We start from the raw sequence: 224825 nt of genomic DNA on the forward strand, positions 1-224825 counted from the left end.
CTGATTGCCCTGACTGCGTCACTGTCGGCAGCACAGGCCGATAAGCTGACACTCTATTGTTCGGCGCAAGAAGATTGGTGCCAACTCATGGCACGCAGCTTTGAAGATGCGACTGGCATCGACGTCAACATGACCCGAAAATCGTCGGGCGAGACCTTTGCACAAATCCGGGCCGAAAGTTCGAACCCGAAAGGGGACGTTTGGTGGGGCGGTACGGGTGATCCGCACTTGCAGGCCGCCGAAGAGGGCCTGACAATGGAATACATGTCGCCGATGCGTGATCAATTGCACGATTGGGCGATTTCTCAGGCCGAAAGCGCGGGCAACAAAACGATCGGCATTTATTCAGGCGCGCTTGGGTATGGCTACAATGCCGACCTTGTCGCTGCAAACAATCTGCCCGAACCGGCCTGCTGGGAAGATCTGCTGAAGCCCGAATACAAAGGCCATGTTCAGATGGCGAATCCGAACTCATCAGGTACGGCCTATACGACGCTGGCCTCAATGGTGCAGATCTTCGGCGAGGATGAAGGCTTTGAGTTCATGAAGGGCCTGCATTCGAATATCAACCAGTACACCAAGTCAGGCTCGGCACCGATCAAAGCCGCCGGTCGTGGTGAGAACACCATTGGTATCGTCTTCATGCATGACGCTGTGAAGCAGGCCGTTTCAGGATTCCCGATTAAGGTCGTCGCACCATGCGAGGGCACGGGATACGAAATTGGTTCGATGTCGATTATCGACGGAGCGCGCAACGAAGAAGAAGCGAAGAAGTTCTATGACTGGGCACTGTCCCCGGAAGCTCAGAACCTTGCTCTTCAGGTCAACGCGTTTCAGGTACCATCGAACAAGGGTGCGGAAACTTCGGATAGTGCGCCTGACATGAGTCAGATCAAGCTGATTGACTATGACTTCAAAAAGTATGGTTCCTCAGACGAACGGAAGCGCCTGTTGCAGAAATGGGACGAAGAGGTTTCGACTCTGCCGCAGTAAATGATTGACCAGACTTCAAAAACGACCCATCCGGTTCTGATCTTCTGGATCACGGCCGGGTGGGTCGGATTCTGCCTGTTGCCCTGGTATATGGTCGACGGCGGCCTTTGGTCGTTCGAGTGGCTTTTGGACGGCTACCCATTCGATGAGGATTATGCCCCCGCTGCGTTTCTGATTGGACAGGGTGAAAAACTTTGGCTCGCTCCGCTCCTGATCGCGCTGGCCCTGCCGCTTCTGGTGCTGAAGCGCACCAAATCCGATCCAATTTATGCCAGCATACTGATCCTGTCAGGGGCGCTTGGTTTCGGCTGGCTGATCGCTCAGGGGTTCAGCATTGGCATCAGAGGCTTCAACTTCAATTGGTTGGAGGCGATGTTTGGCGAACTTGGCGACCGGCAGTTCGGCATGGGCTACGGTGCAATGATATGTGCCTCAAGCTTTCTGTTCCTGCTTACTCAGGGTATCGCGGCAAGGGGTGCCATTAACGGTGACGTCTTTGTCGTAAGCGCCATCGGCGGCGTTATTACAATCGTCACCGCTTTTGTCTTTTTTCCCATCGCGAAGATGCTTTTCGCTGCCTTCATCACCGAAGACGGTGCGTATTCCATTGCGGTATTCTTCTCGAAGTTTTTCGATGATCGACTGTGGGGGCTGGGGTGTTTTCAGGGATCGCGTTGTGGCGCCGCCTGGAATTCACTGTTCCTTGCCATCCTCGTTGGAGTCATCACCACGGTCCTGGGGCTTTGCTTTGCACTGGTTGTGACGCGTTCAGGCTTTCGCCATAAGCGCGCGCTGCGAGCTTTGACCGTTCTGCCAATAATCACCCCGCCGTTCGTGATCGGCCTGGCGCTGATCTTGCTTTTCGGCCTGTCCGGGTCGGTCACCCGGTTCTTTGCCGAGCTTTTCGGCACGCAACCGACACGCTGGCTTTACGGAATGCCAGGCATCCTGATCGCGCAGACACTCGCGTTCACGCCAATTGCGTTTCTTGTACTGATTGGTGTGGTTGAAGGCGTCTCTCCGTCGATGGAAGAAGCGGCCCAAACGCTCCGCGCCAGTAGATGGCAGACATTCAAGACGGTTTCCTTGCCCATGATGCGGCCCGGTCTTGCAAACGCATTTCTTCTGGGCTTCATCGAAAGCATGGCCGATTTCGGCAATCCGCTTGTGTTGGGCGGGAATTTCGACGTGCTTTCGACCGAGATATTCTTCGCCATCGTTGGCGCTCAATACGATCAAGGCAGGGCCGCGATTCTGGCTATGGTGCTGCTGTTTTTTACTCTTTCCGCCTTTTATGCGCAGCGTGTCTGGCTGGGGAAGAAAAGCTACACAACCGTCACCGGCAAAGGAGATGCCGGCGTTCATCCGCTGATGCCGACTGGCCTTTCAGTTCCGGTCCTGCTCATCGCTCTGGGCTGGGCGCTGTTCACAATTGTTGTTTATGCGATGATCATTTACGGCAGTGTCGTCGAGTTGTGGGGTGTCGATAACTCGCTGACGATCAAACACTATGTCACCGCATTCTCCGTACGTTTCGAAGAAGATAGCATTCGCTGGACCGGTGCCGCTTGGGACAGTTTCTGGACTACCATAACGATCGCGGCCATTGCTGCCCCATTGACTGCCGCCGTTGGTCTGGTGACCGCTTATCTGCTGACCAGGCAAAGTTTTGCAGGCAAGAACGCTTTCGAATTTGGAACAATGTTGTCCTTCGCTATCCCCGGAACAGTGATCGGCGTCAGCTACATCCTGGCCTTCAACGTTCCGCCAATTGAAATCACGGGTACTGGTGTCATTCTCGTTGTCAGCTTCATCTTCCGTAATATGCCGGTTGGCGTTCGTGCGGGGATAGCGAGCATGTCGCAGCTGGACCGCAGCCTTGATGAATCCTCGCTGACCCTTGGTGCAAACTCTTGGCAGACGTTCCGAAATGTCATCCTGCCGCTGTTGCGCCCTGCGATACTTGCTGCGCTTGTTTACAGTTTTGTCCGTGCCATGACGGCGATCTCGGCTGTCATCTTTCTGGTCAGTGCAGAATATGACATGGCGACCAGTTACATCATCGGTCGGGTCGAGAATAACGACTATGGCCTTGCGATCGCCTATTCGACGACGCTGATCTTTGTGATGCTCGCGGCGGTCGGTTTACTGCAACTACTCGTTGGCCGGGTCCAGATTGGTCGACGCACGCAACACGGAACGGAGGCATCGCGATGACCGACACCAAAATCGGTTCCAAGGCCGCCCCGGTACGCTTTGAGAACGTGTCGAAAGTATTCGGTAAGGACGTCGTCGCCGTCGACAACATCAACCTGCATGTCGAGGCAGGAAAACTCGTCACATTGCTTGGTCCGTCAGGTTGCGGAAAAACAACGACTCTGCGCATGATTGCTGGGTTAGAGATGGCAAGTTCGGGCAAGATCCTAATTGGTGATCGGGATGTGACCAAATTGCCCGCCACCGACCGCGATGTTTCCATGGTGTTCCAGTCCTACGCGCTGTTCCCTCATATGAGCGTGTTGGAGAATGTGAAATATGGCCTCACATTCTCGGGCTTTGCAAAGGATGAAGCCCGCAGCCGCGCTCTATATGGATTGGAACTGGTCGGTCTTCAGGGGTTCGACAACCGTCTTCCCTCTGAACTCTCAGGGGGCCAACAACAACGTGTTGCCGTCGCCCGCGCGCTGGTTCTTGAGCCTCAGGTTCTGCTGTTCGACGAGCCGTTGTCCAATCTCGATGCCAAGCTTCGCCGTCAGGTGCGAGAGGATATTCGGGCAATCCAGCAAGATCTTGGTTTGACAGTTGTTTACGTGACCCACGATCAGGAGGAGGCACTGGCGGTCTCGGATGAGATTGTTGTCATGCGCAACGCAGCGATCGCCCAAATGGGCACACCACGCCAGCTTTACGATGCCCCGAACGACCGATTTGTTGCCGATTTCATAGGTGAGGCAAACCTTTTGAATTGCCAAATCGTCGATATCAATGGAGACGCGGCAACGATAGAAATAGAAGGCTACCGCCACACGCTGCCACGTCGCGGTTTGTCAGAAGGAAACGCAACCATTGCTGTGCGACCCTCACGCCTGGTGATCGGCTCAGACCAAGGCATACCAGCCAAGGTGGCTAAGGCGACCTATGTTGGCGTTCGGATGGAATATACGCTGATCGGTGCATTCGGTCAGGTTTTTGCCGTACACGATGACGTCGATGCGCCGCTTGATCCCGGCACCGAAATCAGAATGGGTTTTGCTGACAAAGGGCCCGTTCTTTTACCGGGTTAAATGCCTAAACTCATAATCATCACACACCCCGAGGTCTCTGTCGATCCGGCCGTCCCGATAACTGAGTGGGGCTTGAATGCCTTGGGCCGTAAACGCGCTGCTGAATTTGCAACCAGTGGAATCCTGTCCAACGTCACGCAGATATGGACCAGTGGCGAGCGGAAAGCCCGCGAAACAGGTGAGATTCTTGCTGCACCACGAACGCTGCCCGTGAATTGCAACTTGGGTCTTGGTGAGAACGACCGCAGCGCAACCGGTTACTTGCCTCGATACGATTTCGAGGCAGCGGCCAATGTTTTCTTTGCTCAGCCGGAAAGTAGCTATCGCGGTTGGGAACCAGCGACCGAAGCACAGATACGCATTCATCGGACAGTCACTGAGATTATCCAGTCGCATGATGCCGGGGATCTTGCAATCGTAACGCATGGAGCAGTGGGCACATTGCTTTGGTGCGCACTCTCGAATTGTTCGATAGACCGCAAGCACGACCAACCCTCACAAGGCCATTTCTGGCAGGCTGATTTAGCTACGCTCAAGCCCGATTCATGTTGGGTCTCTTTGGCATAGGCGCTAAGCTTTCCAAGCGTTCTCTGCGATCTCACACAACGTCTCGAACACATCTGGTGTCCCCACGATCACGCGCCCGCCGTCTCGGATCATCGCATCGGCGTTCTGATCCTCGACAACACCACCCGCTTCCGAAACCAGCAATTGCCCAGCCAGACAATCCCAAGCATTCATGTGCTCCTCCACGTAACCCAGAAGGCGCCCGGCAGCGACGTAAGCCAGAGAAAGCGCTCCGCTGGCGTTTCTGTGAAACATCGCCCCTTGCTCGATCAGATCCTCGATAACGGGTAAGACATGACGGCTCTCAATCCGGTTCGAGTATCCCACAGCAACAGTTCCGTCGTGCAACGGCACTCCTAACGCGACGCTTATCGGTGATCCGTTAAGTGTCGCTGTTTCTCCGCGAGTTGCGACAAAAGTTTCATCTACATTTGGATCATGGATCACACCAATCTCCGTTTGGCCTTCAGTGACACCAGCCAGAACAATGGTCCATGCAGGAATCCCGTTCACGAAATTCGTGGTCCCATCAATTGGATCGATGACCCAGTCAAAGTCACTCTCTCCGGCTACCGCGCCATGCTCTTCACCGTATACGCCATCTTTGGGCCACGCCTCCGCGATCCTTTGACGAATGAAAGTCTCGACGTTCCTGTCCGCCTCGCTCACCCAGTCCTGAGCGCCTTTTTGATCAACAATAAGATTGACCCGATCTGCAAAGAACTTTTTGGCAAGTAGCCCAGCCTCCTCGCAGACTTCGGTGGCAAAGTCTCTGCGTTCTGAAAGTCGAGACATAGGTGCTCCTTTTTCGGTCGGAGAGTTGCCCAAAAACATTGTAGGCCAAGCGAAGACTTGGCAACCACATAGTCTTTTCGCTTGCTTCAGGTGCCAATATTGGCTCCACAAACCCTGAGTTCTTAGTGTCTACGATCTTCTCCGCGATCAACCTCCCGATCGATAGCTCTCTAATTTCCGTTTGCATTGGATGTAGAACCGACTTGCAGAAGCGCAGATAAGATCCTGAAACACCCACCCTTTGAATGTCGGCTTACTTGCCGGCGCTCAATTTGGTCTGTGCGTGCAACAAAGGTCGGCACTCCATTCGAACCGCAAATCTGAAGTGTCCGCATTGGGCTGCGAGCGGCCCATCATGCAAGTCGCAGAGAAATGTAACACGAGCCCAGAGCGGAAGTGCAAACGGCAAACTTTGCCATCTTACGGCAGAAGATAAATTCGCCCATCACTAGAGGAGTTGAGTTTTCTCCAATCGAGCGGTTACGCTGTAAGTCCCTTACAAATTAATTGCATGACCCTTTTCCGTGAAACCCTGTCTCAACATTTACGCGAGGTTCCGAATTGCAAAAGTTTAGCAAACTCAACGTAGGTGCTCTGGCCGTTGTCTTCCTTTCACATGCATTGATTGGTGCCCCTCTTGAAGCGCAGGAGGCCGCCCCGGAGACGTATGCGCTGGAAGCAGACGTGGTTTATGGACAGGGAGTCGTGACGAAAGAGGGTAAGGAGGTTTCGCGCGACTTGTGGATGGATATCTATCATCCGACCGAAGCCACAGCCACAGCCACGCCGCGACCTGCTGTAGTCCTCACCTTCGGCGGCGCATTCCATCGCGGCAGTCCGCGGCTTACGTTTCAATCGGGTGGTGCTCAGGATACCTCGATGGGCAATTATTGCCGTCGGTTTGCCGCGCGGGGCTATACGTGCTTTGCAATCGATTATCGGCTGACACCCGAAGGGCCTGTGCCATCAGGGGAAGGTTATCAAGCAGATTGGATCGCACCCGAAAGTCTGTTGCCACTATTGCCCCAAGCCAACCACATTCGGGGCACTATGGGCCTGCCGCCGCTTGATTTCAGCATCCCCGAACAAGAGAAGACAATGGTTGATGGTGTGATCTCGGCCGCCGAAGATTTGCGCAAGGCTGTGCTGCATATCCGGGAATCCGCTGCCACTTACAATGTCGACCCGAACCGTATTGTGCTTGGCGGGTTTTCCGCAGGCGCAGTGACGTCTTGGAATGTTGCACATGGCATGGGAGTTCCTGTCTCCGGTGTCTTTCTCCTTTCCGGAACTGATGCCGGGTTTGACGTGAACAAGGCGGTTACAGCTTCGTCAGACAGACCGCCGATACTCATGTTCATGGGTCAGTATGATCTGGCTGGCGCGTTGTCTTCAGTTCCCCTCCTTATCGCTCACTACGAAGAAGTAGGTGTGGAGCATGAGTTTGCGTGGGTGCCGGGCTTTGGCCATTTCTATCCTGCTGGCGCAGCCAGCTTGGGTGGCGATGCAGTGAGCATGTCCGTGGAAGGTCGGATTACCGAGTTTCTCGAACGTGTCATTGGCACCGGGCAATGACGTCAGGCAATGTCATTCAGAGGCGCTGTCTATGAAAGACGAGACGCAACTTCGTCGGCATCTAGGAAATTGCAAAGTCTACGTTTGAATGTTTTCTTTGGGCTGATTGTGGTCCTTTAGAGCAAGAATGCGGATGGCTGCAAAGTCCGCAGAGCCGACATTCAGGCCTGATGCAGCGAACGGACGCTCTGAGCCCGAAGCGGAAATTCACCGCCTATGGCGAAGTGAGTGGTTTTGGACGATTTTGCGTTAGCCTGATCCCAAGTAGCAGTGACAAACATCCGAAAGCCAATCCCATAGCGAGGGCATTGGCTACGAAGATGCCGCCAAACAAGGATATAGCTGTTCTTCCTGCTTGTTCGATGGACGTGTCTACTACGATCGATACCCAGTCTTGAAGGTATAGCGCAAATAGGACCGAGAGCCCTATGGGCGAAATGATAAGCGCTGTGCCGAGAGAGGCCAATCCTCGGCCGAAGACGGCCCGCAGTGTCGACCCTTTCAGTACGATCGAAGCTGTGGAAGTAAAAACGACAATTGCAGAGAACAGGGCGAGTAACAGGTCCATAATTGGGGGTAGGTCTTTCGAGACCGCCCCGCTGACGGCCGAGGTGAAGGGCAATAGAACGAAGGTCACAAGCCCTGCAGCAACGAGCCCTGTGCATAGCTTTGGCAACATGTCAGGCGAACCTCTACCGCCGTAGTTCTTTTTTGCTGGTATGGGCAGAGCCGGGTCAATCTGATTCCACTGCACAGACATTGGTTTTGCACGAGAAAGCATAAAAGCCCCCTTGAATTGTTGAATTTGAGACGGCTCAGCCAGCCGCTTTTTTTGGGAATCTGGTAGGCCGGAACGGAGTTTCTTTCGGCGCTTGGACTAATATCTGCGTGATCTAGACATGCCGACGCGCGAACATTGGTGTCCTTGCCATTTCAAATGATGAACAACCTGATTACGTAAGCGACAGTCGCTAGGCAAAAGACGCTGCCGAACCAGATCGCGCTGAACCAGAAAACTTGCTTTAGCAATTTCAATGGTAGCTCTCCTCTGGATCGATCTTTCCGCGGAAAACCCAGTACGTGTAGGCGGTGTAGGCCAAGATCACGGGCAACAGAATGACGGCTCCGACCAGTGCGAAAGCCAAACTGCTATTTGGCGCTGCGGCTTCGGCAATCGTGAGGCTTGGGGGTAGCATGTAGGGATAGAAACTGGTCCCAAGGCCAATGAAGCACACGACGAACAAGGCAATGGCGCAGAAGAAGGGCAGATAGTCGCGCTGTGTCTTCAGGCCGCGATGAAGCATCCATGCAATGAGAGCAACAACAGCTGGCACACACACAGAGAAAACGACACCGGGCCAAGAAAACAATTTGATCAGATAGATTGGATCTTGGAGCGGGGTCAAAAGACTGACTAGGCCAATCAACCCGAGCGTAATGAGCATCAGCGGGCGGGCAAAAGAACGCATTTGGTGCTGTATCTCGCCCTTGGTTTTCATGTTGAGCCAGGTTGCTCCCAGCAAAGCGTAACCTATCACCAAGGCCACACCCGTCAGGATAGAGAACGGCGTCAGCCAGTCCCATTGTCCGCCTGCATACAGCCGATCCTCGACCGGGATACCCTGGACCAGCGCGCCAAGCGCGATGCCTTGGCAGAAGGCGGCTAGGGTTGACCCGCCGTGAAACGCAACATCCCAGAGCCAGCGTCCGCGCACCGTTCGCCACCGGTATTCGAAGGCAACACCGCGGAAGACAAGCGCGAGAAGCATCACGATAACGGGCAAGTAAACCGCGGGTATCACCACAGAATAGGCCAGCGGGAAAACGGCGAACAAACCTCCGCCTCCCATGACCAGCCAAGTCTCGTTCCCGTCCCATACAGGCGTAACCGAGTTCATCATGACATCGCGATCTTTGTCGGTTTTTGCGAACGGAAAGAGGATCCCAACTCCAAGATCGAATCCGTCCAGGATCACATAGGTCAGAACGGCAAAAGCAATGATGCCCGCCCAGATTGTCGAGAGTTCAAGCATTACGCTGCCTCCGCCAAAATAGAGATTTCAAGGGGTTTGTTACGTTTCTGGAAACCTTCGACAGGTGGTTTCCCCATGAGGCGCAGCATGTAGAACGTGCCCGCTCCGAACACAGTGAAATACACGACGATGAAGGCTACCAAAGACGCGGCAACTGTAGGTGCATCCACTTGTGACAGTGAGTTCGATGTCCGCATCAGCCCGTATACCGTGTACGGCTGGCGCCCCACTTCGGTGGTGATCCAACCGGCCAGTACCGCCACGAACCCGCTGGGCGCTATCAGAACGGATGTCCGGTGCAGCCAGCGGTCGTCGTTGAGGCGGCCGCGAACCCGCAGAACAAGCGACCACAGGCCAACGCCTAGCATGGCAAAGCCGATGGCGAGCATGATGCGGAAGCTGTAGAACACGATCGCGACTGGGGGTTCCTCGTCGTCGGGGATAGTGTCCAGCCCTTCAAGCGGAGCATTGGGGTCATGTTTCAGTATCAGCGAAGATAGTTTCGGGATTTCGATGGCATAGTCCACGCGCTTTTCTTCTTCGTTCGGAATGCCGAACAGGATAAGGGGTGCCCCTTCGGGATGGCTGTCGAAGTGACCTTCCATCGCCATTACTTTCTGCGGCTGATGCTCCAGCGTGTTCAAACCATGAAGGTCGCCGGCAACGATCTGCACAGGAGTGACCAGAACGGCCATCCACATTGCCATCGAAAACATTCGGGTGACCTCAGCCGTGCGATTGCGGCGTAGCAAGTGCCAGGCCGCAACCCCGGCTACCACAAAAGCAGTGGTGAGATAGGCGGCAAGAACCATGTGTGTCAGGCGGTAGGGAAAAGACGGATTGAAGACAATCGACCACCAGTCGACGGGAATGAACTGCCCCAGTTCGTTGATGTCGAACCCGGCCGGGGTCTGCATCCAGGAATTGACCGACAAGATCCACGTAGCCGAAATCAGAGTGCCGAGAGCGACCATCGCCGTGGCCATCATGTGCAAGCCGGGACCGACGCGTTCACGACCAAAGAGCATGATGCCGAGGAACCCAGCCTCAAGAAAGAAGGCCGTCATGACCTCGTAGGCCATCAAGGGTCCGATTACGGGACCTGCGGTGTCCGAGAATACGCTCCAGTTCGTGCCGAACTGGTAGGACATAACGATGCCAGAGACTACACCCATGGCAAATCCTACGGCGAAAATCTTTTTCCAGTAGTTGAAAAGGTTGAGGTAGACCTTGTCCTTGCGCCACAGCCAGAGGCCATTGAGAACGGCCAAGAAGCTTGCCAAGCCAATGGAAAAGGCCGGAAAGATGATATGAAACGACACAGTAAAGGCAAACTGGATGCTTGCCAGGGTCTCTGCGTCGAAGTTTGCGAACAGGTTCATTGCCGTTTCCTTTGGCATTGGGTTGTAAAGTGCGGCAGTGAACAGAGGCGTCTCGGCTGCCAACTCGTCGATGTCATTCAGATGAGCCGGATTTGGGGTGGTGTCTGGTTCAGTTCGTTTGGGTTCTGGACGGTTGTTTTTGGGTTTTGGACAAAACCCTGGTCGAGATGGGCGACTGAAATTTGAAACCGCGAGCGCCTCATACGTGTGACGTTCGACGGCCCAAAACAAAATTGCCACCCGGCTCGATTACGAGCTGGATGGCAACCTCTCAGAAACTGTGCGAGTTCTGTGGGGGATGGTCAGTCAAACTGCGTCCGGATGCTAACAGCGCAGGCTGACCGGTCAGGTTTGTTCGGCTGTGCTTCTCCTTTTTTGCTTCAATGGGGGTGGTGTATTAGTCATTCCAGTCTTTGTGTTCTTCTTTGAAGTCGTCGCGACGCTCTTGGGCTTCGTCTTGCGCGTCTTCGAAATTGTCCTTTTGGATCGCACCGCCTACGGCTCCGACTGCGGCGCCAGCGGCCGCACCACCTACGATGCTTTCGCCTGCGATACCGGCGACAGTGGCGCCGACAACTGCACCCTTGATCGCCTTGTCGGTGACGTAGTCAGCATTTGCTGTTGCCGCCATGGTGATCAGAAGTGCGCCTGAGATCGGGGCGATAAAGAATTTCTTCGAGGTCTTCATAGGGTTCATCCTTGTTCTGGGTTAGCAACCACCGCGGCTGCTGTGTGCCATTGAACTAGGTGACCCGATGGCCCGCTTTCTTTTGGAGACGGGACAAGGTTTTGTGGATCTTGGACATCTTCCGCCCGCACACGCTGCAGTAGGAAGGGACCCTAGCGGCCAGCTTTACGGAACCTAGCGGGTGTTTCACCTGTCCAGCGCTTGAACGCCACCGAAAAGGCGGCCTGATCCGCAAATCCAAGCATGAAGGCGACGCGGGCAACACCTTCTCCACTACGAAGCATCCGCTTGGACAAGTCGCACAACACCCCTTCCAAGAGGGCTTTGAAGCTTGTTCCCTCGGCCGACAGATGTCTGGTCATAGTGCGTCGCGTCAGTCCAAGTTCTCCGGCAATATCGTCGCCGTTTGGTATCGGTCCGGGAAGACGCTCTCCGAGCATGTCCACAATGCGGTCGGACAGGCTTCGGACTGCATCAGGCTGAGCCTTCAATTGTTCTTCCCCGTGCCGACGTAGATGACCCAACAGAGTAGGGTCTGCCGTTGGTATCCGAAAACTCATGCCGTTTGAGGGCAGAGCCAAGGCGTATCCGGACTTGAAACCTAAGACTTCACATCCCGCCAAATCGGCCAGCAGCCGGCAGTGCTCGGCATCGTCCGTTTCCAAATCGATAGCGATCGGGGCAAGCCCACCAGAGGTGATTTGTTGAACGCGCTTATAAAGACCGAATATCAGCATTTCACGGTGGCGAGGGTATTGATGCGCCGGGATTACATTGCTTTCCAGAGTGATCTTTGGCTCTTCGGGTGCCCCCACTACGTCAAGGCGCAAGTCAGGGTCTTGCATTGCATAAAAGCGCTGCGTCAAGGCCAGCGCGTCCTCCACCGTTTCGGCTGCCCGTACGATGTATGCCAAAAGCGTTCCGGGACCTTGCGCCGACAACCCCACGCGCGCGGCAAAGGTTTTGTCTTCCAAAACCCGGCACGCAGTTTCAACTGCGCCTGCTTCATGCAGCAGCTCAACAGTGGCGTCGGGGCTGTCGAGGATATCAGAGGGTGCCCCCGCCATTTCCAAGACTTCAGGAAACGGAATACGCGCGCCGGGTTCTTGCGAATAGCGCAGCCCGACATTTTGCAGTCTGTACGCGCTGATGCGTGGCACTTTTGCGTCCTCCCCTGATTGGCACGCAAACCCTTGCAGTCGCTGCAATTGTCCAAAAGCCAACAACAAATGTCCAGAACCCTAAGGATCGGGGGCGTGACGACGGTTAGGTCCGGGTCATCAGAAAGGACAAGGCAATGATCTACTTCGCAAGGTACTACCGCGTATTCAAGGCAATCCACGACTCTGCCCGACAGGAATGGTCCGGCGGAAACATGCGCGGCTTGGACACTTCGTCACTTGGCGAACAAACCCCGAATGGGCGTCGCTGGGATCCCCCCTACACGCTGCCTGCACAGCCTTCGGAACCCTCACAACAACCGACCGAGAATTGACGTTCTTCGGACACTTTCATCTTCGCGCACGGAATGGCTGCGCAACAAAAGGACCTGAAACATGAAACCACCCGCGTTCCTGATGGCGCCTATGCTTGGGCTCATCTCAACCCCCGCCTTCGCCGCTGGCGGCGATCCCAGATGGTGGGTTGCGCCCAATCAAACCGATACCTATGCATGGGTAGGCTTGGTCGTGCTCGCCCTTGCGATCCTGCTGGTCGTGCACCTGTATGCGCGCTTTGAACGCTATACCGAACACAAATCAATCGGCACTCCGCTGCGGACAACTATTCCGACGATGCTGACCGTGGCGCTGGCGTATGAGCTGATGCCTGCGCTCAGCCACTTTAGCAACCTGCTGCCGGGCGCCCTGATCCTGACCGCAATCGCTCGCGACTTCATGCTGTGGTGGCGTCCATCGAAAGAGGAGATTGTGAAATGATCGAACTTCTCGTCACATCTTTTCCGTTTGTCCTGCGCGTGATCTATCTGAAATGGCGCGGGATGCCCGTAACGCTCTACAACGTTCACCGTGCCGTCTTTATGTGGTTTGTACTGGCCCTGATCGTCTTTTTTGCGGTGTTCTACTACTATCCCAAATCCTACACCGGCCTTGTTCCGTTCCGGACTGTACCTGTCGTGGCCGAAAATGGTGGGACCGTCACGGACGTCTTCGTAAAGGGCGGAGACCATGTCGAGCCCGGTGATCCACTGTTCGCCGTTGAGAACGCGTCTGAGCAGGCTGCGGTTGATTTCGCGCAGCGCAAAGTCGAGGAAATCGAAAGCGCGAAACTGGCCGCCGAGTTGCAAGTCGAAACGGCACAGGCCGTTCTGGACGCGGCGCTCACCGCCAGAGAGCAGGCAAAACTGGTTCTGTTGGATCATCGTGCTTTGCAGGCCAAAGGATCTGCCGCGTTTCAGGTTAGCCAGTTGGAACGCGCCCAGGCGACCTTGGATACGCGTGAGGCAGAGGTTGAGGCCGCTGAGACACAACTGGGTGTAGCGCAAGTTCAGGCAAACGCCGTTTTGTCAGCCCAGCTTGCGTCGGCGCGTGCGTCGCTGAAACAGGCCCGGGTGGAACTGTCCAAGACATTGACGCTCAGCTCGGTAGACGGTGTGGTTGAGCAGGTCACGCTCAACGTTGGATCGCGTGCCGCGCAGGCGGCCATGAGCCCAGCCATGCTGATCGTCCCTGACCGCAAAGAGGCCGAGCGTGGACGTATCGTGGCCGGGTTCTCGCAGGTATCCCGCACCGAATTGTACGAAGGCATGGCGGCGGAAGTGGCCTGCGAAAGCAACTTCAACATCTCGATGCGCAATACGGTTCTTCCAGCAAGGATCGTGCGTATTCAAGAGTCGATCTCTTCCGGCCAGCTTGCGCCCAGCGGTCGACTGATTGAGCCCAGCGAAAAGGCAAAACGGGGTCAGATCGTTGTCCATCTTGATCTTGTACACCCCGAACACCGTGATCTTCTGGTGCCCGGCAGCGGCTGTATTGTTCAGTCCTACACCACCAGTTTCGAAGGGGACATGGAAGGGACACTTGTCGCGCATGGGATCCAAGCCATGGGTATCATCAAGGCGGTTGGTCTACGGGTCAAAGCCTGGTTTGGTCTGACCTCGGGCATCGGCCTGATCGGTGGCGGACACGCCTGATTTTTAAAAGAATCTCCTATTCAGTAAACACGGCTCCCGATAAATGTAGGGAGCCGTTTCTGCTATTTTTGGGCATGCCGCATGCCAAAAAAGGCGATTTCTTTCGGTGTTTTCTGCTGCGCTGCGAACGGTTCGAAAGACCGCTCAAGCAGTCTTTTGCAGCAAAGTGGCAGCTAAATACACTAGCCCGGAATGTCAGCTTTGTCCGCAGAGCGGTCACTAAGTCTGAACGCAGCGAAAGACGGCACTGAGCCCTGAGCAGACATCGCATTGATACGCCTGCGTTCGTTACAAACTGCAGTTCGAAAATGGTCGAAGTTCTTCAATTCTTTACCAGAAGCGCCGCCTCAGAAAGCCTCGTAATCTGGCCTTCATATTCTGCTTGCGACCAGCCACAGTCGCGTACCAAATGTTCCCAGTTTTCAACCGACAAAAGCGTCCACAGCAGATCGGTTGCCATGTCCTCGTTTAGATCCGCTCTCAGCATCTTGTCTGCTGCCAAAGCCCCTACTGCCGCGACACACCCATGCCTGACGGCTTGCATCCGGCCGTCCCAAGCCGCCGCGGCCTCGGCATCATTGTCGCACATACTGCGTAGAGCGACGGACAAGCCGTGGATTTCGGGAATGTAGCTGCCCCATGCTGAAATGAAGGACGCCAGCCGGGCTCGGCCAGAAGTGGCTGCCCTGCTGTCGGCTAGTCGCGCATCCACGTCCTTGATGGAATCAATATGCCGAGTCGTGGCAATCAGCAGCTCTGCCCGCGTCGGAAAATGTAGGTAGAGCGCTTGACGGCTTATGCCGACCGCCTTTGCGATATCGGTCATACGAACCTTTTTATCCCCGGATTCCAACAGGTTCCAAGTGCAATCGAGGATGCGGGCACGGGTATCGGATGAATCTCTTGACATAATGTCAAGTTAGATATTATTGACACCATGTCAACTTTACATCGTGTCAAGTGATTGACCGGCAACACCCTCGAAAGGAGAACAACAATGAAAGTTATCGTATTTGGCGCCACAGGGACCGTAGGACGACTCGCCGTCGAAGACCTGCTAAAGGCAGGCCACACCGTCACTGCCTTTGCGCGTTCGCCGCAAAACCTGAACATAAGTGACCCGAACCTGCGCCTTGTCGCTGGCGATGCTATGAAGCTCTCTGACGTAGCAGACGCCGTTGCGGGGCACGAGGCTGTCGTCGTTACCCTTGGCGCCGGGATGTCGCGCAAAAGCAAAATTCGCTCGCAAGGCACCATGAACGTCATCAAGGCAATGCAGACCCACGGGGTCCGCCGTCTTATTGCACAATCCACTTTAGGTGCCCGCGATAGCTGGCCAACGCTGAATTTTTGGTGGAAGCATGTGATGTTCGGTGCCCTACTCGCGCCCGTTTTCCGCGATCATGAGTTGCAGGAGCAACTGGTGGAGGCCAGCGGTTTGGACTGGACCATCGTCCGCCCCGGGGCCTTCACCGACAAGACGACCGCACGCCCTGTGATCGAGGATGTGCCGACTACGGCCCGTGGTCTTGATCTGAAGATTGCCCGCGGAGAGTTGGCCCGTTTCCTGACGCGTCAGCTTTCCGACCGCAAATACATTGGCCGGGCCGTTGGCTTGTCGAGCTGAGGAGCAAGGACCATGGAATGGATATTGATGATCGCCGGTCTTGCCGTCGCGCTGGTTGCGGGCGTGTTTCTTGGCTTCTCCGACTTCATAATGCGGGGGTTGGCACAAGCCCCTGCATCCCAAGGGGCCGCGGGCATGGTTGGGCTAAACCGAACAGTCTATCGGTCAGTCTTTATGGTACTGCTCCTGGGGTTGGTGCCAGTGTCGGGTGCCCTTAGCCTCCTAGCGGTCTGGCAACTTCAAGGCGCGGCAAAGGTGCTGACTTTAGTTGGGGCCGCTGTCTACCTGGTTGGTGTATTTGCCGTAACCGGTGTGGGCAACGTTCCAATGAATAAGCGCCTTGACGCGATGGATGGCCAGACGCGCGAAGTCGCCGATTATTGGCCGCGCTATGCACAGCGATGGACGCTGCTGAACCACGCAAGAACCTTCTCTTCGGGACTAGCGGCTATTTGCTGGCTGGTAGCAGCATTGACAAATTGAGGCAGAGTAGGTGGGCGCTAATTGCTACCGAGGAGCCATCTGCCAGAACGTCAGCTTTGTCCGCAACTCGGACGTAGATCCCGCTCAAACCGATGACCGGTTCCAGTCGCGCTACGGGCATTCGACAATGATGCTCAGATTGCCGCGTCGAGCGGGCCCGCTTCTGGGTTTGTAATCGGAACTCTGCTAAGTCCCCAAGAGCAGCGCAACTAAGGAGAAAATCATGAAAATTCACCATGCCGGGGACCGGCCCTCTCAAATTCCCGGAAATGAGTATTTCACCGGCACGGTCCGCTTTGATCCTATTGTTACAGGGAATGATCCCTCGCCGGTCAAGATCCTCACTGTGACTTTTGAGCCAGGTGCACGGACAGCTTGGCACACGCATCCTGCCGGTCAAACGCTGCATGTTTTGTCGGGCTTGGGGCTGGCAGGATCTGAGGGGCAGCCAGCGCAGGTGTTGCGCCCTGGCGATACGGTGTGGTTCGCGCCGGGAGAGCGGCATTGGCACGGCGCATCGCCAGACTGTGCGATGACCCATCTGGCTGTGCAGACGTCTGTCGAGGGCAAGACTGCGGATTGGATGGAGCATGTCTCAGACGAGGATTACAGCGCAGCGCGCGCAGAGTGAAGCGCTTGGGCCTTGCCGAGCAAGTCGCAGCGGAGTGACCCTTGTAGAGCTCTTCCTGACCAATTCTACGCCCATCTAAAAGGATGAAAAAATCTTTCGCCTTCGGAGCGCGGCCGTCGGTTCGCCCCTGAAAGGCCCGCACCGCGCGTTTTCACTTTTCTGGATTTCTGACCTCCTCAGCCACCCAATTACCCTGCAAAATCCCATCGCTGCAGAATGTCCCTCGCCCGTGCCATTCTCTGCGCGTTGGCCACAACCTCATGCGCTCCGTCGCGCAACTCCTCATCGAGCAGAAAAGTCTCCTCATACCCACATGCATTACAGGCGGCTTTCTCACCTGTAATCACCGTATCTGGCGATCCGCATTCTGGGCATCGTGCCTGGACGTCATCGTTGAACATATAGCGACCTCTCCTTTGTTTACCGATTGCCAGAACCGGGTCCGCCCGCCAACATCGCTGATTGGCGCATCCGCTTGAACTCGTCTGGGGTGACGGTCCCGTTGCTGACATCGATACCTTTTGGGATGCGCGCTCTCTTGTGTCCGATCGCGCGAACGCTGCCCCTTGTTATCTCCAGACAGGTCGACTCGTAACATGTAAGCCCGCTTGTGTTGATTTGGATGGCAGTCTGACCGTTTGCATCAGTTACCAATGGAGCCTGGGACGGTGGGTTGCAGGCTGAAACCAGCAACGCGAACCCAGAATAAATCCATCTTTTCATATGAATTTCCTTTTTCTCTAAAATAGGCAGGCGGCGGTTCAGTCAAATCTGTCGTGTGGCAGTTTCTAGCGCATGGAAGCCTCTCACGAAATATCATCGCTTGACCGAATGGAGTCCAGTCTAGCAGCCTGCGGTTCACACTGGCTCTGGGGTGAGAAGGACACGACAGATTCCATGCAGAGCTTGGACATCCGGCGATGGACGAGAGAAGGCTTTCTGGTTCCCAACCAAACTTTCGGTTGGCGATAGACCTCTGAAGGTAACCCAGTTGCGATTATCAACGTGATCGTAAGGGCTGATGCGCTCCAGTTGCGATATCGTTCCAGATGCGAGACCGAAGATTGGCGGGATATGAATTACTCAAAAATTCTTTGATAAAACTTTCACACGGAAAAACTTGGAACGGCCTGCTTAACTTTTGGTGCTGCTTGTCGACCAAAGGCTGCTTTCTGCGAGAAAGCAGCCTCCAATACTGAATATCCGTTAGCCATCCTACGGTACTCGAGGGCTCTTTCCCGCGCTTGATTCAGAGTGACGACATCAGCGCCGCCCAAACCGAAGTCCGTTCTCAACGGTGCGCCCCTGCGGTTCTTCTGTCCTTTGACTGTTGCGCGTACAATCCAGCGCCGTGCGCCCGACGGATCGACAACAAGGTAGAGGCCAGACCCGTCGCCATGCCGACCCGGACCGAGATTCTCTACCAGCTTCTTTGTCAGCTTTCCGCTTAACGCAGCCAAAAAAATACCACAAAATATACCACTCAATGAATCACAATAGAGGTAATTCAGTAAAACTCAAGATGGCACCAAGAGACAGTAAGTGCTGATTTTTTATGAATAAACGTCGTGTTAAACATTCCATACCAACCCACTATAATGGATGGATGGCGGAGACGAAGGGATTCGAACCCTCGAGACGGTTTCCCGCCTACTCCCTTAGCAGGGGAGCGCCTTCGACCACTCGGCCACGTCTCCGCTGGCGGGTATATCCTTGCCTGCGCACCAGATACAAGGCGATTTTCCTGCCCTTCGCCAATTTTCTAAAAACCGACACTCATTTGATATTCCAAGCTGGGTCACATGCAAATGCATGGCAGAGCAGCCCCCGCTCGATATGCGCCCAAGCCAATGAAAAACATGCAGAAAGTCAGGATACTTGCCAAAAGCACGATGTTTAAGGCATATTTGGTCAGACATATTTTAAGCCATATCAATAAAAAGACTGATTTTTCAGAGGTTCAAACCGGGCAGTGAGCACATCGCTCACGACATATTCTATTTGGGGGAATAGACGCTTGGCCTGGTTCAGAGTTTTATTTGTTATTCTTTGTGTGTCTCTTATGCCTGTTCAGGCGATTGCCAACATCGGGACGGTTATCGGAGTTAAACAAGGCGCCAAGATCACACGCGCCGGAAATTCGCAGCCATTGGAATCGGGAATGGAGGTCGTCTCGGGCGACGCGATATCCACTGATGGCAATGGATTGGTTCAGTTGGTTTTTGTCGATGAGACAAAGATCGCGATTGGCCCGAATGCCAGTATGGTTCTGGATGTGACAATGCTGCGCGGCAACCGCAAGGCCAAGTCATTTGCAGTTCAGGCACTCGGCGGCAGCTTTCGGTTTATCTCGGGCAAAAGCAAAAAACGGGCCTATTCGATCACAACCCCAACGGCGACCATGGCAGTCCGTGGCACAACCTTTGACATGTGGGTCGTTCCCGGCACGCAAAGCGCCATGCTGGTACTGGAGGGCAAAGTCGAAATGTGCAGCCTGAGCGGGAGCTGCCGTTCCACCGGACGCCAGTGTAGCCTGTTCGCGACCACGCAAAGCGGTCAGGTCGGGCGTCCAGCCGACCAGCAGCAATACGAGATGGCCCTGCAGAACGGCTTTCCCTTCATTCAGTCGCAAGAGCGGTTGCTGGCCCCACTTCAGGTCGACATAGGCGGCTGCACAGCAGAAGCTGTTCCCATCACGCCGAAGTCTGACGCGATCGAGCCGGTCGAAATCCGCAGCGAACGCGAAGCACAACCCGAGCCAGAGTCGCCACGTCCCCAGCGCAGCGAACCAGCGCGCGAAGCACCCCGAGAAGCACCAAGCCGACCCGAACCAAAAAGCCAGGCCCCTGACAACGGAAGGGGTAATGGCGGAAACATCGGTGGCAATAGCGGCGGTGCAACCGGTGGCGGTGGGAATATCGGTGGTGCTGGTGGCGGCGACGGCGGTGGCGGCAGCATTGGTACAAATGGCGGCGCAGCCGGTAGCGGCGGCAGCATCGGTGGCGGAGGTGGCGGCGCACCCGGCGACGGCGGCACCATCGGTGACGCCGCGGATAGCAACGCCGGCGCAGGTTCTGGCAACGGCCCCAATAGTGGCAGTTCCGATGGAAATGGGGGAAACTTTGGGGGCAACTAAGGCGAAGGATGAACAATGATCATAGCCACGGTCATACAGAATCCTTAGCTCGGAAGAGAAAAACAGACATGCCCGAGAACGACAACCAATGCGTCGGGAGGCAGACGTGAAGGTGAAGCCCAAAGAAAAAACACCTCGTCGGCGTGCCTTTCGTTTGGTGGGTTTGGGCCTGATCCTTTTTGGTTGCTTCATCAGGGTCATGGATCCATACCCCGTGCGGATGACGCGGCTGATTTACTTTGACATTCTTCAGCGCGCCATGCCCAGAGAGTACAACCCGGACCTGCCCGTTCGGGTTCTGGACATTGACGAAAAGTCGCTGGCAAACTGGGGCCAGTGGCCTTGGCCCAGAACCTTATTAGCCCAGATGGTAGAAAATCTGGGGGAATATGGCGCCGCAGCCATTGCGTTCGACATGCTCTTTGCCGAACCAGACAGGTACTCTCCGGTTCGGTTGCTGAATGATCCGGCGCTCGCTGGCGTGGTGACTGTCGAAGATCACGCGCAAAAAATGGACTATGACGTGCTGTTCGGATTGGAGGTCGCCAATTGGCCCGTGGTCATGGGAACGGCTGCTAGGCTGTCTGACGAAGGCAATCAGGTCAGCCCAACGGCAGGGATTATTGAAATTGGGGAAAATCCGACCGCTGGCTTGATCTCGGTTCCTTATTGGACCCCGATCGCCGCCCCTCTTGATCGCAGCACCGCCGGGATCGGCGGCGTCAACGTCTCACCTCTGGGGGGAACTGGAATTGTACGACGGGTTCCAGTTCTGTGGGGTGGCCCGAGCGGCCCCATGCCCGGCCTGGGGATCGAAGCCCTAAGGGTTGCCATCGGCGCGCCTTTTATCCTTGCCGAAGGCGCGTCCGACGAAGAAGGCATCATGCTTGCTGTCGAACTGGGGGATTTTCGCCTGCCCACGACCGAAAACGGCGAGGTTTGGATCAGATACAGACATGACCAGCCAGAGCTGTACCTCTCTGCCGACGATGTGATGCAGACCCCGGATGATCCGGATTTGAGGGCTGAAATCGAGGGCCGGATTATTCTGATCGGGACATCTGCGGCTGGCTTGTTCGACATGCACCTCACGTCATTGGGGGAATCCGTCCCCGGCGTGTCGATCCATGCCCAAATGCTGGAACAGATATTCACCGGCGAAATGCTGAGCCGGTCTGACGTGACCGCCGCGCTCGAGCTTTTGTCCTTTGTCCTGCTTGGCCTGATTGTGATCGCGGTTATGTCCAGCTTTGGCGCGGTTGCCTCATTCGTTGCGGGCGGTGCGGCGGCAGGTGTTGTTCTGGGCACCAGTTGGCTGGCTTTTCAGAACCAGCTTGTCCTCTTCGATGTGACATTTCCCTTGATGGGCGGAATGGCTAATTTTGGGATGCTTGCCGGTTATCTGTTCGTTTCGACCGAGCGGGAAAAACGGGAAATCCGACAGGTCTTTTCCCACTATGTCGCCCCCGAGATTCTGGACGAGATGGAGGTGTCCGGTCACAGGCTGCAACTGGGTGGTGAAACGCAGGAAATTACCGTCATGTTTTCGGACATCCGGGGATTCACGCCTTTGTCGGAATCCGTGTCAGCCACCGATCTTGTCGCGTTGTTGAACGAGCTGTTCTCGCAAGTGGGCGATCAGATCCTGAAGGAACGAGGAACAATCGACAAATTCATCGGTGACGCAGTGATGGCATTTTGGAATGCACCCCTGCCCGTTGAAGATCACCCTTGCAGGGCAGCGCGTGCCGCCCTGCTGATGCGCAAAGCACTGACAGAATTCAACGCATCGGACGTTATGCGAGGCAGACCTCCGATTGCATTGGCAACGGGCTGCGCCACGGGGCAGGCCTGTGTGGGCAATATCGGGTCGCGCAGCCGGTTCAACTATACCGTCATAGGGGATGTCGTGAACGTCGCGGCGCGGATCGAACAAAGTTGTCGCCATGTCGAATACGATATCTTGGTCTCAAGCTCGGTACACCGCCTTGCCCGGCAGGATCTGGCGATGCTTGAGGCTGGTTTCGTCGATCTCAAGGGCAAATCCGATCTCGAAGCGGTCTATGCATTGGTTGGCGACAAAACAGTGCTCGACAGTCCGGAATTTAGAAAGCTGTCAATAGCGCACGGTGATCTGGTGGTTGCTATGCGGGACCGCCAATCCCACGTGCGGATCGAAAAGATGTGCCAGCGTTGCGCCATGATGGCTAAGGAAATCGAACCCGGCCTTCAACGCTTTTATCTCTCACTACCCGGGCGGACTGCGGACTTCCGGTCTGACGTCCAATCAAGCCAAGTGGTGTTCAGCCATCATGGTCGGGAAAGGCAGTCATCCGCATAGCGTTCATTCGGTCGCTCGTTCGGTACACTTGCATGTCCCAGAGTTAGTTCCGCTCAACCTGAACCAAGGTGTTTTCAATAAGGAACTGCGCTGCAGGCTCCAGTTGTTCTGCCGATAAGATCGACCGAAGTTCCGGGTTCAATATGTCCGTTTCCCAAGACTTCGCTGCAAGCGCAATCCACACGGCAAGTGATGGATTCTGCTGCAACTCGCGTTTGAATATATCCAATATCTGCGCCTGAAACTCTGACCGGGCTGTACCGGCATCGGTCAACGCTCGGACCAAGTCGCGTTTCATGTCCTGGGACAGGCTCTGCTGCTTCAGGTGTGCCCCAATCGCCGTAATCGCAGCAGCACCATCAACCTCAATTCCTGCAAGCGCCCAGTCAAAAAGGTTCGTGTCGCCAGAGGCCAACGCCCGCTGATAGCGTGTTCTGACGGCGGCTTTGGCCGCCTGGTCTGACTGAAGACCCAATAGCCGGATCACAGCAGGCGCGTAGGCCAGCCGGTTCACGGACCGCAATTCCTGCAGCAACGCGGCGGAGGATCCCTGATCGCGCAATTGCCGGACCGTTGCATAGGGCGCGCGATGAATCTCGATCAAAGCCGCGTTTCGCAGCAACGCATCCTCATGCCCAAGATACGAACCAAAAAAAGCGACGCGCGATGGGTCGTCGGTTTTTCCAAAACCCCAGGACGCACCTTGATGGCGTATCGCCTCCAGGAAATTCGCGCGCTCGGGCGTCATCAAGAAGCCTTTGCTCCAGCCGGTGGACAGGCTACGTCCGGCCTTGTCCGGATATCCTGCACCGTAAATCATCAACACCCGTCTGCCGGGATCAGCGCGAAACGCGGATCGGGTCACGCTGTCGACCAGAAAGGGAATTTCCGGCAATGCGGAAAGCTGTTCTGACGTGCCCTTCAGAATTGACACGGGTGAATAACTGAACGGGTTGTCCAAAGCCGGTACAGCCAGAACGATAACGCGGGCGGACAATACACGATCTGCCAATGAGTATTCCGGCAGCGTTATGCAAACCGGGCACGCGGCCGACGGGCGCGGACCAGCCAGGCTGCCTGCCAGAAACACCAAAGCCACCACTGTGACCAGCACTGTGCGCACCAAAAACCCTTTCTTTCTCAAGGCATTTGGGGGCAAGCGTACCTGAACGCCGCGAATTTTGCGAATGAACTCAGGCCATCAGAAGGTATTTCCCGCGCCCTAGACCGTCACATCAGGTCATTTTCAACATCTTCAGCCGAGATACCCAACGAATCCAAACCATTCTCAAGATGGTCTGACAGGTGCGGCGTTCCGATCAGGTAATCCGCGCAGGGTGTTGATGCCTCGGCCTTAGCGGTTGCGATGGCCTCGGCCAGATCTTCGGCGAAAAAGCTCTCGCGCCCGATCCACATGACGGCAACCAGTTCGGCCTGCTCATCCTCGCTCATCCGATCGATGAAAGCGCGCAATTCGCCCTCGGCCCGGTCCAGTTCGCGCCCCATCATGGCGACCTGAGCGACTTTTCTTGCCGAGATTTCCAACATGGCCCAACTCCTTCGTGTTCGCGGTTTCCAACCTACCACAAACACGCTGCCGGGACCTGAGTCTTTGATCTTACGCAAACAACCCGGGCTTATGGCTCGCGGACCCGCGAGACTGCATGATCCGGGACAGGGGCAGAGCGAAACGGACGAAACCGGGCCTTTTTCAGTTTCAGTTTCAGCGCCTGCCACACGATCAGGGCAAAAGCGCGTCGCGCGCCGAACGGTCTGCGTATCAACGACCAAAGGATCGTCCGGTCCGTCAGCGCAGCACGCGGGCCGGTAAGCGTTGCAATCAACCCACCGTTCTTTCGCCCGTAATCTATCCACACGCCGACCCTGTCCGCGCGGTAGTCAAATCGGAACGTATAAGCACCTTCGATCTTCTGGAACGGTGACACATGCATCAGCTTGTCCGCCACGATCCGGTCCGAAGGCTGAATTGGCGCAAAATTTGGGTTGTGGCACAGATAGCTGTGGCGCGTGCCATAGGTATTGGTCACTTCGGCCACAACGGCATAAAGCACGTCTTCCGCATCAAAACAGAACCAGAAACTAACGGGGTTGAACACGTGACCGAAAACGCGCGGCTGGGTCAATAGCATGATCCGGTTCGGCTGCGTGACGCCAAGGTCATGGAACTGTTCACGCAGCCACGCGGCACCGCGCCCTTTGCCGGGTTCTCCGCCGTGATCGCGATCCCGCCAGTTCGTCACGTTTGCCCCGTTGACGGTGAACAACGCGGGCGTGGGACCGGTGTTTTCCGGGTCCAGCAGGATGTAGTCGACAGAATAGCGAAAAGCGTTTTCAATCGACCCTTTGCGGCCGTGAAACGTATGCCCTGCAATGTGATCGACCCGGTTCATGCGGCCTTTTCCATTCTGACTGTAAACCGTTCAAACGGCGGTCTTTTCCTTAAACCTTATACAGATATTCTACGAAACGTACGCCCATATGGATTATTATTTGCTGCAGAAACTGATCCACCTTGGGCAGGCCCGCGTAATGTGGTTATGTTTACCGAGATCGATACCGCGAGCTTGGATGAACCGGTGGCCGACGGGCCCCTAGCAAAAACCTGGCACGCGAAAGAACGTGTCAGGGGCAGGCCGGTGAACGAAGCAAACGGCAGTTGCAATACCAAGACCGAGTGGGTTGAACACGTAACCCGCATTCGGGATGCGCAGGATCAGGCGGCCTTTGCCGAGCTGTTCCAATACTTTGCGCCACGTATCAAGGCGTTCCTGATGAAATCGGGATCTGATGCGGCGATGTCCGAGGAATGCGCGCAAGAGGTGATGGCGACCTTGTGGCACAAGGCGCATCTTTTCGACCCCTCGCGCGCGACCGTGGCCACTTGGGTCTTCACGATCGCACGGAACAAACGCATTGACGTCCTGCGCAAGCAACGGCGGCCGGAACCCGAAGATCTGGGTTGGGGTCCCGAGGCTGAACCAGAACAACTCGACGTCATTTCGTTGCAACAGGAAACCGCGCAATTGCGCAACGCATTGTCAGCGTTGCCACAAGCGCAGAGAGAACTGATCGAAAAGGCGTATTTCGGCGACCTGAGTCACCGGGAGATTGCGTCTCAGACCGGGTTGCCGCTGGGAACGATCAAATCACGTATACGGCTGGCGCTGGACCGCTTGCGCCACGCGATGAACTGAGATGATGACGATGAGCAACAAGATCAAACATCACCTGACAGATGACCTGCTGATGGCGTATGCCGCAGGCGGCCTGCCAGAAGCATTCGACCTGATGGTCGCAACGCACCTGTCCCTGTGTGACCATTGCCGCGCGCGCGCCGAAAGCTTTGAGGCCGTTGGCGGGTGCGTCCTACAGGATCAGGACGATAGCGTTTCGCTGAGCGACGGTTCACTGGCCGCAACCATGGCGCTGATCGCCAATGGCGCGCCGATTGCCAAGCCTGCTCGGCCCGGCTGTTCCGTGCTTCCCGCACCACTACAGGATTATGTGGGCGGTGACGTGAATGCCATCCAGTGGCGCGCGATTGGGATGGGCGTCAAACAGGCGATCCTGCCCACAACCCGCGAAGCCACAGCCCGATTGCTATTTATCCCGGCAGGGGCTGCTGTACCCGACCACAGCCACAACGGCATGGAACTGACAATGGTCCTGCAAGGGGCATTCTCGGACGAAGTCGATCACTTTGCGCGCGGTGATGTCGAGATTGCGGATGAAGACCTGCATCACACGCCAACCGCAGATATCTCTGAGGATTGTATTTGCCTGGCCGTGACGGATGCACCGCTGAAATTCAACAAACTTATGCCGCGCCTTTTCCAACCCTTTCTGCGAATCTGATCTGCGTCGCCGTTTTGTGCTATACTGAGACTTCGACCCTGCAATCGGAGGATGTATTCATGAAAGCACTTGCCCTGACACTTGCCTGTATCGGTTTCGCCACATCTGCCAGCGCCCAGAGCGTTGCCGACGTGAAGTTCGAAACAGGCAACTATGGCACGATGGTCAACGGAACCGTTACGGGCAACGAATATTTTGACTACCGACTGGGTGCGAAGGCCGGGCAGGAACTGTTCTCAGAGCTTCAGGTCAGCGACACCAACGGGTATGGCGTAATTTATTTTAACATCCTGCCCCCGGGCAGTGACGGTGCCGCGATTTATAACGGGTCCATCAACGGAAATACCGCGCGGGTTGAACTGCCTGAGGACGGAGATTACACGATCCGCGTCTACCTCATGGGCAATGACCGTGACACCGACAAGACCGTTGGGTACAATCTGGACCTTTCGATCCAGTAGCGTTTAAGCCTCACTTTTACCAAGCGGCACCACGTTGGCGTGTTCCTCTGGCGCGAGTTCCTCGAAATCAAAATTGTCCAGACGCTGCGCGCGACGCCCGGCTTTTTCGGCGCTGATCTTGATGTCCGAGATATCCTTGGCTGCCTGCCCAAAGTGACGGTCCAGATTGGCCACGCGGTCGCCCAGGCGTTCCACATCCTTGTGCAGCATTCCCAGTTCCTTGCGGATGGCCCCCGCCTGTTCCCGCATTCGGGCGTCTTTCAGGATCGCGCGCATGGTGTTTAGCGTCGCCATGCAGGTGGTGGGGGATACGATCCAGACGCGCGCGGCAAAGCCATCGCGGACCACATCGGGAAGACGTGCGTGCAACTCGGCATAAATCGCCTCGGACGGAACGAACATCAGCGCACCATCGGCAGTTTCACCGTCCAGAATGTACTTTTCTGAAATCGCCTTGATGTGGACCTTCACAGCGGCACCAAATGCCTTCAAGCACCTTTCAACGTCGGCTTTGGTTTGCGCGGCCGCTAGCGCTTCGAAATCCTCCAGCGGAAATTTTGCGTCGATGACAATGGGTCCGGGCGGGTTGGGCAAATGGATCAGACAATCTGCCCGCTTGCCGTTCGACAACGTGGCCTGCAACGAATAGCTGTCAGCAGGCAGCGCCTTCGAGACGATGTCGTTTAGCTGAATCTCACCGAACATCCCGCGTCGTTGTTTGTTCGACAGAATGTCCTGCAGCGACAGCACATCGCCCGACAGCTTAGTGATATTGTCCTGCGCCTTGTCGATCGCCGCCAGTCGTTCCTGCAATTGCGTCAGAGAGGTCGCAGTCTGCTTTGACGACCCATGTAGTGATTCCTTCATCCGCTCCTGCATCTCGGCCAGCGCGCGGGCGGATTTCATCGCGTTGTCCGCCAACCTGTCATTCATCTGCTGTTGCACCGAGGAAAGCCGCGCCTCGACAGTCTGGATCACCTGAACCTGCGCATTTGCCTGCGTGTCCGAGACATGCTGCAAGCCGCCGCGCAACTGCTCCTGCCCTTGGCCCAACTGCTGCACATTCTGTCCCAGATGCGCCATCTGCCGCGCCAACGGTTCTGCCATCCGCGCCGAGCGATTGGCGGCACGCAAAGACAGGAACAACAACAGCAGGATCAGCGCCACCACCCCGCCCCCGATCAGGATCACGGGGTCGTTCAACGCAACTTCTGTGCCAGCAATCTCGATCATGTCGCCTCGGATGTTCTTGTTTTATTCTTCATACCGCACGCGCGCGGTGGGTTCAACTGCGTCCGAACAAACGTTCGATATCAGCCAGTTTCAGTTCCACATAGGTTGGCCGCCCGTGGTTGCACTGTCCGGAATGGGGCGTCGCTTCCATCTCGCGCAGCAGGGCGTTCATCTCCTCGGCCCGCATCCGGCGGCCCGACCGGATTGAACCATGGCAAGCGACGCGGCTGAGGATCGCCTCGATCCGCGCCTGCACCGTCTGGCTTTCGCCCTGATCGGCCAGCTCGTCGAGGATATCCAGGATCATCGCGCGGGCATCGACCTCACCCAGAATGGCAGGGGTTTCGCGCACGGCAATGGCCCCGCCACCAAAAGGTTCCAGCGTCAGGCCAAGGCGTGACAGGTCATCGGCCACGGCCATCAGGCGGGCGCAATCGCCTTCGGACAGTTCCACGATCTCGGGGATCAGCAGCGCCTGCGCAGCCACGCCATTTTCCGCCATTTGGTGTTTGAGCTTTTCATAAACCAACCGCTCATGCGCTGCGTGCTGGTCGACGATCACCATGCCATCGGCAGTCTGAGCGATGATGTAGTTCTCATGCACCTGACCGCGCGCCGCGCCCAAGGGCAAATCCTGCGCTGGGGGTTCTTCTTTGGCCACGGGCGCAGGTTCCACAATACTGCCGCTGTAGTCCTGCGACAGCTCCGCAAAACCGGGCGCTTGGGCCTGATACGCCACTTGTCGCGCGGCGGACGAGGGGCGGTCCATCTGATACACCCGCGCCGGGGCGGGTTGCGCGGGCAGCGCGGGTTCCGGCCGCATCGCACCCAGAGTCGCATTCGCCACGGTCGAGGATGCGCGATGTCCCGCCTCGGCCAGCGCGTGCCGCAGGGCCGAAACGATCAGCCCGCGCGCCACGCCGGGATCGCGGAACCGGACCTCGGATTTCGCGGGATGGACGTTCACATCCACCAGCGTCGGGTCACAGTCGATGAACAAAGCCGCTGCCGGGTGACGGTCGCGGCTGAGAAAATCGAAATACGCTGCCCGCAGCGCCCCAGTCAGCATCTTGTCGCGCACCGGGCGGCCATTGACGAACAGGTACTGCGCCACCGCCGCGCCCCGCGAATAGGTCGGCAGAGCGGCATACCCATAAAGGCGTATCCCTTCACGCGTGGCGTCGATCTGCAGGGCGTTCTCGGCAAATTCGCGCCCTATGACCCGGGCCAGACGGGCGTGCAGGGCATCAAACAGGTCACCGTTCTCGCGGTCAGCGCGGAACGTCACGCGCCCCTCACCCCCGCCCGAGGCATCGCGCAGGGTAAAGGTTATCGCAGGCTCGGCCATCGCCAGCCGCTTGACGAAGTCCGTGATGGCCTGCGCCTCGGCCCTATCGGTGCGCATGAATTTCAGACGTGCGGGCGTGGCAAAGAACAGGTCGCGCAGTTCAACCACCGTCCCCGCACGCAACGCGGCGGGCTTCACGGCCTCTGTCTTGCCGCCCGCAACGTGGATCGAAGCGGCCTCGGCCCCTGAAACGCGGCTGGTGATTGTCAGCCGCCCCACCGCGCCCAGTGACGGCAGCGCCTCGCCCCGGAACCCGAAAGTATGAATGTTCAACAGGTCCGATCCGTCGATTTTGGACGTGGCATGACGAGACAAAGCCAGCGGCAGATCCTTGCCGGAAATCCCACATCCGTCATCGGTGACTCGGATTAAAGTCTTGCCACCATCGGCAAAATCAACGGCGATGCGCGACGATCCCGCGTCGATTGCGTTCTCAACCAGTTCTTTCACGGCAGAGGCTGGCCGCTCGACCACCTCACCCGCCGCGATGCGATTGATCGCAGCATCGTCGAGCTGTCGAATTACGGGTCGAGTTTCGCTGATATTGGGGTTTGCCTGCGCCATACCCCTAGACCTAGCACAGTCGCAGACGATTCTGCCACAGGTTTGAGGACCGGATTATAGGGGGGGCGAGGGGGCGTTCGAACAATCGCGCCGTGTCACAGAGAGGCGGCGAACATCGCCGCGATTGTCCGAACGAACCATTGTGAGTGGTGGACGTCCTTTAGCAATGATTGGTTCGTAGCACGATGAAACGCATGTGACTCTTAAACTCTGGTCGGGGTCATTTGGTGGGCGGAGATCAGCCGAAAGGCCGCATCCTCACATAGCAAGATCACGCCTAGTCAAGTCGAACCGGGTGCGCCGGTCCGCGTTCGACAGGGGCCCCAAATCGCGGTGCAAGCAAGGATCAAACCCGAAACCGTTGCGATCATTCCCGCCGCGCTGACGGCATCTACAGCGCCCAGCCATAATGGCCCGTACCCCGCCAGTACATAACCCGCGACAGCCGAAATAACCGCGAAAACGATGCTCCAAGCGATCTGGGTTTCCAACCGGTTGGTCATCATGCGCGCCGCCGCCGGGGGGCAAATGAACATCGCGATCACGATGATCGAACCCACGGCATCAAACGCCGCAACGGCCGCAATCGCCGCAACGATCACCAGAGCCATGCCAAGCGCTCCGGTCCTGATACCGATCGTTCGGGCAAACCCTTCGTCGAAGGTAGAGATCTTGAGCGGTCGCCAGAACAGCCAGGTGAACAAGCAGACACCTGCCAATGTCAGCGCGATACGGGGCAATTCAGGCGGCAGCCCCGCGAGCGCTTGAATATCCCACACAGACGCCCATCCCACCGCGTCCAACCAGATCAGGCTTTCAAGGTTCCCGTACAATGCATGTTCGACATCCAGATGAACGGTCGAGGTGTCGGTTTGTTCCAGCAACAGCACCCCGGCCGCAAACATTGTGGTAAAAACGACCCCCATTGCGGCACCGGATTCAATCTGACCCAGCCTGCGGATCGCCTCGATCATGATAACCGCCACCACCGCAGCGCCTGCGGCACCCAGCATCATGGGCCATGTCGAAATCGCTCCGGTCAGCAAAAAGGCCACAACGATGCCGGGTAGAACTACATGGCTGATTGCGTCACCGATCAGAGCCTGCTTACGCAGCACCAGAAAGTTGCCCGGCAAGGCGCAGGCGATGGCCGCAAAAGTTCCGATCAGCAATGGCGTCAGGGACAGGGGGACGAATTCTTCTCCGCTCATGGGGTCACTCCCCTCGGGTCACCGATCTGACGGTCGATTTCGGTGATCTGATCTCGGGTCAGAACAGTTTCAATGTCGCGCAACCCATCGTACAGGGCAGCCGTGGCCTCATGCGCCTGATCCGCCCGGACGATCTCCCACCGTTTTTCGTCGCGCAGCGCCTTTGCAGCGCGCGCCCTGCCCGCCTCGGTTGCAACCCCATCGGCCCGGACCAGCCCCGCGCTGCGTAACAGTCGGAGCGTTAACGGCTCGTAGATATTTTGTCCCTGCGCCAGCGCCAAAAGCCCCTGTCGAATATGGACCCTGCGTTGGAAGCTGAGATGCCGCAAAACAGCCGCCAGTACGCCCCGAACCGGCGCAAGCAAAAGGGATATTGCAAACAAGGCAAAGCTGACCAGAACAATGATCGGACCGGTTGGTAGATTGGGGGTCGAGGCTGAAAGCGCCGCGCCCAGATATCCCGAAAGCCCTCCGACCAGCCCGGCCAGCAACACAACACGTTCCGATCGTTCGGTCCAGAAACGCGCGGCGACGGGCGGAATGATCAGCAGCGCGACGATCAGAATCAACCCGACGATCTTCAACCCCACGACCGTCACGGCCATGACCAGCCCCATCATTGCCAGGTCAATGCGATGCACAACATGCCCGCGGGCCGCCGCATATTCGGCGTCAAACGCCACCAGTGTCATGGGGCGGCGAATGATCATCACCAAAGCCAGTGTTGCCGCGCCGCCGATCGCGATAATCATGGCGTCAGCCCACAACATGCCCGCAGTCGAGCCCAGCAAGAACCCTTCCAGCCCCGCCTGACGGCCCACACCCATCGTCTGAATCACCGTAAGCAGGACGATACCAAACCCAAAGAACACGGACAGAACTGCACCGATCGCGGCGTCCTCGGCCAGTCTTGTGTGCCGGGTCAACCAGTTCATGCACAGAAGGCCCACCCATGCGGACAAGGCTGACCCAACCAGCAGACCGATCAGGTTGCGACCATCGCCGCCAAGCGCGACCAGAACCATGAACGCCAGACACACGCCCGGCAGGGTCGCATGGCTAATGGCATCGCTGACAAGCGCACGTTTTCTTAGGAATAGAAACGTTCCGGTGACCCCTGCCGAAATACCCAGCAAAGTCGCACCGATGGCGACCAGCGTGGCGTTATAGCCAAGCTGCAGGGTCAGGGCATCCCAAAGCATGTCTACCCCAGCGCGCGCGAAATCTGGTCGATCTGAGCGGTCGCAAGGCGGCCTCCGTACGCAGATTGCAGCGTTTCGGCGGTGAATGCCTCGGCCACAGGGCCTTCGGCGACTTTGCGTGTATTGATCAGGAAGACGTGGTCAAAATAATCCGTGATGGTCGCCAGGTCATGATGCACGGCAACAACCGTCTTGCCGGCTGTTTTCAGGTCTTTCAACACCGCTATGATCGCCTTTTCTGTGGCCGCATCAACGCCTGCGAACGGCTCGTCCAGCAGGTAAAGCTCTGCGTCCTGAGCCAAGGCGCGTGCCAGAAAGACGCGCTGTTGCTGGCCGCCCGACAACTGACCGATCTGACGATCGGCAAAGTCGCGCATTCCCACCCGGTGCAGACAGTCCATCGCCCGCGATATGTGACGAAACCGCACCCGACCAAGCAGCCCCAACTGACCGGACAGCCCCATCAGCACCACGTCGATCACACGGGCTGGAAAATCCCAATCGACACTCGCCCGCTGTGGGACATAAGCGATCCGTTCGCGCTGTTTGTCCAGCGGCTTGCCAAACACCGTCACCTGACCGGACAAGGGCGAGACAATGCCCAAAGCCGCCTTAAGCAGGGTGGACTTGCCCGCGCCGTTAGGCCCGATAATCGCGGTCATCGCGCCCGGCTGAACCGTCATATCCACAGAAAAAACCGCAGGTTTCTGGCCGTATGAGACTGTCAGACCCCGGATTGCCAACGGGCTGTCGTCAAGACTGTCCTCCGGTATCGAAACACCCTGATCAGCGGCCAGTTCCAGCATCACTCAAAACCCCGCAGACAGCTTTCCGTTCATGCCGCGGTCGGGCACATCCGCACCCAGCGCCCCGGCAATCACGGTGATATTGTGATCCAACATCCCAACATAGGTGCCTTCATAAGTTCCCGGCTCGCCCATGGCGTCCGAGAATAGTTCGCCGCCCACACCAACCTCATGACCCTGTGCAGCAGCACCTTCGATCAGGGCGCGCATCGACCGGTCAGAGACCGAGCTTTCGACGAATACCGCCCCAAGCTGTTGATCCACCAGCGTATCGACCAGCTCACCAATCCGGTTCAGGCCAGCCTCAGACTGGGTTGATATCCCCTGAATACCCATCACCTCATAGCCATATTCAGCCCCAAAATAGCCAAACGCATCATGCGCTGTGACCAGCACGCGGTTGTTTTCGGGAACAGAGGCAAGGGCCTCAGCAGCATAGGCTTCCAACTGTTCAATCTCAGCCAGATGTACCTGAGCGTTACTTGCAAAATGGCCAGCGGCCTCGGGGCGCGCTTCGGTCAGGGCCGCCTGCACCTCGACCACCACGTCGCGCCACAGGGCCGGGCTCATCCAAACATGCGGGTCGAACTTGTCGGCGTAGTCGTCATGCGCCCGCAGCTTGGATGGATCGACCCCTTCGGCCACCGCCACGACAGGGCGCGTGCGGCCCAGATCGTGGAAGAAGTCCTCCATCTGCGCTTCAAGATACAGCCCGTGCCACAGAATGAGGTCAGCGCGGGTCATGGCAACGATATCGCTTCGGGTCTGACGATAGGCGTGCGGGTCCACGCCCGGACCCATCAGGCCTTTGACGTCGACCTCATCACCGCCAACCTGACGAACGGCGTCTGCAATCATACCCGTAGTTGCCACCACCTTCAGCGGTGCCTCGGCCCATGCCGTAACGGGCAGTACAGCGGCAAATGCCAGCGCTGCAAAAAAGGTACGACGAATCATAGTGTGACCCCGGTTTTCTATCCCCTTAAGCCTAAATATGCGAACCATTCGCAACTAAGTCAACGCTATTGCGAATTATTCGCAAGAAAAGCCTCTATTTTTGTCCAACTGGTCAAAAAAATAACACTCTGGCGGCCGCCACGCCTTCCATTTAGGCGCAACCCGTGCGATTTTGGCGCAAACTTCCCAAAGGATGTGAAGATGGATACGCAGAGCTCAGACAGCCCCGTGCGCACCGCGCATCTGCCACAAGTGACCGAGCCCCGGAACCCTGGAATGGATCTGGACCTAGAATGGGTTCGGGGGGTTCAGGCCAACACCTCGGCAATCGAACGCCGCGCCGCGACCCTGCCGGGCCGACGGTCGGTGAAAAAAGACTATCAGGCCGCTTGGCTGTTGAAGGCGATCACGATGATCGACCTGACGACGCTGTCCGGTGACGATACCGTGGGGCGTGTGCGCCGTCTGTGCGCCAAGGCCCGTCAGCCGGTCGCACCCGCGCTGCTGCAGGCGATGGATATGCCGCCGATCACCACGGGGGCCGTCTGCGTCTATCATGATATGGTCGAAACCGCCGTGGATGCGCTGAAAGGCACCGGCATCCCGGTCGCTGCCGTCTCAACCGGGTTTCCAGCGGGTTTGTCGCCATTTCACCTGCGCGTGGCTGAGATTGAAGAAAGCGTCAAAGCAGGGGCCGAAGAGATCGACATCGTCATCTCTCGCCGCCACGTTCTGTCAGGCGACTGGCAGGCTTTGTATGACGAGATGAAGGCATTCCGAACCGCCTGCGGTGATGCCCACGTCAAAGCCATCCTCGCGACCGGAGAGCTGGGCAGCCTGCGCAACGTCGCACGCGCTTCGGTCGTGTGCATGATGGCGGGGGCGGATTTCATCAAGACGTCGACCGGCAAGGAAAGCGTCAACGCCACGTTGCCCGTCACCCTTGTGATGATCCGCGCGATCCGTGACTACTATGACCGTACCGGGTATCGGGTTGGGTATAAACCTGCAGGCGGGATTTCCAAGGCCAAGGATGCGCTGGTTTACCTGTCACTGATCAAGGATGAGCTGGGCGACCGCTGGCTGGAGCCAGACCTGTTCCGCTTTGGCGCTTCATCGCTGCTGGGCGATATTGAACGACAGTTGGAACACTATGTCACCGGGGCATACTCTGCCGGCTACCGTCACTCCATGGGCTGAGGAAAGAACAATGACAGTCAAAGAAATCTTCGAGACCATGGATTACGGCCCCGCCCCCGAAAGCGCTGCCGAGGCTTTGGCATGGCTAGTCGATCAGGGTGGCAAGTTCGGCCACTATATTGACGGCGCCTTCACCAAGCCGGGCAAAGGGTTCGAAAGCCGCAACCCCGCGACCGGAGAGGTTCTGGCCAAGCTGACCCAAGCCAAGCAGAGTGACGTGGACGCCGCCGTTGCCGCCGCCCGCAAAGCTCAGCCCAAGTGGGAGAAACTGGGCGGTGCTGGCCGTGCACGATACCTCTATGCCATTGCGCGGCTGTTGCAGAAACATTCGCGCCTGTTCGCCGTGCTGGAAAGCCTTGATAACGGCAAACCGATCCGGGAATCGCGCGACATCGACATCCCTCTGGTCCAGCGGCATTTCTACTATCACGCAGGCATGGCGCAGTTGATGGAAAGCGAACTGCCCGACGCGCAGGCCTTGGGTGTGTGCGGTCAAATCATTCCCTGGAACTTCCCCTTGCTGATGCTCGCTTGGAAGGTGGCCCCCGCTTTGGCGATGGGGAACACAGTGGTTCTGAAACCCGCCGAATACACCTCACTTACCGCGCTGCTGTTTGCCGATATCTGCTCACAAGCCGGGCTGCCCAAGGGCGTGGTCAATATCGTCACCGGCGATGGCGAGGTGGGCGAGATGATCGTGGCCTCGGATGTGGATAAGATCGCCTTCACCGGCTCGACGGTTGTGGGGCGGCGTATCCGCGAGGCGACGGCGGGTTCAGGCAAGGAGCTGACGTTAGAGCTGGGCGGGAAGTCCGCCTATATCGTGTTTGACGATGCCGATATTGATTCAGCCATCGAAGGGCTGGTTGACGCGATCTGGTTCAATCAGGGGCAGGTCTGCTGTGCAGGGTCCCGCCTGCTAGTGCAGGAAGGGATCGCTGATCGCTTTCATGCCAAACTGCGCGCCCGGATGGACGGCTTGCGCATCGGTGATCCGCTGGACAAATGCATCGACGTCGGCGCGGTCGTGGACCCGGTTCAGTTGCAGACCATCAAGGGTATGGTCGAAAGCAACACCGCAGGTGACCTCTACCAAGCCAATAGCGCGCTGCCCGAGAATGGCTGCTACTACCCGCCAACGCTGATTTCGGGGTTGGAAACCTCGGACCCGCTGATGCAGGAAGAGATTTTTGGCCCGGTTCTGGTGTCATCCACCTTCCGCACCCCGTCCGAGGCGGTCGAGCTGGCCAATAACACCCGCTACGGGCTGGCCGCGACGGTTTGGACCGAGAATGTGAACCTCGCGCTGGATATTGCGCCGAAACTTGTTGCGGGCGTGGTCTGGGTGAATGCGACCAACCTGTTCGACGCCGCCGCCGGGTTTGGCGGCGTACGCGAAAGCGGGTTCGGGCGCGAAGGCGGCTGGGAAGGGCTGACCGCCTATACCAAACCCAAGGGCAAGACCAAGGCGCTGACGAAGCTCGACGCCGCCACCGGCGAGGGTGCACCGGTCGATCCAATTGACCGCACCGCGAAAATGTATGTCGGTGGCAAGCAGGCGCGACCCGATGGCGGCTATTCCAAACCCGTTTGGGGCAAATCCGGCCTTTTGGGGCATGTGGGTCTGGCAAACCGCAAGGACGTACGCAACGCAGTCGAGGCTGCGGCAGGGGCAAAAGGCTGGTCCAAGACAACAGGCCACCTCAGGGCGCAGATCCTGTACTATATCGGCGAAAACCTCTCGGCCCGCGCAGGTGAATTCGCCGCGCGGATCGACGCCATGACCGGCGGCAAGACCGGCGCGGCCGAGGTTGAGGCCTCGATTCAGCGCCTGTTCACGGCGGCAGCATGGGCCGACAAGTATGACGGTCAGGTGCATGGCGTCCCGATCCGGGGTGTCGCGATTGCGATGAAAGAACCCGTGGGCGTGATCGGCGCGCTGTGCGCCGATGAGGCACCATTGCTGGGTCTGGTCTCGGCCATGGCCCCGGCGATCGCGATGGGCAACCAGGTGGTACTGGCCGCGTCCGAGCCCTATCCGCTGGCTGCCACGGATTTCTACCAGATCCTTGAAACCTCGGACGTGCCCGCAGGCGTGGTCAACATCCTGACCGGTAGCCATGCGGAACTGGCGAAACCGCTGGCCTCGCACCTGAACGTGGATGCGGTCTGGTCGTTCTCGTCCACCGACTTGTCGAAAGAGATTGAGGTTGTATCTGCCGGGAACCTGAAGCGGACATGGGTCAACAACGCCAAGGCAACCGATTGGAACGTGGATCACACGCGCCAATTCCTGCAGGCGGCGACCGAGGTCAAGAACATCTGGGTGCCCTACGGCGAATAGGACGGCGCGGACCGGCCTGCCCGCTTTACGCAGGCGAAAGCCCGCTCAAGCGTGAACATGTTGTGACGCGGGTCACATACAAGTTCACAGCCCCACCCCAGTTTAAGGCCCATTCAATCCCAGAATGGGCCTTTTTCATGTTAAATTTTCCGATAGATTTCCCCACGTCCCTTCAACTGGTCACAATGGTGGGCGTGTTCGGGGCGGGGCTTTATATCCTGAACTACTTTCTGCTGCAGATCGGCATCGTCCGGGGCAACGGTGTGCTTTACCCCGTACTGGTCATTGTGGCAGCCGGCTGCGTGCTGATCAGCATGGCGGAAGAGTTCAATCTGGCCGGGGCGATCATCCAGATGTCCTATATCGCGATCTCGGTCATCGGTCTGCTGCGCGGATACCTCTCGCGCCATCTGGTGCGCTTCTCCGAGGCCGAACGACAATTCATCTCGCAACACCTGCACTCGCTCAAACCCCATCAGGCCCGCAGATTGCTGAACACGGCTGTGATACAGACTTTCGATACCGGGGATATCCTGATCGAAGAAGGTGAGACGACCGACTTTCTGGGTTTCGTCCTAAAAGGGCGCACAACGGTTCTGAAAGACGGGCAAGTGATCAATCAATGCGGTGCAGATGAGATTTTGGGGGAACTGACCTTCAGCCTTGGACTGCCCGCGACGGCCACGGTGATCGCCACGGAACCCACAACCTGCTTGGTGTTCGACGACCGCCGCCTGTCCCGCGTGCTGCGGCGAAACCGGCACATCGACGACGCATTGAAAGCCGCACATTTCAGACATGCGCGACAAAAGCTATTGAACAGCAACAAACACACATTACAGGCCCAGAAGCGGCCAACAGCGGCCTGAACTTTAGCCGTCCAGACCTTCGGGTTTGCCGACGACCGTGAAATGCAGACCCTCGGGGTCCAGCAGCTCTGACGCGACACGGTTCACGTCTTCCAGTGTAACCGCGTTCACCTTGTCGTTGCGGGTCGAGATATAGTCGATCGGCAGATCATCCATCTGCATCCCGACCATGATGCTGGCAATCTGACCGTTCCCGTCAAACCGCAGCGGATACGCGCCCGTCAGATAGGTTTTGGCATCATCCAATTCTTTCTGTGTGACGCCCTCGGACGCCGCGCGTTCCCATTCGTTTCGGATCACGTCAACCGCCTCGGCGATGCGGTCGTTTGAGGACGACACCGACCCCAGATAGACCGAGGCCAAATCCTTGGGGACAAGGTAAGTCGCTACACCATAGGTCAGCCCACGCTTTTCACGCACTTCCTGCATCAGGCGGCTTTCAAATCCGCCGCCGCCAAGAATGTGGTTCAGAACAAACGCCGCAAAGAAATCGGGGTCATCACGATCAATGCCCGCATGTCCGAACAGAGCGACCGACTGAGGGGTGTCGAATTCGACAATACTGATCCCGCCGGGAATGGTCACTTCGGCACGGTCCGGAATGGGTTTCCCCGTTTCTGGTAGATCGACCAGCAGTTTGTCCAGCAGCGCCCCCAACTCGTCGGCAGTAATGTCGCCAACCGCCCCGACGTATAGCCGATCTTTCGCGAACACGTTCTCAAAGGCCGAAACGACGTCGTCCCGGGTCAGAGCCGTCACGCTGTCAATGGTGCCTTTCCCCTCGGACCCATAAGGGTGGTCCCCATAGGCCATGCGCGCAAAGTTGCGCCCAGCAATGTCATTTGGGTCTGTCTGGTCCGAGCGCAAGCCCGACAGGACCTGCCCCCTGACACGGTCAACAGCATCCTGATCGAACCGGGGTTCGTGGAGCGTGGTGTGCAGCAGATCAATCACGTCATCCCGGTTTTCGGTCAGAAACTGTGCCGAGACCGAAACCGTATCATCGCTGGCATTATAGCTGAACGACGCTGCCAGCGATTCCAATTCGCGCGCATAGGTGCGGGCGTCCATGTTCCCGGCCCCTTCTTCGATCAGGCCGCTCATCAGATATGTGGCCCCGCGCTTGTCGGGATCATCCAAAGACGTACCACCGCGAAAACGCAGCTCCAGCGCGGTGAAGGGGATCGAGTGATCTTCGACAAGCCATGCTGTGATCCCACCGGGTGAGGTGATCTCCTGAATCTCGATCTCGGCCCATGCGGGCAATGCGATGACAAATGCGATCAGGGTTGCGAAAATCCGTTTCATTGCGTCACCTCGTCGTCACGCATCAGCCACCCAGTCACAGAGGATTCCGGCTGCAAGACCTCACGGGCGGCTGCGATAATCTCGTCGCCGGTCACAGCCTGTAGGATATCGGGCCACGCCTGAACATCCTCGACCGTCAGCCCGCTGGTCAGGGCGCGGCCATACCGGTTCCCGATGCCATCCACATTGTCACGCGCATAAGTTTGCGAGGCGCGGAGCTGCATCTTGATCCGGTCCAGATCATCTTGGTTCACACCTTCGGCAATAAAGTCGGCCACGGCCTGATCCATTGCATCTTCGACCTCTTGCAAGGAAACGCCCTGCGCCGGTACGACCAACAGATCAAAGGTTGTGTCGTCCAGGGATACCCCACGGTAGAACGCAGCCGTGTAAATGGCCTTTTGCTCCTCAAACTGCAGCTTTTCGTTCAGATAAGACGTGTTCCCGCCACCCAATAATTCAGCCAGCAAGAACAGCGCCGCCGCTTTTTCCTGCGCGCCGGGATCACGCTCGGGCGCAAGATAACTGCGCTGAACATAAGGCTGTGACACGCGCGGATCCTTGTAGGTCAAGCGACGTTCAGCGGTTTGCGGTGGTTCCTGAGACCGCACCCGTTCGGGCAGGTCAGGGTTGGCTGGGATGACGCCGTAATACTGATCCGCCAGTTCCTTGACCGCGTCGGGCTGCACATCGCCGGTGACCACAAGAATCGCGTTATTTGGCGCGTAATGGGTCCTGTAGAAAGACAGCGCATCTTCCATGTCCAGAGTTTCCATCTCGTGCCGCCAGCCGATGATCGGAACGCCATAGCGATGGTTCAGGTATTGCGCGGCGTTCATCTGTTCGCCAAACAGGGCGCGCGGGTTGTTTTCGGTGCGCTGGTTGCGTTCTTCAAGGATCACATCACGCTCGGTGCGGATGTCCTCGTCGGACAGGCGGATGTTGCGCATCCGGTCCGCTTCCATCTGCATCATCAATTCCAAACGATCGGCCGCAACGCGTTGGTAATAGGCCGTATAGTCATAGGACGTGAACGCATTGTCATTGCCGCCATTGGCCGCAACAGTCGCCGAAAACTCACCCGGTGCAAGCGTATCGGTCCCCTTAAACAGCAAATGCTCCAGAAAATGAGCCACACCGGACGAGCCAATCGGCTCATCCGCTGACCCAGCGCGGTACCAGACCATATGCTGCACCACAGGGGCGCGGTGATCCTCGATCACGACGACATCCATGCCGTTGTCCAGCGTAAAGGTAGTGACCGCTTCAAGGCCATCTTCGGCAAAAACCGGTGTGGCGGCGATCAGGGCGGCCGACAATGCCAGGGCCCGAACCATGGGGCATCCTCCGTTTCGTTCTGTGATCTTCAAACTACGGTGGTGCGGCGCGGGTTCAAGGCCGATGACGAAAAGTTAAGGATTATTCATCGACCGGCGGTGCCGAGGGCGTTTCTATCCCCGCACGGCGCGCGGCTTCGTTCTGAATGTCCGCATCAAGGGCTTGACGGCGATAGATTTGCGAGTACCGGTCGACCTTGAACAGGCGCAATCTGGTAAAGCGGCCCTGCTTTTTGCGGAACGCGGCATCTTCGCTGTCGACGACCTGCCGCGTGTTAGCTGGCACACCATAGCGGCTGGACGCTGTCACAAGCGCCCCATCCGATGACGGAATCGGCGTATTTGGGTTCAGCGCCGCAGCATTGCCGCCCAACGCCACGACTGCGTCCGCATTGGGCGTCGGGTCGGTCAGATTGCCACCGCCGGGTGTCGGCGCAGGCAGAAACTGATAATCCTTTGGCTGTGTCAGCGGCTTGACCGGCAGGACCGAGAATTCATCCGGACCCGGGCCGGGCGCTTCAAGATGGCGCAAGCCAATGTCAGAGCATCCCGCCGTCGCAACAGCCAATGTCACTGCAATAATGGAACGCGGCAACCGCATCAAAGTCTCCAGCCTGTTTGAGGGGCTTTTATCGCATTTCCCCGGGCGCGTCACGAGGCCTTTTTTCCGTCAAACAACACAAGTCCGATGGCACCGGCAAAGATGAACACGTCGGCAAGGTTGAAAACAAACGGGTTGTTGATGCCGCAGCAGGACATGTTCAGAAAATCCAGCACATAGCCATACAGCACTCGGTCCAAAACATTCGCCAACGCCCCGCCGATCAGTAGCCCGCCGCAAAACTGCATCAGTTTCGACGGTGTGGACCGCAGCAACCAGATCAGCACACCCAGCGAAATTGCCAGCGAAATCCCGATCAGCACCCAGCGCGCCGCATCGGTGTCGCCCTGAAACAGGCCGAAATTGATGCCTCGATTCTCACCGTATTTGAACACCAGCAGGGGCGGCAGAACGTCGATACTGCCCTCGGCCACGCGCATGACGTGAACGACCAGATATTTACTGATCTGGTCGATCAGAAATGCCGCAAGCGCGGCCCAGAGCAGAAGACGATACCGCATCAGTGACGGAAGTGACGCATGCCGGTAAAGACCATGGCAAGGCCCGCCTCATCCGCGGCCGCGATCACGTCATCATCGCGCATCGAGCCACCGGGCTGGATCACACAGGTCGCGCCAGCCTCTGCCGCCTCCATCAGACCGTCAGGGAAGGGGAAAAACGCGTCCGACGCCACGGCCGAGCCGATGGTCAGCGGTTGCGCCAACCCCAGCACGCCGGCCATGCGCTCGGCTTTCTTGGCGGCGATCAGCGCCGAATCCACACGGCTCATCTGGCCTGCGCCTACGCCCACGGTCGCGCCGTCCTTGACGTAGACGATAGCGTTGGACTTGACGTGTTTCGCCACTTTCCACGCAAACAGAAGATCGCGCATCTGTTCATCAGACGGGGCCTTTTTGGTCACGACCTTCAGATCATCCATGCCGACAAAGCCGTTATCCTTGTCCTGCACCAGAAGACCACCAGCCACTTGCCGCACGGTCTTGCCGCCTGCGGTCACGTCGGGCAACCCCTCGGTTGTCAGCAGGCGCAGGTTCTTCTTAGCAGCAAAGATCGCCTTGGCCTCATCCGAGGCACCGGGGGCGATCACGACCTCGGTAAAGATGCCCGTGATTTCCTGCGCGGTTTCCGCGTCGAGCGGCTGATTCAACGCAACGATCCCGCCAAAGGCCGAGGTACGGTCACAGTCGAACGCAGCCTTATAGGCGTCGATCAGCGTGGCACCCGTCGCCACACCGCAGGGATTGGCGTGTTTGATAATGGCACATGCAGCACCTTGGGTCGGGTCAAACTCAGCTACCAGTTCAAACGCCGCATCAGTGTCGTTGATGTTGTTATAGCTCAGTTCTTTACCCTGATGCTGCACGGCCGTCGCCACACCGGGACGGTTGGTGCCATCGGTGTAGAACGCCGCTTGCTGATGGCTGTTCTCACCATAGCGCAGGGTCTGTTTCAGCTCACCCGCAAAAGCACGACGGCGCGGAGCCTTGGCAGCCAGCGCATCGGCCATCCAGTTCGACACGGCCGTGTCGTAAGCCGCAGTCCGGGCATACGCCGTCTGCGCCAATGTCTGACGGAACGCATAGGATGTCTGACCGTCATTGGCCGCCAGCTCTGCCAGCAGCGCGTCGTAGTCTTCGACATCAACCACGACGTTGACAAAAGCGTGGTTCTTCGATGCAGCACGGATCATCGCGGGGCCACCAATGTCGATATTCTCAACACATTCGTCATAGCCCGCACCTTTGGCGACGGTCGCCTCGAACGGATAGAGGTTCACGACCAACAGGTCGATCGCGCCAATGCCGTGTTCGTCCATCGCAGCAACATGGGTGTCATTGTCGCGTAGGGCCAGCAAGCCGCCATGCACCATCGGGTGCAGGGTTTTAACGCGGCCATCCATCATTTCGGGGAAACCCGTTACGTCGCTGACATCCTTGACCTCAAGCCCGGCCTCCCGCAGCGCCTTGGCCGTGCCGCCGGTCGACAACAGTTCGACCCCGCGCTCGGCCAGTGCCTTACCCAAGTCTATCAATCCGGTCTTGTCGGAAACGGAAAGCAACGCGCGGCGCACGGGGTGAAGATCGGTCATGGGTCCAAAGGTCCTTTTGGCGTCAGTCGAAATCGGGCTCGTCCCGGTGCATGTCGCGCACGGCATAGGCTGTATCCTGAGCCTTGCTCAACGTCCACCGGATGCGCGTCGCATACTCCATTGCGCGGCCAGATAGAACGATCTGTTTTGTCGCGCGTGGCTTCAAGCGCCCTTTCTCCAGGTAAACGCTTGGTTCAACTGACAATTTTGCCACGCCATCATGACGGAATACCCAGATCTCACCACTTTTTAGCGCCATGGATACCGCCGCACCGCCCAGATCAATGGCTGCATCCACATCCGGGTGCAGGTGAAACCTTACGTCGAACTCGATACCTTTGAGGTTCGACGCATCCAGCGCCTTGTCGAACTGCCGCTTGGCCTTGTCGGTCGCTGTCAGCAAAATATCCTCACCGGTCAGCTCGCGACCGTCAAAGCGCAGCTCGAAGGTTCTGGCATGGGTCAGACCGAACACCTTGGCGTATCCGTCGTGGCCGATCATGAAACGCGCGCCCTCGATGGCGTCCTCGAACTCTGTCGGCACGTCCTTGGGGGCGTCGACCAGCGCCTCTTTCTCGGTGCCGGGAACGGGCTCGGTCAGGCGCGCGCTGGAATAACCATCCAGACACAGGGTTGAATGCGATGGCGTCGCCCGCCCGGCCCGGCGCCACTCAAGCCCGAAACTCTCGCCCGAGCCGCAATTCACGATCAACGGTCGCCGACCAGACGTAAGCTCAAACGCCAGTGTCGAGGCATGCGCATTATAAGACGCCGTCCCTTTGGGCGGGGCGCTTGCATCCACGATGACGCTGGTGCGCGCTGCGTATAGCCGGGCATATCCCATCGCCAGCCCGCTTGCGTGCTGGGGCCGAACACCGCTTTGCGCCAAGGCCTGATCCAGCCGCCCTTCAAGGCCGCGACCACCCCCATGAAACCGGGCCAGCGCACCGTCCGAATGGCGCAGGTTGCGCAGGGTCGGCGCAATACGCTTGATCGCGTCTGCCTGCGCCCCGGGTGTACCACGCCCCAGATCACTGAGCGCCGCCGACGTCCAGGTCAGCAGGGTAAACACCTCAAGCAACTCTTCGGGATTGCGCGTTGGGATGCCGCCCTGCGTGTCGATCTGTTTTTCGCACTCTCTCGCCAAAGCCCGCAGCGCCGGGTCCGCCATCTGCTCGAGCCCTTGCAACGCCAAGCCTGCCTGCACCAACCCGGCCAAAGCCTCAAACCTTGGCAAACCGGGTGTCGCGGCCTGCCATCGTTTGGACAGGAACCAGGATTGCTGTGCCAAAGCCCGAAAAAACGCCTTGGACTGTTCGTCATCCGTGCCGCGCAACAGAAACGCCGAATGGTTGATCCACCGTATCACCCGGCGTCCGGTCAGGTCCGGCGCCCAGCCTGGACCCTGCCCACGACCATGTGCGTCGATCCAGCCCCACACCCAGCGCTGCGCCTTTTCACGGGCGCGCATGTCTCCGACGGCGGCTAGATCATCCAGCCACGCAAACCCGTGGCGTTCATTGTCAAAACCAGTACTGGGCGCAGTCACGTCCCACAGGCCGGTATCCTGCGCTTCGACCAGAAAGCCCGCGAACAACAGGTTACCAGCAACCAACTGACGACCCCGCGCGAACGAGCCCACGGTGCGCGGCTCGGGATCAGCCGCGAACCCTGCAACCGCCTTGCGACGCTGACTGAGCCGCGCATAAAGACGGTTCTGAAACCGCGTCCACCGATTGGCCATGGTATCTGAGTTCGACATGCCGCTCGTTACTCTGCCTCTTGCGCTCTGATGGCGCCTGAGACCCAACGATAGACCGCGACGCCCGTCAAGTCACCGAAAAGCGTCGCCTTATTCCGTTTTGTTCAGACAGGCGATGTAGAACCCGTCCATTCCACCGCGATCCGCCCAGTAATCGGGCCGCAGACGCAGGCCTCCCTCTTCCGTGATCCAGCCTTTTTCGACCCCGGCCACCATGACGGCCCCGCGATCGACCTGCATGTCGGGATACTGGGGCAGCGCCTCTTCGATCTGAACCTCACCTTCATCGGGCAGCAGCGAACAAGTGCAATAAACCAGCCGTCCGCCCGGTTTCAGCAAGGTCCAGGCGTGCGCCAACATCTGAGCCTGAAGATCAATCAACCCGCCAAATTCCGATCCGTCCTTTGCAAAGGGCAAATCAGGGTGCCGACGAATGGTTCCCGTGGCGGAACATGGCGCGTCCAGTAGAATCGCGTCGTACTGGCCCTGATGCTCCAACGCATCCCCGGCGATGACTGTGGCCTTCAACCCGGTCCGCACAAGGTTTTCTCGCACACGCTCAAGCCGCGACTCCGAGATGTCCAGCGCTGTGACTTCGGCCCCTTCTGCCGCCAACTGCAAGGTCTTCCCGCCCGGTGCTGCGCACAGATCCAGTATTTTCTCACCTGGCTTGGGTGCCAGTATTCGAACCGGCAGCGCCGCTGCCGCATCCTGCACCCACCAGTCTCCGCGATCATATCCTGGCAGCGCCGAGACCTGACCCGCATCACGCACCCGAAGCGACCCGGTCGGCAATGCCTCACCCGGACCCTCGGTGTCGGGTTTGGTAGAAATATCCAGCGGAGCGCCGTCGAAATGCGCCTTTTCCATGCCTGTTACTGCCTCGGCATCCCATGCCATGACAAGCGGATCGCGCAACCATTCGGGCAGGCGCGGCACCCGCATCTTGGGCCACGCGTCCGGCCCTTCGGCGGCCACTTTGCGCAAAACCGCATTCACCAACCCCTTGAGGCGGCCATGCTTTCGCGAGCGGCCCACAATTTCGACCATGGAATTGACGACACCATGCGCCGCCTCACCGTGGCACAGCTCAACCGCGCCAAGACGCAGGGCGTTATGAACCGTCAGTGCAGGCGTCCGATTCAGGTGGTTGTCCAGCAGTCGGTCGACGCGCTCCAATCCGCGCAGTGTTTCCAGCGTCAGCCGTTGCGCCCGAGCGCGGTCCTCGGGGCCCAACCTGTCCAATGCGCCGGCGGCCAGACATTCGGACAACAGTCGCCCTTCTCCCAGAATCTGATCCAGCAGATAGATCGCGCTGCGCCGTGCTGCCGTTGCGGTGTCGGACATGGAATCGCCTTTCGGTACGCTGCGCCTGCATTGCCAAGCGGGGACGTGGGCGTATATCAAGCCCAAGCACGGAAAGGAACCCGATGTCATGAGCGATGATTCCAAAGACCTACCACCAGCCGCCCAGCGCGCTTTGGCCGAGGCCGAAGAGCGCCGCCGCATGGCCGAGGAGAAGGCAAAAGAGAGGCCAAAGGAACTGGGTGGACGCGACGGCCCCGACCCGGCGCGTTATGGCGATTGGGAAAAGAAAGGCATCGCAATCGACTTCTGATTACCTAGTCGCGCAACGCCTGCAGGAAATCCATGATCAAAGCACGTTGCTTTTTCGACTTTGCCTGTTCTTCGGGCCATGTCAGCCAATACCCATCCTTCGTTTCCAGTTCAGGCAAGCCCATCCTGTGCAAGCGATCCTCGCGCAGGTGTGCGTCAGCCAACGGCACCGACCCCAACACAACACCCAATCCCTGACACGCCGCCGTCAGCGCGTGTTCCATTGAATCAAAGCTGACTTTCGAAGGGGGCACGTCCTCGTGTCCGGTCTTGCTTGCCCAATCGCTCCAACCCGGTCGCTCACCACGCAGGTTGATCAGCGGAGCCCCCCACGCGACGCCCGGTGCAGCCATCGGAACCAGCACCTCGGGCGCGATCAGTTCTGCGTCGCGGCCGGGCCATGCCCCGCGCCCGTATCGGATCTGCAACCAAGTAGGTTCCTCACCCAAGGACGACCGTCGCGCGACAGAGTCGGTCATGACCCGCACTTTGGGTCGAAGCGCTTGAAACCGGACCAGGCTCGGCAGCACCAGCGCGTGGATGTTCGACGACAACCCTGCGACGCGCAATTCACGGGGGGCTTTGCCAAACAGGTCTTCGGTATTCCGCTCTAACGCCTGCAGGCTGTCCTGTACCAGCGGCAGATAGCTTTCGCCTTCAACCGTCAGCGACACGCCGCGTGCCTCACGCACGAACAATGTCCGCCCCAGCCACGCCTCAAGGTTTCCGATCCGCTGACTGACCGCCGCTTGCGTTAAACCGAATTCTCGTGCAGCTGCCGAAAACCCGCCCAAACGCCCTGCGGCCTCGAACACGCGCAGCCAATCCAGTGGCGGTAATCCGACTTTCTTTTTAGACATAAGTTTTTCCAGCCCTCAGTCGTAATAAGGTTTAATTGTGTTTATGTCACTGGACGCATATCTCCTCAAGCGTAGCCCGCGCTAATCAGGAGGCCCTTATGCTGCGTACCGCCACTCATGATGCGTCCGTTGTGACAGTAGAGTTTGACACAGGCACTCAGGCCCGATTCCATGCGATATGGCTGCGCGACAATGCGCTGGACCCAGAGACACGCGCACCCGGCAATGGCCAGCGTCTGATAACAATCGGCGATATCCCCGCCGATGTTTCCGTCGAGTCCGCAAGCGTAAAAAACGGCGACCTGCACATCACTTTTCAGCCCGAAAACAAAAGCGTGACCTTTCCCGCCAACTGGTTGGCCGAGCACATCTATGACTGCGATCGACCGCTTCTCGCAGGTTGGACAGCCCCGGGCATAACGACGTGGCAAAGTGGTTTGGACGCCCCCAGCGCAGATTGGGGTGAGGTTCACGCCAATCCAACCGCCAAGCGCGACTGGCTGGCCGCCATTGCGGAATTCGGCTTTGCCAAGCTGACGAACGGCCCGTGCGAGCCGGAATCCCTGCTGAAGGTCGCAGATCTGTTCGGCTATGTACGCGAGACCAACTATGGCCCCTATTTCGAGGTTCGAACCGAGGTGAATCCGACCAACCTCGCCTTTACCGGGCTGGGTTTGCAGGCCCATACCGACAACCCTTATCGCGACCCGGTGCCAACCCTGCAAATCCTCTATAGCCTTGAAAACAGTGCCGAAGGCGGGGACTCGATCGTGGTGGACGGCTTCCGCGCTGCCGAAAAACTGCGGGATCAAAACCCCGACGGCTTTGCCCTGTTGTCAGGTTACCCGGCCCGGTTCGAATTTAAGGGGTCTGACGGCGTTTGTCTGCGCGCGCGCCGCCCAATGATCGAACTGTCCCCGGACGGAGAGCTGATCGGCATCCGGTTCAACAACCGCTCCTCTGCGCCTTTCATGGATATCCCGTTTGACCACATGGAAGCGTATTACACCGCCTATCGCCAACTGGCCGAGATCATTGATAACCCGGCGATGGGTGTGTCCTTCAAGCTGGAACCGGGCGAGAGTTTCATCGTCGACAACACCCGTGTCCTGCACGCGCGGCTGGGCTATTCCGGTTCCGGTTCGCGTTGGCTACAGGGGTGTTACGCTGACAAGGACGGCTTGCTGTCGACGCTGGCGGCGATGGAAATGGCGCAATCGGAGGCAGCGGAATGAAACCTGATTATTCGACCCTGAGCCGTGACAACATCGTGGCCTTCATCGGCGACATCTTCGACCGCCGCGGCGGTGAGGAATATCTGGGCGAACCCGTCACCATGGCCGAGCACATGCTGCAAGGGGCCACCATCGCCGAACGGAACGGGATGCCCGAAGCGATCATCGTGGGTGCCCTGCTGCATGACATCGGCCATTTCACCTCGGAATTCGGGACGTATCACCCGGATGACACCGAGGACCGCCATCACGAAGACGCCGGTGCGGACGTGCTGGAGCAGTTCTTCCCGTCCGTCATCACCGATTGCTGCCGCTATCATGTGGCCGCCAAGCGGTATCTCTGCGCCACAAAGCCCGAGTATTTCAACCGGCTGTCCGCCGCCTCGGTCCACACGCTGGAACTGCAAGGCGGCCCGATGAGCGCCGAGGAAGTGACCGCGTTCGAGGCCAACCCGAACCTGGCTGAGATCATTCAGGTGCGATATCTCGATGAGGCCGGAAAGCGCGCGGATATGGAGACCCCTGACTTTGCCCATTTCGCCCCGATGGTGCAACGGATGGTGGATCGCCATCTGGGCGAGAATTGAAAACCGGCTATGCCCTGTCACTTAGGCAACAAACATCTGCGATGCTTGGCACCGCAGGCCTGAACTCTGCACACGGTTCGGTTGCATTCCTCGACCGCAGGAGGCAGTCTTACAGCCATTGAACCGGAGACAGATTTGATAGCAACGCTATTTCTCATACTCGGCTGCTTCGCCCTCTTGGGTCTATCCCTTCTTGCCGCCATGATTCTTGTCACGCGGGTCTTCCCGATATTCAACTTCAAGGATGAGTTCGTGGCGTTCTGGATCAGAACACATGGCCGTCCACCCTCGCGCCGACGGCTAATTCTGAACGCATACGGCGCGGGCAATTACTTTTTCATGGCCGAGAAGTGTTGGGATCAGCACAGACCCAACGCGATACGTCTTGTGCCCAACCGCGGTTTGGCCCTGAGCTTCGCCCTGGGGGTCGCCTCTTGGATAACGGCGATCCTGTTCTGGATCGCAGTCTTTGTTGCTTACAGCTATCTGACATTGCTGTTTTAGCCCCTACAGCCCCAGCACATCCACCATGTCATACTGACCCGGTGTCTTGCCCTGCCCCCACAGCGCCGCCTTCAACGCGCCGCGGGCAAAGATCGCGCGGTCGGTGGCCAGATGGCGCAGGACGATGCGCTCGCCCGGCGCGGCGAACAGGACGTCGTGTTCGCCGACGATGTCGCCTCCGCGAATGGCGTGGAAGCCGATATCTCCGCGTTTACGCGCGCCGGTGATACCATCGCGGCCCCGATCCGACACATCCGACAGATTGACCCCGCGCCCTTCGGCGGCGGCCTCACCCAGCATCAAGGCCGTGCCCGAGGGCGCATCGACCTTGTGGTGGTGATGGCCTTCGATGACTTCGATGTCGAAATCCTCATCCAGCGCGGCGGCAACCTTTTTGGTCAGTTGCACCAGCAGATTGACCCCAAGGCTCATATTCCCCGCCCGCACGATCACCGCATGGCGCGCGGTAGGTTCCAATGCCGCGATCTGCTCATCCGTCATGCCGGTGGTGCCGATCACATGCACACAGCGCGCCTGCGCGGCCAGCGCGGCAAACTCCAGCGTTGCCTCGGGCGCGGTGAAGTCGATCACGGCCTGCGCCTGTGCGAACGCCTCCAGCGGGTCGTCTGTCACGGTCACGCCCAACGCCTGCCCGCCCATCGCGGTGCCGACGTCCTGACCGATCCAGTCATGGCCCGCACGTTCGACCACGCCGACAAGACGGGCCTGATCGCTGTCCGTCACGGTCTTGATCAGCATCTGCCCCATACGGCCCGAAGCCCCTGTGATGACGATCCCCGGAATATGGGTCATTGCTTTCTTCCCCTAATGTAGTCGGCTCAAAGCCTCCTACCCGGTTCGCGCCCGCTTGGCAAAGGCCGGATTAGGGCTTAGATCGTCGGTATGGCAAAGAACAAATTCCACGATGGCCCCGGCCCGTCCCAACGGCAACTGCGTGTCGGCGAACTGATCCGCCGCACCCTGTCCGAGGTTCTGGCGCGCGGAGATGTCCACGACCCCGACCTGAACCGCATGTCGATCACCGTGGGTGAGGTCCGCACCTCGCCCGATCTGAAGATCGCCACCGCCTATGTGCTGCCATTGGGCGGCAAGGGCCAAGAAGACGTGATCGACTTGCTGGCCCGCAATAAGGGTGAACTGCGGCGCATGATCGGCAAGAAGCTGAATCTGAAATTCTCGCCCGATCTGCGGTTCCGTCTGGATGACACGTTCGACCGTCTGGACGACACCCGCCGCATGTTCGAACAGGACGCGGTGCGCCGCGATCTGGACGAGTGATCCGCGCGCTGGTCACATTGGGCGCGGTCCTTTGGGCCGCTCAGGCCGGTGCGGTGAGTTGCGAGAAAGTCACCCACGACGCCAAGCGTTATACAGTTTGCGAGGTGGACGCCGCCAACCAGGATCTGCGTCTCTTTCTGAACGACGACAATGGCGATCTGTTGGGTCATTTTTCCTCGGTGAATGACGCGCTGGCCGATGACGGCAAGCGACTGGCCTTTGCGATGAACGCCGGGATGTATCACGACGACCGCTCGCCCGTGGGCCACTATGTCGAGAACGGTCAGGAACAGATGCGCGTCATCGCCAACCCCGGCCCCGGCAATTTCGGCCTGCTGCCCAACGGTGTGTTCTGCATCCGCGAGGGCCGCGCAGACGTGTTCGAGACTTTGGAGTTCGTTGATCAATCTCCTGATTGTCAGTTTGCAACCCAGTCCGGCCCAATGCTTGTGATTGATGGAGCGTTGCACCCACGCTTTTTGCCCGACTCGACCTCGGTTTTCGTGCGCAACGGTGTCGGCACCAGCGCCGACGGCACGCGGGCCGTGTTTGTGATCTCGGACGACTATGTCACCTTTCACGAATTCGGCAGCCTGTTTCGGGATGTATTGGAAACCCCGAATGCGCTGTTCTTCGACGGAAATATTTCACGGATGTACGAACGGGCCAGCAATCGGTCGGACGTTGGTTTTTCGCTCGGGCCGATCGTGGGCGTGGTCGAGGACGCACCCTGAAATTGACAGGGCTTTTGTGATCCGCTAACTCGCGCGCCTTAGCAAGATTCAAGGTAAGACATGGGACGCAAACGCAAGGGCCGCGACATTTCCGGTTGGCTGGTGGTGGACAAGCCCGCGGGCATGACCTCGACCGCTGTGGTGAACAAGGTGCGTTGGGCGATGGATGCCAAGAAGGCGGGCCATGCGGGTACGCTGGACCCCGAAGCAACCGGCGTTCTGGCCGTGGCTTTGGGTGAGGCGACCAAGACCGTTCCCTACATCACCGATGCTTTGAAGGCCTACACCTTCACCGTGCGTTTGGGTCAGGCGACCAACACCGACGATGCCGAAGGCGAAGTGATTGCGCAAAGCGATGCGCGCCCTTCGGATGACGAGATCAAACGGGCACTCGCCCCGTTTTTGGGCGATATCATGCAGGTGCCGCCCAAGTTCTCGGCCGTGAAGATCGACGGGCAACGCGCCTATAAACTGGCCCGCGACGGCGAAGAGGTCGAGCTGTCCGCCCGCCCCCTCTGGATCGAAGAACTGATCCTCGTCGGCCGCCCTGATGAGGACCATGTCGTGCTGGAGATGACCTGCGGCAAAGGCGGCTATGTCCGCTCGATCGCGCGGGATCTGGGGGAGGCGTTGGGCTGCCACGGCCACGTCAAGGAACTCCGCCGTATCTGGTCCGGCCCGTTTGAGGCCGAGGATGGCCTGTCCATCGACCAGATCGACGAGATGGCCAAGACCGAAGCGCTGGACGAGTATCTGCACCCGCTAGAAACCGGCCTCGCCGACCTGCCCGAGCTGAAATGCACCCCCGAGGGTGCCACACGCCTGCGCAACGGCAATCCGGGCATGGTGCTGGCCTCGGACGTGGAATACGGCGATGAGGCCTGGGCGTCTTTGGATGGCAAAGCCGTAGCGGTCGGCATCTACAAATCGGGTGAATTGCACCCCAGCCGGGTGTTCGTCACCTGAACACCGTGCTAGGCGGGGGCATGATTACCCGAACGCATATCAAGGGCGATGCGCCCTCAACCGCCGTCTATTCCAATTGCGAAAACTACCGTTATAGCCTGACCCGCGTGTGGGATGCGGACGGGCGTAAAGCGTTGTTCGTGATGCTGAACCCATCCACCGCGACCGAGGTACAGAACGACCCCACGGTTGAACGCTGCGAACGCCGCGCGCGGGCGCTGGGGTTCGGGGCGTTTCAGGTCACGAACATCTTTGCATGGCGCGACACCGACCCCCGCAAGATGCGCGCCGCCGCCGATCCTGTCGGGCCTGCGAATGACGCAGCCATTTTGGACGGAGTGCAATGGGCCGATCAGGTCATCGCTGCTTGGGGCGCTCACGGTGCCCATCTTGATCGCGGCCCGGCGGTCGAAACCCTGCTGCGCGGCACCGGGCAGCCGCTGTTCCATCTGGGGCTGACCAAGGACGGCCACCCCAAGCATCCGCTCTATATCGCCTATACCCAACAGCCCGAACCATGGTGATCAAGGATTAACCACAAGACCAACTCGGCTTTGACCAACCACATGGCAACATGAGACAAATTCCCTTGATGCAGCACGTTTGCGGAGGGATGTCATGTTTCTTTTCGGATTGCTGGGCCTCGCCGCAGTTGGTGGCGCAGCCTATGCGATTAGTGATGTTTTTGAGGCCGACGTAGACCTTGAAGACCAGAAAACCGTCGAGGATGAGCCGCAGGAGGTTTCAGAAGGCAACCTGTTGGATGTTGACGAAACCGGAGACATCCCTGCTGAACCCTCGACAGGGACAGTGATATCCGAATTTCAGGGCGATTTGATTGTTGCAGGGTCAGAGGGTCCAAACATCCTGACCGGGCAGGATGGCGACGACCAGATCAATGGCTACGGTAGCAACGATACTGTTGCAGGCGGGGAAGGTAACGACACTCTGCACGGCGGCGAAGGTGAAGACCTCCTTCTTGGCAAAGATGGCAATGATGTCCTGCACGGTGAAGCTGGGGACGACCAATTAACCGGTGGCGAGGGGGACGATGCCCTGTTTGGGCATGTCGGCGACGACATTCTGGACGGCGGCACGGGTGGGGATGAGCTATATGGCGGGCAAGACGACGACACCCTGATCGGCGGCGCAGGTGAAGATGCCCTGCATGGCGGCTACGGCGATGATCATCTGGACGGTGGCGAGGGACAGGATATCCTGTTCGGGGGCGATGGCGACGACGTCTTGATGGGTTCAGACGGTACGGTGGATTTCCTGAACGGAGGTGACGGAAATGACACCATTCTGGCTGATGGCCAGGATATCGTAACCGGCGGTGACGGCAGCGACGATATCATTATCATTCCGGAACAGGAGGATCAGGCGGTCACCGTCATGGATTTCCAGCCGGGACAGGACAAGTTGCTGATCTCATGGGAGGGTGAGGAAGACCCCGACATTCAGATCGAACCAGATACCGAGGACGCGACCCTGACCGATGTCTCGATCAACGGCCAGCACGTCGCGCAGTTGCTGCACGCCGACGGGCTGACCGCCGATGATATCCAACTGATCTCCGAAGGAGATCTGGAGCAACTGGCGGCGACGGGTTAAGCCGCACAGAATCCCTTTGCCATTTATCCCAATTCCGCTTATACGCGCGCATCCGTTCCGGAATCGGTGCGGTTTTCTCCATGGGCCTGCGCTGGACGACATCCCGGCCTGCGCCATCAACTTTAACCTTTTACAAGGAGACCCCGATGTCGATTACTGCCGCTGAAAAAGCACGCGTCATGAAAGAATTCGCAACCAAGGACGGCGACACCGGTTCGCCTGAAGTACAGGTTGCAATCCTGACCTCGCGCATCAACACCCTGACCGAGCACTTCAAGACCCACAAAAAAGACAACCACGGTCGTCGCGGTCTGCTGAAAATGGTCGCCCAGCGCCGCAAGCTGCTGGACTACCTGAAGGGCAAGGAAGAAGCGCGTTACCAGGACCTGATCCAGAAACTGGGCATCCGCCGCTAAACACCAAACGGTGTTTTCGGGTTCGAAACCCCGGATTTTTGACTTTAACGCCCACCAAACGGTGGGCGTTTTTGTTTGGCCCATAGACAAGTTCAGGCTGCGATTCGATAGCCGGAATCGAATTGGGACACCTGCCAAAACCTCGGAATTCCTAAAGCCGCACCGCAGGACCGCTGATCGCGAGCCGATGTCTTGTTTTTTGGCACCAACACCCGCCTAAAATCTTAACGTTTTCTACATTTTCTTTTCCACTCCGGGCGGCTGCCCTATGATTCCCCTCAACCCTGACACAAGTCATCATGTAATTTGCGTAATTGTTTAAGGAGAGTTTGGATGAGGAAGTTTGCCCTCTTGTCCCTGATCCCACTGGTGCAAGCCGTTCCTGACGTGGCCCATGCGGATAGCACGTCTGCCGCAAGCGCGTTTGAGGGTGTCTATGCGGGGCTTGAAATTGGCGCAGCCGCAGCAGACGGAACAACGGATTTTCCAGTTCTGTCCGGCGGCACAAGAAATGCCTCGTTCGATCCCGACAACGGCCGCAGCTTTGGTGCGCTGTTTGGCTATAACATGCAGCGCGGCGATATGATCTATGGCGCTGAAGTCCGGTATTCGAACCTGTCTCATGTCGTCGAAAAGGGCGACCCCGAAACGCGGGAAGTGATGGATTTCGCCGACCTTCGTGGCCGGGTCGGGTACGTGAACGGCGATTTCATGTTCTACGGCGCTTTGGGCTGGTCATGGTCCAGACTGCGGGTCCACCCAAGTGCGCAATTTGACCGGGAAAGCCAGACGACGCTGGACGGCTTCAACATCGGCTTGGGAGTGGAGTACAACTTCAACGACCGCTGGTTTGCCGGCGCAGACTACACCTATCGCGATGTGAGCGGCGATTTTGACGACGCACCAAACGACTCGGACTTTGACCTGAGCACCATCACGGCACGTGTCGCCTATCGATTCTAACGCACAAAAAACGTCCGGCAGGTCCATAATCCTGACGACCCGAAACAGGCCGATGCCGACAACTCGGCTCGGCCTGGCAAGTTCGTACAGCCGCGCCCCAAGGGAAAACCGATGCCCATTTTTCCGAACATCAAGGTGATCTTCGTCCACATCCCCAAGTCCGGCGGATCAACTGTGACTACGGTTCTGAAACGGGACCGCTTTTTTGGGCGGCAAGTCAATCCCCGCGACCCGCGCGATAAAAATATCGACTATATCTCTCAGTACTTTGACCTGTTGGGCACGGACGCCAATGACTATTATAAGTTCAGCTTTGTGCGCAATCCATGGGACCGCTTTGTTTCGGGGTATCATTACGTGTGTCAAAGACGGCCCGAAATCACCGAGGTAACTGAACATGGGTCCTTCAAAGAATTCGCGCAGGCCCTTTCTCAAGATCCCGAAAAATTTCTGCAAATCCGCTATTTTCAACCGCAATATCTATACCTGACCGACGCATCAGGAAACATGCCCCTGGACTTTGTCGGGCGATTCGAACGGTTTGATGACGATCTTCGCAAGGCGCTGAAACAGATTGGAATGCGGCGTCTCGTTATTCGGCACCGCAAACAGTCGAAGCGCACGGATTATCGGGATTACTATGACCAAGAAACCCGCGACATCGTTGGCCGCGTGTATGCCCAGGACATAGAGTTGTTCAATTATGCGTTCGAAGATGGGCGCCACCGTGAAAAAACGGGCTTATTTGGACGGCTCGGGCAGTCCTAACTACAATCCGTCGCGCAAACAGGGCGGGCATTGAACACGTCCGGCACGATCGCCCAAGGGTTTACCAAAAACACCGAAACTTAAGAGATTTTTCAAAAAGTCCTGCAAGGTAATTGTCGGAACACTCTTTTCGAACGCTCCGGGATGGGCCATTAGTCGGTTCGTCAAACAAGGGAACAAAGTATTTTGTTCTCGTCTAGATTCTCAGGACTGGTCGACCCTCAAATGGCAAATTTCAGCATCGCAAACGGTGACTCCGCCACGTTCACTGATACGTCCGCAGGTGACGGTTTCGTCATTGATTTTGACACACTGGACAACAGCTTCAGCATTCGGATCAACGATGTTGACCTGTTCATTGGCGGGCCAGCGGGCGCTGAGAATGAACTTCAATTCCAAATTGTCCAAACGGAAGGGCAGACTGTTCAGTTTGCCGATGGCGACCGGTACGAAATTGACACGCCCGCCGTCTGGCAGCTTGGCAATACCAACGGCGAACCCGTCGTCCGCCTAGAGGTGAACCCCGACGGCACCATCGAACTGTACGGTGTAAAAGAAGACAACGGTCCGCTGGTCCCGCTGCAATTGTTCAACGGGCTGACCGTCAACACGGACGCAATTGCGGCGGCCTGGAATGACAGCGGCGACAACACAATTGAGATTGACCAGTCGGAAACCGGCCCCACAAACGCGGCCGGCGAATTTATCGACGTCCTGTGTTTTGCAGCTGGAACACTCATTGAGACCCGCGAAGGACCAGTGGCGGTTGAAGACTTGAAAATCTCGGATCAGGTCCTGACTTATGACAACGGCTTTAAGCCAATTCGCTGGATCGGATCGCGCGCGTTGACCCAAGCTAATCTTGACGCCCAGCCAAGGCTCAGACCCATTGTAATCCGGGCGAATGCGCTGGGGGTTGGATACCCCAAGCGGGACCTGATCGTTTCACCCCAACACCGCGTTCTTGTTTCGTCGGCTGTCGCCTTGCGCATGTTCGAATGCAAAGACGTTCTGATCTCGGCGAAAAAACTGATTTCTCTGGACGGTGTGGAAACTCTGGAAACGGCACCGAATGGGGTTGAGTATTTCCACATCCTGTTCGATGCGCATGAAATCATCTGGTCCAACGGGGCACCGACCGAAAGCCTGTTTACCGGGCCCGAGGCTTTGAAATCCGTCCCCGAGGATTCCAGAAAAGAGATTCTGGAGCTGTTCCCCGAATGCTGCGAGCCGCAATTCCAGACACATTCCGCCCGATATATCCCGCAGAAGGGCAAACAGGTGCGAAAGCTGGTGGAACGGCACCGGGCCAATGACAAGCCCCTTATTGACGGCCTTGCGTCCTCGGATCAGCACTAGGCGCAACTGCCCCAATCGCGGCCCTCAAGTGCGGGTTATTTCTCATTGCGCAGTCTCTAACCAAAAAGAAACGCCCGCCAAATGACGGGCGTTTCAGATCTCATTCGAACGTTGTTACATCTTGGCTTTCTCTGACTTGAGCGCCAGCCAGAGGCAATAGCACATGATCAGAACAACCATCGTAAACGGAATACCGGTCGAGACCGCCGCACCCTGAAGGGCAACCAATCCGCCGCCCAGCAAGAGCGCGATTGCGACCAGCCCTTCCAGTGTGCACCAGAACACGCGCTGGATCACCGGAGCATCCATCTTGCCGCCCGCGGTGATCGTGTCGATCACCAGCGAACCGGAATCCGACGAGGTTACAAAGAACACCACGATCAGGATCAACGCGATCGGTGCGACGATACCATAAAGCGGAAGCTCTTTCAGGAAGCCAAACAGCGCGCCTTCGGGGGCATAGCTGTCGATCACGGTGGCGCGGACACCTTCCGCTCCGCCTGCGTTCAGCATGTCAATCGCGGCACCGCCGAAAGTTGACATCCACAGGGCGCAAACCGCTGTGGGTGCCAGCAACGCGCAGATAACGAACTCGCGCACTGTGCGGCCCTTCGAGATACGGGCGATGAACATGCCCACAAACGGCGACCATGCAATCCACCAGGCCCAGTAGAAGGTCGTCCAGCCGTGGAAATAGCTGGTATCTTCTCGCCCGAACGGGTTGGACAAGGCTGGTAAGTGAAGCACGTAATCTGTCATCACGTTGAAATACCGCGCAATGGCTGTTCCAACACCGGTGACGGCGATCACGAACAGGAACAGACCAACGGCCATGATCATGTTGATCTCACTCAGCCGTTTGACACCTGCATCCATGCCCAAAAGGACCGAGCCAAGCGCAATCATCGTGATACCGACGATCAGCAGCACAACAACCGTCGGACTGGGTTCGATACCGAACACCTCATAAAGGCCCGCAGCCACCTGCTGCGCCCCCAATCCAAGCGAGGTTGTCAGGCCGAACAACGTGGCGAAAACAGCCAGGGTATCAATGATATGACCCCACCAGCCCCATACGCGTTCGCCTAGGATCGGATAGAAAGCCGACCGCAAGGTCAGTGGCAAGCCAAGGTTGTAGCTGAAGATGGCCAGCGCAAGGCCTACGGCTGCGTAAACGGCCCAGCCCTCAAGCCCCCAATGGTGGATCGTACCGACGATACCGGCATATTCGTTGCCGGGCACCGCGATATCAATTCCCAGCGGAACTGCGTTTCCGTCCTCGGCAAAGTTGTAATAGACCGGTTCCATCACACCGAAGAACAACAAGCCGATCCCGATCCCGGCTGCGAACATCATCGCAATCCAGCCCGCATAGGAATAATCGGGTTTGGCGTCTTTGCCGCCGATCCGTACCTTGCCGACAGGCAAGACGATCAGCGCAAGGCAAAACAGTGTGATTGCATCCACGGAAAGAACAAGGAACCAATCGAACGTACTGGTCAGCCATGGCCGAAGCCATCCAAAGAACGTCGCTGCGGCCTCTTGATTGGCCAATGCGATCAGAACGAACGCAAATATGAGGATACTTGAGATCAGGAATACCGGGTTGTGGATGTCCAAACCGAAAGGTCGGACGTTATCCTGCCCAAGTTCGTATTCGGTTTCAAAGTCATAAATCCGGGGATCCGGATCCAGCATTTTCTTCGTCTGAGCCATTCGACTGCCCCTCTGTCCGCTAGGTGCAAACGCCAAGGTATTCGGCCGACTGACGGATATGAGTATTGTACCCCCTTGGCGCGTTTCCGTCTTTTCGACCGCGGGTTCAGTGGTAACAGCTTACACTGACATCATATTTTTGCAAAACGCATTCGAATTGCCGCATTTATTCAAACAAATTCGAACGAAAGCCTGGTCTGTTCGGGAACGTTGTTCCGATGGGTGGGATTGCCGTCAATTGCCCCACTATGCGGTTTCGCTTTCCTTTGGCTGCAATCTCATGTATGCGCGCGGGTATCTGAGACGTTGTGCCCTGACCCCGGCACTCGAACGGAAGATAAAATGGGGTCGGCGGCAATGGGGCCGCCATGCAAAACGGGAGACCCGGAGGGCCGGGAGCGCTCCCTTTTAGGATACGCAAATGTTTGATGTAACAAAGAAATCAATGCAGTGGGGCGAAGAGACGCTGACACTGGAAACTGGCAAGGTTGCCCGTCAAGCGGACGGCACCGTGATCGCCACGCTGGGCGAAACCAGCGTCATGGCGAACGTGACCTTTGCCAAGCAGCAAAAGCCCGGTCAGGACTTTTTCCCGCTGACCGTGCACTACCAAGAGAAATACTATGCCGCCGGTAAGGTTCCGGGTGGCTTCTTCAAGCGCGAGGCGCGCCCGACCGAGAAAGAGACGCTGACCGCGCGTCTGATCGACCGTCCGATCCGCCCGCTGTTCGTTGACGGCTTCAAAAACGAAGTTCTGGTCATGTGCACCGTGCTGAGCCACGATCTGGTCAACGATCCCGACATCGTAGCGATGATCGCGGCCTCGGCTGCTTTGACCATTTCCGGCGCGCCGTTCATGGGCCCGATCGCCGGTGCCCGTGTTGGTTTCGTGGATGGCGAATACGTCCTGAACCCGACCGTGGACGACATGCAGGACCTGCGCCTGAACCCCGAACAGCGTCTGGATCTGGTTGTGGCCGGCACCAAAGACGCCGTGATGATGGTGGAATCAGAAGCCTACGAACTGTCCGAGTCCGAAATGCTGGGCGCCGTGACCTTCGCGCACGAGCAAATTCAGCCGGTCATCGACCTGATCATCGCTCTGGCCGAAGACGCCGCGAAAGAGCCGTTCGAATTCGCAGCACCCGACTATGCGGACCTCTATGCCGCTGTTTCGGCAGCCGGTGAAGAGCAGATGCGCGCCGCGTTTGCAATCACCGACAAGCAAGAGCGGACCGCCGCTGTTGCCGCTGCCCGTGAAACGATCAAGGAAGCGCTGACCGAGGAACAGTTGGAAGACGCCAACCTCGGGTCCGCGATGAAAAAGCTGGAAGCTGGCATTCTGCGCGGTGACGTTGTCAAAGGCGGCAAGCGGATCGACGGTCGCTCGACGACCGACATCCGTTCGATCGTTGCAGAAACCTCCATGCTGCCGCGGACGCACGGGTCTGCCCTGTTCACCCGTGGTGAAACGCAGGCGCTGGCCGTGACCACGCTGGGCACCGGTGACGATGAACAATTCATCGACGCGCTGCATGGCAACTTCAAATCGAACTTCCTGCTGCACTACAACTTCCCCCCCTATTCGGTTGGCGAAGTTGGCCGCGTGGGTGGCCCCGGCCGTCGTGAGATCGGCCACGGCAAGCTGGCGTGGCGTGCGCTTCAGGCGGTTCTGCCTGCGGCGACCGACTTCCCTTACACGATCCGCATCGTGTCCGAGATCACCGAATCCAACGGCTCCAGCTCGATGGCATCGGTCTGCGGCGGTTCGCTGTCGATGATGGATGCGGGCGTTCCGCTGAAAGCGCCGGTTGCTGGTGTGGCCATGGGCCTGATCCTGGAAGATGACGGCAACTATGCCATCCTGTCGGACATTCTGGGTGACGAAGACCACCTGGGCGACATGGACTTCAAAGTGGCGGGTACCGAAAACGGCATCACCTCGCTGCAGATGGACATCAAGGTTGCGGGCATCACGCCCGAAATCATGGAGAAAGCCCTGGCACAGGCCAAGGACGGCCGGATGCACATTCTGGGCGAGATGGGCAAAGCCCTGTCCGAGACCAACGAGTTCTCGGTCCACGCTCCGCGCATCGAGACCATGAACATCCCAACCGACAAGATCCGCGAAGTGATCGGTTCGGGCGGGAAGGTCATCCGCGAAATCGTTGAGGTTTCGGGTGCCAAGGTCGACATCAACGACGACGGCGTCATCAAGATCGCCTCGCCGGATGGTGAATCGATCCAGAAGGCCTATGACATGATCTATTCGATCGTGGCCGAGCCGGAAGAAGGTCAGATCTACACTGGTAAAGTGGTCAAGATCGTCGACTTCGGTGCCTTCGTAAACTTCTTTGGCAAGCGCGACGGTCTGGTGCACGTGTCCCAGATCGAAAACCGCCGCCTGAACCATCCGTCGGATGTTCTGAAAGAAGGTCAGGAAGTAAAGGTCAAGCTGCTGGGCTTTGACGATCGCGGCAAGGTCCGCCTGTCGATGAAAGTCGTCGATCAGGAAACCGGCGAAGAGATCGTGCCTGAGAAGAAAGAAAAGAAAGAAGACGCCGAGTAATCGGGAACTCTTTTCTAAAATAGTGAAAGACCCCGGTTATGGCCGGGGTCTTTTGTTTAGTGGGCCACGCCGGACGGTCCATGTTTCATGATATGCCATTGTCCAAAGCTGTCGTTCAAATCCAATTTGATCGCCGCATTCGCCTTGGTCGATGCATTGCCAATTTCCGCCAGAGTGAATTCGATCCCACCGGGGATGTCGATCCGCACCCTGTGCTCTCCTCCCCCATGCGGGGCCTGAATCGGCCGTCCGGTCGAACTGAGCACATCGCCGATGGTAACACTGGCCGTGCGCCTCTCCATGTCCATCTCGAAATCAATTGGCAAATACAGCGTCTCGTGAACGGTTTTGCACATCGCCCGAAAGACGAACCAATGGGTCGCCATTTCTTCGGTCTCTTCACCGTGAAAGACCTTTTCCAGCGCCGCGCGCTGCGCATCCGAGGCGCTTGGATCGATGATAACCTGCATCTCACCGCCGCCTTCAAAAATCGGACCGGGCCACGCGTAAATCAACGCAGCCTTCGCCCCGACGAGGTCCGTGTCGCCGAAATGCCCCTTTGAAATTTCCAGAACTTCAAATCCACGGCAGTTCCCGTGTGTAGGCAATTCTTCGAACTGGCAAGGGCAGGCATAGCCGCAGTTGCAATTCCCGAAAGCCTCACCTTCGACATACCAATCTGTAAATGCCATCGTCTTCTCCTGTAATGCACAGTGTGAATGCTCGATGTTTGTATCCGTGTGCCTGTTGGTCAGCTCAATTGGCACACCCTATCACAAAAGGTCTAATTTACGAACCGAGGCGCACTTCCATTCTGAAAGCCGCACCCGCCAATTCGTTGCCAAACAAACTCTTTCAGACCATGTGACAGATCAATCGCACAAGCCCTGAGGGAATTTCGGCAACTGACCAGACCTATAGTTGTATTTTGCCCTTCTTACCCTCTGGTTTCTCTTTCCCAGATTGCGCGCGTGTTCTATGCACTTGTGCATGCGCTCTTTTGTAATTCACATGTCCTCAAGTACGGCCCGGCGGCCCAACGCAGAAAAGCTGTGCGCTAATCTGCCAAACGCCGAACTATTCGAGGCTGTGAATGGTCGCAATTCTGACCAGATCGCAGATGTAGAGTTGTTTCCCGGCAATTTGCATCGTCCCGAATACCCGTTCAATTTGCGACCAGCAGAAATCGGAGTGTTCGAAAGCCATCGCCGAATCTGGCAGAAGCTGGTGGATGAAAAGATCGACCTAGCCATCATCACCGAGGACGACCTGCGCGTTGACCCCTGCCGGATGGACGAGGCGCTGAAGATGCTCACCCCAATCGCGACACCTGACCATTACATCCGCATTCCGGTAAAGCAGCGCGAAATTGCGGCGCAGGTGCTGGCCCGGCGCAACGACATGCGACTGATCCTGCCCAAGGTGATCGGGTTGCAATGCGTGTGTCAGTTGGTCGGACGGCGTGCGGCCGAGCGGCTGCTTGAGGCCACCAACAAAATCGACCGCCCGATTGACACGTTCCTACAAATGCACTGGTTGACGGGCCAGCCGATCCTGGCGCTGCTAGGCAGCGGCAATCAAGAGGTCGCCAACGAGATCGGCGGGTCTACGATTCAAACCCGCCCTCCACTTGGTGACAAAATTTCCCGAGAGTTCAAGCGCGCCGCTTACCGCGCGAAGCTTTATCAACACCCGCAGCGGCCCGCAGCGTGATCGGCGCATAAGATCGAACCTATGCGCACAGCGGATAAGCGGGGCATTTAGCCCCGCCCTGTGTCTTAGCTGGGTGCCTTGGTTTTGCGCAGGTAAGGGAAGATCGTCTCAAACTCACCAAACTTTGCCTTGGCTTCTTCGTTCGAAACCGCAGGTGGAATGATCACGTCTTCGCCCGGAATCCAGTTGGCCGGGGTTGCAACGCCCTTGGCGCTCATTTGCAAGCCGTCCAAGGCGCGCAGGATTTCTGCAAAGTTACGGCCTACGGTCATCGGATAGGTCATCGACAGTTTCAACTGCTTGTCGGGACCAATAATAAAGACCGAACGGACCGTGGCACTGTCAGCCGGCGTTCTCCCATCCGGCAAATACGCTTCGGCCGGCAGCATGTCAAAAGCCTTGGAAACGGCCAGCCCGTCATCCGCGATGATCGGGAAACCGGGGTTGGCATTGCCATAAGCTTCGATGTCTTTCTTCCACTTTTTGTGGTCTTCGACGCCGTCGACGGACACACCCAGAACTTTGGTATTCCGTGCAGCCCATTCATCATTCAGTTGGGCCACTGCCGAGAATTCGGTGGTGCAGACCGGGGTGAAATCCTTGGGGTGCGAAAACAGAATGGCCCAGCTGTCACCAATCCAGTCGTGAAACTGAATGGTTCCCTGATCCGTTTCTGCAGTGAAATTCGGGACGGTGTCGTTAATGCGCAAACCCATGGGGCGTCTCCTTTCCTGCTGATAAGCCGAAATCGGCTGACGCAAATTTAATCACTTTGCCGACAAGTTAAACCAATCATTTGAGGCTGAGTCACAAAACTGCGTTACTCATACGGCCGCGCATTTGGAATTGCCCCCTTGCCCCTTGCTGACCGGGGTGACAAAGTGCCCACAAAACCGACCGATCGGTCGGAGAATATTTGTGGAAAGGTGGAGCCATGATCGACAAGCGGAACTTCTATATTAACGGCCAGTGGGTCGCCCCTGCACAGGCCAACGATTTTGAGGTCATCAACCCCTCGACCGAAGACCCCTGCGCGGTGATTTCACTTGGAGGCGCCGACGATACCAACGCCGCAGTCGCTGCCGCCAAAGCCGCCCTGCCCGGCTGGATGGCAACCCCGGTGCAAGAGCGCATTGCGCTGGTTGAAAAGCTGGTCGAGATCTACCTGTCGCGCTCGGAAGATCTGGCGCAAGCCATGTCTCTGGAAATGGGTGCTCCGATTGATATGGCGCGCACGCAGCAGTCTGGCGCCGGTGTCTATCACCTGAAAAATTTCGTCCGTGCAGCCAAGGCGTTTCAGTTCGAACGCCCCTTAGGGGATCACGCCCCCAACGACCGGATCATCTATGAAGCTGTGGGCGTCGCCGCCCTGATCACACCCTGGAACTGGCCGATGAACCAGATCACGCTCAAAGTGGGCGCGGCTGCGATTGCGGGCTGCACCATGGTTCTGAAACCGTCCGAGCAAAGCCCGCTGAACGCGATGATCTTTGCCGAGATGATGGACGAGGCCGGGTTCCCGGCAGGCGTGTTCAACCTAGTGAACGGCGATGGTGTGGGCGTGGGTTCGCAACTGTCGGCGCATCCAGATGTGGATATGATCAGCTTCACCGGCTCGACCCGCGCGGGCACGGCGATTTCGAAAAACGCCGCAGATACCTTGAAGAAAGTGCATCTTGAGCTGGGCGGTAAGGGCGCAAACGTCGTCTTTGCGGATGCCGATGAAAAGGCCGTCAAACGCGGCGTTTTACACATGATGAATAACACCGGCCAAAGCTGTAACGCCCCCAGCCGTATGCTGGTGCAACGCCCGATCTACGATCAGGCGATCGAGACGGCCGCACAGGTTGCCAACATGGTTTCGGTCGGGAACGCGCAGGAAGAAGGCCGGCATATTGGCCCCGTGGTGAACGCGCTTCAGTGGAACAAGATTCAGGACCTGATCCAGAAAGGCATCGACGAAGGCGCGCGTCTGGTCGCAGGTGGCACCGGTCGGCCCGAGGGGTTGAACAAGGGCTACTACGTGCGCCCCACCGTCTTTGCTGATGCCAACAACCAGATGACCATTGCGCGCGAGGAAATCTTTGGCCCGGTCCTGACCATGATCCCCTTCGACACCGAGGAAGAAGCCGTCGAGATCGCCAATGACACACCCTATGGCCTGACAAACTATGTCCAGACGCAGGACGGAAGCCGTGCCAACCGCATGGCGCGAATGCTTCGGTCGGGAATGGTTGAAATGAACGGCCAGTCGCGCAGCGCGGGTTCTCCGTTCGGTGGCATGAAACAATCCGGCAATGGTCGCGAGGGCGGCGTCTGGGGCCTTGAAGACTTCCTTGAGGTCAAGGCCGTCGGCGGCTGGGCCGCCGAGTAACCGCGTTCGGACATAATCCAGTTGTGAGGCACCCTAGGGTGCCTCGCATTGTGTTCAGGCATCCGCCTGCGCGGCCTCATAGGCCAGCATCGCGCGTTTGACCGGCAGACCCCAGTGATATCCCCCCAGACCGCCCGACTTTCGCAAAGCCCGGTGGCAGGGGATCAGCCAACTGACCGGATTGCGCCCGACCGCCGTGCCTACGGCCCGCACCGCCTGCGGAGACCCCACCCGCTGCGCGATCTCGGAATAGGTTGTGACCTGCCCCGAAGGGATATGCATCAGCGCCTCCCAAACTTTGATCTGCAAGGGGGAGCCAATCAGATGCAGCGGAGTTTCCCCACGGTTCGCCCCAAACGATGCCTCGACCCATGGGCGCAGCTTTTCGGTATCCTCGACGTAGTCCGCCTTGGGCCAGCGCGAGGTCATATCTTCCATCGCGGCGGCCTCGCCGGTTTCCGCACCAAAGGCCATGCCGCAGATGCCCTTGTCAGTACCCATCACCAGCGTCGGACCAAAGGGGCAGTCAAACCAGCCCCAATAAATCGTAAGACCCGCGCCTTTGCGCGCGTATTCGCCGGGGCTCATGGATTCCCATTTCAGGAACAGATCATGCAGGCGGCCTGACCCGGATAGACCCACATTATGCGCGGTTTCCAGCGTGGTGAAACGCTCGCGCAGCAGGGCCTTTGCATGGCCCAGCGTCAGGTATTGCTGATACCGTTTCGGTGACACCCCGGTCCAGCGTGAAAACAGACGCTGGAAATGGGCCGGGCTCATGTCCATCTGATCGGCCAGTTCTTCCAGAGACAGGGATTCGCCGCCCTGATCAATCAGTTCAATCGCGCGCCGCATGACGTTGTAGTGGTATCCGCTTTCGGGGGTTTGAACATTCATGACTCTCACCTCTTGTGTTGCCCGAACCATATCGCGGTGGCAGCGCTCCGGCGACCCGAAACCTGCGCATTGGCTTTAGGCTTGTGTCACCGGCCCTTGGGCGGCATTAAGGCGCGGATGGCAAAACAACTTGATTACCACACGATCCGCGAGATCTTTACGCGCTTTCAGGACGCCGACCCCGAACCCAAGGGCGAGCTTGAGCATGTGAACGTCTATACCCTTGTCGTGGCCGTGGCGCTGTCGGCGCAGGCGACCGATGCGGGTGTCAACAAGGCCACGCGCGCGTTGTTCAAGATCGCCGACACCCCGCAAAAGATGCTGGATCTGGGCGAAGAGGGCCTGATCGAGCACATCAAGACCATCGGCCTGTTCCGCCAAAAGGCAAAGAACGTCATAAAACTCAGCCGCATTCTGGTCGACGACTATGGCGGCGAGGTGCCTAATTCCCGCGCGGCGCTGCAATCCCTGCCCGGCGTAGGGCGCAAGACGGCCAATGTGGTGCTGAACATGTGGTGGCGGCAACCGGCACAGGCGGTGGATACGCATATCTTCCGCGTCGGCAACCGCACTGGAATTTGCCCCGGCAAGACCGTGGACGCGGTGGAACGCGCCATCGAGGACAATATCCCCGCCGACTTTCAACTCCATGCACATCATTGGCTTATCCTGCATGGCCGCTATCACTGCAAGGCGCGCAAACCCCTGTGCGGAACCTGTATCATCCGCGATCTCTGCGAATTTGAGGACAAGAACCTATGAAAACCTATCAGCTTACCGGTATCGGCAACGCCGTCGTGGACGTGATCTCTCAGGCCGATGACAGCTTTCTGGAGCTGATGGGCATCGAAAAAGGCATCATGCAACTGATCGAGCAGGAACGCGGCGAGGTACTGTATGCCTCGATGGAAGGCCGGGTGCAGACGCCGGGCGGTTCGGTCGCCAACACCATCGCAGGGGCCGGGGCGCTGGGGCTGGATGCAGCCTTTATCGGGCGTGTGCACGACGACGCTTTGGGCCGGTTCTATGCGGATGCGATGAACGAAGAGGGCGTCGACTTCGTCAACCCTCCGGTGCCGGGAGGGGAACTGCCGACCTCGCGCTCGATGATCTTTGTCTCGCCCGATGGGGAACGGTCGATGAACACCTATTTGGGGATTTCGTCCGAGCTGTCTTCGACCGACGTGTCCGCGGATGTGTCGGGCAATAGCCAGATCATGTTCCTTGAAGGCTATTTGTTTGACAAGGAAAAGGGCAAGGCCGCTTTTCTTGAGGCCGCGCGCACCTGTCACAAGGGCGGCGGCAAGGCCGGGATTGCCATTTCCGACCCGTTCTGCGTGGAACGTCACCGTGTCGATTTCCTGCTGCTGATCGAAAACGAACTGGATTTCGTCATCGGAAACGAAGCAGAAATCAAATCCCTGTTCGAAACCGACGATCTGGAAGAGGCACTGGCAAAGACCGCGGACATTTGCCCTCTGGTTGTGTGTACCCGCTCAGGCGATGGTGTGACGGTGTTGTATGAAGGGCAACGGGTTGATGTGCCCGTCGAAAAGGTTGTGCCCATCGATGCCACCGGCGCGGGCGATCAGTTCGCCGCCGGGTTCCTGTTTGGCATGGCCACGGGCCGCGATTACGAGACCTGCGCCAAAATAGGCAATGTCTGCGCCCGCGAAGTGATCAGCCATATCGGCCCCCGTCCCGAGGCGAACATGCAAGAATTGCTTCGCGCCGAAGGGTTGCTCTGACCCCGTTTGTTAGAAACCAGCCGCCGCGTCGTTCAGAGACCAATCGTATTTGTAGGCGCTGACGCGGCGCACGTCTTGTAGGCGCGTTTTCAGATCCGGATCGGCAACGGTTCGGATATAGGCTAAGACCGCCTGTTCGTTCGGTCCAAAATCTTCGCGGAACCAGATGAAGATTTTGGACAGGATCAGCCCGCCATTATCATTGAACCGAACACCGCGCGGGTCGTTGATATAGGCGCGTTCGGCGGCGGCAAGATCACGCTCCAGCGTTTCAGCCTGCCAGGCGCGGTCCATCAGGTTGGGGCAGCCTACAGCTGCACAATTCAGCGCGTAGTGGATGCGCGGCTCGGCATAGTTGGGTCGGATGATGCGGTGCTCGATGTCGTTCAAGGTCAGGGTTTGCCCGGCCACCGTTACCAAAGGTCGGTTCCACGGACCGATCGACAACGGCCCGTCCTTGATGTCGCGGATCGAGGCGACGGGGTAGTTCTCAAGGATCACATCCACCGTCACCGCGTTATACATGTTGATCCAATAGGCCAATTGCTGATCGCGCGTCAGATCGGCGGGATCGACCCCCTGCAACGTGGTCAGATATCCATCCAGCCTGACTTGGTCGGCCTGCGTTACCTGCCCATAAGCCACTCGGTTCACCCCTTGCGCATCCGGAGCGACATAGCGGTTCAGGAACACGGTCCAGTCGCTGTGATCCACACGCGCACCGGGCGGTGGCGCAGATTGCGTCAGAGCACCGTCCGGCAATGGGACCGCAGCGGGCAGAGCCAACCGCTCGACACTGGCGCAGGCGGCGAGCAGGGGTAGCAGCAAGATCAGTAGTAAACGCATTTAGCCCCCCCCGGCATTGACGATGGACCTCGGGCAACGCCGCAAGGTCTGGCGGATACCCAACAGTTAGAGGCGAGCCCTGGACAGGGCTACGCCCCCTCACGTCAACGTGCAGGACGGTGATCGTATCAACCGCAACATCCGCGCGATTGACGTGTCTGGACCGACGTGGGTGCTTCGTTCTGGTTAGCGCCACGCCCCAGCCAGGTGCGATCGGCCAGATAAAAATCTGTAAACCGAACGGCGAAATCTTCGGATACCGACTTTTGCGGAATCCCTGTCGCCAACACGGCCTGTTGCCATGCCTTCACCTTGGGATAATGCGCCAGCATGTCATGACCGCTATGCGCTTCGACGATCGAAGCGCGGTGCAATAACGGCAGCCACGCCATATCGACATTGCCCAGCGTCTCGCCGCCAAAGAACGGGCCGCTGCCCATTGTCTGCTCGGCCCTGGCAAAGGCGGCGTTCAGTTTTGACATGCGCTCGGTAAACGTCGCCAAATCGGCGCTTTGCATCGCGCTGCACTGGACAAGATAATGCTTGCTGGCCTGATAGCTCCAAGCCCGGTTCAGGGCGCGTTGCTCGGGCGTCAAATCGGATTGCAGCGGCGCGGATATGTCGTCGAGATATTCCGCAATCGCGTCTGACTCGAAAAGCGGCGTGCCGCCTTCGGTCACCAGAACAGGCACCTGACCTGTTGGCGAGAGGTCAAGGAACCATTCGGGCTTATCGCTGAGACTGATGTAATCAATCTGATAAGGTATCTGCTTGGCCTCGAGCAACGCGGTTACGCGCTGCACGAAGGGGCAGATTTTAAAGCTAATGATACGGATCATCTTCGTTTCCTTTTGGTGGTTTCATCTGTCAGACGAAGCCCGCGCCAAAAAGACGACGTTCAGATCAACATTTTTTGCAGCTTTCTGATTTTACCTGCACATCCGCGATGTTTCCGCGGGAATCCATTGTGATATCACAGCAGTTTTCAAACGCTTTGCGCAACTCAGCCCGACCTTTCTGCACGCGGGATTTGAGTGTCGAATACGGTAGCCCGTGTGCCACAGCGTAATCATTCTGAGGCATGCCGTTGATATCTATAGCCATCAGCATATCCGCCGTTTCCGCGGGCAGACCGCGAATGAACGGCTCAACGCAGCGTTCCAGATCCTGCCGGGTTTCGGGGTCATCACGGTGATACCACAGGTCATCCGGGTGCGCCTGCGCGCGGCCGGACTTGCGATAGAAATCAATGATGGTTCGATCTGCGGTCTGAAAAAGCCATGGCTGCAACTTGGACGGATCCTTCAGCGCGGGCAAACCTGTAAACACTTTGACCGAAATCTCTTGCAACAGGTCGTCCACATCCGCTGCATTCGCAACGCGTGAGTGCAAAAACGCCTTCAGGCGCGCACGGTATTTGGGCCAGATGTCCTCGATGCGCATGACACTTTATGACAGGTGTTCGGCAAAGGCGGCAACAACCTGTTCATAAACGTCACGTTTGAACGGCACGATCTCTTGCACCAAGCGCGAAGGCTCCTGCCATTTCCACCGGGTGAACTCAGGGTGATCGGTTTCGATGTTGATCTGATCGTCGCGGCCTGAAAAGCGCAGCAGAAACCATTTCTGCTCTTGCCCACGAAAGCGGCCTTTCCAGATCTTCGGGACGATATCATGCGGCAGGTCATAAGGCAGCCAACCAGGCGTTTCGGCCACGATCTCGACCAGATCAGCGGTCACCCCTGTTTCTTCCCAAAGCTCGCGCAGGGCCGCATCGCGCGGGTCTTCGCCCTTGTCGACCCCACCTTGCGGCATCTGCCAGGCGTCCTTGTGGCGATCGTTGCGCTGGCCCACGAAAATCTGGCCATGCGCATTCATAAGCATCAGCCCGACACAAGGACGATAGGGCAGTTTCGCGATCTGATCAGGGGTCATACTTGGTCTCTTTTTCCTGTAACGATCCGTCTGTATCAACTGCCGGTGCGACAGCATAGACCGTGACGCAAGGTTTCGCGTGACAAAGTTGACGCGAACATCAATCTAACGCTGAAAATCCGGGAGGGAGAGTTTGCCATGACTGCGTACCCAAATATGCTGGCCCCGCTTGATCTGGGCTTCACCACACTGAAAAACCGCGTTCTGATGGGCTCGATGCATACAGGGCTTGAGGAAACAGGCGACTGGAATCGCGTGGCTGAATTCTATGCCGACCGTGCGCGCGGCGGTGTCGCGCTTATGGTGACAGGCGGGATCGGTCCGAACCTTGAGGGCTCGGTTCTTCCGGGCGCGTCGATGATGACCAACGATGACGAGGTTGCCAAACATTCCATCGTTACCCAGCGCGTGCACGAAGCGGGCGGCAAGATTGCCATGCAGATCTTGCACGCAGGCCGCTATGCCTATGGTCCCAAATGTGTGGCGCCCAGCCCGGTTAAATCGCCGATCTCTCCGTTCCCGCCCAGCGAACTGGACGAGGAAGGTATTGAGAAGCAGATCAGCGACATCGTCAACGCGGCTGCTCTGGCCCAGAAAGCGGGCTATGACGGGGTCGAGATCATGGGGTCCGAGGGGTATTTCATCAACCAGTTCCTTGTGACCCACACCAACAAGCGTGAGGACCGCTGGGGTGGCTCTTACGAAAACCGGATGCGCCTGCCGATCGAAATCGTGCGCCGCACGCGCGAAGCCGTGGGAACTGATTTCATCATCATCTACCGCTTGTCGATGATTGACCTTGTGCCCAATGGCTCGACCTATGATGAAGTTGTGGAGCTGGCGAAGCGGGTCGAAGAGGCTGGTGCGACGATCATCAACACCGGCATCGGCTGGCACGAGGCGCGAATCCCGACTATCGCCACCAGTGTCCCCCGCGCGGCCTTCGCATGGGTGACCAAGAAACTGATGGGCGAGGTGAACATTCCGGTGATCACGTCGAACCGGATCAACACCCCCGAAGTCGCCGAAGAGGTTCTGTCCACGGGCTGCGCTGACATGGTGTCGCTGGCGCGTCCGATGCTTGCGGATGCGGATTTCGTGAACAAGGCCATCGCGGGCCAGTCCGCGAAGATCGCGCCTTGTATTGCCTGCAACCAAGCCTGCCTTGACCATACGTTCGGCGGCAAGTTGACCTCGTGCCTGGTCAATCCACGCGCATGTCATGAGACTGAACTGGTCATCGAAGACACGCAATCACCCAAGTCGGTCGCCATCGTGGGCGCAGGTCCGGCCGGTCTTTCCACCGCGATGACTGCTGCCCAGCGCGGCCATGACGTAACCCTGTTCGACCGTGCCGCCGAAGTGGGCGGACAGTTAAACATGGCCAAGCAGGTTCCGGGTAAAGAAGAATTCTGGGGACTGGTCGACTGGTATCGCACCATGATTGAGGATCTGGGGGTGAAGGTCGAACTGAACCGCGAGGTCAGCGCCGAGGACCTGACCGGATTTGATGAAGTCGTCATTGCGACCGGCGTCAACCCACGCGACCCGGAAATCCCCGGGCAAGACCGCGAGAATGTCATCAGCTATATCGACGTTCTGCGCGACAAGGCCGAGGTCGGCAAATCCGTCGCCGTGATCGGTGCCGGCGGCATCGGGTTCGACGTGTCCGAGTTTCTGCTGGAAGACGGTCACAGCATCACCACGGACCTGCCTGCGTGGATGAAGGAATGGGGCGTAGCCGACCCAGCAGAACACCGCTCGGGTCTGGCCCCCGAAGGACCGCAGCCTGCAGCCCCGGCGCGCGAGGTGACGCTGCTGCAGCGCAAAAAACAGGCGCACGGCAAGGGTCTGGGTAAAACCACCGGCTGGATTCACCGCGCGACGCTCAAGATGAAGGACGTGAACTTCGTTGGCGGCGTCAATTATGAACGCATCGACGACGACGGCCTGCATATCAGCTTTGGCGAAGAGCGCGCGGACCCAACCGTTATCGCGGCAGATACGGTTGTTCTGTGTTCCGGTCAGGTTTCAGAACGCAGCCTTGCGGATGCACTGATTGAACGCGGCATCACTCCGCATGTGATCGGCGGCGCGGATCTGGCCGCCGAACTGGACGCAAAGCGCGCGATCAACCAAGGGACGCGTTTGGCGGCTACGTTCTGACGCGACGATAATTTTTGCACCATGGGAAGCCGTCTCGGAAGAGGCGGCTTTTTTGATGCCGCTTGACTCCTTATGTACATATGTACATGTACAACAAATGAATCAGAAAATAGTACGTATCCAAACTGGAATTCGAATCGAAAGACGGCTTTTGAAAGTTCTGAAGGGGCTGGCAGAGTCGCTGGACATGACCCTGAGCGATCTAATCGAAGGCATGGCCCTGCATAGTTTTGAAAACAAACCGGCGTTTTCCGAGGAAACGCTGGAGAAGATCAAGCAACTCAAAAGTGTCTATGACCTCGACTGGACATCCCAAGACAGCCATCGCTTCAAGGAGGACAGTGAATGAGCGCCGATATCACTAACGCATTTGAAGCACACGCCATCGACAACACTACATTCGGACATGCCGAACACGTGCAAGTCGCATACGATCTGCTGCGCAAGTATGATTTCATCGATGCCGCGGCGACCTACGCCAAAGGAATCCGATCGCTTGCAGCCAAGGCAGGTGACCCTGACAAGTTCAATCTGACGATTACTTACGCGTTCATGAGTCTGATTGCCGAGCGTCTTGCCAATGGGCAATCAGATGACTTTGCAGCGTTCTCACAGGAAAACCCCGACTTGATGACTAAGGTTGTCCTCAACAATTGGTATAAAAAAGAACGGCTGAATACGGCGCTGGCGCGCAGAGTCTTCCTACTACCTGTTGTCGCCTAAATAGGTCGACCAAATGCGCACAGCCTACTCGACCGTGATCGTAATCACTTCGGACACAATCGGCGTTGCATGTGGTACATGGCCTGCATCCCCCAACACCAGTTGCAGCGTATGCTCGCCCGGGGCCAAGTCCAGCGTTACTTCGGTTTGCCCACCGCCGAAATGAATGTGGTTGTCATCGGCAGGCAGACCATAGGACAGCTCATCGGCGCCATCTTCCCCCTCACCCAGCGGTGGGCGGTCGATCAGAAGGTGGTGATGGCCGGTGTTCTCTTTCTCTGTTCCGGCTGGGGCGACGCCCATTCCGCTTAGGCCGAAAACGATCGTCACGGGTGACTTTACTGTATCTCCATCCGACAAGTTCACGAAATAGACCTCGGCATCCGGGTTCGAAGGTGTCTCACCTCCGGCCAAAGCAAGCGTCGCGGAAAGGGTCAGGGCAGCGATGGTATAAAGAGCTCTCATTGTCTTCTCCATGGTCACAAATTTGCCATGCTCATCTTAACATATTTAGCCAAATTTCAATAAAACCCTGCGTGTATTGAGTTTGTGGCGAATTAAGAAACCATCGTTTCCGCGTTTCCTATACGCAAACGATCCGAATTAAATCCCTGATATTATCCCATGTCTGCCCAGTTTCCGCCCAGATTGGTCGCAAAAATCGGTCAACGAACCAATACCTGGGGAACGAGAATGGACAGACTGACCGAAATGGAAGCCTTTGCCAACGTGGTGGACCAGGGTGGCTTCACCGACGCGGCTAAGAAAATGGGCATCTCCAAGTCGGCCGTGTCAAAACACGTATCGAGCCTGGAGGCCCGCTTGGGCGCCCGCCTGTTAAACCGCACAACTCGTCGTGTTTCGCCGACAGAAATCGGCCTGGCCTACTATGACCGGGCACGTCGCGTCCTGAATGACGCGGGCGAAGCCGACGCCTTGGTGACCTCGATGCAATCCGCACCATCCGGGTTGCTTAGAATCAGCGTCGCGACAGATTTCGGCGTGAACCACCTGTCACCGGTTTTGTCAGGTTTTCTGGCAGCTTACCCGGATATCACAGTGAACATGGTTCTGAATAACCGGTATGTGGAACTGATTTCAGAAGGCTTTGACGTGGCCGTTCGAATCGGAGAGTTGGAAGACAGCACTCTGCGCGCCCGCAAGCTGACGGAAACCGTGAAACGCATGGTCGCGGCCCCAAGCTATATCGAGAAATACGGACGCCCGCAGAAGATCGACGATCTGAACGAGCACAAGCTGCTGCACTATTCCAGCCAGTCGTCCGGCAATGTATGGAAACTGACCGCGCCTTCGGGCGAAAAACGTCAGGTCCGTACTGCAGGCTGGCTAAGCGTCAACGACGGCCAATCCCTGCTGAACGCGGCGATCTCGGGCCTTGGGATCGCCCATCTGCCCAGCTATCTTTATGCGGACGCGCTGAAATCTGGCCGCGTTCAGGATGCGATGCCGTCACTGCCCGACGAAGTACAAGGCGTCTATGCGGTTTACCCGCCCGGCCGTTTCACACAGCCTAAAGTAAGGGCATTCATTGATTTTCTGGTCGAGTCCTTCAATGACAAGGGCCCGATGGATTGGTAGTTTCTCCCCGGTGAAGACTTTACGACCCGCGCATGTTGTGCGGGTCTTTTTTTATTCAGGCGAAACCGTCAACCCCATGTCGCGTGCAACCGCGCGCAGAGATTGCGTCAGAATATTCCGGCCGGGCAGGTCGTCTTCCCCACGGCGCGCCAACAACGCGATATCGCGATTGGCATTTGGAATAGCCAAGGGGCGCAACCGAACCTCATCGCGGTAGATACCCTGCCGACGGGCGTACAAATCGGGCAAGACGGCGACTCCGACCCCCGACGCCGCCATCAATACAATCGAATCCAGCGTTGTTCCTTCATATTCGTCCGACACGACACCGCCACACTCGGCGGCCAGCGCATATACGATCCGGGACAGACGATGGCTTTGATCCAGCGTCAGAATCAGGCGGTCGCGCAGGTCTTCGGCGGTGACGCCATGCAAATCCCGCGCCAGCATGTCGTCAATGGCCACGCCGATCCACAAGGTTTCATTGAACAGACGCTGCTGCATCGTGTTGGGATGATCTTCGGGGGTTGAGATTATCAGGTCAAAGCGTCCGGCCTTTAGCCCCTGTTCCAGATCGCGTGTATTCTCTTCGCGCACAACAATCCGCAGGCCCGGCCGATCCTGGTGAATCTTTTTGATGGCCTGCGGCAATAGATACGGGCCAATTGAAGGCAAAACGCCCAACCTCAACCGTCCGCCGACCGGCGCGTCGCTGGTCATTGCGTGGCGCAGGTCCTGAACCTCGGCCAATATCTTTTGGGCGCGTGAAATGAACGCCTCGCCTTTGGCCGTCGCGTGAACACCGCCCCTGTTCCGTTCGAAAATGCGCAGGCCAAGCTCTTGTTCTACTGCCGATATCTGCGCTGACAGGCTGGGTTGGCTGACATTCAGCACGTCTGCTGCAAGCCCGAACCGGCCAAGGCGACTGACAGTGACGATATATTCAAGCTGACGCAGGGTTGGGCGCACTTCATAGCCTCAAACTATGTTAAATTTAGTAAGATAATATTGGGATAATACATTTCGACAAGGCACCTAGCCCAAAAACCGGGACAGGAGCCGCAAATGCCAACCGTAATCGACACGCTGTCCAGCAATTTGCTGGTCCCAACGATCCTTTTCTTCGCGCTTGGGCTGCTGGCCGCCTTTGTGCGCAGCGATCTTTCGATCCCCGCGGGTGCGGCCAAGTTCATGTCGCTGTATCTGCTGTTAGCCATCGGATTTAAAGGCGGCAGCAATCTGGCCGAGCATGGCATCCACCTGCACCTGTTTCTAACCCTTCTGGGTGGCGTGGCGCTGTCCTTTGCCATTCCGTTCGTGGCCTTTGGTTTGCTGCGGGTCATGACCCGGCTGGACCCGCTGAACGCGGCTGCGGTCGCGGGGCACTATGGGTCGATTTCGATCGTCACTTTCGTGACCGCCACAAGCCTGCTGGACCTTGTCGGCCTCAGCCATGACGGGTTCATGGTCGCCGTCGCCGCCGCGATGGAGGTGCCCGCCATCCTGTCCGCGCTGTGGCTTGCCCACAGATCAAATGGCAATGGCGTCAAGGATGCAGGGCTTTGGCGCGATTTGCTGGCAAACGGGTCGATTGTCCTGCTGACCGGTGCGTTCTTCATCGGGGCCATAACCGGTGGTGAGGGGATGCAGATGATCGCGCCATTCATCGTGACGCCCTTTACCGGTATCCTCTGCCTGTTTCTTCTGGACATGGGCCTTTCAGCCGGGCGGAGCCTGCTGAGTAACCGCGATAAATTGTCGGTGGGGCTGTTTGGCTTTGGTGTGCTGATGCCCCTGATCGGAGCGATGATGGCCTGGGCCGTCGGCGCAGTGATCGGCCTGTCCGAAGGCAGCCTGTTCCTGCTGATGGTGTTATCCGCGTCGGCCTCCTACATCGCGGTGCCAGCGGCAATGAAGATCGCGCTGCCCAAGGCCGAGTCCGGGATTTACCTGACCCTTTCGCTGGGAGTTTCGTTCCCGTTCAACATCACGGTTGGATTGCCGCTTTACCTGTGGTGGGTGATGTGACGGATCAGTTGACCAACAAAATCGCCTCGACCCGGCGGTTCAGGTCCCTGCCCTCGGGCGTGGCGTTCGAGGTCAACGGGGCAAGATAACCGATACCGCGCGCCTCAAGCCGGTCTGCCGCGACACCATGTTTTTCGATCAGGCGGACGCGAACCGCCTGAGCCCGCCCTGTGCTGACCGAGATATTTGCCTCGAGCGTGCCGGTGTCATCTGTGTTGCCCACAAGGGCCATCCGCACCGCCGGGTTGTCTTTCAGATATGCAGCGATCAGCGCAAGCGACGCAAAGGGGCCGTCGCCCAACGTGATCTCACCGGTGCGAAAATGCAGATCGTCCAGAATGACATGACCGTTCTGTTCAAGATCAGCCAGCAACCCCTGCGACTGTTCCACTGTCTCTTCGATAACAAGCGGCGGAGGGGCCTCGGCATCTGCAGGCGACACGCGGATCATCTGAACATAACCATCGGGCGGGTTGCGGCTGACCAGCAGGCTCAACGCCTCGTCCCCGCGCGTGGCGGACAAAAAGCGATAGTCCTGAATGGCGACATACATGTCGGGCGTTGGCACAACCTCGGTTCCAAAGCGGAAGTCAAAGCCGCCGCAGGTGCGCGCCTCACACTCAAACAACACATCGAACCCTTGCGCCTGAATCTGATCCCGCAGCGGTTCCAGCAACTGCAGCGTTGTGCTGGACCCCGCCTGCAAGCGCCAGGTCAAACGCTCAACCCGGCCTTCGACCGTTCGGGCGGGCACAGAGCCGTCGGCAAATACCCCGGTTGGCATGTCATAGCTGTCCAGAGCACTGGTCCTGTCGCTGACCAGACGCGAACCAGAAGACATCGTCAGGTCTTGCGCGGCAGTCGGCCCAGCCCACAGGGCCAGTATGAGGGTGAGGTTTCGGATCATCGGGCCTGCGCGTGATATTCTTCATTGGGGGCCATCGCCGTGGCGCTGGCAACCCGGTTGGACATGTTAAAAAAGCCGGTCACATTGGCAATGTCCCAGATATCGCGGTCCGAGAAACCCGCGTCACGCAGGTGCTGACGGTCAGGTTCTTCGATCTCGGTACTGGCGGTCGTCATCTTTGCCGCAAAATCCAACATGGCGCGTTGACGCGTGTCCAAGGGGGCAACACGGTAGTTCATCACCAACATCTCACCCAGTTGCGGATTGCCAGATAATTGCCGGACCGCTGCACCATGGGCCACAAGACAGTAAAAGCACTTGTTGATGGCCGAGACTACAACGGCGATCATCTCACGTTCCAGCTTGGACAGGCCACTGTCGCCCAACATCAGATCATTATACATCCCCGTAAAGCCATTCAGCTTGTCGATATCGAACGCATACGCCTTTAGTACGTTTGGCACAAAACCCAGCTTTTCGACGCAGATATCAAAGTACTTTTGGGTTTCAGGCGGCAGAGGGTCGGCCATCGGCAGGTTCAGGGCTGTTGGCAGGGTGTGATCAGTCACGTCGGGCTCTCTCCTTGGGTAAGCTGACGGTAATGGTATTCTCCGACGATCTCCATCCCAAGCGCATGATAGAGACCGTTAGCCCCATCATTTGCCTTGGTACAGATCACGCTAAGCGTTTCAGCGCCTTGCTCCTGCGCCCAGAACGCCGCGGCGCGCATAGCCCACCGGCCCAAGCCATGACGACGGTGCAACGGCAAAATCTCCAACGCGTGCACCATGGCGATCGTGTCATGCAGCGAGACAAAAGCAGTTCCCGCAGGCTGGTCCGCGTGCCGCAGCAACAGCCCGGTTTTCGGCCCCGGTGCGCGATGCATCACGGCCAGACGGTCGGGGCCGATACCCCCCTTGGCCCAGATTTCGTTCATGATTGCCAACGGATCCCAGATGGCAAAGGCCGTGACACGGGGGATCGGGATAACCGTCAGATGTTCAACCGGGCAGGAATAGATGTTGACCGGGTCCAAAACGTCATACCCACGGTTCGCAAGCTGTCGGTCCAGCACCTCATCCCCCTGCCAAATACAGAATATGCGCTTTTGCCCCATGGCCTGCATCGCAGCTTCGGCCTCTTCAATGTCAGCTATTGCCGCCGGGGCAAGTGCACTTGCAGCCGAAACACGAGAACCCCCGCCCAGCCCCCGCCGCAACCGAAACGGGCCCTGCATCTTGTACTCGGCAGCTGGCCAAGTGCCATCGACCACGTCGCCCCAGTGCAGCGTCAAAGGTCCAGCTCTTTCGCCAGTCGGGTAGTGGCCGCGTCAACGCGCGCGCCGTCGGTCCCCCGGATAACAACATTGGACCCGAATACGCCGTTGACCTGAAATGGATAGCTGCCAATGGAAAGGTCCGGAAAATCCTCGGCCAACACGGACAACGTCGCGGCGATGTCGCCTTCCCCACGATCCACCCGCAGGGTTTGCGACAATAGCGGGCTGCCGCGGGTCAACCCATGCAGAACGCTGGCGACCATTGCCTGAAATACCGAAGGAACCCCGGCCATCACATGAACGTTCTCGATAGTAAAGCCCGGTGCAGTTGAAACCGGATTGTCAATCAGCGCTGCACCGTCAGGGACGCGCGCCATGCGCAGGCGCGCCGCATTCAGCTCCAGCCCGGATTTCTCGTAATGCGCCTCAAGCAGGGCACGTGCGTCGTCACGAATATCAATCGGCGCGTCGAAAGCGCGGGCAATACAGTCGGCAGTGATGTCGTCATGGGTCGGACCGATCCCACCGCTGGTAAAGACGTGGTCATGGGTTGCAGACAGCGCCTTGACCGCTGCTTCGATTGCGGCGGCCTCGTCGCTGACGACCCGCACCTCTTTCAGGTCAATGCCCAGCTTGGTCAGTTCACCGGCAAGGTAGTGCATATTGGCGTCGCGCGTGCGGCCCGACAGGATCTCATCCCCGATCACCAGCATTGCGGCGGTTGGATTGGCCATGGCACGTGCCCCCCTCTTGATCGACCCTTTGGGCAGGTATAGGCCCTTGGCCATGCGATTTGAAACCCCTCTTGTCCCCGCCCGCCTGATCCGCCGATACAAACGCTTTCTGGCTGATTGCAGGCTGGAGGACGGGCGCGAGGTGACCGCCCATTGCGCCAATCCGGGGTCGATGATGGGTCTGGCGGAACCAGAGCAGAAAATCTGGCTGGAACCCAATGACGACCTGAAGAAAAAGCTGAAATACGGCTGGCGGCTGGTCGATCATGAAAACGGCCATTTCACCGGCGTCGATACGTCCGTTCCGAACAAAGCCCTGCGCGCAGCCTTGGAGGCGCGGGATATCCCTGAACTGGCCGCCTATGAAACCGTCCGCCCCGAGGTGAAATACGGCGAAAACAGCCGCATCGACTTTCTGCTGACCCAACCCGGCCTTCCAGATGCCTATGTCGAAGTCAAAAGTGTGACCCTGTCGCGCCAGCCGGGGCTGGCGGAATTCCCCGACAGCGTCACTGCACGCGGCACCAAACATCTGGGCGAGCTGTCGGCGATGGTGGCACGGGGTCACCGGGCGATCATGCTGTACCTTGTGCAGCGCACAGATTGCGACCGGTTTTCGTTGGCCGCCGATATAGACCCAACTTATGCCGACACGTTTAATACCGTTCAGGCGCAAGGGGTGGAACGTCTGGTCTACACGACACGCATCTCACCCGAAGGTGTTTGGGTACTACCTAAGCCTCTGGTCTAAGTCGCAGTCGAACACTTTTTCAGGGTCGGATCACTTCTGAAAGCCGCGTGAAAAATTGACCGCCACTCGCCTTAAAAGTGCCACACTGCAGCAGCACACACAACTTGAAGGGTGGGTCTGACACGACAGAATCCGGCCTTCCAGTTCCGAGGCAATATCAGAGACATCAATGAAAAAGACATTTTCCGTACTTATCGCCGCGCTCACCCTGACCGCCTGTTCCGTGGACCCCCAAGCGGCGGCAACCCGCCGTGCCACACTGGTTCAAAGTGTTTTCCCAAACCCTGCTGACCAACAAGGTCTGGATCTGGCATTTCCACTGGAATCAGGTGGCGTTTACAAGACCATTGAAATCGGCTTCTTCCCTGACGAAGTGACCGAGCCCGAAGTCAGACGCCGCGTTGCAGCATTCTGCGCAGGTCAGGCCAGCCCAAGGCTAACCGGACAAGTCGCAATCAAAAAAGACCTTGGTGTCAGCAACAGAACGCAGGCCGACGGGTCAGTCCGCCCCGTGCATTTCATTTTCTACACTTGCGTCTGAGACAAACAAAAAACTGCAAGCGCCCTCGATCATAGGGTCGGGGGGCTTGCAAAATCCGGCTCAGTTCAAGAAGCGAAAATTTCCCAGAAATGAACCGCTTATCGGGCTTTTTCCCCGAAATTGACCATCTTCGCTTTGACCAACCACGGCGCAAAGCTCTTGCCCTTGTCGGAAGTTCGCCCACCGGCTGCAGATTTTGTCACCGTCCAGCCACCAGGTTCCGGTGTCGCGCCCAAGATGGGGGACTGTGGCCTCGAAGCTTCCGTCGCGCCGCAGAGTGGCGGTACCAGAGATATGGAACCGCTCAAACGCAATCTTTCGGCTGATGTTCAGTTCCGACGCCAACTCCTGCGCTGTCAGGGTTCTATGGTCCTCGCGGCAGCCGCCCAGAAAGACCGCCACAGCGAAAACAAGCCATCTGTTCACATCAAGAATCTTCATTCTGCCACGCTGAACGGAAAACAGTGCTGGCGCAGCATAACAGAGGCAGACAGAGACCTTTGCTTGAAATTCCCGTGCTCAACGCCATTTGAACAGTTGAAAAAACCCGCGACCCATCGCCCTCTGGTACTTTCTGCACAAGCAGCGTAAAAGAAATGCTGCGCGAAACATTTGGAGCCTCGCACCGATGAAGGAACATCGTGGCCGTCTGACCAAGGACGGTATCCGCATCTATGAACAGGGCGACTTTGCCGGCATGCACGCGGCAGGGGCCTTGGCTGCGCGGATTCTGGATGACATTGCTGAGCATGTTTTTCCCGGTCAGACCACCGGGGCGATTGACGGCCTGATCACCCAGATGGTCGAGGACGCAGGCGCGACATCGGCCACCATCGGCTATAAGGGCTATCAGCACGCAAGCTGTATCAGCGTCAATCACGTGGTTTGCCACGGCATTCCCGGCGACAAGCGGCTAAAGGATGGCGATATCCTGAATATCGACGTCACCGTCATCGTCGACGGCTGGTTTGGAGACACCTCGCGGATGTATGTCGCGGGCAAACTGCCCCGCAAGGCGGAACGCCTGATTCAGGTAACGCATGACGCCCTGTTCAAGGGGATCGAGATGGTCAAGCCGGGCAACACGTTCGGCGATATCGGCCACGCGATTCAGGCCTATGTCGAAGCGCATCGCATGAGCGTTGTGCGTGATTTCTGTGGTCACGGTCTGGGGCGTGTTTTCCACGCACCGCCCAACGTCCTACATTATGGCCGGCCGGGTACGGGCGCGGTATTGGAAGAGGGCATGTTCTTCACGATCGAACCGATGGTGAACCTTGGGCGGCCCGAAACCAAGACCCTGTCCGACGACTGGACGGCCGTGACGCGCGACAAGTCCCTGTCCGCGCAGTTCGAACATTCGGTGGGCGTGACGGCAGATGGGTTTGACATCTTCACCCTGTCACCGGGCAACAAGTTCCACCCGACCTATTCGTCTTGATCGGCGTCCTGATCGCGCCAGAGTTTCAAGAGCAGTGTTTCAGACCCCCAAGGCGTCACCGCGTCATGGATGAAGACCGGCGCGCGCATCGGTTTGCGCGCGGGGCCGGTATCGGCTGCGGCCTCATGTGACGATGCCCAGATCGGAGGGGTCAATACACGGTCCATGAACACAGCCTAACACAATCAACCAAGTTCCCCAAAGGCACGCCTTATGCATCCGAGACACCCTTCCACATCAACGTGATATGCGTATCGCCATATTTGCGGCTGTTTTGCAGGGTGAATCCTTCGGGCGGCGGCATGGGCGCGTTTTCTTCCCACACGATCAGGGCGTCATCGGCGATCCAGCCGCGCAGCGCGCCGATTGCCTTTTCCCCCATGGATTTGCCGTAAGGCGGATCAAGGAAGATCAGATCGTAAGGCGCGTCGGGATTGTCACCCAACCGGGTCGCGTCGCGGCGGATCAACCGGGTTCGGTCGGCGCTGTGCGTCAGGTCGATATTCTTGCGGATCAGACCCTGCGCCACGCGCCCATCGTCAACAAAGGTCACATGGGCCGCCCCGCGCGACAGCGCCTCAAACCCCAACGCGCCGGTGCCCGCGAACAAGTCCAGCACGCGCAGCCCGTCAAAGTCGATCTGATGGGTCAGCACGTTGAACAGGCTTTCGCGCACCCGATCGGTTGTGGGCCGCAAATGCGCGCCCGCATCGCCCTTACCGACCGAGGCCAAAGCCCGGCCGCGGAATTCTCCGGCAATGATCCTCACGCTTTGAGCAGCGGTTTAAGGTCCGCTGTGGGATCGGCCACCACGGCGGGATCAGCCGTTTTGCCCGCATCAATCAGACGTTTGCCGACCATATAGGCGCGCGGGTCGTTCATAGCGTCCACCGCGATCAACTGATCGCTCTTGTAATACCAGAAGGACACGGTCTGCCCCTCACCCCGCCGGGTCACAACGCGATCATAGCCGGTGTTAAGACCGGCGATTTGCAGCTTGACGTCATACTGATCCGACCAGAACCACGGTGTCGCAGTATAATCCTTGGCCGCCCCTAGCATGTTCTGGGCCACGATCTCGGCCTGATCAATGGCGTTGGGCACGCTTTCCAGACGGATACGCCCCCCGGCATGAGGGAAAGACGCGCAATCCCCCGCCGCCCAGATAAACGGATCGGATGTGCGCCCATGCGCGTTGGTCTTGATGCCGTTATCAAGCTCCAGCCCTGCCATCTCGGCCAGTTGGGTCGCAGGTGCGATGCCCACGCCCACAACAACAAAATCAACGTCAATCTCTGACCCATCGGTCAGAACCGCCCCTGTCACCTTGCCATCCTCGCCCAGCAGACGGTCCAGCCCGACGCCCTCGCGGATATCAGCCCCATACCCCGTATGCAGCGCGCGGAAGTAGTCGCTGGTCTCGGGCGCGGCCACACGTTGCAGGATACGGTCGGCCATCTCGACAAGGGTCACCTTGACCCCACGCTTGGCGCAAACCGCCGCAGCCTCAAGCCCGATATAGCCGCCGCCCACGATCAGCGCACGGGCGCCGTCGGTCACGCCCGGCTCCATCTCGTCGATATGGGCCAGATCGCGCACCACATGCACGCCCGCCAGATCACCGCCAATTGCAGCAGGCAGGCGACGCGGATCCGACCCGGTGGTCAGGGCCAATTCGTCATAGTGCATGACCTCATCGCCCAGCGACACAGTCTTGGCCTGCGGATCAATCGCGGTCACGCGCTGACCCAGACGCAGAGTGATGTTGTTCTCGGCATAAAAACTCTCGGGGCGTAGGAACAGACGCTCCAACTCCATCTCGCCCAGCAGATAAGCCTTGGACAAGGGGGGGCGCTGATAGGGCAAATGCGGCTCGGCCCCGATCAGGGTGATATCGCCTGCAAACCCATCCTTGCGCAGCCGCGCCACCAGCGATGCACCCGCCTGCCCGGCACCAATTACGACAATATGGCTCATCTTTCCCTCACCCTGTCGAATTCCCGTGGCCTGATCCACGCGACCACCTATATTGCGGCTAAGCCCGACTCTGCAAATCCAAACGACAGGAGCATAAAAATGATTTCAACAGGTGACACGCTGCCCGACGCCACCCTAACCCAGATGGGTGCAGAAGGCCCCGAAGAGGTTCGGATTTCAGATAAGACCAAAGGGCGCAAAGTAGTGATTTTCGCCGTGCCCGGCGCGTTCACACCCACCTGCCATTCGGCCCATGTGCCCAGCTTCATGCGCACCAAGGACCAATTCAGCGCAAAAGGCGTGGATGAGATCATCTGTGTCTCGGTCAACGACCCCTTCGTGATGAAAGCCTGGGGCGAGGCCACCGGCGCGTCTGATGCGGGCCTGACCATGCTGGCCGATGCTGCGTCCGAATTCACCAAAGCCATCGGCATGGACTTCGACGCCCCGCCCGCCGGGCTGATCGCGCGGTCGAAGCGCTATGCGATGTTGGTCGAGGATGGCAAGGTCACGGCTCTAAATCTGGAAGAAAACCCCGGCGCATGTGAAATTTCGGCCGGTGAGGGCCTGTTGGACGTTATCTGACGCGGTCTGGCCCCGGCACATCCGGGGCCAAAACCTCTATTTAACTTGATAGACTGCCCCGTTGCGCGAATACTCGACCTGTATTCATCAGGGAGTTGTTTATGAGGCTCAAGGTTTTTGCCCTTTGTCTGGGCACAGCAGGCGCATTGGCCGCTTGCGGTCCGGCCCCCACCCCGCAACAACAAGCCGCCCGCCAGCATGAGATCGCGTGTCTCAGCGGCACGGTTGGCGGGGCGCTTTTGGGCGGAGTGATCGGCAACCAGTTTGGCGGCGGGTCCGGCAAGACGATCTTGACAGCGGCAGGTGCTGCGGTTGGCGGGATCGAAGGTCAGAGGTTCACATGCTGAGAGGACGCGTCATGAAACTTGGGTTGGTGACACTTGGCCTGACACTTTTGGCAGGGACCGCAACGGCCGAAACCACTGCAGAACTGCATGAAAATGAGCTGAAAGCGATCGACGCGAACAACGATGGATTCCTGTCCAAGGACGAGTTCAACGCCTTTTCCGATTATGCGTTTCAGGCAATGGACGAGGACAAGAACGGCACCCTTGGTCTGGAAGAGGCCAAGCCGTTTCTGGACATAAAACAATTCCAAAGCGTTGACCGCAACCGGGACAACCTTATCTCTCGTGCAGAATACGACGCGCAGATGAATGAGGATTTTTCATCTGCCGATCAGAACGGAAACGGACAGTTGGACTAGCGTCGGTCGAACCGGACAGGAGCGTGCAATGAACAAGTGGTTTACTCTGGGTGTTCTTGGCGTACTTGCGGCCTGCGATGTGCCACAAGCACCCGTGGTCACAGGTCCCGACGGCCAACAACAAATTCAGATCAGCACCAGCGGCCTGACCTGTTATGAGTCGCGTTGCCTCGAGATCAACCCTGCCGCCAGATCCGTGCGCATGGTCGGGAACCGTCGAACCGGAATACCCGGCAATATTGATGTCAGCGACGGCACGGTTACCCCTGCCGAATTCAGGCGTCTGGGTGAAGTCGCCAGCCTTGCCGGAGGCATGGGCTCACGCGGGGATCGCGGCTAGGCCAGGCTGTCCATCTTGCGGGCAAGTTTTGCGTCAAGCGACGACAGCCCGCCGACGTCATGCGTTGAAAGCGTCACTTCGACCGTGCGGTAGACATTGAACCATTCAGGGTGATGGTTCCACTTTTCAGCAAAAATCGCCACCTGCGTCATCCAACCAAACGCATGGACGAAATCTTCGAAAATGAAGGTCTTTGTAATCGCATCCCGGTCCTTGACCATGGTCCAGCCGTTCTTGAACAGCGGGTCCAGAAGGGGGCCGCGGGTCTCGGTCGACAATAGTTCGGTCATTGCTGTTCCTCCGGGTTCGATTTTCTGAACGGGCCGTAATCCGTTAGAATTTCGATCTCTTCTCCCACTGCGTGGGCCTCGGCGTCCAGATATTTCTTGATAGCATCGGCAAAGCCGGGGTCGTTCACCCAATGCAGGCTGTGCGTGCGTGTAGGCAGATAGCCGCGCGCCAGCTTGTGTTCCCCTTGCGCACCAGCTTCGACCCGCGCCAAGCCCTGTGAAATGGCGAAGTCGATCGCCCTATAATAGCACAGTTCGAAATGCAGGCAGGCATGGTGTTCGACGCACCCCCAATACCGGCCAAATAGTGTCTCACGCCCGATGAAATTCAACGCGCCTGCGATCGGGTATCCTTCGCGCTCTGCCAACACCAAAGCCATGTCGTCAGCCATGGTTTCATGCGCAATATCAAAGAATTGTCGCGTCAGATACGGCATGCCCCACTTACGTGACCCCGTGTCCTGATAGAACCGCCAAAACGCATCCCAGTGTTCAGGCCGCAGGTCATCGCCGGTATAGGTGCGGATCTCACCGCCAAAACTGCAAGCCTGTACGCGTTCCTTGCGGATATTCTTGCGTTTGCGCGACGACAGCGCCGCAAGAAACCCATCAAAACCACCGTATTCGTCATTCAACCAGTGGAACTGCTGGGAATGACGAACCATCAGACCCATTTCTTCGCCCACAGCGGCCTCTGCTTCGGTGCAGAAGGTCGCGTGGATGGATGAGACCTGATTGTCCGCCGCCAGCTGCACCGCCCCCTGGACCAAAGCGGACATACCGACCCCTTCATAACCCGGCCGCACCAGAAACCGCCGTCCCGTGGCCGGCGTAAAGGGCACCGCGATCTGCAGCTTGGGGTAATAGCGCCCGCCCGCGTTTTCATAGGCATGTGCCCAGTTGTGATCAAAGATGTACTCGCCCTGAGAATGCGACTTGGCATACATCGGCGCCGCCCCGATCAGCATCCCGTCCAGATAGGCGGTCAGATATTGCGGCTGCCAGCCGGTACCGCGCCCCACCGAACCGCTTTCTTCCAAAGCCAGCAGAAACCGGTGCGTGGTGAAAGGATCAAACGGGCGCCCCCCGTCCAAGGCTTCGGGGCAGGCACAACTGTCCCACTCAGCCGCAGGAATCTGCGCGAGTGAATTCAGTACCCGAACCTCAATCTGTGCCTGATCCATGTGCCCTCCGCGTCTGGTCTTTATCTGTGACGGACAGGGTTGGGTTCAACCCGGATGGTCGGCCAAATACCCCTCGAAGGTCACATTATCGGCAACCTTGCGGGCCTCTGCCTCTTGTTCGGGCGTGCGGACGGTCCAGCACAGGATCGGAACGCCCTGCGCCTTCAACTCGGACACGCGAAGGCGCGCCAGGTCGGCGGCTTCGTGGCTGATAAAGCTGGCTCCGACCCGGTCGAAATCCGGAATGCCGCGCAGATGGTCGCAAACGTCCTGCGGCAACAGCTCGACCTTCGGTTCATAGGCGCAGGTTGTGATCCCACGCGGCAAGTGCGGAGCGATACGCGCCAGTTCCGCCACCGAATTGGGGTTGAACGACATCAGTGCCACAGGGCCGTCATAGCCCTGCAAGGCGCGGACGGTGTCGTGCTCCAACGGGCCGACATTGGGTCCCATGGCGCCATCCTGATCCTTGAGCTCGATCAAAAGGGGAACCTGGCCCGCGACGATGTCCAACACCTCGTCCAGTGTTGGAATGCCGTCATCGCCAAACAGCAACGGCAGCTTTGAAGCCTCAGTCGACCAAACCTGCCGGATGGGACCCGACTGGCCGGTCAAACGCGCCAAATCATAGTCGTGGAACACCACGGCCCGGTCGTCTGCTGTCAGTTGCAGGTCGATCTCGATTCCATATCCGACCTGAATCGCTGCGCGAATGGCCGCCCGGCTGTTTTCCGGGCGGTTGTCCGAGATGTCATGCAAGGCCCGATGCGCGATCGGGGCCTGCAGGAACGCGGCTGGTAAAGCTGGCGTCATGCGATCTCGAAGATACCTTCGATTTCAACCGCAACGCCCAGCGGCAACGACGCAGCACTGACGGCCGAGCGTGAATGGCGGCCCGCTTCGCCCAGCGCCTCGACCAGAAAGTCGGATGCGCCGTTGATCACCTGCGGCTGCGCAGTGAAATCAGCGGTCGAATTCACGAACCCGGTCAGCTTGATCACGCGCACCAGCTTGTCGATATCCCCACCGCAGGCCGCCTTGACCTGTGCCAACAGGTTGATCGCGCAGACCTTCGCCGCGGCGGCACCGGCCTCGATATCCATGTCATCGCCAAGCTTACCGGTAATCAGGCCGTCATCCTTTGAAATCTGGCCCGAGACATAGACAATGTTCCCGATACGCACGAAGGGGACGTAGTTGGCGGCCGGAGCAGGCGCGTCCGGCAAAGTGACGCCCAGGCTTTCCAGTTTTGCTGCGATGCTCATGTGATGATCCTCACCTAAATTCGACTCGGGTGGACGCTAACCGGGTTCAGGGATTTGGAAAAGCACGAAACCGGCGGTTTTGGGGTTGCAGGCGCACTAAGCATAACTTCTCTTATTCCAGAGTGTTCCTCTCTGGTCACTTTACCTTGACCCTTCGTGCGGGTTAAACGCTGGCTGTTTCAATGTATTTGTGAAACACCTATGTGTCATCAAATTGAGCCGCCCCTGCGCGGCCAGAACCAGTATTGATTAAGCGTTCGGCTGTATCGCATCCGAGCATGTTGGAGTGGCAAAAACCGTGTTGAGCAGAATTCGCTTAAAGCCCGTGATCGTCCTGTCCCTTATGGCAGTTCTTGGTGCATGTGCCACACGCCCACCCGAAGGAACGCCTCCGGGGGAAACTTTCGACCCCTACGAAAATGCCAATCGGGGCATCCACAAGTTCAATCTGGGCGTTGACCGGTTCCTGTTCCGCCCGGCCTCGAAGGGATACGTCAAGATCGTCCCTGATCCCATGGTCACCAGTTTTAACCATTTCGCCGAAAACCTGACGATGCCGGGGCAGGCGCTGGATTACCTGCTGCAAGGCAATCTCAAACAATCCGGGAATGCCCTTCTGCGGTTCGTGATCAACACTACCGTCGGCGGCGCGGGCCTGTCCGATCCTGCCAGCGAATTGAATCTGCCGCCGGTGGATACGGACTTCGGCGAAACCCTGCACGTCTGGGGCGTCGGCGAAGGTGCCTATGTGGAACTGCCGTTCTATGGCCCGTCAACCCAGCGGGATTCAATCGGCGTGATTGTCAATCTGTTCTCGAACCCCATCAACTTTACCCCCGTTCGCCCGGTCGACAATATTGGCGTCTACGCCGAGGTTGTACGCCGCATGGGGGATCGGGGCCGGTTCTCGGACACGGTTGATTCAATCCTGTACGAAAGCGCCGACAGTTACAGGCAGGCACAGACCATCTACCTGCAAAACCGGCGCTTTGAACTGGCAAGGGACGATGAAGAGGCCTATTTGGGTCTGTATGACGATCCCTATGCCGAAACCGGGACCGACCCTGTCAGGGACCCCTACCTAGACCCCTACGAGGACCCCTATGCCGAGTAACCATCTGAACCGACGCGGTTTCATCGCCACCGGCCTGGCCGGGGCGCTGATGACCGCCCTCCCTGCTTTTGCCCAGACCGAAGCCAGCGCCAAGGCACTGGTTGTCAGTGTCGTGGATGAAATCAACCGCGTGATCGCCTCGGGTAAGTCCGAAAAAGCGATGATCCGGGATTTTGAGAAAATCTTCGTGAAATATGCCGACGTGCCGATCATGGCGCGCTATGTGCTTGGGGCCGATGGCCGGTCCGCCAGCCCTGCGCAACTGAAGCAATTTACCAGCGCATTTCAGGGCTATATCTCGAACAAATACGGTCGCCGTTTCCGCGAATTCATCGGCGGTCAGGTCACCGTGCGCAATGCCCGCAAAATCAAGGCCGGGTACGAGGTTCGCACCTCGGTCAAGCTGCAGGGATCGTCGCCGTTCGAAGTGACCTTCCTTGTTTCGGACAAGTCGGGGCGCGACAAGTTCTTCAACATGTTCATCGAAGGCGTGAATATGCTGCTGACCGAACGGACCGAGGTCGGGGCCATGCTGGATGCCCGCGGTGGTGACCTGAACCGCCTGATCAAGGACATGAACCGGAACAAGGTGAGCTGATCCGCCTCACGCTCAGAATGGCGCCGCCCGATCCCTGATCGCGCGGCGCTTTTGTTTTAATTCAACCGTTCGCCGGTTTCCTTGGCAAAATAGGACACCTTGCTCATGTCAAAGGCAAGGTTCAGCTTCTTGCCAGCCTGCGCACGGGTTTCCGCGTGCAGACGCGCCGTGACCTGCTTGCCGCCCAACTCCGAGACCACATAGGTATCGGCCCCCGCCGGTTCGACCATATCGACCAGACACTCGGCCTCTTGCACCCCGTCACCTGCGCGGAACCCAGCCTCGGCGATGTCTTCCGGGCGCAGGCCTAGAATCACATCCTGCGGCAGCGACAAATCACGTGCATCGTCCAACACCAGTTCACCGCCGTCGCGCGCGATAGCGATTTGAGTGCCCGAGCCATTCTTACGCGCCTGCGCAGGGATCAGGTTCATCGCGGGTGAGCCCATGAAATCCGCCACAAACAGGTTGGCGGGATTATTATAGATTTCGGCCGGGGTGCCGATCTGCTGCACCACGCCGCCTTTCAGCACGACGATCTTGGTTGCCAGCGTCATCGCCTCAATCTGGTCATGGGTCACGTAAACGATCGACGCATCCAGCGTCTGATGCAGTTTCTTGATCTCGGTCCGCATCTCCACCCGCAGCTTGGCATCTAGGTTGGACAGCGGTTCATCAAACAGGAACAGCTTGGGATCGCGCACCAGCGCCCGACCCATGGCCACACGCTGACGCTGACCACCCGACAACTGGCTGGGGCGGCGATTGAGCAGAGGTTCGATCTGCAAAAGCTGAGCGACCTCTTTCAACTTGGCATCCTGCGTCGCCTGATCGACCCCGCGCACTTTCATACCGAACGTGATGTTCTTGGCGACAGTCATGGTCGGGTAAAGCGCATACGACTGGAACACCATCGCGATGTCGCGGTCCTTGGGACTGACATGGGTCATGTCATTGCCACCAATGGACAAGGTGCCGCCGGTGATTTCCTCCAGCCCTGCGATACAGTTCAGCAGGGTGGACTTGCCGCACCCCGAGGGGCCGACCAGAACCAGGAAATCACCCGGCTCGATCGAGATGTTGATGTCCTTTAGAATCTCGGTCGCGCCGTAATTTTTATATAGGTTTTGGATATCGAGGATCGGAGCCATGATTTATCCCTTCACAGAACCGGCGGTCAGACCGCGGATGAAATACTTACCGGCAACGACATAGACGAGCAGCGTCGGCAGCCCCGCGATGATCGCGGCGGCCATGTCGACGTTGTATTCTTTGACGCCGGTGGTGGAGTTTACGATGTTATTCAGCGCCACGGTCACGGGCTGCGTACCCGCCTGACTGAAGGACACGCCGAACAGGAAGTCGTTCCAGATCTGCGTGAACTGCCAGATCACGGTCACAACGATGATCGGCAGCGACAACGGCAGGAAGATTGACCAGAAAATCCGCAGAAACCCGGCCCCATCCACGCGCGCGGCCTTGGTCAGCTCGGACGGGATGGTGACATAGTAGTTGCGGAAAAACAGCGTGGTGAAGCCCAGCCCGTAGATCACATGGACAAAGATCAGGCCCGGAATGGTCCCGGCGATCCCCATCATACCAAGCAGACGCGCCATCGGCAGCAAAACCACCTGAAACGGGATGAAGCAGCCAAACAACATCAGCGAGAAGATGATGTTCGCGCCTTTGAACCGCCACTGAGCGACGACATAGCCGTTTAGCGCGCCCAGAAGGGTCGAAATCGCCACCGCAGGCACCGCGATCAGGACCGAGTTCCAGAAATAAGGCCGCAAGCCCTCGCACTGAATACCTGTACAGGCACCGGACCATGCCGTTTTCCAGGCGTCAAAGCTGACCTCGCGCGGCAAGGAAATCAGGGACCCTGTGCGGATTTCCTCAAGGCTTTTTAGAGATGTGGTCAACATCACAAAAAGCGGCATCAGGTAATACAGCGCAAACAGGCCCAGCAGGACATAGAGCAGCCAACGCAGGGCAATCTTGCCAGCGGCACTTTGGCTACGGGGTTCGGTTTGGGATTGGGGCATCGACAGATCAGTCATTTTTCGCCCTCAGCTCTGAGTAAAGATAGGGAACGACGATGGCAAAGACGACCAACATCATGATCATCGCGGACGAGGCCGCCTGACCGATATCACCGCGCGAAAACGCCATGGCGTACATGTAGGTTGCCGGCAGATCGGTCGCGTAACCCGGACCACCACCTGTCAAGGCGATGACAAGGTCAAAGCTTTTGATCGCAAGGTGGGCCAGCACGATGAAGGCCGACAGGAAAATCGGGGCCATCGAGGGGATGATGATCGCCGTATAAATGCGCCATGTGGGGATACCATCGACCTGCGCGGCCTTGATGATCTCACCATCCACGGACCGTAACCCGGCCAGAAACAGCGCCATGACGAAGCCCGAGCTCTGCCAGATCGCAGCCATGACGATGGTGTAGATGGCGTAGTCGGGGTTCACTAGCCAGTCGAACTCGAAGTTTGTGAACCCCCAGCCCTGCACCATGGATTCGATGCCCAACCCCGGATTCAAAATCCACTTCCACGCCGTACCGGTCACGATCATCGACAGTGCCATCGGATAGAGGTAGATCGTGCGGATCGCCCCTTCGACGCGGATCTTCTGATCCAGCAGGATCGCCAGCAACAGGCCCAACACCATCGCGATCACGATGAACAGCGCGCCAAAGATATACAGGTTGTTGATTGCCGTATCCCAGCGGGGCGAGTCGAACAGGCGTTCATACTGGATGAAGCCCTTGATTTCGTATTTCGGCAGCAATTTCGATCGGGTTAGCGACACCCAAGCCGTCCATCCGATAAAGCCGTAGACAAAAATCAATACGGCAATGAACGACGGTGCCAGCACCACCTTGGGCAGGTGGTTTTCCAGCCATTCGGACATTTTTTCCTCCGGGGAAAGATGCTCTGCCCCGTCAGTATAAGGGGCAGAGCGTATTGGATCAGTAGCTGTTTGCCACTGCGTCCGCCAGTTGCTGAACCGCGTCAGCCGAGGACATTTCCGAGTTGAAATGCGCGGTTACAACATCGGTAATCGCACCAGACTGCGACCCACGCAATGCCATGCCATGCGCATAGGACGGCAGCAGTGAACCGCTGGCCGAGGTCGAGCCCATGTCTTCGGCCGACAGGTTTGCGCAGATGTCAAAGTCATCCAGCGCCACGTCGGTCCGTGCCGGGATCGAACCTTTGTTCAAGTTGAACACTTTCTGAAAGTTCGGCGCGACGATCAGCTTGGCCAGCAGATCCTGACCCGCTTTCTTGTCATCTCCGTCGACGTCGAACATGGCGAAACTGTCTACATTGTACAGGTAGCCGTCACCGGGCGTCGACGCGCACAGGAAGTCCTCACCCGGTTTTTTGCCAGCCGCCAGAAACTCACCTTTGGCCCAGTCTCCCATGATCTGAAAGGCCGCTTCGCCGTTCATCACCATGGCCGTCGCCAGGTTCCAGTCACGGCCCGAGAAATTTTCGTCCACGTAACCACGCAGGGTCCGCATCTGGTCAAACACCTGCACCATTGTGTCCGAGGTCAGCGCCTCGGGGTCCAGATCAACCAGCGCTTTTTGATAGAACTCCGGTCCGCCGATGCCCAGCAGAACAGCCTCAAACACGGTCGCGTCCTGCCAGGACTGACCACCATGAGCCAGCGGGATTACCCCCGCATCCATCAGCTTGACTGCAGCCGCGTTGAACTCGTCCCACGTGGTCGGCATCTCGATGCCATTGGCGGCCAGAACGTCCGCATTGGCCCAGATCCAGTCCACGCGGTGAACGTTCACAGGCGCGGCACACCATGTGCCTTCGCACATCATATGACCCGCGATCGAGGCGGGCAGAACATCGGCCCAGCCTTCGGCTTCGGCAACGGATGAAATATCGGCCAGAACGCCTTCTTCATACCATTCCTGAATCGCCGGGCCCTTTAGCTGAACAGCCGTTGGCGCGTTCCCGGCCAGAACACGGGCACGCAGGGCTGTCATTGCAGCATCACCGCCGCCACCAGCGACCGGCATGTCGGTCCAGGTGCCGCCGTTCGAGGCGAATTCTTCCTGCAGAACAGCCACCGACTTGGCCTCACCACCCGATGTCCACCAATGCAGAACTTCGGCCTCGGGGCCCGCCAGCACCGACGATCCGGCCACAACCGCCATCGTCGATACAGTGGCAAATGCAAAACGCTTCATTTTCTGTCTCCTCCCTGAGAACTCACTGGCTGCCGCAGCAGCGATAACGGCCATACTGGTGTTCGGGTGCCCTCTGGCAACGTGAAATCCGCGTCAAACAGCTGCGATGGTCCAAATATTCACCGCTTCTGTTACAGCGTGTTACGTTGACATTGAATCTGTTTCCGTTCGTTACAATTGATGACGCCAGGAGGCAGAGCACGGGAGGACGAATACAGTGAGCATTCCGCGGCTGTTGGTGGTCGATGACGACCCGGACATGCGGTCAATGATGACCCAGTTCCTGCAGCAAAACGGCTTTATCGCCCTTCCCGCCAGTTCCGAGGCTGAAATTCGCGCGCATCTGAACGCGGGCCGCATCGACCTTATTCTGCTGGACGTCATGCTGGGCGATGAGAACGGCGTTGAAATCTGTTCCCGGCTGCGCGCCGAACAGGACGTGCCGATCATTCTGGTATCCGCTTTGTCGGCAGATCACCAACGAATGGCGGGGTACGAGGTTGGGGCCGATGACTACATCGCCAAGCCGTTCAATCCTCAACTCCTGCTGGCCCGCGTGCGCGCAGTTATGCAACGGGCGCGCCGGACGCCTTCTTTAGCCTATCGCCGCCGAACCCGAAGTTTCCGGTTCGACGGGTGGCTCTATGACGGTAAACGGGATGAAGTACATTCGCCCGAGGGATATTTGGTTGCGCTGTCCCAACGTGAAACGGCGCTGCTGAAGGTTTTGCTGGCCAATCCGCATATACCACTGAAGCGCGACGAAATCGTTACCGCGCTGGACGTAACCGGCGATTCAGACAAGCCAGAGGCGCAAGGACGGGCCATCGACATGCTGGTTGGTCGCTTGCGGTCAAAGATCGAAGCCAATCCGAAGGACCCACAGATGCTTCGCACTGAGCGCGGCGTTGGATACGTATTCGCCGCAGACGTTTCGGTACAGGAAGAATGACGTTGCGCCTGCGCAACCTCGGCTGGATCTGGGCGGTATCGGCGTTTGCCGTCGGAGTGCTCTGCGCAAGCCTGTGGTTCGCGTCATCCCGCGCCTGGACTCAATTCCTGACCCGCTCTTTTGTTGCTGGGTTTACGATCTATGAGGACCTGCGCACCGGAAAGGTTTCATCCCCAGAGTATTCAATCACGCCCCTGTCGCCCGAAAACGCGGCGCTTGCAGAGAGAGGTGAATTCAATCGCATTCCGGGTTTCTCGAACCGCCGCTATGTAACCAACCTGTCGATCCTGACCGGCAGTTCATCCCCACTGAGTGGGCGGGAACTGACGCTGGCCGTCCTGTCTGACCGGTTGGTCTATCCGGTGTCCGATATCGTTTCGGGCAGCGATCAGACCGGACCCGAAAAGATGGGCAACCTGACCAGACTGCTGGCGACTTATTGCAGTGAACCAATCGTGTTCGCGCAATTCGGGCGGGGGCCGTGGTACCAAGTGGATGGAACGAACATCTGGGGATGCCGGGCCGCGCCCGCCGACCTGAGATTGCCGGCAATCCTTTTGGGCGTTGTCGCGCTGGCGGTGATCATGACGTCGGTCGGGAACGCGTCGGACGCGTTCAGCCGGTTTTCCCACGCCTTACGAGAGCGCCAACGGCGCGGCGGCCCTGACAGTTATGACACGAGCGGCCCAGCTGAACTGCAGGACATCGTATCGGCCGTAAACGCACATCTCGAAGCGGAACGCGCGCAACTGGAAAAACGTGCGACAGTTCTGTCCGGAGTCAGTCACGACCTCGGAACGCCCGCAACCCGTGTCCGGCTGAGGGCCGCCCTGATCCCCGATGACGAGCTGCGCGAAAAGCTCGAGGCGGATGTGGACCAGATGACAGGGATGATCGAAAGCGTCCTGACCTACACGCGGTCTGAACTCAGCGTTGAAGAGCCGCGCCAGATTTCACTGACCGCTTTGGTCGAAGCGGTCGTCGCTGATTATCAGGATATGGATCTGCCGGTAACCTTGCAAAAGGTCGATCCGGTGGCGGTGCAGGGCGCGCCTTCGGTCTTCATGTCCCGCCGGGGACAAGGCAGCCTGCCCGAGACACGGCGTATGCTGGTCATGGGACGCCCGATTTCCCTGAAACGTGCCTTGACCAATCTGATTGACAACGCTCTGAAATATGGCCGCCATGCCGAGGTGCAACTGGAAACGGATGCGCGCACCGCAACCATCACAATTCAGGATAAGGGCACCGACCTGTCCGTTTCGGATATCGAAAATCTGATGACCCCGTTTCGGCGTGGATCGAATACGGGATCGTCCGATGGTTTCGGGCTGGGGCTGACGATTGCCGCGACAGTTGCAGAACAGCACGGAGGCGCGCTGAGTTTCGAGGCCGGTGACAGGGGCCTACGCGCGTGCTTGCAGATCACCCGGCAATAACAGGTCAGGTCATATAGCTGCGCACCAACGCACCTGCGATCAAGGACCAGCCATCCGCGATAACAAAGAATGCCAACTTGAACGGCAGCGATACTGTCGCTGGCGGCACCATCATCATGCCCATAGACATCAGCACCGCAGCAACAACCAGATCGATGATCAGGAAGGGTAGGAAGATCAGGAAACCGATCTGAAATGCCCGCGCGATTTCGGACAACATGAAGGACGGCATCAGGATCGAAAGCGGTGCTTGTGGCGACAAGGCAATCGCCTCTCCTTCGGGGCGCAAGGCGGCCATCGCATGAAAAGTATCCGGATCCAGCCGCGCCGCCATAAAGCCGCGAAAAGGTTGCAGGGCGCGCTCAAGCGCCGGTTCCACATCCAGTGTTTCATCGATCATTGGGCGAATGCCGGTTGTCCAGGCTTCGGTAAAGACAGGCTCCATAATGAAATAGGTGAGAAACAAGGCCAGGCTCACGATCAGCATATTGGGCGGAGATTGCTGCAATCCGATACCTTGCCGCAGAATGGCCAGAACTGTGATCAGAAAGGGAAAGCACGTGATCATGATCGCCAGACCGGGCGCAAGGCTCAGCACCGTGATCAGAAGGATCAACTGGATTGTCCGCGCCGAGATCGAGCCGCCCTCTCCCAGCGAGAGCGACAGCTCTTGCGATGCCGCCAGCGAGGGCATCAAAGATACAGCGGCGACGGCCACCCAAAGCAGCAAGCGCATCAACCGATCCCGTTCTGCAAGTCCGCAATCTCGGTCAACCTCACGGCTAGCTGACCTGCCTGATCGCCCTCCATCTCTTCCAACAGTCCGCGCGCCACCAAGTGATCGCCAACATACAAATCGACAGGGTCTTCGATCCGCTTGTCCAAGGTCAGCACCGCATTCTCACCCATGTTCAGCAAATCCCGGATCAGGGGGCGCGCGCGCCCGACCGAGACCGTGACCTCGATCGGCACCGAATCGAACGGGCTGGATTTTTCGGGTTTTGGGGTTTGGTCGTCACTCATTGCTCAATGCCTCTTTTGCCTCAAAAACATACGCGTCGAATGCGCCTGAGATCGTTGCAAGCAGGGCGCTGCAATCTACCTCACGTTGGAAAACACCGACCTGCAAGCGCGCTTGACCGGGCTCCAATGCCGGGTCTTCAATCACCTGGGTCGCGGAGGACAGACTCTCTGGCACCATGCTCTCCAACTCGGGCGCGCACCCTTCGGGCACAAAGACCTGCATGGGCTGCCCGATGTGATCACGCGCGAATTCGGTCAACTGTTCGACCAACCGGGCCGCAAAACCCCGATCCAGTGTTTCGGGCAATACGGTTCGCATTAGACTCTGGAACATCGGCTCCAACGACGTGGACATCCGTGCAATCGCTTCGTGGTATGTGAAGGACATATCCTCAAGTGATTTAGCCAGAGTTGCAGACGCCTCGCCACGGTCCTGTTCCCGCGCCTGAAGCGCGTCTTCCCATCCTGCGCTATAGCCTTCTTCGAACGCAGCCAGCCGCATTTCTTCCAGCGCGTCGTCATCCAGCAGGTGCACCTTTCCTGTTCCGGCATGCAGGGTAAAATCTTCCAGAAGGTGAGCAATCGACATCAGACCCGCTCCTCCTCTTCCTCAAGCCAACTGCGCAGGATTTCGACAGTCTCTTCCTGCTTGTCGCCGATCATCGCCCGCAGCCGGTCCACCGGATCAGCGATGGTTGCCGCGGCGAGTGCCGGTACATTGCCTGCGGGCGCCTGCCCTTCAAGCGGTGCGAAATTGCCGCTGTCCCCAGTTGCGATCTCACCGATCAAGGCAGCCTCTGGCTCGGTCGGCTGGGACGCAGGCAACAACGTGGTCGCCTCGGTCGGCTTCGTTAGGATTGGGCGGATCACGAACAGGCCCAAGACCAGTGCGACAACCGCCAGAACAACCATCTGAATCAACGACATCGCGTCCAAATGCACTTTTTGCCAGATCGATGCAGACGCCAACGTCCCCTGTGGTTCAACCACCGGGAGGTTCAGGGACTTTAGTGTAATCACGTCGCCACGCTCTGCGTCGAAACCAACCGCCGAAGCCACCAATTCTTCAAGAGCATCTAGTTCTGCCTGCGGCATCGGTTCGAAGCGTTCCACCCCAGCGGCATCCACCGCGCGAGTTCCGTTCACCAGAACGGCGACAGTCAGTCTTTTGATCGCCCCCGGTGCATTGTGAATCTCAAGCTCTGTCTCTGAAACCTCATAGTTCACACGTTCGCGCGTTTGCGTCGCGTTCGAGTTCGACTCATCACCACCCGCGCCGTCGCCATCCGGCAGGTTCGACGCCACAGTTACATCCGCCGATTGGTTCCGCGCACTGTCCGAGCGCTCCTCGACATCCGTGCTGATCGCGACCCGACCGTTGGGATCAAACCGACGTTCGCGAATGGATTCCGTTTTGGTCACCGTATCAACGCTGACCTCAACAACTGCGTTTCCGGCGCCGACTCGAGCTTCGACAAGGCGCAAGACCCGCTCGCGCAACTGGCGCGACTTATCATCAGCCGTGTCCGAGGCAACAGCATTATCCTGCGCGCCAATCACGGCCCCGCTGGAATCGATTACCGCCACATTTTCAGACGCAAGCCCACTTACGGCCGAGGCAACAAGAAAGCGGATCGCCTTGGCCTGATCCGCTGTAATATCCGCACCCGAAGAAACCAGGTAAACCGACGCTGTTGGCGCGATGCTGCGTTGAAACGGATTGGTTGATCCATTCGCTATGTGCACACGCGCCTGACTGATATGCGGGCCGCCAACGATGGTCCGGGCCAGCTCACCTTCTTTTGCGCGCCAATAAGCAGCATCGAACATCTGCGACGTCGTGCCAAAACCGCTGAGCGAATCCAGAAGCTCGTATCCCTGCGTTCCGTTGGCGGGCAAACCCTCGCTCGCCAGTGTCATGCGCAGTTCGTCCCGCTGCGACCCCGGCACATAGATCGAGCCGCCCCGAATCTCATAGTGAACGCCACGCTGTTCCAGCGATCGGACGATATCCCCCGCCGCGCTACTTTCCAGCCCGGCATAGAGCAAGGTCATCGACGGTGCCGTCACCAATCGCGACATCGCAAGGACGCCAAAAAACACCAGCACAACCGCACCGGCAAGGATGATTTGTTTACGCCTGTCCAAATTAGCCCAGACAGTTCCGATCTGCTGCACGCTCACCTCCGACTCGCCGACATTCTGCCCAGCGCATCCCTTGTTTGGACGATTGCCCTTAACAATCGGTTAGTCCCTGCCGGGTTATGACGATTGCTGAACGGATGAATGAGGACGTCATGACCGACGCGACCGCAGAACAGGCAGAAACCCCGAAAAAATCGGGGAAAATGGGACTGATCATCGGCCTGATTCTGGCGATGATCGGCGCAGCAGGTGGGTATTATCTGACCACCTCGGGGGTGCTGCCAATTGGGACCAGGACCAGCACGCATGAGGCCAAAGAAAAAAAGGAAAATACGCCCGGAATGGCGCTGCCCGATGTTGGCTTTGTCGATCTTCCGCCAGTGATCGTTTCGGTAAATACAGGCACGTCCCGCCATTTGAAATTTCACGCTCAGCTTGAGGTGGATTCTGAATTCCTGGGCGATGTCGAAAAAATGAAACCGCGAATCATGGACGTTCTGAACGGATACCTGCGCGCGGTCGAAATCTCAGACCTCGAAGATTCGCTGGCGCTGATGCGTATCCGCGGGCACCTGCTTCGACGCATCGGAATAGTCGTCGGAGAAGATCGCGTGCGCGATGTCCTCGTCATGGAATTCGTACTGAACTAGGAGGCGAAGTTGGAACTGATCGCAGATATGTTGCTTGTTGCGGGGGCCCTTGGTGCGGGCTTGTACTGCTTCGTTCTGTCCCGGCGCCTGAGGCGTTTCACCGATCTGGAAAAAGGGGTCGGCGGCGCGGTGGCTGTCTTGTCGACGCAGGCGGATGAGTTGAAGAAGTCACTGGATTCAGCACGTGCAGCGTCTGACAAATCCGGCGATGACCTGAAGGTTCTGACACAGAGGGCAGAAACAGTTGCGCAGCAGTTGGAATTGATGATGGCGTCGATGCACGACGTCATCTCGGAAGAACCTAAACCCGAGACCCCCACCAAAACAGAAGCCGAAACTGCGCCAGAGGCCCCAGAGACAGAGACTGCACCAGAAGTGGCTCCGAGTGCTGAGGCCTCAGACGATGAAATGGATGACGTACAGAAACCAGAGCAAGACAGCCCCGCCAAACGACCGGTTGGCCTGATGTTCATGCGGCATGGTCGTAGTCGGGGCGAGGTCACAGGATGAAGCGCAAACCTGCCAATCGCCCCAAAGGCGGTGTTCTTGCAGTGATATCTGCTTTGATGGTCGGATCGGCCGCGATTCGAGTAGGACTTGAAGCCGGACCTGCCCTCGCCAAAACGACCGAACCAGCGGCATTCGAGTCCAATAAAACTCAGGTAGACCAGCCCGGGGCACAGGAACTTCTGACCGCGCTGTTGCGCCGCGAAGAAGCGTTGAAAGACCGTGAGGCGGCGTTGCTGGTAAAGGAAAAGGCTCTGGGCATTGCGGATCAGGCTATTGAGAACAGGTTGGTCGCCTTGCAGGAGGCCGAAGAAAACCTGCGCGAAACGCTGGCCTATGCCGAAAAAGCCGCCGAAACCGACCTGACACGCCTGACTGACGTTTATCAAAGCATGAAGCCGAAAGACGCCGCAGCCTTGTTTGAAACGATGGACCCGAAGTTTGCGGCGGGTTTCCTGTCGCGCATGCCATCCGATGCGGCAGCGGGCGTTCTGGCCGGGCTCAGCCCCGAGGCGGCTTATACGATCAGTGTCATCATGGCCGGTCGAAACGCCTCCGCCCCGCAGGAATGACCTGAAGCTTACTACCCGCCTTTGACTCTGCTGGAGATCACACATGATCGGACTAATCGGAATTGTCGTCATTTTCGTCATGGTATTCGGTGGCTATCTGGCTGCTGGTGGCAAGATGGCAATTATTTTGAAATCGCTGCCGTTTGAAATGATGATGATCGGGGGGGCGGCTGTCGGTGCTTTTCTGATCAGCAACGACATGAGCGCTGTGAAACACACCGCCAAGGACATCGGCAAAGTGTTCAGGGGCCCGAAATGGAAGCCGGAAGACTATCGCGATCTCTTGTGCCTGTTGTTTTCCCTGATCCGAATTGCAAAGGCCAATCCGGTCGAGGTGGAGCAGCATATAGAGGACCCCGAAAATTCATCTTTGTTTTCGGCCTATCCAAAAATTCAGTCAGACAAAGAAGCCGTTGATCTGATTTGCGACACGATGCGCTCTGCGTCGATGAACTATGACGATCCGCATCAAGTCGAAGAAGTGCTGGAAAAGCGGATGGAGGCGAATTTTCATCATGCCATGCATTCCAGCCACGCCCTTCAAACGGTCGCTGACGGCCTGCCCGCACTGGGGATTGTCGCCGCCGTTTTGGGTGTGATCAAGACAATGGGGTCCATCGACCAGCCACCCGAAGTTCTGGGAAAGCTGATTGGCGGCGCCCTTGTTGGGACATTTCTTGGTGTTTTCCTGGCATATGGTCTGGTCGGACCCTTCGCCGGCAAGCTGAAAGCCGTGGTTGAAGAGGACAACCATTTCTACCAGCTGATCAGGGAAGTGCTGGTCGCCAACTTGCACAACCACAATCCTGCAATGTGTATCGAGGTTGGGCGTCAGAACACGCCCACCCACAACCGGCCGGGTTTCTCCGAGCTTGAAGACGCGCTGAAAGAGCTCAAGCAGGCGGCGGCATGATCAGAGCAGCAATACTTGCCGTGGCCCTGATGGCAATTGCTTGTGCGGCTGTCGCGCAGGATGTTCCGGTTCGGTCAGGTGAACACGAAGGTTACACGCGGCTGGTGGTACAAGTGCCCACGAACACGGGCTGGACCCTTGCGCAGACCAAGAATGGCGCACGCCTGAGCGTTGCGTTGGATGGCGTGAAATTCGATACCCGCTCGGTCTTTCGCCGGTTGACGCAAAATCGTCTGGCGGCGATTTCACAGAGCACTCCGGGAGGAGCGCTGGAGATGCAATTCGGTTGCGACTGTGTCGCGTCTTCGTTTTTGCACAACAAGACAATGATCGTGGTGGATATTGCTCCGGCGGCATTGCTCCCGGAAATCAGCGGTGACATCCCATCCCCGCTGCTGCCCAAAGCTATCCCGGCGCAAAACCCGCTGAAGCAAACACAACTGCCGGAGGCGTTGTCGCTGCCACTATTGAGCTTGAATGCGCAACAGTTTGAAAGCCAGTTATCGGCCCGGTTGCTACAGGGTGCCGATCGCGAACTCGTCGATCTCAAGATTGCTCCGGTTGGGCCCAGAGCATCCATCGCGCAAGAGCCTGCGCTTGCACCGATGGATCTGGACGCAAATATCACCGTGACTTCGGTTTTGGATGAATTGGATGAATTTCTGGATGCAGGCATTATCCCGAATGAACGCCAGCCTCAGTGCCTGTCCAGCGCAGACCTAAGCTTTGGGACATGGGGCGGAACGAACCCGTTTCCCGAACTGGTGTCAGCGCTCCGGTCAGCAGTGTATCAGGAATTCGATACCCTCGATGAAACGAAAGTATTGGAATTGGCAAAGCTATACGCGTCCCATGGGTTTGGCGCAGAAGCGATTCAGGCATTGGGCTTGTTGGGCCGGAATTCGCCTGAATCAGAACGCATCAACGCGATCGCGCAGTACCTTGATGACGGCCAGGTTTCAGGGTCAAACCCGTTCAAAGGCCAGCAGGGGTGCGACAGCGACGCGGCATTGTGGGGGGTGCTGACCGAAGGGAATCTATCGGATGATGTTCGGTTGAAGACGGTGGAACAGACCTTCCAGCGCTTGCCAAAACATCTACGGCGTCAGGTAGGCCCTGCCTTGGCCGAGATTTTGACTGAAGGTAAGGAAGTGGAGGCCGCCCGGCGCGTATTGCGGACGGTTGACCGGGTCTCGGACTATTCCACGGCAAGCGCGTCGCAGGCCAAGGCGACCGTCGCAACGGTGGAGGGCGATGGAGAGCGCGCCGAAACACTTCTGAGGGACGTCCTCTCTTCTTCGGACACAACGGTAGAGGCTCCGCTGGCCCTTGCACGACTTGTCGAGAAACGGTGGCTCGACAGAGGCTCTGTTTCTGCGAAAGAAGTCGAATTGGCCGCCTCTTACGCTGTTGAATTCCGAGGTTCAGAGCTTCAGCCCACGACCCAGCGCACCCATGCAGTTGCACTAAGTCTGAATCATGAATTTGATCAGGCGCTGAACCTTCTGGGGGAAATCCCCAAGGACACGGAGGATGAGGTGGCATTGAACCGGGTCACGCAAATGCTGGTGGAACGTGCAGATGACACGACTTTTTTGCGCCGCACGCTGATAATGTCGAAAAGAAACGCCCACGCCCTGTCGACAGAAACCGCCGTCGCTGTTGCAACCCGATTGGCATCGCTTGGTTTTGCGGGCCCGGCCCATTCCATGGCAAGTCGAATTCAAGACAAGACGCAAAAATCGGATCGCGCGCGTATTCGGGCACAATCTGCCTTGCAGAGTAACCGACCGCATCAGGCGCTGCTTGAACTGGCTAAAACCCCGTCTACGGATGCTGTTGATCTTAGGGCACAGGTGTTGCAGGCGACCGGCGACTTCGCTGCCACGGCCAACGTGTTAAGGGCTTCGGATCAGCACGAAGCGGCTAACAGATTTTTCTGGCTGGCCGATCTCAATGACGAAGTGGAAACTAAACTTGACGATCGGTATAGCCAAGTCAGCCAATCCACTCAGTTCCTTTCGCAACCGTTGACCCGCAGCCCGGACAGGCCCTTGGCCGATGCCAGGGAACTCTTGCAGCACAGTGCCATTACCCGACGGGAGATTGTTGCGCTCCTGTCGAAAGTGGCTGAATGACCTTGGAGGAATTGAAAAATTCTCTTTGTTAGAGCCTTTTTCGATCAATTATCGAGTAACCGGGTCAAAGATTAGTTGTGCCAAATCAGAATAGCGGCTTGTCGGTTCACACCATCCTAAAATGGTAGTTCGGATGGCATTCGCCCTTCGCTCACCCACCACAGGCGCGGCAAATTCTGTGTATTTGGCAATTACGTCTTCGCGTTCAAAGGGTACTTCGGGACCGCCGCGTGCGTGCACATCGCCCGAATCCAATTTTCGCCCATCTGTGGTCCGGATGCTGACATCCGCCCATCTGCCTTTCGGAAATCGCTCAGCGTGGCGCTTTGACTGAGAGGTATGGATGCGCGTCATGAACTCGGCAACAGACGGGTCCACCAGGCCATCCCCTGAAATATGTTCGACCCCGATCCGTCCGTAAATTGCCTGAACCGCAACGGCAAAGGGCAGGGAATACTGCGCCTGTGACGTCGTTTCCGGCATTCCCCCAAACAGGCACACAGCCTCATCAAAACTGTTGATCTGGATGGATAGAATTTGTTCGTGCGTCAGATCATTCGACACCATGACCGCGCGAACCGCATCAATTGCCGCGTGCGCCCAGCGGCAGATCGGATAAGGTTTTACATATTGGTGTTCGACCTGCCAGAACTGACCCAGATCAGCCCAATGAGATGCCGCAGACTGGGCTTCGATCGTGATGGCCGGGGCGCCGGTAAATCCCTTTTCGGCCAGAACAGCAGCGGACAGTCCAACCAGCGCCCCCCAGCCAGAGCCGTCGTGCAGCATCGTTGGATTCGCAATTTCCCGCATCATCTGACTGCGCGGGCCGTGATACTCGGCGATCCCCATGGCCTGTCGCAATTGTTCCCGTGTATGCCCCCGCAAGCGCGAGGCCATTGCCGCCACACCCAGCGCGTTCCACGCGCCCGATGTATGATAATCGTCGACCGAGGCGTGCAGCGACAACCCGGCGCGCCCGGCAACCTCATACCCGGTGATCACGGCAGCCAGCGCCTCGGGTCCGCTCAGGTCGGGGCAATGCTCGGCGAGGGCGACAAGCGTGGGCAAGACGACAACGCCGATATGCCCCTTGGTCGGGTTGTACCCGTCATGCCCGTCCAGATTGTCGGTTTGGGTCGCCATGGCATAGGCAGCCCCTGCCATGCTGACCCGCCGCCCATCGAACATCATACGCGCGCTAAAATCCTCCTGCGTGCTGGCAAACAGCACTGACGCTGTTTCACGAGCGATCACCCCCGCCTCCATCGGACCAGAGGCGATCAGGATACCCATCGTGTTCAGCATCATCAGCGAGGCTGCGTCCATCGCGCTTTGCGGCATCTGATCCGCAGTCCGGCGCAGTGCAAAATCCGCGACCTGATCGAACGTCCCCGTCATTTTACCGGTTCCGCCACAGGTTGCCTTATGTCCCGAAGACGCAGACCTGACGGATCAAATGGCGGCTCAGCCAAAAGCGTGGCTTTGTGCGGTTTGCCTAGGATGAAAATACTCACCGTATCTCCGGGCTGCGCGACCTTGGGGTTGGCATAACCGATCGCCAGAGACTTCCCTACACTGTAGCCGAATGCGCCAGAGGTCACCCGACCAACCGGCGTTCCATCCGGGGTAAATATTGGCTCACCGCCGGATGCATCGGCATGGGTTGCCTCCACTTCAAACATCGACAGAACCTCACGCGGGGTATTGTCTTTGACAGCCACATACGCGTCCTTGTGCAAAAAGTCCTTGTCCAGCTTGATCAGCCCAGCCAGCCCAACTTCTTGCGGCCAATATTCCTGAGAATACTCCCGCCCCCAGGAACCGTATCCCTTTTCAATCCGCAATGACCCCAACGCGCGGCCACCAACCGGACCACCCCCCAAGTCCTTCGCAGCCCCTAATAGCGCTGTGTAGAGCCTGATTTGATCTTCTTCGGCGCAATGAAGCTCCCACCCCAGGTCACCGGTAAAGCTGACACGGATGGCCAGACAGGGCACACCCGCAACCTCGATCCGGCGGGACCGTATAAAACGGAACCCTTCGTTTGACAGGTCCGCATTCGTGAGGCGCTGTAACAGGTCACGCGACTTTGGCCCTGCCACGTTAAAGCCCGCAATGCGGTTCGTTGCGACTTCGAACGTCGTACGTTGGGGCAGGTCGACCATGTTGAAGAACCGTTGGTGATAGCGTTCTGCCATGCCCGAGCCGATCATCATGAACGCGCCCTCGTCGGTTTTGGTGATGGTGAAATCACCCGCAACTCCGCCGCGCACCGAGATCATGGGGGTCAGACAGGACCGCCCGATTTCGGTCGGCACCCGGTTGGCGACCAGACGCTCCAACCAATCATACGCGCCGGGTCCTTTGACGACGTAGTTGGCGAAGTTCGAGATGTCGATCACACCCACATGGTCACGCAACATCTGCGCCTCGCGGCCCACAGGTTCCCACCAGTTCTGTCGGGTGAAACCGTTGGTGTCGGTCACACCGGGTTGGTCGGCAAACCAAAGCGGATGTTCCCAACCGCAGTTCAGACCAAAGACACAGCCCATGTCCTTTTGCATATGATAGGCCGGGCGCACACGGGCGGGGCGACCCGCGCTGCGTTCTTCATTCGGGAAATGGATGGCGAAACGGTGCGTATAAGCGTCTTGGACCCGCGCCTTGGTGAATTTCTTGTCGGCCCAGTCGCCAAATCGCGCCAGATCCCACGCGAACATATCGTATTGCGGCTCGCCCTCGATCATCCACTGCGCTGACAGCAGGCCAAGACCGCCCGATTGCGAAAATCCGGGGATGATCCCGGTGCAGCAGAAATAGTTCTGCAACTCGGGCACCGGCCCCCAGATCGCATTCGAATCCGGCGACCAGATCATCGGGCCATTGATCACCCGTTTCACACCTGCGGTCGCGGCGACTGGCACACGTTCGGTGGCACGAATGACGTTTTCCATGATCCGGTCCAGATCGTCGGGGAACAAATCATGGGCAAAATCCAGCGGCGTTCCGTTTTCGGCCCAGAACTTCATGTCTTTCTCGTAGGCACCGATCAGCAACCCGTTGCCTTCCTGCCGGAAATAATACTCACCATCCCTGTCGGCGATGGATGGCAGGCGGCGGCCCAAGGCTGCGACCTCATCAATTGCTTCGGTGACGAAATACTGATGCTCGGTCGGTTGCAAAGGCAACTCGATCCCGGCCAGCGCCGCAACTTCGCGCCCCCAGAGACCGCCTGCATTGACCACCCACTGTGTGTGGATGTCCCCTTTCTCCGTGCGCACGATCCACGAGCCGTCGGGTTGCTGTTCAGTGCCTAATACGGGGCAAAAACGCTCAATCGTGGCACCCATCGCGCGGGCGCCGGCAGCGTAGGCGTGGGTCACGCCGGAAGGATCCACATTGCCACCATCAGGTTCGAACATGATGCAGCGAATGTCATCGAACTGTGCCAGTGGGTGCAATTCCATCGCTTGTTCGCGGCTAATCTCGTGGAAGTTCAGGCCGTAGAACTTCGCCTTGGCCTCTTGCAGACGCAACTGGTGTTCGCGGTCCTCGGTCTGCGCCAGATAGAGCGAGCCGGACTGGAAAACGCCGCAGCCCTGCCCGGTTTCCTTCTCCAGTTCTTTATACAGGTTCATCGTATAATGCTGGATGCGGGTGATGTTGTTGTTGTCGTGCAGCCCGTGGATATTGGCCGCCGCGTGCCATGTGGACCCGCTGGTCAGTTCATCGCGTTCCAGCAGGACAACATCGGTCCAGCCGAGCTTGGCCAGATGATACAGGATCGAGCAGCCGACCAGCCCCCCTCCGATCACAACGGCTTGTGCGTGGGTTTTCATCGGCGTGACCTCCTGCTGGCGCGCGAATAAACTCTTACCAGAAAGTCAGCCACAGGTTCCGGGGGCCTTATGTTCTGTTCCCGACGCAGAATGTCGGGAACAGGTAAGTTCTGCCTCGAATAATTCTCAACCAGAGTTGAGTTAATACGGCGCCTCGACATCGTTCATCGAAACATAGACAGTCTTCATCTCGCTGAAGTGGTTGATCGCCAGTTTCGAGTTCTCGCGCCCTACACCCGACATCTTTGAGCCGCCAAACGGGGCCTCGACCGGAGCCAAGTTGTAGGTGTTTATATAGCAGGTACCCGCCTCGAACCCGGCCACGATGCGGTGGGCGCGGGTCAGATCGTTGGTAAAGACACCGGCGGCAAGACCAAACTCGGTATCATTGGCGCGGGCCAACACTTCTTCTTCGGTGTCGAAATCCAGAACGGACATCACCGGGCCAAAGATTTCCTCGCGGGCGATGGCCATGTCATCGGTGACATCGGCAAAAACGGTGGGCTGCATATAGAACCCGTCGCCCTCGATCCGGTCACCGCCATAGACTAGCTGCGCGCCTTCGGCCTTGCCTTTGTCGACGTAGCTCAACGCGATTTTCATCTGATTTTCACTGACCATGGGGCCGAAAGTGACGCTTTCATCCAGCGGATCACCGATTTTTGCGGCGGCCAGGCGCTCGCACAGGCGGGCAAGGAATTGGTCCTTAATGCCTTTCTGCACGAAAACGCGGGTGCCGTTGGAACAGACCTGACCCGAAGAATAGAAATTGCCCAGAATCGCGCCCGAAACGGCGTTTTCGATATCGGCATCGCCAAACACGATCATCGGGGATTTGCCGCCCAACTCCATCGTCACGTGTTTCATGTCAGCGGCGGCAGCGGCATAAACTTTGCGGCCCGTGGGCACCGATCCGGTCAGCGACACTTTGGCCACGCGCGGATCTGTCACCAGCGACGCGCCGACATCTCCGTACCCTTGTACCACGTTGTAGATGCCCTTGGGCGCACCAGCTTCGATCAGAAGCTCGGCCACCTTCAACGCGGACAAGGGCGTGGTTTCTGACGGTTTGAATACCATGGCGTTGCCACAAGCCAGCGCCGGCGCGCCCTTCCAGCAGGCGATCTGGGTTGGATAGTTCCATGCGCCGATGCCGACGCACACGCCCAGCGCCTCGCGGATGGTATAAACGAAGTCGCCACCGCCAAGCGGGATGTGTTCACCAGTCAGCGAAGCCGCCAATCCACCAAAATATTCCAACGCGTCAGCTCCGCTGGTGGCGTCAGCGACCAGCGTTTCCTGCAGCGGTTTGCCGGTATCGTGGGTTTCCAGAATGGACAACTCACGATTGCGTTCGCGCATGATGTCAGCGGCGCGACGCAGAACTCGGCCACGCTCGGTTCCCGACAGCGCAGCCCATTCGCGTTGAGCCACTTTTGCACTGTTTAGAGCCTGTTCGATAACTTCTGCCGTGGCGGAGTGCAGCCGGGCGATAATCTCTCCGGTTGCGGGAAAGATAACGTCGATGGGGGCGCCATTGGTGTCTTCGACGTATTCGCCATTGATGAAATGGCTCGCCTTAGGCTGGAATTTCACGACCGGGTCCTTTTCAGAAGTCTTTCTTCGGCTCTAACTTTTATTGATTGATCAGTCAATAAACGTAAATACGGCAAACTCTCGCTGATGTGAATCACCGCCCTCTTGAATAGAGAAGTTAATGTTCCATTTATGTTCCACATAGTCAGAGGAACATTCCGATGTCTTACGCCACGCAAAATTCTGCTCTGAACGGCCCGTCGAACGACTATCACTTGCTGCCCGTCACTGATCGGCAAATGCGCTATGCGCGCGCGATTGCTCTGCAGTCAGCTTTGGAAATCCCCGTCGAAGCGCAACGGGATCGCCGGGCTATGTCGCAGTGGATATCAGCGCACAAACCGCATGATCCATCACCCTTTGCCAATTATCCAACCGGCAAGCAGGTGGCCTATGCCGAGCGGATTGCCCGCAGCAAACGCAGACAAATCCCGCAGGAGTGTTTTCGGGACAAACATGCGATGTCGCTGTGGATCGACCACAACAAATAGCGGATCAGTTTTCGCTGTGTGAGCGTGCGTAAATCCCCACCGCTGCGGCCACAAACAGACCCAACAGGATATAGCCGGTGATAGCTTCGGCCACGGCCAAACCACGACACATTCCTGCCGGGTGTAAATCCCCAAACCCAACTGTGGTGAAAGTCACGTAAGAGAAATACAAAACATCAGTTGGGCCGCGCGCGCCTACGACACACAGGTCGTAATAACCGAACGACCCATAGACAGCCGCAAAAAGAAAGGGGACGACCTGAATGAAGGAGATCCCCATCAGCAGCAGTTGCCGCCGGGGTGATTTGACCTGAGTCATGTAATACCAGGTCTGCGAAACAAGCCAGATCGTCAACAGAACGGTTGTTGCTGTACCGATCTTGTCGCCCGCCGTGGTTTCACTTAGCCGCGACAGCCCGTACCAAGCAATGAAACTGGCGACCACCAACCCAAGGGCAGCAACCAAGGTCGATTTCCACTCTTCCAGAGTAATCGGGTCGCGGTGCATGAAACCTCCGTCAGTATGAGACACGGTTAATCATCGATTCAGAGGCGCATACCCGCAACCTGAAAAATCAGAGGTTTAGGTCGTGCCCAGATGCTCGTGCCCGCGTTGACGCGCCAGTCCGATCTGTTTCTGCCGCTCGCGAAAACGCATTTTGTCCGCCTCTGACGTTTCATTGATGCACCGGTGGCAGGACACGCCATGCTCGTATTCAGGGCGCTTCATATCTTCGGGCAGGATCGGACGTCGGCAGCCGTGACACAGGTTATGTGGCCCCTCGACCAGCCCGTGTCCGACGGACACGCGGTTGTCGAACACGAAACACTCGCCTTGCCACGTGCTGTCTTCGGCGGGCATTTCCTCAAGATAACGCAGAATGCCGCCTTTCAGGTGATAGACATCCTCGACCCCTTGCCCCAGCAGGAAGTTGGTCGATTTCTCGCAGCGGATGCCGCCGGTGCAAAACATGGCAACGCGCTTGTTGTGGAAGCGGTCCTTGTTCTCTTCCCACCACGCCGGGAATTCACGGAAACTGGCCGTTTCAGGGTCTATTGCGCCTTCAAACGTACCAATCGCCACCTCGTAATCGTTACGCGTGTCGATCACCACCACGTCGTCCGAGCGGATCAGGTCATTCCAATCCTCAGGCTCGACATAGTTACCGACACGGGCGCGCGGATCGACATCCGGTTGGCCCATGGTCACGATCTCTTTCTTCAGGCGCACCTTCATCTTGCCAAAAGGCGGATGATCGGCGGTAGCCTCTTTCCATTCAAGATCCGCGCATCCTGGCAATGCCTTGATATGGGCCAGCACCGCGTCGATCCCCGCACGCGGGCCTGCAATGGTTCCGTTGATCCCTTCTTGCGCCAGCAGCAACGTTCCTTTGACCGCTTGCGCGCGACACAGCTCAAGCAAAGGCGCGCGCAGGGCGGCATGATCCGGGAATCGGGTGAAGTGATAGAGGGCAGCGATGGTATACATGCGCGCGGTCTAAACCTGCATTCAAAGAGTCGCAAGAGACCGGATTGACGCCCCCCTGCTGGCCGCCTACCGATATGACAACGCAAGGAGGCCCTGATGACCCACGCCCTGATCGTAATCGACGTCCAGAACGACTTTTGCCCTGGCGGCGCGCTGGCCGTACCAGAAGGGGATGAGATCGTTGCCCCCATCAACGCCATGATGGACGATTTCGACGCGGTGATCCTGACGCAGGACTGGCATCCAGCAGGGCATTTGTCTTTCGCCAGCTCTCACGCGGGCAAAAATCCTTATGACATGGCTGAGATGCCCTATGGCCCGCAGGTATTGTGGCCGGATCACTGTGTGCAGGGGACCAAGGGCGCGGCGTTTCACCCTGACCTGCGCAGCGACGGAGACCTGATCATCCGTAAGGGGTTTCGCAGCGACATCGACAGTTACTCCGCCTTTTTTGAGAATGACCAAACCACACCCACGGGCCTTGAAGGATATCTGAATACACGCGGCCTCAGGAAACTGACCATGGTTGGGCTGGCCACAGATTTTTGCGTCCATTTCTCGGCGGTGGATGCGGCGCGGCTTGGGTTTGACGTGGCAGTGCGCATGGATATGTGCCGCGCGATTGATCTGGACGGCTCATCGGCGGCGGCCCAAACGGCCATGCGTGATGCAGGTGTGACGTTGACCTAGGGCGTCGACCCTGAATCCGCCAGGTATTTGAGTATGACAAATATGACCACGGCCAGGCCCAATGCGACACCGACCCGTGCCGGTACGGTCCGACGTTGGGGTGTTGCAGGCGATTTGTAACGCGGATTGGGTGTCCAATCGGCCACCTTTCTGCGCTGACCGTTCCTTGGGCGGGCCGTTTTGACGTCACGCAGGAACTTCCAAAAGTCAAATTCACCGCAATATTCGCCCTGAACCCCAAGATCACGAATATTGGCAAACAAGGCGCGCAGAATCCGCTCGCGCTCGGCCTCGTCACGCGGACGATAAAGGCCGTGCAGCAGCTCACTGCCGGTGGCGTCCAGACCAAAGCCTGCATCCTGGAAGATTTTGCGAATCTTCGGCGAGGTCGCACGCAAGGCGTCCGCCGTCTTCACGTCGCGAAACATCGCACGCAATACCGGCTTTTGCGAATTTCCATCCGCGCCCGTTTCCTGACCACCATCCCCCGGGTCGACTACAACGATGTCAAAATCGTACTCGAGAACCATTCACTATTTAAACCTCGTCTTCCCTTCCATACTTTTCACTAACAAGCGAAAAGAACTCACAATATGCTCGCTTTGTGACCTGACATTGTCATTGTCCCCGAACGAGCGACTCTTGCCATTCAACGCACCGATTGATCTAACAACGGAAATCGCAGGAGTTCCTCATGGTCGATATTGCGGCGCGCGTGTACAATCATAAATGGCAGATTGACCCAATTGTCCGGTCTTTAATCGACACAGATTTCTACAAACTGCTGATGTGCCAGTCAGTGTTTCGAAATAAGCCCCAAACGGATGTGGTGTTTTCGCTGATCAATCGGTCGAATCACATCCCCCTGGCCCAGCTTATCGACGAAGGCGAGCTGCGGGAACAGTTGGATCACATCCGCTCACTAAGCCTCAGCCGGGGCGAAAGCACGTGGTTGCGGGGCAATATGTTCTACGGCAAACGGCAGATGTTCCGCTCGGATTTCATGGAGTGGTTCGAGAATCTGCGCCTGCCGCCCTACCACCTGGAACGCAAGGGCGATCAGTACGAACTGACCTTCGAAGGCAAGTGGCACGAGGTCATGCTGTGGGAAATCCCCGCCTTGGCCGTTCTGATGGAGATGCGGTCGCGCGCCGTACTGAATGACATGCGCCGGTTCGAGCTTCAGGTGCTCTATGCTCGTGCGATGACCCGCGTTTGGGAAAAAATCGAACAGCTGCGCGGAATTAAGGGATTGGGTATTGCCGATTTCGGTACGCGTCGCAGGCATTCCTTCCTGTGGCAGGATTGGTGCGTCCAAGCCATGATCGAAGGGCTGGGGCCTGCGTTCACGGGTACTTCGAACTGCCTGATTGCCATGCGGCGCGAGGTTGAAGCCATCGGCACCAACGCGCACGAGCTGCCTATGGTCTATTCGGCGCTGGCGGATACCGATGAGGCACTGGCACAGGCACCTTATGATGTTCTCAGCGACTGGCATGACGAACATGACGGTAATCTTCGCATCATCCTGCCTGACACCTATGGCACGCAAGGGTTTCTGGATCGCGCACCTGATTGGTTGGCCGGATGGACCGGTATCCGCGTAGACAGCGGCGATCCGGCCACCGGCGCGGAAATAGCAATCCAATGGTGGAAATCACGCGGCGAAGACCCAATGGAAAAGCGGGTGATCTTTTCTGACGGGTTGGACGTAGACAAAATCCGCGAGCTGCACAGCCAGTTTGCCGGGCGCACCAAAGTGTCGTTTGGGTGGGGCACGCTTTTGACCAATGATTTTCGCGGGCTGGTGCCCGATGACGCGCTGGCCCCGTTTTCCTTGGTGTGCAAAGCGGTTTCGGCCAATGGCCGCCCAACGGTCAAACTGTCGGACAACCCGGAAAAGGCAATGGGCCCGGCGGACGAAATCGAGCGCTACAAGCGCGTGTTCGGTGTGGGTGCACAAGAGTCGATCGAGGTGATTGTTTAGGCTCTAACCATGGAAACTTGCCACCGTTTTGAGTTGTGAGAACCCAAACAGCGCCTCAAATCCCTTTTCGCGACCATGCCCGGATTTTCCCACCCCGCCAAAGGGCAGTTCCACGCCGCCACCGGCGCCATAATTGTTGACGAAAACCTGACCCGAGCGCAGACGTTTTGCCAATCGCATCTGGCGTGCACCATCGCGGGTCCAAATGCTGGCCACCAGGCCATAATCGGTTCCGTTGGCAATCTGCACGGCGTCTTCCTCGGAATCGAACGGAATCAAGACCTGCACAGGGCCGAATATTTCGTCACGGGCCAACGCGTGATCGGGCGGCACGTCAGAAAACAGCGTTGGACGGACATAGGCCCCATCGGTTGGCGCGTGCTCAACGATGCGCCCCTGCGCAGCGACTTTCAGATCCACTCCCTTGGACAAAAACCCTTCAACGATGTGCTTTTGACGGGCGGAAATCAGGGGACCGAGCCGCAAATCCTCATTCGCTGGTCCAACGGTCAGATCGGCATAGGCGTCGGCCATACGGGATTTGACCTGCTCATACACTCCACGCTGCACCAATATGCGAGACGAGGCGGAACAAGTTTGACCCGCGTTCTGAATGCCTGCGTTCGCCAGATACGGCAGGGCAGCGTCCAGATCGGCATCGTCAAACACCAATTGTGGGGACTTCCCGCCCAATTCCAGCGTCACCGGCACCACATTGCGGCCTGCTGCCTGTTGCACCAGCGCACCTGTGGCGACCGACCCGGTAAACGAAATATGATGCACGCCGGGATGACCGGACAACGCGGCACCAGCCTCGGCACCCAATCCTGGCACCACATTCAACGCACCTGCTGGCAACCCGGCCTCTTGCGCCAGATGTGCGAAGGCAAGTGCCGTCAGACAGGCTTCTTCGGCAGGCTTCAGGACACAGGCATTGCCCATCGCCAGCGCAGCCCCGACCGAACGGCCAATGATCTGCATGGGGTAATTCCACGGCACGATATGGCCGGTCACCCCATGCGGCTGTCGTAGCGTGTAGACGGTGTAGCCTTCCAAATAAGGTATTGTGTCGCCCATGACCTTGTCGGCGGCACCGCCATAGAACTCGCAATACCGCGCCAGCGCCACAGCATCGGCGCGGGCCTGTGTCAGGGGTTTTCCGACATCCATCGCCTCCAGAGCTGCCAGATCATCGACCCGTTCCAATACCAACTGACCCAATCGCGTCAGGATGCGGCCCCGCTCCAGCGCGGTTTTACGGCCCCAGTCACCGTCAAGGGCCGATTGCGCGGCTTGGACCGCTGCGTCGATATCTGCAGCCTCGCCTCGGGCGATACGGCAAATCTCAGCCCCGTCAGAAGGGTTGACCAAAGGCAAGGTCGACCCCGAGGTGGGATCGCCCCATGCGCCTCCGATCAGACAATGGGTTGGGTTGAACCAGAGAGGATTGGGCATTTCGATCTCCTATTTCGGCTCTAACATTGGGAATCAAGCCACCTGACTGCCGATATCTGGCAGAACAGGCGCGGCGTCGATCAAGGTTCGGGTATAGGGATGCTGGGGGTCGGAAAAGACCTGCTCGGTCTCACCCTGCTCAACAATTTTACCGGCCTGCATCACCATCACGCGGTCAGTGATTGTTCTGACGACACTAAGATCGTGGCTGATAAACAAATAGGTCAGGTCATATGCCGCGCAAAGCTCAGCCAAAAGGTCGAGGATTTGCGCGCGTACGGATACGTCAAGCGCCGAAACAGCCTCGTCAAACAGGATCAGCTCGGGCTGGATGATCAAGGCGCGGGCAATGGCGATGCGTTGCCGCTGACCACCGGAAAATTCGTGGATGTACTTATCGGCATCCTTGGGGCTGAGGCCCACGGCACTCAGCATTTCGGCGATCAGGTCCTGGCGTTCTGCCCCCATGGGAGGATTTTCCAATACGTGAAACGGTTCCGTGATCAACCGCTCGACCCGGTGGCGGGGGTTGAAACTGCCATAGGGGTCTTGGAACACCACCTGCATCTTTCGCCGCACGGCTGGGTTTGGCTTGTGGCCCGCAAAAACGGGCTCCCCTTCCAGTCGGATGTCCCCGGCCTGAACCTCCTCCAAACCCAAAATCGCCCTTGTTAGGGTCGATTTTCCACATCCAGATTCGCCAACCAATCCCAAACGCTCCCCACGTTTGAGGGTGAAGCTGACCTGATCGACGGCGCGGTGATGACCGGGTGTATCAAACAAGCCTTTCCGGGGAAGGCGATAGTCGCGGACAACCTGCGTAACCTCAAGCAACGGGCGCGGGCTTATCGTGTCGGGCAGAGAAACCTTGTGGCCAGACGCTTCGAACAGCATGCGCGTGTAGGGGTGCTGCATGTTGCGCAACAGGCTTTCTGTCACCCCTTCTTCAACGACTTCGCCGTGACGCATAACGACGATCTTGTCCGCCAAATCCGCCACAACCGCCAGATCATGGGTGATCATCAGCAGACCCATGCCATATTCGCTGACCAACCCCCTGAGCAGATCGAGGATCTGCGCCTGCGTGGTGACATCCAGCGCCGTCGTGGGTTCGTCCGCGATCAACAAGGTCGGGCGCAGCGCAATGGCCATGGCGATCACGACACGCTGGCGCTGACCGCCTGACAATTCGTGCGGATAACGGGTCAGGGGGAAACGGTCAGGTGGCAGCCCCACGCGGGTCAGAACCTCCTCGGCGCGTTCACGGGCTTGCGGGCGGGGCATCGCCTTGTGGATCAGGATTGTCTCCATCACCTGATCCCCGATGGATTTGACCGGGTTCAGTGCGGTCATCGGTTCTTGAAAAACCATTCCGATCGCGGCACCGCGCAGGGCACACATGTCCACCTCGGGGCGGGTCAAAAGGTCATGGCCTTCCAGCCGGATTGCACCTGTTGCCTGCCCCCCGTTCGGCAGCAACTGCATCACGGCCAATGCAGTCATCGACTTGCCCGACCCGCTCTCGCCGGTTACGGCCACAATCTCACCCGGGGCGATGGACAGACTGACCTGTTTCAGGATCGGCGTGCCGTGGATCGTCAGAGACAGGTTTTCAATATCCAGCAAGCTCATGCACGCGCCACCCTTATCCGAGGATCCAGCCAATCACGCAGACCGTCCCCCAAAAGGTTCAGACCCAGCACGGTGACGATAATGGCAAGCCCCGGAATCAGAGCCAAATGCGGGGCAAAACTGACCATTGTCTGTGCGTCGGCCAACATCCGGCCCCAACTGGGCGTTGGCGGTTGCGCCCCCAGACCGACATAGGACAGGCCCGCCTCGGCCAGTATGCCCAGCGAGAACTGAATGGTCCCTTGCACGATCAGCAAATTGGCGACGTTGGGCAGAATGTGTTCGGCTGATATCCGGGCGGCACCTTTGCCAGACACACGGGCGGCAAGGATGAACTCGCGCTCCCACAGGGACAGCGCCGCGCCGCGGGTGATGCGGGCAAAAACGGGAATGTTGAATATGCCGATTGCGATAATTGCATTGATCGCCCCGGCGCCGAACACAGCGGTGATCAGGATCGCGATGACTAGCGAAGGGAACGCAAAGACCAGATCGTTGCCGCGCATGATCACCTCATCCAGCCACGATCCTTTGCGCGCTGCTGCCGCCAATCCCAGCGGCACACCAAGCGCCATGCCGATACCCACCGCAACCAGGGCCACCGCAATGGACGTTCGCGCACCGACCATGATCATGGAAAACATGTCGCGGCCAAAATGATCCGTTCCGAACCAGTGCTGCGCATTTGGTGGTTGCAGCTTGTCCGGGATATTCAGCGCGGCATAGTCGTAAGGCGTCCAGACAAACGAGACCAAGGCCGCCAGAACAACCAGCGACGACAAAGCCGCGCCTAGGATCAGGTTGCGGCTCATGTCCGGCTCCTCAGGCGCGGATCGACGGCGGCATAGGCCAGGTCGACCAGAAAATTTACGGTGATGACGGCAAACACCAGCAGCATGACCACCGATTCCACAACGATCAAATCCCGGGCAGAGATCGCCTGAAACACCAGCCGCCCGAGGCCCGGAAGGTAGAACACCTGCTCGATAATGATGGACCCGGCCAACAGGAACGAGAATTGCAGCCCGATAATGGTCAGCACTGGTATCAGAGCGTTGCGCACCCCGTGCCTCCACAAGGCTTGCCTGCGCGTTAACCCCTTGGCACGGGCGGTGCGCATGAAGTCTTCTCCCAGAATATCCAGCAGGGATGACCGCATCACCCGCGCCAAAATCGCTGCTTGCGGCAAGGCCAGCGCGATAGCGGGCAGGGTCAGAGAATGCAGGCCAGTCCAGAACCCGGTGTCCCACCCTGCGAACCCTCCGGCATTGAACCAGCGCAGGTTGATGGCGAAGATTAGCACCAGCATCATCGCAAACCAGAAATTGGGAACCGCGATGCCCAACTGCGTGGCACCCATCACGGTCAGATCCCCCGGTTTACCCCGTCGCGCGGCGGCATAGATACCCGCGGGAAAGGCGATCAGGGTCGACAGGGTCAGCGCGTATAACGCCAATGGCAGCGACACCCACAAACGATCTGCAATCATCTGCGAAACCGGCGTTCGATATGTGTAGGAGGTTCCGAAATCCCCCATCAGCATCCCGCCAACCCAGCTAAAGTAACGCTGAATCTTCGAGCCATCCAATCCAAGCTCTGCACGCAGCGCGGCCAACGTGTCCTCTTGCGCGTTGACGCCCAGCATAAAGGATGCGGGGTCGCCGGGCGCAACCTCGATCACGGCAAAAATGACCACCGAGGCCACGGCCAGGCTGATCATCAGAGATATCAGACGTTTAAGCGCATAACGGAGCATTGGTGCCACGTTAGGATCACATATCGCCTGGGTCCAGCACCTAAGGGATCAGAAGATAGGCAAAAACTGCGTAACCGACGATAGCGGCATAGCCCAAAGGATAAATCCACTTGATCGCATAGTTGTCCAGCTTGCGCGCAGCCTCTTCTCGGCCCGACACTTTGAGCTTGCGAAGGGCCACGTTGAACACGATCAAAGCCCCGGTCATCAGGAACATGCACTGCAGAACAAAATCCAGAAACGTCAGGTAACCCAGCTTGGGCAGATCGGCCGAGATTGCCCAGTTGAAGGCCACAAAAACCAAAAGGTTACCTCCGGCGATTTCAATCCGCCTGCGGTATTCGTCCAGAAAGAACAGCGCCCAGCCGACGGTGATCAGCACCAGCATCGGCAGGAAAACACGGATCACATAGTAGGTCAGGTGACGACTGCCTTCAAAGACCAGCGCGATCTGATCACTGTCCTGCCCCGACAAGCCCGGAACCGTCGATGCTTCGACACGGGCGTTTCCAAGAACCCACTCTTCCTCACCCAGCATGTCGCCCAGGCCCGAGTGGTCTTCGAGCGGATAATAGGACACATATTCCGAGGGAAAGATTGAGACGACTTCAAAGAAGAAATCCTGCGTGTCGAACGGGTATTTGCGAAAATCGAAATGCGGGGCCTGCAACGTCAGATTGGATTTCTCGACATAGACCACCCGACCGTCATACCGCAGCGAGGCGGCGGACTCGTGTATCCATTTGTTGGACTGCTGGTTGTGAATGACGAAAGCGGGCAACACGGCCCCGATACTTGCCGCGTGGTCGGCCAGTGCAGGTGGATTGAAAACCCGGATATCCCGACCCAATGCCTGTTGGTCGAAGGCCAGCGCGGGATCGGTCCATTCCACCCGCAACACAACAACCGCGCCGTAATTCTCGGCCTTTTGGTCAACGCTGGTGATCTGGTCAATCCTGATGCCGATACCAACCTGCAAAGGGTTTTCCGGCGTGCCTGCCAGCGCATCCAGCCGCCCGCCAAGCGCGTTTTGTGCCTGCGCCTGCCCGCCCATGACCAACACGAGGCAGGTTAGGGAAACAAGCAAACAAATGGCGCGATACACAATCATAGTCATCAGGATTCTTCTGAAAAACAGGGGCCACACATGGAAGCCCCTGAAAAGTTATTCAGACCAACTGATTTCCGTCAGGTCGATGGCAGCCGTCGGCGCGTTCTTCCACAGGCCCTGCACACCCGCCCGCGCAACACCCAACTTGGCAAGCTGGAACAGGTATCCATTGACATAGTCGTTCGAGATCAGCCTTTGGGCTTCACCCAACAGCTTTTTACGCTCGTCTGGGTCGGTGGTTTCGTTCAGCGTATTCATCAAAGTCTGAAAATCGACGCTGTCATACTGGAAATAGTAATCCGGCCGGGCATAGATTCCGATATCCATGGGTTCCGTATGGCTAACAATCGTCAGGCCAAAATCCTTGCCCTTGAACACGGATTCCAACCACTGCGCCCATTCCACGTTGATGATTTCCGCCTGAATTCCAACCTCAGCCAATTGCGCTGCGACGATCTCGCCGCCGCGCCGGGCATATGATGGGGGCGGCAGGTGCAGCGTGGTTTCGAGCCCTTTTTCATACCCCGCATCTGCCAGCAACTGGGCGGCTTTCTTGGGGTCATAGGCCGATTTCCCGGTCAGATCGACATAGGCCGGGTTGTGCGGGGCAAAGTGGGTTCCAATCGGTGTGCCATAGCCGAACATGGCCCCGTCGATAATGGCCTGGCGGTCAATGGCATGCGCCACGGCCTGCCGCACCCGAATATCATCAAACGGTGGCTGCTTGTTGTTGGTGGACAGGATGGTTTCGCCTTCGGTTGATCCGACAAGCACTTGAAACCGCGGATCAGCCTCGAACTGAGGCAGGTTTTCAGGCGCCGGGAAATTGTCGAATACGTCCACATCCTCGGCCATCATCGCGGCAAAGGCGGCGGTGGGGTCCGAGATGAACTTGAACGTGGCGGTCTCTAGCGCAGGTTGTTCACCCCAATAATCCGGGTTGCGGTTCAATGTGATGCTGTCACCCTGAACCCATTCACCAAAGGTGAAAGCTCCGGTTCCGACAGGGTTGGTCTTTATGTTCTCGATACTCTCGGGGGCCACGATCACCGCGTCACCCCAAGCTAGATTGAACAGAAAATTCCCGTTTGGGGCTGAGAGTGTGACCTTGACGGTCAGGGGGCCCATGACCTCGACGCTTTCGATCCCGGCGAACAGGGCTTTTTGCGCATTGGCACTGTCTTCGGCGGTGGCGCGATCAAGGCTGAACTTGACGTCTTCGGCATCCATCGTTGTGCCATCATGGAACGTAACCCCGTCGTGCAGCTTGAAGGTATAGACCGTGCCGTCCTCGGAAATCTCCCAGCTTTCTGCCAGGCCGGGCACGACCGACCCGTCACCCATGAACCGCGTCAGACCTTCGAAGATATTCGTGTACACAACCGAATCGATGGCCTGCGCCGCGGCGCTGGTCGGGTCAAGATGCGGCGGTTCCAGTTGCATTGCGATGGTTATGTCGGACTTGGCCAAAGCCTGCGTTGCAAACAGGCTGGCACCCACTGCAAGGGCCGAGGCAAAGGACCGAAACATCTGCTTTGTCATAGAAATAACTCCCCACTGAATATCCGCGACCCCTTGGTTTCCGGGCCTTTCAAAGACCAATGTCACTTTAAACCTTAGGTCAATCAAGGGATTGTTGGCGCAACCGGGGTTTCTTAGCCCGTGTCCGATCTGCTATGCCGCGCTGCAACATGAACCCCGGAGGAGCGATCATGAGCGCCACCGCCCGCAAAAAGGCCCCGAATGCCGAGGATATCCGCGCCCGCAAAGGGGGCGAGCCTCTGGTCAGCCTGACCGCCTATACCACGCCCATGGCACGGCTGATGGATGACCATTGCGACTTTGTTCTGGTGGGCGACAGCGTCGGCATGGTGCTGCATGGTCTGGAATCGACCCTTGGGGTGACGATGGAGATGATGATCCTGCATGGTCAGGCCGTCGCGCGCGGTTTGAACAATGCGATGATGGTCATTGATATGCCTTTCGCCAGTTACGAGCACTCACCAAACGAGGCTTTCCGCAACGCCGCCCGCCTAATGGCTGAAACAGGCGCAGGCGCGGTCAAGCTGGAGGGCGGAGTCGAGATGGCCAACACCATCCGCTTTCTGGTCAAACGCGGCATCCCGGTGATGGCGCATATCGGTCTGACGCCGCAATCCATCAACACGCTGGGCGGCTACAAGGTGCAAGGCCGGGACGACCAGGCCGAGGCTGTTCTGGCAGATGCCCGCGCCGTTGCCGAAGCGGGTGCGTTTTCCGTAGTGCTCGAGAAGGTTCCACAACGGCTGGCCGACCAGATTACGGCTGACATCGCAATCCCCACGATTGGGATCGGTGCCTCTGCCGGGTGCGATGGTCAGATTCTGGTGGTGGATGACATGGTCGGCTTTTTCACCGCCTTCAAACCGAAATTCGTCAAACGCTATGCCGAGCTTGGCCCGCTGGCGGAATCGGCGATCGCGGAATACGCCGCCGAAGTCCGCGCACGGACATTTCCGGCCGCGGAACACGTGTTCTCTGATCAGGCTCCGGCCAAAGGACCCGCTAAATGACTGCACCAATCCTGCGCCGCCTGACGGATTTGCGCGCATTGACGACTCAATGGCGCAACAACGGTGAAACGATCGGCGTCGTACCCACGATGGGCGCATTGCATCAGGGGCATCTGTCGCTGGTTGAAGCGGCCAAGGCGGGTTCGGACCGGGTGATCGTGACCATTTTCGTGAACCCCAAGCAGTTCAACAACCCCGAGGATCTGGCCAAGTATCCGCGCACCGAAATCGAGGACGCGCAGAAACTGATCCCATATGGCGTCGACGCGATCTATGTGCCCGACCCCGAGGAAATCTATCCGCAGGGGTTCGCCACCACCGTTTCCGTCTCGGGCCTGACCAATGTGATGGAAGGCGAATTCCGCCCCGGCCATTTTGATGGCGTGGCGACTGTGGTTGCCAAGTTGTTTCTGCAAACGCAGGCGGATCGCGCCTATTTCGGGGAAAAGGACTATCAACAACTGATGGTCGTGCGCCGCATGGCACGTGATCTGGACATTCCGGTCGAGGTGAACGGCTGCCCCACGGTTCGCGAACCCTCGGGGCTGGCGATGTCGTCGCGCAATTTGCGCCTATCGCCGGAAGGGTTGGACATTGCCGCCAACAAACACCGGATCATGCGCGAGCTTGCCAAGGAATTGGCCGATGGGGCCCAGTTCGACACTTTGGCCGCGCGGGCAGAAACGGAATTGCTGGCCGCAGGGTTTACGCAGGTCGAGTATATTCAGCTACGCTGCGCCGATACGCTTGAGCCGCTGACCCATGCATCACGCCCTGCGCGCCTGTTTGCGGCGGCCTGGGCGGATGGCGTCCGGTTGATCGACAATATTCCGGTCTGAACGCACTGGCACCCACATCCTTGTTTGCGCTAAAGTCCCGCAAAACGAAACGGGAGGGGCGCAGGCGTGACCTTTATTCTTGCCATTGATCAGGGCACTACATCTTCGCGGGCCATTTTGTTTGACGCGGATATGCGACGCGTGGACACCGCTCAGCATGAGTTCACGCAGCACTTTCCCCAAGAAGGCTGGGTCGAACACAACCCCGAGGAAATCTGGGACAGCGTTCTTCGGGTCTGCCGTGAAGTGATGGACAGTGCCGGCGCGACGCCGGATCAGATTGCCGGGATCGGGATCACCAATCAGCGAGAAACAACCGTTGTCTGGGATCGCGCCACAGGCAAGCCGATCTACAATGCCATCGTCTGGCAGGACCGCCGCACCGCCGAGATCTGCGCCCGTTACAAACAAGCGGGCTGCGAAGACGACGTCACCGCCCAGACCGGGCTGCTGCTGGACCCGTATTTCTCGGGCACCAAGGTGAAATGGCTGCTGGATACCGTACCGGGCGCGCGGGACAAGGCCGAGGCCGGAGAATTGATGTTCGGCACCATCGACTGTTTCCTGATCTGGCGCCTGACCGACGGGCGCAGCCATGCCACCGACGCCACCAACGCCGCCCGCACCCTGCTGTTCGACATCCATAACGGAGAATGGAGCGCCGAGATCTGTGATCTGCTGGATGTTCCGATGAACATGCTGCCCGAGGTGCACGACTGTGCTTCGGACTTTGGAACAACAACCCTGCTGGGCGGCGAGATTCCCATTTTGGGCGTCGCAGGCGATCAACAGGCCGCCACGATCGGGCAGGCGTGTTTCAAACCGGGCATGATGAAATCCACCTATGGCACCGGGTGCTTTGCGCTTTTGAATACCGGTTCTAAGCCCGTGGAATCCAAGAATCGCCTGCTGACAACCATCGCCTACCAACTCAATGGTCAGCGCACCTACGCGTTGGAAGGGTCGATCTTTGTCGCCGGGGCCGCCGTGCAATGGTTGCGCGATGCGCTGCAGATCATCGAGTCTGCCGCCGAAAGCGGCGAGCTTGCTCAGCAGGCCGACCCGAACCAGAACGTCGTTCTGGTTCCTGCCTTCACCGGTCTGGGCGCGCCCTATTGGAAACCGGATTGCCGCGGGGCTGTTTTTGGCCTAACCCGCAACTCAGGGCGCGCCGAATTTGCCCGTGCGACGCTGGAAAGCATCGCCTACCAGACGCGCGACCTGTGGCATGCCATGCAAGGGGATTGGGGCCAAGACACCAAGGTGACCTTGCGTGTGGATGGCGGGGCCAGCGCATCGGACTGGGCCATGCAAGGTCTGGCGGATTACTTGGGGGCTGCAGTAGACCGCCCCGTCATGCAGGAAACGACGGCACTGGGCGCTGCTTGGCTGGCTGGAATGCGCGCGGGACTTTACCCCAAGCAACATGAATTCTCGGAAACATGGGCGCTGGATCGCAGATTTGAACCCGAACTGTCAGACGAAGACCGAGATGCCGCCTACGCACGCTGGCAACGGGCAGTGTCAGCAGCGATGGCATTCTGAAAAAGCGGAAGGGTCAGCTATGATCCTTCATCAACCGCTGTTTCTGACGTGACCAATCCCGTTTGGCCTGGGTTTCGCGCTTGTCATGGGTCTTTTTACCCTTGGCAATCCCGATCTTCACCTTGGCCCGACCCTTGTGATTGAAATACAAAACCAGCGGCACCAGCGTCATGCCCTTGCGCTGGGTCGCGTTCCACAGGTTCGACAATTCCTTGCGAGATACCAGAAGCTTGCGGCGGCGACGTTCTTCATGCTTGAAGACCTTCGCCTGCTCGTAGGGGGCGATATAGCTGTTGACCAGCCACAACTCTCCATCATCGACCGAAGCATAGCTGTCCGCGATGTTCGATCCCCCGGCCCGCAGGGATTTGACCTCGGATCCTTCCAGCACGATGCCGCACTCGATATCGTCCTCGATCGCGTAATCGAAACGTGCCCGCCGATTTTCGGCGATGACTTTGTAATTCGGGTCTGTCTTCTGCTTGGCCATGACGCGTTGATTTAGGCGGCTTCAGGCGGCCTTGCAAGCCCTCAGGTCTTGGCCGAGATGATCAGGTCGGGGCCAAAAATTGTGTCGGCATGGTTATGCAGATAGATCTTGAGCCATGGGGTGAACCGCGCCGGGTGGCGCTGCACCTCGGCCAGAAGGTCGTGATAGTCGATCCAACGAATATCCATCACTTCGTCCGGGTTCGGCTCGATGGTCAGGGGGCCGCGCACATGGGCAAGGAAAACGTCAACCACTTCATGTTCGATCATCGAGTTACCGACATCGGCGTGATACTCCAGCCGGTGGCGGTATTCGGGGTATAGGCCGGTGATCCCCAGCTCTTCGCGCAGGCGACGCACGGCGCATTCCGAGGGTGTCTCGCCCCAATCGGGATGGGTGCAGCACGTATTCGCCCATAGGCCGGGCGTGTGGTACTTACCCATCGCCCGACGCTGCAGCAGAATTTCGGTGCCACGCACGACAAAGACCGACACCGCCTTGTGCCGGAGACCCTTTTCATGCGCCTCCAGTTTGTCCACGGGGGTCAACTCACCATCAACCCAGGCCGGGATCATAATTCCCATTTGATGTCTCCTGCTGCCGATCCTACTGAACGGCCGGACAAAACTTTCTGGCTGTCGCCGGACCGGCTTGGCTTTGCGGTTGCATCCCACCGGTGCATTTGAATCCACATTATTCCAAGGTGGCGCTGATCGACTTAGTTATCAACCGCACGAAAGGCCGCAGGTAACTGCGGCCTTTGTTCAACTTCCCAAGCTTGTGGATTCAGGCGTTATTCGCCCGAAACGCTGACAATATAAGCGTACACATCTTCGGCACCCGACTTCAGCCGGAATGTCATTTTGGACTTGGCCGCGGTGTCATCCAGATAGGTTTTCAAGAAAGCCTTGGGGTCCTGAGCGTATTCAACAAATGTTGTCTCGTCCCAGACCAAACCGTTTTCACCTGCGGCGGCAAGGCTGTCACCATATTTGAACCCCTCAACCGTTCCGGCCGTGCGTCCGGCAATACCATAAAGATTCGGGCCGGTCTTACCGCCCTTGACGATTACTTCTCCGGCGGGGTCGGCGATCAGGTGGCAGGACTTGCACTTGTTAAAAGCTTTCTTGCCAGCGTCTGCGTCGCCTTCAGCAAATGCAGGAACGGCCAACAGGCCCATGAGTGCGGTTGCGAGGATGCGATTCATAGCTTTGCTCCGATACAAATTGGCTGACATGAATGGAAACCTGCAAGAGAGCAGAGTCAACGCGCAGATTGCCGCGTACGAAAGTCGGAAATCACACCGGCCCCGTGTCGGTAGTTGCGGCACCATCCTGTTGGGACCAGCAGGGCAGCAGGTCACCCTCTGCTGGCGCAGCAAGATAGACAGCGCGCGCAATTGCGCGGGCGAGGCAGATCGAAGCCGCATGGCCAATCATGCCCAAATCGGGTCCAGTGCTACGGATCTCGCGCGCACCGGTGCTAACCCCGAACACCAAGTCCCCGTCACCTGGCGTATGGGCCGGAACAATGGCCCGTGAGATCCCGTCGTGGGCGGCAACTGCCACGCGCTGACACTGTGACTTGGTCAATGCCGCGTCTGTTGCAACGATTGCAATCGTTGTGTTTGTCTTGTCTGGTTCGGCAGGATGCATGACCTGCGCTTTACGGCTGATTACCTGCCGCCCCAGACCGGTTGCAGGGTCGGTGCCCCACCCGCCGAATTCCCGGTCGATTTCGAAGGGCGCGGCCCAAAAATGCCTGTCCCCCGGGGTGGTGACGCTGCCCAGTGGATTCGCGGCGACAAGAGCGCCGACCGTTACCCCGTTATCCAGAACCAATGAGGCCGACCCCAGCCCGCCTTTGTGCATCGCCGTAAGCGCGCCGGTCCCCGCCCCGCTGCTTCCGAGGTCGAACTGATCCGACGCGGTTTCAAATGCGCGTCGCCCGAGGACGCGATAGGGATTATCGTCCCAGTCCTTGTCCCCTCCGTTCAAAAGATCGAACAGGATCGCGCCCGGCACGATGGGAACAACCGCGCGGCCCACCGGAAATCCGCGCCTACGTGCGTATAAAGCGTCAGAAACACCAGCGCATGCATCCAACCCAAAGGCTGATCCACCCGACAGGACAAGTGCATCCACCCTGTCTACGGACTTGTCCGCAGCCAGCAGATCGGTCTCACGCGTGCCCGGCGCGCCTCCCATGACATGCACTGAGGCCATGAAGGGGCTGTCAGAGGTCAGCACGGTTGTACCCGATTTCAACGCATCGTCCTGCGCGTTGCCGACCAAAAGGCCGGGAACATCGGTGATCAGGTTCTTTGGTCCGGGGGTCATTTGTTTCTTTGAATTTTGGGCCGAAAAGCGCGCAGGCGCGCTGCCTCCGGCGGGGATATTGTTAGCCAGATGAAGAGCGGGTCAGATGCAACGGCCACCGTCGACCTCCAAAGCTGTGCCGGTGATCATGCTGGCCTCGTCCGAACACAGGAAACACGCTGCGTTGGCCATGTCTTGAGGTGTCGAAAAACGGCCCAAAGGGATGGTGGACAGGAATTTGGCCCGGACCTCGGGCGTCTCCTCTCCCATGAACGATTTCAGCAGGGGAGTTTCGCCCGCGACCGGGCAGATCGCGTTGACACGCACACCCGAGGGGGCCAATTCCACCGCCATTGTTTTTGTTGCGGTGATCATCCAGCCCTTTGACGCGTTATACCAGTTCAGGTTCGGACGTGGTGACAGCCCGGCGGTCGAGGCCACGTTCAGAATTGCCCCTGCTCCGCGCGTCTTCATCTGCGGAACAAAGGCGCGCGCCGTGAGGTAGACGGATTTCATGTTCACCGCGAAGACCCTGTCAAAATCCTCTTCGGTTACCGCTTCCAACGGGGTCGGCAAGTGGGTGACACCGGCATTGTTCACCAAAATGTCCAGTGGCCCGAGCCTGTCCGCAGCGGCCGCCGCCATGTCCTGAACCGAAGGGCCGTCGGCAACATTCACCTGTTGTGCAAAAGCTTGTGTCCCGAGTGAGTCCGCCATGTCATAAGCCGCGTCGCCGTTGATATCGGCGATCATCACACGCGCGCCTTCGGACAGGAACTTTCGGACGATACCCGCCCCAAACCCTGAGGCGCCACCCGTCACGATTGCGGTTTTTCCTTCCAGCCTCATACCCTTGCCTCCCGGTCGTCTTTGCGCGCCAGAGTAGCAAGGCACCACAAACTTACCAGATTAATCTTCCGACACCCGACCCCGGAGCGCCTTGACGTCCGAGCGGGCCTTTTTCGCCGCCAAGCGTCGTTTAACCGAGCCGTAGGTGGGTTTTGTCGCGATACGCCGTTTGGGTTTAACCAATGCACGAGCGATCAGGTCTGCCAACCGGTCGCGCGCAATCTCGCGATTGCGGGCCTGACTGCGGGTTTCCTCACACTGGATGATGATTGCGCCGTCCTTAGTCCATCGACGCCCGGCCAGCCGTTTCAACCGGTTTTTGACTGGATCGGGCAACGAGGGCGAGCGTGCGGCTTCGAACCGCAGCTCAACGGCGGTTGAAACCTTGTTCACGTTCTGCCCGCCCGGACCGGACGATCGCACGAAACTTTCGGTCAATTCCCAATCCTGCAGGACGATATCGTCGGTGATGCGCAACATGAGATGGACCTTACTCGGCCAGTGCGAAAACAGAAAGGGCCGCCCCGGTGGGACGGCCCTTCGAAAGTTCAGGAGGTCGGGTCGGTTAGATCAATCGACCAGCCGGAGCGAACGCTCCGCCAAGGGCTGCCTTAACAGGCGATCCCCCCGGTTGTTCCGACACCTCTCTCCAATCTCTTTCTCGACACTGGATCACCTCCTTTTCTATCTGTTGCGGTTGATAAGGATGGTGACACAAGATGCGCTATTCTCAAAGCACTTTTTATGCGGGCTGCGCGGACAGCCGCGCAACGATCACTTTGAACGGGATCAGCGCGATCAGCGCCAGCGAGAGTTTTACCAGCCAGTCGGCAAAGGCCAGCGTGACCCACAGAGGCGCCATCGGGCCTGACAGCATGAAGGGCACAGGCTCCCACGCCCAGTTGATCGCGGTATCGGCATTTGCGCCGAAGAATGTGACCGAAGCTGAGAAGGCCAGAGTGAAGAAGATCGCGGTATCCAGCGCCGATCCAACAAGCGTCGAGACCAGCGGCGCGCGCCACCAGCGGCCACCGCGCAGCGAGTTGAACACGGTGACGTCGGTCAGTTGCGCGATCAGGAAGGCCGTGCCCGAGGCCACGGCGATGCGCAACGGCACGGCGGCATAGGTGAAGCCGTCACCTTGCAGCATGATCTGGCTGCCGATCAACGAGCAGATGATGCCGGTGATGAAGCCAGCGAACACGACCTTGCGGGCAGTGGCCACGCCATAGACACGGTTCATGATGTCAGTGACCAGAAAGGCCAGAGGATAGGTAAAAGCACCCCAGGTCAGCAATCCGTCAAGGATCAGGAACTGGACCAGGATGTTCGAGGCCACAACAATGGCGGCCATGGCAATGATGCCGGGAATATAAGAGCGTTGCATTTTCAGATGCCCGTTTTGACAAGGTAGCGGCGACTTGGCCAAGGGACCGTCCCAAGGCAAGCCGCGCTTCTAGACGCTTGATCAGAGACTGTCAATCGGGCAGCAGATATTCCACCAACTCGGTGCGCTGCAGCGCAAGGAAATTGTCATCGGACACCATAGTGGCGCGCAGGCGACCGCGCTCATCACGCCAGATCGACACGCCTTCGAGGTTGTCGTGCCCCCCCATTCCGGTGGTGAACAGAACCTCTTCGCCGGTGGGCGTGTCATCCTGAAGCCGCCACCGGCGAAGGCGCGACCGGAAACCCATCAGCGACACCGAGCGTTCCAGAACGTAAAGTCTGCCGTCAGGTCCGAAATCGGCTGCTACGGGTAAAAACCGCCCGCGCTGAGGCAAAACGAATGGTGTCGACCAGACCTGCCCGTTCCAGCGGTAAACCAGAATGTCGCCATCCTCGGTCCGGCCTTTCTCGGTCAAGGTATAGAGCCGCTGTTTGCCGTCGATCGCCAGCGCCTCGAACGAGCCGTTATTGGGTAACTGGTCAAACGCTTTGGGGCGCGGCAGGACGCGCGCTTTGGATCCCGGCGCTGAATAGTGGGCGACGCGATGAACACGTTCGAACGAAATGAAAAAGCTGCCATCCGGCGCCACGGCCAGCCCTTCGGAATCACCGGAAGACCCGGTTAATGGCTGGCCTGTGCTGGACAAAATCGGCCATTTCCCAGTGATTTCGACGCCTGAAATTGCATCGCCTTCACGTAGAATTCTGGCGTATACCAGAGTGGCCCGGTCACTCAGCACCATCATATTTTGTCCGTCCGCCGAAACATGCAGCGCGGAAAACCCACCGAACCAGCCAGCCGGGTCGCTCCAGGCAAAGCTGCCTAACTCAACGGCAGTCTTTGTTTCGACGGCCCAGGCCGGTCCTGCCAGACAAAACGCGGATATCAGTTGGATTGCAGTACGGCGGCGCATTGCTGGGGCAGATCGGCCAAACGATATTCTCGGCGTTTTTTCGGTGGCGGCGCATTTGGATCAGGCGGCGGCGGGTTCAGGATATTGTTCACCCATTGCTGCGCTTCGGCGCAGCCGTCACCCTTGGGCGGCGGGTCCTGATTAACGCAGCCTCTGGACCCGCGCGGGCAGGCAAGCCGCACGTGGAAATGATAGTGATGCCCCCACCAGGGCCGGATTTTGCGAAGGTAGGCGCGGTTGCCTTTTTCCTCTTTGCACATCTGCACTTTCGCACCGGGAAAGACGAATATTCGGGCGACGCGTTTGTCCTTTGCTGCTTCGCGCAGAACGGCGTGATGCTGCTTGGTCCAGTTGCCGTTGACGAACGCTCCATTGGCACGGCGCAGGGAAACAGACGAGATATTCTCGCGCGCCTTGCGGCTAAGCCGCATGTCGTTACCCGGAAGCATCCAGATATCAATATCCAGACCCAACTGGTGCGATCGGTGCCCCGATGTCATCGGCCCGCCCCGGGGCTGGCTGATATCCCCGATATAAAGACCATTCCAACCGGGTTGCCTGGCCGCGAATTGGCTGAGGTCTTGCACATAATCGATCGCCACCGGGTGTCCCCAATTGCGGTTACGCGACAGGCGCATGGCCTGCCATGTCGGGCCTGTTTCGGGCAGTTGCACCGACCCGGCGGCGCATCCGCGCGAATAACTGCCGAAAGCGGCGGGTTTTTGTTGTGAACTTTGCTTTTGTGCTCCGAATAATTGCTTGGCCAGGGGTTGCGCCCCTGCGGAGCCTGCCAGTGTGATTAAGGCCAATATTGCCAAAAAACGCTGTATTATCATCTGCTCTGATCCCCTTCCGGTTTAACCCAGCGCATCAGGAATAGACCCAGAATAAACAACAGAATGATCGGTGACACCCCCAGACGCGCGCTGCCGGTTGCGGTTGTGGCAATCCCGATCAACAGAGGCGCGGCAAAGGCCGTGGCGCGACCCGACAAACCATACAGGCCAAAGCTTTCCACCGGGGCCTTAGGATCGGTGTGACGCACCATCATGGACCGGCTGGCCGATTGCAAAATGCCGCCCATGCCACCAATCAGGATGCCGCAGGCAAAGAACACAAGATCCGGCAGGCCCGATCCTTCGGGCAAAGCGATGCCGAAAACCTGCGTCCGGTCCATGGATACGATCGTAACGCAAACGAGGATCAGAACCCAGATGCTGACCAAAATGACCGGTTTAGGGCCGTTTTTCTTGTCCAGCTTGCCACCGACCCACGAAAAGGCAGCGGCGGCCAGAACGCTGACGATCCCGAAGACGCCGATCTTGATGAGATCCCATTCCAGCACCAGCCGGGCGTATACACCGCCAAAGCTGTAAAGCCCGTTCAGCGCATCACGGTAAAACATCGAAGATCCCAGATAGCTGGCCAAGCTAAGCCGGTGCCGCAGGTTGGAAATCGAATGCGCCAGCAAGCCCAGCGCGTCGCGTATCGAGCCCTGTTTCTTGGAGGATGACTCGTCCCGCACCCACAGGAAATACGGCACCATGAACAGGATGAACCACCCGGCCGTGAACGGGCCGACGAACCGGGTGCCCTGCTGCTGCGCCGCATTCAACCCAAAAGCCGGGTCTAGTCCGATCAGCGTCTTGCCGTTGGCCTGCTCGACAAACAAAAGCAGCATGATCGCCAATGAAATCAGTCCGCCGAAATAGCCGAAGGCAAAGCCCGAGCCGGAAATCTCACCCACTTCCTTGTCGTCGCCCAGATCGGGCAACTGCGAGTTGATGAAGATCAGCGCATATTCCGCGCCGACAAACCCAAGGCCAAAGGCCGACAGCATCAGCCACATGTTTGACCCATCCGGCAGCGTGTACCACAGCGCCGCGGACCCCACGACATACATGACGGAAAACCCGAAGATCCAAGGGATGCGCCGCCCTGACACATCGGCCATCGCGCCCAAAAGCGGTGCACCAAAGGCGATGATCAACCCGGTGATGGTCAGGCAATTCGCCCAAACCGTCTGTGCCCGTGCAGCCGCCGCCTCAGAGTCCAGCCCGGTTCCTGCGAAATACCCCGCCGCAACCCCGGCGAAATAGGGGCCAAAGACGAAGGTGACCAAAAGGCTGTGATATGGCTGCGTTGCCCAGTCGAAAAACCACCAGCCCCAGATGCGCTTACGCTTGGAAATCTCTGCCATGACTGCCCCTGTTCTTGTTGTTTTTAATAAGACGGGGCTTTGGACCGTTTCGCAAGCGTTCTATTGACCCAGACTTGCTCTTTCGGGCGCGGGCGCTTACGTCTCGTCTGACGCAAATACCGGAGGCCCCATGCTGTCACTGATCCAAATCCTGTTGCTGATCCTGGACATTGTCTGGTTCATCATTCTGGCCCATGTGATCATGAGCTGGCTGATCAACTTTCAGGTTCTCAACCTGCATCAGCAGTTGGTTGCGCAAATCTGGTACGGTCTGAACCGGATACTTGAACCCATCTACGGCCCGATCCGCCGGGTTCTGCCGAATATGGGCGGTCTGGACCTGACGCCTCTGGTCGTTCTCGTCGGCGTCTATGCACTGCGGATCATCCTGATCAACAATATGGTCTATTTCGTCTGACCTCTTGTTCACCGAATCTTAGTATGTGATTGTCCTGTCATAAGAGCAGATAAACCTTAAAACAGGGCAATCCCCACATGTTCGACGCCGCGCCCCTGCTGCGAGATGTCTTTGGATTCGACGACTTCCGACCGGGTCAGGAAGAGATCGTCGATGCCGTGACCGTGGGTGAAAACGTGCTGGCCATCATGCCGACGGGTGGCGGGAAATCCCTGTGTTTCCAACTGCCTGCTCTGCTTCGCGACGGGGTGACAGTGGTGATCTCGCCTCTGATCGCCCTAATGCGCGACCAAGTACGGGGCTTGCAAGAGGCCGGGGTTGAGGCTGGTGCGCTGACCTCGGGAAACACGCCCGAAGAAACCGATGCCGTGTGGGAGGCGCTGGAGGCTGGGCGGCTTAAACTACTTTACATGGCGCCCGAACGTCTGGCCGCCGGGTCGGCACTGGGGATGTTGCGGCGGATCAATGTCAGCCTGATCGCCGTGGATGAGGCGCATTGCGTCAGCCAATGGGGCCATGATTTCCGCCCGGATTATCTAAGGATCGGAGAGCTGCGGCGCGCGTTGAACGTGCCTCTGGCCGCCTTTACCGCCACGGCGGATGCCGAAACGCAGGATGAGATTGTCGAGAAGCTGTTCGACGGCACCGAGCCCCGCAAATTTCTGCGCGGATTTGACCGGCCCAACATCCATCTGACCTTTGCTGCCAAGGACGGTCCACGCAAACAGGTGCTGGATTTCGCCGCCGCGCGCAAAGGGCAATCCGGCATCGTCTATTGCGGTACCCGCAACAAGACCGAAGTATTAGCGCAGGCCCTGCGCGCCGAGGGGCATTCCGCCTGCCACTATCACGGCGGTATGGACCCCGAGGATCGCCGCATCGTCGAAACCCGCTTTGCCCGCGAAGATGGGCTGATCGTCGTCGCCACCGTGGCCTTTGGCATGGGCATCGACAAACCCGATATCCGCTGGGTCGCTCATGCGGACCTGCCCAAATCCATCGAGGCCTATTATCAGGAAATCGGCCGCGCCGGGCGCGACGGTGGCCCGGCTGAAACGCTGACTCTGTTCGGCCCCGATGACATCCGCCTGCGCCGATCGCAAATCGACGAAGGGCTGGCCCCGCCGGAACGCCGTATGGCCGACCATGCCCGGCTGAATGCTCTGCTGGGGTTGGCCGAGGCGCTGGCTTGTCGCCGCCAAACCCTGCTGGGGTATTTCGGCGAACAGGCTACGCCCTGCGGCAAATGCGATCTGTGCGATACCCCGCCCGAGGTGTTCGACGGCACCACCCCCGTTCGCATGGCCCTATCCGCCATCCTGCGCACCGAGGAATGGTTCGGTTCGGGTCATTTGATCGACATTCTTCTGGCCAATGAAACTGACAAGGTTCGGGCGAGGCGTCATGATGCGCTGTCCACATGGGGCATCGGCAAGGACTGGTCCCGCCCGCAATGGCAGGCAATTTTCCGGCAGATGATGGGGCATGATCTGGTTCGTCCCGATCCTGACCGCCACGGCGCGTTGCGCATGACCGAGGCCGCCAAACCGATCCTGAAGGGCGAGGCGCAGATTAACTTGCGCAAGGACACGATCCGCAAAGCCACTCGCCGCCCTGCCGTCAAGGCGATGGTGGCCGAAGAGGACGCGCCGCTGCTGTCGGCGTTGAAAGCGAAACGCCGCGCACTGGCGGAATCGCAGCGGGTACCGGCCTATGTGATCTTCCCTGACCGCACCCTGATCGAGATGGCCGAGACCCGACCCATGACGTTGGACGACATGGCCCGGATCGGCGGCGTGGGGGCAAAAAAGCTGGAACGCTACGGCGATACGTTCCTTGAGGTGATCGCAGGCGAAGCCGCCGCGCTGCACCCCGCCCGCCGCAAACTGGCCGGACGCGATCAGGGTGAGATTTTCGATCAGCTTCTGGCAGTTCAGAACGATCTGGCGCGCGGGCCGGAGGGGATCGACAAACAGCTGACCTGCTCGGCCTCACAACTGGCCAAGGTGGCGCAACTGCGCCCAGGCGATCAGCGCGGGTTGGAACAGGTGCTAGGCGATCGTCGCCACGAAAGGTTTGGGGCCGCCTTTCTGGACGTGCTGGCACAGGCAGGCTAGATACGCCCTATCAGGCAAGAAAAGAGGGCGGATATGCTGGTAGTGATTTCCCCGGCCAAGCGGCTGGACTGGGCCGAACGCGATGTGGCGGTCACTCAACCCGATTTTCAGGACGACGCGATCCGCCTATCGAAAACCGCCCGCAACCTCACGCTTGGCGATCTGAAAAAGCTGATGGACCTCAGCGACGATCTGGCCCGCCTGAACCGCGACCGGTATCGCGCGTTTTCTGACGCGCCCGAGGCCGATCTGACCCGCCCCGCCGCGCTGGCCTTTGCCGGGGACACCTATCAGGGGCTCGAGGCCGCATCGCTGGACACCGATGAAATGGCCTGGGCGCAGGATCACCTGCGGATTCTGTCGGGGCTTTACGGCGTGCTGCGCCCCCTGGACGCCATTCAGGCCTACCGGCTTGAGATGGGTAGCAAGCTGAAGACCCGACGCGGTAAGAACCTGTATGAGTACTGGCGCGACCAGCTCAGTAAGGCGCTGAACGCACAAGGCGCGCAGATCGAGACAGACATTCTGGTGAATTGCGCCAGTCAGGAGTACTTTGGCGCTGTCGATCCAAAGGCACTTAAGCTGCGTGTGATCACACCTGTGTTCATGGAGGACAAAGCAGGCACCCCCAAAATCGTCAGCTTCTTTGCCAAGAAAGCACGCGGCGCGATGGCACGATACATCGTACAGCACCGCCTGACCGATCCTGCGGGGCTGTTGGATTTCGACACCGGCGGCTATGCACACCGGCCCGAGTTGTCGACCGAGGACAAACCCGTCTTCGTGCGTCCCTATCAGGCCTGAGCCAGCATTGACCGGTCGTAAGCGACCAGTTCAACCGTGTTGCCCTCGGGGTCTTCGGTGAAAATCCCGCGCCAGCCAATCCAGTCGAATTGCTCAACCCGGTAGGACTGACCAATTTGTTCATACCAACGCATGACAGCGTCCTGTTCTTCGAAAGGCAGCGACAGGGCGATGTGATGCAAAGCCGACGCGCCGCCGGTCACCGGGGATTGATCACCTGTGGGATGCAAGCCCGGACGCGGCGCGGCTGTATGGTGGAACAGGGCCAGAACCTGGGTATGCCCGCCGAAACCCTGCGCGATCTCAAAGAAAACGATCGCGCTGTCATGGTCGCCGCTGAGACGCCGCAATCCGATCACTGTTTCATAAAACTCGACCATCGCCGGCATATCGGCGCATCGGATGGCAATCTCGCCCAGCGCGCGAGGCTGAAAACCACGTTCATTTGACATGCGTTCAGCCTAATTGGGTTATGGCTGTCCGGCAACGATTGCCTGCGTGCCCTCGGGTTGATGCGACAGGATCGCTTGATGGATTTTCTGTTTTTGCAGAGGTTTGGTCAGGTAGTGGTCCAAGCCTGCCGACAAAATCCCATGGTCATCCCCTGACATCGCATGCGCGGTCAGTGCGACGATCGGAACATGGCGGCCTGTCTCAATCTCGCGCCGCCGAATTTCACCGGTGGCCTGCTTTCCGTCCATTTTCGGCATGGAAATATCCATGAAGATCAGGTCCGGGTCGAATTCACGATGGGCATCCACGGCATCAAGTCCATTTCCGGCAAACCGCAGTTCGATGTTCAGATCCTTAACCATTTTCTTCAAGATCAGTTGGTTTGTCCGGTTATCTTCGGCCGCCAGAACCCGCATCAAGCGCCCGCCCGTCTGCGCGTTCGGGTGTTTAGGTTCCGCGCCTTCCGGTGCAGCTTTTTCTGCGGGTTCGGCCGGTGTTTCCTGACCAAGAGCGGTCAGGTGCGTATATAGTTCAGCCCGGGGAATGGGTTTTTGCAGAACGCCTTCGATCAGATGTCGAGCCGGGTTTGCGTGGATGACGGCAGGATTGGCCGACATCACCACAACCGGCAGTTCGCCCCACCCGCGATCTTTAAGGATAGTCGCCAATTCCAGCCCATCCATATCCGGCAGGTCGTGATCACACAAAAGCAGTTCAACGGTATCGTCAACTGCGGCCAAAGCCTCTCCACCAGACGAACACACCGTGACACGCGATCCCAGCCGGCCGAGCTGCTTGGACAGGATGGCCCGATTGACCGCCAAATCCTCGACAACCATCACGTGATGCAGACCCCCACCCAGATCCGGAGGGGCAGGCTGAACGCCTTCAACGGTCGGCATCGACACGCGGAACCCGAAACACGACCCACGCCCCGGTTCGCTTTCTACCCAGATCGTACCGCCCATCAGCGTGATCAGACGTTTTGTGATAGCCAGCCCCAGCCCGGTTCCTTCGAACTGGCGGTTGCGTTCATCTTCGACCTGATTGAACTCACCAAATATGTGGTCGATCTTTTCCGGTTCGATCCCGATCCCAGTGTCTTCGATCGCCACGTGTATATCGCAGGTCTTGGTATCGGTATTGGGCACCCCGGTAACGCGGATCAGAACATGGCCGTTGGCGGTGAATTTCACCGCATTGCCCACCAGATTCGTCAGAACCTGGCGAACACGGCCCGGATCACCAACAAATAGCGTTGGCAGAAACAGGTCATAGTCCACCAACAGCGTCAGCCCCTTGTCGCGGACACTTGGCTGCAACAGCATCGCAACCTCAAGAATACAGCGCTCAAAGTCGAACTGTTCGGGGTGCAGGATCAGCTTGTCCGCCTCGATCTTGGAATAGTCGAGAACGTCATTGATGATGACCAGCAACGCCTCACCCGAGTTGCGGATCGTGTTAAGATAGAGCCTTTGTTCCTCGTCCAGAGGGGTTTCAGTCAGCAGGTCAGTCATCCCGACAATACCGTTCATCGGGGTGCGTATCTCATGGCTCATATTGGCCAGAAATGCGGACTTGGCGCGGTTTGCTGCTTCGGCCCGTTCGCGCGCGGCCGTCAATTCGGCCTCATGCCGGACCGAGGCCGAGATGTTCAGCGCCAGACTTACAACATCGCCACCATTGCCCCGCTGGTCGATCAGCTTCACATAATGACCATTCCACAGGCGGATAACTTCCGCGTTGGGATGCGGTTGTGACCAACGCTCCAGCATCCTTTGGATCCAGTCCGGTGCAGCCTCGGATCGCAGATCAATCAGCCCCTCAGCGGCCAAAATCTCAAGTATCCGTGGATATGCGACGCCCGGCGCAACTTCGTCGATCCCATCAAACAAACTAAGGTAGGCCGTATTCGCTCCGATCAGGCGGTTATCGCCGTCAAAAAACGCGAAACCGTCCTGAAACGTCTGAATCGAATGCCATAACCGTCGTTCCGCCACTTCGATCTTGGCTTTGGCCAGCGTCAGGTCGGATTTGACCTTTTCGTTCTCACCCCGAACCGTTTCCACCTCGGCCTGGGTTTCGCCGATGCGCTTGGTCAGGGCCATTGCATGCAGGCCCAGCTTGCGGTTGGCGGCGGACAATTCGGCCTGCTTCATTTCCAAAAGACGCTCTGCCGCCAAACGTGCGCGTCGTTCCTGTGCCAGTTTTATTGCAAGACTCATCTTTGGTGATCCCGGACTAACCCGGGATCAACATCCAGCCAGAGCATGAAGAAGTGTTTAAGCGCTTACCGGGCGGCTCGGATCACTGGCGCGGGCCGTCAGCGACGCCCCTCGCGCAACCAACCGCCCAGCAGGAAGCCCCCCGCCAGAAGCAGCACCAACCACGGCGGCAGCAAACCGGCCTGCGTGACGTCCCGGGTTTCATAAGCGTCGCGCGGCGTCAGGCCAATCCAGCCGCGTCCGGATGTCGGTCGTCCCGCACGCACATTGCGGATGGCGGGCAGACCGTCCTCCAGCCTGATCGCCCCACCGCGCAACTCGGCCAGCAGCGGATCCAGAACGTCCGAGGTTGCGATGGTGCGCTCAAATTCTTTCGGGGCGGCCGGACCTAACCCGATAACGGCGGACAACTCGCCTTCCTGCAAACGGTAAAGTCCGATTTCCGGCCCGAAATACTGCGCCTCGAACCGGCCGGGAGAAATCATGTCGAGCGTGATGTCCAGCGTTTCCCCATTCGGGCGCGTGACCGTAACTGGACCGACCTCATCCTCAAGGGTCTGCCGAATGATCCGCATGATCTGGCCGTTGGCTTCGGCCCACAGCGCTTCTTCCTCAAGCTCGGGTTCTTTCATCATCCAATGCGCCAGCCGGCGCAGCAGTTCAAGCTGCGGCCCGCCCCCCTCGAACCCGCGGCTCCAAAGCCACGCGTGATCCGAGGCCAGCATTGCCACGCGGCCTTCACCCACACGATCAAGAACCAACAACGGTCTGTCTTCAATTCCGGTCATCAGCAACTCGCCCGAGCGGTGCTTTACGTCGATCTGGCGCAACCACGCGCCCCATTGTTCGGAATCGCCAAGATCAGTCGTAACCGGGTGGCGATGCCCCAGATCGGTCACCATCGGGACAAAGCGTTCCTCGATCACCCGCGCGGTTGGTTGCGCAGGCAGGATTGGCGCCAGGGGCGAGCGAAAGATACTGTCCGCGCTGGCAAAGTCAGGCCCGGCCGCGATCAGGACGGCACCGCCGTCGTTGATATAGTTGTTGACGTTATCCAGATAGATCGCAGGCAAAATGCCGCGCCTCTTGTAACGGTCAAAGATGATCAGATCAAAATCGTTGATCTTTTCCAGAAACAGCTCTCGAGTTGGGAACGCGATCAGCGACAACTCATCCACCGGAACGCCGTCCTGTTTCTCAGGTGGCCGCAGGATCGTGAAATGCACCAGATCGACCGAGCTGTCAGACTTCAGCAGGTTGCGCCATGTCCGCCCGCCCGGATGCGGCTCGCCCGATACCAGCAGCACGCGCAAACGATCGCGAACACCGTTCATCTGGATCAGCGCCGTATTGTTTCGGTCTGTCAGTTCGCCTTCGGCTTCGGGCACCGTGAATTGAATGACATTACGCCCGCCATGAGGCAGGCTGACGGGCAATTCCACGTCGACACCGATAGGGATCGAGAATTGTTGCGGCTCGGCCCCGTCGACCGAGATTTCAAGAGGCGCGTTGGTCGCGCCAGTAGGGGCCGCACCGCTATCTTCTACACGCAGGGTCAGGGTAACCGGCTCACCAATAATGGCAAAGGCCGGGGCATTGCGCACAATTAGGCGGCGGTCCCAGTCGGTGGCGCGCCCGGTTTGCAGCAAATGCATCGGCGCTGGCAGATCGGGTGCCTGATCTGCATCGTGCACAATCCCGTCGGATACCACGAGAATTCCGGCGATCCGCGCGCGCGGTTCCTCAGCCAACGCCTCGTTCAGCGCAGCCATGACCTGCGTACCTTCGTCGCCGTCACCATCACCGACTTTGATCCGGCGCAGCTCGGTATTGTCGCGCGACTCGATCTCGGCCGCCAGTTCTTCGGCTGCCAGCGCAGTCTGCTCGGCGCGGTCTGAAAGGGTCTGACTGGCGCTTTCATCCTCGATCATCAACACGATGTCTGTCAGGGGCGCGCGGTCCTCGATCTGGTAGACCGGACCAGCCAGCGCCCCGATCACGACAAGGGCCGCCAAACCGCGCAGGGCCCAACCGGACAGACCCCGCCAAAGGGCCAGAACCACCCCGGCAAGGGCAATCGCGGCAACGGTGGCCAGAACGGGCCACGGGATCAGGGGATCAAAGATAACGGTTCCTGTCATTGTCCCAACCTGTCCAGCAAGGCGGGCACGTGCACCTGATCCGATTTGTAGTTCCCGGTCAGGACATGCATCACCAAATTGACACCAAAGCGGTTGGCCAGCTCTCGCTGACGCTCACCTGCATAGCCGCGTCCAACGGGCAAAAGGGCCTGACCGTTGCGGTCAACGGCCCACGCTCCGGCCCAGTCGTTGCCGCCGATCACCACTGGCGTCACGTTGTCGTTGAGGTTGCGGAACGGCATCCCCTCGATCTGTTCGGCATCCAGTGGCGCGGCCTCAACCCAGACCTCGGTTCCGGCGTAGCGCCCCGGAAAATCCTGCAGCAGATAGAAAGCGCGCGTCAGCACGTGGTCACGCGGGACAGGCTCTAACGAAGGGATATTCAAAGGCGCAGCCAACTGCTGCAATTTGCGTCCATTGGGGCTGGAGGCGCCGAACCGCGCCACATCCGAGTCCCGCGTGTCAAACAAGATCATCCCACCCGAGCGCAGGTAAGCGTTGAGCTTGGCGTAGGCTTCAGCGGACGGTTGCGGTTGCTGGGGGGTTATGGGCCAGTAGAGCAACGGGAAAAAGGCCAGTTCGTCCCGCTCCAGATCAACGCCAATCGGTTCGGCTGGTTCGACGGACGTGCGATAAAACAGGGTTTGTGCAAGACCCCGCATTCCGGCACCCGCAATGTCATCGACCTGCGCGTCACCCGTCAGGACATGCGCCAACACCAGTTCCTTGGTGGCATTCAGGGCGAAATCGGTGTCTGCGGGTGTCTGCGCGTCCGCTTGAGGCACAAACAACAAAACTCCGACCGCCGTGGCTGCGACCTTGGCCAGACCCAACCGCCCCGACAACGCCAAAGACGCAATGACATCCACCGTCAGCAACAACAGCGCAAGGCTGAGCAGGATACCTCCGATGGGCGTTTCCGTGCTAATTTCCTGCCCCTTGATAGGCACATCCGGCGGCCAGACCGCAGGGCTGAGCACCGTGTCGCTGGTCAGAACATTCAGCGCCAGCTTTTGCTTACCGCTTTCGTAAAGCCCCGGACGCAGATCCGGGCCAATTGCACCCGACACAAGATCGACGCCATCAACGCCCGACAGATTGCCCGCATCAGACAAGGTGCCAAACCCATCCATCACCTGAATTGGCTCCCACGTGGTGCCCTGCAACTGGGACTCCTGCCGAGACTTGGCGGCCGAGGCGACGGCCAGCCGATCCAGCATTTCGACAAACAGGCCCGACAGGGGAAGGCTGGACCATTCTGCATCAGCCGTCACATGGAACAGCACAACCTGACCCAGCCCAAGCGCCTTGCGGGTCACCAATGGCGTGCCATCGGACAGCGAAGCAATCACGCGATCCGCCAGATTAGGGTCTGGTTGCGCCATGACCTGCGTGGTCACAGATACATCTCCGGGGACACTAAGCCCGTAAAAGGGTGAGCTTTCGGGGAACGGTGCAAGCCCCTTGGCCTCACCCCAGCTCATCGCGCCGCCAACTGATCGTCCGCCGCTGCGCAGGCGGACAGGCAACAGGATATCTTCCTCGTCACGGCCAAGATCACTGGCGGCCATACGCGGTCCGGCAAAGCGCAACAGCAAGCCACCCTCTTCGACCCATTCAACCAGTGCCGATTGTTCGCCCCCGGACAGTTTGGCGACATCGGCCAGAACAATCACATCCGGGTTGGCTGGCAACACATCCAGCAATCCGCCATCAACAAAATCCGCTGTCGGGATCAAAACCTGGGTCAGGTAGTGCAACGGTGACAGCAACTCTAACCCTTCGCGATTCCGCGTCCCAGCGATCAGGGCAACTTCGCGCCGCCGCAGGCTGTCATCAGTCAGCGTCACAGCCCCCGCAGACCGTTCACCTTGAATTTCAAACCGCGTGATCCGCGCACGCAGTTCTGACGGCAGGGCCAGTTCTATCTGGGCCTGCGTTTCGCCGCCTGCAAACTCCACCTCGGCGGATTGCAGTACCCGCATCACCCCGGCCGGGTCGCGGCCCTGCGCCAAAACCGTGATGCGTTCAGCCGGGCCAGCCTCGGCCCGTTGCGCGGTCAACTGAATGACACCGTCCTGATAGCCAGCCGGCAATAACCCAACAACGGAAGAGGGCGACTGATATACGGTGACACCCCCGCGCGCCTGCAACGCAGCAAGGATCGTTTCGCTGTCGTCATAGGCCAGACGGTCACTGAACCAATGCGTTTCAAATCCTCCTTCAACCTGATCCAGCGCGACCAAAGCCTGTTCAATCTGCGGCGGCTTAGGCTGCCATGGCATCGGAACCAATCCGGGCAATCGACCGCTCCACGCCTCGGCGGCCTGGAAGACAGGGACTTCGGGAACCGTCAGGTTAAGGATCGCGACCGTGCGCCCGGCACGCCCGGCCTCGGTCAGTTGCGCGTCAATCTGGTCCAACGTCGAAGACCAACGGGTTGCACCCGCCCAGCTTCCGTCTAGAACCAGCAACAATGGCCCTGATCCGGCTTGCTCTCGGGACGGGTTCAGAACCGGACCGGCCAACCCGATGATAATCGCCGCCGCTGCCATCATGCGCAACAGCAGCAACCACCACGGGGTGCGGTCCGAAACGCTTTCTTCATCCTTCAACCCAAGCAGTAGCGTGACCGCCGGAAACAGCCTGCGGATCGGCGCTGGTGGCACAGCGCGCAGGATCAACCACAGGATCGGCAGGGTCAAAAGACCCAGCAACACCCACGGTGCGGTAAATCCAATACCCGCCAGAACCGTCATGCCGTGCCCCCATCCAGCGCACGATAGAGCCACAACAGAGCCGCCTGCGCGCTGTCACCTGTATGGTGCAGACCAAGCTGCCACCCTGTCGCGCGGCACAACTGCGTCAGCGCGTCCTTTCGGTTGGCGAGCCGCTCCAGATAGCGGTCCCGCAACTCACCGGCTTTAAGGGTTTCGTGTCGCGCCGTGCCGCCAACGCTTTCGAATATGGTCCGCCCGCGATAGGGAAAGCTTTCCTCGGTCGGGTCCAGAACTTGCAACAGGACACCGCGCACGCCCCGGTCGGCGGCTTTGGTCAGGGCCAGCTCAACTTCATCCATAGGCCCGAGGAAATCGGAAATGAAGACGGCACGCGCGTGTGGGATCATGGCCCTGTGTTCTGGCGGGGCATAATCAGCCTCGGCATCTTCGGACCAAGCCTGCGCCAACCGCACGATCTGCGCATTGCCGCGCCGGGGCGGAAGGGTTGTTCCGGTCAGACCCACGCGTTCCCCGCCACGCACCAACAGGATCGCCGTTGACAGACCAAGCAAGCGTGCCCGATCTGCTTTGGTGTGCAGGGATTTGTCGGACGCAAACCGCATCGACGCGCCCTGATCGACCCAGAGCATTACCGATTGCGCGATCTGCCACTCGCGTTCACGCACGAATTGCTGATCCCCCCGCGCAGACCGCCGGTGGTCAATCATCCGACGGCTGTCTCCGATCTGCGCCGGGCGGTACTGCCAGAAATCATCACCTAGACCTGACCGCCTGCGTCCGTGATCACCCAGCAGGACGGTTCCCGCCAGATGTTCGGCCCGCGCTAACAGCGGCGGCAGCCGGGACGCCTCGGCCTCGGATCTTTCGCGAAGGGTCAGCGCGGCATTCACGCCGCAGCCTCAGTGCGGATCAGCCCGGCAGCCGTGGATTCGATGAGATCCGCAAGGCTGTCACCCCGCGCCCGCGCCGCAAAGTTCAGCGCCATCCTGTGACTGAGGACAGGGCGCGCCATGTCCAGCACGTCTTCGGCATTGGGTGCCAGTCGCCCTTGCAACATTGCCCGTGCCCGCACAGTCATCATTAACGCCTGCGCCGCACGTGGACCCGGCCCCCAAGCGACGGTTTCGGCCACGCGTTCAGAAACACCCGCCTCGTCCGGGCGGAAGGCGCGAACCAGATCAAGGATAAGTTCAACGACTGAGTCGCCCACGGGCATCCGGCGCAAAAGAACCTGCGCGGCCAGCAGCTCTTCTTTGGTGAAAATCTCGTGCGCGTCGTCTTCCTCGACGCCCGTGGTGGCCAGCAAAATGTCACGCTCGGTCTGGCGATCAGGGTATTCCACGTCGATCTGCACTAGGAAACGGTCCAACTGCGCCTCGGGCAGCGGATAGGTACCCTCTTGCTCAATGGGGTTCTGTGTCGCTAGCACGTGAAACGGTGTGCCAAGCGAGCGATCCTCACCCGCCACCGTCACCGTGCGTTCCTGCATCGCCTGCAACAGCGCCGATTGCGTCCGGGGGCTGGCGCGGTTGATCTCATCTGCCATCAGCAACTGGCAAAAGATCGGGCCAGAAATGAACCTGAAATGGCGGCTGCCGTCTTCGGCGGTATCCAGAACCTCGGACCCCAGAATATCGGCAGGCATCAGGTCCGGCGTGAACTGAATGCGGTTGCCGTGCAAGCCCATCACGGTCGACAGCGTCTCGACCAGTCGCGTCTTACCCAGACCGGGCAGACCGATCAGCAACGCATGCCCCCCGCACAACAGCGCGGTCAGGGTCAGGTCCACGACCCGTTCCTGTCCGATAAAGCGGCGGGTGATCGAGGACTTGGCCTCTTGCAGTTTGGTTTCCAGCGCTTCGATCTCGGACACGAGGTCGGCAGGTTCGGTCATGACTTTCCCTTCCGTGGACTAATATGGTTGAAGTGTATCGCGCGAAAAGGAAATGGCAAAAGTAATGAGCGGACAAAAACCTGTGACACCTTCCCCTGATGGCATTGCGGCATCAGTCAAAGCCGCCAAAACCAAGGGCTTGCCCCCGGTTCACCTATGGAATCCTCCGTTTTGTGGCGATCTGGACATCCATATCGCCAAAGATGGGTCTTGGACTTATTTAGGGTCGCCGATCAACAGGTTCGAGCTTGTGAAGCTTTTTTCCTCAATTCTTAAGAAAGAAGAGGGGAAATATTACCTCGTCACCCCGGTCGAAAAGGTGGGAATCACCGTCGAGGACGCGCCCTTCGTCGCGGTCGATTTCGATGCGACGGGCACCGGCACGGCGCAGGTGCTGACTTTCACGACGCATGTGGGTGACACAGCCATCGCAGGGCCGGACCACCCGATCCGCATTGTTATCGACCCTGAAACAGATGAACCCGCGCCCTACATATTGGTGCGAGCCAACCTCGAAGCGCGGATCGACCGCAAAAGTTTCTACCGGCTGGTCGACATTGCCGAACACAATGGCGAATGGTTTGGCGTTTGGTCAGGTGGACAGTTTTTCTCCCTGATCCGGTCCGAGGATTTGCCGGACTAAGCCCGGCGCACCACCCGACGATCTTGCGCCAGCACCACGGCCACAGCCACGATCCCCGCGCCCAGCGCGCGAGTCCAGTTCCACTCGTCCCCCAGCACAAGCATGATCAACATCACGTAAAACGGCGCGATGTTGATGTGGAACGACGCCAGCGCCACGCCGATTTTCCCGACCGAGGCGATAAAAAACACCTGACTCAGCCCCATCGAGATCAGCGCATAGATCACCAGCATTCCCGCTTGCTGCATATCAACCGGAGCCGTTGGGATGACATCCATCCCTAACTGCCCTGCCGCGAAGAACAGAAAGACGGCCACGACCAACCCGCCCACGAAGGTAATGGTACTACGCCCGGTCTGGCTGAGTTCTGGAAAGTCTCGCGCGGTTGCCATGCTGGCCCAGCAGAACAACCCCGTCGACACAATGGCACACCCAGCGCCCAGCCCTAGTTGAGCGGGGGCCACCGCGCTGGTCGCGATTAACCCACCGATGATGGACACGATGACTCCGATAGCAAAACTCCACCGCAAACGTCGCGCACCGGTCGCCAGCTCCAACAAAGTCGCAAACAAGGGCGCACACGAGGCGATGATGGCCACGGTCACCGGGTCGGTCAGCTTTTGTGCCAGAATGATCAGGAACATCGCCGCCCCAAGCGTTCCGCCGACCAGCATCGCATGTCCCCAACGGGCGCGCAGCACGCGGGTCGGCCCGTCAAAAATCACCCAGATCGGAACCATCACCAACACCGCAATCGCCAGTCGCGCCACCAAAAGCGCGACGGGGGGCCAGCTTTGCAACAGCACCTCGGCCGCCGGAAACCCGGCTGCCCATGTCAGCATGCTTGCCACCGCCAAGCCATTGCCGGGCAAGGCAGAACTGCGCCCGGCAGACACAGAAAGAGTGTTCCCGCGCACGGGGTCAGGGCTCATTGCCATGGTGTCAGACCTTTTGTTGGAACGGCGACCGAAAATGATTCGCCGCATTGTCCCGAATGTCTCTGAATTGCCCCGGGCGATCTGGCCGATTTTCGACAATCTGTCGTTTTCAGTCCCTTTCCCTGAAATCACCCGACAGCTAAGGTCCGGTCACCTAAAACCCGGACCTGCCAATGCCCAAATTTGCCGCCAATATCTCGCTGCTCTTTGCAGAACTTCCCTATCTCGACCGGTTTCAGGCGGCAGCAGAAGCCGGGTTTCAAGCCGTTGAGATTTTGTTTCCCTATGATCTGGCCGCCAAGGAAACGCGGCGGGCCTTGCTGTCCAATGGGTTGGACCTTGTCCTGATCAACGCGCCGCCACCGAATTACACAGGCGGACAACCGGGCTATGCAGCAGTCCCCGGCGGCGAAGCACGGTTCCAATCGGATATTCGTCGCGTGATGCGTTACGCCGATGTACTGAAACCGGGGCTGATCCACATCATGTCGGGCTATGCCTCGGGCCGTGATGCGCTGGACTGTTTCGTGGATAACCTAAAATGGGCTGCCGATTTCGCGCCCCAGCAACAGTTCACGATTGAGCCGCTGAACCCAATTTCGCAGCCAGAGTATTTCCTGAACAACTATGACCTGGCCGCTGATGTTCTGAACCGAGTGAACCGCCCCAATGTCGGCCTGCAATTCGACAGCTTTCACGCCCATATGATCCACGGCAACGCGCTGGACGTGTGGACCCGGTGTAACGCCAACGTGGTCCACGCTCAAATTGGCGCGGCACCAGACCGATCCGAACCCGGGCGGGGGCCAACCGATTTTCCCGCCCTGTTCACCGCAATGGATGAGGCGGGATATACAGGGTGGGTCAGCGCCGAATACGTGCCCTCAACACCGCAAACGGTCAACAGCCTGAAGTGGATGCGCGCCTAGCTCTGGCATTTGCTTTATAAATCCCGCAGATGAAAGAAACCGAGACTATAGGATTCGATCAATGCTCCCTGCCCGCTATGCCCGCGCTCTGTTCAGCCTGATCATGTCGGGCCTGATGTCCTGCATCGTCACAGGCATCGCCACGGTCAAGGCGATCGGGTTGGGGCCAAACACGGCGGGCGACTGGATGGCATCCTGGGCTTTTTGCTGGCCGATCGCGTTCTCGGTTATTCTGATTCTCGGCCCCACCGTGCAACGGCTGGTCAACCGACTGGTCAGGCCGCAGGACTGACCCGCTGCGAAGAGGGCCCATCGGGCCTGATGAGCAGCGCGCCCTTAATGCGCCTCGGCCCAGTTGGCACCCTGCCCGGCATCGACACTCAGCTTAACGTCCAGCTTCACCGCCGGGTCAGACGCGCCCTCCATTACGTCGCGCGCAATACCGATCACTTGATCCACCGCATCCTCGGCCACTTCGAACAGCAATTCGTCATGCACCTGCAACAACATCTTGGCGGGCAGCCCGTGGATCGCATCCGGCATCCGCACCATCGCGCGCCGGATCACATCCGCCGCTGTCCCCTGAATCGGCGCGTTGATCGCCGCCCGGCGCGAAAACCCAGCATGCGGCCCCTTGGCGTTGATCTCGGGCGTGTGGATCTTGCGGCCAAACAGCGTCTGCACATACCCATGCTCTTTGGCGAAAGCGACGGTGTCGTCCATATAGGCTCTGATACCTGGGAAACGCTCGAAATAGCGGTCGATAAAGCCCTGCGCCTCGGCCCGTGGAATGCGCAGGTTACGCGCCAGACCAAAGCCTGAAATCCCGTAGATCACACCAAAATTGATAGCCTTGGCCTGACGGCGAATATCCGGCGTCATCTCGTTCAATGGCACATCGAACATCTCGGATGCGGTCATGGCGTGAATGTCCAACCCGTCCGAGAATGCCTGTTTCAACGCCGGGATATCCGCGATATGGGCCAAAATCCGCAGTTCGATCTGGCTATAGTCGAGGCTGACCATCACGTTACCCGGCTCGGCGATAAACGCCTCACGAATGCGGCGGCCTTCTTCGGTGCGCACCGGGATGTTTTGCAGGTTTGGATCGGTCGAGGCCAGACGGCCCGTGTTCGCCCCCGTGATTGAATAAGACGTATGTACCCGGCCCGTATCGGGATTGATATGGGTTTGCAGCGCATCCGTATAGGTCGATTTCAGCTTGGAAAGTTGCCGCCAGTCCAGCACGCGGCGGGGCAACTCATGCTCGGTTGCGAGGTCTTCCAGAATATCGGCCCCGGTCGAATACTTCCCGGTCTTACCCTTCTTGCCGCCCTCAAGCCCCATCTTGTCGAAGAGAATCTCACCCAGTTGCGCGGGCGAGCCGACATTGAAATTCTCACCGGCCAACTCGTGAATATCAGCCTCTAACCCAGCCATTTTCTGTGCAAAGGCGTTGGACATGCGGCTGAGGACGTCGCGGTCCACCTTGATCCCGTGCATCTCCATTTCCTTGAGGACCGGCACCAGAGGGCGTTCGAGTGTCTCATAGACAGTCGCCACCTGCACCTGATGCAGTTGCGGCTTGAACAGTTTCCACAGGCGTAGCGTGATATCCGCATCCTCGGCGGCATAGGCGGTGGCCTCATCAATCGGCACCTTGTCGAAGGTGATGGCCGACTTGCCGGACCCCAGCAGCGGTTTGATCGGAAACGGTGTGTGATTTAGATAGCGTTCTGACAGAGTATCCATGCCATGCCCATGCTCGCCCCCATGCATCGCATAAGACATCAGCATCGTGTCGTCGATCGGCGCCACTTCCACACCATAGCGCGCGAAAATCTTGGCGTCATACTTCATGTTCTGCCCGATCTTCAGGATCGACGGGTCCTGAAGCATCGGTTTCAGCAGGGTTAAAGCCGCATCCAGTGGCATCTGCCCCTCGGCCAGCGTATCGGACCCGAACAGATCATCTGCATCCCCATCGCGGTGAGTCAGCGGGATATAACAAGCCTCACCCGCCTCAACACACAGCGAAATGCCCACCAGATCGGCGATCATCTCGTTCAGACCGGTGGTCTCGGTATCGACAGCGACCCAGCCGGTTTCATAGGCCCGGTCGATCCACACCTGCAGCGCTGCTGCATCCCGAACGCACTCGTATTTCGCGGCGTCAAAGGGGATATCCTCGGCCTCAGATACAACCTCGGGCGCGGGCGCATCGGCGATCACTGGGGCCTCGGCCCCCAGCTTGTCGGCAATGCGTTTGGTAAGGGTGCGGAACTCCATATCCGCCAGAAAACCCAGCAGCGTGTCCGGCTCGGGGTCTTTCACTTCAAGATCGTCCAGCGTGAAGTCCAACGGGGTGTTTTCGTCCAACTGCACCAGCTTTTTCGACAGCTCAATCTGGTCGCGCTTTTCGATCAGAGTCTGGCGGCGTTTGGGCTGCTTGATCTCTTCCGCGCGGTCCAGCAGCGTTTCCAGATCGCCATATTCGTTGATCAACAGGGCCGCCGTCTTGACCCCAATGCCCGGCGCGCCCGGCACGTTATCCACACTGTCGCCTGCCAGCGCCTGCACATCGACCACCCGTTCGGGGCCGACGCCGAATTTCTCGAACACACCATCACGGTCGATGCGTTTATTCTTCATCGCGTCCAGCATTTCCACGCCACCGCCGACCAGCTGCATCAGGTCCTTGTCCGAACTGACAATCGTCACGCGCCCACCCGCGTCACGCGCCTGAACAGCCAGCGTGGCGATGATGTCGTCCGCCTCATAGCCTTCAAGCTCTTTGCAGGCGATGTTGAAGGCGCGGGTCGCCTCGCGGGTCAGGGGCATCTGTGGCCGTAGATCCTCGGGCATCGCCTCGCGGTTGGCTTTGTACAGGTCATAAAGATCATTGCGGAACGTGTGCGAGCCCTTGTCGAAAATCACCGCCACATGGGTCGGCGCGTCGGGTCCGGCGTTCCCCTCGACATATTTCTGCAGCATATTGCAGAACCCCGAAACGGCGCCGATCGGCAGCCCATCGGATTTTCGCGTCAGCGGGGGCAGAGCGTGATAGGCCCTGAAAATAAAGGCCGATCCGTCGATCAGATGCAGGTGACATCCTTTTCCGAAATTGCTCATGCGCGCTCTCCCTGTCGGTCAGGGATGGTTCTGCCACAGGGCTGCGCGCGTGACCAGTCAGGAACGCGGCTTATCCACCAAACAGACCGCTGAAGACGTCCGAGAAACTGTTCAGCAGCGCCATGATAACCAACACACCGAGGAAGGCGAAAAATGCAAAGGCAAAGAACTGGAACAGGATCGCGCCCACGCCAATGGCAACGCCTGCAATAGCGGGGCGTCTCTTTTCGTGGCGCAGGATACCAACAACGGACAACACAATTGCCAGCCCGCCCAACATGGCGACCCCGATACGCAGGAAATCGTCCAGATCACGGGTCGGCGCAACCGGTTCGGGCTGCTCAAGCCCGGCCGCGGCGCGCAGCGTGGATTTACCGATCTCGGCCGCCAATTCTCCCAAGGAAACCCCGGTGGATTGCTGCGGCGCGAACGGTCCTGCCCAGAACACAAAGAGAGCTGCAAAAAGCGCAATCGACGCGAGGCTAAATCCTGTCCAACCAAAAACAGGATTTGCTGTGTCAGTAGCGTGAAGGTCTGTCATCACTCTCACCGGGCTGGTTGCGATTGAGCCTTAGCACAAAAAACGCGGCGAGATTTTGGCGTTCACCCTTTGAAAAGGCGATCAGCCCTGATCTGTGCCCTTCAGGACATATTTGCAATCGCAATAGGGGCATTCGACCCAACCGGTATCCTCGGGGATTTGCAGCCACACGCGCGGATGGCCCAACGCGCCTTCGCCGCCGTCACAGGCAACTCGGGTGGTTTCCACGATCTTGGTTTCCGGCGCTTCGATGGTCACGGCTGGCGATCCTTCTTCGGTTGTCGGCCTCGCGGGGCATGTGTGACTGCGTTTATGAGCGATGCGCAAACCGGGGGCAAGTGCCGCATGTGAGATGCGGCAATCAGGATCAACTGTGACCTGGCAAAGCCAGGCGACCCGTTTCCTGCGCAAAGGACTCGAAAAAGAACAAAAGGTGAATATAATGTGGAATCGCCATGTATGCCGAATTGTCGATCACGTCGAACTTCACCTTTCTCACCGGGGCATCCCACCCCGAGGAATACATGGAGCGCGCCGTGATGCTAGGCCTGCCTGCCGTTGCGATTGCCGATGACAACTCGGTGGCCGGGATCGTGCGCGCCCACACCCAAGCCCGCGAGATCGCCCGAAAGGTGCGCGAACGTGTGCAATGGGAAGGACAGAACACGCCCATCGGCCCACCCTGCCCCGATCATATCCCCAAACCACCTTCTTACCCGGTCCACGCAGTCCCCCGCCTGATCCCGGCGGCGCGGCTGATCTTCACCGATGCGCCCACCGTCACCGCCCTGCCCCTGAACCGGCAGGGCTGGGGCAACCTGTGTCGTATATTGTCGACGGGTCGCCTGCGGGCCGAGAAAGGCGACTGTATCTTGCATCTGTCGGACCTGATGGAATTCTCTGACGGCCTCCACCTGCTGCTCTGGCCACAAGCGACCCCGTCGCAGGGCGGCGCAAACCCTTGGCGGGCACAGGCACAACAGTTGACGCGCCGCTTTGCTGGGCGGATGCATCTGTTGATACACCCCCGATATGACGGTGCAGACAGTGCGTATTTCTCTTTATTAGAGACTGAATCAAAGCAAATTGGCACCCCCACAATCGCCAGTGCCGCGCCGATGATGCACCACGGGGCCCGCCGCAAGTTGGCCGATGTGTTGACCGCCATCCGCCTGCGCCGCAAGGTCGATGATCTGGGGCGCGACGCGCTGGCCAATGGCGAACAGCGCCTGCGGTCCGAGGCCGAGATGTTACGTATCTTCAAGGGCCATGAAGGGGCCGTCACCCGCGCCCATATGCTCAGCGAACAGCTGCAATTCTCGCTGGATGAGCTGCGCTATGAATACCCCAGCGAGGGCAGTGAACAGGAAACCCCGACCCAGCGCCTGCATCGTCTGGCGTATGAGGGACTGAACTGGCGCTATCCGGCGGGCGCATCCGAGAAGGCCAAAAAGATGTTGGCGCATGAACTGACCCTGATCGGCAAGCTGAAATACGAACCCTATTTCCTGACCGTCCGTGACATCGTCAAATTCGCCCGGTCCCGCGATATCCTGTGTCAGGGGCGCGGATCAGCCGCCAATTCGGTGGTCTGTTTTTGCCTGGGCATCACCGAGGTCAGCCCCGAGCTGGGCACGATGGTCTTTGAACGTTTCGTGTCCGAGGCGCGGGACGAGCCGCCCGATATTGACGTCGATTTCGAACATGAACGCCGCGAAGAGGTGATCCAGCACATCTATGACCGTTATGGCCGCCACCGCGCGGGGCTGTGCGCCACCGTGATCCATTATCGCGGCAAGCGTGCGATCCGCGAGGTCGGGCGCGCCATGGGGCTGACCGAAGACACGATCTCGGCCCTGTCTTCACAGCTTTGGGGGTTCTTCTCGTCCAAGGGGCTTGAGGCCGAACGGATGCGAGAGATCGGCCTTGATCCTGGGGATCGTCGCCTGAAACAGACTCTAATGCTGGTATATGAGATTGACGGCTTCCCCCGGCATCTCTCGCAGCATGTGGGTGGTTTCATCATCACCGAGGGGCGTCTGGACGAGCTTGTCCCCATCGAAAACGCCACGATGGAGGACCGCACGGTTATCTGCTGGGACAAGGACGATATCGACAGTCTGGGTATTCTGAAGGTCGATGTCCTCAGCCTTGGGATGCTGACCTGTATCCGCAAGGCATTCGATCTGATCACGCAGCACCACCAGACTGGCTATACCCTCGCCACCCTGCCGCCCGAGGATCCCGAGGTCTACGATATGCTGTGCAAAGCGGACTCGGTGGGGGTGTTTCAGGTGGAATCACGTGCGCAGATGAACTTCCTCCCCCGGATGCGGCCGCGCACTTTCTATGATCTGGTGATCGAGGTCGCCATCATCCGCCCTGGCCCCATTCAGGGCGACATGGTCCACCCCTATATCCGCCGCCGCAATGGCGAGGAAGAGGTCAGCTTCCCCTCGGACGCATTAGGCGAGGTGCTGGGCAAAACGCTGGGCGTGCCGCTGTTTCAGGAACAGGCGATGCAGATCGCCATCGTCGGCGCGGGCTTCACCCCGGAACAGGCGGACCGGCTGCGCCGATCGCTGGCCACGTTCAAGAAGCACGGCAATGTCAGCGAATTCCGCGCGCTTTTCCTGCGCGGGATGAAACGCAACGGCTATGACGACGACTTTGCCGAACGGTGCTTCTCGCAGATCGAAGGTTTTGGGTCCTATGGTTTCCCCGAAAGCCACGCGGCCAGCTTTGCACTGCTGGTCTATGCCTCAGCCTGGATCAAATGCCACCATCCGGGGATTTTCGCCTGCGCTTTACTGAACTCGCAACCGATGGGGTTCTATGCCCCCGCCCAGATCGTGCGCGATGCGCGCGAACATGGTGTTCAGGTGCGCCCGGTCTGCATCAATGTCAGTTTCTGGGACAATGTGATGGAACCCGATGGCCATGGCGGGCTGGCCCTGCGGCTTGGGTTCCGCCAGATCAAGGGCCTGAGCGAGGAAGACGCCAGCTGGCTGACCGCCGCGCGGGGTAATGGCTACCATCAGGTTGATGACGTATGGCGGCGGGCCGGGCTTGGCCCGTCTGTGATCGAACGACTGGCCGAAGCCGACGCCTTTGCCGCCTGTGACCTGACACGGCGCGAGGCGTTGTGGCAGGCCAAGGCGATTGCGACCGCGAAGCCCCTGCCGCTGTTTTCACAGGATCTGGAGGGCGAGGCATTGGATGAACCCGAAGCTTATCTGCCGCAGATGACGCTGGGCGAACAGGTGGTCGAGGATTACGTGGCCACCCGCCTCAGCCTCAAGGCGCATCCGGTGGCCCTGATCCGGCATCTGCTGACGCCCGAGGCGCGCGACAAAACCACACCTGTTGCGTGACGGTAGAACCGAATATTGCCTTGCAACAGAGTCGAAATCGGGACGCCCATGACCAGACCCACCCTGCCCCCGCGCTTCCCCGCGACACCGGGCCAGATCAATGCACAGGTCCGCGCCTTCTATGCTCGCGTGCGAAAGGACGCCGTTCTGGGGCCGGTTTTCAACAAACACGTGCACGACTGGCCCGCGCATGAGGACAAGATCGCCGCCTTCTGGCGCAACGCCATCCTGTTTGAACGCAGCTATGACGGCAATCCGCAGCGAATTCATAGCGAACGGCCAGACGTGCAGCCCGAGATGTTCGCCCATTGGCTCGACCTGTTCGAAGAGGTCGCCACCCAAACCCTGCCGTCCGAAACCGCAACCCCGTGGGTTGCTTTGGCCCGAAGGATCGGCGTGGGGATGAAGGCGGGCGTGCAATCCGCGCGCCAGCCAAAGGACGCACCGCCAATCCTGCGATGACCGCCCATAACGGCAGCTTTGCGATGTTAGCGGTAAAATAGGGACTATGCGCTTCGCCAAATTGGGTTTAATCAACACAAAAGACAGCCGGGGAATTCGTTCGCGCTGTAAAGGCAGATCGCCGCCACACCGACCCAGTGACCGAGACCACAGCAATGAGCACTCAAAACACCACCCTCCGGGGACTTGGCTATGCGTTTCTTGGCTTTGCGGTTTTTGCCAGCCATGACGCCCTGATCAAGGTTCTGGGTGGCACCTACTCGGTGATGCAGATCATCTTTTTCGCCACACTATTCTCGTTTGTACCAATGGCGGTGACGATTCTGACCGACCGGACCACCGGGAATTTCCTGCCGCATCACCCTTGGCTGGTTCTGTTGCGATCCGGCCTGATGGTTACAGCGATGTCTTGCGCGTTTTATGCCTTTTCAGTCTTGCCACTGGCCGAGGTTTACTCGCTGCTGTTTTCCTTCCCGCTGATCGTCACAGTTCTGTCGATCCCGATCCTTGGTGAAGTTGTCCGCGCTCAGCGCTGGGCCGCCGTCGGCGTCGGTCTGATCGGCGTGCTGATCGTCCTGCGCCCCGGGGCGACGGACATCACGCTTGGCCATATTGCCGCCTTGACCGCTGCGTTCTGCAGTGCGTTTGCCTCCGTTCTGGTACGCAAGATCGGGAATGAGGAACGCTCGGCCGTGCTGATCCTCTACCCTATGTTACTGGCCATCATGGTGATGAGTGTGGCCCAACCCGCAGTCTACCTGCCACCCTCGCTGCTGCATCTGGCGATGATGGCGCTGGTTGGTGTGTTTTCAGTCATCGCCCAGCACCTGATCATTCTGGCCTATCGCGCCGCGCCCGCCGGGGTCGTCGCGCCCAGCCAGTACAGCCAGATCATCTGGGCCACGCTGTTCGGCATGGTCTTTTTTGGCGAGCGGCCCGATGGCTGGGTCGCGGTCGGAGCCAGCATCATTATCGCGTCAGGTGTGTTCGTCGTCTGGCGCGAGAGCCGGGCGAACACCTCGTCGGTCAACACACCGGTTCTACGGGTGCGGTCACCGCGCTCGGATACAGGGGCGACGCGGCCGGGCGATTAATACCCTCCACTCAAACTTCCCCACATCTGATCTTAAGGTCGCCGTTTGTACCGCTCTTTTCCAAACGATCAATGGCCCGCACCAGATCGCTCAGTCTTTTGTGGCCATAAGTTCGTGAGTCAAAGTCGGGATACATCTTACCCAACTGACTTCCGACAAAACCAAGGCTTGCCCAGCCGTCAGGCTCATTTGTGTTCGAAACGACATTCCGGATCAACTGATATGCATGGTTCAATTCATGCTTCGTTTTTACACTTTCAGCCTTTTTGTTTTGCGATACGTTTTCTTCCGGCTTTTCGATATTTTCGATGTAGATGAACCTGTTACATGCGGCCACAAACGCCTTGGGCGTCTTCCGCTCGCCTATTCCAAACACGTCCAAGCCCTGCTCTCGAATGCGGCTTGCAAGACGGGTGAAATCACTGTCCGAAGATACCAATACAAACCCGCTGAACCGCTCGGAATGCAAAATATCCATTGCGTCAATAACCAACGCGATATCGCTGGAGTTCTTACCAGTAGTGTTCGCAAATTGCTGGTGGGGAACAATGGCATAGTCCGCCAGAGATTGGATATTCCATCCCTGCGGCGAGCCGTTGGAGAAATCTCCGTAAATTCTTCTTAAGCCAGCTTCACCCAATGTGGCAATTTCTTCAAAAATCTCTGCCGCATGTTTCGCAGGCACATTGTCTGCATCAATCAGAACCGCAAGGCGGTCAGTATTCCGTGTCGTCAATTCAACCCCTCAACCTGAGATGGTATTCCTGAGGGTGAATGTAAGAACAAAAAAGGGCGGACAAAAGCCCGCCCTGTGAATTTATTTTGACTATTTCAGTAGATTACGACCGATCGGATGCTCTCACCCTTATGCATCAGGTCGAACCCTTGGTTGATGTCGTTCAGACCCATCGTATGAGTGATCATCGGATCAATCTCGATCTTCCCTTCCATGTACCAGTCGACGATCTTGGGTACATCGGTCCGGCCACGTGCGCCGCCAAAGGCCGTGCCACGCCACGACCGCCCGGTGACCAGTTGGAACGGACGGGTCGAGATTTCGGCCCCCGCTGGTGCCACGCCGATGATGATCGATTCACCCCAGCCCTTATGCGCCGATTCCAGCGCGTCACGCATCACGCCGACATTTCCAGTGGCGTCAAAGGTGTAATCCGCACCGCCTTTGGTCAGATTGACCAGATAAGGCACCAGATCGCCTTCAACCTCGGCCGGATTTACGAAATCGGTCATGCCGAATTTCGTGGCCATTTCTACCTTGGCGGGGTTCAGATCAACGCCGACGATCTGATCGGCCCCGGCCAGACGCAGGCCTTGGATCACGTTCAGGCCGATACCGCCCAGACCAAACACGATGGCGCGGCTGCCGATTTCAACCTTGGCGGTGTTGATGACGGCTCCGATCCCGGTGGTGACACCGCAACCGATATAGCAGATCTTGTCGAACGGCGCGTCCTGGCGCACCTTGGCCAGCGCGATTTCCGGCAGAACCGTGTGGTTCGAGAAGGTCGAGCAGCCCATGTAATGCAGGATCGGATCACCATCCAATGTTGAAAAGCGCGAGGTCCCGTCGGGCATCAGGCCCTTACCTTGCGTTTCACGGATCGCCTGACACAGGTTGGTCTTGGGATGTAGACAGTATTCACACTCACGACATTCAGGGGTGTAAAGCGGGATCACATGATCGCCCGGCTTCAGGCTGGTCACGCCCGGGCCGACCTCGACCACAACGCCCGCACCTTCATGGCCCAGAATCGCGGGAAACAGCCCCTCGGGGTCGGCGCCTGACAGGGTGAATTCATCCGTGTGGCAGATACCGGTGGCCTTGATCTCGACCAGAACCTCGCCCGCTTTGGGGCCTTCAAGGTTTACATCCATCACTTCCAAAGGTTTGCCCGCCTGAACGGCGACGGCGGCACGGGTACGCATTGTGCTTGTCTCCCTGTCTTATATGCCTCGACCCTGCGTCAATTGCAGGGTGTTTTCAACTGTGCTTTCGTGACAGATTGGCTAATTGTTTGATATTGCAGTAACGACGTTGTCACGAGGAGAAACGCCAATGCATCGATTTTTACCCGCGCTGGTCCTGTTGGCAGCCTGTGCAGAGACACCCGCGACCGAAACTGCGGCGACTCAGCCCGAAGCTTCTGCGGTTGATCTGGCCTTTTGTCAGGGCGAGGCGTTCGCCGATTCCGTCGGCCAACCGGTCTCGACTATTCAGGCGCAATTGCCTGAACGGTCGCGCATCCTGGGGCCCGATGGGATTGCCACGCAGGATTACCGCATTGACCGGCTGAACGTGTATGTCGATGGCGCAGGGATCATTCAACGTCTGACCTGCGGGTAAGCGTGGACTCGGGGCATGATTCTCGGATAAGAACAAAGTGGGAACATTTTGATGTCTGCCGATGCCCAAACGCCGAATACTTTCACTCTGGTTCCCCCGCCTGGGGGCTGAACGGCTGGTCCGCGCTGCGCGGGGGCTGCAGAATGGGCCTTTGGCTGTGGTGGCCGAACAGTCGAACATGCAGGTTGTCACCTCGCTGAATGATGAGGCGCAGGCAGCCGGGTTGCGTGTCGGTCAGCCTGTGCGCGATGCCCACGCCATGTGCGCCGCCCTGATCACCCGCCCCCGCAACGCCCCGGCCGAGGCTGCTTTTCTGACCGCGCTGCGCCGTTGGGTGGGCAAGTTCAGCCCGTGGGTGGCCGAAGAAGCACCGGATGGGTTGATCGTTGACCTGTCGGGCTGCGCGCATCTGTTCGGCGGGGAAGAGGCGTTGCTGAACGTGATCGAAACCGACTGCGCTGATATGGGCCTCAGCGTGCAGATGGGCATCGCCGACACGCTGGGCGCAGCTTGGGCGCTGGCGCGTTATGCCGGGCAAGAGGCTACATCGGACCGCAACGGCGACGCCATCAGCCAAGAGGCCCGCGCCACCCGCGCCCGCGCCACCAAACGGCGGCACTGGACCAAGGGCGGTGCCGCGCCGCAGGTGATGGCATTGGGCGGTGGTGCACGGATCGCGGCGCCGGGGCAATCCTACGGCGCGCTCAGCCCGTTGCCCATCGCGGCGCTACGGCTTGAGGATCAGGTGGTCGCGCAGTTGAACCGTCTGGGCCTGCGCCGGATCGGCGATCTGCTGGGGCAACCGCGTGCCTCGCTGGCGCGGCGATTTGGGCGCGGGCTGGTGTTGCGGCTGGATCAGGCGATGGGCAGCGCGCCCGAGCCGGTCTCACCCGCCCGCCCGCCACATCACTTTGCGGTGCGGATGACCCTGCCCAACCCGATTGGCCTGACCGAGGATGTGATGGCCGCCATCGACCGGGTTCTGCCCATCCTTTGCACCAAGCTGGAGGAGAAAGCCCGCGGGGTACGAACATTACGGCTTGAGGCACATCGTACCGATCAGGCAGCCGAGGTTATCGAGGTCGGTCTGGCCCGCCCGACCTATGACAAACATCGCATTCGCCCTTTATTAGAGATGAAAATTGATAAGATTGACGCGGGTTATGGCATCGACATGCTGCGGCTTGAAGCGGTGCAGACCGAACCGATCCACGCGCGCACCATGACCGGCCATGCCGAGGCACGCCGCGCCTTGCGCGAGCGGTTGGCGGGTAACACCGCCGTCGAGGACCTGATCGGTAAACTGGGCGCACGGGTCGGGTTGGAGGCGATCACACGACGGCACCCTGCGGCCTCGCACATCCCCGAGAAAACCGCGCAGGTGCTGGCTGCCGCATGGTCGGAACCTGCGCGCGACTGGCCCGCGCCGCCGCGCCCACGCCCCTTGCAGATGTGGCAACCCGAACCGGTGATGGCCCCCGAAACCCCAGACGTGCCCAGCACCTTTCGCTGGCGTGGGCGGGACTGGCAGTTGGCACAGGCGACCGGCCCGGAACGGATCGCGCCGGAATGGTGGCTGGACGATCCCAACTGGCGCAGCGGCGTGCGCGATTACTGGGTGGTAGTGACCGAACAAGGAGAGCGGCTCTGGCTGTTTTACGGGCATGGCGGCACCATGTCAGCAGGTTGGTTTTGCCACGGTCAGTTTTGTTAGAGTCTATTTTCCGCGATAGACAAGAAGATCAGGCAGATAGTCGATCAATCGGATCACCCAGGAAAACGGAGCAGGGAAATCAGTGCGAAACCGACGCCGCGACATTGCCTTGACCACGCGGGCGGCCGCATCCTCGGGCGTCATCAGCATCGGCATCTTGAAACTGTTCTTCTCGGTCAGGCGGGTTTTGATGAAACCCGGGTTTACGATCCGCACCGTGACGCCAGACCCAGCCAGATCGTGTCGCATGGTTTCCGCCAATGAAATCAACGCCGCCTTGCTTGCCCCATACCCGATAGCGGCTGGCAGGCCATGATACCCCGCCAGGGACCCGATCAAGGTAATCTCACCGCGACCGGCCTGAACAAATCCTGGAACTGTTTCCCCCAACACGCGAACGGCACCCAGATAGTTCACATCGCTCATGGCCAGGGCCGCTTCGGTATTCCAGTCAGCACTGCGCATTGGATCATAAGCGCCCGCATTATAGACCAGCCCATCAACAGGCCCGGCCTTGGCTACTGCGTCACGAACTGAGTCTAAATCGGTCACATCCATTGGTATGGACCGAGCATTGGGAAGCGTTGCGCAGATTTCGTTCAGACGATCGGCATTGCGCGCGGACAGGATCAGGCGCGCGCCCTGATGGTCAAGCGCGTCGGCCAGAGCGCGCCCCAAGCCCTCGCTTGCGCCAATAATCCAATAGGTTTTTCCTTCAAAGCTGCTCATGCGACGACCGTTTCGTTTCGTGTGATGCTTTTACGGCCACGCCAAAGCAATGGATCACGCGCCGGGACCGGAAACAGGCCTCAACGCCTAAAGATTTGGCAGTTTTCATTGCTGAAATTCTCATAACCCGATTGATCCACCCCGGCCCTTTCTGCGTATCTTATTGTAAAATGTCACATAACGAGGCTTGAATGTTCGACGAATCCCGGGGCGTCCGGAAAAAAATCGCAGTAATTGGCGCAGGAATCTCAGGTCTCTCCGCAGCTTACTACCTTTCAGAAAATAACGACGTGACCGTCTTTGAGGCCGAACCCAGACTGGGCGGCCACGCCAGAACGGTGATGGCGGGCAAGAATGGGGATCAGCCGGTGGATACCGGTTTCATCGTCTTCAACTATGTGACCTACCCCTATCTGACAAAACTGTTCGATGAGCTGAATGTTCCCGTCATCAAATCGGAAATGAGTTTTGGCGCGACAATCGACAATGGTCGCATCGAATACGGCCTGAATAATCTGCGCACATTGACAGCCCAGAAACGCAATCTGGCGCGACCGGCTTATTACAAGATGATCGCGGACATCCTGCGGTTCGGCAAAGAGGCCCCCGTTGCCGCGCAGGATGATGACACCACCATCGGTGAATTGGTCGACCAACTGCGCCTTGGTCACTGGTTCCGCCATAATTACCTGATGCCGATGTGCGGTGCGATCTGGTCGACCCCGGTCGAGTTCGTGGATCAATTCCCGGCTCGGTCTCTGGTTCAGTTTTTCCGCAACCACGCCCTTTTGGCCAGCGGACGCGCCAAACAGCATCAGTGGTACACGGTCAAAGGCGGCAGTATCGAATATGTCCGCCGCATCGACGCCGCACTGCGCGGGCGCGGCTGCGACATCCGTCTGGCCGCCCCTGTCGATCACGTGCAGCGCGACGACGCCGGTGTCACGGTTCACAGCCAAGGGCAGATCGACCAGTTCGATGAAATCATTCTGGCCACCCATTCAGATCAATCGCTGGCCATCCTTGGCGATAGCGCGACACCTGCCGAAAGTGACGCTCTGGGCGCGATCCGGTATCAGCCGAACGCCGCGATCCTGCATTGCGATCCCCGCCAGATGCCCCGGCGACGCGCGTGCTGGTCCAGTTGGACCTATCGCTCGCAAGCTGGAAACGTGGGCGTGACCTATTGGATGAACCGTTTGCAGAACATCCCCGACAGCGATCCATTGTTTGTATCGCTGAACGCGGGTTCAGACATTCCTGCGGATAAAATTTATGACCAGGTCGAGTTCGCCCACCCGGTATTCGACAAGGCAGCCCTAAAGGCACAAGGGCAAATCCGTGAGATGCAGGGACAGAACCGAACCTGGTTTGCCGGTGCTTACAACCGGCACGGTTTTCACGAAGACGGGATCGCCAGCGCGATGCATGTCGTCAGGCTTTTGAACGGCGTCCCGCAAACCCTCGGAGCGGAAAATGGCATTCTTGCAAAAGATCCGGCCATCCCTGTCTCAGCGGATCTGTGATACATCACGCGCAGCACTGGTTTGTCTTGTGCTGTCGATTCCGGGGGGGCTGGCGGCCTCTCCGATCTCGCAAAACCTGTCCAACCCGCAACAGATCGGCAGCGCGACCTTTCGGTTTCTGGGCATACCGGTTTATGACGCGCAGCTTTTCACTCCGGACGGCGCGGCGTTCAGTTGGGACGCCGATTTTGGCCTGAAGCTGACCTACCGGAAGACCCTCAAGCAAAAGGCTCTGGTCGAGTCCACGTTGGAAGAGATGGCGCGGCAAGGGAATCCAGCACCGTCGCAAAGCGCGCTTGAGGGGTGCTATAAGGCGGTCGGCAAGGGCGACAGCTATATCGCGATATCAGAAGGCCCTAACAAGGTCGGGTTTTGGCGCAACGGACAAAAGACCTGCACCCTGTCCTATCCCGGCGCAAAACGGGCCTTCATGTCCATTTTCCTTGGCGCAGACACACGAAGCGCCAGATTTACCCGCCAGTTGAAGGGGCAGTGATGCTGTACCCGCGCGTCAGTCTCTATGCGCTGATGCTCGCTGCGGCGGGTATTCCGCTGTATATTCACTTGCCGCGTTTTGCTGCCGTCAATTTGGGCATTGGGCTGGGGGTCATCGGAACCGTGCTTTTGGTGATCCGTCTGGTGGACTTGGTCCAAGATCCGCTGATCGGCTGGGCCATAGATCGCTGGCCAAGGGCGCAGGCACTGTTCGCGACACTGGCCGCACTTGGCCTCGCCGTTGGGTTTCCATTACTGTTTTCGTTGCCCGATGGGGCAAAACTGTCCGTGTTAGTATCTATTCTGATACTTCTCTTTTCCGCCTACAGCCTTGGGACAATCCTGCTCTACGGCCGCAGCGCCACGCTGGCGAAACACCCCGAGGCCAATGAGCTGATGACCCTTGCGGCTTATCGCGAAGGCGGGCAATTGGCCGGCGTCGTTCTTGCCGCAAGCGCACCCGCCCTGTTTGTGGCCTTTGGCGCGGGCGCTCAGGGCTATCCTGCCTTTGGACTGTTTCTGGGTGTTCTGGCTATCATCACGCTGATCGTGACCTTCCCTATCTGGCAGCGCACCCCGATCACCGGTCAGGGATTGTCGCTTACCGGGCTGGGACAGGCCGGGGCGCTGCGTCTGCTGGCGCTGGCGCTGGTCAACAGCTTACCCGTTGCAATAACATCGACCCTGTTTCTGTTTTTTGTGGAAGATCGCCTGCAACTGCCTGGAATGGCCGGTCCTCTGCTTATCCTGTTCTTCCTCAGCGCCGGGGCGAGCGTTCCCTTGTGGGCACGCCTCAGCAATCGAATTGGGCCCAAACAGACTCTGATGATTGCGATGCCGCTGGCGATTGCTGGGTTTATCGGCGCAGCCACATTATCCGCCGGAAACCTGACCGGGTTCGCCCTGATCTGTCTGGCTTCAGGTGCGGCGTTGGGTGCGGACATGGTCGTGCTGCCCGCAATGTTTTCGGTCGCCCTGACCCGTGCCGGTCTGAACGCGTCGGCTGCGTTTGGTATCTGGTCCTTCGCAGGCAAGCTGGGCCTTGCTCTCGCGGCCTTCTTCACTCTGCCGTTGCTGGAACGCAACGGCTTTACACCGGGACAAACCAATTCGGCGGCGGCGTTGCAGACGCTTAACCTCGCCTATGCCGTTTTGCCCTGCATCCTGAAACTCGGCGCGTTCGGAATGGTCCTGACGCTGCCAACTGAGGTATCAGCCAAATGAACCTTGTCGTAACCCTTCTACTCGCCATCCTCGCCATTCTTGTCGCCAGAGGCCGCCTTCTGAGTTTTCGCGCGCAATCGCCTGCGGACTATGCCGGGACAGGACCCGCGTTCAAAATGAAAGAGGCGCTGAACGGTGAAATCCTGTCCGAGGGGCTGATCTATGGACCCAACGGCAAGATGTCGAACAGCTTTGTCGCCCGCATGGTCGGGGAATGGGACGGAAATACCGGAACGCTGGCCGAGTACTTTACGTATTCCAACGGCAAGGAAATGGTCCGCAAATGGTATCTGACACTGGGCACCGGGAATACCTTTACCGCAACAGCGGACGACATCGTGGGTGAAGGGAAAGGTACGATTTCGGGGGCGACCGTCAAACTGACCTATCGCATCATTCTGCCCGAAGACGCCGGAGGGCATACGCTGGATGTTACCGACTGGATGTACCTGACCGAAAACGGGGTGATCATGAACAGGTCCGAGATGCGCAAATTCGGCATCAAAGTCGCTGAACTTGTGGCCACAATGCGCCCCGCACCGGAAACCAAGGCCGCCCATCTGAACGGCGCGAATGGCTATGACGGCGCGTCAGAAACGAGGACGATTCAATGAACTGGCGGCGTTTTCTGATATGGGCGATTGCGATTGTCGGCGTGTCCATTCTGGCATCCTGCTCGGCCAAACCGCGCGTGCCCAAAACCTTCTTGTCTGATCGCCAGTTGAATCTGGAAGAGTTTTTTGAAGGCAAGACCGTCGCATATGGCCAGTTTCAGGACATTCTGGGTAACGTCCCGCGCAGGTTCACCGTCGAAATCGAAGGCACATGGGACGGTGAAACTCTGACGCTGGTTGAGGATTTCGTATATGACGACGGGGCCACCGAGCAACGGATCTGGACGCTGACCAAAACGGGTGAGGACACCTGGACCGGTACCGCGCCCGGCGTTCTTGGAACCGCCAGCGGAGTAGAGCGTGGAGACACGTTCAACTGGAAATACAAGATCGACCTGCCCGTCAAGGATGGCACGATGCGGGTCAATTTCGATGACTGGATGTGGCTGCTGTCAGACGATCGTCTGCTGAACCGCGCCTATGTCTCGCGGTACGGTGTCCGGCTGGGCGAAGTCATTCTGTTTTTCGAAAAGAAGTAGAAAGCTGAAACAAGAAAGGGCGGGTCAGACGACCCGCCCTTGAACCTTGATGGTTCAGGTCAACTTAGAAGTTGAACTGAGCACCAAAGTCAGCACGGATGCGACCATCGTCGTCACCATCCTTGATCTCGCCGACTGCGCCGCGCAGCGATGCACCGCCGCCCAGGTCGTAGATGGCGCCAACACCGATGTTGCGAGTGTCGTCGTCAGCCGAACCGTCGCCGTAAACCAGCTGCAGGGTGGTTGCTGCGCCCAGGTCGTAAGAAACCGAGAAACCGTATGCGGTGCCGTTTTCCGCGTCGTCGATGACGTCATCGTCTGCAACGAACAGGGTGCCGTAGAAGTCGCCCAGTTCAGCGCCCAGCGTGAAGACGGTCAGGCTTTGGTCTTCGCCGTCAACCAGATCGGTTTGACCATAGGCCAGCGATGCGGTGATGTTGTTGAAGACGTAGCTTGCGAAGATGTCCCAACGGTCCGCGTCTTGCGGTTGACCCGCCAGAGCCAGGGTGCGCTGGTCATACGAAGCACCAAAGGACAGGTCGCCAACTGCGTACTGGAAGAACACGCCGTTTGCGCCCGAACCGGTCGAGCTGTACTCGAGGAACGAGTAGTTGACGCCCGAGTACTGACCCAGGAACTGTTCCAGGCCCGGCTCGGTACCGAAGTAGTCACCCAGGTTGTCGAACGAACCCGAGACGTTGCCGGCGTCTACGCGCAGACCGCTGTAGATGACCGAGAAACGAGCGCCGTTCAGACCGGCTTCGTTTTGCTCGCCATTGCCCGAGTCGTCGTCAGCTTGCAGACGAACACGGCCTTGGAATTCAACGCCGCTGTCGGTTTCGACGTTTGCGTCGATGTTCAGACGGAAGCGCGAAACCAGGATGGTGTTGTCGGTGTCGACGGTGGCGCTGGCGGTGGTGCCGGTTCCACGAACAATGTCGCCGCTTGCAGTGGTGGTGAAGTTCGCAACCGTGCCGGTGCGATCTTCTTGGTAGCCAACACCAAAACGGCCGTAACCGCTGAACCGAATTTCTGCCGCGGCAACGCTTGCGGTCGCAAGCAGTGCGGTCGATGCAAAGAGTACTTTTTTCATGGTTTATCCATAAGTTTTGAGAGGAGTATAGCCACAAAATTGCGGCTGGCCGCGTCTTCAAAGAAAATACCTACGCGCACAATGGGTCCGCAGCATTTCAAATTGAGAGCGCGGAATTCTGTTGCATGTTTGCACAACATTTTCTTCGAAACACAAAACCCTTTTGCGTGTGTTTACAGGCAGTTCAGGGCCGTCACCGGAATCGTTACAAGAATTTGAACACAAAAATACAAAACTACCCCTTTAAATCTGGGCAGGAATACCGTCGTCTGAAATTGTAAGTTCTTTAAGATTATGAAATTTTTACCTAATTCGAGCAGTCCACCAAGAGAATCCTGCTCGAACCGGCATTGGTGAAATGCCTTAATCGTTGCAAATTACACGGACAGCTGTGCAATCAGCCCACCTGTGGGATCCTTCAATTGCTTGTATAGAAGAACGAGAGTTTTCGGCTTACCCCACCAGGCGGCGGCGGGAAGGGCGAGGCCGCCCGCACCTGCGCTCTGGCTGCGCGGTCCACTTCGGGCGATCCGGAACTGTCCACGACATCAACCCAAGCCAGCGATCCATCCGGGTTGATCTGGAAAAACACCTGCGCAAAGCCTCGCGCAGACACAAACACCACCGGCGCGCGGTTTAGATGTACCAGCACCCGGCCCGCGTAATTGGTCGTGTTCGAGTTCCCCGGTCCGCGCCCACCAGAGCGACTGCCGGTATTGCCCGAAGTGAACGCGTCGATCCCCCTGCGCCGGTAAGTGGTCAGGGGCGACTCTACCTCCTGCGACGGAAATCTAAGCGCGCTGAAATCCCGCGCACCGCCTTGAACCCCCTGTCTTTGCGGAGTGGGCGTGCGCTCTGGTCGCTGCGGGCGTATCGAAGACGTCACAGCGAGATCTGAGGTTTCGTCGGTTTCATCCGCGGATTCAGCCAGCGTCGACAGATCGGGCTCAATAGCTTCGTTTTCCAGCGGCACCACCGGAACAGGCGACACTTCGGGAACAGGCGCGACTTCGGGTGATGGAAGCGCGGCAAGCTGTTGCGGCTCTGGCGCCACGGGTTCAACCTGCGTTGCGACCGCGTCAGGCGCGCCTTCGGGTGTTTCAGCAACCTCGGACGGCTCAACAGGTGGCGTCTCGTCCACCTCCTGGCTGGCGGCGTCGTCACCTTCTGACGTATTCTCGGTCTCAGCTACATCCGGTTCAACAGGCTCGGTCGCAACCGGTTGTACGACCTCCGCATCCCCTAAATCCGGCGAGGGCGTCACCTGCGGATTGTCAGACGCAACAAGCGCCTCGCTGACGGGCACCTCGGGCGGTTCTTCCGGCGCTTCGACCGGTGGTTCAGGCGCTTCGGGCGGTTCTGGCTCAACCGGTTCGGCAATCACTTCGGCAAGGTCTTCGAACGCGTTGCCCAGCGCCACGGTGTCCGCCGGGCGTTCACTGGTTGGTTGTTCCGACAGGCTTGGGGCCGTGAACGTCAGACCCATCACGTGAATAAACAGCGATACAAGGATGGCCACAGCCGCTATGACGACCGACCCCCGGATCATTCCAGCGCCTTCTCGGTGACCACGTAAACCGAGGTCGCGCCCAGCCTGCGCAATTCGCCGGTAACCTCGATCAGCCGGGGGGCGGGCGCTGCGCGGTCGGGAACGATCCGGACCGCGCCGGGTTCGCGGCCCTCCATATAGGCTTGGACGTCGGTCGTCTGACCGCGAAAGCTGATGCGGCCATCCTCATGCAGGATCAGGGCGTCGGGCGGTTCCCGACCTTCAAGATCCGACGTGTCGACAAGATCCAGATCAGGATCCAACGGCGGCGCCACGGTTCCCGCGATCAGGAAAAAGATCAGCATCAGGAAAACGACGTTGATCAGCGCGATGGTAGAATCGCGCTTGCGGTGGGGACGCATTGACCGGATCATTCCAGCACCAAAACGCTGAGGCCGTCACGCCCACGCAACCTGACCAACAGATCAACCAAACGCTGCGACGTCGTATCGGGGTCAAGGCTGACCAGAACCTGCCCGGTTTCAAGCTGATTACCCAGCTCATCCAGTGTGATCGGTGCACCGTTCAGATCAAGCCGTTCGGTTCCAAGCTGCACAAAATGCCGCTCTGCCGGGGTTTCTGAGGCCGCGCCTCCGCCTGTTGCATTGCTCAGCTCGATCTCGCCGTATTTGGCGAAAGTTGATGACAGCATGAAAAACAAAAGCAACAGAAAGATAACGTCGATGAGCGGGGTCATCGACAATCTTCGCCTGACGAACGGTGCAGGGTTACGCATGCTCGGGCGCGACGGCTGTCGCAGAGGTATCGACCGGACCGGGAATACCCTGACCCGGCACCAGCACCGTGCGCAGAGCCTTGTCCGCGAAAACCCGTTCACGCGCCGTTCTGCTTTCGAACCAGGACAGAACCATCGAGGTCGGCATGGCAACAGCCAGACCAACGGCCGTCGTGATCAACGCGACCCAGATACCACCGGCCAGCAGGGATGGATCAACCGTTGAGCCTGCGGACTGAAGGCTGCGGAAGGCTTCGATCATGCCAAGCACAGTGCCGAACAGACCCAGCAAAGGCGCAAGCTGGGCCACGGTGTCCAACAACCGGAACCCTCGTTCCAACCCGGCCAGCGCCAGCCCTGCCTCGGCGTCCAGCCGTTGATCCAGCCCTGGCGTGTCCGGTGCATCCATTGCGACCCCGACAAGCGGAGCAAGATAGCTGCGGCTTTCGGCCAAACGCGCACGCGCGCGCCGGACATCACCGTCATCCCATGCCGCAAGCGCCTGCGACAGAACACGGTGCCGCCCAACGCCGGAAACGGCAAACTGCCAGAGTTTATAGAGCGTTACCGCAAGTGTCACCACGGACATTGCAATGAGAATTCCAACAACCGGCCCGCCAAGGGCCAGAATTTCGCGCAATGCGTCCAGCGGGCTCATCCAAGTAACTCCACTTCGGTCCGGCTGTTCAATTTCAGCATGTCATCGCACAGTTGACTGTCCGCACCAGCAACGACGCAGGTGTTTGCACCGTTAATCAACGCCCGCCCCACCCCCGCGCATGTCATGCCCGGTAAATCGAACTGACGCACGCGCGGCCGGCCCGCGGGCAGATCGCGAAAGTTGAACAGCGACAGGCTGACCACGCTGCCCGAAGCATCGAAAATCACCGTCTCGAAACTTGCCGCATCTATTTCGGACCCTGTCTTGTTGTCGATCAGGAACGTCAATCGACAGGCCCCTTCGACATCCTGTAGGGTGTTCAGTTCCAGCAACAGCCCGGTCTGGTCCGCCCCGTCGGACTGCGCTGCTGCTGCAAGTGGTAGTGAAACGAATATCGCGGCAAGCACCATACGGCGAAACTTCATTTGCGCGCTCCCAATTGTTCGACGCAGTCATCAGCAATCCGCATGCATTGCGGGTGCTGTAACCGTCATATCCAAGACAGTTAGGGCACGAAAGGGTCACCGACACCATTGTGACCCCACGAGATTACGCGTGCTCGGATTTCCGCCGTTGAAGAAGCCGCACCAATGAGAGGCCCGAAACGGGCCGATGCCTACTCATCATGCTCGGGAGGTGCCTCTGGTGCTTGGTAATTGACCATGGCGCAGGCGATCAGCCATTCCATCGCGTTGGCCTTGATGTCGTGCTCGGACGAGATCGCAATTGTTCGGCTTTCGAAAATCTGGGCGTATTTTGGCCAGGCCAGTTGATCGGCCGGGTAGATCGAGCCCTCTGTCTTTTGCTGTTCCCATTTGTGCATGACACCGCCAGCGACACCAAAGCTGATCTGGCCGGGAATGGGCGGTTTGCCCCGCCCGTCAATCAACAACGGATCAGCGTAATCCCGGCGACCCAAGCCCTGCACAAAGCTTACATTTGCAGGATTGCACCCCAATCCGAACCACATCCCTTCGACCACCGCCGCCTGCATTTCAGGCGGAAGCTCACCATTGGCTGCAAAGTACAGGGCGAAATGTGCCGCCCGCCAATTCGACCCCGGCCCAAACCGCAGCCAACCCGGACCCCACGGATAGGTCGCGGTGCTATGCACGCCAAAGTCACGCCCCATACGCTCGGCCCGTTTGACCCGGTACCTGATCCAGCCTCTGATCGACTCGACGATCTCGGGGTTTGTTGGCCTGCCTTCCTGTCCCGCCTGAAGATAATCATAATACGAGAACTGGAAGATTTCCCTTTGTATCTCTTTGGCGGGATTGTCAGATAAAGGCTCGAACGGGTTGTTGTCCTCGAAAACCTTCAAGGCCGTCGCGTCGCCGCTGGCGCGATAGATACTTGCGGCAGCCGCGACACGGGATCGCGACACGACGCTCACCCATTTTTCCGGTTTTGGCTCGGTCCCGTCTTCGTTCAGGGGGGCGGGTGCATACGGATTTTTGGACAGGAACTCCTGCTCGGCCCAATACCAGGCGTGGACCGCCTCATCTATGAGGCTATCGCCCAGGGTGGTGTCACCGCACACGTGCTTGATAACGTGGCCCAGTTTCGCCGCACTAAAGGCAAACCAGTATGAGGCCCAGTCTTCCGGCCCATAGCAGTAAGCAATCTGAACAGGGTTCCATGAGACCGAGCCAAATATCCCCGAATTCGAGTATTCAACGCCTCCACCTATGCCGCCATCCTCGCGCTGGGTTCTGCGCCACAGGGAAATGCCCCACAATGCCTCGTGTATCAGATCGGGCAGAACTGTCTCTCCGTCCCCGCGATCTTCGCTGTTCTTACGGGCACGCACAGATTCGTCGGAAAATGGCTTGCCGCTTTCGGGAATATTCAGGTCCAGCGTTCGGGCATAGTCGAACGCTTCGATGATATGCGCCATGTGATAGACGACATCGGTGTGCTGAATACGGCGATCCCAATCCCCTGCGTCGTGCCATCCGCCCCAGGCATTTGGGTTGAGGTCCTCGGACCATGCCGCGGTGGATCCAGACAGACCCGCGTTTCCGATTGGTTGCTCGCGCAGAATCTTGAAAACGCTCGACCCGTCATAGCCCTCGGATGTTCGCCCAAGCTGTACGTCGGTTTGCCACACCACCAGCCCGTCTTCGGGGTGGCCATTGCGTGGTCGGGTTCTGCCTTCGCCATATGGCTCGGCAATTTCGCACCCCGATCTTTGATGATAATACCAGCGCGCGGCCAACCTTAGCGCATCGGCATAAGGGGCATCGGAAACCTTGAACGGAAAGGAATCCCCTAATCCATCGACGTGCAGGTGATAATCGCCATTCCTGTCCAAATCCGAAAAATCGGCCTGATAGATATCACATCCATTGAAGTTCTCTTCATTCCAGTGCGGTTCGGTCGCGGGTTTGACAAGCTCCAGAGTGCCGGTGCGCACAACCGTACGGTCCAGCTCATCAATCAAGCGCCAGCCCGTTTGTTCGGTCAGAATGACGTCGGTGTTGCCGGGCATTCCGTTCTTATCATGCCCCCACCATTCGCCGACATAGGCTTTTTTCGGGCCTTTCACCGGATAGCCTGCCTGACAGACATGCACGGCTTCGCTGAAGGCTGTAACGGGCTTATACCCTTGGATGGTCGCGACAGTGGGTCCTTTGAAGGAAAGCTCTGCCCCTTGCGGAATTGGTTGGTCCAACACGAAAGTCAGAATGTGACGCTTGGTGCTGTCCCATCGGCGGACGTCCAGTGACTCGGTCCGGATCGGGGTAGACTTGCGATACAACGCGACAACGGTGACGGGTTGTCCGTTGACGGTAACGCTCCAACCTTCCGGCTGGTCTGCAAGCGCGTGCTGCTGATGCGGCTCCGATCCGGTGCGGAAACCAGACAACCTGCTATCGGGCACCACTTTGGGCCACGCCATGAAAAGCTGTGGCTGGGTGACGTTGGCATCGCCCGAGAAATACCCGTCCTGCCCGTTGAGCCGACCGACCGAACCAAATGAGACATAGGGGTCAGGAACCCATTCGCGATTGTCTTCGGGTTTGACGGCCACTGGATCGGATCTTTCGAACAGCGTGTCGATGACCGTGATCTGAACGGTGTCATCACCCACGAAACGCAATTGGGTTTCGCTCGGATTTTCCGCACGCAATGAAGAAACCAGCGCGATCGCAATCGGGGCGGACACTGCCAGAGCAGTACCCTGGAGCAATATGGCACGTCGCGAGAACATCATGAGCCGCATACTCTCCCAGGATCAAACAAAGCGAGCGTACCTCATTTCGCCGTCCGATCCAAACTCTGCAGGAAACGCCAGATCAGGCGGGGGCGCAGCAGGCTGTCGGGGTACAAAACAGCACCGCAGGCGCCTTCGAACAGGGCAGACGACTTACGCCCGTATTGGTACTGATTACGCACGCCCGACCAGAAGATATCAATTTGCCGCGCACGCAGAAGCGACCGCAACCGCGACCCGAACCGATCTTTCATCAAAGGGTTCGCCGCAATTTTTTCGATACACGGTACACGCTGCGCGAAGGCCGGGCCACGCGCCCCGAAATTGGCACCGCTGGCGACTTGGCGATAGTTCAACAATGCAGGCCCCTGCACGACGGTGAATTCACCCAAAAGGGCCAGTCGGCACCAGAATTCCCAGTCTTCGCCGTTGACCAGCGCTTCGTCATACCCACCGCAGCGTTGGGCGCTTTCGGTTCGGACGGCCAGCGCCCCCCCATTGACCACAAAGTTCTTTCGCAACAATGCGGCCAACTGATCCTGATCCGGCACAAGGTGGCGGTTGTCTGCCCCGCGCATAGGGTGCCCGTCCACGTCGATCCTCTGCACCCCTGCTACGGCAGCAACGGCGTTGGTGTTTTTCAAAGCTTCGGAGAACGTCCCCAACGCCTGCGCATGCAGTAGGTCGTCGGCATCCAGAAACAGAACAAACTTTCCCTTGGCCCGGCTCAAGCCAAGGTTTCGGGCTGCGCTGACACCTTTGGCCGGGCCGTCCACGGCGTGAAACCTGTCGTCCAATTGAGCAAAACGATCCGCAATTTCTCGCGTGTTGTCCGTTGAGCAATCGTCGACGCAGATCACCTCAAAATCAGCAAAGGTCTGGTCCTGCACACTCAGAAGCGTTTCTTCCAGAAACCGCTCCATATTGCGGGCCGGGATGATAATCGAAAAGACCAGGTCGTCAGAGGTATGCGCCACAATCACCCCTCCTTCACGCGGTCGACTTTGACGGCCGCGCTGCTGTATTCGGCAAAGTCAAAGCGCAACAGCCCCGCAACCATGCCCGCCCCCCTGAGGATTTCGAGCCACCCCCTGTAAAACCTGGCCCGAGAGCCGAAGCCGAGGCACAAACAGGTCAGCGCACCCCAACCCATGGCCGCAACGCTTTTCAGGGCGCGCGTCGCGATACCCTGCCGCCGGATCAGGGCGATGCGACTTAACGTGTTGCCCATTCGGAACCACCTTCGGCCAAGCCAGCGCAATGACATGCGGTTTTCAGGCACATCATCCCAAACCAACGCATCTGCTGCAGCCCGGATCGTTCCACCGCCGTCCCGCAGCCGAGAAAAGAACTCTTCATCTTCGCCCCCGGTGATATTAAATCGCGGATCGAACCGCAGGCCACGTTCCCGAATGATCGCCGCATCGGCCATCGCGTTATTCGTCGCCGCAGCCGGCAATGCAGCCCCTTGCAGGTAAGGTCCCATACGAAAAAGATTAAGTGCCTCGATCCAGTCCGGTGGCGGCTGCTTGTACCGGGGCTCTACCGTTCCCTGCACGGCCACAGTGTCCGGCAAAGTCATCGTTTGCAGCATCTGCGCCAGCCAGTCCTCGGACGCCTCTTCATCATCGTCCAGAAAGGCGAAGTAATCTGCGTCAGCCGGGGCTTCGTTCAGTGTCCGGTTCCGCGCAGACACGATTCCGCGTTCGTATTCAATGGTGTAGATGACCGGCCAATGGCTGAGTTTTCCGATATCGCCCAGTGCCTCGGTCGCTGGCGCGTCAGGCGCGTTATCGGCGATCACCAACGTCACACGAATTCCGGGGGCTTCTAGTACTTGCCGGTTCAGGCTTTCGACCAAATTCCGCAGTCCTTCAGGTCGCAGGTATGTTGCAATGCAAATGGCGATATGCGGCGCAGCTTTATGTGATTGTTCACCAGTCATCGGCGAAGCAAGTTTCCGCTCTTGCGGTTCCGGTTTCTTGCACCGGTCCTGTCCGTGTTTTGCGTCGCCGATGATCCTTGCATGGTTATCCCTTTTGCTCGGCATCCGCTGGTCGCAGATCGCTCCAGGTGGACCAGGGCAGGGTTTCACGCCCTGTAAGTTCGGCCACAAATTCCATGTCGGGCCTGAACTGGTTCGCCAGCCTTTCCCGCGTTTCAGATGTCGGAGGCGGAACCATGATGTTCAGATGCTGCTTGTTCATCGACAACATCTGTTTCAAACCCGGAAGGGTCTTCAGCTTTTTCACCCCGTCACCCATTCCCAGTGATCGCATCATATCGCCGCCGAACCGAAGCGACTTTTGCAAAGTTTTGTTCCTGTAGGTGATGTTTTCATGAAACCTTTCTGAAATCGCCTCTGACCCTTCTCGGGCCGAAAGGCCCAGATGCTCGCAAATCTGATCATAGGACTCGTCTGGATTTGCAGCCACTTCTTCGGAAAACAGCACCAGCAAAGCGTCCCGGTCAAAGTGCTGCAGCCAGTTTTCCAGATTGGTCTTATACTGGCTTTGCTGCACATAGGCGGGGTTTTGGGCCAGACCCGCCTCGACCGAAGTCGAGGGCGCAATGTGGCCTTTGCGAATCTCATGCAAATGGTTCGAGAACACGCGCCCAATCGGATCCCTGAGGATGCAGATCAGCTTGAGGTCCTCGTTATAGGCCCGCGCCCGCCGAGGCGCATCCGAACTGAAGAAGTAGGTTGGAGAACACTCTCCACATATGTTTCCGGGCGGGGCGTCTGCGAAACAGCTTTCATACCATGCATAGCCCCGGTCATAATTCGCGGTGAAGAAATTCAGCTCTTTGGTGTCATTCGTTGTTACCGAACTATGTTCGGACAACACGTGATGCAGCCAAGTCGTCGCGGCCTTTTGCGCACCGATTCCTATGAAATCCACCTTCCCCACACGAAATCCCTTCTGAACAAACCAACTTACCAATACTTCTGGCAGAACTCCGGGAAATTCAGTTCAGCCAGTCTTTGCGCCCTGCTATCTGCGCTCGAACCGCTTGGGCACATCTTTTCTAAGCACAATACTCAACGCATGCGGCAGCGTCCGCATATGCCTTCTGAACAGATACCGCGGACCGGTCGCCATGCGATGCAACCACTCTAGCCCCATTTTCTGCATCCACAAAGGCGCGCGCGGGTAATCCCCGACGACGAAATGAAAACAGCCACCGCAGGTCACTATCCAGGCACAATGGTCCAGCTTTGAGGCTATGCGGTTGGCAAACAACTGCTCTTTTGGCTTTCCAAGCCCGACCCACAGGATATCGGCCTTGCTAGCGTTGATGTCGGCGATAACGGCCTCTTCATCTGACGCATCAAAATACCCGTTTCGCCGGCCCACGATTTTCAGACCGGGATACAGGGCGGCCAACTCTTCAGCGCATCCGCGATTAATCTCTTCGGTGCTGCCCAGAAGGTAGAACCCCACATCGTTCTTCGCCGCCGCAGCCGCGGCTGAGTGAATGAAATCGGTGGTAGCCGTGCGTTCGGGAATGCCCTTGGACCCCTGTGTCCACTTCGAGGCCCAGACCACGATCTGCCCATCGGCATGAATGATATCGGCCGCGTCTATCGCCTTGGCGAATTGTGCATCTTCGGCATAAAGCGAGATTCCCTGTGCGTTCGAATCGAACACTGTCAATGCACGGTGGTTCAGCCCGGCCCTGCGCTGTTCGACATCGTCCAGCATCGCCGACGTAAGCTCGGCGTCGCTGACGAGAGCGACGGGCATACCGCCTACTATTGTGTGCGACAAACGCTTGTCGAGAATCTTGTTCATCTCATAGCCAACTGGTTAAAACACCTACAGTAAAGGCAGGTTATCAGGACTGCCGATTCTCGCTAATACATACTCCACGAACTGCTCAGTTATTCGGCGGAGCCCTGTGCGAATTAGCAATCCCCCTTAAACTTCCTATCTTTTCGCAGCCAATCATGGTTTTCTAGGCCCATTGTTAACGCCATCTGTTGATTTCACTGTTGATATAAGCCCGCTGACACTATGCTCGGGCCTATCCTTACCGCACGTTGTTTTTTGTTATGACTGATCAGTATCGCCGAGGATTAGACGTAGAACTCTCTGGGACGGGTCTAGCTTCGGCAGGCGACCCAGAGCTTAGAACGCTGTCCAATATTGCCTGGGCCATAAGGCGCTCACTTCCGTGGATCATTGCAATGGGGTTTGTGGGTGCGATTATAGCATACGTTTTCACATACACCTCGGACACAAGATACACGTCCAGCGCAAAAGTCATGATGGAGACGCGCGTTCAGACCGAAACGCAGTTCACGCCTCACGTTTCAGGCCTGCCGCTTTCACTGACATCGCTGGAAAGTGAACTTGAGCTTTTACGCTCTACCGACTTGATCGAAGGTGTTGTCGACCGGATGCAGCTTTATCTGGATCCCGAATTTTCTGGGGAAGACACCAGTATCAACCTGTCGCCAATCGCATTGGCGCGTAGCCTAAAGAATAGTCTGGTCGACGCTCTGAGCGCTGATAATGACGAAGTGGTGGGCAGCGATTCCTCGGCGGAAGAGCTTGCGCGGGAAACGACGATTGAGAATTTGCTGAAATCGACACGAATCGAACAGATTGGCGATATTTCCGCAGTCTACCAGATTCGCGTCACGGCGAAGTCACCGCAAAAGGCGGCCGACATCGCCAACAGCCTTGCGTCAGAATACCTGTCAAATCTGACGGCTATGAAACGCAATGATCTGGTCCAATCCCAGAGTTGGCTTACAACGCGGATCGGGCATTTGCGGGATGATCTGAACAAACTGAGCTCGGATCTAGAAACACATTCTATCGAAATCCCTTATTCCCCGGACGAATACGCAACCATCAAGGCCCAGCGCATTAAGGCCGAGCGGCGCGCCCAACTGGTGGAAAATGAACTGGCCCGGATCAAAGAGCAAACAAGCGCGATCCACACCCTGCGCGCGCAAGGAAAATCCCAAGAAGCGATCGACTTTGCCAAGAAAATCGGACTGCTTCCGCCGGACCTTGGACAGGACGCCAATACCGAGGAAGCGCTAAAACGCCTTAGCGCCGCGCAGGACATTGCCGAAAAACGGGTAGAGCAGCTGGACGATCAACTGAACGACCTGAACCGCAGCATCGAAGTGTTCCGCGCGCAGCAGGCCGAACAGGTTCAGCACGACTCGGTCACCAAGCGGATCGAAAATGAAATTCTGGTCACCGAAGCGATTTACCGGGACTTCGTATCCCAGCTTGGGCGCAGGGCCGAACAAGGTGATTATCTGGACGCCGGTGCCCATCTTATCGAGCGGGCCCGTGTCTCGGTCGACCCGTCGGAACCCAAGCGGTCGCAGACATCCATCGGCGTGATGTTCATGATCATCTTCGCCGGTCTCGGATGGACCGTGATGCGCGAAATCTTCCAGAAGCGGCTTAGAACCACCTATGAATTCGAAAGCGCAACAGGGGTAAAACTGTCTGCGATCCTTCCCGAGATCAAAAACGCCCCGCAATTCGAGGCGTTCTTTACCAATGACGGAAAGCTGGACCCCGAGTTTATTCGATATGGCAAAAAGCTATTGGCCAGCAGTGACGTTGGATTGCGATCCCTGCGCCAGCAGGGCGAGCCGTCCTTCTCGCAAGCGGTCGAGTTTTTCTCGAAAAGTCTGGACGGCAAGCCCAACCAGAGCTTCTCGAACAATGGGTGCGTCATCTTCTCTGGCGCGTCCGCGCTGCCGGATGAAGGGAAAACATCATCCCTTCTGTTGATCGGGTCCGTCTGCGCCAAGACAAAATTCAGAACGCTGATTATTGATTGCGATACAGTCGCGTCTGCCTACCGGGATTTGTCGAAGCTGTCGGTCGATGAACTGAAATACTGCACTGCCAATCCGTCTTCCTTTCAGGAACACATTGTTGCGACGCCTCAGGATGGGCTGGATATCCTGCCGCTTGCCGGCAATCTGGATTCCGAGACCAAAGCGACGCTTGTTGAAGAGTTTCTGCGTTCTCCGGCCTTCATCAACTTGTTGATCACGCTGTCCGATATGTACGAAGTAATCCTTCTGGATACACCGCCCCTGCTGGAAGCGGTGGAATCTGCGTATCTGTCTCAGATTTCCCAACGGGTCATTTTGTTTACCAGATGGAACGACACGCACAGAAATTCCGTCTTTCAGGCCATCCGTGAGTTGGAAAACGCGGATGTCAGACCTGCGGCCCTGGTTGCGACGCGCGTCGATTTGAAACGCGCCAAGAAATACGGTGATCCCAATCTGGGATAACGCCTGACACTTCAAGTTTTCCCGTGGGCATTTTCAGACTGCACAGGTTGCAGGCCCGTTTTCATTTTTCCGTGTCCTGACCCGACCCCAAAATGCGTCGCGAGAACAGAAAGTTTATAACCATCCCGGCCAGCGTCGCTGGCACCAATGCAATGACCGGATAGGCACCTGCTGTCTCGTTGAGGCGGATCAACGCCACGAACACCGCGTAGTTCACAGCCAGACCAAAGCTCATCGCCAACACATAGCTTGCGAATTCTCTCAGTGTCGGACGGCTGACAGTGGCGAACGTAAAGGTCCGGTTCAAATACCAGGTTGTCGTGACGGCCCCGCAGAAAGAGATAATGCGCCCGATCTCGGGGATCAGTCCAAACCACTCGGTTGTCAGCAACAGCAGACCGGCATCCACGAAGAACGCGATACCACCCACGACTACGAACCTGAAAAACTGAGAGGAAGGCATGTTCACAAGTCCATCGTCAGCATTGATAAAACAATCTCATTTCAAGTGGCCGGGGCTTAACTTGGACCCCACCGAAAGCTCTGGAAAGACCGCAGCAAATTGGCCGCAAAACAGGTTAGAGCTTTGACCCTTATGTCAATTTTTCTTTTGGCATAGGCGAATATCTGGTATCCCAAAACATATTCTGTCAATCCGTGTTTTTTGTTTTTTTGGAGGATGAGTGCCGTGTTGAAGGAGGAGGCAGCTTCAGGTGTGAAGGGTAGCAACCCAGATCACGTTGCTTCGGATGATGCGGTTCGGATTGCGATCATTTTACCCTGCTACAACGAAGAAGCGGCGATTGAACTGACCGTTTCTGAATTCAAGGAAGCCCTGCCAGACGCCGACGTGTATGTGTTCGACAACAATTCATCAGATGCGACGATCGAGGTGGCACAGCGCGCCGGCGCGACCGTCCGGTCCGAAACAAATCAGGGCAAGGGAAACGTGGTTCGGCGCATGTTCGCGGACGTGCAGGCGGACGTTTATGTCATGGCCGACGGCGATGCCACCTATGACGCCAGCAATGTCACTGACCTGATCGCTTTGCTCCGGAACAACAACCTGGACATGGTGAACGGGGCACGAAAACACTCAGACGACGCAGCCTATCGGCCCGGCCACAAATTTGGCAACCGGATGCTGACTTCATTGGTGAAGCTGTTCTTTGGCCGAAACCTTGAGGACATGCTTTCGGGATACAGGGTGTTCAGCCGACGGTTCGTCAAAAGCTTTCCCAGTATGTCCAGCGGGTTTGAGATCGAAACCGAACTTACCGTTCACGCGCTTCAGATGCGGCTTCCGATTGATGAGGTTCAGGTCAAGTATCGCGCACGGCCCGAGAATTCGGTATCCAAGCTGTCGACCTATGGAGATGGCCTGAGAATCCTGCGCATGATCGGCTTTCTGGTAAAGGAAGAGAAACCACTGTTGTTCTTTTTCTCACTCGCGGGGCTGATCTTCATCCCTTCGGGCCTTGTATTCCTATCGGTGCTTTTGGAGTTTCTGGAAACAAGTCAGGTCGCACGGTTTCCATCCTTATTCGCAGCTCTGACAGGGTTCCTGATGTCAATTGTCTGTATCGCCTGCGCTCTGATCCTCGACACCGTTTCGCGCGGCAGAAGAGAGGCACGCCGCCTCAGCTATCTGCAGTATGAGGCCCCCAAACCCTAAGGCCCGGCGCGACGCTGATTGATGTGAAACACAAGGTAGGTCGCCAACAGCGGCAATAGCCAGACAACGCGCGCCTGATACCGGTGGTGCGGATCCGACAGAACGCCGCATACCACCGCATTTACCACAAGCGTTGCCAAAATCAGGATGCCCAAAGCCAAGGCCGCGTCTGAAACAGGTCGTGACGCGTAGATGTAGAACACTGTCATCAAACTGAAGGCCGCAACCACATAGATCAGGGTTGATAATGCAACAAACGGATAGGCTCCGGTGACGGCCTTCGAGTCCCCGTAATTTTTTAGATCGACCTCGGACATGAACAGCGGTGCCTGTTCAAGAAAGACCCGCTTGGCCGTTTCAAACTCGTACAACCCGAACAGGCCGAACTGTTCGACAGAATTTTTCAGCGACGCTGCCACTTGCATACCCGGATATTCCAGCGCCGCCGTCAGAAAGACCGAAGCGTCCTCATTGCTGAGTTGCAGCTTGGTGACCGGATCGGACGACCGGAAAAACCCGTCCGGGTGCCACAGAAAATGCTGCGAGTCCCGGCTTTGTAACGGAGCTGCGCCACAGATTGTGAACCCGTGCTGTTCGCAATCATTTTCAATCAGTTCAGCAACCGGTCCATCTTCGATCCCCCGTGCGGTCAGAAAGGGGATACTTTGCGGCCAGCTTCCGAAAATGGTGAAGGCGACATAGGCGAACAGGAAAACAGCAATCACACCTGCGCCAAAAGCGGAACATGACACAAGCAGACCGGAAAACGTGGGCCTGAGCCGCGGCCAGATTGACATGAATAGCAAGATCGTCAGCAATCCAAAGATCACCAGAATATGGCTGTTATGAAATGCGGCGGCGGCGGCCAACGTGACCCAACAAAACACTTGCTGAAGGACCGACAGATTCTTTCTGCTGTAACACAAAAGGAACAAGCAGATAGGCGCCAAAGCCGCAAATATGTCTGGCATGGTGTAAGTCGAAAAATACGGCAGCGGTGTCGCCAATGCGCAAATCGCTCCGGCGGCCAGATAGGGTTTTACAGGATCAACTGGGCACAGTTGCCTGACGGTCAACCACGCAGCATAACCAACGACGAGCGACTGAAAAAACGCAAGCAAGTAGGGCTGAACACCGAAAAAGATGTACACGAAAATCCCGTAATACGGGGACCGAGACATGGGAACCGCGAACGTGCCGCCGTTTTCTGAGTTTCCCGGTTGCGCCGTTGCCTCTTCATTCGCGCTCTGCGCTTGTGATCCGGTGTTTTCAGCAATCAACTCTTCGGCGGGTTTTCCGGCAATCGTTTGAACCACCGCCTCACCCGCCTTGTGATACCCTTCCGTGTCAAAGAAAACGAAAGGAAACCCGTTTATGGCCGCTGGCAACATCTGCATGACCGCAAATGTGACGACCAGCATCAAAGCCTTCAAAGTGGTCATGTTCACTGTATCTGATTGTGGGGAAACACCGACACCAATGGACGCCACGCTGGATGCTTCGTTTTTCATGCTAAAAACCACATTCGAAATTGGTTACCCGTTTAACAACTATGGCGAGGCGGACGGACACCCGCTTTTCAAATTTGCGCCGCGCCGAATGTGCCTCCTGTGACTGATGAAGTATTTGCTGGGCTCACTCGGTCAGGGGCGCTTCGGGCAGCAACTCTTCAACCTTGATCTCCAGACTGTCACCCGGAAGCAAACGTGTTTGCTTGTCCCCCTGAACCGCCTGCAATTCACCTTCGATCAAACGATAAATTCTGACCGTGTAGTCGATGTCGGTAATTAGACTATCAATCCCCATCTCATTGGACGCCCCGGCCAGATATTTGGCGATCGTGTCCATTTGCAATGTCGATTCCCTGATGGCCAGATTCGCATCCCGCCGCTCCTGCAACAGGCGCAAGGACCGCTCTTGTTCATACTGTTCGCGATCCCGTCTGAGCCGGGTCAGAACCAGACTGGTTGCAGCAAGGTCCTCGTCTACATCCAGCAGACGCGTTGCGGACAGAACGGTTGTACGACGGGTGTCGGCGATACGAGAGCCCGGCGCCAGACCACGATCCACAAGACTGATGACCCGCGCTTCTTCTTCTTCGTCGGCAGCCAGCGCCTTAGCCAGTTGGAACTTTTGCTTTTGAAGGATCGCGATACGCTCGCCTGCCTGTTCCTCGGCATCTTCAAAGAAATGCCGTTCGCCCGTTTCATTGGCCAAGTTCACTGTGCGAATCTTGATCTGCTCAGCGATCAAATCCGCTAGAACTGTTTCCGATACGGAAACATCATCAATCAAGGGCTCGGGATGGTTCATATTTTGCAACAATTCAGTTGTTACACGCCATTTCCGGGTCAGTGCTTCCGCTTGGTCCAGCGCTGCCTGACCATAGGCTGTTTGCCAGCGCATCAGTTGAATGGGGTCAATGGTGACGTCATCGGTCAAAAGCTGGCTTCTGACACCACCAGCCAACGCGACGGCTTCGCGGGCTGTTACACCGGGCCGATAATCAATCTGGCCCGTCCGCGCGACATCCCCGCCAATGATGATCGGTCGATACCCGTTCCGGGAAATCTCGATCTCATCACCATCCAACTGAATGATAAAGATCTCACCGTTGTTGTTGTATTGCTTCACGATTTTGCCCGAGGCGTCCAGACGCACGCGCTGCTCCAGTTCCTCCAGCGACAAACCCTGTGCTTCAAACTGACCAAGCCATTGCAGGTTCACGTAACCATGTACGTCTATTACCGATTCGAATGACAGGTAATCCAGTCCTGTAAATGTCACACGGACGTTATCGCCGGGCTCAAGATCGAAATCCGCAAGGGCGGCCCCGGCGTAAAGAGTAAAAATTATCGCAACCAGGCCACGACCAAGCGACCGAAATTGATCGCCAATCCAGCCGGACGCTTTTCCAAACAAATCACATAGTACAAATGTCATCTCGGTCACCACTTAACATGCAGGCAACAAGCCCGGAAATTTCAGTAACCGGTCGCGTTACACACTGCGCCTACGGTTCGGAAGAGTATCTTGAGGTCGAACCAGAACCCGATTTGCCTTGCATAGTCGCTGTCAAACAGCGCGCGATGCGAAAACTCTACGTCGTTGCGATCGGAAACCTGCCAAAGACCGGTGATTCCGGGCTTCATCAAACCGTATTCCAAACCCGGGTACAGAACCTGTTGTTCAGGCAACATCGGGCGCGGGCCAACTAGGCTCATATCCCCAACAAGGACATTCCAAAGCTGTGGCAATTCATCCAGCGATGTCATGCGGATGAACCGGCCGAACCGTGTGACCCGTGGGTCATTTTCCAACTTTTGATGCTTGCGCCATTCGGCAGCCGCCGCCGGGCATTCTTTCAGGTGCTGTTCCAGCATCTGCTCGGCATTCGGGACCATCGAACGAAACTTCAGAAAGTCGAACTCTTTGCCGCCGATGCCCACACGTCTTTGCCGGTAAATGGCCGGACCACCATCCAGTTTAACTAGGATCGAAATGACAAGAATGATTGGCAGCACAAATGGTGCACCAATTAGGATAAGAAAAATGTCCAGCAGACGCTTACCCTTGACGGCGTAAAAGCTTTTTAAATTGCAGAACTCGACAACTTCAGAAATAGAGCTTTGATTTGGTTTGCAAATTTCAGAATCTTCTATCCGAATAGAACTTCGAACATGGTTCATAATAACCCCCAAGACAACACAACAGCACTCAAAACGTCAGCGGCAAAACAAGCCACATAACGCCTCGCCACACGCTGCTCCGTTAAGTGCGGATGCAGCGGCGACTACAAATTCTATTCGCTCGAATTTGGGGTACATCGCACCAAGTGCGTGATCCCACCCATTTTATAACCCGACTCGGTGCCAACACCGACCGGGATTATTGCCCCGCAATATGATCGCACCTTTAAAATAAAGAGACAACTTATTTGTTGGAGATTATCGGAGCTCACAAACATTTGCATCGAAACAAGGCATCACAGGGGTCAGCAGATGATCAACCGGTTGTAATAGTTTCCAAATTGGAAACAAAAAGACGCATTTCTGCGCGCTGTTTCCAGATTTATTACTGACCGATCTTCGAGGGCAGCTTACTGAATACTTTCAGGCGCAACTTACGGCTGAACGCGAAATGCAAAACGGCAACCAGAAACGGCGTAAAGCATCCAATCAGCAATCCACCCAGCACAGCCACACCTGTGCTTGCGCCCGTGAGAATCAACGCGACACAGCACAGAACGGCAACCAGCGGCCCAGAGAGAAGATAAACGATTACCATCAATTACGTTGCTCTTGTTCGGTCTTTTGTCATCTCTATTTTACCTGCCATTTTGACCTCATGCTCTTGTGTGCTCAGGCAGTTGGTTTGAATATAGATCGCCCCACACGATTAGCCATAAAGTGACACAAAATCTTGAGATCAGTGACAATCTAACATCATATTCAGCCAACCACGAGGGACCCAATCGCCTGATTCAAGAAACCCACGGCAACTGGGCAAAATTATGCCCACGCACCGAAGGAACTGTGGCCAAACAGAGGTTAATAAATTGTTAAGTATAGCTTTTCCGCAGTGGCAAAGTTTGGCTAACTTGCCCGATACCGTATTCTGTTCCAGACTGTGACAGCCGCGGTTTGCCGAATAAGTACCAGAGTGACGAACATCGCCAAAGACCCGGCCAAAAGCAAAGCGACCTGAGAGGGCAGCGTTAAAGCGCCTTCAGCCACCACACCGAACGGCACAAAGATCAGCGCCCCTGCAAAGGCTTTGGTCAATTCCCGAATGGGAACTTTCAGCGGATCGACCTTTCGCCCGATGTAGAAATACACGACAAAACTGACAAGGCTGCTGACCAGGAACGCATAGGATGCGCCGGGGGCCCCTAACAGGTTGATGACAGCCAGCGACAGCAGGGCGTGCACGATCAGCGTCCCGAACGTAATGACCAGTTGCAAGCCGGTCTTTTTAGACCTCATGAACGAATAGCTGAAATAAGCCCCCTGCAGGCCCGTCACAAAAGCCGCGATTGCCAGAACACGCAGATATCCGGCCGTTTCCTGAGCAAAGTCGTGGTCAAACAGCAGGTTCGCGAATACGTCTGCCGCGCTGACCAGCGCCACGACAATGGGCATCGAAATCAGCATCAGGAACGAGAAATAGCGATCCAGAACCGAGTCGGAATGAGCAATTCCCTTAACCTCGTGCGCTTCGAATACCGAAGGCGCAACCACATTTGAAAGTGTACTCATCGTCAGCACAAGGGACCGCATGGTCAGCGCCTGAGCCGCCGCAAAATAGCCCGCCGCCTCGATCCCCACCAGCACCGCCAGCAACGATTGGGTGGACATCGCACGAAAGACCGAGGTTGACCCGACCACAGCCAATGGAAAGCCAAAGAACAGGTATGTTTTCGCCTCGGCCCATTTGGGGAAATAGACGCCCGACCGACCAACGGTAACAAGCACCGCATAGGCCCCCGTCAGCGCGGCACCAAGCGAGATTCCGATCACAGCGCTTTCGTAACCGCCGCCATTGACGATGAATGCAACAGCCAAAGACACGCCCAGCGCATGACGCAGCAGTGTCACGGCCGCAAATTTCGGCCCTTCGTTATACTGCCGCAAGCAAACGGCGCCGATCTCGTGGATCGCATGACTGATGCAAAACACGGCCGCATAGAAAAAGCTGTTTGCCCAGGCAAAGGGCAGAACGACGTAGGACATCGCCACTATTGCCAGCAAAGCAAAGACAATCAGAACGGCAGCCCCCAGAACCGTTCCGATGGTTCTGCCTTCGAACTCCTTGGCGTGGTGAAATCGCCCGACTGAAATCACCAGCCAAAAGAACGTGAACGAAAACAGAAGCGTGCCCAGCAGCAGGGTCAGGGTATAGCGCCCAAATTCTGCCGGCCCCAGCACACGCGTCATCACCACAAGGATCACAACAGACAGGAATGCGGACAGCATTCTGGGAACAAAGTACCACGTCATAAAAAACCGTTTTGCGTGATAGGGTGCGGAGCCGTCATAAAAATACCCAACCGTCAGAAGCTGACATCAACTCATAAGACACAATGCACCCGGAAACCTTGACATGGGGCCGCTCCCATAAGCTTGCGGGCCAATTCCTGAAAATGCCTCCTGACAATCCGGCGCAGAAACCGAATTTGTTAAACCATATTCCGCGCGTGATGTCGATTTGCTGAAATTATTGGTGAAACTGGGATTTGCGGCGCGCAAACCATCACGAAAACGGCACGAAGATGGACTCAGGCCGTTGGGCTTTGCTAGGCTTGGCTTTGTAGTTTTCTGAGTGATCTGCTGAATCGCGCTTTCAGCAATTGGGTATTTGGGTTTTTGGCCGTGTCATGAGGCATTCCTTTAGCAGTATTCCCTATCAGCAGGTGGCGGGCGCGTCGTTCCACCACAATGTCCTGCTGATCTGCATGGTCTTTCTGATTCTGGTCGGATCGGACCTTCTGTCCGTCGTCCTGTATCGCAACAACCTTGCCAATCGGATCGAGATCCTCACGCTGCTGCCGATCCTTGCAACCGTTGCTCTTTACTATCGGCACCTGTTGCGCGGCGCATTCGCCTCACCCGAAATCTCGCTCATGATCATCATTGCCATTCTGTCTGCATCCTGGAGCGACTATCGACTGCTTACGATGGAGCGCACCGTTCCCTTGGCCGCGACCACCCTGTTTGGCCTGACTTTAGGCAGCATGATGTCCATGCGGGGTCTAGTGCTGTTCGTGGTGTTGTATTTTGCTCTGTCCATGGCCCTGTCCCTTGCCGCTATCGGAGCGCTTCCGCAAGCACGTGGATTGCCGCCGTGGGAAAACTCGTGGAACGGCATCTATCTGCACAAGAACGAGCTGGGCGCGAATTCCGTTATGGCAATTCTATCGTCATTCTTCGCCATGAAAGTCACGACCGGACGGCTGCGCATGTTCTTTCATATCACGGCAGGCGCAGCGATTGTTCTTTTGATTGCCTCCGATTCAAGAACGGCGCAGATCATCGGGCTGTTTGTCGTTTCGGGTTTCCTCATTACCAAAATAATGCCCCGGCTCGAGTTTCTATGGGCCTTGGGTTTCATACTATTTTCCGCGTTTGTGATTGGGCTGGGAACACTTATCCTGGCCTCCGACATTGCCGAGCCGCTATTTGCGATGATCGGACGTCAGCCCACACTGTCCAACAGGATTCCCATTTGGGAACTGACCTGGCCCTATGCCATGGATCGGTTTTGGCTGGGATATGGGTATGCAGGCTATTGGCACGACGCGGCCCCCCATATGCGCATCTACGAAAATCAGTACCAGCTTGGATTCACGCCCTACTATTCACATAACGGTCTGATCGAAACCTGGCTGAACATCGGTTTTGTTGGCGTCGTGCTGCTGTTTCTTGCCTTCTTTCGGTTCTTCAGCTCGGTGTTTTACTGCATGCGGCACCTCAAACCCCGGGATGACTTTGTCCTCGTGTTCGCGCTGAGTGTGGGATTTATCTTTCTGAATATTACTGAAAGCAACGTTATGGGGCGTCTGGACGGGATGTGGATCCTGCTGGTCATGTACATGACCAAAACAAATCTTGTCGCCAAAGCGCTGGTCGCAGATTTCAGGTTGCGGAGCGCGTCATTGGCATGAGGTACTTCTGCGAAGATAGACAACAGGTTTTTGGGCCGTGCGCTCAAATCAAATCCATCAATTCGATGTCGCCAGCCTTGTTCGAGGGCTTCAGGTTTCAACGATTGACAGCGGCCTGCCCTGTATTGTCGACTTTGACCATTGGTCATTTTGAATCTTTTTCCAACTTTTGTATCCGTTCGGGAGGCACCATTGAAAACAGCCATTTTTGCAGGTGGTAAGGGTTCTCGCCTGATCGAGGAAACCCGCGTTCGCCCCAAGCCATTGGTCGAAATCGCCAACCGGCCGATCCTGTGGCATATCATGCAGCACTATTCAACCTATGGGCATCATGACTTTGTGCTGGCCCTTGGTTACATGGGCGACCTGATCAAACGCTATATTTCCGATCTGTGCCAGTATGACGGAAATCTCAGGATCGACTTTGCCAAGCGCGAGCTGTTCGGCGAACCCGATTATCACAACAGTGTTCTTGACGCGCAGATGCCGCCCTGGACGGTCGATCTGATCGACACCGGGACGGAAACCATGACCGGTGGGCGGTTGGCCCGACTACAACCATACCTGGGCGATGAAACATTTATGCTGACTTACGGCGACGGTGTCTCAAACGTCGATCTGGATGCGCTTGTCGCCTTTCACAAGTCGCACGGCAAGTTGGCCACGATTACAATGGTGCGCCCGCTGACGACCTTTGGGCATCTGCAAGTGCGCGAAGACGGGTTGGTCGAAGGGTTCATGGAAAAGCCCGAGACAGCCGCCGACTGGATCAATGGCGGGTTCTTCGTGCTTGAACCCGAAGTGTTCGACGCCGTCGCCAGCGTGAATGGCGACGAGATCATGTGGGAAGAAGGACCCCTGCCCAAGCTGATGGAATTGGGTGAGTTGATGGCCTACCGCCATCCTGGTTTCTGGTATTGTATGGACCATCTGGCGGATAAACGCCGGCTTGAGGAGATGTGGAAAAATGGCAACCGACCGTGGGCAACATGGGAAAATTCAAAAGGTTCTTTTAACGGGTCATCTCGGCTACGTGGGGACGGTCACCGCCCCGGTATTGGCCGAGGAGGGAATCCAGGTGACTGGGTGCGATATAAATCTCTTTGACCGGGCCGATTTCGCGCCCGGCGGTGCCGTTCCCGAAATCCCGAACCTGGGCAAGGACATTCGCGACCTGACGGTTGACGACCTCGAAGGTTTTGACGCGGTGGTGCACCTGGCGGCCCTGTCGAATGATCCCTTGGGACAGCTTCGCCCCGGCCTGACGCAGCAAATCAACCACGAAGGCACGGTCCATGTGGCGAAACAGGCCAAGGCCGCTGGTGTGCGTCGGTTTGTTTTCGCGTCCTCCTGCTCGAACTATGGCCGGGCCGGAGAGGATTTTGTCGATGAAGATGGCCAGCTTAACCCACAGACGGATTACGGCGTATCCAAGGTTCTGGCCGAGCGGGACCTGAAACCACTGGCAGATGATAGCTTCACGCCCACTTTCCTGCGCTTTGCCACCGCCTATGGTGCAAGCCCCCGAATGCGGTTCGACATTGTTCTCAACAACCTGATCGCACATGCCTATACCTCGGGTCGCATTCTGATGATGTCGGATGGCACGCCGTGGCGTCCGATCATCCACGTCGAAGACATGGCCCGCGCCTTCCTTGCAACGCTCATGGCCGACCCCGCCGAAATTTCGGGCGAGGCGTTCAACGTTTGCCGAACCGAAAACAACTATCAGATCCGCGATCTGGCCGAGATCGTGGCCGACACGGTTCCGGGTGCGAAAATCGATTATGCGGCCGATGCCGGGCCTGACAATCGATCATACCGGGTCAGTTCAGCCAAGATCGAAAAGTCCATCCCGGGTTTTCAACCCAAATGGGACGCAGTCCGGGGGGCACAGCAATTATATGATGCGGTCAAGGCCTGCGACCTGCAGGTCGAGGATTTCGAAGGTCGCAAATACAAACGTCTGGCCCAGTTAGAGGCCCTTTTGCAGGAAAACCAACTGGATCAGGACTTTCGCAGAACCGTGCCGATCGCTTCGTGATCGGCACGCGCCGCGCTAGACGGCCTGAAGCTCTTGAATGACGGTGCGGGCGCCGCGCTCACCGGATTTGAACGCCTCATCCGTCCACTGATAGCCCCATTCTCCGAACCGTCCGACATAGGTAATGCCAACCTCGTCCAGCCACTTGTGAACGATTGGCAGCGCTTCCTCGCGGTCAAGGTCGAAGATGATGTTGGCGTGGGTGATCAACCGGGCGTCCCTGTGCAGAATCTTTTCGTCTTCGGCGATCAGGCCAATCTTGACGAGGTCATCAATTACCGGCTGGATCAACTCTTCGGGCGCGACGTCCAGCGGCCTGTACTTATGTGAATAGTAGCATTCCGCCTGAATAGAGCCGCATCCCGGCGGGCAGGTTTGGGTCGACATCTTGTGCGGGAAGCTCAACCGGGTAAAGACGATGTCCTCGTCATAAATATATGTCCAGGTCGCAGGCGTGAAATCATCGCGCGCCAGCCCGATATTCACAGTCACACAGGTGGTACAGGCCAGTTTTGCCGCAGCATCCAGAACATGCTGGGGCGCTCCTTTGACCATGGGGATCAAGTCCGGCAGCGGGATGGACGAAATCAGCTTGCTATAATCTTCGATCACGCCGTTTTCGAATTGGACCGTTTTTGCAGCAGGATCAATGGCGATAACCTTGTGATCCAGATGCAGGTCGGTCTTTTTCATGAACGGCTTGAGATAGGAAATAAACCCACCCTCGGTCGGGTAGCGGAAGTCGGTGATATAATGCACGTCCGGCGTTTCCGCGAAGACCGCGCCGCGGATCACCTCTTCCATTGACGGGCGGTACAAACGCGGTCCCATCCAGACCGTGCTCATCTGATCGGCGTCAACGGTATGGTATTTCTTGCCATAAACCGCTGGAAAATGCGTGGCAAACGTCTCACCAAAGACCGAAATCAGCCATTCGAGGTAATTGGCGGGTTTTTCCACCACGTCCTGCTTGGAGGCTTCAATGAAGTCCAAAATACACTGGGTTTTCAGCTCATCCGGCAAGTTGTGCAAATTCGCCTGCGCAGGGTGCTTGACCCATGCGCCATGGTAATAGTTGTTCACGTAAGCCTGCAATTTCTCAAACTTGCCACCGACATTGCTTGAAAACAGCTCTTGGATGCGGGGGTCCTTCGAGAACGAAATATGCGGTCCGTCGTCAAAGATGAAACCGCTGTCATGGGCGAATGTCGCGGTATGACCACCGGGGAACGGGTTTTTGTCATACATTCTGCTCGTCACGCCCTCAGAATGTAGATGATGCGCAGCGCCGAGTCCGGCCATGCCAGAGCCAAGGATAACTATGTTCTCGTTACTCATATCAGGATTCTTTCACAATTTCGCGGCGCCACCAGGCGATGGTATCCGCAACTCCGGTTTCCAAATTAAACTTCGGGGACCAACCCAGATCGCGACACAGGCGCGTGTTGTCAGCCTCGACCAAGGGCGGATCACCTGCGCGCGCTTCCCGTGCGCCCAATCGAACCAAGTCTTCGGCACTGATCTGACGGGCGATCTCGGTTATCAGGTCGGCCAGCGGGATCGCGGTGCCGCTGCCGATGTTCAACGGACCTTGCAGATCGCTGCCCAGCAGATCAACCAAAGCGCGGGCAACATCGTCAACATGTAGAAAGTCCCGTTTTTGACGGCCATGCGTACACAGGGCTTCACGACCTTCCAGCAGCGAAACGATCACATCCGCCGCAAGCCGCTTTGGGCTTTCGCCCGGCCCGTACAGGAAGAACGGCCGCGCCCATGCACCGGATACCCCCAGCGCAGCGCACATCCGGTCAAACGCAACCGAAAGACCGGCCTTGGCCGCGCCGTATTCCGTAGCCGGAACCAGCGGGGTCACGCCTTCGCGCAGTTTGACAGGTGCGCTCCAGTCATACTCCATGCACGAGCCGCAAAACACGACACGCTGCCCTCCGGCCTCGGCAAAAGAAAATAGCAAATCCACCGAATGCTGTATCCAGCGAAAGTTCTCCAGTGATTGTTGGTTGCCCGGCCCCATATACCAGGCCAAAGCCAGCAAATGGCTGGGCTGCTGGCGCTGCAACAAGTCCCCGACCGCAGCGGTATCCGCCATGTCGATCTTTACCCACTCCACATCGCCATCCATTGGCGGTGGCGGATCAGTTCGATAGGTCGCGATGACCCTGCACCCGGTACTTGCAAGGTTTCGCACACAGGACCGACCGATGAAGCCAGAGGCACCCGTGACCAGCACTTTTGAATTTTGGGCCTTCAAATTCATCTGGTTTCAAGCTCCGGTCACAGAATCTGTGGGCTGTTACGTGTCTAGCAGAGGCCAGGATGCATCCTTTTCGGAAACAATGCTGACTGGAATGGGCCATTGTATCCCGAGAACGGGGTCGTCGTATCGAATCCCCCCCTCTACGCCGGGCGTGTAGAATTCACTGGCGGAATAGAACGCCTGCGCGCCGTCCGTCAGTGCAAGATAGCCATGCGCAAACATCTCTGGCACGTACAGCGCACGACGATTCCGCGCGGACAGCTCAATTCCGAAATGCTGGCGATAAGTCGGGCTGCCCGGCCTCAGGTCGACGATAACGTCGTAGATGGCACCCGAGATACAGCGCATGAACTTGGCCTCGGACGCTGGTGCGTTTTGGTAATGCAGGCCACGGATCGTTCCCTTTTTCTCATTGAATGAAAGGTTTACCTGTGCGACCGCTGGTATGAGGCCGTGCTGTTCGAATTCCTCAGCACAGAAGGCGCGGGCAAAAAAACCGCGATCGTCCGAGATTTCCTGCAGATCGACAACAAAAGCGCCCTGTAAAGGCGTTTCAGAAAAAATCATTAACCATCCGCCTGTTCCAACGGTCACCAAATATCGGTCGGTTCAGCTTCTGAGACCGGGCGTGGATCAGTGGTAAGAAAAATGACCCTAAAATAGAGCCCGCGAAGTGAACCAGACGCAAAAACTTAACCAGACAACGCAGATTATTTCCATAGTTTTTGAAGCGGTCAGCCGATATCGTCCGGGCAATGCTGAAATCTCGATCTTACAGGGCGATCAGCCGGGCAAATAGAAAGGTTCGGGAAGAAAGTCTTTGAATAGGCCACGTCGTGGTTGTGAAATATATTTTGTCTGGAATCCTTTAAAAGGAATACGTGTTTGACCAGCCCAGCCCCGTCCGCAAAGACGCCCAGAGAAGTCCTGATTTTCTCTCAGCGCAGCCTGAACGACAACGTCTCGCGCTGTTCGGGGTTTGAGTTCGAAGACGTGATTGCCGAAATCGAAAACGCCGAGGTTCTGGCGCCAAAGCGCGCCAAGGAACGGCGCCTGCCCTTTAACCCCAAGCGGTGGCTGTCCAAACGCTCGGATTTGTTCAGGCACTGGCCGTCTGGTGTGCAAAAAACCATACTGGATCGCGATTACGACCTGTTCTTTTGCGATGCGCAAAAACCTGAAGAGCTTTTGGCGCTGGACGCGATTCCAAACTGGCGCGCACGCTGCGGTCTGGCCGTCTGTGTTCTGGAAGAGGTCTGGTCGAAGGAGTTGGATCTTCATCTGCCACTTATCAAGTATCTGGCCCAATTCGACCTGATCTGCTGCGCCTTTGCTGAAACTTGCGATGACCTTCAGCGCATAACAGGAAAGCCTGTCATTCACCTGCCGGGCGCGGCTGACATGGTTCGCTTTGCACCAGACGCAGTGGCATCGGACCGCGCGATCGACGTCTATTACATGGGCCGCAGACGTCCGGAATTGCACGAAAGGTTGCTTCAAAAGATCAAGGAACGCGGCGGTTTCTACCTTTATGACTCGGCGACCAAGCCGCCCGTCACCGCGCAACACCGCGTGCACCGCGATCTACTGGCAAATCTCGTTCAGCACTCCAAACTGTTCATGGTCGATATCGCCAAAATCGGCCACGAAGATCAGATAAAGGGCAATATCGCGTGGGGACCGCGCCACGTAGAAGGCATAGCAGGCGGAGCGGCCCAGGTCGGATACGCCCCCGAAACCGAAGACTATGAGCGGTATTTCGACTGGCCCGAGTCCGTGGTCAGGCTGTCTGAAGACCCTGACGCGGCCATTGACCAAATCGTTGCTTTGCTGGACGACACGGCAGAACTGGACCGCATGCGCAGGATCAACCTTGCGGCGGCAACGAAAAAACACGACTGGCTGCATCGTTGGGCACAGATTCTGGACCACCTGCAAATCCCCGAGACAAACGAGATGGAAAAGCGCCGTCAGCATCTTGCAAATATCGCAGCCGTTTACCGGGGTGATGAACCTTCACATGCGGGTGCGGCCAAGCTCGTGAATGCACCCTAACCGATCGGACGCACGCCCAAGCACCCGACGCTCATACACCAATTGTTGCGAAAGTCGCGGGGCGGCAAGTTGCACTCTACAACCCCCTCTAACCAGTCAATGAATAAACCGGTATGCGCTCAAAACAATAACATGCCGCCCACCTTGTGATGATGACATTGTGGCAAAACTGTGTCCACGATTCTTGCGGAAACGAATTGTTTCCAAAATGGAAACCAATTGTTATCAGCAACTTAATATCAAATTGCGTGAATATTTGCAATAATGTTTCACCGTCGTGAAGCGCAGGGCAGTTACTGTTTCCGGATGGAAAACAGTGCCCCCCCAATGCCTTGAGTCAGGTTGTTTGGATGCCGTTCATCGTGACGCCCGAGAAACAGGGTATGGGCTCAAAATTGCGCTTTTCTTTTCGCAGATACCTTTCAATCGAACCTGTAACCAAAGGCCTCGATATCCTCGCCGTAGCGCCGACCGATGATCTGGCGGGTGCGCTCATCAAACGCCGCGTGATAGCTTTCTGCGGCAGGTTTGACATTCTGCGCGGCAATTCTGGGAAATGTCACACCTGTCAGGCTTTCAACCCTATCGAGATCAGCATCAAAGCATTCGATCTTGCCCACGAAATCGCAGATCTGCACACCCGCACTGGTGGACAGGTGGCGCGTCTGCGACAGCCAGTGGCGGTCCGCCACAGCATCGCTTCCATAATCGCTGTCCAGCCACTCGACAAACTCCGGGAACGGCATAAACGGGCGAATGCCTTCAAACCGCGACAGAATCGACAGCTTTGACGCCGTGACCGCATCAGCAATCTTGTCTTTCCAGCACGAATGAACCCGAGACCAGGGATTGCGCACAAATGAAAACACAAAATAGTCCGGAAACCCGGCGGCAATTTCATCGGGCGTGCTATCGAATTCATGACCCGGCGTATTGCCGCTGGCCTGAGCAAACATCCCCTGAACTGTACGACTGGCAACCTTTGGAATCGGCGCGGCCAGAACCTTCTGTTGTCGCAACACAAACCTCTCGGCCCGGGAATCGCAGCTTGGCGGCGTGCCTTGCCTAAGCAGCCTCAAACCATTGAACGCGACCCGCGACATGGTTGGAGAAAATAGGCGGCGGTGCCGAAGCTTCATCCTAACCCTCCGCTCGCCATGCTGCTGTCTGGTGTCGCGTCAGCACGCTCGAATCCCTTCCGTATGGCCCTGTTTTTGAAAGATAACACATCCATTTTGCCTTGTCCCAGTTCCGCAAGGACTTCACGCCCCACCTGCTGTGAACTGAACAAATACAAAACCGGCCCAAATGACTTGGTTATACACGATGATCTAAATTCTACGCATGACGACTAGCAAAGCCCTCAATAGCGCCCAAAAGCCCGCAAACAGGTGATTTTCATAGAAGGCAAACAGCCAACACCCAACCCCAAAAAGGCTAAACGCATGACGCTGTTTGAAAAAGTGGTGAGCCGTGCAGGATTCGAACCTGCGACCCACTGATTAAAAGTCAGTTGCTCTACCAACTGAGCTAACGGCCCACTCTTTGTCTGGATCTACTCGATCCGTGGCGCTCTCTAAGGCATTTTCCCAACTGGGTTCAAGGCCTTTTTTGCGCCTCGTTTCGCCAACAATTTCTTGCGTTTCGGCGTCCCGATAGGCGGCCTACTTAGGCAGGTGGCGCTGGGGGGTCAACCCCTTTTTTGAGGAATTTGTACTGCAGGCTGGATTCCCGTCCTGCGCAACGCTATATGCCCGCCATGCAACAAGATCCAAACACCGGTTTGCCCTTCATTAAGATGCACGGGCTGGGCAATGACTTTGTCATTGTGGACGCCCGCGCGCATTCCGCCGAAATTTCCTCTGCGTTGGCAAGGGGAATCGGTCACCGGCAGTTTGGTGTTGGATTTGACCAATTGGCCGTTATCGAAAACGGCGAATCGGATGCGCATCTGGTATTCTACAATGCCGATGGGTCGACTTCGGCTGCCTGCGGGAATGCCACGCGCTGCATTGCGCGTTTTCTGATGGAGGAAACCGGAAAGTCAGCCCTGACCCTGACGACCGAGCGTGGAACGCTCTACGCGCAGGATGCAGGCGATGGCCTGACGTCGGTCAACATGGGACATCCTCAAACCGATTGGCGCGACATACCGCTGGCCGAGGATGTAGACACTCTGGAACTGCCAATCGAAGGCGGACCGACGGCCACGGGCATGGGCAACCCGCACTGTACATTCTTTGTAGAAGATGCCGACGCCATTCCCTTGACCGAGTTTGGCGCGCGCTTTGAACATCACCCGCTTTATCCCGAACGCACCAATGTGCAGGTAGCGCACGTGATCGGACCGGATCACATCCGTATGCGCGTATGGGAACGGGGTGTGGGCACCACCTTGGCCTCGGGCTCATCGTCCTGCGCAACTGCAGTGGCGGCTGCACGTCGCGGCCTGACAGGGCGCAAAGTACAGATTGAACTGGATGGCGGTACGATCTGGATTGATTGGAAAGACGACGGTGTCTGGATGACCGGCCCGACCTGCCATGTCTTCTCGGGCACACTGACGCCTGAGTTCCTGAGGACGCTTGGATGAGCATCCCTAAATTCACCACCCTGGGCTGCCGCCTGAACGCCTATGAGACCGAGGCGATGAAAGAACTGTCGCAGCAGGCGGGCCTGTCGAACGCTGTCGTGGTGAATACCTGCGCCGTCACGGCCGAGGCCGTCCGCAAGGCCCGGCAGGAAATCCGCAAGCTGCGCCGCGAAAACCCCGATGCGCGGCTGATCGTAACCGGTTGCGCCGCCCAGACCGAACCCGAAACCTTCGCCCAAATGGACGAGGTCGACGCCGTTATCGGCAATACCGAAAAGATGCAGCCTGACACCTGGAAAGGCATGGCAGCCGATTTCATCGGCCAGACCGAGGCGGTGCAAGTCGACGACATCATGTCCGTGACCGAAACCGCAGGCCACCTGATCGACGGGTTCGGCACGCGGTCGCGTGCCTATGTGCAGGTCCAGAACGGCTGTGACCACCGCTGCACCTTCTGCATCATCCCCTATGGCCGCGGTAACTCGCGCAGCGTCCCTGCGGGCGTGGTAGTGGATCAGATCAAGCGGTTGGTAGACCGAGGCTATAATGAGGTGGTGCTGACCGGCGTCGACCTGACCTCATGGGGCGCAGACTTGCCAGCCCAGCCCAAGCTGGGCGATCTGGTGATGCGCATCCTCAGGCTGGTACCGGACCTGCCGCGCCTGCGGATCAGCTCGATCGACTCGATCGAGGTGGATGAAAACCTGATGCAGGCCATCGCGACCGAGCCGTGCCTGATGCCCCACCTGCACCTGTCGCTGCAACATGGCGACGACCTGATCCTGAAGCGCATGAAACGCCGCCATCTGCGCGACGATGCCATCCGCTTCACTCAAGAGGCCCGCAAGCTGCGCCCCGACATGACCTTTGGCGCGGATATCATTGCAGGCTTCCCCACTGAAACGGACGCCCATTTCGAAAATTCGCTCAAGCTGGTCGCGGATTGCGACCTGACTTGGCTGCACGTCTTTCCCTATTCCAAGCGCGAAGGCACCCCCGCAGCCCGCATTCCACAGCAAATCAACGGCAACATCATCAAAGCCCGCGCCGCCCGCCTGCGCGCCGCCGGAGAGGCTCAGGTCACCAAGCACCTGACCGCCCAACTGGGCAAAACTCATCACATCCTGATGGAAAACCCCACCATGGGCAGAACCGAGCAATTCACCGAAGTCACATTCACCTCTCCGCAACCCGAAGGCCAGATCGTCACCGCCACGATCACGGATCACACCGGTAGCCAACTCAAAGCCTGATCCGCGCTTCATCTGGCCAAAAATATCCCGGGGATGAATTGGCCGCAGGCCAAGAAGGGGCTGGCCCCTTCACCCCGCCATCAACAAAAAACCCCCGCTACCGGGTGGCGCGGGGGTTAAAATTTCTAGCTGTCGAAAACCTTAGACGGTCTTCTTGCCTTTCACACCAGCCCACAAGCGCTTGTTCACAAGGTACAGCAGGACCGACAGAACAGACAGGAACAGCACGCCGACAAAGCCGGAATACTTACGCTCCATCATCTTCGGCTCGGCAGTCCACATCAGGAAGGCCGCAATATCCTCGGACATGGCTTCGACGGTGGCCGGGTGACCATCCGCGAATTCCACCTGATCCTCGGACAGCGGAGGCGCCATTGAGATCCAACCGCCGGGGAAGGCTTTGTTCTCATAAAGAACGGTGCCTGCCTCTTCCTTTTCCTCACCGGTGTAACCATCCAGCAGAGAGGCGATGTATTCCGCACCACCCATACCTTTGAACAGTTGGTTGATCCCCAGACCATAGGGGCCGTGGAAACCGGCGCGGGCCTTCGCCATCAGGCTCAGGTCCGGTGCGCCAACGCCGTTATTGGCCGGGAAGTGGTCGGTGGGAATTGCCGGGCGGAAATCGTCCAGCTCAGGATCGAACACTTCGAAGTTACTCGCCGCATAGGCGATGACTTCTTCTTCCGAATACCCCAGCGCTTCGAGATCACGCAGAGGTACGTATTGCAGGCCGTGGCAGGCCGCGCAAACCTCGGTATAGATCTGAAGACCACGCTGAAGCTGGTGCTTGTCCCAGGTGCCAAAAGGCCCTTCGAACGAGAAGTGGAAATCCTCGATATGCTGCTCGCCGCCGCCTGCGGCGTATGACGCAGCAGGGGTAAGAGCCAAAGCAAACGCGGCACCGATTGCAAGTTTCTTGAACATGTTTCCGGTCCCTCTTCTTACTCGGCCGGCGTGGCGTCGGCGTCAGCCTTGCCATAATGCGCGTTGAAGTCTTCTTCGATCGTCTCCGGCTGGGCATCGGGTTTTTCGATAACACCCAGGATCGGCAGGATCACGAAGAAATAGGCGAACCAGTAGGCGGACGCGATCAGCGAGAAGGTCGCATAAGGCTCCTCTGCGGGCATCGCACCCAGCCACATCAGGGCAAAGAAGTCGATGATCAGTAGGTAGAACCACCATTTGAACATCGGACGGTACTTGCCCGAACGCACAGTCGAGGTGTCCAGCCACGGGGCTAGGGCCATCGCCAGGATTGCACCGAACATCGCCAGAACACCAAAGAACTTGGCGTCGATGATGCCACCAGTGATAAAGCTGGCAAATTGCACAACCCAGACCTCCCCGGTGAAGGCACGTAGGATCGCATAGAACGGCAGGAAGTACCATTCGGGCACGATGTGCGCCGGAGTAACCAGCGGGTTGGCCTCGATGTAGTTGTCCGGGTGGCCCAGATAGTTCGGCATGAAGCCGACAACCGCCCAGAACACGACCAGGATCACGGCCAGCGCGAACAGGTCCTTGATCACAAAATACGGCCAGAACGGCAGCGTGTCTTTCTCGGCTTCGGCTTTCGACCCGCGACGCACTTCAACACCTGTGGGGTTGTTGTTGCCGGTGGTGTGGAAGGCCCAGATATGCACGACAACCAGCGCCGCAATCACGAACGGCAGCAGATAGTGCAGCGAGAAGAAGCGGTTCAGCGTGGCGTTGTCCACCGCCGGTCCGCCCAGCAACCAGGTCTGGATTGCGTCACCCACAAACGGGATCGCGCCAAACAGGCCGGTAATCACGGTCGCACCCCAGAAGGACATCTGACCCCAGGGCAGAACATAGCCCATGAAGGCGGTGCCCATCATCATCAGGTAGATCAACATCCCGATGATCCACGTGATTTCACGCGGGGCTTTGTACGACCCGTAAAACAGGCCACGGAAGATGTGAATGTAGACCGCAACAAAGAACAGCGACGCGCCGTTCATGTGCAGGTATCGCAGCATATAGCCGCCATTCACGTTGCGCATGATGTGTTCGATGCTGGCAAAGGCCAGATCAACATGCGGGGTGTAGTGCATCACCAGAACGATACCGGTGACAATCTGCAGCGCCAGGCAGAACGCCAGGACGATGCCCCAGATCCACCACCAGTTCAGGTTCTTGGGGGTGGGGATCATGATGGTGTCGTAAATCAGGCCGACGATGGGCAGGCGGCTGTTCAGCCACTTCTCGCCGTTTGTCTTCGGCTCGTAATGATCGTGGGGAATTCCGGACATCTGGGTCTCCCTTAGCCGAGTTTGATGGTGCTGTTGTCCGTCCACTCAGCGGGCGGGACAGGCAGGTTTTCAGGCGCGGGGCCTTTGCGGATTCGACCGGCAAGGTCGTAGTGCGAACCGTGGCAGGGGCAGAACCAACCGCCAAAGTCACCGGCATCGCCCAGCGGCACGCAGCCAAGGTGTGTACAGACGCCCATCTGAACCAGCCACGCACCGGGTGCCTCACCCTCGGGCGAGGGCATCACGCGGTTTGCGTCGGTCGCAGGCGCGTCAGCCGGTTGGTTGAAGTTGCGTGCCAGCGGATCGGGCAGCGCATCAACGCCTTCGGCGTCCTGTTCTTTGGCCTCTTGGATCTCGGCACCGGTGCGGTGACGGATAAAGACGGGTTTACCCAGCCACTTGACAGTCAGCTGTGTCCCCGGCTCAACGCCGCTTACGTCCACACGGATCGAGGACAGCGCCTGAACGTCTGCCGAGGGGTTCATTTGGTTGATCAGGGGCCATACGGCTGCACCCGTCGCAACGACACCTGCGCCGCCAGCGACGTAGTAGAGGAAATCTCTGCGGGTGCCTTCGTGGTCTTCTGCGTGGGACACGAGGTTTTCTCCGATTCCGGCGCCCGGAGGATACCGGGCAAACATGCATCAGCACCGCATCAAAGCGGCGTCTCATCGCGGCTATCTAGCCGGGAGAAATCGGTTCGTCCAGCGGTCATAGGCGCGCACTACGCCGCATCTGGGCATTCATGTCACAACGTAACCCTGAATTTTCAAGCCTCGGGGGGGTTTTTGGCAGGATTCCCGTTGATCGTCGCGCGTTCGTCGAAATGTGATTCGGATCAGCAGGATGCGCTGACAACCGATTTGCACAAAGACACCGAATCCGATGCGCCCCGCGTCGAATTGCAAAGTTTAGGCCAGAATTAGCCGCAAAAAAATCTACTTTTGCGTGATTTCGAGATACGTAAATATCAGATCAAAAATAGATATTTTCAATAATCCTTGAAACACATCATTTCGATTGCACTTTTAACGCGAATGCATAAAGGCGCAGGGAAATGCCACCGTTAACAGGACGCTTTTCATGCCAAACCCATCTGTACCCATTTTGACCTTTGCGCTGCTTGCGTCGACTCAGGCCTTAGCTGCCGGTGATCCGGCGCGGGGCGAGGCACTCTATTTTCGCTGTTCGTCCTGTCACGCGATAATCAAGGACGGCGACGTTCTGGTTAAAGGTGGCATCACGGGCCCGAATCTCTATGGCGTTGTCGGCCGGGCAGCAGGAACCGAGAACGATTACCTGAACGGAAGCGAACGGCTGCCCGTTGGTCTTTTCACCGATGACATGATCCGATCCGGTCAGGAAGGCTTGATCTGGACCGAAGAGAACATCGCAGCCTACTCGAAAGACCCGATCGGTTTCATTCAGGGTTTCCTGAACGACGAAAAAGCGCGCCCCAACATGAGCATCAAGCTGAAGGAAGGTGCTGAAGATATCGCGGCCTATCTCGCGACTTTCTCCAATTAAACCATGATCTGGTCACGCGTCGCGCATCAGCGTGGCCAGCCATCCCAACTCGGCGCCGAGCCCGCCCGCAACACGTTCAGCCGCCGCTTCGCGCGCCTCGGCGGGTTTGTTCTGGTTCAGCTTCCAGGTTCCCTGAATATCGTCGACATACATCCGGCAGGGCACGATCATCCTTAGCATGCGATCCAGCGCATCGGGCGACATCTTGTCAGCGGTCCATGCGGGCTTGGGCAACAGCCGCTTTTCGTAGAAGGCCGATTGCCGGTCCAAAAGCCCCCGCAACTCGGCCTGAGGACGCTTTTCAATCCGTCCGGTCAGATGCACGGCGACATAGTTCCATGTGGGAACCTGATCTGTCAGGCCGTACCAATCCGGAGAAATATACCCATCCGGCCCGGATACCGCGATACGCCCAACGCGCGGGGCGGTCAGGGTGCGCACGATCGGATTCGACCGAACCAGATGCAGCTCGGCCATCGAGCCATCGGAATTCAGCAGAAACGGCACATGGCTGATCAGCGGGGCGTCATCAGTGGACAGCGCCAAAGCCCCAAAGGCCCGGTTACGGGCAAAGTTGATGTGGCGGGTAAGGTCTTCGGCGCGGAAAGCCGGATTTGGGTGCATGGCATCTCTCCTGACGGAACGACTTGCAGATTCGCTTGGTCCTTGGCAAGGTCTGCCTCGTTCTCAGGGCGGGGCGGAATTCCCCACCGGCGGTATGCGGGCCATGACCCGTAAGCCCGCGAGCGGCCCCGGATTTTCCGGGGTGACAAGCAGATCTGGTGAGAAACCAGAGCCGACGGTTACAGTCCGGATGGAAGAGAACGTGCAGCGCGCCATTTGGCGCGACTGCTCGTGATCGCCTTGGGTGACGTGTCTGTTTACGAAGGAGATCACAATGACACACACCCGCTATGCTTTCGTCAAAGCCAACTGGCATTCCGATATTGTCGATCAGGCGCTGGAAGGGTTCCAACAGCTTATCCCCGCCGATCAGATTGACGTCTTCGACGTGCCCGGCGCGTTCGAGATGCCATTGCTGGCCCGCGGTCTGGCCCAAACCGGTAAATATGCCGCCATCGCCTGCGCCGCTTTCGTGGTGGATGGCGGTATCTACCGGCACGACTTCGTGGCGCAAGCCGTAGTCGACGGCCTCATGCGCGCCGGGCTGGACACGGGCGTTCCTGTCCTATCAGTCTCGCTGACACCGCACCAATATCAGGAAACAGACCACCACAATGCGATCTACCGCGCGCATTTCGTGGAAAAAGGCCGCGAGGCCGCGCAAGCCGCGCTCAAAATCACCAAAACCCGCGCTGCACTTCTGGAACCAGCCTGACCCTTCTTCTGTTCAAAAATACTTCGGGGGAATCGCGGTTTGCCGCGATGGGGGCAGCGCCCCCTCCCCGCGCTCCAAACGCAAATCCGCTTGAGGCCCAAGGCTCTCCCCGCTAACACAACCCTCAAAGGAGCACGCCCTATGTCGATGAACAGCTTTGGACACCTCTTCCGCGTCACCACCTGGGGTGAAAGCCACGGCCCGGCCTTGGGTGCGACAGTGGACGGCTGCCCTCCGGGGGTCGCTATCGACGAGGCGATGATCCAGCACTGGCTGGACAAGCGGAAGCCGGGGCAGAACAAATTCACCACACAACGGCGCGAGCCGGATCAAGTGAAAATCCTGTCCGGCGTGTTTGAGGGCCAGACCACGGGAACACCCGTGCAACTGATGATCGAGAATACCGATCAACGCTCCAAGGACTACGGCGACATCATGGACAAGTTCCGTCCGGGTCACGCCGATATCACCTATTGGCAGAAATACGGCATCCGCGATTATCGCGGCGGTGGGCGCAGCTCGGCGCGCGAAACCGCATCGCGGGTCGCCGCCGGAGGGCTGGCGCGCGAGGCGATCAAACAGATCGCGCCCAACGTACAGATCACCGGCTACATGACCCAGATCGGTCCGCACAAAATCGACCGTGCCAATTTCGACTGGTCGCAGATTGAACAGAACCCGTTCTGGACCCCCGATGCCCAAGCTGCTGACGATTGGGCAGCCTATCTGGACGATCTGCGCAAGTCCGGCAACTCGGTCGGAGCAATTGTCGAGGTCGTGGCGCGCGGCGTTCCCGCTGGGATCGGCGCACCGGTTTATGCCAAGTTAGACACTGATCTGGCCGCGGCGATGATGTCGATCAACGCGGTCAAAGGCGTTGAGATCGGCGAGGGTATGGCCGCTGCCGAACTGACCGGCGAAGCCAACGCCGATGAGATTTTCATGGGTCAGAACGGCCCGCAATACAGCTCGAACCACGCAGGCGGCATTCTGGGCGGCATCTCGACCGGACAGGACATCGTGGTGCGGTTTGCAGTCAAACCAACTTCGTCGATCCTGACCACGCGCAAGACGATCACCAAGTCGGGTGAGGAAACAGAGATCATCACCAAAGGTCGCCATGACCCCTGTGTCGGCATCCGTGCAGTGCCTGTGGGCGAGGCGATGTTGGCCTGCGTGATCCTGGACCATTTACTTCTGCATCGCGGTCAGATTGGCGAGAACCGTGGACATATCGGCTGATCTACGCCACCGGTTGCGCGGCATTGTCGTGCAACGTATGGAGACCGACCCTGCGCATGATCTGGCTCATCTGGACCGCGTCTGGGTGAACGCGCAGGCCATTTCGGACGAAACGACCAATATGCGCGTCCTGCTGGCGGCCGCCTATCTGCACGATCTGGTCAACCTGCCCAAGAACGACCCGGATCGCCACCTTGCATCCCGTCGGTCCGCTGAAGAATCAGAGCCTATACTGGACAATTTCGGCTATACGCCCGAGGAAATCAAAGCCACGCGACACGCTATCGCGGCGCATAGTTTTTCCGCAAATATACCGCCCGAAACCGCAGAAGCCTGTATTCTGCGCGACGCCGACAGGTTGGATGCGCTGGGGGCAATCGGTGTGGCGCGCAACTTCTCGGTTTCAGGTGCGTTGGGGCGGTCACTCTACGATCCGGCTGATCCATTTGCAGAATCCCGATCACTGGATGATCTGCACTTCTCGGTCGATCACTGGCAGGTCAAGTTACTGAAGCTGCCGGCAGGTATGCTGACGGAACGCGGTAAGGCCCTTGCCCGAAAACGGGCCGAACGCATGATCCGCTTCCTGACCGAATTCGCCGAGGAAATTGGCCATCCGCTTCCGTCGGACTGGTCGCAACCAAATTCCACACGTTGATCTTTGTCCGCCAAAGGCGCAGGGTCGCGCCGATGGCTGACCCCCTAACGTCAAACAAACCACTTCTGGCTGTGGCGCTGAAACTCAGCGCCCTGGTTCTGTTCACATCGATGCAGGCCCTGGTCAAAGCCTTGTCTGACACCTTCCCACCCGGAGAAATGGTGTTCTTTCGCTCGCTCTTTGCCGTGCCGGTCATCATAGGCTGGCTGGCCTGGCGCGGAGAGCTTTCGCAGGGCCTTGTGGTCAAAAAACCCATGGGCCACTTCTGGCGCGGTGTATTGGGGACCAGCGCCATGGGGCTGACTTTTACTGGCCTCAGCCTGCTTCCGTTGCCCGAGGTTACGGCCATTGGCTACGCCACACCGATCTTCACCCTGATTCTGGCCGCGATTATGCTGGGCGAGCGCATTCGCATGATCCGCATCGGCGCGGTGGCTTTGGGACTGCTGGGGGTTCTGATCATGATCTGGCCGCGTCTGGGCGGCAACAACATGGACACGGCCGCCACAATCGGGGCGCTGTGCGTGTTGGCGTCGACCATGGCGCGGGCCTTTGTTCAAATACATATCCGGCAATTGGTTCAGGTGGACCATCCCGCGGCGGTCGTCTTCTATTTCTCGCTGACGGCTACCCTTCTGTCTGCGTTGACCGCCTTTTGGGGGTGGACGATGCCAACGCTGGAACAGACTCTAATACTTGTCGTTATGGGCCTAACCGGCGGGGTCGCGCAGATTCTGGTTACCACGTCCTACAAGTTCGGGCAGGCCTCAATGCTCGCGCCTTATGACTATACCACGATGCTGTTTGCCGTATTGATCGGGTATATCTGGTTCGATGAACTGCCGACGCTGGTAATGCTGGGCGGGGCCGCGCTTGTGATCGCCGGTAATGTGGTCGTCATTTTGCGCGAACGCCAACTTGGGATTGGACGCGAAAAGGCGCGTCAAGCGACAGATCCCAAAGCCTGATCTTTACCTTTTTCGAACTTCACCTAATTTGGGTCCAACATCAGATAAGGGCCCCAAGATGAGCGACGCAGAAGATCACAAGGAAAAGATGCAAAAGGTGCAGGCAAAGCACCGCAAAAAGGTGTCCGAGGCCGTCGATCCCGGGCGCGGCTTGGTGCTGATCAACACAGGCAAAGGCAAAGGCAAGTCATCTGCCGCCTTCGGAGTTGTCATCCGCGCGCACGGATGGGGTCAGAAAGTCGCCGTGGTGCAGTTTATCAAGGGAAAGTGGAAAACCGGCGAGCGTCGTTTTTTCGAAGAGCGCGATCTGGTGACCTGGCACACGATGGGTGAAGGCTTTACCTGGGATACGCAAGATCGTGAACGCGACATCGCCGCTGCCAATGCCGCGTTTGACAAGGCACGGGCGCTGATGGCCAGCGGTGACTATAACCTTGTGGTTCTGGACGAAATCAACATCGCTTTGCGATATGAATATTTGTCAGTCGAGCAGGTGATTGATGGGCTGAACGCACGATCAGACAAGACTAGCGTATTTCTGACTGGCCGAGACGCACCGCAGGCCCTGCGCGACTATGCTGATCTGGTGACGGAAATGACCGAAGAAAAACATCCGTTCCAAGCGGGGATAAAGGCCCAGCGCGGCGTGGATTTCTGAAGATTTCACAAGCACAGGCAAGATAAGGGCGGACTTAGTCTTGCTGCTTTTTTTGACACCTGACAAAGGGTTCTGGGCTTCGCAAAAAGCGCGAGCCAATTGAGTCTTTTGCGAACTCCCAAGCATGGTTTTTCTTGTCGACATAAGCACAATAGTCATCGTCGCAGCATCCTCCACATGCTGTGGCGGCTTCATGGCGTGCCAAGATTTCGTCGAGCGAGTCGCGCATTTCGATCCCCGTCGGCTAACGTCAGAATTCTGGTTTTCGTTTCTGAGGCGGTGGCAGGCACTCACTGCTCACTATGCTTAGCCTGCTGACCGCCCCGAAACTTGGTGCTGGATAGAATTATCTGGCCTTGCATATTAACTGACTATTTTTATCAGGATTTGCAAGGGAAAATGCGCGCTTACTTTGGGCGCGCACCCTTTCTCTGGGTTAAATCGCTTTGGGCTTGAGATTCAGCGTAACGGGCCACAGAATTGCAATCCGGCACTTGGCGGCAGAATGGCCTCCTGCCCCTCTGCCGGAGTGTTGAGCGAATTGACCGAACGCGCACTTGCAAAACCGCCCAGCCAAAGAGGTCATCTGCACCAAACCTTTAGCCGTAAGCAAAGAAAAACCCCCGCAGAAGCGAGGGTTTTGGTTCTTTCGGGTTTTTCAGGTCACGCGCGTACAAGCGCCTCATAATCCTGTGCAATCTCGCGCGTGATATCACCGACTTCGAACGTGTAGTCGCCGATTTGACCAACCGGGGTAACCTCGGCGGCGGTTCCGGTCAGCCAGCATTGTTCAAAGTCAGCCATCTCTTCGGGCATGATGTGGCGTTCGTGAACCTTGATGCCCTTGTCTTTCAGCATCTGGATCACGGTCTGACGAGTGATGCCGTTCAGGAAGCAATCGGCCAGCGGTGTGTGAACCTCGCCATCTTTGACGAAAAACACGTTGGCGCCGGTCGCTTCGGCGACATAGCCCCGGTAATCCATGAACAGCGCGTCCGAACAACCCTTGGCCTCGGCCTTGTGCTTGGAGATAGTGCAGATCATGTAAAGACCCGCAGCCTTGGCGTGAACCGGGATGGTTTCGGGGCTGGGGCGTTTCCATTCAGCAATATCCAACTTGGCACCCTGCATCTTGGCGTCGCCGTAATATGCGCCCCATGGCCAGACGGCCACGGCCATACGCACTGGGTTCTTGGCCGATGCCACGCCCATGTCATCACCCGACCCGCGCCAGACCAGCGCCCGGATATAGGCGTCCTGCAACCCGCTGGCTTTCAGCGCCTCTTCTTTGGCAGCTTCGATCTGATCGACCGTATACGGCATCGGGATATCCAGCGCCTCGGCCGAAGCGATCAGACGTTCTGAATGCTCACGGCTTTTGAAAATCTTGCCGTTATAGGCACGCTCACCTTCAAAGACGGACGAGGCATAGTGCATTGCATGCGTCAGGATGTGGACCTTGGCATCGCGCCATGGCACCAATTCACCATCCAACCAGATGACACCGTCACGATCGTCATACCCTGCCATGCGCAACCTCCTGAATCGGGCTTGGTTTTTCAATTATTGCGCCAAATAAGTCCGAAGCGGACATAATGTTGCGCAAAAACTGCGATTCGATACCTGTCCACTCTTGGAATGTCAATAACGCTGACATAAACTCGGCCCTGAGTAACCAATGAGGCATGATATGTCCGACACCCGTCCCGCCCAGGTCTTTGGCGGTGAAAGCCTGTTGTTTCTGACCGATGAGCAACTGCGGCAGGGTATCGAAGCCATGTTCTTCGCCTATCGCGGCTTCACGGCGGACCCGGACCGCATCCTGTCAGAGCTGGCCTATGGCCGCGCGCATCACCGGGCCATCCACTTTATCAACCGCGCACCCGGAACGACCGTAAATAACCTGCTGGCGATTCTCGGTGTTACCAAACAGTCCTTGAACCGCGTCCTGCGCACCCTGATTGACGATGGTCTGGTGGAAAGTCGCGTTGGAACAGTGGACAAACGTGAAAGACACCTATTCTTAACCGATAAGGGAGAGGAGCTGGAGGCCAGATTGTCCGAAGCCCAGCGCGTACGGATGCGCGCCGCCTACAAGGACGCCGGCCCCGAGGCCGTTTCAGGTTTTCGCAAAGTGCTTGAAGCGATGATGGATGCTGATATGCGTCATGCCTATAAGAAACTGCGGGATACCACCTCATGAGCGATATGGACGCCCATCTGCTGATTGTTGACGATGACGAGCGCATTCGTGATCTGCTCAAGAAGTTTTTGATGCGGAACGGTTTTCTCGTCACCGCTGCGCGGGACGCCGCCCATGCGCGGCGGGTCTTGTCAGGTCTGGATTTCGACATGATCGTTCTGGATGTAATGATGCCCGGCGAAGACGGCGTCAGCCTGACCAAGGCGCTGCGAGAGACACACGCAACCCCAATCCTGCTGCTGACGGCGCGCGGTGAAACCGAACACCGCATCGCGGGGCTTGAGGCGGGGGCCGACGACTATCTGGCCAAGCCGTTCGAGCCGAAGGAGCTGTTGTTGCGCATCAACGCAATTTTGCGGCGGATGCCTGAAACACCTGCACAGGAAACGGCAAGCAAAATCCTGATTCTTGGTCCGATACGGTACGACGTGGAACGCGGAGAAATGTGGCAGGGCGAAGACCCCGTGCGTCTGACCGCTACCGAAAGCCAGTTGATGAAGATTTTCTCGGCCCAGCCCGGAGAACCCATAAGCCGCGCCAAGCTGGTCGAAGATCTGGGCCGCGACAAGGGGCAGGCACAGGAACGCGCGGTGGATGTTCAAATCACCCGGCTGCGACGCAAAATCGAACAGGACCCAAAGCAACCCCGCTATCTGCAGACAGTCCGCGGGGCGGGTTATATGTTGGCCCCGGATTGATTTTGCCGCTGCGCGGCGATTTTATGCCTTCGGCGAGGATATTTTTAGCCAGATGAAGATCGGATCCTGATGAAGACTGCTCTTTTGACCCACGCGGATTGCCTTGAACATGTGACCCCGGAAGGACATCCCGAACGGGTAGCGCGGCTTGAGCATGTTCTTCATGCGCTCGAATCGCTGGACTTGGACCGAAGGACAGCTCCGCTTGCCGCGGATGATGACTTGCTGCGAATTCACCCCGAAAGCCACATACGGAGTATCCGCAGCAGCCGCCCGACCGAAGGATACAGGCAGATTGATGGCGACACTTTCATGTCGCCCGGTTCCGTGGATGCCGCGTATCGCGCGGCTGGGGCTGTTGTTCGGGCGGTCGACCTGGTCCTGAGCAGCGACTCTCCGAATGCGTTTTGTGCAATCCGTCCGCCGGGACACCACGCCGAATCTGAAACGGCGATGGGCTTTTGTCTGTTTGGAAATGCGGCGCTGGCTGCCAAACATGCGCTGGATCACCACGGGTTGAGCCGCGTGGCAGTGGTGGATTTCGATGTGCACCACGGAAATGGCACACAGGATCTGCTATGGGATGAAGCGCGTGCTCTGGTCATAACCAGTCAGCAGATGCCGCTGTGGCCTGGTACGGGACGCCCGGATGAAACCGGGGCCCACGATACGGTGTTGAATATTCCGCTGCCGCCCCAGTCCGGTGGAGCAGAGGTGCGCGCGGCCTATGAGGCCCAAGCCTTCCCGCGGCTACGGGCATTCAAGCCAGAACTGATCATCATCTCGGCCGGTTTCGATGCGCATCAGGACGATCCGTTGGCAGAGCTTAATTGGTCGACCAGCGATTTTGCATGGATCACGGCCGAGCTGTGCAAGATCGCCGATGAGTGTTGTGACGGGCGTATCGTCTCGACTCTGGAAGGCGGGTATGATCTGAACGCACTGGCCGAGGCCACACGTGCCCATGTGGAAGAACTGATGAAGGCAGCCCGATGACCGATACCCCTGTAGATCAGATGACATTTGAGCAAGCGATGAAAGAGCTTGAGGCCGTTGTTGGTCAACTTGAGCGTGGCGATGTGGCGCTGGATCAGTCCATTGCCCTGTATGAGCGCGGTGCGGCCTTGAAGAAGCGCTGCGAAGACGAGTTGAAGCGGGCTGAAGAAAAGGTAGCCGCGATCACGCTGGATGCGGATGGTCAGCCAACCGGAACGACACCTGTCGAAGGCCTGTAAATGTTTCGAGACATTCTGGCACGGGATGCCGCGCGGATTCAGAAGCAGTTCGATCTGGTTCTGGGCGCGCTGGATGCTTTGGATGTGACCCGTGCAATGGCTTATGCCACCGAAGGCGGCAAGAGGCTGCGTGGATTTCTGGTTCTGGAAAGCGCACGGCTGCACGGTGTGGACCCGGCGCAGGCTATTTGGCCCGCAACGGGAATAGAAGCGTTGCACGCCTATTCGCTGGTTCACGATGATCTGCCCTGCATGGATGACGATGACCTGCGCCGGGGGCGTCCGACGGTTCATGTGAAATGGGATGAGGGAACGGCGGTCTTGGCCGGGGATGCATTGCAGACGCTAGCGTTTGAGCTGTGCGCCCGACCCGAGGTCGGATCTGCCATGGCCCGCGCAGAATTGGCACTGACATTGGCCAAGGCAAGCGGTGCGCAGGGAATGGTGCTGGGTCAGGCGTTGGACATTGCTGCGGAAACTGCGACATCGCCTTTATCGCTGGATCAGATCACCCAGCTTCAGGCTGGCAAGACAGGTGCTTTGATCGAATGGTCGGCCTGTGCAGGGGCGCGTTTGGCTGGCGCGGATCCCGAACCCCTGCGCCGATACGCGCGGGATCTCGGACTTGCTTTTCAGATCGCTGACGACATCTTGGATATTGAAGGAGACGCGGCAATCGCCGGAAAGCGTCTTCAAAAGGATGCAGAGGCAGGCAAGGCAACTTTTGTGTCGCTGCTGGGTCTGGATACCGCCAAAAGCCGGGCGGCCGATCTGGTGGATCGGGCCTGCGACGCACTTGAAGGCTATGGGTCAACCGCGGAAACCTTGAAGGACGCCGCCCGCTTCGTTATTGCCCGGGACAGCTAAGCCAGGAACGCGCCAAATGTCAGATCGCCCGAACACGCCCTTGCTGGACCTCGTGAGCCGCCCCGCGGACCTGAAGCAGTTCTCGGACGCGCAGCTACGTCAGGTTGCGGATGAATTGCGGGCAGAAACGATCTCGGCCGTTTCGGTCACGGGCGGGCATCTGGGTGCAGGGCTGGGTGTGGTAGAATTGACCACAGCGCTGCACGCCGTGTTCGATACACCGCGCGACAAGATCATCTGGGACGTTGGACATCAGTGCTATCCGCATAAAATCCTAACCGAACGGCGCGACCGCATTCGTACTTTGCGCATGAAAGACGGCTTGAGCGGCTTCACCAAGCGCAGCGAAAGCCCATATGACCCGTTTGGCGCGGCGCATAGCTCGACCTCGATCAGTGCGGCACTCGGGTTCTCCGTCGCGCGCGATCTTGGCGGTGTCACGCCCGAAGGATTGGGCGATGCGATTGCCGTGATCGGCGACGGTTCGATGTCGGCGGGCATGGCGTTCGAGGCGATGAACAACGCGGGCCACCTCAAGAAACGCCTGATCGTGATCCTCAACGACAACGAGATGAGCATCGCCCCCCCGGTCGGCGCGCTGTCCAATTACCTGTCCCGAATTTATGCCGAGGCTCCATTTCACGATCTGAAAGCGGCGGCAAAAGGTGCTGTTTCTCTGCTGCCAGAGCCTTTCCGCGAGGGCGCGAAACGGGCCAAGGAAATGCTCAAGGGCATGGCAGTCGGTGGCACCTTGTTCGAAGAGCTGGGGTTTTCCTATATCGGTCCGCTTGATGGTCACGATATGGACCAGTTGCTGCCGGTTCTGCGCACGGTCAAGGCGCGGGCGACCGGTCCGATCCTGATCCATGTGCTGACCAAAAAGGGCAAGGGATACGCCCCGGCAGAGCAAGCCCGCGACAAGGGGCACGCAACGGCCAAGTTTGATGTCGTGACCGGAAAACAGAAGAAAGCACCGTCAAACGCACCCTCCTATACCTCGGTCTTTGGCAACACGCTGGTGGATGAGGCCGCGCGGGACGACAAGATCGTTGCCGTCACTGCCGCGATGCCGGATGGAACCGGCCTAAATCTGTTCGCAGAACGCTACCCCTCGCGCTGCTTTGACGTGGCGATTGCCGAACAGCACGGCGTGACCTTTGCTGCCGCGCTGGCTGCGGGCGGGATGAAGCCCTTCTGCGCGATGTATTCGACCTTTTTACAGCGCGGCTATGACCAGGTTGTGCATGACGTGGCCATTCAGCGCCTTCCGGTGCGGTTCGCGATTGACCGGGCGGGCCTTGTGGGGGCGGATGGGGCGACCCATGCGGGGTCATTCGACATTGCCTACCTCGCCAATCTTCCCGGCATGACCGTCATGGCTGCCGCGGATGAGGCCGAACTGGTGCACATGGTTGCTACGGCAGCGGCCCATGACGATGGGCCAATCGCCTTCCGCTATCCGCGTGGAGAAGGGGTCGGGGTGGACCTGCCCGAACGCGGCGAGGTTCTGGAAATCGGCAAGGGGCGTATGATCCAGAAAGGGGCGCGGGTGGCGCTGCTATCCTTCGGCACCCGGTTGGCCGAAGTGCAAAAAGCGGCCGAGGCTTTGTCAGCCCGCGGAATCACGCCAACAATTGCGGACGCCCGGTTCGCCAAGCCTTTGGACCGTGACCTTATCCTGGACCTTGCGGCCAATCACGAGGCGCTGATCACCATCGAAGAGGGTGCGGTTGGCGGTTTCGGCTCTCATGTGGCGCAGTTGCTGGCGGACGAAGGCGTGTTCGATCACGGCCTGAAATATCGGTCGATGGTTCTGCCTGATATTTTCATCGATCAGGCAAGCCCGGCGGATATGTATGCGGTGGCGGGTATGAACGCAGAACAGATCGAGGCCAAGGTGCTTTCGGTGCTGGGCGTCACCACAATCGGTGAAAAGCGCGCCTAATCGGGCCAATCGGCAGAGCAAAAAACCGGAGCTTTCGGGCCCCGGTTCAATTCGTCCGCGAGGCGTCAGTAAATCTGACCACCTCGCGTAGAAACTTCTAATCAGCTTGCGGGTTCGCCCAGCGCGTTCATCAGTGTGCCCAGATTGTGCTGGAACATAGCAAGGTAGCTTGTCGCGGGGCCTCCCCGCTCGGACAGCGCATCGGAAAACAGGCGGCCACCGATGACAATGCCGGTCTCCTCCGAGATTTGCTGAACCAGAGCGGGGCTAGTGATGTTTTCCACGAACAGAGCGGCAGCACCTTCGGCCTTCAGTTGGTCGATCAGGATGGCCAGATCTTTTGCGGATGGTTCCGCCTCGGTGTCGATCCCGACGGGGGCCAGGAAGGTCAGGCCGTAAGCATCAGCCAGATATCCGAACGCATCATGCGCGGTCACGACGGTGCGGCGGTCCGCAGGCAAATCTGCCAACTTGGACTTGGTCTCTGCGTCCAGCGCCTCAAGCTCTGCGATATAGGCTTCGGCATTGGCCGCGATCTGATCCGCGTGCTCAGGCATCGCAGCTTTCAATACATCCGCGACATTGGTCACATAGACCACCCCGTTCGACAATGAGTTCCACGCATGCGGGTCGATTTCGCCGTCGACCTTGACCGGAGTAATCCCATCGGTGGCGACGTGTACCGTCGCATCGGTACCCGATTCTGAAATCAGCGTGTCGGACCATGTTTCAAAGCCCAGACCGTTGACAAAGATGATGTCAGCTTTGGCAACGGCTTTGGCGTCGGCGACTGAAGGCTGATAGACATGCGCGTCTGCGTCGGGGCCCACGATCGTCGTCACGTTGGCCAGATCGCCAACGACCTCTTCAACCATGTCCCCAAGGATTGAGAAACTGGCTACGATCTGGACGTCGTCCTCACCTGCGATGGCCGGGAATGCGACCAACGCAAACGAAGCCGAGGCGATGCTGGCATAGAGCGATTTTATTAGAGTCATTGTGCTTTCTCTTCTTGTTGAATCTGAGTAACGGATAAGTCGCTGGAAACGACCGGTTTGCGGGCTCTTTTGCCGAAACCAAGAGGGCCGAAGATGGCCGAGATCAGGAAAATTCCCCCGGCAACCAGAACAATGGCCGGTCCGGACGGGGTCTCTGGGAACAGGTAAGACAGGGTCAGCCCGATCCAGCAACTGGACAGCGCAAAAATGAAACCCAAAACCAACTGAGCTGTAATCGTACTGGCCCAGTATCGTGCTGCTGTTGCGGGCAGGATCATCAAACCCACGGCCATCAGCGTGCCCAAAGTCTTGAACGCAGCCAGCAGGTTCAGCACCAGCAGCAGCATGAAACCTTGATCGACCAGCCAGGGCCGCCGCGTTTGTGTTTCAAAGAAAACCGGGTCGCAAGTGCTGACAATCAATGGCCGCAAAAGGAACGCAAAGGCCACCAGCGTTACGGTCGCCACACCGCCCACCAGCAGCATCGACGCGTCGTCGATCCCAAGGATTGAGCCAAACAGGAAGCTTTTCAACGGAACAGCCGACCCCGCCGCAGACAGAATGAATATCCCAACCGCCAGCGCTATCAGATAGAGCGACGCAAGGCTGGCGTCGCTACGCAGGATCGTTCTGCGCGCCAACAACGCCGTCAGCATAGCGACACCGACACCCGCAATCAGACCGCCGACCAGCAATGACATGACTGACAGGCCAGCGGTCACGAAACCAATGACAATGCCCGGTGTGATCGCATGCGCCATCGCCTCGCCCGCCAGCGACAAACGCCGCAGAACAAGAAACGCCCCGACCGGAGCAACCGAAGCCGACAAGACGGTCGTGACCACGAAAGCACGGCGCATGAAGGCGAAGCTCCACATTTCGCTGAGCAGTTCAAACATGCGCGGGCTCCTGCGGTTTTGGGCTGGACCGGAACATCCAGGACGCCTGACTTTCGGACAGATACCCCTGGGCCACCAAACGGTCCGGCGTCAGTACATCATCCACCGGGCCGTGCGTGGCCTCTTGCCCACCCAGCAACAGGGCGTGGCTGCAATGATCCAACACCGAAGACAGGTCATGCACCACCAACACAACAGAGCGCCCCTCGTCGCGCCAGCGGTGAATAATCGACAGCAAATGCGCCTCGGTGCTTTGGTCAACGGCCGCAAACGGCTCGTCCAGCAGGATCAACGGTGCATCCTGCATAATGACCCGCGCGAACAGCGCGCGCTGCAATTGTCCACCTGACAGCATGTGAATCGGGCGGTCAGCGATATCAAGAACGCCAGCTTCGTCCAGCGCAGCGGTCATTCGGTCACGTGCCGCGTTGTCCAGCCCCGATCGAAATCCAAACCCGCGCCAGGCACCCATTGCCGCCAAGTCCCGCACGCGAATTGGGAAACGCCGGTCAAATTCTGTCATTTGTGCCAAATAACCGATTTCGCGCGGGCGGCCCTTGGGCCAGTTCAGGCTGCCCGACAGCGGGTCCATCAAGCCCAACAACATTTTCACAAACGTGCTTTTACCCGACCCGTTGGCACCTAACACAGCCAAGGTTGTTCCCGCTTCGATATCCATCGTCAGTCGGCGAAACAACGTCAGTTCGCGGTACCCAAGCGTCACATCGCGGATTTGCAGAACAGCCGTCATCAGATCACCATGTAGATCGCAAGCCACAACAGCACGGACAGCACCAAGGCACCCGCGACCAGAACCGGCACGCTGAACTCGGTCAGGCAGCGCCCGCGTTGGCCCACCGCATAATTCGAACGGCGCGTCATGAGGTTGCCTCGCAGGGCGTAAGGCAAGCGCAATCAGGCAGCGTTAAGGCAGCGATTTCCCTGCACATTCTACAGAGCCTGAACTGACAGTAATGCAATGACATGCGCATCGCCTCCTTCATTCAGACGGGGCACAGGCGAGTACAAGACAACGGGCGGCAAACCGCTTGGAACATTGTCATCTCCCTCTGGGACACCCCGCCCAGGTTACTAAATATTCGGATGGCAGGTCTCCTGACTTGCGGGTCTACGCTATCCCGATCCTTCCCAGGCAAATGCCCAGTGGACGATCTCGGGTCGCTCACCGCCTACAGTTGCGGGGGCAGTCACGGACTTGACCCATTTGACCGGGTCGCACCGTATTCCCTTTTATCCCTTCCCGCAGACAGCGGTCGGGAACCATCAGGGCGACAAAATAGGAACCGCGTCGATTCGGCAAGGGTCAACGTCCAGCTTTGGCAGTTGTGCGCCGCTGCGCCGGGCGCGACAAAAGGAAGCCCGACATCAAGACCGCATGCGTTCTGAACAGAGGTTCATTGCGAAAATAAGCCCTATGTTGGGCTTATCCTTTGGCCTAGCCTCTCAACTTCGACCCTTCCGGTCAGGTTTGAACACCTGATCCTGAAGCAGTTTCGACTAATGAAGGGCAAGACAGCGATCCAACTTGTCGAATCGTTTTTCCAGAACAGGCGTTGAGACCTACAGACTTTGAGGGTTCGGCATGCATCACCGCGGTTTGCGCTGTTACGATGACCGGCGATTACCCAATTGCAAATCCTGACCGCAGCCCAGACCGGATTAATCAAAGTCGAAAACGCAACCGGCACCAATAAGAATGGTCGAAAGCCTTGATCCCAGTTCCTAATTTACGTCGAAATTGAGAAGAATGGTGCCTCAAGAGGGACTCGAACCCCCGACCTTGTCCTTACGAAGGACCTGCTCTACCAGCTGAGCTATTGAGGCAAACGCAGGACCGTTTAAACGCTCCCAAAGTGGCGTGCAAGCCTTGATCTGCCGGAGATCCTCCACCCAACACGCGCTGCGCCTTCCAGCGTCAATTGTGAATTATTTGTAACTGTGCGGATCGGGCGTTGCCGACTCATTCATAATTCAATATTTCATGAAATATGATAGAACAGATAACCGACCAGCTTGCCATTCTTGGCCACCCGCAGCGCATCTCCGTGTTCCGCATGTTGATGCGACGATTTCCCGACACCGTCCCGGCAGGTGAGTTGGCGACGGAACTGGGGATCAAGGCCAGCACCTTGTCGAACTACCTGAACGCGCTTCAGCGGTCGGGTCTGGTGACGCAGGAACGGGTGGGAACCTCTCTGCTCTATTCAATTGAAATGAAGAATGTACAGCACATGCTGGAATTCCTGCTGAACGACTGCTGCCGTGGACGACCTGATATCTGTATGCCTTCAACACAAGGAACCAGGAAAATGACGGATCGGAAATTCAACGTACTTTTTCTGTGTGTGGGAAATTCCGCCCGCTCGATCTTTGCTGAATCCCTTTTGCGGACACTAGGCGGGGATCGGTTTAGCGTCTATTCCGCGGGCACGCAGCCTACGTCGAAACTCAACCCCTTTGCCGTTCAGGTACTAAACGACAAGGGGCACGATACATCGGGCCTGCGCTCGAAACATATGTCCGAGTTTGCCACAGACGACGCGCCCGAGATGGATTTCGTCTTTACGGTCTGCAATCAGGCCGCCAACGAAGAATGCCCGGCCTGGGAAGGTCAGCCCATTAGTGGCCACTGGGGTATGGTCGACCCGGTCAAAACAACCGGCACAGAGGCCGAGCAAAGCCTCGCCTTCCAAAACGCATACGGTGCGCTGAAACGGCGGATCGAAGCGTTCACCTCTTTGCCGGTCGAAAGCCTGGATCGGATCGCATTGCAAACTGCCGTCGACGATATCGGCAGAACCCACGTCGAGGACACGAAATGACCACTTACGCGGTAAACGGCCTCGGCCGGATGGGAAAACTGGCCTTGAAGCCCCTGCTGGAAAAGGGTGTCAAGATCGCCTGGATCAACGACGGGGTCGGTGACCCCGAGATGCACGCGCATCTACTGGAGTTCGACACGGTGCATGGCCGCTGGAATGCCGATTTTGCCCACGACGCCGACAGCGTTACGATCAATGGCACCCGCCTGCCGTTCATTGGCACCAAAGACCTGTCCGACCTGCCGCTGGACGGTGTGGATGTGGTGATCGACTGCACCGGCGTCTTCAAGACCGAGGCCAAGCTTGACCCTTATTTTGCGGCGGGGGTGAAGAAGGTTGTTGTTTCGGCCCCAGTCAAGGACGGGCCTACGGCCAATATCGTGATGGGCGTGAACGAGGGTACCTATGACCCAGCCACGCATCACATCGTAACGGCGGCCTCCTGCACCACGAACTGTCTGGCCCCTGTGGTCAAGGTTATCCATGAAAATCTGGGCATCCGCCATGGCTCGATGACTACGATCCACGATGTGACCAACACCCAAACCATCGTGGACCGCCCCGCCAAAGACCTGCGGCGTGCGCGGTCGGCGCTGAATTCGCTGATCCCGACCACCACCGGGTCCGCCACGGCGATCACGCTGATCTATCCCGAACTAAAGGGCCGGTTGAACGGCCATGCGGTTCGGGTGCCGCTTCTGAACGCCTCGCTGACCGATTGCGTATTCGAGGTTGAACGCGAAACCACCGCTGAAGAGGTCAACGCCTTCTTTAAATCCGCCGCCGAGGGCGAACTAAGGGGCATTCTGGGCTATGAGACCCGGCCGCTGGTCTCAACCGATTACACCAATGACAAGCGGTCTTCGATCGTCGATGCGCCTTCGACCATGGTTGTGAACGGAACGCAGGTGAAAATCTATGCGTGGTATGACAACGAGATGGGCTATGCACATCGTTTGGTTGACGTGGCGCTGATGGTCGGGGCCGCGTTGTGACGCAGCGGCCCGAGGGACTGTCGGCCTATATTGCGGTCACGGCGGCCTATTGGGCCTTTATGCTGACCGACGGGGCCCTGCGGATGCTGGTGCTGTTGCACTTTCATACGATGGGGTTCTCGCCGGTGCAGTTGGCGTATTTGTTCGTTCTTTACGAAATTGCCGGGATGGTCACGAACCTGGCGGCCGGTTGGATCGCGGCGCGGTTCGGCCTGACCTCAACGCTGTATGCAGGGCTTGCACTACAGGTCGGGGCGCTGCTGGTACTGACACAACTAGACCCTAACTGGGCAATTCCGGTCAAAGTCGTCTTTGTGATGATCGTTCAGGGCGCCAGCGGGGTAGCCAAGGATCTGGCCAAGATGTCATCCAAATCGGCCGTGAAACTGCTGGCCCCAACAACAGGCGGAGGGCTGTTCCGCTGGGTCGCCATTCTGACCGGATCGAAAAACGCGGTCAAAGGTTTGGGCTTTCTGCTGGGGGCCGGTCTGCTGGCAACTGTTGGCTTCATGTGGGCAACACTGGCGATGGCCATTGTGCTTGCACTCATTCTGGTGGCGATCTTTGTGTTGATGCCACCCGGCCTGCCGCAAGGACGCAAGGGCGCCAAGTTTTCCGAGGTCTTTTCCAAATCCGCAAATGTAAACTGGCTGTCTGCAGCACGCGT

General features: G+C 58.0%; 224 protein-coding genes, 3 tRNA genes and 2 riboswitches (2 of these 229 only partly in view). Of the genes, 103 read left to right on the forward strand and 124 right to left on the reverse strand.

Annotation, left to right across the window (positions count from 1 at the left end):
• The 4 genes in view from RUESEDTHA_RS05395 to RUESEDTHA_RS05410 are tightly spaced (each overlapping or abutting the next) and all read left to right on the forward strand, a layout consistent with a single transcriptional unit that may run on beyond the window.
• A protein-coding gene (locus RUESEDTHA_RS05395) for an ABC transporter substrate-binding protein (RefSeq protein ID WP_180885072.1) crosses the window boundary here: on the forward strand, nt 1-993 show its 3' portion. The gene continues 33 nt to the left of window position 1, outside the view; only the last 993 of its 1026 coding nucleotides appear in the window; its start codon lies beyond the left edge, outside the window; its stop codon occupies nt 991-993.
• Nucleotides 994-3210, forward strand: coding sequence for an iron ABC transporter permease (locus RUESEDTHA_RS05400; protein WP_180885074.1), 2217 nt, complete (start codon nt 994-996; stop codon nt 3208-3210).
• On the forward strand, nt 3207-4277 hold the full coding sequence (locus RUESEDTHA_RS05405; protein ID WP_180885076.1) for an ABC transporter ATP-binding protein: 1071 nt from the start codon (nt 3207-3209) through the stop codon (nt 4275-4277). Before RUESEDTHA_RS05400 ends, RUESEDTHA_RS05405 begins: the two co-directional genes overlap by 4 nt.
• On the forward strand, nt 4278-4844 hold the full coding sequence (locus RUESEDTHA_RS05410) for a histidine phosphatase family protein (RefSeq protein WP_180885078.1): 567 nt from the start codon (nt 4278-4280) through the stop codon (nt 4842-4844).
• Nucleotides 4845-4847: 3 nt separating this feature from the next.
• Here RUESEDTHA_RS05410 and RUESEDTHA_RS05415 read toward each other — a convergent pair whose 3' ends face one another.
• Entirely contained in the window at nt 4848-5639 is a 792-nt protein-coding gene (locus RUESEDTHA_RS05415) for an inositol monophosphatase family protein (RefSeq protein WP_170789607.1), read from the reverse strand.
• Nucleotides 5640-6200: 561 nt separating this feature from the next.
• Between RUESEDTHA_RS05415 and RUESEDTHA_RS05420 the strand changes: the two genes are divergently transcribed.
• Complete coding sequence (locus RUESEDTHA_RS05420) at nt 6201-7214, forward strand: alpha/beta hydrolase (protein WP_180885080.1); 1014 nt, start codon at nt 6201-6203, stop codon at nt 7212-7214.
• Nucleotides 7215-8147: 933 nt separating this feature from the next.
• Here the strand turns inward: RUESEDTHA_RS05420 and RUESEDTHA_RS20995 are convergent.
• From RUESEDTHA_RS20995 to RUESEDTHA_RS05445, 5 genes are all read right to left on the reverse strand, one after another.
• Nucleotides 8148-8249 (reverse strand): DUF2474 family protein, encoded by a 102-nt coding sequence (locus RUESEDTHA_RS20995; RefSeq protein ID WP_171239245.1) that lies wholly within the window; start codon nt 8247-8249, stop codon nt 8148-8150.
• A complete protein-coding gene (gene cydB, locus RUESEDTHA_RS05430) occupies nt 8246-9247 on the reverse strand; it encodes a cytochrome d ubiquinol oxidase subunit II (RefSeq protein ID WP_180885082.1) in 1002 nt (333 codons plus the stop codon). The genes RUESEDTHA_RS20995 and cydB overlap by 4 nt, the downstream gene beginning before the upstream one ends.
• Nucleotides 9247-10629: a cytochrome ubiquinol oxidase subunit I gene (locus RUESEDTHA_RS05435; protein ID WP_180885086.1), complete on the reverse strand. Its 1383-nt coding sequence runs from the start codon at nt 10627-10629 to the stop codon at nt 9247-9249. The genes cydB and RUESEDTHA_RS05435 overlap by 1 nt, the downstream gene beginning before the upstream one ends.
• 397 nt (nt 10630-11026) lie before the next feature.
• The gene (locus RUESEDTHA_RS05440; RefSeq protein ID WP_170637607.1) at nt 11027-11317 is read right to left on the reverse strand and encodes a glycine zipper domain-containing protein; all 291 of its coding nucleotides are present in this window, start codon (nt 11315-11317) and stop codon (nt 11027-11029) included.
• 152 nt (nt 11318-11469) lie between these two features.
• A complete protein-coding gene (locus tag RUESEDTHA_RS05445) occupies nt 11470-12477 on the reverse strand; it encodes an AraC family transcriptional regulator (RefSeq protein ID WP_180885088.1) in 1008 nt (335 codons plus the stop codon).
• Between the two features lie 137 nt (nt 12478-12614).
• On the opposite strand from RUESEDTHA_RS05445, the gene RUESEDTHA_RS05450 reads away from it, so the two are divergent.
• The 3 genes from RUESEDTHA_RS05450 (at nt 12615) to RUESEDTHA_RS05460 (ending at nt 14468) form a co-directional block, all read left to right on the forward strand.
• Entirely contained in the window at nt 12615-12812 is a 198-nt protein-coding gene (locus RUESEDTHA_RS05450) for a hypothetical protein (RefSeq protein ID WP_171239242.1), read from the forward strand.
• Between the two features lie 61 nt (nt 12813-12873).
• On the forward strand, nt 12874-13254 hold the full coding sequence (locus RUESEDTHA_RS05455) for a hypothetical protein (protein WP_180885961.1): 381 nt from the start codon (nt 12874-12876) through the stop codon (nt 13252-13254).
• Nucleotides 13251-14468, forward strand: coding sequence for an HlyD family secretion protein (locus tag RUESEDTHA_RS05460; protein WP_180885090.1), 1218 nt, complete (start codon nt 13251-13253; stop codon nt 14466-14468). The genes RUESEDTHA_RS05455 and RUESEDTHA_RS05460 overlap by 4 nt, the downstream gene beginning before the upstream one ends.
• Nucleotides 14469-14790: 322 nt before the next feature.
• Here the strand turns inward: RUESEDTHA_RS05460 and RUESEDTHA_RS05465 are convergent, their stop codons facing one another.
• Nucleotides 14791-15378 carry a TetR/AcrR family transcriptional regulator gene (locus RUESEDTHA_RS05465; protein ID WP_180885093.1) on the reverse strand — a complete coding sequence of 196 codons (588 nt, stop codon included), beginning with the start codon at nt 15376-15378 and terminating at the stop codon, nt 14791-14793.
• 87 nt (nt 15379-15465) lie between these two features.
• Between RUESEDTHA_RS05465 and RUESEDTHA_RS05470 the strand changes: the two genes are divergently transcribed.
• The 3 genes from RUESEDTHA_RS05470 to RUESEDTHA_RS05480 all read left to right on the forward strand — a co-directional run bounded on the left by RUESEDTHA_RS05470 (nt 15466) and on the right by RUESEDTHA_RS05480 (nt 17209).
• On the forward strand, nt 15466-16095 hold the full coding sequence (locus tag RUESEDTHA_RS05470) for an NAD(P)-dependent oxidoreductase (RefSeq protein WP_180885095.1): 630 nt from the start codon (nt 15466-15468) through the stop codon (nt 16093-16095).
• Between the two features lie 12 nt (nt 16096-16107).
• Nucleotides 16108-16578 carry a DUF1772 domain-containing protein gene (locus RUESEDTHA_RS05475; protein WP_171126097.1) on the forward strand — a complete coding sequence of 157 codons (471 nt, stop codon included), beginning with the start codon at nt 16108-16110 and terminating at the stop codon, nt 16576-16578.
• A gap of 223 nt (nt 16579-16801) precedes the next feature.
• Nucleotides 16802-17209 (forward strand): cupin domain-containing protein, encoded by a 408-nt coding sequence (locus RUESEDTHA_RS05480; RefSeq protein WP_180885098.1) that lies wholly within the window; start codon nt 16802-16804, stop codon nt 17207-17209.
• 1106 nt (nt 17210-18315) lie between these two features.
• On the opposite strand, the gene RUESEDTHA_RS05485 is transcribed toward RUESEDTHA_RS05480, so the two are convergent.
• Both RUESEDTHA_RS05485 and RUESEDTHA_RS05490 read right to left on the reverse strand, forming a co-directional pair.
• Entirely contained in the window at nt 18316-18696 is a 381-nt protein-coding gene (locus RUESEDTHA_RS05485) for an Arm DNA-binding domain-containing protein (protein ID WP_370456764.1), read from the reverse strand.
• 120 nt (nt 18697-18816) lie between these two features.
• Nucleotides 18817-18906 (reverse strand) — tRNA-Ser (locus RUESEDTHA_RS05490).
• Nucleotides 18907-19271: 365 nt separating this feature from the next.
• Here RUESEDTHA_RS05490 and RUESEDTHA_RS05495 point away from each other — a divergent pair.
• Complete coding sequence (locus RUESEDTHA_RS05495) at nt 19272-20345, forward strand: FecR domain-containing protein (protein ID WP_219635816.1); 1074 nt, start codon at nt 19272-19274, stop codon at nt 20343-20345.
• 106 nt (nt 20346-20451) lie between these two features.
• Complete coding sequence (locus tag RUESEDTHA_RS05500; RefSeq protein WP_255431628.1) at nt 20452-22686, forward strand: CHASE2 domain-containing protein; 2235 nt, start codon at nt 20452-20454, stop codon at nt 22684-22686.
• Between the two features lie 43 nt (nt 22687-22729).
• Here the strand turns inward: RUESEDTHA_RS05500 and RUESEDTHA_RS05505 are convergent, their stop codons facing one another.
• From RUESEDTHA_RS05505 to RUESEDTHA_RS05515, 3 genes are all read right to left on the reverse strand, one after another.
• Nucleotides 22730-23809 carry a hypothetical protein gene (locus tag RUESEDTHA_RS05505; RefSeq protein WP_180885104.1) on the reverse strand — a complete coding sequence of 360 codons (1080 nt, stop codon included), beginning with the start codon at nt 23807-23809 and terminating at the stop codon, nt 22730-22732.
• Between the two features lie 107 nt (nt 23810-23916).
• A complete protein-coding gene (locus tag RUESEDTHA_RS05510) occupies nt 23917-24234 on the reverse strand; it encodes a DUF3775 domain-containing protein (RefSeq protein ID WP_171122860.1) in 318 nt (105 codons plus the stop codon).
• A gap of 89 nt (nt 24235-24323) precedes the next feature.
• Complete coding sequence (locus RUESEDTHA_RS05515) at nt 24324-25097, reverse strand: DUF1365 domain-containing protein (protein ID WP_180885106.1); 774 nt, start codon at nt 25095-25097, stop codon at nt 24324-24326.
• A 147-nt stretch (nt 25098-25244) separates the two neighbouring features.
• Between RUESEDTHA_RS05515 and RUESEDTHA_RS05520 the strand changes: the two genes are divergently transcribed.
• Genes RUESEDTHA_RS05520 through RUESEDTHA_RS05530 form a run of 3 tightly spaced genes read left to right on the forward strand, consistent with a single transcriptional unit; the run spans nt 25245 to nt 27023 of the window.
• Nucleotides 25245-25901, forward strand: a complete 657-nt coding sequence (locus RUESEDTHA_RS05520; protein ID WP_180885109.1) for a sigma-70 family RNA polymerase sigma factor — start codon at nt 25245-25247, stop codon at nt 25899-25901.
• A 10-nt stretch (nt 25902-25911) separates the two neighbouring features.
• Nucleotides 25912-26562, forward strand: coding sequence for a ChrR family anti-sigma-E factor (locus tag RUESEDTHA_RS05525; RefSeq protein WP_180885112.1), 651 nt, complete (start codon nt 25912-25914; stop codon nt 26560-26562).
• A gap of 59 nt (nt 26563-26621) precedes the next feature.
• Complete coding sequence (locus RUESEDTHA_RS05530; protein WP_180885115.1) at nt 26622-27023, forward strand: hypothetical protein; 402 nt, start codon at nt 26622-26624, stop codon at nt 27021-27023.
• 3 nt (nt 27024-27026) lie between these two features.
• On the opposite strand, the gene RUESEDTHA_RS05535 is transcribed toward RUESEDTHA_RS05530, so the two are convergent.
• From RUESEDTHA_RS05535 to RUESEDTHA_RS05560, 6 genes are all read right to left on the reverse strand, one after another.
• A complete protein-coding gene (locus RUESEDTHA_RS05535; protein WP_180885117.1) occupies nt 27027-28256 on the reverse strand; it encodes a DNA recombination protein RmuC in 1230 nt (409 codons plus the stop codon).
• A 52-nt stretch (nt 28257-28308) separates the two neighbouring features.
• On the reverse strand, nt 28309-30168 hold the full coding sequence (mutL, locus tag RUESEDTHA_RS05540; RefSeq protein WP_180885119.1) for a DNA mismatch repair endonuclease MutL: 1860 nt from the start codon (nt 30166-30168) through the stop codon (nt 28309-28311).
• A gap of 281 nt (nt 30169-30449) precedes the next feature.
• Complete coding sequence (locus RUESEDTHA_RS05545) at nt 30450-31379, reverse strand: metal ABC transporter permease (RefSeq protein ID WP_180885121.1); 930 nt, start codon at nt 31377-31379, stop codon at nt 30450-30452.
• Nucleotides 31376-32581 carry a metal ABC transporter permease gene (locus RUESEDTHA_RS05550; RefSeq protein ID WP_180885123.1) on the reverse strand — a complete coding sequence of 402 codons (1206 nt, stop codon included), beginning with the start codon at nt 32579-32581 and terminating at the stop codon, nt 31376-31378. The genes RUESEDTHA_RS05545 and RUESEDTHA_RS05550 overlap by 4 nt, the downstream gene beginning before the upstream one ends.
• A 2-nt stretch (nt 32582-32583) precedes the next feature.
• Nucleotides 32584-33387 carry a metal ABC transporter ATP-binding protein gene (locus tag RUESEDTHA_RS05555; protein ID WP_180885924.1) on the reverse strand — a complete coding sequence of 268 codons (804 nt, stop codon included), beginning with the start codon at nt 33385-33387 and terminating at the stop codon, nt 32584-32586.
• A gap of 3 nt (nt 33388-33390) precedes the next feature.
• Nucleotides 33391-34344, reverse strand: coding sequence for a metal ABC transporter solute-binding protein, Zn/Mn family (locus tag RUESEDTHA_RS05560; RefSeq protein ID WP_180885125.1), 954 nt, complete (start codon nt 34342-34344; stop codon nt 33391-33393).
• A 201-nt stretch (nt 34345-34545) separates the two neighbouring features.
• On the opposite strand from RUESEDTHA_RS05560, the gene deoC reads away from it, so the two are divergent.
• From deoC to RUESEDTHA_RS05575, 3 genes are all read left to right on the forward strand, one after another.
• Nucleotides 34546-35544 carry a deoxyribose-phosphate aldolase gene (gene deoC / locus RUESEDTHA_RS05565; protein ID WP_180885126.1) on the forward strand — a complete coding sequence of 333 codons (999 nt, stop codon included), beginning with the start codon at nt 34546-34548 and terminating at the stop codon, nt 35542-35544.
• Between the two features lie 10 nt (nt 35545-35554).
• Nucleotides 35555-37888: an aldehyde dehydrogenase family protein gene (locus tag RUESEDTHA_RS05570; protein WP_180885128.1), complete on the forward strand. Its 2334-nt coding sequence runs from the start codon at nt 35555-35557 to the stop codon at nt 37886-37888.
• Between the two features lie 137 nt (nt 37889-38025).
• Nucleotides 38026-38757, forward strand: a complete 732-nt coding sequence (locus RUESEDTHA_RS05575) for a Crp/Fnr family transcriptional regulator (RefSeq protein ID WP_180885130.1) — start codon at nt 38026-38028, stop codon at nt 38755-38757.
• Between the two features lie 3 nt (nt 38758-38760).
• Here the strand turns inward: RUESEDTHA_RS05575 and RUESEDTHA_RS05580 are convergent, their stop codons facing one another.
• The 7 genes from RUESEDTHA_RS05580 to RUESEDTHA_RS05610 form a co-directional block, all read right to left on the reverse strand.
• Complete coding sequence (locus tag RUESEDTHA_RS05580; RefSeq protein WP_180885132.1) at nt 38761-40065, reverse strand: pitrilysin family protein; 1305 nt, start codon at nt 40063-40065, stop codon at nt 38761-38763.
• A complete protein-coding gene (locus RUESEDTHA_RS05585) occupies nt 40062-41402 on the reverse strand; it encodes a pitrilysin family protein (RefSeq protein ID WP_180885134.1) in 1341 nt (446 codons plus the stop codon). The genes RUESEDTHA_RS05580 and RUESEDTHA_RS05585 overlap by 4 nt, the downstream gene beginning before the upstream one ends.
• A gap of 82 nt (nt 41403-41484) precedes the next feature.
• Complete coding sequence (locus RUESEDTHA_RS05590; protein WP_171122891.1) at nt 41485-42003, reverse strand: DUF3035 domain-containing protein; 519 nt, start codon at nt 42001-42003, stop codon at nt 41485-41487.
• 50 nt (nt 42004-42053) lie between these two features.
• The gene (lspA, locus tag RUESEDTHA_RS05595; RefSeq protein ID WP_180885135.1) at nt 42054-42524 is read right to left on the reverse strand and encodes a signal peptidase II; all 471 of its coding nucleotides are present in this window, start codon (nt 42522-42524) and stop codon (nt 42054-42056) included.
• Nucleotides 42524-44113: a bifunctional phosphoribosylaminoimidazolecarboxamide formyltransferase/IMP cyclohydrolase gene (gene purH, locus RUESEDTHA_RS05600; RefSeq protein ID WP_180885137.1), complete on the reverse strand. Its 1590-nt coding sequence runs from the start codon at nt 44111-44113 to the stop codon at nt 42524-42526. Before purH ends, lspA begins: the two co-directional genes overlap by 1 nt.
• Nucleotides 44114-44135: 22 nt before the next feature.
• Nucleotides 44136-45875 carry a heparinase II/III family protein gene (locus tag RUESEDTHA_RS05605; protein ID WP_180885139.1) on the reverse strand — a complete coding sequence of 580 codons (1740 nt, stop codon included), beginning with the start codon at nt 45873-45875 and terminating at the stop codon, nt 44136-44138.
• A 90-nt stretch (nt 45876-45965) separates the two neighbouring features.
• A complete protein-coding gene (locus tag RUESEDTHA_RS05610; protein ID WP_180885141.1) occupies nt 45966-47222 on the reverse strand; it encodes an RsmB/NOP family class I SAM-dependent RNA methyltransferase in 1257 nt (418 codons plus the stop codon).
• A gap of 88 nt (nt 47223-47310) precedes the next feature.
• Between RUESEDTHA_RS05610 and RUESEDTHA_RS05615 the strand changes: the two genes are divergently transcribed.
• The gene (locus RUESEDTHA_RS05615; RefSeq protein WP_180885926.1) at nt 47311-47493 is read left to right on the forward strand and encodes a DUF1674 domain-containing protein; all 183 of its coding nucleotides are present in this window, start codon (nt 47311-47313) and stop codon (nt 47491-47493) included.
• A 4-nt stretch (nt 47494-47497) separates the two neighbouring features.
• On the opposite strand, the gene RUESEDTHA_RS05620 is transcribed toward RUESEDTHA_RS05615, so the two are convergent.
• Nucleotides 47498-48352 carry a LysR family transcriptional regulator gene (locus RUESEDTHA_RS05620; protein WP_180885143.1) on the reverse strand — a complete coding sequence of 285 codons (855 nt, stop codon included), beginning with the start codon at nt 48350-48352 and terminating at the stop codon, nt 47498-47500.
• Nucleotides 48353-48450: 98 nt separating this feature from the next.
• On the opposite strand from RUESEDTHA_RS05620, the gene RUESEDTHA_RS05625 reads away from it, so the two are divergent.
• The 3 genes from RUESEDTHA_RS05625 (at nt 48451) to RUESEDTHA_RS05635 (ending at nt 50678) form a co-directional block, all read left to right on the forward strand.
• Nucleotides 48451-49587, forward strand: coding sequence for a TauD/TfdA family dioxygenase (locus tag RUESEDTHA_RS05625; RefSeq protein WP_180885145.1), 1137 nt, complete (start codon nt 48451-48453; stop codon nt 49585-49587).
• Nucleotides 49584-50174, forward strand: a complete 591-nt coding sequence (locus RUESEDTHA_RS05630; protein ID WP_180885147.1) for an HD domain-containing protein — start codon at nt 49584-49586, stop codon at nt 50172-50174. Before RUESEDTHA_RS05625 ends, RUESEDTHA_RS05630 begins: the two co-directional genes overlap by 4 nt.
• A 135-nt stretch (nt 50175-50309) precedes the next feature.
• A complete protein-coding gene (locus RUESEDTHA_RS05635) occupies nt 50310-50678 on the forward strand; it encodes a hypothetical protein (RefSeq protein ID WP_180885149.1) in 369 nt (122 codons plus the stop codon).
• A gap of 3 nt (nt 50679-50681) precedes the next feature.
• On the opposite strand, the gene dapB is transcribed toward RUESEDTHA_RS05635, so the two are convergent.
• Nucleotides 50682-51491, reverse strand: a complete 810-nt coding sequence (gene dapB, locus RUESEDTHA_RS05640) for a 4-hydroxy-tetrahydrodipicolinate reductase (RefSeq protein WP_180885151.1) — start codon at nt 51489-51491, stop codon at nt 50682-50684.
• Nucleotides 51492-51581: 90 nt separating this feature from the next.
• On the opposite strand from dapB, the gene rbfA reads away from it, so the two are divergent.
• The 9 genes from rbfA (at nt 51582) to RUESEDTHA_RS05685 (ending at nt 58797) form a co-directional block, all read left to right on the forward strand.
• Complete coding sequence (gene rbfA / locus RUESEDTHA_RS05645) at nt 51582-51977, forward strand: 30S ribosome-binding factor RbfA (protein ID WP_170379347.1); 396 nt, start codon at nt 51582-51584, stop codon at nt 51975-51977.
• The gene (locus RUESEDTHA_RS05650) at nt 51974-52711 is read left to right on the forward strand and encodes a phosphodiester glycosidase family protein (RefSeq protein WP_180885153.1); all 738 of its coding nucleotides are present in this window, start codon (nt 51974-51976) and stop codon (nt 52709-52711) included. The genes rbfA and RUESEDTHA_RS05650 overlap by 4 nt, the downstream gene beginning before the upstream one ends.
• Nucleotides 52712-52771: 60 nt before the next feature.
• Nucleotides 52772-53677 (forward strand): tRNA pseudouridine(55) synthase TruB, encoded by a 906-nt coding sequence (gene truB, locus RUESEDTHA_RS05655; RefSeq protein WP_180885155.1) that lies wholly within the window; start codon nt 52772-52774, stop codon nt 53675-53677.
• A 20-nt stretch (nt 53678-53697) separates the two neighbouring features.
• A complete protein-coding gene (locus RUESEDTHA_RS05660; RefSeq protein ID WP_180885157.1) occupies nt 53698-54201 on the forward strand; it encodes a DUF1643 domain-containing protein in 504 nt (167 codons plus the stop codon).
• A 94-nt stretch (nt 54202-54295) separates the two neighbouring features.
• The gene (locus tag RUESEDTHA_RS05665) at nt 54296-55291 is read left to right on the forward strand and encodes a calcium-binding protein (RefSeq protein ID WP_180885159.1); all 996 of its coding nucleotides are present in this window, start codon (nt 54296-54298) and stop codon (nt 55289-55291) included.
• Nucleotides 55292-55437: 146 nt separating this feature from the next.
• Nucleotides 55438-55707: a 30S ribosomal protein S15 gene (rpsO, locus tag RUESEDTHA_RS05670; RefSeq protein ID WP_171122921.1), complete on the forward strand. Its 270-nt coding sequence runs from the start codon at nt 55438-55440 to the stop codon at nt 55705-55707.
• A gap of 333 nt (nt 55708-56040) precedes the next feature.
• Nucleotides 56041-56670: an outer membrane protein gene (locus tag RUESEDTHA_RS05675; RefSeq protein ID WP_180885161.1), complete on the forward strand. Its 630-nt coding sequence runs from the start codon at nt 56041-56043 to the stop codon at nt 56668-56670.
• A gap of 111 nt (nt 56671-56781) precedes the next feature.
• Complete coding sequence (locus tag RUESEDTHA_RS05680; RefSeq protein WP_180885163.1) at nt 56782-57438, forward strand: sulfotransferase family protein; 657 nt, start codon at nt 56782-56784, stop codon at nt 57436-57438.
• 225 nt (nt 57439-57663) lie between these two features.
• Nucleotides 57664-58797 carry a Hint domain-containing protein gene (locus RUESEDTHA_RS05685; protein ID WP_180885164.1) on the forward strand — a complete coding sequence of 378 codons (1134 nt, stop codon included), beginning with the start codon at nt 57664-57666 and terminating at the stop codon, nt 58795-58797.
• Between the two features lie 114 nt (nt 58798-58911).
• On the opposite strand, the gene RUESEDTHA_RS05690 is transcribed toward RUESEDTHA_RS05685, so the two are convergent.
• On the reverse strand, nt 58912-60513 hold the full coding sequence (locus RUESEDTHA_RS05690) for a BCCT family transporter (protein WP_180885166.1): 1602 nt from the start codon (nt 60511-60513) through the stop codon (nt 58912-58914).
• Between the two features lie 421 nt (nt 60514-60934).
• Between RUESEDTHA_RS05690 and pnp the strand changes: the two genes are divergently transcribed.
• On the forward strand, nt 60935-63082 hold the full coding sequence (gene pnp, locus RUESEDTHA_RS05695) for a polyribonucleotide nucleotidyltransferase (RefSeq protein WP_171240353.1): 2148 nt from the start codon (nt 60935-60937) through the stop codon (nt 63080-63082).
• Nucleotides 63083-63138: 56 nt separating this feature from the next.
• Here pnp and RUESEDTHA_RS05700 read toward each other — a convergent pair whose 3' ends face one another.
• Entirely contained in the window at nt 63139-63774 is a 636-nt protein-coding gene (locus RUESEDTHA_RS05700; protein WP_180885168.1) for a DUF1326 domain-containing protein, read from the reverse strand.
• A 298-nt stretch (nt 63775-64072) separates the two neighbouring features.
• Between RUESEDTHA_RS05700 and RUESEDTHA_RS05705 the strand changes: the two genes are divergently transcribed.
• A complete protein-coding gene (locus RUESEDTHA_RS05705) occupies nt 64073-64795 on the forward strand; it encodes a glycosyltransferase family 25 protein (RefSeq protein ID WP_180885170.1) in 723 nt (240 codons plus the stop codon).
• 65 nt (nt 64796-64860) lie between these two features.
• Here the strand turns inward: RUESEDTHA_RS05705 and RUESEDTHA_RS05710 are convergent, their stop codons facing one another.
• Entirely contained in the window at nt 64861-65511 is a 651-nt protein-coding gene (locus RUESEDTHA_RS05710) for a peroxiredoxin (RefSeq protein WP_180885172.1), read from the reverse strand.
• A 218-nt stretch (nt 65512-65729) separates the two neighbouring features.
• Between RUESEDTHA_RS05710 and RUESEDTHA_RS05715 the strand changes: the two genes are divergently transcribed.
• Complete coding sequence (locus RUESEDTHA_RS05715) at nt 65730-67169, forward strand: aldehyde dehydrogenase family protein (RefSeq protein ID WP_180885174.1); 1440 nt, start codon at nt 65730-65732, stop codon at nt 67167-67169.
• A 54-nt stretch (nt 67170-67223) separates the two neighbouring features.
• Here the strand turns inward: RUESEDTHA_RS05715 and RUESEDTHA_RS05720 are convergent, their stop codons facing one another.
• Nucleotides 67224-68066 (reverse strand): bifunctional helix-turn-helix domain-containing protein/methylated-DNA--[protein]-cysteine S-methyltransferase, encoded by an 843-nt coding sequence (locus tag RUESEDTHA_RS05720; protein ID WP_180885176.1) that lies wholly within the window; start codon nt 68064-68066, stop codon nt 67224-67226.
• A 117-nt stretch (nt 68067-68183) separates the two neighbouring features.
• On the opposite strand from RUESEDTHA_RS05720, the gene nth reads away from it, so the two are divergent.
• Together nth and RUESEDTHA_RS05730 are read left to right on the forward strand one after the other, a co-directional pair.
• A complete protein-coding gene (nth, locus tag RUESEDTHA_RS05725; RefSeq protein WP_180885178.1) occupies nt 68184-68828 on the forward strand; it encodes an endonuclease III in 645 nt (214 codons plus the stop codon).
• Complete coding sequence (locus RUESEDTHA_RS05730) at nt 68825-69814, forward strand: adenosine kinase (RefSeq protein WP_180885179.1); 990 nt, start codon at nt 68825-68827, stop codon at nt 69812-69814. The genes nth and RUESEDTHA_RS05730 overlap by 4 nt, the downstream gene beginning before the upstream one ends.
• Before the next feature lie 9 nt (nt 69815-69823).
• On the opposite strand, the gene RUESEDTHA_RS05735 is transcribed toward RUESEDTHA_RS05730, so the two are convergent.
• The 4 genes from RUESEDTHA_RS05735 to RUESEDTHA_RS05750 form a co-directional block, all read right to left on the reverse strand.
• The gene (locus tag RUESEDTHA_RS05735; protein WP_180885181.1) at nt 69824-70660 is read right to left on the reverse strand and encodes a DUF547 domain-containing protein; all 837 of its coding nucleotides are present in this window, start codon (nt 70658-70660) and stop codon (nt 69824-69826) included.
• 128 nt (nt 70661-70788) lie between these two features.
• On the reverse strand, nt 70789-71499 hold the full coding sequence (locus tag RUESEDTHA_RS05740) for a glutathione S-transferase family protein (protein WP_180885183.1): 711 nt from the start codon (nt 71497-71499) through the stop codon (nt 70789-70791).
• Between the two features lie 64 nt (nt 71500-71563).
• On the reverse strand, nt 71564-72103 hold the full coding sequence (gene sigZ, locus RUESEDTHA_RS05745) for an RNA polymerase sigma factor SigZ (protein ID WP_180885185.1): 540 nt from the start codon (nt 72101-72103) through the stop codon (nt 71564-71566).
• A 6-nt stretch (nt 72104-72109) separates the two neighbouring features.
• Nucleotides 72110-72595: an RNA pyrophosphohydrolase gene (locus tag RUESEDTHA_RS05750; RefSeq protein WP_180885187.1), complete on the reverse strand. Its 486-nt coding sequence runs from the start codon at nt 72593-72595 to the stop codon at nt 72110-72112.
• A gap of 138 nt (nt 72596-72733) precedes the next feature.
• Between RUESEDTHA_RS05750 and RUESEDTHA_RS05755 the strand changes: the two genes are divergently transcribed.
• The 3 genes from RUESEDTHA_RS05755 to RUESEDTHA_RS05765 all read left to right on the forward strand — a co-directional run bounded on the left by RUESEDTHA_RS05755 (nt 72734) and on the right by RUESEDTHA_RS05765 (nt 75484).
• Nucleotides 72734-74761 carry an NADPH-dependent 2,4-dienoyl-CoA reductase gene (locus RUESEDTHA_RS05755; RefSeq protein WP_180885189.1) on the forward strand — a complete coding sequence of 676 codons (2028 nt, stop codon included), beginning with the start codon at nt 72734-72736 and terminating at the stop codon, nt 74759-74761.
• Between the two features lie 151 nt (nt 74762-74912).
• Nucleotides 74913-75110 carry a hypothetical protein gene (locus tag RUESEDTHA_RS05760; RefSeq protein ID WP_255431629.1) on the forward strand — a complete coding sequence of 66 codons (198 nt, stop codon included), beginning with the start codon at nt 74913-74915 and terminating at the stop codon, nt 75108-75110.
• Complete coding sequence (locus RUESEDTHA_RS05765) at nt 75107-75484, forward strand: hypothetical protein (RefSeq protein WP_180885193.1); 378 nt, start codon at nt 75107-75109, stop codon at nt 75482-75484. Before RUESEDTHA_RS05760 ends, RUESEDTHA_RS05765 begins: the two co-directional genes overlap by 4 nt.
• A gap of 24 nt (nt 75485-75508) precedes the next feature.
• On the opposite strand, the gene RUESEDTHA_RS05770 is transcribed toward RUESEDTHA_RS05765, so the two are convergent.
• A complete protein-coding gene (locus RUESEDTHA_RS05770; RefSeq protein ID WP_255431630.1) occupies nt 75509-75949 on the reverse strand; it encodes a DUF4399 domain-containing protein in 441 nt (146 codons plus the stop codon).
• Nucleotides 75950-76177: 228 nt separating this feature from the next.
• On the opposite strand from RUESEDTHA_RS05770, the gene RUESEDTHA_RS05775 reads away from it, so the two are divergent.
• Nucleotides 76178-77083 carry a LysR family transcriptional regulator gene (locus RUESEDTHA_RS05775; protein WP_171122965.1) on the forward strand — a complete coding sequence of 302 codons (906 nt, stop codon included), beginning with the start codon at nt 76178-76180 and terminating at the stop codon, nt 77081-77083.
• Nucleotides 77084-77134: 51 nt separating this feature from the next.
• Here RUESEDTHA_RS05775 and RUESEDTHA_RS05780 read toward each other — a convergent pair whose 3' ends face one another.
• Entirely contained in the window at nt 77135-78052 is a 918-nt protein-coding gene (locus RUESEDTHA_RS05780; protein ID WP_180885197.1) for a hydrogen peroxide-inducible genes activator, read from the reverse strand.
• A 96-nt stretch (nt 78053-78148) separates the two neighbouring features.
• Between RUESEDTHA_RS05780 and RUESEDTHA_RS05785 the strand changes: the two genes are divergently transcribed.
• Nucleotides 78149-79111, forward strand: a complete 963-nt coding sequence (locus tag RUESEDTHA_RS05785) for a sodium-dependent bicarbonate transport family permease (protein WP_180885199.1) — start codon at nt 78149-78151, stop codon at nt 79109-79111.
• 4 nt (nt 79112-79115) lie between these two features.
• Here the strand turns inward: RUESEDTHA_RS05785 and RUESEDTHA_RS05790 are convergent, their stop codons facing one another.
• From RUESEDTHA_RS05790 to RUESEDTHA_RS05805, 4 genes are read right to left on the reverse strand one after another with little or no spacing between them, the layout of a single operon-like run.
• Nucleotides 79116-80018: an OmpA family protein gene (locus tag RUESEDTHA_RS05790; protein ID WP_180885201.1), complete on the reverse strand. Its 903-nt coding sequence runs from the start codon at nt 80016-80018 to the stop codon at nt 79116-79118.
• The gene (locus RUESEDTHA_RS05795) at nt 80015-80587 is read right to left on the reverse strand and encodes a peroxidase-related enzyme (RefSeq protein ID WP_180885203.1); all 573 of its coding nucleotides are present in this window, start codon (nt 80585-80587) and stop codon (nt 80015-80017) included. The genes RUESEDTHA_RS05790 and RUESEDTHA_RS05795 overlap by 4 nt, the downstream gene beginning before the upstream one ends.
• Nucleotides 80584-81255 carry a GNAT family N-acetyltransferase gene (locus tag RUESEDTHA_RS05800; RefSeq protein WP_180885930.1) on the reverse strand — a complete coding sequence of 224 codons (672 nt, stop codon included), beginning with the start codon at nt 81253-81255 and terminating at the stop codon, nt 80584-80586. Before RUESEDTHA_RS05800 ends, RUESEDTHA_RS05795 begins: the two co-directional genes overlap by 4 nt.
• Nucleotides 81256-81308: 53 nt before the next feature.
• Nucleotides 81309-82031: a molybdopterin-binding protein gene (locus RUESEDTHA_RS05805; RefSeq protein WP_180885928.1), complete on the reverse strand. Its 723-nt coding sequence runs from the start codon at nt 82029-82031 to the stop codon at nt 81309-81311.
• Nucleotides 82032-82083: 52 nt separating this feature from the next.
• Between RUESEDTHA_RS05805 and sfsA the strand changes: the two genes are divergently transcribed.
• Nucleotides 82084-82782, forward strand: coding sequence for a DNA/RNA nuclease SfsA (sfsA, locus tag RUESEDTHA_RS05810; protein WP_180885205.1), 699 nt, complete (start codon nt 82084-82086; stop codon nt 82780-82782).
• Nucleotides 82783-82951: 169 nt separating this feature from the next.
• Nucleotides 82952-83323 (forward strand): lipoprotein, encoded by a 372-nt coding sequence (locus RUESEDTHA_RS05815; protein ID WP_180885207.1) that lies wholly within the window; start codon nt 82952-82954, stop codon nt 83321-83323.
• Between the two features lie 60 nt (nt 83324-83383).
• Here RUESEDTHA_RS05815 and RUESEDTHA_RS05820 read toward each other — a convergent pair whose 3' ends face one another.
• Nucleotides 83384-83764 carry a hypothetical protein gene (locus RUESEDTHA_RS05820; RefSeq protein ID WP_180885208.1) on the reverse strand — a complete coding sequence of 127 codons (381 nt, stop codon included), beginning with the start codon at nt 83762-83764 and terminating at the stop codon, nt 83384-83386.
• A 187-nt stretch (nt 83765-83951) separates the two neighbouring features.
• Between RUESEDTHA_RS05820 and map the strand changes: the two genes are divergently transcribed.
• Complete coding sequence (map, locus tag RUESEDTHA_RS05825) at nt 83952-84764, forward strand: type I methionyl aminopeptidase (RefSeq protein ID WP_171124164.1); 813 nt, start codon at nt 83952-83954, stop codon at nt 84762-84764.
• Here the strand turns inward: map and RUESEDTHA_RS05830 are convergent.
• From RUESEDTHA_RS05830 to RUESEDTHA_RS05840, 3 genes are read right to left on the reverse strand one after another with little or no spacing between them, the layout of a single operon-like run.
• Nucleotides 84752-84931, reverse strand: coding sequence for a hypothetical protein (locus RUESEDTHA_RS05830; RefSeq protein ID WP_180885211.1), 180 nt, complete (start codon nt 84929-84931; stop codon nt 84752-84754). The genes map and RUESEDTHA_RS05830 overlap by 13 nt on opposite strands.
• Before the next feature lie 44 nt (nt 84932-84975).
• The gene (rsmD, locus tag RUESEDTHA_RS05835) at nt 84976-85533 is read right to left on the reverse strand and encodes a 16S rRNA (guanine(966)-N(2))-methyltransferase RsmD (RefSeq protein WP_180885213.1); all 558 of its coding nucleotides are present in this window, start codon (nt 85531-85533) and stop codon (nt 84976-84978) included.
• Nucleotides 85530-86741 (reverse strand): NAD(P)/FAD-dependent oxidoreductase, encoded by a 1212-nt coding sequence (locus tag RUESEDTHA_RS05840; RefSeq protein ID WP_180885214.1) that lies wholly within the window; start codon nt 86739-86741, stop codon nt 85530-85532. The genes rsmD and RUESEDTHA_RS05840 overlap by 4 nt, the downstream gene beginning before the upstream one ends.
• 99 nt (nt 86742-86840) lie before the next feature.
• Between RUESEDTHA_RS05840 and RUESEDTHA_RS05845 the strand changes: the two genes are divergently transcribed.
• From RUESEDTHA_RS05845 to RUESEDTHA_RS05860, 4 genes are all read left to right on the forward strand, one after another.
• Complete coding sequence (locus tag RUESEDTHA_RS05845; protein ID WP_171211657.1) at nt 86841-87326, forward strand: peroxiredoxin; 486 nt, start codon at nt 86841-86843, stop codon at nt 87324-87326.
• A 101-nt stretch (nt 87327-87427) separates the two neighbouring features.
• Nucleotides 87428-87673, forward strand: a complete 246-nt coding sequence (locus tag RUESEDTHA_RS05850) for a glycine zipper 2TM domain-containing protein (RefSeq protein WP_180885216.1) — start codon at nt 87428-87430, stop codon at nt 87671-87673.
• The gene (locus tag RUESEDTHA_RS05855) at nt 87667-88032 is read left to right on the forward strand and encodes an EF-hand domain-containing protein (protein WP_180885218.1); all 366 of its coding nucleotides are present in this window, start codon (nt 87667-87669) and stop codon (nt 88030-88032) included. The genes RUESEDTHA_RS05850 and RUESEDTHA_RS05855 overlap by 7 nt, the downstream gene beginning before the upstream one ends.
• A 28-nt stretch (nt 88033-88060) precedes the next feature.
• Nucleotides 88061-88372, forward strand: coding sequence for a hypothetical protein (locus RUESEDTHA_RS05860; protein ID WP_171122999.1), 312 nt, complete (start codon nt 88061-88063; stop codon nt 88370-88372).
• On the opposite strand, the gene RUESEDTHA_RS05865 is transcribed toward RUESEDTHA_RS05860, so the two are convergent.
• Genes RUESEDTHA_RS05865 through RUESEDTHA_RS05880 form a run of 4 tightly spaced genes read right to left on the reverse strand, consistent with a single transcriptional unit; the run spans nt 88369 to nt 91111 of the window.
• Entirely contained in the window at nt 88369-88662 is a 294-nt protein-coding gene (locus RUESEDTHA_RS05865; protein WP_170387748.1) for a 4a-hydroxytetrahydrobiopterin dehydratase, read from the reverse strand. The two genes, RUESEDTHA_RS05860 and RUESEDTHA_RS05865, sit on opposite strands and share 4 nt — an antisense overlap.
• Nucleotides 88659-89846 (reverse strand): GNAT family N-acetyltransferase, encoded by a 1188-nt coding sequence (locus RUESEDTHA_RS05870; RefSeq protein WP_180885220.1) that lies wholly within the window; start codon nt 89844-89846, stop codon nt 88659-88661. The genes RUESEDTHA_RS05865 and RUESEDTHA_RS05870 overlap by 4 nt, the downstream gene beginning before the upstream one ends.
• Nucleotides 89847-89891: 45 nt before the next feature.
• Nucleotides 89892-90659 carry a glycerophosphodiester phosphodiesterase family protein gene (locus RUESEDTHA_RS05875; protein ID WP_180885222.1) on the reverse strand — a complete coding sequence of 256 codons (768 nt, stop codon included), beginning with the start codon at nt 90657-90659 and terminating at the stop codon, nt 89892-89894.
• Nucleotides 90656-91111 (reverse strand): RidA family protein, encoded by a 456-nt coding sequence (locus RUESEDTHA_RS05880; protein WP_180885224.1) that lies wholly within the window; start codon nt 91109-91111, stop codon nt 90656-90658. Before RUESEDTHA_RS05880 ends, RUESEDTHA_RS05875 begins: the two co-directional genes overlap by 4 nt.
• A 343-nt stretch (nt 91112-91454) precedes the next feature.
• Between RUESEDTHA_RS05880 and RUESEDTHA_RS05885 the strand changes: the two genes are divergently transcribed.
• Complete coding sequence (locus tag RUESEDTHA_RS05885; RefSeq protein ID WP_171123229.1) at nt 91455-92225, forward strand: VacJ family lipoprotein; 771 nt, start codon at nt 91455-91457, stop codon at nt 92223-92225.
• Nucleotides 92215-92823, forward strand: coding sequence for a phospholipid-binding protein MlaC (locus RUESEDTHA_RS05890; RefSeq protein WP_180885226.1), 609 nt, complete (start codon nt 92215-92217; stop codon nt 92821-92823). Before RUESEDTHA_RS05885 ends, RUESEDTHA_RS05890 begins: the two co-directional genes overlap by 11 nt.
• Before the next feature lie 56 nt (nt 92824-92879).
• On the opposite strand, the gene RUESEDTHA_RS05895 is transcribed toward RUESEDTHA_RS05890, so the two are convergent.
• From RUESEDTHA_RS05895 to RUESEDTHA_RS05910, 4 genes are read right to left on the reverse strand one after another with little or no spacing between them, the layout of a single operon-like run.
• Nucleotides 92880-93974, reverse strand: a complete 1095-nt coding sequence (locus RUESEDTHA_RS05895; protein WP_180885228.1) for an ABC transporter ATP-binding protein — start codon at nt 93972-93974, stop codon at nt 92880-92882.
• Nucleotides 93975-93977: 3 nt separating this feature from the next.
• A complete protein-coding gene (locus RUESEDTHA_RS05900; protein WP_180885230.1) occupies nt 93978-94883 on the reverse strand; it encodes a carbohydrate ABC transporter permease in 906 nt (301 codons plus the stop codon).
• Nucleotides 94876-95748, reverse strand: coding sequence for a carbohydrate ABC transporter permease (locus RUESEDTHA_RS05905; RefSeq protein ID WP_170387762.1), 873 nt, complete (start codon nt 95746-95748; stop codon nt 94876-94878). The genes RUESEDTHA_RS05900 and RUESEDTHA_RS05905 overlap by 8 nt, the downstream gene beginning before the upstream one ends.
• A gap of 58 nt (nt 95749-95806) precedes the next feature.
• On the reverse strand, nt 95807-97051 hold the full coding sequence (locus RUESEDTHA_RS05910; RefSeq protein WP_180885232.1) for an ABC transporter substrate-binding protein: 1245 nt from the start codon (nt 97049-97051) through the stop codon (nt 95807-95809).
• A 217-nt stretch (nt 97052-97268) separates the two neighbouring features.
• Here RUESEDTHA_RS05910 and RUESEDTHA_RS05915 point away from each other — a divergent pair, with 217 nt between their 5' ends.
• Complete coding sequence (locus RUESEDTHA_RS05915) at nt 97269-98003, forward strand: response regulator transcription factor (RefSeq protein WP_171123016.1); 735 nt, start codon at nt 97269-97271, stop codon at nt 98001-98003.
• The gene (locus RUESEDTHA_RS05920) at nt 98000-99442 is read left to right on the forward strand and encodes a HAMP domain-containing sensor histidine kinase (RefSeq protein WP_180885234.1); all 1443 of its coding nucleotides are present in this window, start codon (nt 98000-98002) and stop codon (nt 99440-99442) included. Before RUESEDTHA_RS05915 ends, RUESEDTHA_RS05920 begins: the two co-directional genes overlap by 4 nt.
• Before the next feature lie 4 nt (nt 99443-99446).
• Here RUESEDTHA_RS05920 and fliP read toward each other — a convergent pair whose 3' ends face one another.
• Genes fliP through fliF form a run of 4 tightly spaced genes read right to left on the reverse strand, consistent with a single transcriptional unit; the run spans nt 99447 to nt 102643 of the window.
• A complete protein-coding gene (fliP, locus tag RUESEDTHA_RS05925) occupies nt 99447-100178 on the reverse strand; it encodes a flagellar type III secretion system pore protein FliP (RefSeq protein ID WP_180885236.1) in 732 nt (243 codons plus the stop codon).
• A complete protein-coding gene (locus RUESEDTHA_RS05930) occupies nt 100178-100465 on the reverse strand; it encodes a FliM/FliN family flagellar motor C-terminal domain-containing protein (protein WP_180885238.1) in 288 nt (95 codons plus the stop codon). The genes fliP and RUESEDTHA_RS05930 overlap by 1 nt, the downstream gene beginning before the upstream one ends.
• Nucleotides 100458-101054, reverse strand: a complete 597-nt coding sequence (locus RUESEDTHA_RS05935) for an ABC transporter ATP-binding protein (protein WP_180885240.1) — start codon at nt 101052-101054, stop codon at nt 100458-100460. Before RUESEDTHA_RS05935 ends, RUESEDTHA_RS05930 begins: the two co-directional genes overlap by 8 nt.
• Nucleotides 101054-102643 carry a flagellar basal-body MS-ring/collar protein FliF gene (fliF, locus tag RUESEDTHA_RS05940; RefSeq protein ID WP_180885241.1) on the reverse strand — a complete coding sequence of 530 codons (1590 nt, stop codon included), beginning with the start codon at nt 102641-102643 and terminating at the stop codon, nt 101054-101056. Before fliF ends, RUESEDTHA_RS05935 begins: the two co-directional genes overlap by 1 nt.
• Before the next feature lie 119 nt (nt 102644-102762).
• Here fliF and fliL point away from each other — a divergent pair, with 119 nt between their 5' ends.
• From fliL to RUESEDTHA_RS05965, 5 genes are read left to right on the forward strand one after another with little or no spacing between them, the layout of a single operon-like run.
• Complete coding sequence (gene fliL / locus RUESEDTHA_RS05945) at nt 102763-103260, forward strand: flagellar basal body-associated protein FliL (RefSeq protein ID WP_255431631.1); 498 nt, start codon at nt 102763-102765, stop codon at nt 103258-103260.
• Between the two features lie 9 nt (nt 103261-103269).
• A complete protein-coding gene (locus RUESEDTHA_RS05950) occupies nt 103270-103770 on the forward strand; it encodes a hypothetical protein (protein ID WP_180885245.1) in 501 nt (166 codons plus the stop codon).
• Nucleotides 103767-104339 carry a MotE family protein gene (locus tag RUESEDTHA_RS05955; protein ID WP_180885247.1) on the forward strand — a complete coding sequence of 191 codons (573 nt, stop codon included), beginning with the start codon at nt 103767-103769 and terminating at the stop codon, nt 104337-104339. The genes RUESEDTHA_RS05950 and RUESEDTHA_RS05955 overlap by 4 nt, the downstream gene beginning before the upstream one ends.
• 43 nt (nt 104340-104382) lie before the next feature.
• Nucleotides 104383-105252, forward strand: coding sequence for a flagellar motor stator protein MotA (gene motA / locus RUESEDTHA_RS05960; RefSeq protein WP_180885249.1), 870 nt, complete (start codon nt 104383-104385; stop codon nt 105250-105252).
• Complete coding sequence (locus RUESEDTHA_RS05965) at nt 105249-107390, forward strand: hypothetical protein (protein ID WP_180885251.1); 2142 nt, start codon at nt 105249-105251, stop codon at nt 107388-107390. Before motA ends, RUESEDTHA_RS05965 begins: the two co-directional genes overlap by 4 nt.
• A gap of 48 nt (nt 107391-107438) precedes the next feature.
• Here the strand turns inward: RUESEDTHA_RS05965 and RUESEDTHA_RS05970 are convergent, their stop codons facing one another.
• From RUESEDTHA_RS05970 to betB, 3 genes are all read right to left on the reverse strand, one after another.
• Entirely contained in the window at nt 107439-108791 is a 1353-nt protein-coding gene (locus tag RUESEDTHA_RS05970; RefSeq protein ID WP_180885253.1) for an MmgE/PrpD family protein, read from the reverse strand.
• A complete protein-coding gene (locus RUESEDTHA_RS05975) occupies nt 108788-111232 on the reverse strand; it encodes an FAD-dependent oxidoreductase (RefSeq protein WP_180885255.1) in 2445 nt (814 codons plus the stop codon). The genes RUESEDTHA_RS05970 and RUESEDTHA_RS05975 overlap by 4 nt, the downstream gene beginning before the upstream one ends.
• A 141-nt stretch (nt 111233-111373) precedes the next feature.
• A complete protein-coding gene (gene betB / locus RUESEDTHA_RS05980) occupies nt 111374-112828 on the reverse strand; it encodes a betaine-aldehyde dehydrogenase (protein ID WP_180885257.1) in 1455 nt (484 codons plus the stop codon).
• Nucleotides 112829-112989: 161 nt separating this feature from the next.
• Here betB and RUESEDTHA_RS05985 point away from each other — a divergent pair, with 161 nt between their 5' ends.
• The gene (locus RUESEDTHA_RS05985; protein ID WP_180885259.1) at nt 112990-113319 is read left to right on the forward strand and encodes a hypothetical protein; all 330 of its coding nucleotides are present in this window, start codon (nt 112990-112992) and stop codon (nt 113317-113319) included.
• 4 nt (nt 113320-113323) lie between these two features.
• Here RUESEDTHA_RS05985 and RUESEDTHA_RS05990 read toward each other — a convergent pair whose 3' ends face one another.
• The gene (locus RUESEDTHA_RS05990; RefSeq protein WP_171123045.1) at nt 113324-113827 is read right to left on the reverse strand and encodes a potassium channel family protein; all 504 of its coding nucleotides are present in this window, start codon (nt 113825-113827) and stop codon (nt 113324-113326) included.
• 75 nt (nt 113828-113902) lie between these two features.
• Nucleotides 113903-114808, reverse strand: a complete 906-nt coding sequence (locus tag RUESEDTHA_RS05995) for a rhodanese-related sulfurtransferase (RefSeq protein WP_180885261.1) — start codon at nt 114806-114808, stop codon at nt 113903-113905.
• Nucleotides 114809-114904: 96 nt separating this feature from the next.
• Between RUESEDTHA_RS05995 and pncA the strand changes: the two genes are divergently transcribed.
• Complete coding sequence (gene pncA / locus RUESEDTHA_RS06000; protein WP_180885263.1) at nt 114905-115498, forward strand: bifunctional nicotinamidase/pyrazinamidase; 594 nt, start codon at nt 114905-114907, stop codon at nt 115496-115498.
• Here the strand turns inward: pncA and RUESEDTHA_RS06005 are convergent.
• Nucleotides 115495-116028, reverse strand: coding sequence for a hypothetical protein (locus tag RUESEDTHA_RS06005; protein ID WP_180885265.1), 534 nt, complete (start codon nt 116026-116028; stop codon nt 115495-115497). The two genes, pncA and RUESEDTHA_RS06005, sit on opposite strands and share 4 nt — an antisense overlap.
• 164 nt (nt 116029-116192) lie before the next feature.
• Between RUESEDTHA_RS06005 and pncB the strand changes: the two genes are divergently transcribed.
• Nucleotides 116193-117485, forward strand: a complete 1293-nt coding sequence (gene pncB, locus RUESEDTHA_RS06010; protein WP_180885267.1) for a nicotinate phosphoribosyltransferase — start codon at nt 116193-116195, stop codon at nt 117483-117485.
• 3 nt (nt 117486-117488) lie between these two features.
• On the opposite strand, the gene RUESEDTHA_RS06015 is transcribed toward pncB, so the two are convergent.
• The 6 genes from RUESEDTHA_RS06015 to RUESEDTHA_RS06040 are packed head-to-tail and all read right to left on the reverse strand — an operon-like array spanning nt 117489 to nt 124981.
• A complete protein-coding gene (locus tag RUESEDTHA_RS06015) occupies nt 117489-118940 on the reverse strand; it encodes an aldehyde dehydrogenase family protein (RefSeq protein WP_180885268.1) in 1452 nt (483 codons plus the stop codon).
• A gap of 33 nt (nt 118941-118973) precedes the next feature.
• Entirely contained in the window at nt 118974-120572 is a 1599-nt protein-coding gene (locus RUESEDTHA_RS06020; RefSeq protein WP_180885270.1) for an ABC transporter ATP-binding protein, read from the reverse strand.
• The gene (locus tag RUESEDTHA_RS06025) at nt 120569-121384 is read right to left on the reverse strand and encodes an ABC transporter permease (RefSeq protein WP_180885272.1); all 816 of its coding nucleotides are present in this window, start codon (nt 121382-121384) and stop codon (nt 120569-120571) included. Before RUESEDTHA_RS06025 ends, RUESEDTHA_RS06020 begins: the two co-directional genes overlap by 4 nt.
• A complete protein-coding gene (locus RUESEDTHA_RS06030; protein ID WP_180885932.1) occupies nt 121381-122328 on the reverse strand; it encodes an ABC transporter permease in 948 nt (315 codons plus the stop codon). Before RUESEDTHA_RS06030 ends, RUESEDTHA_RS06025 begins: the two co-directional genes overlap by 4 nt.
• A 40-nt stretch (nt 122329-122368) precedes the next feature.
• Nucleotides 122369-123445: a hypothetical protein gene (locus RUESEDTHA_RS06035; protein WP_255431632.1), complete on the reverse strand. Its 1077-nt coding sequence runs from the start codon at nt 123443-123445 to the stop codon at nt 122369-122371.
• 48 nt (nt 123446-123493) lie between these two features.
• Nucleotides 123494-124981, reverse strand: a complete 1488-nt coding sequence (locus RUESEDTHA_RS06040; protein ID WP_180885274.1) for an ABC transporter substrate-binding protein — start codon at nt 124979-124981, stop codon at nt 123494-123496.
• Nucleotides 124982-125151: 170 nt separating this feature from the next.
• On the opposite strand from RUESEDTHA_RS06040, the gene panB reads away from it, so the two are divergent.
• The 3 genes from panB to glpK all read left to right on the forward strand — a co-directional run bounded on the left by panB (nt 125152) and on the right by glpK (nt 128375).
• On the forward strand, nt 125152-125991 hold the full coding sequence (panB, locus tag RUESEDTHA_RS06045) for a 3-methyl-2-oxobutanoate hydroxymethyltransferase (protein ID WP_180885276.1): 840 nt from the start codon (nt 125152-125154) through the stop codon (nt 125989-125991).
• Complete coding sequence (gene panC / locus RUESEDTHA_RS06050; RefSeq protein ID WP_180885278.1) at nt 125988-126830, forward strand: pantoate--beta-alanine ligase; 843 nt, start codon at nt 125988-125990, stop codon at nt 126828-126830. Before panB ends, panC begins: the two co-directional genes overlap by 4 nt.
• Before the next feature lie 66 nt (nt 126831-126896).
• The gene (glpK, locus tag RUESEDTHA_RS06055) at nt 126897-128375 is read left to right on the forward strand and encodes a glycerol kinase GlpK (protein WP_180885280.1); all 1479 of its coding nucleotides are present in this window, start codon (nt 126897-126899) and stop codon (nt 128373-128375) included.
• A gap of 13 nt (nt 128376-128388) precedes the next feature.
• On the opposite strand, the gene smpB is transcribed toward glpK, so the two are convergent.
• The 10 genes from smpB to RUESEDTHA_RS06105 all read right to left on the reverse strand — a co-directional run bounded on the left by smpB (nt 128389) and on the right by RUESEDTHA_RS06105 (nt 136595).
• Complete coding sequence (gene smpB, locus RUESEDTHA_RS06060; protein WP_171123065.1) at nt 128389-128865, reverse strand: SsrA-binding protein SmpB; 477 nt, start codon at nt 128863-128865, stop codon at nt 128389-128391.
• A gap of 41 nt (nt 128866-128906) precedes the next feature.
• Complete coding sequence (gene idi, locus RUESEDTHA_RS06065) at nt 128907-129449, reverse strand: isopentenyl-diphosphate Delta-isomerase (RefSeq protein ID WP_171123067.1); 543 nt, start codon at nt 129447-129449, stop codon at nt 128907-128909.
• 209 nt (nt 129450-129658) lie between these two features.
• A complete protein-coding gene (locus RUESEDTHA_RS06070) occupies nt 129659-130072 on the reverse strand; it encodes a cytochrome c family protein (RefSeq protein WP_171123069.1) in 414 nt (137 codons plus the stop codon).
• A 91-nt stretch (nt 130073-130163) separates the two neighbouring features.
• Entirely contained in the window at nt 130164-131204 is a 1041-nt protein-coding gene (locus tag RUESEDTHA_RS06075) for a P1 family peptidase (RefSeq protein WP_180885282.1), read from the reverse strand.
• 81 nt (nt 131205-131285) lie between these two features.
• Nucleotides 131286-132032 (reverse strand): SDR family oxidoreductase, encoded by a 747-nt coding sequence (locus RUESEDTHA_RS06080; RefSeq protein ID WP_180885284.1) that lies wholly within the window; start codon nt 132030-132032, stop codon nt 131286-131288.
• Nucleotides 132033-132092: 60 nt separating this feature from the next.
• Nucleotides 132093-132512 (reverse strand): alternative ribosome rescue aminoacyl-tRNA hydrolase ArfB, encoded by a 420-nt coding sequence (gene arfB, locus RUESEDTHA_RS06085; RefSeq protein ID WP_180885286.1) that lies wholly within the window; start codon nt 132510-132512, stop codon nt 132093-132095.
• A gap of 262 nt (nt 132513-132774) precedes the next feature.
• Nucleotides 132775-133419 (reverse strand): queuosine precursor transporter, encoded by a 645-nt coding sequence (locus RUESEDTHA_RS06090; protein WP_180885288.1) that lies wholly within the window; start codon nt 133417-133419, stop codon nt 132775-132777.
• 91 nt (nt 133420-133510) lie between these two features.
• Entirely contained in the window at nt 133511-134395 is an 885-nt protein-coding gene (locus RUESEDTHA_RS06095; protein WP_180885290.1) for an esterase-like activity of phytase family protein, read from the reverse strand.
• Nucleotides 134368-135231 (reverse strand): penicillin-insensitive murein endopeptidase, encoded by an 864-nt coding sequence (gene mepA, locus RUESEDTHA_RS06100; RefSeq protein ID WP_171123081.1) that lies wholly within the window; start codon nt 135229-135231, stop codon nt 134368-134370. The genes RUESEDTHA_RS06095 and mepA overlap by 28 nt, the downstream gene beginning before the upstream one ends.
• A complete protein-coding gene (locus RUESEDTHA_RS06105) occupies nt 135228-136595 on the reverse strand; it encodes an MFS transporter (protein ID WP_180885292.1) in 1368 nt (455 codons plus the stop codon). Before RUESEDTHA_RS06105 ends, mepA begins: the two co-directional genes overlap by 4 nt.
• A 130-nt stretch (nt 136596-136725) precedes the next feature.
• On the opposite strand from RUESEDTHA_RS06105, the gene RUESEDTHA_RS06110 reads away from it, so the two are divergent.
• The 3 genes from RUESEDTHA_RS06110 (at nt 136726) to yaaA (ending at nt 139934) form a co-directional block, all read left to right on the forward strand.
• Entirely contained in the window at nt 136726-137013 is a 288-nt protein-coding gene (locus RUESEDTHA_RS06110) for a YggT family protein (RefSeq protein ID WP_171123085.1), read from the forward strand.
• Nucleotides 137014-137090: 77 nt separating this feature from the next.
• A complete protein-coding gene (gene recQ / locus RUESEDTHA_RS06115; RefSeq protein WP_180885294.1) occupies nt 137091-139130 on the forward strand; it encodes a DNA helicase RecQ in 2040 nt (679 codons plus the stop codon).
• 33 nt (nt 139131-139163) lie between these two features.
• Nucleotides 139164-139934, forward strand: coding sequence for a peroxide stress protein YaaA (gene yaaA, locus RUESEDTHA_RS06120; protein WP_180885296.1), 771 nt, complete (start codon nt 139164-139166; stop codon nt 139932-139934).
• Here yaaA and RUESEDTHA_RS06125 read toward each other — a convergent pair.
• The 6 genes from RUESEDTHA_RS06125 to RUESEDTHA_RS06150 all read right to left on the reverse strand — a co-directional run bounded on the left by RUESEDTHA_RS06125 (nt 139925) and on the right by RUESEDTHA_RS06150 (nt 149388).
• Nucleotides 139925-140386 (reverse strand): VOC family protein, encoded by a 462-nt coding sequence (locus tag RUESEDTHA_RS06125; protein WP_180885300.1) that lies wholly within the window; start codon nt 140384-140386, stop codon nt 139925-139927. The genes yaaA and RUESEDTHA_RS06125 overlap by 10 nt on opposite strands.
• An 18-nt stretch (nt 140387-140404) precedes the next feature.
• Nucleotides 140405-142612 carry a response regulator gene (locus tag RUESEDTHA_RS06130; RefSeq protein ID WP_180885303.1) on the reverse strand — a complete coding sequence of 736 codons (2208 nt, stop codon included), beginning with the start codon at nt 142610-142612 and terminating at the stop codon, nt 140405-140407.
• A 98-nt stretch (nt 142613-142710) separates the two neighbouring features.
• Nucleotides 142711-144753 carry a hypothetical protein gene (locus RUESEDTHA_RS06135; RefSeq protein WP_180885306.1) on the reverse strand — a complete coding sequence of 681 codons (2043 nt, stop codon included), beginning with the start codon at nt 144751-144753 and terminating at the stop codon, nt 142711-142713.
• Entirely contained in the window at nt 144750-147512 is a 2763-nt protein-coding gene (locus tag RUESEDTHA_RS06140) for a DUF4159 domain-containing protein (RefSeq protein ID WP_180885309.1), read from the reverse strand. Before RUESEDTHA_RS06140 ends, RUESEDTHA_RS06135 begins: the two co-directional genes overlap by 4 nt.
• Nucleotides 147509-148384, reverse strand: coding sequence for a DUF58 domain-containing protein (locus tag RUESEDTHA_RS06145; RefSeq protein ID WP_180885312.1), 876 nt, complete (start codon nt 148382-148384; stop codon nt 147509-147511). The genes RUESEDTHA_RS06140 and RUESEDTHA_RS06145 overlap by 4 nt, the downstream gene beginning before the upstream one ends.
• Entirely contained in the window at nt 148381-149388 is a 1008-nt protein-coding gene (locus tag RUESEDTHA_RS06150) for a MoxR family ATPase (protein ID WP_170789493.1), read from the reverse strand. The genes RUESEDTHA_RS06145 and RUESEDTHA_RS06150 overlap by 4 nt, the downstream gene beginning before the upstream one ends.
• Before the next feature lie 64 nt (nt 149389-149452).
• Between RUESEDTHA_RS06150 and RUESEDTHA_RS06155 the strand changes: the two genes are divergently transcribed.
• On the forward strand, nt 149453-150031 hold the full coding sequence (locus RUESEDTHA_RS06155; RefSeq protein ID WP_180885314.1) for a DUF1285 domain-containing protein: 579 nt from the start codon (nt 149453-149455) through the stop codon (nt 150029-150031).
• Here the strand turns inward: RUESEDTHA_RS06155 and RUESEDTHA_RS06160 are convergent.
• The gene (locus RUESEDTHA_RS06160) at nt 150028-150963 is read right to left on the reverse strand and encodes a DMT family transporter (RefSeq protein ID WP_255431633.1); all 936 of its coding nucleotides are present in this window, start codon (nt 150961-150963) and stop codon (nt 150028-150030) included. The genes RUESEDTHA_RS06155 and RUESEDTHA_RS06160 overlap by 4 nt on opposite strands.
• A 179-nt stretch (nt 150964-151142) precedes the next feature.
• Between RUESEDTHA_RS06160 and RUESEDTHA_RS06165 the strand changes: the two genes are divergently transcribed.
• Together RUESEDTHA_RS06165 and RUESEDTHA_RS06170 are read left to right on the forward strand one after the other, a co-directional pair.
• Entirely contained in the window at nt 151143-151898 is a 756-nt protein-coding gene (locus RUESEDTHA_RS06165) for a hydroxypyruvate isomerase family protein (RefSeq protein WP_180885319.1), read from the forward strand.
• Nucleotides 151899-151959: 61 nt separating this feature from the next.
• Nucleotides 151960-152190 (forward strand): DUF2798 domain-containing protein, encoded by a 231-nt coding sequence (locus tag RUESEDTHA_RS06170; RefSeq protein WP_171240297.1) that lies wholly within the window; start codon nt 151960-151962, stop codon nt 152188-152190.
• 44 nt (nt 152191-152234) lie between these two features.
• Here the strand turns inward: RUESEDTHA_RS06170 and polA are convergent, their stop codons facing one another.
• From polA to RUESEDTHA_RS06185, 3 genes are all read right to left on the reverse strand, one after another.
• Entirely contained in the window at nt 152235-155030 is a 2796-nt protein-coding gene (polA, locus tag RUESEDTHA_RS06175) for a DNA polymerase I (RefSeq protein ID WP_180885321.1), read from the reverse strand.
• 70 nt (nt 155031-155100) lie between these two features.
• On the reverse strand, nt 155101-155571 hold the full coding sequence (locus tag RUESEDTHA_RS06180) for a hypothetical protein (protein ID WP_180885323.1): 471 nt from the start codon (nt 155569-155571) through the stop codon (nt 155101-155103).
• 81 nt (nt 155572-155652) lie between these two features.
• Nucleotides 155653-155829: a zinc-finger domain-containing protein gene (locus RUESEDTHA_RS06185; RefSeq protein ID WP_171123113.1), complete on the reverse strand. Its 177-nt coding sequence runs from the start codon at nt 155827-155829 to the stop codon at nt 155653-155655.
• A gap of 197 nt (nt 155830-156026) precedes the next feature.
• On the opposite strand from RUESEDTHA_RS06185, the gene RUESEDTHA_RS06190 reads away from it, so the two are divergent.
• The 3 genes from RUESEDTHA_RS06190 to RUESEDTHA_RS06200 all read left to right on the forward strand — a co-directional run bounded on the left by RUESEDTHA_RS06190 (nt 156027) and on the right by RUESEDTHA_RS06200 (nt 160501).
• Nucleotides 156027-158945: an error-prone DNA polymerase gene (locus tag RUESEDTHA_RS06190; RefSeq protein ID WP_180885326.1), complete on the forward strand. Its 2919-nt coding sequence runs from the start codon at nt 156027-156029 to the stop codon at nt 158943-158945.
• Between the two features lie 48 nt (nt 158946-158993).
• A complete protein-coding gene (locus RUESEDTHA_RS06195; RefSeq protein WP_180885328.1) occupies nt 158994-159407 on the forward strand; it encodes a group III truncated hemoglobin in 414 nt (137 codons plus the stop codon).
• 155 nt (nt 159408-159562) lie between these two features.
• Nucleotides 159563-160501 carry a DMT family transporter gene (locus RUESEDTHA_RS06200; RefSeq protein ID WP_180885330.1) on the forward strand — a complete coding sequence of 313 codons (939 nt, stop codon included), beginning with the start codon at nt 159563-159565 and terminating at the stop codon, nt 160499-160501.
• Nucleotides 160502-160511: 10 nt separating this feature from the next.
• On the opposite strand, the gene RUESEDTHA_RS06205 is transcribed toward RUESEDTHA_RS06200, so the two are convergent.
• Both RUESEDTHA_RS06205 and RUESEDTHA_RS06210 read right to left on the reverse strand, forming a co-directional pair.
• Complete coding sequence (locus RUESEDTHA_RS06205; RefSeq protein WP_180885332.1) at nt 160512-161237, reverse strand: NYN domain-containing protein; 726 nt, start codon at nt 161235-161237, stop codon at nt 160512-160514.
• A gap of 95 nt (nt 161238-161332) precedes the next feature.
• Nucleotides 161333-162445 carry an S-(hydroxymethyl)glutathione dehydrogenase/class III alcohol dehydrogenase gene (locus tag RUESEDTHA_RS06210; protein ID WP_180885334.1) on the reverse strand — a complete coding sequence of 371 codons (1113 nt, stop codon included), beginning with the start codon at nt 162443-162445 and terminating at the stop codon, nt 161333-161335.
• A 130-nt stretch (nt 162446-162575) separates the two neighbouring features.
• Between RUESEDTHA_RS06210 and RUESEDTHA_RS06215 the strand changes: the two genes are divergently transcribed.
• Together RUESEDTHA_RS06215 and RUESEDTHA_RS06220 are read left to right on the forward strand one after the other, a co-directional pair.
• On the forward strand, nt 162576-162863 hold the full coding sequence (locus RUESEDTHA_RS06215) for an I78 family peptidase inhibitor (RefSeq protein ID WP_180885336.1): 288 nt from the start codon (nt 162576-162578) through the stop codon (nt 162861-162863).
• 61 nt (nt 162864-162924) lie between these two features.
• On the forward strand, nt 162925-164577 hold the full coding sequence (locus tag RUESEDTHA_RS06220; RefSeq protein ID WP_180885338.1) for a DUF6504 family protein: 1653 nt from the start codon (nt 162925-162927) through the stop codon (nt 164575-164577).
• A 3-nt stretch (nt 164578-164580) separates the two neighbouring features.
• On the opposite strand, the gene RUESEDTHA_RS06225 is transcribed toward RUESEDTHA_RS06220, so the two are convergent.
• On the reverse strand, nt 164581-165306 hold the full coding sequence (locus RUESEDTHA_RS06225) for an SDR family oxidoreductase (RefSeq protein WP_180885340.1): 726 nt from the start codon (nt 165304-165306) through the stop codon (nt 164581-164583).
• 191 nt (nt 165307-165497) lie between these two features.
• Here RUESEDTHA_RS06225 and RUESEDTHA_RS06230 point away from each other — a divergent pair, with 191 nt between their 5' ends.
• From RUESEDTHA_RS06230 to RUESEDTHA_RS06250, 5 genes are read left to right on the forward strand one after another with little or no spacing between them, the layout of a single operon-like run.
• On the forward strand, nt 165498-166832 hold the full coding sequence (locus RUESEDTHA_RS06230; protein ID WP_180885342.1) for an NAD(P)/FAD-dependent oxidoreductase: 1335 nt from the start codon (nt 165498-165500) through the stop codon (nt 166830-166832).
• The gene (locus RUESEDTHA_RS06235) at nt 166783-167328 is read left to right on the forward strand and encodes a hypothetical protein (RefSeq protein WP_180885344.1); all 546 of its coding nucleotides are present in this window, start codon (nt 166783-166785) and stop codon (nt 167326-167328) included. Before RUESEDTHA_RS06230 ends, RUESEDTHA_RS06235 begins: the two co-directional genes overlap by 50 nt.
• Nucleotides 167328-168551, forward strand: coding sequence for an MFS transporter (locus RUESEDTHA_RS06240; protein WP_180885346.1), 1224 nt, complete (start codon nt 167328-167330; stop codon nt 168549-168551). Before RUESEDTHA_RS06235 ends, RUESEDTHA_RS06240 begins: the two co-directional genes overlap by 1 nt.
• On the forward strand, nt 168548-169165 hold the full coding sequence (locus tag RUESEDTHA_RS06245; RefSeq protein ID WP_180885348.1) for a DUF3833 domain-containing protein: 618 nt from the start codon (nt 168548-168550) through the stop codon (nt 169163-169165). The genes RUESEDTHA_RS06240 and RUESEDTHA_RS06245 overlap by 4 nt, the downstream gene beginning before the upstream one ends.
• Nucleotides 169162-169704 (forward strand): DUF3833 domain-containing protein, encoded by a 543-nt coding sequence (locus RUESEDTHA_RS06250; protein WP_180885350.1) that lies wholly within the window; start codon nt 169162-169164, stop codon nt 169702-169704. The genes RUESEDTHA_RS06245 and RUESEDTHA_RS06250 overlap by 4 nt, the downstream gene beginning before the upstream one ends.
• A gap of 64 nt (nt 169705-169768) precedes the next feature.
• Here the strand turns inward: RUESEDTHA_RS06250 and RUESEDTHA_RS06255 are convergent, their stop codons facing one another.
• The 11 genes from RUESEDTHA_RS06255 to RUESEDTHA_RS06305 all read right to left on the reverse strand — a co-directional run bounded on the left by RUESEDTHA_RS06255 (nt 169769) and on the right by RUESEDTHA_RS06305 (nt 180760).
• Complete coding sequence (locus RUESEDTHA_RS06255; RefSeq protein ID WP_171123141.1) at nt 169769-170797, reverse strand: porin; 1029 nt, start codon at nt 170795-170797, stop codon at nt 169769-169771.
• Nucleotides 170798-171215: 418 nt separating this feature from the next.
• Nucleotides 171216-172346, reverse strand: a complete 1131-nt coding sequence (locus tag RUESEDTHA_RS06260) for an energy transducer TonB (RefSeq protein ID WP_180885352.1) — start codon at nt 172344-172346, stop codon at nt 171216-171218.
• On the reverse strand, nt 172343-172708 hold the full coding sequence (locus tag RUESEDTHA_RS06265; RefSeq protein ID WP_255431634.1) for a biopolymer transporter ExbD: 366 nt from the start codon (nt 172706-172708) through the stop codon (nt 172343-172345). Before RUESEDTHA_RS06265 ends, RUESEDTHA_RS06260 begins: the two co-directional genes overlap by 4 nt.
• A gap of 8 nt (nt 172709-172716) precedes the next feature.
• Nucleotides 172717-173043 carry a biopolymer transporter ExbD gene (locus RUESEDTHA_RS06270; RefSeq protein ID WP_180885356.1) on the reverse strand — a complete coding sequence of 109 codons (327 nt, stop codon included), beginning with the start codon at nt 173041-173043 and terminating at the stop codon, nt 172717-172719.
• A 31-nt stretch (nt 173044-173074) separates the two neighbouring features.
• Nucleotides 173075-173740: a MotA/TolQ/ExbB proton channel family protein gene (locus RUESEDTHA_RS06275; protein ID WP_171123149.1), complete on the reverse strand. Its 666-nt coding sequence runs from the start codon at nt 173738-173740 to the stop codon at nt 173075-173077.
• Nucleotides 173737-174168 (reverse strand): hypothetical protein, encoded by a 432-nt coding sequence (locus RUESEDTHA_RS06280; RefSeq protein ID WP_180885358.1) that lies wholly within the window; start codon nt 174166-174168, stop codon nt 173737-173739. The genes RUESEDTHA_RS06275 and RUESEDTHA_RS06280 overlap by 4 nt, the downstream gene beginning before the upstream one ends.
• Before the next feature lie 191 nt (nt 174169-174359).
• Entirely contained in the window at nt 174360-176915 is a 2556-nt protein-coding gene (locus RUESEDTHA_RS06285) for a glycoside hydrolase family 9 protein (protein ID WP_180885360.1), read from the reverse strand.
• An 89-nt stretch (nt 176916-177004) separates the two neighbouring features.
• Complete coding sequence (locus tag RUESEDTHA_RS06290; protein ID WP_180885362.1) at nt 177005-177940, reverse strand: glycosyltransferase; 936 nt, start codon at nt 177938-177940, stop codon at nt 177005-177007.
• A 2-nt stretch (nt 177941-177942) separates the two neighbouring features.
• The gene (locus RUESEDTHA_RS06295) at nt 177943-178908 is read right to left on the reverse strand and encodes a glycosyltransferase family 2 protein (RefSeq protein WP_180885364.1); all 966 of its coding nucleotides are present in this window, start codon (nt 178906-178908) and stop codon (nt 177943-177945) included.
• 85 nt (nt 178909-178993) lie between these two features.
• Complete coding sequence (locus tag RUESEDTHA_RS06300) at nt 178994-179866, reverse strand: sulfotransferase (RefSeq protein ID WP_180885366.1); 873 nt, start codon at nt 179864-179866, stop codon at nt 178994-178996.
• A gap of 93 nt (nt 179867-179959) precedes the next feature.
• Nucleotides 179960-180760 carry a WecB/TagA/CpsF family glycosyltransferase gene (locus tag RUESEDTHA_RS06305; RefSeq protein ID WP_180885368.1) on the reverse strand — a complete coding sequence of 267 codons (801 nt, stop codon included), beginning with the start codon at nt 180758-180760 and terminating at the stop codon, nt 179960-179962.
• A gap of 260 nt (nt 180761-181020) precedes the next feature.
• On the opposite strand from RUESEDTHA_RS06305, the gene RUESEDTHA_RS06310 reads away from it, so the two are divergent.
• Nucleotides 181021-183249 carry an AAA family ATPase gene (locus RUESEDTHA_RS06310; protein WP_180885370.1) on the forward strand — a complete coding sequence of 743 codons (2229 nt, stop codon included), beginning with the start codon at nt 181021-181023 and terminating at the stop codon, nt 183247-183249.
• Between the two features lie 61 nt (nt 183250-183310).
• Here the strand turns inward: RUESEDTHA_RS06310 and RUESEDTHA_RS06315 are convergent, their stop codons facing one another.
• Nucleotides 183311-183712, reverse strand: coding sequence for a GtrA family protein (locus tag RUESEDTHA_RS06315; protein WP_180885372.1), 402 nt, complete (start codon nt 183710-183712; stop codon nt 183311-183313).
• Between the two features lie 225 nt (nt 183713-183937).
• Here RUESEDTHA_RS06315 and RUESEDTHA_RS06320 point away from each other — a divergent pair, with 225 nt between their 5' ends.
• Entirely contained in the window at nt 183938-184924 is a 987-nt protein-coding gene (locus RUESEDTHA_RS06320) for a glycosyltransferase family 2 protein (RefSeq protein WP_255431635.1), read from the forward strand.
• Here the strand turns inward: RUESEDTHA_RS06320 and RUESEDTHA_RS06325 are convergent.
• The 5 genes from RUESEDTHA_RS06325 to RUESEDTHA_RS06345 form a co-directional block, all read right to left on the reverse strand.
• Complete coding sequence (locus RUESEDTHA_RS06325) at nt 184921-186435, reverse strand: hypothetical protein (protein ID WP_180885376.1); 1515 nt, start codon at nt 186433-186435, stop codon at nt 184921-184923. The two genes, RUESEDTHA_RS06320 and RUESEDTHA_RS06325, sit on opposite strands and share 4 nt — an antisense overlap.
• A gap of 124 nt (nt 186436-186559) precedes the next feature.
• Nucleotides 186560-187867 carry a polysaccharide biosynthesis/export family protein gene (locus RUESEDTHA_RS06330; RefSeq protein WP_180885378.1) on the reverse strand — a complete coding sequence of 436 codons (1308 nt, stop codon included), beginning with the start codon at nt 187865-187867 and terminating at the stop codon, nt 186560-186562.
• 41 nt (nt 187868-187908) lie between these two features.
• A complete protein-coding gene (locus RUESEDTHA_RS06335) occupies nt 187909-188613 on the reverse strand; it encodes a sugar transferase (protein WP_180885380.1) in 705 nt (234 codons plus the stop codon).
• Between the two features lie 385 nt (nt 188614-188998).
• Nucleotides 188999-189211 carry a hypothetical protein gene (locus RUESEDTHA_RS06340; protein ID WP_171124027.1) on the reverse strand — a complete coding sequence of 71 codons (213 nt, stop codon included), beginning with the start codon at nt 189209-189211 and terminating at the stop codon, nt 188999-189001.
• 308 nt (nt 189212-189519) lie between these two features.
• Complete coding sequence (locus RUESEDTHA_RS06345; protein ID WP_180885382.1) at nt 189520-190923, reverse strand: oligosaccharide flippase family protein; 1404 nt, start codon at nt 190921-190923, stop codon at nt 189520-189522.
• Between the two features lie 377 nt (nt 190924-191300).
• Here RUESEDTHA_RS06345 and RUESEDTHA_RS06350 point away from each other — a divergent pair, with 377 nt between their 5' ends.
• The 3 genes from RUESEDTHA_RS06350 to RUESEDTHA_RS06360 all read left to right on the forward strand — a co-directional run bounded on the left by RUESEDTHA_RS06350 (nt 191301) and on the right by RUESEDTHA_RS06360 (nt 194631).
• A complete protein-coding gene (locus RUESEDTHA_RS06350) occupies nt 191301-192587 on the forward strand; it encodes an O-antigen ligase (protein ID WP_180885384.1) in 1287 nt (428 codons plus the stop codon).
• 192 nt (nt 192588-192779) lie between these two features.
• Entirely contained in the window at nt 192780-193694 is a 915-nt protein-coding gene (gene rfbF, locus RUESEDTHA_RS06355; protein WP_219635820.1) for a glucose-1-phosphate cytidylyltransferase, read from the forward strand.
• On the forward strand, nt 193621-194631 hold the full coding sequence (locus RUESEDTHA_RS06360; RefSeq protein ID WP_255431652.1) for an NAD(P)-dependent oxidoreductase: 1011 nt from the start codon (nt 193621-193623) through the stop codon (nt 194629-194631). Before rfbF ends, RUESEDTHA_RS06360 begins: the two co-directional genes overlap by 74 nt.
• A 15-nt stretch (nt 194632-194646) precedes the next feature.
• On the opposite strand, the gene RUESEDTHA_RS06365 is transcribed toward RUESEDTHA_RS06360, so the two are convergent.
• Genes RUESEDTHA_RS06365 through rfbC form a run of 3 tightly spaced genes read right to left on the reverse strand, consistent with a single transcriptional unit; the run spans nt 194647 to nt 197473 of the window.
• On the reverse strand, nt 194647-195969 hold the full coding sequence (locus RUESEDTHA_RS06365) for an NAD(P)/FAD-dependent oxidoreductase (protein ID WP_180885388.1): 1323 nt from the start codon (nt 195967-195969) through the stop codon (nt 194647-194649).
• A 1-nt stretch (nt 195970) separates the two neighbouring features.
• Complete coding sequence (locus RUESEDTHA_RS06370; protein ID WP_180885390.1) at nt 195971-196906, reverse strand: NAD(P)-dependent oxidoreductase; 936 nt, start codon at nt 196904-196906, stop codon at nt 195971-195973.
• A gap of 36 nt (nt 196907-196942) precedes the next feature.
• Nucleotides 196943-197473 (reverse strand): dTDP-4-dehydrorhamnose 3,5-epimerase, encoded by a 531-nt coding sequence (gene rfbC / locus RUESEDTHA_RS06375; protein WP_180885392.1) that lies wholly within the window; start codon nt 197471-197473, stop codon nt 196943-196945.
• 318 nt (nt 197474-197791) lie between these two features.
• Between rfbC and RUESEDTHA_RS06380 the strand changes: the two genes are divergently transcribed.
• Nucleotides 197792-198961, forward strand: coding sequence for a glycosyltransferase (locus RUESEDTHA_RS06380; protein WP_180885394.1), 1170 nt, complete (start codon nt 197792-197794; stop codon nt 198959-198961).
• 422 nt (nt 198962-199383) lie between these two features.
• Here RUESEDTHA_RS06380 and RUESEDTHA_RS06385 read toward each other — a convergent pair whose 3' ends face one another.
• Both RUESEDTHA_RS06385 and RUESEDTHA_RS06390 read right to left on the reverse strand, forming a co-directional pair.
• Nucleotides 199384-199980, reverse strand: coding sequence for a sulfotransferase family 2 domain-containing protein (locus RUESEDTHA_RS06385; protein ID WP_180885396.1), 597 nt, complete (start codon nt 199978-199980; stop codon nt 199384-199386).
• Nucleotides 199981-200425: 445 nt separating this feature from the next.
• A tRNA-Lys gene (locus RUESEDTHA_RS06390) sits at nt 200426-200501 on the reverse strand.
• Between the two features lie 210 nt (nt 200502-200711).
• On the opposite strand from RUESEDTHA_RS06390, the gene dapF reads away from it, so the two are divergent.
• Both dapF and mtaB read left to right on the forward strand, forming a co-directional pair.
• A complete protein-coding gene (gene dapF / locus RUESEDTHA_RS06395) occupies nt 200712-201554 on the forward strand; it encodes a diaminopimelate epimerase (protein ID WP_180885399.1) in 843 nt (280 codons plus the stop codon).
• Nucleotides 201551-202807: a tRNA (N(6)-L-threonylcarbamoyladenosine(37)-C(2))-methylthiotransferase MtaB gene (gene mtaB, locus RUESEDTHA_RS06400; protein ID WP_180885401.1), complete on the forward strand. Its 1257-nt coding sequence runs from the start codon at nt 201551-201553 to the stop codon at nt 202805-202807. Before dapF ends, mtaB begins: the two co-directional genes overlap by 4 nt.
• 141 nt (nt 202808-202948) lie before the next feature.
• Here mtaB and RUESEDTHA_RS06405 read toward each other — a convergent pair whose 3' ends face one another.
• Genes RUESEDTHA_RS06405 through petA form a run of 3 tightly spaced genes read right to left on the reverse strand, consistent with a single transcriptional unit; the run spans nt 202949 to nt 205679 of the window.
• Nucleotides 202949-203734, reverse strand: a complete 786-nt coding sequence (locus RUESEDTHA_RS06405; RefSeq protein ID WP_180885402.1) for a cytochrome c1 — start codon at nt 203732-203734, stop codon at nt 202949-202951.
• Nucleotides 203735-203751: 17 nt separating this feature from the next.
• A complete protein-coding gene (petB, locus tag RUESEDTHA_RS06410) occupies nt 203752-205083 on the reverse strand; it encodes a cytochrome b (protein WP_180885403.1) in 1332 nt (443 codons plus the stop codon).
• An 11-nt stretch (nt 205084-205094) separates the two neighbouring features.
• Nucleotides 205095-205679 carry a ubiquinol-cytochrome c reductase iron-sulfur subunit gene (gene petA, locus RUESEDTHA_RS06415; protein WP_180885404.1) on the reverse strand — a complete coding sequence of 195 codons (585 nt, stop codon included), beginning with the start codon at nt 205677-205679 and terminating at the stop codon, nt 205095-205097.
• 487 nt (nt 205680-206166) lie between these two features.
• Here petA and RUESEDTHA_RS06420 point away from each other — a divergent pair, with 487 nt between their 5' ends.
• Entirely contained in the window at nt 206167-206610 is a 444-nt protein-coding gene (locus tag RUESEDTHA_RS06420; RefSeq protein WP_180885406.1) for a cytochrome c family protein, read from the forward strand.
• Between the two features lie 12 nt (nt 206611-206622).
• Here the strand turns inward: RUESEDTHA_RS06420 and RUESEDTHA_RS06425 are convergent, their stop codons facing one another.
• On the reverse strand, nt 206623-207234 hold the full coding sequence (locus RUESEDTHA_RS06425) for an FMN-binding negative transcriptional regulator (RefSeq protein WP_180885408.1): 612 nt from the start codon (nt 207232-207234) through the stop codon (nt 206623-206625).
• 55 nt (nt 207235-207289) lie between these two features.
• Nucleotides 207290-207440, forward strand: a riboswitch (FMN riboswitch).
• Nucleotides 207441-207508: 68 nt separating this feature from the next.
• Here RUESEDTHA_RS06425 and RUESEDTHA_RS06430 point away from each other — a divergent pair.
• From RUESEDTHA_RS06430 to cobO, 5 genes are all read left to right on the forward strand, one after another.
• Nucleotides 207509-207949, forward strand: coding sequence for a 6,7-dimethyl-8-ribityllumazine synthase (locus RUESEDTHA_RS06430; protein ID WP_180885410.1), 441 nt, complete (start codon nt 207509-207511; stop codon nt 207947-207949).
• A 141-nt stretch (nt 207950-208090) separates the two neighbouring features.
• Entirely contained in the window at nt 208091-209191 is a 1101-nt protein-coding gene (gene aroC, locus RUESEDTHA_RS06435; protein WP_180885412.1) for a chorismate synthase, read from the forward strand.
• Nucleotides 209175-209849, forward strand: coding sequence for an HD domain-containing protein (locus tag RUESEDTHA_RS06440; protein ID WP_180885414.1), 675 nt, complete (start codon nt 209175-209177; stop codon nt 209847-209849). The genes aroC and RUESEDTHA_RS06440 overlap by 17 nt, the downstream gene beginning before the upstream one ends.
• Before the next feature lie 32 nt (nt 209850-209881).
• The gene (locus RUESEDTHA_RS06445; protein WP_171240251.1) at nt 209882-210817 is read left to right on the forward strand and encodes a DMT family transporter; all 936 of its coding nucleotides are present in this window, start codon (nt 209882-209884) and stop codon (nt 210815-210817) included.
• A 58-nt stretch (nt 210818-210875) separates the two neighbouring features.
• A complete protein-coding gene (cobO, locus tag RUESEDTHA_RS06450) occupies nt 210876-211475 on the forward strand; it encodes a cob(I)yrinic acid a,c-diamide adenosyltransferase (protein WP_180885416.1) in 600 nt (199 codons plus the stop codon).
• Between the two features lie 663 nt (nt 211476-212138).
• On the opposite strand, the gene RUESEDTHA_RS06455 is transcribed toward cobO, so the two are convergent.
• Entirely contained in the window at nt 212139-213005 is an 867-nt protein-coding gene (locus RUESEDTHA_RS06455) for a branched-chain amino acid aminotransferase (RefSeq protein WP_180885418.1), read from the reverse strand.
• 160 nt (nt 213006-213165) lie between these two features.
• Between RUESEDTHA_RS06455 and RUESEDTHA_RS06460 the strand changes: the two genes are divergently transcribed.
• From RUESEDTHA_RS06460 to dxs, 6 genes are all read left to right on the forward strand, one after another.
• Nucleotides 213166-213678, forward strand: a complete 513-nt coding sequence (locus RUESEDTHA_RS06460; protein ID WP_171123984.1) for a MarR family winged helix-turn-helix transcriptional regulator — start codon at nt 213166-213168, stop codon at nt 213676-213678.
• Nucleotides 213675-214376 (forward strand): response regulator, encoded by a 702-nt coding sequence (locus tag RUESEDTHA_RS06465; protein ID WP_171123982.1) that lies wholly within the window; start codon nt 213675-213677, stop codon nt 214374-214376. Before RUESEDTHA_RS06460 ends, RUESEDTHA_RS06465 begins: the two co-directional genes overlap by 4 nt.
• A 69-nt stretch (nt 214377-214445) precedes the next feature.
• Nucleotides 214446-215372, forward strand: coding sequence for a histone deacetylase family protein (locus RUESEDTHA_RS06470; protein WP_180885419.1), 927 nt, complete (start codon nt 214446-214448; stop codon nt 215370-215372).
• A complete protein-coding gene (locus RUESEDTHA_RS06475; protein ID WP_171123978.1) occupies nt 215369-215611 on the forward strand; it encodes an exodeoxyribonuclease VII small subunit in 243 nt (80 codons plus the stop codon). The genes RUESEDTHA_RS06470 and RUESEDTHA_RS06475 overlap by 4 nt, the downstream gene beginning before the upstream one ends.
• Entirely contained in the window at nt 215612-216478 is an 867-nt protein-coding gene (locus RUESEDTHA_RS06480; RefSeq protein WP_180885421.1) for a polyprenyl synthetase family protein, read from the forward strand. It begins immediately after the preceding gene.
• A gap of 16 nt (nt 216479-216494) precedes the next feature.
• Entirely contained in the window at nt 216495-218423 is a 1929-nt protein-coding gene (dxs, locus tag RUESEDTHA_RS06485; RefSeq protein WP_180885423.1) for a 1-deoxy-D-xylulose-5-phosphate synthase, read from the forward strand.
• A 101-nt stretch (nt 218424-218524) separates the two neighbouring features.
• Here the strand turns inward: dxs and RUESEDTHA_RS06490 are convergent, their stop codons facing one another.
• The 5 genes from RUESEDTHA_RS06490 to RUESEDTHA_RS06505 form a co-directional block, all read right to left on the reverse strand.
• Complete coding sequence (locus tag RUESEDTHA_RS06490; RefSeq protein ID WP_180885425.1) at nt 218525-219421, reverse strand: metal ABC transporter solute-binding protein, Zn/Mn family; 897 nt, start codon at nt 219419-219421, stop codon at nt 218525-218527.
• Nucleotides 219418-220320 (reverse strand): metal ABC transporter permease, encoded by a 903-nt coding sequence (locus tag RUESEDTHA_RS06495; protein WP_219635822.1) that lies wholly within the window; start codon nt 220318-220320, stop codon nt 219418-219420. Before RUESEDTHA_RS06495 ends, RUESEDTHA_RS06490 begins: the two co-directional genes overlap by 4 nt.
• Nucleotides 220313-221071 carry a metal ABC transporter ATP-binding protein gene (locus tag RUESEDTHA_RS06500; RefSeq protein WP_171240244.1) on the reverse strand — a complete coding sequence of 253 codons (759 nt, stop codon included), beginning with the start codon at nt 221069-221071 and terminating at the stop codon, nt 220313-220315. The genes RUESEDTHA_RS06495 and RUESEDTHA_RS06500 overlap by 8 nt, the downstream gene beginning before the upstream one ends.
• A complete protein-coding gene (locus RUESEDTHA_RS20845) occupies nt 221071-221202 on the reverse strand; it encodes a hypothetical protein (protein ID WP_255431636.1) in 132 nt (43 codons plus the stop codon). The genes RUESEDTHA_RS06500 and RUESEDTHA_RS20845 overlap by 1 nt, the downstream gene beginning before the upstream one ends.
• 206 nt (nt 221203-221408) lie before the next feature.
• Nucleotides 221409-221621: riboswitch (cobalamin riboswitch) on the reverse strand.
• Nucleotides 221622-222089: 468 nt separating this feature from the next.
• Nucleotides 222090-222165 (reverse strand) — tRNA-Thr (locus RUESEDTHA_RS06505).
• Nucleotides 222166-222329: 164 nt separating this feature from the next.
• On the opposite strand from RUESEDTHA_RS06505, the gene RUESEDTHA_RS06510 reads away from it, so the two are divergent.
• The 3 genes in view from RUESEDTHA_RS06510 to arsJ are tightly spaced (each overlapping or abutting the next) and all read left to right on the forward strand, a layout consistent with a single transcriptional unit that may run on beyond the window.
• Nucleotides 222330-223163 carry a helix-turn-helix domain-containing protein gene (locus RUESEDTHA_RS06510; RefSeq protein WP_180885427.1) on the forward strand — a complete coding sequence of 278 codons (834 nt, stop codon included), beginning with the start codon at nt 222330-222332 and terminating at the stop codon, nt 223161-223163.
• Entirely contained in the window at nt 223160-224158 is a 999-nt protein-coding gene (locus RUESEDTHA_RS06515) for an ArsJ-associated glyceraldehyde-3-phosphate dehydrogenase (RefSeq protein ID WP_180885429.1), read from the forward strand. The genes RUESEDTHA_RS06510 and RUESEDTHA_RS06515 overlap by 4 nt, the downstream gene beginning before the upstream one ends.
• Nucleotides 224155-224825 carry the 5' portion of an organoarsenical effux MFS transporter ArsJ gene (arsJ, locus tag RUESEDTHA_RS06520; protein ID WP_180885431.1) on the forward strand. The gene runs 595 nt beyond the window's last position, so only the first 671 of its 1266 coding nucleotides appear in the window; the start codon lies at nt 224155-224157; its stop codon lies beyond the right edge, outside the window. Before RUESEDTHA_RS06515 ends, arsJ begins: the two co-directional genes overlap by 4 nt.

The organism is Ruegeria sp. THAF57 (assembly GCF_903914075.1).
GTDB lineage: Bacteria > Pseudomonadota > Alphaproteobacteria > Rhodobacterales > Rhodobacteraceae > Ruegeria.

Bases quoted from the DNA above. Each gene is read 5' to 3' on its own strand.
- RUESEDTHA_RS06295 (WP_180885364.1), bottom strand. From the start codon at position 178,908: ATGACTGGTGAACAATCACATAAAGCTGCGCCGCATATCGCCATTTGC.
- RUESEDTHA_RS06430 (WP_180885410.1), top strand. From the start codon at position 207,509: ATGACACACACCCGCTATGCTTTCGTCAAAGCCAACTGGCATTCCGAT.
- RUESEDTHA_RS06080 (WP_180885284.1), bottom strand. From the start codon at position 132,032: ATGAGGCTGGAAGGAAAAACCGCAATCGTGACGGGTGGCGCCTCAGGG.
- yaaA (WP_180885296.1), top strand. From the start codon at position 139,164: ATGCTGGTAGTGATTTCCCCGGCCAAGCGGCTGGACTGGGCCGAACGC.
- RUESEDTHA_RS05885 (WP_171123229.1), top strand. From the start codon at position 91,455: ATGGCAGTTCTTGGTGCATGTGCCACACGCCCACCCGAAGGAACGCCT.
- RUESEDTHA_RS05690 (WP_180885166.1), bottom strand. From the start codon at position 60,513: ATGGCTCAGACGAAGAAAATGCTGGATCCGGATCCCCGGATTTATGAC.
- RUESEDTHA_RS05775 (WP_171122965.1), top strand. From the start codon at position 76,178: ATGGACAGACTGACCGAAATGGAAGCCTTTGCCAACGTGGTGGACCAG.
- RUESEDTHA_RS06470 (WP_180885419.1), top strand. From the start codon at position 214,446: ATGAAGACTGCTCTTTTGACCCACGCGGATTGCCTTGAACATGTGACC.
- RUESEDTHA_RS06315 (WP_180885372.1), bottom strand. From the start codon at position 183,712: ATGCCTTCCTCTCAGTTTTTCAGGTTCGTAGTCGTGGGTGGTATCGCG.
- RUESEDTHA_RS06460 (WP_171123984.1), top strand. From the start codon at position 213,166: ATGTCCGACACCCGTCCCGCCCAGGTCTTTGGCGGTGAAAGCCTGTTG.
- mtaB (WP_180885401.1), top strand. From the start codon at position 201,551: ATGAGCATCCCTAAATTCACCACCCTGGGCTGCCGCCTGAACGCCTAT.
- RUESEDTHA_RS05450 (WP_171239242.1), top strand. From the start codon at position 12,615: ATGATCTACTTCGCAAGGTACTACCGCGTATTCAAGGCAATCCACGAC.
- RUESEDTHA_RS06220 (WP_180885338.1), top strand. From the start codon at position 162,925: ATGCCCAAACGCCGAATACTTTCACTCTGGTTCCCCCGCCTGGGGGCT.
- RUESEDTHA_RS05415 (WP_170789607.1), bottom strand. From the start codon at position 5,639: ATGTCTCGACTTTCAGAACGCAGAGACTTTGCCACCGAAGTCTGCGAG.
- RUESEDTHA_RS05845 (WP_171211657.1), top strand. From the start codon at position 86,841: ATGATTTCAACAGGTGACACGCTGCCCGACGCCACCCTAACCCAGATG.
- fliL (WP_255431631.1), top strand. From the start codon at position 102,763: ATGACCGACGCGACCGCAGAACAGGCAGAAACCCCGAAAAAATCGGGG.
- RUESEDTHA_RS05405 (WP_180885076.1), top strand. From the start codon at position 3,207: ATGACCGACACCAAAATCGGTTCCAAGGCCGCCCCGGTACGCTTTGAG.
- RUESEDTHA_RS05660 (WP_180885157.1), top strand. From the start codon at position 53,698: ATGATTACCCGAACGCATATCAAGGGCGATGCGCCCTCAACCGCCGTC.
- RUESEDTHA_RS05790 (WP_180885201.1), bottom strand. From the start codon at position 80,018: ATGATCCGAAACCTCACCCTCATACTGGCCCTGTGGGCTGGGCCGACT.
- petB (WP_180885403.1), bottom strand. From the start codon at position 205,083: ATGTCCGGAATTCCCCACGATCATTACGAGCCGAAGACAAACGGCGAG.
- RUESEDTHA_RS05520 (WP_180885109.1), top strand. From the start codon at position 25,245: ATGTTTACCGAGATCGATACCGCGAGCTTGGATGAACCGGTGGCCGAC.
- RUESEDTHA_RS05855 (WP_180885218.1), top strand. From the start codon at position 87,667: ATGCTGAGAGGACGCGTCATGAAACTTGGGTTGGTGACACTTGGCCTG.
- RUESEDTHA_RS05630 (WP_180885147.1), top strand. From the start codon at position 49,584: ATGAAACCTGATTATTCGACCCTGAGCCGTGACAACATCGTGGCCTTC.
- RUESEDTHA_RS05455 (WP_180885961.1), top strand. From the start codon at position 12,874: ATGAAACCACCCGCGTTCCTGATGGCGCCTATGCTTGGGCTCATCTCA.
- RUESEDTHA_RS05400 (WP_180885074.1), top strand. From the start codon at position 994: ATGATTGACCAGACTTCAAAAACGACCCATCCGGTTCTGATCTTCTGG.
- arfB (WP_180885286.1), bottom strand. From the start codon at position 132,512: ATGTTGCGCATCACCGACGATATCGTCCTGCAGGATTGGGAATTGACC.
- RUESEDTHA_RS05815 (WP_180885207.1), top strand. From the start codon at position 82,952: ATGAAAAAGACATTTTCCGTACTTATCGCCGCGCTCACCCTGACCGCC.
- deoC (WP_180885126.1), top strand. From the start codon at position 34,546: ATGGATACGCAGAGCTCAGACAGCCCCGTGCGCACCGCGCATCTGCCA.
- RUESEDTHA_RS06200 (WP_180885330.1), top strand. From the start codon at position 159,563: ATGAGCACTCAAAACACCACCCTCCGGGGACTTGGCTATGCGTTTCTT.
- dapF (WP_180885399.1), top strand. From the start codon at position 200,712: ATGCCCGCCATGCAACAAGATCCAAACACCGGTTTGCCCTTCATTAAG.
- RUESEDTHA_RS06270 (WP_180885356.1), bottom strand. From the start codon at position 173,043: ATGACCCCGCTCATCGACGTTATCTTTCTGTTGCTTTTGTTTTTCATG.
- RUESEDTHA_RS06090 (WP_180885288.1), bottom strand. From the start codon at position 133,419: ATGCAACGCTCTTATATTCCCGGCATCATTGCCATGGCCGCCATTGTT.
- RUESEDTHA_RS05820 (WP_180885208.1), bottom strand. From the start codon at position 83,764: ATGAAGATTCTTGATGTGAACAGATGGCTTGTTTTCGCTGTGGCGGTC.
- RUESEDTHA_RS06310 (WP_180885370.1), top strand. From the start codon at position 181,021: ATGACTGATCAGTATCGCCGAGGATTAGACGTAGAACTCTCTGGGACG.
- RUESEDTHA_RS05555 (WP_180885924.1), bottom strand. From the start codon at position 33,387: ATGCTGGAACTGGCCGCTGATCAGGGTGTTTCGATACCGGAGGACAGT.
- RUESEDTHA_RS06030 (WP_180885932.1), bottom strand. From the start codon at position 122,328: ATGCTCCGTTATGCGCTTAAACGTCTGATATCTCTGATGATCAGCCTG.
- RUESEDTHA_RS05465 (WP_180885093.1), bottom strand. From the start codon at position 15,378: ATGTCAAGAGATTCATCCGATACCCGTGCCCGCATCCTCGATTGCACT.
- RUESEDTHA_RS06180 (WP_180885323.1), bottom strand. From the start codon at position 155,571: ATGACAGACCTTCACGCTACTGACACAGCAAATCCTGTTTTTGGTTGG.
- RUESEDTHA_RS05850 (WP_180885216.1), top strand. From the start codon at position 87,428: ATGAGGCTCAAGGTTTTTGCCCTTTGTCTGGGCACAGCAGGCGCATTG.
- RUESEDTHA_RS06075 (WP_180885282.1), bottom strand. From the start codon at position 131,204: ATGACCCCCGGACCAAAGAACCTGATCACCGATGTTCCCGGCCTTTTG.
- rfbC (WP_180885392.1), bottom strand. From the start codon at position 197,473: ATGATTTTTTCTGAAACGCCTTTACAGGGCGCTTTTGTTGTCGATCTG.
- RUESEDTHA_RS05910 (WP_180885232.1), bottom strand. From the start codon at position 97,051: ATGAAGCGTTTTGCATTTGCCACTGTATCGACGATGGCGGTTGTGGCC.
- RUESEDTHA_RS06445 (WP_171240251.1), top strand. From the start codon at position 209,882: ATGGCTGACCCCCTAACGTCAAACAAACCACTTCTGGCTGTGGCGCTG.
- RUESEDTHA_RS05990 (WP_171123045.1), bottom strand. From the start codon at position 113,827: ATGCACCGCGACCCGATTACTCTGGAAGAGTGGAAATCGACCTTGGTT.
- RUESEDTHA_RS06265 (WP_255431634.1), bottom strand. From the start codon at position 172,708: ATGCGTCCCCACCGCAAGCGCGATTCTACCATCGCGCTGATCAACGTC.
- RUESEDTHA_RS05515 (WP_180885106.1), bottom strand. From the start codon at position 25,097: ATGAACCGGGTCGATCACATTGCAGGGCATACGTTTCACGGCCGCAAA.
- RUESEDTHA_RS05580 (WP_180885132.1), bottom strand. From the start codon at position 40,065: ATGAAACGGATTTTCGCAACCCTGATCGCATTTGTCATCGCATTGCCC.
- RUESEDTHA_RS06465 (WP_171123982.1), top strand. From the start codon at position 213,675: ATGAGCGATATGGACGCCCATCTGCTGATTGTTGACGATGACGAGCGC.
- rpsO (WP_171122921.1), top strand. From the start codon at position 55,438: ATGTCGATTACTGCCGCTGAAAAAGCACGCGTCATGAAAGAATTCGCA.
- RUESEDTHA_RS06140 (WP_180885309.1), bottom strand. From the start codon at position 147,512: ATGACGGTTCTGGCGGGTATTGGATTTACCGCACCGTGGGTGTTGCTG.
- RUESEDTHA_RS06095 (WP_180885290.1), bottom strand. From the start codon at position 134,395: ATGCGCCGCCGTACTGCAATCCAACTGATATCCGCGTTTTGTCTGGCA.
- recQ (WP_180885294.1), top strand. From the start codon at position 137,091: ATGTTCGACGCCGCGCCCCTGCTGCGAGATGTCTTTGGATTCGACGAC.
- RUESEDTHA_RS05995 (WP_180885261.1), bottom strand. From the start codon at position 114,808: ATGTATACCATCGCTGCCCTCTATCACTTCACCCGATTCCCGGATCAT.
- RUESEDTHA_RS06275 (WP_171123149.1), bottom strand. From the start codon at position 173,740: ATGAGCCCGCTGGACGCATTGCGCGAAATTCTGGCCCTTGGCGGGCCG.
- RUESEDTHA_RS06105 (WP_180885292.1), bottom strand. From the start codon at position 136,595: ATGGCAGAGATTTCCAAGCGTAAGCGCATCTGGGGCTGGTGGTTTTTC.
- mutL (WP_180885119.1), bottom strand. From the start codon at position 30,168: ATGGCGCAGGCAAACCCCAATATCAGCGAAACTCGACCCGTAATTCGA.
- RUESEDTHA_RS06215 (WP_180885336.1), top strand. From the start codon at position 162,576: ATGCATCGATTTTTACCCGCGCTGGTCCTGTTGGCAGCCTGTGCAGAG.
- RUESEDTHA_RS05985 (WP_180885259.1), top strand. From the start codon at position 112,990: ATGTCTTACGCCACGCAAAATTCTGCTCTGAACGGCCCGTCGAACGAC.
- RUESEDTHA_RS05970 (WP_180885253.1), bottom strand. From the start codon at position 108,791: ATGACGGGGACGTTCGATCAGGTCGCGGATTTTGCACTGCGCCGGACT.
- aroC (WP_180885412.1), top strand. From the start codon at position 208,091: ATGTCGATGAACAGCTTTGGACACCTCTTCCGCGTCACCACCTGGGGT.
- RUESEDTHA_RS06515 (WP_180885429.1), top strand. From the start codon at position 223,160: ATGACCACTTACGCGGTAAACGGCCTCGGCCGGATGGGAAAACTGGCC.
- RUESEDTHA_RS05550 (WP_180885123.1), bottom strand. From the start codon at position 32,581: ATGCTTTGGGATGCCCTGACCCTGCAGCTTGGCTATAACGCCACGCTG.
- RUESEDTHA_RS06260 (WP_180885352.1), bottom strand. From the start codon at position 172,346: ATGATCCGGGGGTCGGTCGTCATAGCGGCTGTGGCCATCCTTGTATCG.
- RUESEDTHA_RS05525 (WP_180885112.1), top strand. From the start codon at position 25,912: ATGAGCAACAAGATCAAACATCACCTGACAGATGACCTGCTGATGGCG.
- RUESEDTHA_RS06035 (WP_255431632.1), bottom strand. From the start codon at position 123,445: ATGACTATGATTGTGTATCGCGCCATTTGTTTGCTTGTTTCCCTAACC.
- RUESEDTHA_RS06490 (WP_180885425.1), bottom strand. From the start codon at position 219,421: ATGACTCTAATAAAATCGCTCTATGCCAGCATCGCCTCGGCTTCGTTT.
- RUESEDTHA_RS06070 (WP_171123069.1), bottom strand. From the start codon at position 130,072: ATGAATCGCATCCTCGCAACCGCACTCATGGGCCTGTTGGCCGTTCCT.
- RUESEDTHA_RS05535 (WP_180885117.1), bottom strand. From the start codon at position 28,256: ATGATCGAGATTGCTGGCACAGAAGTTGCGTTGAACGACCCCGTGATC.
- RUESEDTHA_RS05770 (WP_255431630.1), bottom strand. From the start codon at position 75,949: ATGAGAGCTCTTTATACCATCGCTGCCCTGACCCTTTCCGCGACGCTT.
- pncB (WP_180885267.1), top strand. From the start codon at position 116,193: ATGGTCGATATTGCGGCGCGCGTGTACAATCATAAATGGCAGATTGAC.
- RUESEDTHA_RS05895 (WP_180885228.1), bottom strand. From the start codon at position 93,974: ATGGCTCCGATCCTCGATATCCAAAACCTATATAAAAATTACGGCGCG.
- polA (WP_180885321.1), bottom strand. From the start codon at position 155,030: ATGAGCAATTTCGGAAAAGGATGTCACCTGCATCTGATCGACGGATCG.
- nth (WP_180885178.1), top strand. From the start codon at position 68,184: ATGGCAAAACAACTTGATTACCACACGATCCGCGAGATCTTTACGCGC.
- RUESEDTHA_RS05730 (WP_180885179.1), top strand. From the start codon at position 68,825: ATGAAAACCTATCAGCTTACCGGTATCGGCAACGCCGTCGTGGACGTG.
- RUESEDTHA_RS05965 (WP_180885251.1), top strand. From the start codon at position 105,249: ATGATCAGAGCAGCAATACTTGCCGTGGCCCTGATGGCAATTGCTTGT.
- RUESEDTHA_RS05610 (WP_180885141.1), bottom strand. From the start codon at position 47,222: ATGTCCGACACCGCAACGGCAGCACGGCGCAGCGCGATCTATCTGCTG.
- RUESEDTHA_RS06025 (WP_180885272.1), bottom strand. From the start codon at position 121,384: ATGAGCCGCAACCTGATCCTAGGCGCGGCTTTGTCGTCGCTGGTTGTT.
- RUESEDTHA_RS06495 (WP_219635822.1), bottom strand. From the start codon at position 220,320: ATGTTTGAACTGCTCAGCGAAATGTGGAGCTTCGCCTTCATGCGCCGT.
- RUESEDTHA_RS05685 (WP_180885164.1), top strand. From the start codon at position 57,664: ATGGCAAATTTCAGCATCGCAAACGGTGACTCCGCCACGTTCACTGAT.
- RUESEDTHA_RS06195 (WP_180885328.1), top strand. From the start codon at position 158,994: ATGACCAGACCCACCCTGCCCCCGCGCTTCCCCGCGACACCGGGCCAG.
- RUESEDTHA_RS06125 (WP_180885300.1), bottom strand. From the start codon at position 140,386: ATGTCAAATGAACGTGGTTTTCAGCCTCGCGCGCTGGGCGAGATTGCC.
- RUESEDTHA_RS05680 (WP_180885163.1), top strand. From the start codon at position 56,782: ATGCCCATTTTTCCGAACATCAAGGTGATCTTCGTCCACATCCCCAAG.
- RUESEDTHA_RS06425 (WP_180885408.1), bottom strand. From the start codon at position 207,234: ATGCACCCAAATCCGGCTTTCCGCGCCGAAGACCTTACCCGCCACATC.
- RUESEDTHA_RS06255 (WP_171123141.1), bottom strand. From the start codon at position 170,797: ATGAAAAAAGTACTCTTTGCATCGACCGCACTGCTTGCGACCGCAAGC.
- sfsA (WP_180885205.1), top strand. From the start codon at position 82,084: ATGCGATTTGAAACCCCTCTTGTCCCCGCCCGCCTGATCCGCCGATAC.
- RUESEDTHA_RS06230 (WP_180885342.1), top strand. From the start codon at position 165,498: ATGTTCGACGAATCCCGGGGCGTCCGGAAAAAAATCGCAGTAATTGGC.
- RUESEDTHA_RS05675 (WP_180885161.1), top strand. From the start codon at position 56,041: ATGAGGAAGTTTGCCCTCTTGTCCCTGATCCCACTGGTGCAAGCCGTT.
- RUESEDTHA_RS06280 (WP_180885358.1), bottom strand. From the start codon at position 174,168: ATGAAGTTTCGCCGTATGGTGCTTGCCGCGATATTCGTTTCACTACCA.
- RUESEDTHA_RS05920 (WP_180885234.1), top strand. From the start codon at position 98,000: ATGACGTTGCGCCTGCGCAACCTCGGCTGGATCTGGGCGGTATCGGCG.
- RUESEDTHA_RS06020 (WP_180885270.1), bottom strand. From the start codon at position 120,572: ATGAGCTTGCTGGATATTGAAAACCTGTCTCTGACGATCCACGGCACG.
- RUESEDTHA_RS06325 (WP_180885376.1), bottom strand. From the start codon at position 186,435: ATGAAAAACGAAGCATCCAGCGTGGCGTCCATTGGTGTCGGTGTTTCC.
- RUESEDTHA_RS05900 (WP_180885230.1), bottom strand. From the start codon at position 94,883: ATGACTGATCTGTCGATGCCCCAATCCCAAACCGAACCCCGTAGCCAA.
- RUESEDTHA_RS05805 (WP_180885928.1), bottom strand. From the start codon at position 82,031: ATGGCCAATCCAACCGCCGCAATGCTGGTGATCGGGGATGAGATCCTG.
- RUESEDTHA_RS05615 (WP_180885926.1), top strand. From the start codon at position 47,311: ATGAGCGATGATTCCAAAGACCTACCACCAGCCGCCCAGCGCGCTTTG.
- RUESEDTHA_RS05935 (WP_180885240.1), bottom strand. From the start codon at position 101,054: ATGTCGATTGCTCACCTTCTGGAAGATTTTACCCTGCATGCCGGAACA.
- mepA (WP_171123081.1), bottom strand. From the start codon at position 135,231: ATGATAATACAGCGTTTTTTGGCAATATTGGCCTTAATCACACTGGCA.
- panC (WP_180885278.1), top strand. From the start codon at position 125,988: ATGACTGCACCAATCCTGCGCCGCCTGACGGATTTGCGCGCATTGACG.
- RUESEDTHA_RS05480 (WP_180885098.1), top strand. From the start codon at position 16,802: ATGAAAATTCACCATGCCGGGGACCGGCCCTCTCAAATTCCCGGAAAT.
- purH (WP_180885137.1), bottom strand. From the start codon at position 44,113: ATGACCGATCTTCACCCCGTGCGCCGCGCGTTGCTTTCCGTTTCCGAC.
- RUESEDTHA_RS05930 (WP_180885238.1), bottom strand. From the start codon at position 100,465: ATGAGTGACGACCAAACCCCAAAACCCGAAAAATCCAGCCCGTTCGAT.
- RUESEDTHA_RS06235 (WP_180885344.1), top strand. From the start codon at position 166,783: ATGGCATTCTTGCAAAAGATCCGGCCATCCCTGTCTCAGCGGATCTGT.
- RUESEDTHA_RS06405 (WP_180885402.1), bottom strand. From the start codon at position 203,734: ATGTTCAAGAAACTTGCAATCGGTGCCGCGTTTGCTTTGGCTCTTACC.
- RUESEDTHA_RS06110 (WP_171123085.1), top strand. From the start codon at position 136,726: ATGCTGTCACTGATCCAAATCCTGTTGCTGATCCTGGACATTGTCTGG.
- RUESEDTHA_RS06370 (WP_180885390.1), bottom strand. From the start codon at position 196,906: ATGAATTTGAAGGCCCAAAATTCAAAAGTGCTGGTCACGGGTGCCTCT.
- motA (WP_180885249.1), top strand. From the start codon at position 104,383: ATGATCGGACTAATCGGAATTGTCGTCATTTTCGTCATGGTATTCGGT.
- RUESEDTHA_RS06150 (WP_170789493.1), bottom strand. From the start codon at position 149,388: ATGACCGAACCTGCCGACCTCGTGTCCGAGATCGAAGCGCTGGAAACC.
- RUESEDTHA_RS05840 (WP_180885214.1), bottom strand. From the start codon at position 86,741: ATGAGCCATATTGTCGTAATTGGTGCCGGGCAGGCGGGTGCATCGCTG.
- RUESEDTHA_RS06330 (WP_180885378.1), bottom strand. From the start codon at position 187,867: ATGACATTTGTACTATGTGATTTGTTTGGAAAAGCGTCCGGCTGGATT.
- RUESEDTHA_RS05870 (WP_180885220.1), bottom strand. From the start codon at position 89,846: ATGGATCAGGCACAGATTGAGGTTCGGGTACTGAATTCACTCGCGCAG.
- cydB (WP_180885082.1), bottom strand. From the start codon at position 9,247: ATGCTTGAACTCTCGACAATCTGGGCGGGCATCATTGCTTTTGCCGTT.
- RUESEDTHA_RS06135 (WP_180885306.1), bottom strand. From the start codon at position 144,753: ATGACAGGAACCGTTATCTTTGATCCCCTGATCCCGTGGCCCGTTCTG.
- RUESEDTHA_RS05720 (WP_180885176.1), bottom strand. From the start codon at position 68,066: ATGAATGTTCAAACCCCCGAAAGCGGATACCACTACAACGTCATGCGG.
- rbfA (WP_170379347.1), top strand. From the start codon at position 51,582: ATGGCAAAGAACAAATTCCACGATGGCCCCGGCCCGTCCCAACGGCAA.
- RUESEDTHA_RS05740 (WP_180885183.1), bottom strand. From the start codon at position 71,499: ATGATCCGTATCATTAGCTTTAAAATCTGCCCCTTCGTGCAGCGCGTA.
- RUESEDTHA_RS06510 (WP_180885427.1), top strand. From the start codon at position 222,330: ATGATAGAACAGATAACCGACCAGCTTGCCATTCTTGGCCACCCGCAG.
- RUESEDTHA_RS05830 (WP_180885211.1), bottom strand. From the start codon at position 84,931: ATGGACCGTGTATTGACCCCTCCGATCTGGGCATCGTCACATGAGGCC.
- RUESEDTHA_RS06345 (WP_180885382.1), bottom strand. From the start codon at position 190,923: ATGACGTGGTACTTTGTTCCCAGAATGCTGTCCGCATTCCTGTCTGTT.
- RUESEDTHA_RS05475 (WP_171126097.1), top strand. From the start codon at position 16,108: ATGGAATGGATATTGATGATCGCCGGTCTTGCCGTCGCGCTGGTTGCG.
- RUESEDTHA_RS20845 (WP_255431636.1), bottom strand. From the start codon at position 221,202: ATGACGCGCCGTTCGAATTATGCGGTGGGCCAACGCGGGCGCTGCCTG.
- RUESEDTHA_RS06210 (WP_180885334.1), bottom strand. From the start codon at position 162,445: ATGCGTACCCGTGCCGCCGTCGCCGTTCAGGCGGGCAAACCTTTGGAA.
- pnp (WP_171240353.1), top strand. From the start codon at position 60,935: ATGTTTGATGTAACAAAGAAATCAATGCAGTGGGGCGAAGAGACGCTG.
- RUESEDTHA_RS05705 (WP_180885170.1), top strand. From the start codon at position 64,073: ATGCGCTCTTTTGTAATTCACATGTCCTCAAGTACGGCCCGGCGGCCC.
- RUESEDTHA_RS05665 (WP_180885159.1), top strand. From the start codon at position 54,296: ATGTTTCTTTTCGGATTGCTGGGCCTCGCCGCAGTTGGTGGCGCAGCC.
- RUESEDTHA_RS06305 (WP_180885368.1), bottom strand. From the start codon at position 180,760: ATGAACAAGATTCTCGACAAGCGTTTGTCGCACACAATAGTAGGCGGT.
- smpB (WP_171123065.1), bottom strand. From the start codon at position 128,865: ATGGCCAAGCAGAAGACAGACCCGAATTACAAAGTCATCGCCGAAAAT.
- RUESEDTHA_RS06240 (WP_180885346.1), top strand. From the start codon at position 167,328: ATGCTGTACCCGCGCGTCAGTCTCTATGCGCTGATGCTCGCTGCGGCG.
- RUESEDTHA_RS05880 (WP_180885224.1), bottom strand. From the start codon at position 91,111: ATGAGCATCGCAGCAAAACTGGAAAGCCTGGGCGTCACTTTGCCGGAC.
- RUESEDTHA_RS06165 (WP_180885319.1), top strand. From the start codon at position 151,143: ATGCCCAAATTTGCCGCCAATATCTCGCTGCTCTTTGCAGAACTTCCC.
- pncA (WP_180885263.1), top strand. From the start codon at position 114,905: ATGACCCACGCCCTGATCGTAATCGACGTCCAGAACGACTTTTGCCCT.
- RUESEDTHA_RS06340 (WP_171124027.1), bottom strand. From the start codon at position 189,211: ATGGTAATCGTTTATCTTCTCTCTGGGCCGCTGGTTGCCGTTCTGTGC.
- RUESEDTHA_RS06420 (WP_180885406.1), top strand. From the start codon at position 206,167: ATGCCAAACCCATCTGTACCCATTTTGACCTTTGCGCTGCTTGCGTCG.
- RUESEDTHA_RS05625 (WP_180885145.1), top strand. From the start codon at position 48,451: ATGCTGCGTACCGCCACTCATGATGCGTCCGTTGTGACAGTAGAGTTT.
- RUESEDTHA_RS05975 (WP_180885255.1), bottom strand. From the start codon at position 111,232: ATGAAAACCCACGCACAAGCCGTTGTGATCGGAGGGGGGCTGGTCGGC.
- RUESEDTHA_RS05435 (WP_180885086.1), bottom strand. From the start codon at position 10,629: ATGAACCTGTTCGCAAACTTCGACGCAGAGACCCTGGCAAGCATCCAG.
- RUESEDTHA_RS05875 (WP_180885222.1), bottom strand. From the start codon at position 90,659: ATGACGCCAGCTTTACCAGCCGCGTTCCTGCAGGCCCCGATCGCGCAT.
- RUESEDTHA_RS06500 (WP_171240244.1), bottom strand. From the start codon at position 221,071: ATGACGGCTGTTCTGCAAATCCGCGATGTGACGCTTGGGTACCGCGAA.
- RUESEDTHA_RS05545 (WP_180885121.1), bottom strand. From the start codon at position 31,379: ATGAGCGGAGAAGAATTCGTCCCCCTGTCCCTGACGCCATTGCTGATC.
- map (WP_171124164.1), top strand. From the start codon at position 83,952: ATGAAGGAACATCGTGGCCGTCTGACCAAGGACGGTATCCGCATCTAT.
- RUESEDTHA_RS06455 (WP_180885418.1), bottom strand. From the start codon at position 213,005: ATGGCAGGGTATGACGATCGTGACGGTGTCATCTGGTTGGATGGTGAA.
- RUESEDTHA_RS05905 (WP_170387762.1), bottom strand. From the start codon at position 95,748: ATGTCCGAATGGCTGGAAAACCACCTGCCCAAGGTGGTGCTGGCACCG.
- RUESEDTHA_RS06170 (WP_171240297.1), top strand. From the start codon at position 151,960: ATGCTCCCTGCCCGCTATGCCCGCGCTCTGTTCAGCCTGATCATGTCG.
- RUESEDTHA_RS05750 (WP_180885187.1), bottom strand. From the start codon at position 72,595: ATGACCCCTGATCAGATCGCGAAACTGCCCTATCGTCCTTGTGTCGGG.
- truB (WP_180885155.1), top strand. From the start codon at position 52,772: ATGGGACGCAAACGCAAGGGCCGCGACATTTCCGGTTGGCTGGTGGTG.
- RUESEDTHA_RS05865 (WP_170387748.1), bottom strand. From the start codon at position 88,662: ATGACCGAACTATTGTCGACCGAGACCCGCGGCCCCCTTCTGGACCCG.
- RUESEDTHA_RS05590 (WP_171122891.1), bottom strand. From the start codon at position 42,003: ATGCGGTTGCCGCGTTCCATTATTGCAGTGACATTGGCTGTTGCGACG.
- RUESEDTHA_RS05700 (WP_180885168.1), bottom strand. From the start codon at position 63,774: ATGGCATTTACAGATTGGTATGTCGAAGGTGAGGCTTTCGGGAATTGC.
- RUESEDTHA_RS05575 (WP_180885130.1), top strand. From the start codon at position 38,026: ATGTTAAATTTTCCGATAGATTTCCCCACGTCCCTTCAACTGGTCACA.
- RUESEDTHA_RS06365 (WP_180885388.1), bottom strand. From the start codon at position 195,969: ATGAGTAACGAGAACATAGTTATCCTTGGCTCTGGCATGGCCGGACTC.
- RUESEDTHA_RS05440 (WP_170637607.1), bottom strand. From the start codon at position 11,317: ATGAAGACCTCGAAGAAATTCTTTATCGCCCCGATCTCAGGCGCACTT.
- panB (WP_180885276.1), top strand. From the start codon at position 125,152: ATGAGCGCCACCGCCCGCAAAAAGGCCCCGAATGCCGAGGATATCCGC.
- RUESEDTHA_RS06245 (WP_180885348.1), top strand. From the start codon at position 168,548: ATGAACCTTGTCGTAACCCTTCTACTCGCCATCCTCGCCATTCTTGTC.
- RUESEDTHA_RS05460 (WP_180885090.1), top strand. From the start codon at position 13,251: ATGATCGAACTTCTCGTCACATCTTTTCCGTTTGTCCTGCGCGTGATC.
- RUESEDTHA_RS05470 (WP_180885095.1), top strand. From the start codon at position 15,466: ATGAAAGTTATCGTATTTGGCGCCACAGGGACCGTAGGACGACTCGCC.
- RUESEDTHA_RS05800 (WP_180885930.1), bottom strand. From the start codon at position 81,255: ATGCAGGGCCCGTTTCGGTTGCGGCGGGGGCTGGGCGGGGGTTCTCGT.
- sigZ (WP_180885185.1), bottom strand. From the start codon at position 72,103: ATGCGCATCGAGGACATCTGGCCCAAATACCGTGCGCGCCTGAAGGCG.
- RUESEDTHA_RS05955 (WP_180885247.1), top strand. From the start codon at position 103,767: ATGAAGCGCAAACCTGCCAATCGCCCCAAAGGCGGTGTTCTTGCAGTG.
- RUESEDTHA_RS05585 (WP_180885134.1), bottom strand. From the start codon at position 41,402: ATGGTTCGGGCCCTGGCATTGTCGGCCGCCCTGATCGCCGCCACACCG.
- RUESEDTHA_RS05495 (WP_219635816.1), top strand. From the start codon at position 19,272: ATGCCTGTTCAGGCGATTGCCAACATCGGGACGGTTATCGGAGTTAAA.
- RUESEDTHA_RS06190 (WP_180885326.1), top strand. From the start codon at position 156,027: ATGTATGCCGAATTGTCGATCACGTCGAACTTCACCTTTCTCACCGGG.
- idi (WP_171123067.1), bottom strand. From the start codon at position 129,449: ATGGGAATTATGATCCCGGCCTGGGTTGATGGTGAGTTGACCCCCGTG.
- dapB (WP_180885151.1), bottom strand. From the start codon at position 51,491: ATGACCCATATTCCGGGGATCGTCATCACAGGGGCTTCGGGCCGTATG.
- RUESEDTHA_RS05715 (WP_180885174.1), top strand. From the start codon at position 65,730: ATGATCGACAAGCGGAACTTCTATATTAACGGCCAGTGGGTCGCCCCT.
- RUESEDTHA_RS06040 (WP_180885274.1), bottom strand. From the start codon at position 124,981: ATGACAAAGCAGATGTTTCGGTCCTTTGCCTCGGCCCTTGCAGTGGGT.
- RUESEDTHA_RS06480 (WP_180885421.1), top strand. From the start codon at position 215,612: ATGTTTCGAGACATTCTGGCACGGGATGCCGCGCGGATTCAGAAGCAG.
- RUESEDTHA_RS05765 (WP_180885193.1), top strand. From the start codon at position 75,107: ATGAGCGCCGATATCACTAACGCATTTGAAGCACACGCCATCGACAAC.
- RUESEDTHA_RS06350 (WP_180885384.1), top strand. From the start codon at position 191,301: ATGAGGCATTCCTTTAGCAGTATTCCCTATCAGCAGGTGGCGGGCGCG.
- RUESEDTHA_RS06015 (WP_180885268.1), bottom strand. From the start codon at position 118,940: ATGCCCAATCCTCTCTGGTTCAACCCAACCCATTGTCTGATCGGAGGC.
- RUESEDTHA_RS06250 (WP_180885350.1), top strand. From the start codon at position 169,162: ATGAACTGGCGGCGTTTTCTGATATGGGCGATTGCGATTGTCGGCGTG.
- fliP (WP_180885236.1), bottom strand. From the start codon at position 100,178: ATGCGCTTGCTGCTTTGGGTGGCCGTCGCCGCTGTATCTTTGATGCCC.
- RUESEDTHA_RS05890 (WP_180885226.1), top strand. From the start codon at position 92,215: ATGCCGAGTAACCATCTGAACCGACGCGGTTTCATCGCCACCGGCCTG.
- RUESEDTHA_RS05560 (WP_180885125.1), bottom strand. From the start codon at position 34,344: ATGATTCGTCGTACCTTTTTTGCAGCGCTGGCATTTGCCGCTGTACTG.
- RUESEDTHA_RS06130 (WP_180885303.1), bottom strand. From the start codon at position 142,612: ATGAGTCTTGCAATAAAACTGGCACAGGAACGACGCGCACGTTTGGCG.
- RUESEDTHA_RS06160 (WP_255431633.1), bottom strand. From the start codon at position 150,963: ATGAGCCCTGACCCCGTGCGCGGGAACACTCTTTCTGTGTCTGCCGGG.
- RUESEDTHA_RS06335 (WP_180885380.1), bottom strand. From the start codon at position 188,613: ATGAACCATGTTCGAAGTTCTATTCGGATAGAAGATTCTGAAATTTGC.
- RUESEDTHA_RS05570 (WP_180885128.1), top strand. From the start codon at position 35,555: ATGACAGTCAAAGAAATCTTCGAGACCATGGATTACGGCCCCGCCCCC.
- RUESEDTHA_RS06475 (WP_171123978.1), top strand. From the start codon at position 215,369: ATGACCGATACCCCTGTAGATCAGATGACATTTGAGCAAGCGATGAAA.
- RUESEDTHA_RS05755 (WP_180885189.1), top strand. From the start codon at position 72,734: ATGACTGCGTACCCAAATATGCTGGCCCCGCTTGATCTGGGCTTCACC.
- RUESEDTHA_RS06005 (WP_180885265.1), bottom strand. From the start codon at position 116,028: ATGGTTCTCGAGTACGATTTTGACATCGTTGTAGTCGACCCGGGGGAT.
- dxs (WP_180885423.1), top strand. From the start codon at position 216,495: ATGTCAGATCGCCCGAACACGCCCTTGCTGGACCTCGTGAGCCGCCCC.
- RUESEDTHA_RS05510 (WP_171122860.1), bottom strand. From the start codon at position 24,234: ATGTTGGAAATCTCGGCAAGAAAAGTCGCTCAGGTCGCCATGATGGGG.
- RUESEDTHA_RS05860 (WP_171122999.1), top strand. From the start codon at position 88,061: ATGAACAAGTGGTTTACTCTGGGTGTTCTTGGCGTACTTGCGGCCTGC.
- RUESEDTHA_RS06225 (WP_180885340.1), bottom strand. From the start codon at position 165,306: ATGAGCAGCTTTGAAGGAAAAACCTATTGGATTATTGGCGCAAGCGAG.
- RUESEDTHA_RS05530 (WP_180885115.1), top strand. From the start codon at position 26,622: ATGAAAGCACTTGCCCTGACACTTGCCTGTATCGGTTTCGCCACATCT.
- RUESEDTHA_RS05785 (WP_180885199.1), top strand. From the start codon at position 78,149: ATGCCAACCGTAATCGACACGCTGTCCAGCAATTTGCTGGTCCCAACG.
- lspA (WP_180885135.1), bottom strand. From the start codon at position 42,524: ATGCGGTATCGTCTTCTGCTCTGGGCCGCGCTTGCGGCATTTCTGATC.
- RUESEDTHA_RS05410 (WP_180885078.1), top strand. From the start codon at position 4,278: ATGCCTAAACTCATAATCATCACACACCCCGAGGTCTCTGTCGATCCG.
- RUESEDTHA_RS05620 (WP_180885143.1), bottom strand. From the start codon at position 48,352: ATGTCTAAAAAGAAAGTCGGATTACCGCCACTGGATTGGCTGCGCGTG.
- RUESEDTHA_RS06155 (WP_180885314.1), top strand. From the start codon at position 149,453: ATGAGCGGACAAAAACCTGTGACACCTTCCCCTGATGGCATTGCGGCA.
- RUESEDTHA_RS05735 (WP_180885181.1), bottom strand. From the start codon at position 70,660: ATGCGTTTACTACTGATCTTGCTGCTACCCCTGCTCGCCGCCTGCGCC.
- RUESEDTHA_RS05605 (WP_180885139.1), bottom strand. From the start codon at position 45,875: ATGTCGAACTCAGATACCATGGCCAATCGGTGGACGCGGTTTCAGAAC.
- cobO (WP_180885416.1), top strand. From the start codon at position 210,876: ATGAGCGACGCAGAAGATCACAAGGAAAAGATGCAAAAGGTGCAGGCA.
- RUESEDTHA_RS05710 (WP_180885172.1), bottom strand. From the start codon at position 65,511: ATGGGTTTGCGCATTAACGACACCGTCCCGAATTTCACTGCAGAAACG.